The sequence below is a fragment of the Pectobacterium carotovorum genome (genome assembly GCF_900129615.1).
Taxonomy (GTDB): domain Bacteria; phylum Pseudomonadota; class Gammaproteobacteria; order Enterobacterales; family Enterobacteriaceae; genus Pectobacterium; species Pectobacterium carotovorum.
This window is the reverse complement of sequence record NZ_FQWI01000007.1, coordinates 1-230,686: the sequence shown is the minus strand read 5'-3', so window position 1 is coordinate 230,686 and position 230,686 is coordinate 1. Positions and strand designations below refer to the sequence as shown.

Annotated in this window: 199 protein-coding genes, 3 pseudogenes and 1 riboswitch (1 of these 203 cut by a window edge); of the genes and pseudogenes, 112 read left to right on the top strand and 90 right to left on the bottom strand. The window is 53.2% G+C overall.

The window, feature by feature from the left end; translation table 11 throughout:
- A protein-coding gene (locus BUB06_RS15425) for a DUF6933 domain-containing protein (protein ID WP_051982118.1) crosses the window boundary here: on the bottom strand, positions 1-49 show its 5' portion. Its footprint begins 515 nt before the window's first position; the window shows 49 of its 564 coding nt (coding positions 1-49); its start codon is at positions 47-49; its stop codon lies off the left edge, out of view.
- Positions 50-209: 160 nt separating this feature from the next.
- On the opposite strand from BUB06_RS15425, the gene BUB06_RS15420 reads away from it, so the two are divergent.
- Together BUB06_RS15420 and BUB06_RS15415 are read left to right on the top strand one after the other, a co-directional pair.
- Entirely contained in the window at positions 210-476 is a 267-nt protein-coding gene (locus tag BUB06_RS15420; protein WP_039475230.1) for a helix-turn-helix domain-containing protein, read from the top strand.
- On the top strand, positions 476-1,795 hold the full coding sequence (locus tag BUB06_RS15415; RefSeq protein WP_039475233.1) for a type II toxin-antitoxin system HipA family toxin: 1,320 nt from the start codon (positions 476-478) through the stop codon (positions 1,793-1,795). The genes BUB06_RS15420 and BUB06_RS15415 overlap by 1 nt, the downstream gene beginning before the upstream one ends.
- A 32-nt stretch (positions 1,796-1,827) precedes the next feature.
- Here the strand turns inward: BUB06_RS15415 and mnmE are convergent, their stop codons facing one another.
- The 5 genes from mnmE to rpmH form a co-directional block, all read right to left on the bottom strand.
- Entirely contained in the window at positions 1,828-3,192 is a 1,365-nt protein-coding gene (mnmE, locus tag BUB06_RS15410; RefSeq protein WP_039475235.1) for a tRNA uridine-5-carboxymethylaminomethyl(34) synthesis GTPase MnmE, read from the bottom strand.
- A gap of 127 nt (positions 3,193-3,319) precedes the next feature.
- On the bottom strand, positions 3,320-4,954 hold the full coding sequence (yidC, locus tag BUB06_RS15405; protein ID WP_039475238.1) for a membrane protein insertase YidC: 1,635 nt from the start codon (positions 4,952-4,954) through the stop codon (positions 3,320-3,322).
- 2 nt (positions 4,955-4,956) lie between these two features.
- Complete coding sequence (gene yidD, locus BUB06_RS15400) at positions 4,957-5,214, bottom strand: membrane protein insertion efficiency factor YidD (RefSeq protein ID WP_010302384.1); 258 nt, start codon at positions 5,212-5,214, stop codon at positions 4,957-4,959.
- Complete coding sequence (gene rnpA, locus BUB06_RS15395; RefSeq protein WP_010302382.1) at positions 5,178-5,537, bottom strand: ribonuclease P protein component; 360 nt, start codon at positions 5,535-5,537, stop codon at positions 5,178-5,180. Before rnpA ends, yidD begins: the two co-directional genes overlap by 37 nt.
- A gap of 18 nt (positions 5,538-5,555) precedes the next feature.
- The gene (gene rpmH / locus BUB06_RS15390; RefSeq protein WP_005976668.1) at positions 5,556-5,696 is read right to left on the bottom strand and encodes a 50S ribosomal protein L34; all 141 of its coding nucleotides are present in this window, start codon (positions 5,694-5,696) and stop codon (positions 5,556-5,558) included.
- A 673-nt stretch (positions 5,697-6,369) separates the two neighbouring features.
- Between rpmH and dnaA the strand changes: the two genes are divergently transcribed.
- Genes dnaA through gyrB form a run of 4 tightly spaced genes read left to right on the top strand, consistent with a single transcriptional unit; the run spans position 6,370 to position 12,444 of the window.
- The gene (gene dnaA, locus BUB06_RS15385) at positions 6,370-7,767 is read left to right on the top strand and encodes a chromosomal replication initiator protein DnaA (RefSeq protein WP_039475243.1); all 1,398 of its coding nucleotides are present in this window, start codon (positions 6,370-6,372) and stop codon (positions 7,765-7,767) included.
- Positions 7,768-7,771: 4 nt separating this feature from the next.
- On the top strand, positions 7,772-8,872 hold the full coding sequence (dnaN, locus tag BUB06_RS15380) for a DNA polymerase III subunit beta (RefSeq protein ID WP_005976672.1): 1,101 nt from the start codon (positions 7,772-7,774) through the stop codon (positions 8,870-8,872).
- A gap of 50 nt (positions 8,873-8,922) precedes the next feature.
- A complete protein-coding gene (gene recF, locus BUB06_RS15375) occupies positions 8,923-10,008 on the top strand; it encodes a DNA replication/repair protein RecF (protein ID WP_010302373.1) in 1,086 nt (361 codons plus the stop codon).
- Positions 10,009-10,026: 18 nt separating this feature from the next.
- Positions 10,027-12,444 (top strand): DNA topoisomerase (ATP-hydrolyzing) subunit B, encoded by a 2,418-nt coding sequence (gene gyrB / locus BUB06_RS15370; RefSeq protein ID WP_039475246.1) that lies wholly within the window; start codon positions 10,027-10,029, stop codon positions 12,442-12,444.
- Positions 12,445-12,581: 137 nt separating this feature from the next.
- Here the strand turns inward: gyrB and BUB06_RS15365 are convergent, their stop codons facing one another.
- Complete coding sequence (locus BUB06_RS15365; protein ID WP_039475250.1) at positions 12,582-13,772, bottom strand: MFS transporter; 1,191 nt, start codon at positions 13,770-13,772, stop codon at positions 12,582-12,584.
- 162 nt (positions 13,773-13,934) lie between these two features.
- On the opposite strand from BUB06_RS15365, the gene BUB06_RS15360 reads away from it, so the two are divergent.
- Positions 13,935-14,303, top strand: coding sequence for a GFA family protein (locus BUB06_RS15360; RefSeq protein ID WP_039475253.1), 369 nt, complete (start codon positions 13,935-13,937; stop codon positions 14,301-14,303).
- Between the two features lie 50 nt (positions 14,304-14,353).
- Here BUB06_RS15360 and BUB06_RS15355 read toward each other — a convergent pair whose 3' ends face one another.
- Together BUB06_RS15355 and BUB06_RS15350 are read right to left on the bottom strand one after the other, a co-directional pair.
- A complete protein-coding gene (locus tag BUB06_RS15355; protein WP_039475337.1) occupies positions 14,354-16,357 on the bottom strand; it encodes a methyl-accepting chemotaxis protein in 2,004 nt (667 codons plus the stop codon).
- Between the two features lie 249 nt (positions 16,358-16,606).
- Positions 16,607-17,620 (bottom strand): LacI family DNA-binding transcriptional regulator, encoded by a 1,014-nt coding sequence (locus BUB06_RS15350; RefSeq protein WP_039475255.1) that lies wholly within the window; start codon positions 17,618-17,620, stop codon positions 16,607-16,609.
- A 211-nt stretch (positions 17,621-17,831) separates the two neighbouring features.
- Here BUB06_RS15350 and BUB06_RS15345 point away from each other — a divergent pair, with 211 nt between their 5' ends.
- From BUB06_RS15345 to yidA, 5 genes are all read left to right on the top strand, one after another.
- Positions 17,832-18,137 (top strand): PTS sugar transporter subunit IIB, encoded by a 306-nt coding sequence (locus BUB06_RS15345; RefSeq protein WP_039275979.1) that lies wholly within the window; start codon positions 17,832-17,834, stop codon positions 18,135-18,137.
- A 16-nt stretch (positions 18,138-18,153) separates the two neighbouring features.
- Positions 18,154-19,467 (top strand): PTS sugar transporter subunit IIC, encoded by a 1,314-nt coding sequence (locus BUB06_RS15340; RefSeq protein WP_039475260.1) that lies wholly within the window; start codon positions 18,154-18,156, stop codon positions 19,465-19,467.
- The gene (locus BUB06_RS15335) at positions 19,457-19,813 is read left to right on the top strand and encodes a PTS lactose/cellobiose transporter subunit IIA (RefSeq protein WP_039475263.1); all 357 of its coding nucleotides are present in this window, start codon (positions 19,457-19,459) and stop codon (positions 19,811-19,813) included. Before BUB06_RS15340 ends, BUB06_RS15335 begins: the two co-directional genes overlap by 11 nt.
- Before the next feature lie 159 nt (positions 19,814-19,972).
- Entirely contained in the window at positions 19,973-21,415 is a 1,443-nt protein-coding gene (locus BUB06_RS15330) for a 6-phospho-beta-glucosidase (protein WP_039475265.1), read from the top strand.
- 155 nt (positions 21,416-21,570) lie between these two features.
- Positions 21,571-22,386, top strand: coding sequence for a sugar-phosphatase (gene yidA, locus BUB06_RS15325; protein WP_010281188.1), 816 nt, complete (start codon positions 21,571-21,573; stop codon positions 22,384-22,386).
- 145 nt (positions 22,387-22,531) lie between these two features.
- Here yidA and BUB06_RS15320 read toward each other — a convergent pair whose 3' ends face one another.
- Positions 22,532-23,428, bottom strand: a complete 897-nt coding sequence (locus BUB06_RS15320) for a LysR family transcriptional regulator (protein WP_039475267.1) — start codon at positions 23,426-23,428, stop codon at positions 22,532-22,534.
- Between the two features lie 142 nt (positions 23,429-23,570).
- Here BUB06_RS15320 and BUB06_RS15315 point away from each other — a divergent pair, with 142 nt between their 5' ends.
- From BUB06_RS15315 to BUB06_RS15285, 7 genes are all read left to right on the top strand, one after another.
- On the top strand, positions 23,571-25,121 hold the full coding sequence (locus BUB06_RS15315; protein ID WP_010296909.1) for an ABC transporter substrate-binding protein: 1,551 nt from the start codon (positions 23,571-23,573) through the stop codon (positions 25,119-25,121).
- Positions 25,122-25,192: 71 nt separating this feature from the next.
- Positions 25,193-26,077 (top strand): dihydrodipicolinate synthase family protein, encoded by an 885-nt coding sequence (locus tag BUB06_RS15310; protein ID WP_039475269.1) that lies wholly within the window; start codon positions 25,193-25,195, stop codon positions 26,075-26,077.
- A 101-nt stretch (positions 26,078-26,178) separates the two neighbouring features.
- Entirely contained in the window at positions 26,179-27,132 is a 954-nt protein-coding gene (locus tag BUB06_RS15305; RefSeq protein WP_039475272.1) for a nucleoside hydrolase, read from the top strand.
- A gap of 1 nt (position 27,133) precedes the next feature.
- Positions 27,134-28,123: a nucleoside hydrolase gene (locus BUB06_RS15300; protein ID WP_039475275.1), complete on the top strand. Its 990-nt coding sequence runs from the start codon at positions 27,134-27,136 to the stop codon at positions 28,121-28,123.
- Positions 28,123-29,100, top strand: a complete 978-nt coding sequence (locus tag BUB06_RS15295; RefSeq protein WP_010296900.1) for an ABC transporter permease — start codon at positions 28,123-28,125, stop codon at positions 29,098-29,100. The genes BUB06_RS15300 and BUB06_RS15295 overlap by 1 nt, the downstream gene beginning before the upstream one ends.
- Entirely contained in the window at positions 29,097-30,005 is a 909-nt protein-coding gene (locus tag BUB06_RS15290; RefSeq protein ID WP_010296898.1) for an ABC transporter permease, read from the top strand. Before BUB06_RS15295 ends, BUB06_RS15290 begins: the two co-directional genes overlap by 4 nt.
- A gap of 39 nt (positions 30,006-30,044) precedes the next feature.
- Complete coding sequence (locus tag BUB06_RS15285) at positions 30,045-31,844, top strand: ABC transporter ATP-binding protein (RefSeq protein WP_039475277.1); 1,800 nt, start codon at positions 30,045-30,047, stop codon at positions 31,842-31,844.
- An 84-nt stretch (positions 31,845-31,928) separates the two neighbouring features.
- Here BUB06_RS15285 and bhsA (BUB06_RS15280) read toward each other — a convergent pair whose 3' ends face one another.
- The 5 genes from bhsA (BUB06_RS15280) to BUB06_RS15260 all read right to left on the bottom strand — a co-directional run bounded on the left by bhsA (BUB06_RS15280) (position 31,929) and on the right by BUB06_RS15260 (position 36,184).
- Positions 31,929-32,186 carry a multiple stress resistance protein BhsA gene (gene bhsA, locus BUB06_RS15280; protein WP_010296892.1) on the bottom strand — a complete coding sequence of 86 codons (258 nt, stop codon included), beginning with the start codon at positions 32,184-32,186 and terminating at the stop codon, positions 31,929-31,931.
- A 172-nt stretch (positions 32,187-32,358) separates the two neighbouring features.
- A complete protein-coding gene (ssuB, locus tag BUB06_RS15275; protein WP_039475279.1) occupies positions 32,359-33,159 on the bottom strand; it encodes an aliphatic sulfonates ABC transporter ATP-binding protein in 801 nt (266 codons plus the stop codon).
- Positions 33,156-33,950 (bottom strand): aliphatic sulfonate ABC transporter permease SsuC, encoded by a 795-nt coding sequence (gene ssuC, locus BUB06_RS15270; RefSeq protein ID WP_039475282.1) that lies wholly within the window; start codon positions 33,948-33,950, stop codon positions 33,156-33,158. The genes ssuB and ssuC overlap by 4 nt, the downstream gene beginning before the upstream one ends.
- 10 nt (positions 33,951-33,960) lie before the next feature.
- Positions 33,961-35,103, bottom strand: coding sequence for an FMNH2-dependent alkanesulfonate monooxygenase (gene ssuD, locus BUB06_RS15265; RefSeq protein WP_039475284.1), 1,143 nt, complete (start codon positions 35,101-35,103; stop codon positions 33,961-33,963).
- A gap of 58 nt (positions 35,104-35,161) precedes the next feature.
- Positions 35,162-36,184 carry a sulfonate ABC transporter substrate-binding protein gene (locus tag BUB06_RS15260; RefSeq protein WP_039475287.1) on the bottom strand — a complete coding sequence of 341 codons (1,023 nt, stop codon included), beginning with the start codon at positions 36,182-36,184 and terminating at the stop codon, positions 35,162-35,164.
- A 432-nt stretch (positions 36,185-36,616) separates the two neighbouring features.
- Between BUB06_RS15260 and BUB06_RS15255 the strand changes: the two genes are divergently transcribed.
- The 3 genes from BUB06_RS15255 to BUB06_RS15245 are packed head-to-tail and all read left to right on the top strand — an operon-like array spanning position 36,617 to position 39,697.
- Complete coding sequence (locus BUB06_RS15255) at positions 36,617-36,940, top strand: PTS sugar transporter subunit IIB (RefSeq protein ID WP_029367717.1); 324 nt, start codon at positions 36,617-36,619, stop codon at positions 36,938-36,940.
- The gene (locus BUB06_RS15250) at positions 36,937-38,259 is read left to right on the top strand and encodes a PTS sugar transporter subunit IIC (protein ID WP_039363586.1); all 1,323 of its coding nucleotides are present in this window, start codon (positions 36,937-36,939) and stop codon (positions 38,257-38,259) included. The genes BUB06_RS15255 and BUB06_RS15250 overlap by 4 nt, the downstream gene beginning before the upstream one ends.
- Positions 38,260-38,284: 25 nt before the next feature.
- On the top strand, positions 38,285-39,697 hold the full coding sequence (locus tag BUB06_RS15245) for a glycoside hydrolase family 1 protein (protein WP_039475290.1): 1,413 nt from the start codon (positions 38,285-38,287) through the stop codon (positions 39,695-39,697).
- Positions 39,698-39,924: 227 nt separating this feature from the next.
- On the opposite strand, the gene bhsA (BUB06_RS15240) is transcribed toward BUB06_RS15245, so the two are convergent.
- Positions 39,925-40,182: a multiple stress resistance protein BhsA gene (bhsA, locus tag BUB06_RS15240; protein ID WP_010296876.1), complete on the bottom strand. Its 258-nt coding sequence runs from the start codon at positions 40,180-40,182 to the stop codon at positions 39,925-39,927.
- 235 nt (positions 40,183-40,417) lie between these two features.
- On the opposite strand from bhsA (BUB06_RS15240), the gene BUB06_RS15235 reads away from it, so the two are divergent.
- A complete protein-coding gene (locus BUB06_RS15235; protein WP_175552169.1) occupies positions 40,418-41,698 on the top strand; it encodes a YidR family protein in 1,281 nt (426 codons plus the stop codon).
- 35 nt (positions 41,699-41,733) lie between these two features.
- Here the strand turns inward: BUB06_RS15235 and BUB06_RS15230 are convergent, their stop codons facing one another.
- Entirely contained in the window at positions 41,734-42,090 is a 357-nt protein-coding gene (locus BUB06_RS15230; protein WP_039475293.1) for a YceK/YidQ family lipoprotein, read from the bottom strand.
- 387 nt (positions 42,091-42,477) lie between these two features.
- On the opposite strand from BUB06_RS15230, the gene ibpA reads away from it, so the two are divergent.
- The 8 genes from ibpA to BUB06_RS15190 all read left to right on the top strand — a co-directional run bounded on the left by ibpA (position 42,478) and on the right by BUB06_RS15190 (position 51,109).
- Positions 42,478-42,891 (top strand): small heat shock chaperone IbpA, encoded by a 414-nt coding sequence (ibpA, locus tag BUB06_RS15225; RefSeq protein ID WP_005976748.1) that lies wholly within the window; start codon positions 42,478-42,480, stop codon positions 42,889-42,891.
- Positions 42,892-43,057: 166 nt separating this feature from the next.
- Entirely contained in the window at positions 43,058-43,510 is a 453-nt protein-coding gene (gene ibpB, locus BUB06_RS15220) for a small heat shock chaperone IbpB (protein ID WP_010296869.1), read from the top strand.
- A 158-nt stretch (positions 43,511-43,668) separates the two neighbouring features.
- Positions 43,669-45,327 (top strand): putative transporter, encoded by a 1,659-nt coding sequence (locus BUB06_RS15215; protein WP_039475295.1) that lies wholly within the window; start codon positions 43,669-43,671, stop codon positions 45,325-45,327.
- 572 nt (positions 45,328-45,899) lie between these two features.
- On the top strand, positions 45,900-47,312 hold the full coding sequence (locus BUB06_RS15210; protein WP_029367708.1) for an anion permease: 1,413 nt from the start codon (positions 45,900-45,902) through the stop codon (positions 47,310-47,312).
- A 188-nt stretch (positions 47,313-47,500) separates the two neighbouring features.
- On the top strand, positions 47,501-49,129 hold the full coding sequence (locus BUB06_RS15205; protein WP_039475298.1) for a sensor histidine kinase: 1,629 nt from the start codon (positions 47,501-47,503) through the stop codon (positions 49,127-49,129).
- Positions 49,122-49,844 (top strand): two-component system response regulator DcuR, encoded by a 723-nt coding sequence (dcuR, locus tag BUB06_RS15200; RefSeq protein ID WP_010281107.1) that lies wholly within the window; start codon positions 49,122-49,124, stop codon positions 49,842-49,844. Before BUB06_RS15205 ends, dcuR begins: the two co-directional genes overlap by 8 nt.
- Before the next feature lie 109 nt (positions 49,845-49,953).
- Complete coding sequence (locus BUB06_RS15195; RefSeq protein ID WP_039475301.1) at positions 49,954-50,859, top strand: hypothetical protein; 906 nt, start codon at positions 49,954-49,956, stop codon at positions 50,857-50,859.
- Entirely contained in the window at positions 50,843-51,109 is a 267-nt protein-coding gene (locus BUB06_RS15190; protein ID WP_039475304.1) for a hypothetical protein, read from the top strand. Before BUB06_RS15195 ends, BUB06_RS15190 begins: the two co-directional genes overlap by 17 nt.
- 600 nt (positions 51,110-51,709) lie before the next feature.
- Here BUB06_RS15190 and BUB06_RS15180 read toward each other — a convergent pair.
- Positions 51,710-53,053: a 2-hydroxycarboxylate transporter family protein gene (locus tag BUB06_RS15180; RefSeq protein WP_039475310.1), complete on the bottom strand. Its 1,344-nt coding sequence runs from the start codon at positions 53,051-53,053 to the stop codon at positions 51,710-51,712.
- Between the two features lie 519 nt (positions 53,054-53,572).
- Between BUB06_RS15180 and BUB06_RS15175 the strand changes: the two genes are divergently transcribed.
- The 6 genes from BUB06_RS15175 (at position 53,573) to dppF (ending at position 60,295) form a co-directional block, all read left to right on the top strand.
- Positions 53,573-53,758: a hypothetical protein gene (locus BUB06_RS15175; RefSeq protein ID WP_039475313.1), complete on the top strand. Its 186-nt coding sequence runs from the start codon at positions 53,573-53,575 to the stop codon at positions 53,756-53,758.
- A gap of 758 nt (positions 53,759-54,516) precedes the next feature.
- Positions 54,517-56,124 (top strand): dipeptide ABC transporter periplasmic-binding protein DppA, encoded by a 1,608-nt coding sequence (dppA, locus tag BUB06_RS15170; protein ID WP_039475317.1) that lies wholly within the window; start codon positions 54,517-54,519, stop codon positions 56,122-56,124.
- Positions 56,125-56,358: 234 nt separating this feature from the next.
- Positions 56,359-57,378, top strand: a complete 1,020-nt coding sequence (gene dppB / locus BUB06_RS15165) for a dipeptide ABC transporter permease DppB (RefSeq protein ID WP_039475319.1) — start codon at positions 56,359-56,361, stop codon at positions 57,376-57,378.
- A gap of 13 nt (positions 57,379-57,391) precedes the next feature.
- Positions 57,392-58,294 carry a dipeptide ABC transporter permease DppC gene (gene dppC, locus BUB06_RS15160; RefSeq protein ID WP_039363567.1) on the top strand — a complete coding sequence of 301 codons (903 nt, stop codon included), beginning with the start codon at positions 57,392-57,394 and terminating at the stop codon, positions 58,292-58,294.
- A gap of 13 nt (positions 58,295-58,307) precedes the next feature.
- Complete coding sequence (gene dppD / locus BUB06_RS15155) at positions 58,308-59,288, top strand: dipeptide ABC transporter ATP-binding protein (protein ID WP_010281083.1); 981 nt, start codon at positions 58,308-58,310, stop codon at positions 59,286-59,288.
- Positions 59,285-60,295, top strand: a complete 1,011-nt coding sequence (gene dppF / locus BUB06_RS15150) for a dipeptide ABC transporter ATP-binding subunit DppF (protein WP_039475322.1) — start codon at positions 59,285-59,287, stop codon at positions 60,293-60,295. The genes dppD and dppF overlap by 4 nt, the downstream gene beginning before the upstream one ends.
- Before the next feature lie 87 nt (positions 60,296-60,382).
- Here dppF and BUB06_RS15145 read toward each other — a convergent pair whose 3' ends face one another.
- The 5 genes and pseudogenes from BUB06_RS15145 to BUB06_RS22400 all read right to left on the bottom strand — a co-directional run.
- Entirely contained in the window at positions 60,383-60,862 is a 480-nt protein-coding gene (locus tag BUB06_RS15145; protein WP_039475325.1) for a hypothetical protein, read from the bottom strand.
- Positions 60,863-60,983: 121 nt separating this feature from the next.
- Positions 60,984-61,274: pseudogene (locus BUB06_RS15140) on the bottom strand (hypothetical protein); the annotation flags it as partial.
- Positions 61,275-61,712: 438 nt separating this feature from the next.
- Complete coding sequence (locus BUB06_RS15135) at positions 61,713-62,030, bottom strand: hypothetical protein (RefSeq protein WP_039475329.1); 318 nt, start codon at positions 62,028-62,030, stop codon at positions 61,713-61,715.
- A gap of 139 nt (positions 62,031-62,169) precedes the next feature.
- Complete coding sequence (locus BUB06_RS15130; RefSeq protein WP_039475332.1) at positions 62,170-62,559, bottom strand: NTF2 fold immunity protein; 390 nt, start codon at positions 62,557-62,559, stop codon at positions 62,170-62,172.
- Between the two features lie 2 nt (positions 62,560-62,561).
- A pseudogene (locus BUB06_RS22400) lies at positions 62,562-63,335 on the bottom strand (RHS repeat-associated core domain-containing protein); the annotation flags it as partial.
- Positions 63,336-63,475: 140 nt separating this feature from the next.
- Here BUB06_RS22400 and BUB06_RS15120 point away from each other — a divergent pair.
- Positions 63,476-63,655, top strand: a complete 180-nt coding sequence (locus tag BUB06_RS15120; protein ID WP_226294715.1) for a SymE family type I addiction module toxin — start codon at positions 63,476-63,478, stop codon at positions 63,653-63,655.
- Between the two features lie 55 nt (positions 63,656-63,710).
- Here BUB06_RS15120 and BUB06_RS15115 read toward each other — a convergent pair whose 3' ends face one another.
- Positions 63,711-64,241, bottom strand: coding sequence for an SMI1/KNR4 family protein (locus tag BUB06_RS15115; protein ID WP_039476539.1), 531 nt, complete (start codon positions 64,239-64,241; stop codon positions 63,711-63,713).
- A gap of 3 nt (positions 64,242-64,244) precedes the next feature.
- Positions 64,245-66,107, bottom strand: coding sequence for a DNA/RNA non-specific endonuclease (locus BUB06_RS15110; protein WP_413783467.1), 1,863 nt, complete (start codon positions 66,105-66,107; stop codon positions 64,245-64,247).
- 192 nt (positions 66,108-66,299) lie between these two features.
- Here BUB06_RS15110 and BUB06_RS15105 point away from each other — a divergent pair, with 192 nt between their 5' ends.
- Positions 66,300-66,494 carry a SymE family type I addiction module toxin gene (locus tag BUB06_RS15105; protein ID WP_039476493.1) on the top strand — a complete coding sequence of 65 codons (195 nt, stop codon included), beginning with the start codon at positions 66,300-66,302 and terminating at the stop codon, positions 66,492-66,494.
- A gap of 70 nt (positions 66,495-66,564) precedes the next feature.
- On the opposite strand, the gene BUB06_RS15100 is transcribed toward BUB06_RS15105, so the two are convergent.
- The 8 genes from BUB06_RS15100 to BUB06_RS15065 form a co-directional block, all read right to left on the bottom strand.
- Positions 66,565-66,852 (bottom strand): hypothetical protein, encoded by a 288-nt coding sequence (locus BUB06_RS15100; protein WP_039476485.1) that lies wholly within the window; start codon positions 66,850-66,852, stop codon positions 66,565-66,567.
- A gap of 29 nt (positions 66,853-66,881) precedes the next feature.
- Positions 66,882-67,250: a hypothetical protein gene (locus BUB06_RS21980; protein ID WP_138255674.1), complete on the bottom strand. Its 369-nt coding sequence runs from the start codon at positions 67,248-67,250 to the stop codon at positions 66,882-66,884.
- 858 nt (positions 67,251-68,108) lie between these two features.
- The gene (locus BUB06_RS15090) at positions 68,109-68,525 is read right to left on the bottom strand and encodes a hypothetical protein (RefSeq protein ID WP_010309529.1); all 417 of its coding nucleotides are present in this window, start codon (positions 68,523-68,525) and stop codon (positions 68,109-68,111) included.
- A gap of 17 nt (positions 68,526-68,542) precedes the next feature.
- Positions 68,543-72,937 (bottom strand): RHS repeat-associated core domain-containing protein, encoded by a 4,395-nt coding sequence (locus BUB06_RS15085; protein WP_048329425.1) that lies wholly within the window; start codon positions 72,935-72,937, stop codon positions 68,543-68,545.
- An 11-nt stretch (positions 72,938-72,948) separates the two neighbouring features.
- Positions 72,949-73,356 (bottom strand): DUF1795 domain-containing protein, encoded by a 408-nt coding sequence (locus tag BUB06_RS15080; RefSeq protein WP_010287508.1) that lies wholly within the window; start codon positions 73,354-73,356, stop codon positions 72,949-72,951.
- Positions 73,357-73,364: 8 nt separating this feature from the next.
- Complete coding sequence (locus tag BUB06_RS15075) at positions 73,365-75,218, bottom strand: type VI secretion system Vgr family protein (protein WP_039474718.1); 1,854 nt, start codon at positions 75,216-75,218, stop codon at positions 73,365-73,367.
- A 90-nt stretch (positions 75,219-75,308) separates the two neighbouring features.
- A complete protein-coding gene (locus tag BUB06_RS15070; RefSeq protein WP_012822145.1) occupies positions 75,309-75,827 on the bottom strand; it encodes an Hcp family type VI secretion system effector in 519 nt (172 codons plus the stop codon).
- Positions 75,828-76,365: 538 nt separating this feature from the next.
- Entirely contained in the window at positions 76,366-77,616 is a 1,251-nt protein-coding gene (locus BUB06_RS15065) for a valine--pyruvate transaminase (RefSeq protein ID WP_039474721.1), read from the bottom strand.
- Positions 77,617-78,008: 392 nt separating this feature from the next.
- On the opposite strand from BUB06_RS15065, the gene BUB06_RS15060 reads away from it, so the two are divergent.
- The 6 genes from BUB06_RS15060 (at position 78,009) to BUB06_RS15035 (ending at position 86,315) form a co-directional block, all read left to right on the top strand.
- On the top strand, positions 78,009-79,217 hold the full coding sequence (locus BUB06_RS15060; RefSeq protein WP_039474724.1) for an aldose 1-epimerase family protein: 1,209 nt from the start codon (positions 78,009-78,011) through the stop codon (positions 79,215-79,217).
- A 162-nt stretch (positions 79,218-79,379) separates the two neighbouring features.
- The gene (locus BUB06_RS15055; RefSeq protein WP_039474728.1) at positions 79,380-80,291 is read left to right on the top strand and encodes an EamA family transporter; all 912 of its coding nucleotides are present in this window, start codon (positions 79,380-79,382) and stop codon (positions 80,289-80,291) included.
- Between the two features lie 213 nt (positions 80,292-80,504).
- Positions 80,505-82,283: a gamma-glutamyltransferase gene (gene ggt / locus BUB06_RS15050; RefSeq protein WP_039474730.1), complete on the top strand. Its 1,779-nt coding sequence runs from the start codon at positions 80,505-80,507 to the stop codon at positions 82,281-82,283.
- 330 nt (positions 82,284-82,613) lie between these two features.
- Complete coding sequence (locus tag BUB06_RS15045) at positions 82,614-84,326, top strand: thiamine pyrophosphate-binding protein (RefSeq protein ID WP_039474734.1); 1,713 nt, start codon at positions 82,614-82,616, stop codon at positions 84,324-84,326.
- Positions 84,316-85,293 carry a 3-oxoacyl-[acyl-carrier-protein] synthase III C-terminal domain-containing protein gene (locus BUB06_RS15040; RefSeq protein ID WP_039474737.1) on the top strand — a complete coding sequence of 326 codons (978 nt, stop codon included), beginning with the start codon at positions 84,316-84,318 and terminating at the stop codon, positions 85,291-85,293. The genes BUB06_RS15045 and BUB06_RS15040 overlap by 11 nt, the downstream gene beginning before the upstream one ends.
- 41 nt (positions 85,294-85,334) lie before the next feature.
- A complete protein-coding gene (locus tag BUB06_RS15035; protein WP_039474739.1) occupies positions 85,335-86,315 on the top strand; it encodes a 3-oxoacyl-[acyl-carrier-protein] synthase III C-terminal domain-containing protein in 981 nt (326 codons plus the stop codon).
- A 66-nt stretch (positions 86,316-86,381) separates the two neighbouring features.
- Here the strand turns inward: BUB06_RS15035 and bcsC are convergent, their stop codons facing one another.
- The 6 genes from bcsC to bcsR form a co-directional block, all read right to left on the bottom strand.
- Positions 86,382-89,861, bottom strand: coding sequence for a cellulose synthase complex outer membrane protein BcsC (gene bcsC / locus BUB06_RS15030; protein ID WP_039474742.1), 3,480 nt, complete (start codon positions 89,859-89,861; stop codon positions 86,382-86,384).
- Positions 89,843-90,958 (bottom strand): cellulose synthase complex periplasmic endoglucanase BcsZ, encoded by a 1,116-nt coding sequence (bcsZ, locus tag BUB06_RS15025; protein WP_039474745.1) that lies wholly within the window; start codon positions 90,956-90,958, stop codon positions 89,843-89,845. The genes bcsC and bcsZ overlap by 19 nt, the downstream gene beginning before the upstream one ends.
- A 6-nt stretch (positions 90,959-90,964) precedes the next feature.
- Entirely contained in the window at positions 90,965-93,292 is a 2,328-nt protein-coding gene (bcsB, locus tag BUB06_RS15020; RefSeq protein ID WP_039474748.1) for a cellulose biosynthesis cyclic di-GMP-binding regulatory protein BcsB, read from the bottom strand.
- A 74-nt stretch (positions 93,293-93,366) separates the two neighbouring features.
- The gene (gene bcsA, locus BUB06_RS15015) at positions 93,367-96,066 is read right to left on the bottom strand and encodes a UDP-forming cellulose synthase catalytic subunit (protein WP_039474751.1); all 2,700 of its coding nucleotides are present in this window, start codon (positions 96,064-96,066) and stop codon (positions 93,367-93,369) included.
- Positions 96,063-96,800, bottom strand: a complete 738-nt coding sequence (gene bcsQ / locus BUB06_RS15010; protein WP_010301216.1) for a cellulose biosynthesis protein BcsQ — start codon at positions 96,798-96,800, stop codon at positions 96,063-96,065. Before bcsQ ends, bcsA begins: the two co-directional genes overlap by 4 nt.
- Before the next feature lie 2 nt (positions 96,801-96,802).
- On the bottom strand, positions 96,803-97,012 hold the full coding sequence (gene bcsR, locus BUB06_RS15005; protein ID WP_010301212.1) for a cellulose biosynthesis protein BcsR: 210 nt from the start codon (positions 97,010-97,012) through the stop codon (positions 96,803-96,805).
- 340 nt (positions 97,013-97,352) lie between these two features.
- Here bcsR and bcsE point away from each other — a divergent pair, with 340 nt between their 5' ends.
- The 6 genes from bcsE (at position 97,353) to BUB06_RS14975 (ending at position 105,844) form a co-directional block, all read left to right on the top strand.
- Positions 97,353-98,957: a cellulose biosynthesis protein BcsE gene (bcsE, locus tag BUB06_RS15000; protein ID WP_039474754.1), complete on the top strand. Its 1,605-nt coding sequence runs from the start codon at positions 97,353-97,355 to the stop codon at positions 98,955-98,957.
- Positions 98,954-99,172: a cellulose biosynthesis protein BcsF gene (bcsF, locus tag BUB06_RS14995; protein WP_010301205.1), complete on the top strand. Its 219-nt coding sequence runs from the start codon at positions 98,954-98,956 to the stop codon at positions 99,170-99,172. The genes bcsE and bcsF overlap by 4 nt, the downstream gene beginning before the upstream one ends.
- A gap of 1 nt (position 99,173) precedes the next feature.
- On the top strand, positions 99,174-100,835 hold the full coding sequence (gene bcsG / locus BUB06_RS14990; protein WP_039474758.1) for a cellulose biosynthesis protein BcsG: 1,662 nt from the start codon (positions 99,174-99,176) through the stop codon (positions 100,833-100,835).
- A 368-nt stretch (positions 100,836-101,203) separates the two neighbouring features.
- A complete protein-coding gene (locus BUB06_RS14985) occupies positions 101,204-102,355 on the top strand; it encodes a diguanylate cyclase (protein ID WP_039474760.1) in 1,152 nt (383 codons plus the stop codon).
- Positions 102,356-102,674: 319 nt separating this feature from the next.
- Positions 102,675-103,967, top strand: coding sequence for a dicarboxylate/amino acid:cation symporter (locus tag BUB06_RS14980; protein ID WP_039474762.1), 1,293 nt, complete (start codon positions 102,675-102,677; stop codon positions 103,965-103,967).
- Positions 103,968-104,326: 359 nt separating this feature from the next.
- A complete protein-coding gene (locus BUB06_RS14975) occupies positions 104,327-105,844 on the top strand; it encodes a M16 family metallopeptidase (RefSeq protein WP_039474765.1) in 1,518 nt (505 codons plus the stop codon).
- Between the two features lie 81 nt (positions 105,845-105,925).
- Here BUB06_RS14975 and kdgK read toward each other — a convergent pair whose 3' ends face one another.
- Both kdgK and yhjD read right to left on the bottom strand, forming a co-directional pair.
- A complete protein-coding gene (kdgK, locus tag BUB06_RS14970) occupies positions 105,926-106,858 on the bottom strand; it encodes a 2-dehydro-3-deoxygluconokinase (RefSeq protein ID WP_039474767.1) in 933 nt (310 codons plus the stop codon).
- A gap of 167 nt (positions 106,859-107,025) precedes the next feature.
- Positions 107,026-108,042 (bottom strand): inner membrane protein YhjD, encoded by a 1,017-nt coding sequence (gene yhjD / locus BUB06_RS14965; protein WP_039474770.1) that lies wholly within the window; start codon positions 108,040-108,042, stop codon positions 107,026-107,028.
- Between the two features lie 127 nt (positions 108,043-108,169).
- Here yhjD and BUB06_RS14960 point away from each other — a divergent pair, with 127 nt between their 5' ends.
- Positions 108,170-109,366, top strand: coding sequence for an MFS transporter (locus BUB06_RS14960; protein ID WP_039474772.1), 1,197 nt, complete (start codon positions 108,170-108,172; stop codon positions 109,364-109,366).
- Positions 109,367-109,415: 49 nt separating this feature from the next.
- Here BUB06_RS14960 and BUB06_RS14955 read toward each other — a convergent pair whose 3' ends face one another.
- Positions 109,416-109,982 carry a DcrB family lipoprotein gene (locus tag BUB06_RS14955; RefSeq protein ID WP_039474775.1) on the bottom strand — a complete coding sequence of 189 codons (567 nt, stop codon included), beginning with the start codon at positions 109,980-109,982 and terminating at the stop codon, positions 109,416-109,418.
- A gap of 187 nt (positions 109,983-110,169) precedes the next feature.
- Positions 110,170-110,847 carry a 7-cyano-7-deazaguanine/7-aminomethyl-7-deazaguanine transporter gene (locus BUB06_RS14950; RefSeq protein WP_039474778.1) on the bottom strand — a complete coding sequence of 226 codons (678 nt, stop codon included), beginning with the start codon at positions 110,845-110,847 and terminating at the stop codon, positions 110,170-110,172.
- A 233-nt stretch (positions 110,848-111,080) separates the two neighbouring features.
- Between BUB06_RS14950 and tusA the strand changes: the two genes are divergently transcribed.
- Positions 111,081-111,323 (top strand): sulfurtransferase TusA, encoded by a 243-nt coding sequence (tusA, locus tag BUB06_RS14945; RefSeq protein WP_010309387.1) that lies wholly within the window; start codon positions 111,081-111,083, stop codon positions 111,321-111,323.
- Between the two features lie 59 nt (positions 111,324-111,382).
- On the opposite strand, the gene BUB06_RS14940 is transcribed toward tusA, so the two are convergent.
- Both BUB06_RS14940 and BUB06_RS14930 read right to left on the bottom strand, forming a co-directional pair.
- Positions 111,383-113,737, bottom strand: coding sequence for a zinc/cadmium/mercury/lead-transporting ATPase (locus tag BUB06_RS14940; RefSeq protein ID WP_039474781.1), 2,355 nt, complete (start codon positions 113,735-113,737; stop codon positions 111,383-111,385).
- Positions 113,738-114,035: 298 nt separating this feature from the next.
- Positions 114,036-114,665, bottom strand: a complete 630-nt coding sequence (locus tag BUB06_RS14930) for a lysoplasmalogenase (RefSeq protein WP_039474783.1) — start codon at positions 114,663-114,665, stop codon at positions 114,036-114,038.
- 191 nt (positions 114,666-114,856) lie between these two features.
- Here BUB06_RS14930 and BUB06_RS14925 point away from each other — a divergent pair, with 191 nt between their 5' ends.
- Positions 114,857-115,177: a DUF1820 family protein gene (locus BUB06_RS14925; protein ID WP_010306578.1), complete on the top strand. Its 321-nt coding sequence runs from the start codon at positions 114,857-114,859 to the stop codon at positions 115,175-115,177.
- Positions 115,177-115,536 (top strand): DUF2500 domain-containing protein, encoded by a 360-nt coding sequence (locus BUB06_RS14920; protein WP_010306575.1) that lies wholly within the window; start codon positions 115,177-115,179, stop codon positions 115,534-115,536. The genes BUB06_RS14925 and BUB06_RS14920 overlap by 1 nt, the downstream gene beginning before the upstream one ends.
- A gap of 3 nt (positions 115,537-115,539) precedes the next feature.
- Here BUB06_RS14920 and BUB06_RS14915 read toward each other — a convergent pair whose 3' ends face one another.
- Positions 115,540-115,815: a DUF1145 family protein gene (locus tag BUB06_RS14915; RefSeq protein ID WP_161797661.1), complete on the bottom strand. Its 276-nt coding sequence runs from the start codon at positions 115,813-115,815 to the stop codon at positions 115,540-115,542.
- Between the two features lie 29 nt (positions 115,816-115,844).
- Positions 115,845-116,420: a 16S rRNA (guanine(966)-N(2))-methyltransferase gene (gene rsmD / locus BUB06_RS14910; RefSeq protein ID WP_039474788.1), complete on the bottom strand. Its 576-nt coding sequence runs from the start codon at positions 116,418-116,420 to the stop codon at positions 115,845-115,847.
- A gap of 349 nt (positions 116,421-116,769) precedes the next feature.
- Here rsmD and ftsY point away from each other — a divergent pair, with 349 nt between their 5' ends.
- The 4 genes from ftsY to rpoH all read left to right on the top strand — a co-directional run bounded on the left by ftsY (position 116,770) and on the right by rpoH (position 121,138).
- Positions 116,770-118,287 carry a signal recognition particle-docking protein FtsY gene (ftsY, locus tag BUB06_RS14905; protein WP_039474791.1) on the top strand — a complete coding sequence of 506 codons (1,518 nt, stop codon included), beginning with the start codon at positions 116,770-116,772 and terminating at the stop codon, positions 118,285-118,287.
- Positions 118,288-118,292: 5 nt separating this feature from the next.
- Positions 118,293-118,964, top strand: a complete 672-nt coding sequence (ftsE, locus tag BUB06_RS14900; RefSeq protein ID WP_010306560.1) for a cell division ATP-binding protein FtsE — start codon at positions 118,293-118,295, stop codon at positions 118,962-118,964.
- Complete coding sequence (gene ftsX / locus BUB06_RS14895; RefSeq protein ID WP_010306557.1) at positions 118,954-119,922, top strand: permease-like cell division protein FtsX; 969 nt, start codon at positions 118,954-118,956, stop codon at positions 119,920-119,922. The genes ftsE and ftsX overlap by 11 nt, the downstream gene beginning before the upstream one ends.
- 358 nt (positions 119,923-120,280) lie before the next feature.
- Positions 120,281-121,138: an RNA polymerase sigma factor RpoH gene (gene rpoH / locus BUB06_RS14890; protein WP_010306553.1), complete on the top strand. Its 858-nt coding sequence runs from the start codon at positions 120,281-120,283 to the stop codon at positions 121,136-121,138.
- An 83-nt stretch (positions 121,139-121,221) separates the two neighbouring features.
- Here rpoH and panM read toward each other — a convergent pair whose 3' ends face one another.
- Positions 121,222-121,668 carry an aspartate 1-decarboxylase autocleavage activator PanM gene (gene panM, locus BUB06_RS14885; protein ID WP_010306549.1) on the bottom strand — a complete coding sequence of 149 codons (447 nt, stop codon included), beginning with the start codon at positions 121,666-121,668 and terminating at the stop codon, positions 121,222-121,224.
- A 404-nt stretch (positions 121,669-122,072) separates the two neighbouring features.
- Here panM and BUB06_RS14880 point away from each other — a divergent pair, with 404 nt between their 5' ends.
- The 6 genes from BUB06_RS14880 to BUB06_RS14855 all read left to right on the top strand — a co-directional run bounded on the left by BUB06_RS14880 (position 122,073) and on the right by BUB06_RS14855 (position 128,333).
- Entirely contained in the window at positions 122,073-123,185 is a 1,113-nt protein-coding gene (locus tag BUB06_RS14880; protein ID WP_010306545.1) for a branched-chain amino acid ABC transporter substrate-binding protein, read from the top strand.
- 157 nt (positions 123,186-123,342) lie between these two features.
- Positions 123,343-124,269 carry a high-affinity branched-chain amino acid ABC transporter permease LivH gene (livH, locus tag BUB06_RS14875; protein WP_010306541.1) on the top strand — a complete coding sequence of 309 codons (927 nt, stop codon included), beginning with the start codon at positions 123,343-123,345 and terminating at the stop codon, positions 124,267-124,269.
- Positions 124,266-125,540, top strand: coding sequence for a high-affinity branched-chain amino acid ABC transporter permease LivM (locus tag BUB06_RS14870; protein WP_039474795.1), 1,275 nt, complete (start codon positions 124,266-124,268; stop codon positions 125,538-125,540). The genes livH and BUB06_RS14870 overlap by 4 nt, the downstream gene beginning before the upstream one ends.
- The gene (livG, locus tag BUB06_RS14865) at positions 125,537-126,307 is read left to right on the top strand and encodes a high-affinity branched-chain amino acid ABC transporter ATP-binding protein LivG (protein ID WP_010306533.1); all 771 of its coding nucleotides are present in this window, start codon (positions 125,537-125,539) and stop codon (positions 126,305-126,307) included. The genes BUB06_RS14870 and livG overlap by 4 nt, the downstream gene beginning before the upstream one ends.
- Before the next feature lie 5 nt (positions 126,308-126,312).
- Positions 126,313-127,014 carry a high-affinity branched-chain amino acid ABC transporter ATP-binding protein LivF gene (gene livF / locus BUB06_RS14860; protein ID WP_010306529.1) on the top strand — a complete coding sequence of 234 codons (702 nt, stop codon included), beginning with the start codon at positions 126,313-126,315 and terminating at the stop codon, positions 127,012-127,014.
- 128 nt (positions 127,015-127,142) lie between these two features.
- Complete coding sequence (locus BUB06_RS14855) at positions 127,143-128,333, top strand: aminotransferase-like domain-containing protein (RefSeq protein WP_039474800.1); 1,191 nt, start codon at positions 127,143-127,145, stop codon at positions 128,331-128,333.
- 90 nt (positions 128,334-128,423) lie between these two features.
- Here BUB06_RS14855 and BUB06_RS14850 read toward each other — a convergent pair whose 3' ends face one another.
- From BUB06_RS14850 to ltnD, 9 genes are all read right to left on the bottom strand, one after another.
- On the bottom strand, positions 128,424-130,070 hold the full coding sequence (locus BUB06_RS14850) for a methyl-accepting chemotaxis protein (protein WP_039474802.1): 1,647 nt from the start codon (positions 130,068-130,070) through the stop codon (positions 128,424-128,426).
- Between the two features lie 593 nt (positions 130,071-130,663).
- The gene (locus BUB06_RS14845) at positions 130,664-132,334 is read right to left on the bottom strand and encodes a methyl-accepting chemotaxis protein (RefSeq protein ID WP_039474805.1); all 1,671 of its coding nucleotides are present in this window, start codon (positions 132,332-132,334) and stop codon (positions 130,664-130,666) included.
- Between the two features lie 681 nt (positions 132,335-133,015).
- Positions 133,016-134,686 (bottom strand): methyl-accepting chemotaxis protein, encoded by a 1,671-nt coding sequence (locus tag BUB06_RS14840; RefSeq protein ID WP_039474808.1) that lies wholly within the window; start codon positions 134,684-134,686, stop codon positions 133,016-133,018.
- A 278-nt stretch (positions 134,687-134,964) separates the two neighbouring features.
- A complete protein-coding gene (locus BUB06_RS14835) occupies positions 134,965-136,644 on the bottom strand; it encodes a methyl-accepting chemotaxis protein (RefSeq protein ID WP_039474811.1) in 1,680 nt (559 codons plus the stop codon).
- A 312-nt stretch (positions 136,645-136,956) separates the two neighbouring features.
- Positions 136,957-138,315 carry a GntP family transporter gene (locus tag BUB06_RS14830; RefSeq protein ID WP_039474814.1) on the bottom strand — a complete coding sequence of 453 codons (1,359 nt, stop codon included), beginning with the start codon at positions 138,313-138,315 and terminating at the stop codon, positions 136,957-136,959.
- A gap of 194 nt (positions 138,316-138,509) precedes the next feature.
- Positions 138,510-139,292: a 2-oxo-tetronate isomerase gene (otnI, locus tag BUB06_RS14825; protein WP_039474815.1), complete on the bottom strand. Its 783-nt coding sequence runs from the start codon at positions 139,290-139,292 to the stop codon at positions 138,510-138,512.
- A gap of 33 nt (positions 139,293-139,325) precedes the next feature.
- Positions 139,326-139,982 carry a 3-oxo-tetronate 4-phosphate decarboxylase gene (gene otnC / locus BUB06_RS14820; RefSeq protein WP_039474818.1) on the bottom strand — a complete coding sequence of 219 codons (657 nt, stop codon included), beginning with the start codon at positions 139,980-139,982 and terminating at the stop codon, positions 139,326-139,328.
- Complete coding sequence (otnK, locus tag BUB06_RS14815; protein ID WP_039474820.1) at positions 139,979-141,253, bottom strand: 3-oxo-tetronate kinase; 1,275 nt, start codon at positions 141,251-141,253, stop codon at positions 139,979-139,981. Before otnK ends, otnC begins: the two co-directional genes overlap by 4 nt.
- The gene (gene ltnD, locus BUB06_RS14810) at positions 141,250-142,164 is read right to left on the bottom strand and encodes an L-threonate dehydrogenase (protein WP_039474823.1); all 915 of its coding nucleotides are present in this window, start codon (positions 142,162-142,164) and stop codon (positions 141,250-141,252) included. The genes otnK and ltnD overlap by 4 nt, the downstream gene beginning before the upstream one ends.
- Positions 142,165-142,502: 338 nt before the next feature.
- Between ltnD and ygbI the strand changes: the two genes are divergently transcribed.
- Entirely contained in the window at positions 142,503-143,264 is a 762-nt protein-coding gene (gene ygbI / locus BUB06_RS14805; protein ID WP_010303245.1) for a DNA-binding transcriptional repressor YgbI, read from the top strand.
- Between the two features lie 23 nt (positions 143,265-143,287).
- Here ygbI and BUB06_RS14800 read toward each other — a convergent pair whose 3' ends face one another.
- A complete protein-coding gene (locus BUB06_RS14800; protein WP_010303241.1) occupies positions 143,288-143,617 on the bottom strand; it encodes a helix-turn-helix domain-containing protein in 330 nt (109 codons plus the stop codon).
- Entirely contained in the window at positions 143,568-143,993 is a 426-nt protein-coding gene (locus BUB06_RS14795; RefSeq protein WP_048329422.1) for a type II toxin-antitoxin system RelE/ParE family toxin, read from the bottom strand. The genes BUB06_RS14800 and BUB06_RS14795 overlap by 50 nt, the downstream gene beginning before the upstream one ends.
- Before the next feature lie 199 nt (positions 143,994-144,192).
- Between BUB06_RS14795 and BUB06_RS22270 the strand changes: the two are divergent.
- The 3 genes and pseudogenes from BUB06_RS22270 to BUB06_RS14785 all read left to right on the top strand — a co-directional run.
- Positions 144,193-144,363, top strand: a pseudogene (locus tag BUB06_RS22270) (DeoR family transcriptional regulator); the annotation flags it as partial.
- Between the two features lie 116 nt (positions 144,364-144,479).
- Positions 144,480-145,175, top strand: coding sequence for a hypothetical protein (locus BUB06_RS14790; RefSeq protein WP_039474826.1), 696 nt, complete (start codon positions 144,480-144,482; stop codon positions 145,173-145,175).
- 1 nt (position 145,176) lies between these two features.
- On the top strand, positions 145,177-145,593 hold the full coding sequence (locus tag BUB06_RS14785) for a hypothetical protein (protein WP_039474959.1): 417 nt from the start codon (positions 145,177-145,179) through the stop codon (positions 145,591-145,593).
- A 66-nt stretch (positions 145,594-145,659) separates the two neighbouring features.
- Here BUB06_RS14785 and BUB06_RS22205 read toward each other — a convergent pair whose 3' ends face one another.
- Positions 145,660-145,839 (bottom strand): hypothetical protein, encoded by a 180-nt coding sequence (locus BUB06_RS22205; protein ID WP_039474829.1) that lies wholly within the window; start codon positions 145,837-145,839, stop codon positions 145,660-145,662.
- Positions 145,840-146,022: 183 nt separating this feature from the next.
- Between BUB06_RS22205 and ugpB the strand changes: the two genes are divergently transcribed.
- From ugpB to BUB06_RS14750, 6 genes are all read left to right on the top strand, one after another.
- Positions 146,023-147,357, top strand: a complete 1,335-nt coding sequence (gene ugpB, locus BUB06_RS14775) for a sn-glycerol-3-phosphate ABC transporter substrate-binding protein UgpB (RefSeq protein ID WP_010303220.1) — start codon at positions 146,023-146,025, stop codon at positions 147,355-147,357.
- 72 nt (positions 147,358-147,429) lie between these two features.
- Complete coding sequence (ugpA, locus tag BUB06_RS14770) at positions 147,430-148,317, top strand: sn-glycerol-3-phosphate ABC transporter permease UgpA (RefSeq protein ID WP_010303217.1); 888 nt, start codon at positions 147,430-147,432, stop codon at positions 148,315-148,317.
- Entirely contained in the window at positions 148,314-149,159 is an 846-nt protein-coding gene (gene ugpE, locus BUB06_RS14765; protein WP_039474832.1) for a sn-glycerol-3-phosphate ABC transporter permease UgpE, read from the top strand. The genes ugpA and ugpE overlap by 4 nt, the downstream gene beginning before the upstream one ends.
- 25 nt (positions 149,160-149,184) lie before the next feature.
- Complete coding sequence (locus tag BUB06_RS14760) at positions 149,185-150,258, top strand: sn-glycerol-3-phosphate import ATP-binding protein UgpC (protein WP_010303211.1); 1,074 nt, start codon at positions 149,185-149,187, stop codon at positions 150,256-150,258.
- Positions 150,258-151,007 (top strand): glycerophosphodiester phosphodiesterase, encoded by a 750-nt coding sequence (gene ugpQ, locus BUB06_RS14755; protein WP_039474835.1) that lies wholly within the window; start codon positions 150,258-150,260, stop codon positions 151,005-151,007. Before BUB06_RS14760 ends, ugpQ begins: the two co-directional genes overlap by 1 nt.
- Before the next feature lie 115 nt (positions 151,008-151,122).
- Entirely contained in the window at positions 151,123-152,079 is a 957-nt protein-coding gene (locus tag BUB06_RS14750; RefSeq protein ID WP_010303205.1) for an AEC family transporter, read from the top strand.
- A 13-nt stretch (positions 152,080-152,092) separates the two neighbouring features.
- Here the strand turns inward: BUB06_RS14750 and BUB06_RS14745 are convergent, their stop codons facing one another.
- Positions 152,093-152,389: a hypothetical protein gene (locus tag BUB06_RS14745; protein ID WP_039474838.1), complete on the bottom strand. Its 297-nt coding sequence runs from the start codon at positions 152,387-152,389 to the stop codon at positions 152,093-152,095.
- Between the two features lie 196 nt (positions 152,390-152,585).
- On the opposite strand from BUB06_RS14745, the gene BUB06_RS14740 reads away from it, so the two are divergent.
- Positions 152,586-153,050 carry a tRNA (cytidine(34)-2'-O)-methyltransferase gene (locus BUB06_RS14740; RefSeq protein WP_039474842.1) on the top strand — a complete coding sequence of 155 codons (465 nt, stop codon included), beginning with the start codon at positions 152,586-152,588 and terminating at the stop codon, positions 153,048-153,050.
- A 10-nt stretch (positions 153,051-153,060) separates the two neighbouring features.
- Here the strand turns inward: BUB06_RS14740 and BUB06_RS14735 are convergent, their stop codons facing one another.
- From BUB06_RS14735 to cpxR, 4 genes are all read right to left on the bottom strand, one after another.
- Positions 153,061-153,861: a DUF3142 domain-containing protein gene (locus BUB06_RS14735; protein WP_039474844.1), complete on the bottom strand. Its 801-nt coding sequence runs from the start codon at positions 153,859-153,861 to the stop codon at positions 153,061-153,063.
- On the bottom strand, positions 153,831-156,005 hold the full coding sequence (locus tag BUB06_RS14730; protein ID WP_039474849.1) for a PA5441 family protein: 2,175 nt from the start codon (positions 156,003-156,005) through the stop codon (positions 153,831-153,833). The genes BUB06_RS14735 and BUB06_RS14730 overlap by 31 nt, the downstream gene beginning before the upstream one ends.
- 193 nt (positions 156,006-156,198) lie before the next feature.
- Positions 156,199-157,569 carry an envelope stress sensor histidine kinase CpxA gene (gene cpxA / locus BUB06_RS14725; RefSeq protein WP_039363412.1) on the bottom strand — a complete coding sequence of 457 codons (1,371 nt, stop codon included), beginning with the start codon at positions 157,567-157,569 and terminating at the stop codon, positions 156,199-156,201.
- Positions 157,566-158,264: an envelope stress response regulator transcription factor CpxR gene (cpxR, locus tag BUB06_RS14720; protein WP_010308725.1), complete on the bottom strand. Its 699-nt coding sequence runs from the start codon at positions 158,262-158,264 to the stop codon at positions 157,566-157,568. Before cpxR ends, cpxA begins: the two co-directional genes overlap by 4 nt.
- A 153-nt stretch (positions 158,265-158,417) precedes the next feature.
- Between cpxR and cpxP the strand changes: the two genes are divergently transcribed.
- From cpxP to BUB06_RS14660, 12 genes are all read left to right on the top strand, one after another.
- Positions 158,418-158,942 (top strand): cell-envelope stress modulator CpxP, encoded by a 525-nt coding sequence (gene cpxP / locus BUB06_RS14715; protein WP_039474852.1) that lies wholly within the window; start codon positions 158,418-158,420, stop codon positions 158,940-158,942.
- A 336-nt stretch (positions 158,943-159,278) separates the two neighbouring features.
- Positions 159,279-159,539, top strand: a complete 261-nt coding sequence (locus tag BUB06_RS14710; protein WP_039474855.1) for a type II toxin-antitoxin system RelE family toxin — start codon at positions 159,279-159,281, stop codon at positions 159,537-159,539.
- Between the two features lie 70 nt (positions 159,540-159,609).
- The gene (locus BUB06_RS14705) at positions 159,610-159,978 is read left to right on the top strand and encodes a helix-turn-helix domain-containing protein (protein WP_039474857.1); all 369 of its coding nucleotides are present in this window, start codon (positions 159,610-159,612) and stop codon (positions 159,976-159,978) included.
- Between the two features lie 267 nt (positions 159,979-160,245).
- Complete coding sequence (locus BUB06_RS14700) at positions 160,246-163,989, top strand: DUF4132 domain-containing protein (RefSeq protein WP_039474859.1); 3,744 nt, start codon at positions 160,246-160,248, stop codon at positions 163,987-163,989.
- A 69-nt stretch (positions 163,990-164,058) separates the two neighbouring features.
- On the top strand, positions 164,059-165,168 hold the full coding sequence (locus BUB06_RS14695; protein ID WP_039474862.1) for an AAA family ATPase: 1,110 nt from the start codon (positions 164,059-164,061) through the stop codon (positions 165,166-165,168).
- A 59-nt stretch (positions 165,169-165,227) separates the two neighbouring features.
- Entirely contained in the window at positions 165,228-167,789 is a 2,562-nt protein-coding gene (locus tag BUB06_RS14690) for a DUF5682 family protein (RefSeq protein ID WP_039474865.1), read from the top strand.
- The gene (locus BUB06_RS14685; RefSeq protein WP_039474868.1) at positions 167,786-168,937 is read left to right on the top strand and encodes a VWA domain-containing protein; all 1,152 of its coding nucleotides are present in this window, start codon (positions 167,786-167,788) and stop codon (positions 168,935-168,937) included. The genes BUB06_RS14690 and BUB06_RS14685 overlap by 4 nt, the downstream gene beginning before the upstream one ends.
- Positions 168,934-171,006 carry an SWIM zinc finger family protein gene (locus tag BUB06_RS14680; protein ID WP_039474961.1) on the top strand — a complete coding sequence of 691 codons (2,073 nt, stop codon included), beginning with the start codon at positions 168,934-168,936 and terminating at the stop codon, positions 171,004-171,006. The genes BUB06_RS14685 and BUB06_RS14680 overlap by 4 nt, the downstream gene beginning before the upstream one ends.
- Positions 171,007-171,312: 306 nt before the next feature.
- Positions 171,313-172,500, top strand: a complete 1,188-nt coding sequence (locus BUB06_RS14675; RefSeq protein ID WP_039275814.1) for a sugar transporter — start codon at positions 171,313-171,315, stop codon at positions 172,498-172,500.
- Between the two features lie 61 nt (positions 172,501-172,561).
- The gene (fieF, locus tag BUB06_RS14670; RefSeq protein WP_039474964.1) at positions 172,562-173,464 is read left to right on the top strand and encodes a CDF family cation-efflux transporter FieF; all 903 of its coding nucleotides are present in this window, start codon (positions 172,562-172,564) and stop codon (positions 173,462-173,464) included.
- A gap of 206 nt (positions 173,465-173,670) precedes the next feature.
- Positions 173,671-174,633, top strand: a complete 963-nt coding sequence (gene pfkA / locus BUB06_RS14665) for a 6-phosphofructokinase (RefSeq protein WP_010281567.1) — start codon at positions 173,671-173,673, stop codon at positions 174,631-174,633.
- 458 nt (positions 174,634-175,091) lie between these two features.
- Positions 175,092-176,021, top strand: coding sequence for a LysR family transcriptional regulator (locus BUB06_RS14660; RefSeq protein ID WP_039474873.1), 930 nt, complete (start codon positions 175,092-175,094; stop codon positions 176,019-176,021).
- Here the strand turns inward: BUB06_RS14660 and BUB06_RS14655 are convergent.
- From BUB06_RS14655 to BUB06_RS14640, 4 genes are all read right to left on the bottom strand, one after another.
- Positions 176,008-176,700: a DUF6250 domain-containing protein gene (locus BUB06_RS14655; protein ID WP_039474877.1), complete on the bottom strand. Its 693-nt coding sequence runs from the start codon at positions 176,698-176,700 to the stop codon at positions 176,008-176,010. The two genes, BUB06_RS14660 and BUB06_RS14655, sit on opposite strands and share 14 nt — an antisense overlap.
- A gap of 34 nt (positions 176,701-176,734) precedes the next feature.
- Positions 176,735-179,515, bottom strand: coding sequence for an exo-rhamnogalacturonan lyase family protein (locus tag BUB06_RS14650; protein WP_039474879.1), 2,781 nt, complete (start codon positions 179,513-179,515; stop codon positions 176,735-176,737).
- Between the two features lie 4 nt (positions 179,516-179,519).
- Entirely contained in the window at positions 179,520-181,739 is a 2,220-nt protein-coding gene (locus BUB06_RS14645; RefSeq protein ID WP_039474967.1) for a TonB-dependent receptor, read from the bottom strand.
- 173 nt (positions 181,740-181,912) lie between these two features.
- Positions 181,913-182,920 (bottom strand): ABC transporter substrate-binding protein, encoded by a 1,008-nt coding sequence (locus BUB06_RS14640; RefSeq protein WP_029368112.1) that lies wholly within the window; start codon positions 182,918-182,920, stop codon positions 181,913-181,915.
- A gap of 457 nt (positions 182,921-183,377) precedes the next feature.
- Between BUB06_RS14640 and BUB06_RS14635 the strand changes: the two genes are divergently transcribed.
- The 7 genes from BUB06_RS14635 (at position 183,378) to aguA (ending at position 190,099) form a co-directional block, all read left to right on the top strand.
- Positions 183,378-184,241, top strand: a complete 864-nt coding sequence (locus tag BUB06_RS14635) for an energy transducer TonB (protein ID WP_039474881.1) — start codon at positions 183,378-183,380, stop codon at positions 184,239-184,241.
- A 10-nt stretch (positions 184,242-184,251) separates the two neighbouring features.
- Entirely contained in the window at positions 184,252-184,968 is a 717-nt protein-coding gene (locus BUB06_RS14630) for a MotA/TolQ/ExbB proton channel family protein (RefSeq protein WP_039474883.1), read from the top strand.
- Position 184,969: 1 nt separating this feature from the next.
- Positions 184,970-185,371, top strand: coding sequence for an ExbD/TolR family protein (locus tag BUB06_RS14625; RefSeq protein WP_039474885.1), 402 nt, complete (start codon positions 184,970-184,972; stop codon positions 185,369-185,371).
- Positions 185,372-185,392: 21 nt separating this feature from the next.
- Positions 185,393-187,000 carry an ABC transporter permease gene (locus BUB06_RS14620; protein ID WP_039474887.1) on the top strand — a complete coding sequence of 536 codons (1,608 nt, stop codon included), beginning with the start codon at positions 185,393-185,395 and terminating at the stop codon, positions 186,998-187,000.
- Between the two features lie 17 nt (positions 187,001-187,017).
- A complete protein-coding gene (locus BUB06_RS14615; RefSeq protein WP_039474889.1) occupies positions 187,018-187,776 on the top strand; it encodes an ABC transporter ATP-binding protein in 759 nt (252 codons plus the stop codon).
- Between the two features lie 331 nt (positions 187,777-188,107).
- A complete protein-coding gene (gene aguB, locus BUB06_RS14610; protein ID WP_039474891.1) occupies positions 188,108-188,992 on the top strand; it encodes an N-carbamoylputrescine amidase in 885 nt (294 codons plus the stop codon).
- A gap of 3 nt (positions 188,993-188,995) precedes the next feature.
- The gene (gene aguA, locus BUB06_RS14605) at positions 188,996-190,099 is read left to right on the top strand and encodes an agmatine deiminase (protein WP_039474894.1); all 1,104 of its coding nucleotides are present in this window, start codon (positions 188,996-188,998) and stop codon (positions 190,097-190,099) included.
- A gap of 122 nt (positions 190,100-190,221) precedes the next feature.
- Here the strand turns inward: aguA and BUB06_RS14600 are convergent, their stop codons facing one another.
- The 4 genes from BUB06_RS14600 to BUB06_RS14585 all read right to left on the bottom strand — a co-directional run bounded on the left by BUB06_RS14600 (position 190,222) and on the right by BUB06_RS14585 (position 192,522).
- Complete coding sequence (locus BUB06_RS14600; RefSeq protein ID WP_010299332.1) at positions 190,222-190,536, bottom strand: BrnA antitoxin family protein; 315 nt, start codon at positions 190,534-190,536, stop codon at positions 190,222-190,224.
- Positions 190,523-190,813: a BrnT family toxin gene (locus tag BUB06_RS14595; RefSeq protein WP_039474897.1), complete on the bottom strand. Its 291-nt coding sequence runs from the start codon at positions 190,811-190,813 to the stop codon at positions 190,523-190,525. The genes BUB06_RS14600 and BUB06_RS14595 overlap by 14 nt, the downstream gene beginning before the upstream one ends.
- Before the next feature lie 176 nt (positions 190,814-190,989).
- On the bottom strand, positions 190,990-191,757 hold the full coding sequence (gene tpiA / locus BUB06_RS14590) for a triose-phosphate isomerase (protein WP_039474899.1): 768 nt from the start codon (positions 191,755-191,757) through the stop codon (positions 190,990-190,992).
- Between the two features lie 165 nt (positions 191,758-191,922).
- On the bottom strand, positions 191,923-192,522 hold the full coding sequence (locus BUB06_RS14585; protein ID WP_010299325.1) for a YiiQ family protein: 600 nt from the start codon (positions 192,520-192,522) through the stop codon (positions 191,923-191,925).
- Positions 192,523-192,759: 237 nt separating this feature from the next.
- Here BUB06_RS14585 and BUB06_RS14580 point away from each other — a divergent pair, with 237 nt between their 5' ends.
- Entirely contained in the window at positions 192,760-193,182 is a 423-nt protein-coding gene (locus BUB06_RS14580) for a DUF805 domain-containing protein (RefSeq protein WP_010281540.1), read from the top strand.
- A gap of 16 nt (positions 193,183-193,198) precedes the next feature.
- On the opposite strand, the gene fpr is transcribed toward BUB06_RS14580, so the two are convergent.
- From fpr to BUB06_RS14560, 4 genes are all read right to left on the bottom strand, one after another.
- Complete coding sequence (gene fpr, locus BUB06_RS14575; protein ID WP_010281538.1) at positions 193,199-193,945, bottom strand: ferredoxin--NADP(+) reductase; 747 nt, start codon at positions 193,943-193,945, stop codon at positions 193,199-193,201.
- A 117-nt stretch (positions 193,946-194,062) separates the two neighbouring features.
- A complete protein-coding gene (gene glpX / locus BUB06_RS14570; protein WP_039474903.1) occupies positions 194,063-195,073 on the bottom strand; it encodes a class II fructose-bisphosphatase in 1,011 nt (336 codons plus the stop codon).
- 138 nt (positions 195,074-195,211) lie between these two features.
- A complete protein-coding gene (glpK, locus tag BUB06_RS14565) occupies positions 195,212-196,723 on the bottom strand; it encodes a glycerol kinase GlpK (RefSeq protein ID WP_010299314.1) in 1,512 nt (503 codons plus the stop codon).
- Between the two features lie 53 nt (positions 196,724-196,776).
- Positions 196,777-197,616: an MIP/aquaporin family protein gene (locus BUB06_RS14560; protein ID WP_010299311.1), complete on the bottom strand. Its 840-nt coding sequence runs from the start codon at positions 197,614-197,616 to the stop codon at positions 196,777-196,779.
- A gap of 570 nt (positions 197,617-198,186) precedes the next feature.
- Between BUB06_RS14560 and zapB the strand changes: the two genes are divergently transcribed.
- The gene (gene zapB, locus BUB06_RS14555) at positions 198,187-198,426 is read left to right on the top strand and encodes a septal ring assembly protein ZapB (RefSeq protein WP_010281529.1); all 240 of its coding nucleotides are present in this window, start codon (positions 198,187-198,189) and stop codon (positions 198,424-198,426) included.
- A 119-nt stretch (positions 198,427-198,545) separates the two neighbouring features.
- Here zapB and rraA read toward each other — a convergent pair whose 3' ends face one another.
- From rraA to priA, 7 genes are all read right to left on the bottom strand, one after another.
- The gene (gene rraA / locus BUB06_RS14550; protein ID WP_010281528.1) at positions 198,546-199,031 is read right to left on the bottom strand and encodes a ribonuclease E activity regulator RraA; all 486 of its coding nucleotides are present in this window, start codon (positions 199,029-199,031) and stop codon (positions 198,546-198,548) included.
- 134 nt (positions 199,032-199,165) lie between these two features.
- Positions 199,166-200,083, bottom strand: a complete 918-nt coding sequence (locus tag BUB06_RS14545) for a 1,4-dihydroxy-2-naphthoate polyprenyltransferase (RefSeq protein ID WP_039474905.1) — start codon at positions 200,081-200,083, stop codon at positions 199,166-199,168.
- A gap of 145 nt (positions 200,084-200,228) precedes the next feature.
- Positions 200,229-201,560, bottom strand: coding sequence for an HslU--HslV peptidase ATPase subunit (gene hslU / locus BUB06_RS14540; RefSeq protein WP_010299298.1), 1,332 nt, complete (start codon positions 201,558-201,560; stop codon positions 200,229-200,231).
- A 9-nt stretch (positions 201,561-201,569) separates the two neighbouring features.
- Positions 201,570-202,100 (bottom strand): ATP-dependent protease subunit HslV, encoded by a 531-nt coding sequence (gene hslV / locus BUB06_RS14535; RefSeq protein WP_005973334.1) that lies wholly within the window; start codon positions 202,098-202,100, stop codon positions 201,570-201,572.
- Positions 202,101-202,183: 83 nt separating this feature from the next.
- Positions 202,184-203,059: a cell division protein FtsN gene (gene ftsN, locus BUB06_RS14530; protein WP_072013034.1), complete on the bottom strand. Its 876-nt coding sequence runs from the start codon at positions 203,057-203,059 to the stop codon at positions 202,184-202,186.
- Positions 203,060-203,147: 88 nt separating this feature from the next.
- Entirely contained in the window at positions 203,148-204,191 is a 1,044-nt protein-coding gene (cytR, locus tag BUB06_RS14525) for a DNA-binding transcriptional regulator CytR (RefSeq protein WP_010281514.1), read from the bottom strand.
- A 308-nt stretch (positions 204,192-204,499) separates the two neighbouring features.
- Positions 204,500-206,698 carry a primosomal protein N' gene (priA, locus tag BUB06_RS14520; RefSeq protein ID WP_039474910.1) on the bottom strand — a complete coding sequence of 733 codons (2,199 nt, stop codon included), beginning with the start codon at positions 206,696-206,698 and terminating at the stop codon, positions 204,500-204,502.
- A gap of 272 nt (positions 206,699-206,970) precedes the next feature.
- Between priA and rpmE the strand changes: the two genes are divergently transcribed.
- Positions 206,971-207,186 (top strand): 50S ribosomal protein L31, encoded by a 216-nt coding sequence (gene rpmE, locus BUB06_RS14515; protein ID WP_010281510.1) that lies wholly within the window; start codon positions 206,971-206,973, stop codon positions 207,184-207,186.
- A 71-nt stretch (positions 207,187-207,257) separates the two neighbouring features.
- Here rpmE and BUB06_RS14510 read toward each other — a convergent pair whose 3' ends face one another.
- The 4 genes from BUB06_RS14510 to metJ all read right to left on the bottom strand — a co-directional run bounded on the left by BUB06_RS14510 (position 207,258) and on the right by metJ (position 210,572).
- Positions 207,258-208,271 (bottom strand): FecCD family ABC transporter permease, encoded by a 1,014-nt coding sequence (locus BUB06_RS14510; protein ID WP_039474913.1) that lies wholly within the window; start codon positions 208,269-208,271, stop codon positions 207,258-207,260.
- On the bottom strand, positions 208,268-209,230 hold the full coding sequence (locus tag BUB06_RS14505) for an ABC transporter substrate-binding protein (RefSeq protein ID WP_039474916.1): 963 nt from the start codon (positions 209,228-209,230) through the stop codon (positions 208,268-208,270). The genes BUB06_RS14510 and BUB06_RS14505 overlap by 4 nt, the downstream gene beginning before the upstream one ends.
- A gap of 9 nt (positions 209,231-209,239) precedes the next feature.
- Positions 209,240-210,037, bottom strand: a complete 798-nt coding sequence (locus tag BUB06_RS14500; RefSeq protein WP_010299273.1) for an ABC transporter ATP-binding protein — start codon at positions 210,035-210,037, stop codon at positions 209,240-209,242.
- 217 nt (positions 210,038-210,254) lie between these two features.
- Positions 210,255-210,572 carry a met regulon transcriptional regulator MetJ gene (gene metJ, locus BUB06_RS14495; RefSeq protein WP_005973355.1) on the bottom strand — a complete coding sequence of 106 codons (318 nt, stop codon included), beginning with the start codon at positions 210,570-210,572 and terminating at the stop codon, positions 210,255-210,257.
- A 187-nt stretch (positions 210,573-210,759) separates the two neighbouring features.
- Here metJ and metB point away from each other — a divergent pair, with 187 nt between their 5' ends.
- The 10 genes from metB (at position 210,760) to oxyR (ending at position 223,356) form a co-directional block, all read left to right on the top strand.
- Entirely contained in the window at positions 210,760-211,920 is a 1,161-nt protein-coding gene (metB, locus tag BUB06_RS14490; RefSeq protein WP_010299271.1) for a cystathionine gamma-synthase, read from the top strand.
- 2 nt (positions 211,921-211,922) lie between these two features.
- Positions 211,923-214,358: a bifunctional aspartate kinase/homoserine dehydrogenase II gene (locus BUB06_RS14485; RefSeq protein ID WP_010299265.1), complete on the top strand. Its 2,436-nt coding sequence runs from the start codon at positions 211,923-211,925 to the stop codon at positions 214,356-214,358.
- A gap of 205 nt (positions 214,359-214,563) precedes the next feature.
- Positions 214,564-215,730: an ABC transporter ATP-binding protein gene (locus BUB06_RS14480; RefSeq protein WP_039474920.1), complete on the top strand. Its 1,167-nt coding sequence runs from the start codon at positions 214,564-214,566 to the stop codon at positions 215,728-215,730.
- Between the two features lie 22 nt (positions 215,731-215,752).
- Complete coding sequence (locus BUB06_RS14475; protein WP_039474922.1) at positions 215,753-216,886, top strand: extracellular solute-binding protein; 1,134 nt, start codon at positions 215,753-215,755, stop codon at positions 216,884-216,886.
- 71 nt (positions 216,887-216,957) lie between these two features.
- Positions 216,958-217,797, top strand: coding sequence for an ABC transporter permease (locus tag BUB06_RS14470; protein WP_039474925.1), 840 nt, complete (start codon positions 216,958-216,960; stop codon positions 217,795-217,797).
- Positions 217,794-218,600 (top strand): ABC transporter permease, encoded by an 807-nt coding sequence (locus BUB06_RS14465; RefSeq protein ID WP_029368106.1) that lies wholly within the window; start codon positions 217,794-217,796, stop codon positions 218,598-218,600. Before BUB06_RS14470 ends, BUB06_RS14465 begins: the two co-directional genes overlap by 4 nt.
- A complete protein-coding gene (locus BUB06_RS14460) occupies positions 218,597-219,601 on the top strand; it encodes a LacI family DNA-binding transcriptional regulator (RefSeq protein ID WP_039474928.1) in 1,005 nt (334 codons plus the stop codon). The genes BUB06_RS14465 and BUB06_RS14460 overlap by 4 nt, the downstream gene beginning before the upstream one ends.
- A 47-nt stretch (positions 219,602-219,648) precedes the next feature.
- Positions 219,649-220,410, top strand: a complete 762-nt coding sequence (locus BUB06_RS14455; protein WP_039474930.1) for a phosphodiesterase — start codon at positions 219,649-219,651, stop codon at positions 220,408-220,410.
- Positions 220,411-220,920: 510 nt separating this feature from the next.
- Entirely contained in the window at positions 220,921-221,817 is an 897-nt protein-coding gene (metF, locus tag BUB06_RS14450; RefSeq protein WP_010308167.1) for a methylenetetrahydrofolate reductase, read from the top strand.
- Positions 221,818-222,447: 630 nt separating this feature from the next.
- Positions 222,448-223,356: a DNA-binding transcriptional regulator OxyR gene (oxyR, locus tag BUB06_RS14440; RefSeq protein ID WP_039474939.1), complete on the top strand. Its 909-nt coding sequence runs from the start codon at positions 222,448-222,450 to the stop codon at positions 223,354-223,356.
- Here the strand turns inward: oxyR and sthA are convergent.
- On the bottom strand, positions 223,348-224,754 hold the full coding sequence (gene sthA, locus BUB06_RS14435; RefSeq protein WP_039363312.1) for a Si-specific NAD(P)(+) transhydrogenase: 1,407 nt from the start codon (positions 224,752-224,754) through the stop codon (positions 223,348-223,350). The two genes, oxyR and sthA, sit on opposite strands and share 9 nt — an antisense overlap.
- Positions 224,755-224,966: 212 nt before the next feature.
- Between sthA and fabR the strand changes: the two genes are divergently transcribed.
- On the top strand, positions 224,967-225,596 hold the full coding sequence (gene fabR, locus BUB06_RS14430) for an HTH-type transcriptional repressor FabR (protein ID WP_010308157.1): 630 nt from the start codon (positions 224,967-224,969) through the stop codon (positions 225,594-225,596).
- Between the two features lie 35 nt (positions 225,597-225,631).
- Complete coding sequence (locus tag BUB06_RS14425) at positions 225,632-226,018, top strand: YijD family membrane protein (protein WP_039474943.1); 387 nt, start codon at positions 225,632-225,634, stop codon at positions 226,016-226,018.
- Positions 226,019-226,058: 40 nt separating this feature from the next.
- Here BUB06_RS14425 and trmA read toward each other — a convergent pair whose 3' ends face one another.
- Positions 226,059-227,162: a tRNA (uridine(54)-C5)-methyltransferase TrmA gene (trmA, locus tag BUB06_RS14420; protein ID WP_039474946.1), complete on the bottom strand. Its 1,104-nt coding sequence runs from the start codon at positions 227,160-227,162 to the stop codon at positions 226,059-226,061.
- A 133-nt stretch (positions 227,163-227,295) separates the two neighbouring features.
- A riboswitch (cobalamin riboswitch) is annotated at positions 227,296-227,520 on the top strand.
- 66 nt (positions 227,521-227,586) lie between these two features.
- Here trmA and btuB point away from each other — a divergent pair.
- Together btuB and murI are read left to right on the top strand one after the other, a co-directional pair.
- Positions 227,587-229,464, top strand: coding sequence for a TonB-dependent vitamin B12 receptor BtuB (btuB, locus tag BUB06_RS14415; protein WP_039474950.1), 1,878 nt, complete (start codon positions 227,587-227,589; stop codon positions 229,462-229,464).
- Positions 229,409-230,266 (top strand): glutamate racemase, encoded by an 858-nt coding sequence (murI, locus tag BUB06_RS14410; RefSeq protein WP_039474953.1) that lies wholly within the window; start codon positions 229,409-229,411, stop codon positions 230,264-230,266. Before btuB ends, murI begins: the two co-directional genes overlap by 56 nt.
- Positions 230,267-230,686: the final 420 nt, after the last annotated feature.

Below are 230,686 nucleotides of genomic sequence, written 5' to 3'. Positions count from 1 at the left end.
TCAGTGGTAAATGACTGAATAGTTTGTGTGTGGCATGAAGTTGAATCATCTTATCCCCCTTGTTCTTCTGTACCCGCCTTATTGCTTATATTCTATTTACACGCCATAACAGGTAAATGCACGGTTAACGGTTATAGCGTGTAATTCTTGTTTTACCTGCTAAAGCGTGTAATATTTATTCTACCGTCTATAACCGGTAGGATAAGAGGATGAAGGTCACCAACAGCAAGCAGCTTAGCAGCTACCTGAAAGATGTTCGTATCACGCAGAAGCTTTCACAAGGGAAAGTGGCCAGTAAAGTGGGTATTCGCCAGGATACGGTATCCAGCTTCGAGCAACATCCTGATTCCACCAAGCTGGAAACCTTCTTTAAAATCCTGTCGGCATTGAATTTAGAACTTACTGTTACGCCCAGGAATGTGGACACCACCAATAACGAAGCCTCTGTTGCATCATCCTGGAAGGAAGAATGGTAATGGCTGCGCTCGATGTTTACATGAACGGCTATCGGGTGGGGATTCTGACCAAAACGGGCAGTGGGGCACATCATTTTTCCTATGATGCGAACTGGCTCGGATTGCCGGGGAGTCGCCCCATTTCGCTTTCTATGCCGCTACGTCATCAGCCCTATCGAGGTGATGAGGTTTATAATTTCTTCGATAATTTGTTGCCGGATAACCCGGATATCAGAAGACGCATTGTCGCCAGACATCACGCTGACTCCACCCAACCGTTTGATCTGCTGGCTAAAGTGGGGCAAGACAGTGTCGGGGCGTTGCAATTAGTGCCGCAGGGTACACCTGTGCACGATATAAAAAAGATCGAATACAAAACCTTATCCGAGCAGCAGCTTGAAAACATACTGACCGGATATCTGTCCGATGCCCCGCTGGGTATGATTGATACTGAAGACGATTTTCGTATTTCTATCGCAGGTGCACAGGAAAAGACGGCGCTGCTTTATCTGGATGATCACTGGTGCCTGCCTCTCAATGCCACACCAACTACCCACATCATCAAGCTACCGATTGGTAAAATCGAGAGTCACTCTTACTCAATTGATATGTCTGACAGCGTTGAAAATGAGTATCTGTGTTTGCTCATTGCCAAGGCATTTGGGCTGCCAGTGCCGCACTGTTTTATGATCAACGCTGGCAAGATAAAGGCGTTGGCGGTGGAGCGTTTTGATCGTAAATACGCCTCGGATGTCAGTTGGATTATGCGGCTACCACAAGAGGATTTTTGTCAGGTATTAAACGTTCCTTCCGCACTGAAATATGAAAATCATGGTGGACCGGGTATTTCCGCCATTATGTCGTTTCTATTGGGTTCGGTTGATCCAGAAAGAGATCGTTATCGCTTTATGCAGGCTCAGGTACTGTTTTGGCTATTGGCTGCAACGGATGGTCATGCGAAAAACTTTTCCCTGTTTATTGAATCTGAGGGGCGATATCGACTCACACCTTTCTATGACATTCTCTCTATGTATCCGGCGATGGGCGGACGGGGAATTGACCGCAGAGAGGCCAAACTGGCGATGGGATTAACTGGCTCAAGAGGCAAGAAATATGCGATTGAGCAGATCTTTCCCCGACATTTTTTCCAGACGGCTAAGGCCGTTGGGTTTGCCAGAGAATCGATGGAAAACATTCTGGTGGAGTTTTCAAACACCGTTGAGACCGTTATGACGACTGTTGGAAGCCAACTGCCTGTGGATTTTCCTACTCATATCAGTGAGGCAATTCTGGCCGGATTGCAGGCCAGATCGAGACGGCTCATGAGAGGATGGGAGTAATTTCCCCGACGAATAATATCGGGGAGAGCAAATCACTTCCCAATACAAAAACTCGAAAAAATACGCCCCAACAGGTCGTCAGAGGTGAACTCGCCGGTGATTTCACTCAGGGCCAGCTGTGCCAGCCGCAGTTCTTCTGCCAGCAATTCACCTGCGTAGGCGCTCACCAGCTGTTCTTTCCCCTGAATCAGATGCTGTGCAGCCAGTTCGAGTGCTTGCAGGTGACGACGTCGAGCCAGGAAACCACCTTCTGTATTGCTGGTGAATCCCATGCTTTGCTTGAGGTGGTCGCGTAGCGTATCGATGCCTTCACCCGTGCGGGCGGAAAGTCGGATAAGTGAGTGAGTATTCACATCTTCGATGCCGAGCGCTTCGCCAGTCACGTCGGCTTTGTTGCGTACCACGGTAATCGGCAGCGTTTTTGGTAGGCGCGCCATAAATTCTGGCCAGATCTGCTCAGGCTCGGTCGCCTGCGTGGTGGTGCCGTCTACCATGAATAGCACACGATCGGCCTGTTCGATTTCCTGCCAGGCGCGCTCAATACCAATGCGCTCGACTTCGTCGCTGGCATCGCGCAGCCCGGCGGTGTCGATGATATGCAGCGGCATGCCGTCGATATGGATATGTTCACGTAGTACGTCGCGTGTGGTGCCCGCGATGTCAGTCACAATGGCAGCTTCACGACCGGCTAACGCATTGAGTAAGCTGGATTTACCGGCATTAGGGCGACCCGCAATCACGACCTTCATCCCTTCCCGCAGCAGGCTACCCTGATGCGCTTCAGCTCTGACGGCGTCCAGATCGGCCATCACGCCATTGAGCTGTGCTTCAATTTTGCCATCAGAGAGAAAGTCGATCTCTTCATCCGGGAAGTCGATGGCAGCTTCGACGTAGATTCGCAGGTGAGTGAGTGCTTCCACTAACTGATTTATACGGGTGGAAAATACGCCTTGCAGAGAGTTCAGCGCTGAGCGCGCGGCCTGTTCCGAGCTGGCATCAATCAGATCGGCAATGGCTTCCGCCTGTGCAAGATCGAGTTTGTCGTTCAGGAAGGCACGTTCAGAGAATTCACCAGGACGCGCAATCCGCACGTTAGATAGCGTCAGGATACGTTGCAGGAGTAAATCAAGAATAACCGGACCGCCGTGACCCTGAAGCTCCAGCACATCTTCCCCCGTAAAGGAGTTCGGGCCAGGAAACCAGAGGGCGATACCCTGATCGAGCGTGGTGCCGTTGGCATCACGGAACGGCAGATAATCGGCGTGGCGAGGCTTGGGAAGCTTGCCCAGAACGGTATGCGCGACTTCGGCGGCGGCCTGTCCTGAAATGCGTAAAATACCCACGCCTCCGCGTCCCGGTGGCGTGGCTTGGGCGACGATGGTGTCGGTATTACTCATGATGTTCTCTCTGCATTGATGCCTGTCTGGCAGGCTATTTTACGTATCTTGGCTGATAAAGCAGCCGTTAAAAAATAAGGCGGTCAATGACCGCCTTACGCTTTCTATCGGTTAGCCATCAACCGGATTATTTTTTCTCGCGGCTATGCAAGCCACGTTTTTCCAGACCGCGGTAAATCAACTGCTGCTGGAGAATGGTAACCAGGTTGCTGACGATGTAGTACATAACCAGACCTGACGGGAACCATAGGAAGAAGACCGTAAAGATGACCGGCATGTAGGTCATGATCTTCTGCTGCATTGGATCGGTCACGGTGGTTGGTGACATCTTCTGGATGAAGAACATCGTCACGCCCATCAGGATCGGCAGAATGTAGTACGGGTCTTGTGCAGACAGGTCATGAATCCACAGAGCGAACGGCGCGTGACGCAGTTCAACGGAGCCCATCAGCATGTAATACAGCGCCAGGAAGATTGGCATCTGAATCAGCAGTGGGAAGCAGCCGCCCAGCGGGTTCACTTTCTCTGACTTGTACAGCGCCATCATTTCCTGACTCATGCGCTGTTTGTCATCACCAATACGCTCACGCATAGCCTGCAATTTAGGTTGCAGTAAGCGCATTTTCGCCATAGAGGTGTATTGCGCTTTCGTCAGCGGATACATGATACCGCGCACGATAAAGGTAATGGCAATGATGGAGAAGCCCCAGTTGCCGATAAAGCTATGCAGGAATTTCAGCAGCTTAAACAGCGGCTGAGAAATGAACCACAGCCAGCCGTAATCTACGGTCAGATCCAGATGTGGTGCGACAGCAGCCATCTTGTCCTGAATTTCCGGGCCGACCCACAGGGTGGTCTTCAGATCTTGCTGGCTACCTGCGGCAACCACAACCGGAGCGGATTTGAAACCAATAGCGGCCTGACCGTTACCCAGCTTGCTGGTATAGAAGGTGTTAGCACCTGCCGTCGTCGGAATCCACGCGGTTGCGAAGTACTGTTGCAGCATCGCTATCCAGCCACCGTTGGTGGTGATGTTCAGGTTTTCGTCCATGTCGCTGAAGCTGTACTTTTTGTACTTGTCTTCACTGGAAGAGAACGCCGCGCCACGATAAGTGTGCAGTGCAAAGTTGCTGCTGCCAGTATCGCGGTGCTTAGGTAATTCGATAGATTGCTTTAACTGACCGAACAGCGTGAGTTCCAGGGGCTGAGCGCTGGTGTTGTTGACGCTATAGTCAACGTTCAGTGCATAGTCGCCACGTTTCAGAACGAACGTTTTGGTGTAGGTTACGCCGTCAGCCGCAGTGTAGGTCATCGGGATGCGCAGTTCGCTCTGACCATCCGCCAGCTCGAAGCTATCTTGCGTGGTGGTAAACAGCGGACGCGGGCCGTTAGCCGGGTTGTCTGGGCCGTTTTTGCCGGTCAAACCGCTCTGAGCCTGATAGACAAACTCGGAGGTGGTTTCCAGCAGGTGGAAAGGTTTATCTGAACCCAATGTGTCCGGGTAAGCCAGCAGATGCGCTTGCTCGATGTCGCCGCCACGCGTGTTGATTGTCAGCGACAGCACATCGGTTTTCACTGTGATCAGTTTGCCTTGACCGCTGGCTGGTACGCCCTGGTTGGTAGCATCACCGGTCACTGCGTTCGTCGCCTGCTGTATGGCCTGCGTGGTTGCTGGCGGATTTTTATCCGTCTCCCAAGCCTGCCAAAGCATAAAGGTTACGAATAGCAGAGCGATGAGAAGAAGATTGCGTTGCGAATCCATCGTTAATGTTCTCTGTTATTGTCGGTTTTTGGCGGTACGGGATCATCACCACCAGGGTTCAAAGGATGGCATTTTAATACGCGTTTAAGCGTCAACCAACAGCCTTTTATCATGCCGAACCTGCGTATTGCTTCAATACCGTATTGCGAGCACGTTGGCTGGAACCGACAATGCGGTCCCAGCAACGGGCTGATAACGAGTTGATAACCGCGTATCAACCCGATCAGGAGTCGGGAGCCAAACGACAATGCCGACGCCATAGTTTTTCCAATGCTTCCGTCAGAGTACGGTTATCCAGTTCAGACACCCCTTTTTTCACAAGCACGACAAAGTCCATTGAAGGCAATGAATGTTGGTGCAGGCGAAAACTTTCGCGCGTCAGGCGTTTAATCCGATTGCGTTCATGAGCACGTTTTACATGCTTTTTGGCGACGGTAAGACCGATGCGGGGATGCCCCAGCGAGTTCAGGCGGCCGAGAATGGTGATTTGCGGCGTGCCAGCCCGTTGCGGTTGCTGGAAGACGAAGGTGAAATGACTGGGAGTTAACAAACGTAACTCCCTGGGAAATGCTAGCTTAACCACTCGGTGGGTTAGCTTTTATTACTTAGAAACAGACAGACGAGTACGGCCTTTCGCACGACGGCGGGCCAGAACTTGACGACCATTTTTGGTGGCCATACGAGCACGGAAACCATGGCTACGGTTACGCTTCAATACGGACGGTTGGAAAGTGCGTTTCATGGCGATTTCTACCTAAACTTGGAAAATTATAACTTCACAGTAAACGCGTTTGGCTGTTCGGCGTGAAAATGACCGACGCCTCAATCGCATATCACAGCTATATAACGGAAAGAGGCAGGATTGTAATAATTGTACAGTCCTGAGTCAATTAACATCACACTTAACACGCCAGCCATTCCGATTATTTTTGGAATTTCTGCCTGCCAGAGCACAGAAAAGGCGTAGACGCGCGGGCAGGGAATTATACGGACTCTATTATAAAGCGCAAGGATCCTCCAACGATCTGTCCCGCAAGATCATGATCGATGTCACCGTAACGATCGTGCCACCGAGGGTATGCTTGGGGGCGCTTCACCGCAGGCGGATAAAATGTGTGCTAGCCGCCCTTCTGCCGTGTTGCGGGGTGTTGCGATAAGAATAGCCTGTGGATAAAAAGGATCGAAACTGTGCAGAAGGGGAAGATCTCTTCGGCGGATTAGGTTATGATCCGCGGTTCCGTTAGCGATCCTTTTGACGGGATCGTCGGAGTAAACCGCCGCGCTATGTGGTGTGCTTGCTGTCTGAATTGTGAATGAAACAATCGTGGATGACGCAGGCGCCAAAAAATCATGAGTCACATAAATAACGTCTTATTCTTTTCTTTTTGATCGTTCTTGTTCGAGTGGAGTCCGCCGTGTCACTTTCGCTTTGGCAGCAGTGTCTTGCCCGTTTGCAGGATGAGTTACCTGCCACAGAATTCAGTATGTGGATACGCCCGTTGCAGGCGGAGCTGAGTGATAACACTCTGGCGCTCTACGCCCCCAATCGCTTTGTGCTGGATTGGGTTCGTGATAAATACTTAAATAATATCAATGTCCTGCTGAATGATTTCTGCGGGATGGATGCCCCTTTACTGCGTTTTGAAGTAGGGAGCAAACCGTTGGTTCAGGCGGTAAGCCAGCCCGTGCAATCGCACCACAATCCTGTCAGCGTGGCGCGGCAACAGCCTGTGCGTATCGCACCGGTACGGCCAAGCTGGGATAACTCGCCGGTACAGGCAGAACATACCTACCGTTCGAATGTGAATCCCAAGCATACGTTTGATAACTTCGTTGAGGGTAAATCGAACCAGTTAGCCCGTGCAGCGGCGCGTCAGGTGGCTGACAACCCTGGCGGCGCGTATAACCCGCTGTTTCTTTATGGCGGCACCGGCTTGGGTAAAACGCACTTATTGCACGCGGTGGGGAATGGCATCATTGCCCGCAAGCCCAACGCGAAAGTGGTTTACATGCACTCCGAGCGTTTCGTGCAGGATATGGTGAAAGCGTTGCAGAACAATGCGATTGAAGAATTCAAACGCTACTACCGTTCTGTTGATGCGTTGCTGATCGATGATATCCAATTCTTTGCTAATAAAGAGCGTTCGCAGGAAGAGTTCTTTCATACCTTTAATGCGTTGCTGGAAGGCAACCAGCAAATCATCCTGACATCTGACCGCTACCCGAAAGAGATCAACGGCGTGGAAGATCGCCTGAAATCCCGCTTCGGCTGGGGATTAACGGTCGCGATTGAACCGCCAGAGCTGGAAACCCGCGTGGCGATTCTGATGAAGAAAGCGGATGAAAATGACATCCGTCTGCCTGGCGAAGTGGCGTTCTTTATTGCTAAACGCCTGCGTTCTAACGTGCGTGAGCTGGAAGGCGCGCTGAACCGCGTTATCGCGAATGCCAATTTTACCGGCCGCTCGATCACCATTGATTTTGTGCGTGAGGCGCTGCGCGATCTGCTGGCGTTGCAGGAAAAACTGGTTACTATCGACAATATTCAAAAGACCGTGGCGGAATACTATAAAATCAAGGTAGCCGACCTGCTGTCTAAACGTCGTTCCCGCTCGGTGGCGCGTCCGCGCCAGATGGCGATGGCGTTGGCGAAAGAACTGACGAATCACAGCCTGCCGGAAATCGGCGATGCCTTTGGCGGGCGTGACCATACGACGGTGTTGCATGCCTGCCGCAAGATTGAGCAGTTGCGTGAAGAAAGCCACGACATCAAAGAAGATTTTTCCAATTTAATCAGAACTCTATCGTCATAACACTATGAAATTTATTGTTGAACGCGAACGTCTGTTAAAGCCATTACAACAGGTCAGCAGCCCGCTGGGCGGTCGACCGACTTTACCGATTCTGGGCAACCTGCTGATTCAGGTGACGGAAGGCGCGCTGTCGCTGACCGGTACCGATCTGGAAATGGAAATGGTGGCGAAGGTTGCGCTGACGCAACCGCATGAGCCAGGTGCCACGACCGTCCCTGCCCGCAAACTGTTTGATATTTGCCGGGGTCTGCCGGAAGGTGCAGAAATCACGATTATGCTGGATGGCGATCGCATGTTGGTGCGCTCTGGCCGCAGCCGTTTCTCGCTGTCCACGCTGCCCGCAGCGGATTTCCCTAATCTGGACGACTGGCAGAGCGAGGTTGAATTCTCTCTGCCGCAGGCGACGATGAAGCGTTTGATCGAAGCGACACAGTTTTCGATGGCGCATCAGGATGTCCGCTACTACCTCAACGGTATGCTGTTTGAAACCGAAGGTGAAGAGCTACGCACGGTCGCGACCGATGGTCACCGTTTGGCGGTCTGTTCGATGCCGGTTGGTCAATCCTTACCCTCACATTCGGTGATCGTACCGCGTAAAGGTGTGATGGAGTTGGTGCGTCTGCTGGATGGTGGTGATACCCCGCTGCAACTGCAAATCGGTAGCAACAACATTCGCGCGCATGTCGGCGACTTCATTTTCACGTCGAAGCTGGTAGATGGTCGTTTCCCTGATTATCGCCGCGTATTGCCGAAGAACCCGGATAAAACGCTGGAAGCCAGTTGCGATCTGCTCAAGCAGGCCTTCTCCCGTGCGGCGATTTTATCGAATGAAAAATTCCGCGGTGTGCGTCTGCATCTGATTCAGAATCAGCTCAAAATTACGGCTAACAACCCAGAGCAGGAAGAAGCGGAAGAGATTCTGGATGTGCAGTACGACGGCACCGAGATGGAGATCGGCTTTAACGTTAGCTATGTACTGGATGTGCTGAACGCGCTGAAGTGCGAAGGCGTCCGTTTACTGCTGACTGATTCTGTTTCCAGCGTGCAGATCGAAGATAGCGCCAGCCGTGCGGCGGCCTATGTCGTCATGCCAATGCGCCTCTAGCAAATAGGTGGGCTTATCCGGCCCACCTTTACTCACTCGAATAGCGTCGTATGGCCCTTACTCGTCTTCTCATCAAAGATTTCCGTAACATCGAGGCGGCCGATTTGGCGCTGGTTCCCGGCTTTAATTTTTTGGTCGGCGCCAACGGCAGCGGTAAAACCAGCGTGCTGGAAGCGATTTATACGCTGGGGCACGGACGGGCGTTTCGTAGCATTCAGGCGGGGCGCGTGATTCGTCACGATCAGCCGGAATTTGTGCTGCATGGCCGTATTGACGGTACTGAGACGGAGCGATCCGTCGGGTTAAGCAAAAACCGTCAGGGCGACAGCAAGGTACGGATTGACGGCAGTGACGGCCATAAAGTCGCTGAACTGGCGCAACTGTTACCGATACAGCTGATCACCCCGGAAGGGTTCACCCTGCTCAACGGTGGGCCGAAGTATCGCCGTGCCTTTCTCGACTGGGGCTGTTTCCATAATGAGCCCGGCTTTTTCGCAGCCTGGAGCAACATGAAGCGTTTGTTGCGCCAGCGTAATGCAGCGCTGCGTCAGGTGAGTCACTATGGGCAGCTCAGAGCCTGGGATCAGGAACTGGTGCCGCTGGCGGAACGTATCAGCGAATGGCGTGCGCAATACAGCGCGGCAATTGCCAATGATATCGCCGCGACCTGTACGCAATTTTTGCCTGAATTTTCTCTCAGTTTCTCTTTCCAGCGCGGCTGGGATAAAGAAAGTGAGTATGCAGAACTGCTGGAACGGCAGTTCGAACGCGACCGTATGTTAGGTTATACGGCGCTGGGGCCGCATAAAGCCGACTTCCGCATCCGCGCCAGCGGCGTGGCAGTTGAGGATATGCTGTCCCGTGGCCAGCTCAAGCTGCTGATGTGTGCGCTGAGGTTGGCTCAGGGTGAATTTCTCACCCGTCAGAACGGACTGCGCTGTCTGTATCTGATCGATGACTTTGCTTCCGAACTGGATAGTACCCGCCGCCGTTTGCTGGCTGAACGGTTAAAAGCCACTCATGCACAGGTTTTTGTCAGTGCGGTTAGCGCTGAGCAGATAGAGGACATGATTGGTGAAAAGGGCAAGATGTTCCGCGTAGAACAGGGTAAAATAACGGTTCAATCACAGGACTAAAATGAGCGAGAAACGTTGATGTCGAATTCTTATGACTCCTCAAGTATCAAGGTATTGAAAGGGCTGGATGCGGTACGTAAACGCCCAGGTATGTATATCGGCGATACGGACGACGGTACCGGCCTGCATCATATGGTATTCGAGGTTGTGGACAACGCTATCGACGAGGCACTCGCTGGCTATTGTAAAGACATTATCATCACCATCCATGCTGATAACTCGGTATCGGTGCAGGATGATGGCCGTGGTATTCCAACCGGTATTCATGAAGAAGAAGGGATCTCCGCCGCTGAAGTCATCATGACCGTGCTGCACGCGGGCGGTAAGTTCGATGATAACTCGTATAAAGTCTCCGGCGGCCTGCACGGCGTAGGGGTTTCCGTGGTTAACGCCCTGTCGGAAAAACTGAAGCTGGTTATTCACCGTGACGGAAAACTTCACGAGCAGACCTATAAACACGGCGTGGCGCAGGCTCCGCTGGCGGTTACGGGTGAAACCAACAGAACCGGTACGACGGTACGCTTCTGGCCGAGCCATGAGACGTTCACCAACGTGGTGGAATTCGAGTATGAGATTCTGGCTAAGCGTCTGCGCGAGCTGTCGTTCCTGAACTCCGGTGTCTCCATCCGCTTGATCGACGAACGTGAGAAAGATAAAGCCGATCATTACCATTATGACGGCGGCATCAAGGCGTTTGTTGATTACCTGAACCGTAACAAGACGCCAATTCACCCGAACGTGTTTTATTTCTCGACGGTGAAAGATGACATCGGCGTGGAAGTAGCACTGCAGTGGAACGATGGTTTCCAGGAAAACATTTACTGCTTTACCAACAACATTCCACAGCGCGACGGTGGTACGCACCTGGCCGGTTTCCGTGCCGCGATGACCCGTACGCTGAATACCTACATGGATAAAGAAGGCTACAGCAAGAAAGCCAAAGTCAGCGCCACCGGTGACGATGCGCGTGAAGGGCTGATTGCCGTGGTTTCCGTGAAAGTGCCGGATCCAAAATTCTCCTCGCAGACCAAAGACAAACTGGTTTCTTCCGAAGTGAAAACGGCGGTTGAATCGCTGATGAATGAGAAGCTGGTGGATTATCTGATGGAAAATCCATCAGATGCCAAAATTGTGGTCGGTAAAATTATTGATGCCGCACGTGCCCGTGAAGCGGCGCGTAAAGCGCGTGATATGACGCGTCGTAAAGGTGCGCTCGATCTGGCTGGCCTGCCGGGCAAACTGGCGGACTGTCAGGAACGTGACCCCGCGCTGTCTGAACTGTACCTGGTGGAAGGGGACTCAGCGGGCGGCTCTGCCAAGCAGGGACGTAACCGTAAGAACCAGGCAATTCTGCCGCTGAAGGGTAAAATCCTGAACGTTGAGAAAGCCCGTTTTGACAAGATGCTTTCCTCACAGGAAGTCGCGACGCTGATCACCGCACTGGGCTGCGGCATTGGCCGTGATGAATACAACCCGGACAAACTGCGCTACCACAGCATCATTATCATGACCGATGCCGACGTGGATGGCTCGCACATCCGTACCCTGCTGTTGACCTTCTTCTATCGTCAACTGCCTGAAATTGTTGAGCGTGGCCACGTGTATATTGCTCAGCCGCCGCTGTACAAGGTGAAAAAAGGCAAGCAGGAACAGTACATCAAAGATGATGAAGCGATGGACCAGTACCAGATCGCACTGGCGCTGGATGGCGCGACGCTGCACACCAATGCACAGGCTCCTGCGCTGGCGGGTGAACCGCTGGAGAGACTGGTTTCTGAACATTACGCCATACAGAAGATGATTGGCCGTATGGAACGTCGCTTCCCGCGTGTGTTCTTGAACCATCTGATTTATCAACCAACGTTGGCTGAAGCCGATTTGGGCGAGCGTGAAAAAGTACAGGCGTGGGCGGAATCGCTGGTTAGCAGCCTGAACGAAAACGAGGTTCACGGCAGCACATACAGCTTTGTCATTCACCATGATGAAGAACGCGGCGTATTTGAACCGGCGCTGCGCGTGCGCACGCACGGTGTGGATACCGATTATGCGCTGGGTACAGGTTTCATCGCGGGTAGCGAATACCGTAAATTGAATCAGCTGGGTGAAAAACTGCGTGGCTTGATTGAAGAAGATGCATACATCGAACGTGGTGAGCGTCGTCAGCCGGTTGCCAGCTTTGAACAGGCGCTGGAGTGGCTGGTGAAAGAGTCCCGCCGCGGCCTGACCATACAGCGTTATAAAGGTCTGGGTGAAATGAACCCGGATCAGCTGTGGGAAACCACGATGGATCCGGCCAGCCGCCGCATGCTGCGCGTGACGGTGAAAGACGCCATTGCTGCCGATGAGCTGTTTACGACCCTGATGGGTGATGCCGTTGAACCGCGTCGTGCGTTTATCGAAGAGAACGCCCTGAAAGCGATGAATATCGATATCTGATTCGGTCTACGTTGTTATCGTTATCTGAGCCAGCTCCCTGCGGAGCTGGCTTTTTTTATGGCGAGCTTTCTGCTCGCCACCCTTTTGGCCGTAGCGAGCGACGTTGAAAAACGTTCGCTAGGTCTTTTATGCTTTCATTAGGCCAATGCACGTCGTTTGGCGCTGCGCATTTCCTGTAGCAGGGTGATGAAAGACGTAATCAGCATAAAGATGACGGCAGACCAGAAAATGGCGTGAGGATGGCCGTGATCCAGCAGCCAGCCGAACAGCACCGGTCCTGCGGCACCGCCAATGTTGAAGCCGGTGGAGACAATCCCAAATACCCTTCCTTCTGCCCCCGGTGGTGATGCGGCACGCACCAGCATATCCCGTGAAGGCGCGATCATGCCGGAGAGGAAACCGGCAGCAGCCAGCAACGGAACAAGCACGAGAGTCGGTAAGGAATACATGGCAACGATACTGACCAGCACGGCGGTGACGGCCAACGCCGCCGTTGCCACCAGCCCGTGGCGTTTGGTTTTATCCGCCAGTGAGCCGCCAGCCAATACGCCAAAGGCGCTGGCGAATAGGAATGCGGTAAGCGCCACGTTAGCCTGTGAAAGTGACAAATCGTAGCCCGTGACTAATGCGGTAACCGAGAAGTTCTGGATCGAGCCCGTACTTAAATTCAGCAGCAGGAACAGAATCAGCAGCGCCAGGATCGGCAGCGTGAAAACGGGTGCGCGCGATTTGCCCGGCTGGGTGCCTGTTGCTGCCGCAGGTTTCACCCGATTGGGTTCATCGCGATCCGTCAGAAGCAGCGGTACCGTCAGTAAGCCGAGGATGCCAGAGACGATGAATGCGCTACTGATGCCGGAAAAGGCGGCAACGGACAGCAAAATACCGGGCGCAATCGCGGTGCCTAGAAAGCCGGAGAACGTGTGCACCGAGAACGCACGGCCCATGCGCTTCTCATCAATCCCGCGCGACAGCAAGGCGTAATCCGCCGGATGATAAACCGCGTTCGCCACCCCGGCGAGCCCCATCGCAGCGACCAGCCAAACGTAGCTGCCTGAAAAACCGAGAGAGAGAAAACAGAGGCTCCCGAGCGTGATCCCTGCGGTTAACGTGCGGCGCGCGCCGATGCGGTCCACCATAAAACCAATCGGCGTCTGCACGCAGGCGGAGACAATGTTGAATACGCTGAGCGCAAACCCGAGTTCGACAAAGCTGATATCACGCTGGGCTGAAAGCAGCGGAATGAGCGCGGGCAGCACCATCATATGGAAATGACTCACCAGATGCGCTGATGAGATTTGCGCCAGTAGCGGTAGTTTTATGAATTTCATGTTTTTTTGCAGCTTACAGGTCTGTAGATTTTATTATCGTGAGAGCTGGCGCGGGAACAGGGCGTCACTCCCTGGCAAATGGATCATAAGGTTAGCATATTACTTATATCATCTATGGCGAATATTGATACCCGCCTTTTCGGCAGGATAGGAGAGAACGACATGACGACCAAATCGTATTTGGGTGGGTGTTTATGTGGTCAGATTCGGTTCAGGGCAACGGGCGAACCGGGCAATCCGCATGCCTGTTCCTGCACCCATTGCCAGCAGCATTCCGGTGCACCAACGCTACTGTGGGTTGAGTTTCCCCGAGCAGCCGTTGAGTGGATTGGCGAAGGTGGAGAGCCCGCGTGCTATCGTTCGTCTGATTATTCCAGCCGGGCTTTTTGTCCGCACTGCGGCAGCACGCTGGGGGCGATTGATGATGAGCCAACCATTGCGCTGACGATTGGAAATTTTGATGAAAAAAATAGCCCGGAGCTGAAGCCAACGTCACATTCGTTTGAAGATTGCTGTCCACGCTGGGAATAAATCACAGGCCGTTTCCGGCCTGTGCGGGATTGTTGATGGTGAATCTGTGATTACGAGAGCTTAAACACCAGCACCGTTTGCGCGAGCTGTCTGGCCTGTTCTTCCAGCGAGGCGGCAGCCGCCGTGGCTTCTTGCACCAGCGCGGCGTTCTGCTGGGTGACGCCGTCCATCTCGTGAACGGCCTGCGTCACTTGGCTGATCCCGCGTGATTGTTCATCTGACGCTGAGACGATCTCATCCATGATGTCTTTTACCGATGTGACGGCACTCAGCATTTCCTGCATGGTTTCACCGGCGTTCTGAACCAGCGTAACGCCGCTATCGACACGGCTGGCAGACTCCGTAATCAGCGCGGTGATGTCTTTTACGGCACTGGCGCTACGCTGCGCGAGGTTACGCACCTCGTTGGCAACGACCGCGAAACCGCGCCCTTGTTCGCCCGCTCTGGCGGCTTCCACCGCCGCGTTGAGTGCCAGAATATTGGTCTGGAACGCGATGCCGTTGATGATGCTGGTAATGTCGGCAATCTTCTTCGAACTATCGTCGATTTCACTCATAATGTGAACAACCTGACCCACTATCTTGTCGCCTTTCTGAGCGATGTGCGCGGCATTCTGCGCCAGCGTTGTGGCGTTATGGGCGTTATCCGCATTCTGTTTCACCGTCGCTGTAATCTGCTCCATGCTGGCGGCGGTTTCTTCCAGCGCCGCCGCCTGTTGCTCGGTGCGGGAAGCCAGATTGGTGTTGCCTGCTGCAATTTCCGTCGCACCGTGGCTGACAGATTCGCTGGTGCTAATCAGCTGCTCGGCGATGTCTCTCAACTGCGTCTGCATGGCGTTCATGGCGTAAAAAATACTGCTGTCGTCCTTCGGTTGCACAGGAATGGTCTGCGTTAAATCCCCTTGTGCGACGGACAGGGCGATCTGCGCGGCCTGAGCGGGTTCGCCACCGATCGGACGAGCAACCTTGCGGTTAAAGATGATGCCCAACACACCGGAAACCACCACGATACTCAGCATCATAAGCAGCAGGCCCACGTTGCGCTGCTGTGCGGTTTCCGCCATCACCACATTGACGGGGGCGGACAGGCCGAGCATCCAGGGCGTGCCGGTATTGCCGATGGTGACTGGCACATACACGTTAAACGCTGGCGTGTTCAGTACGGCATTGTCACGTTCAATCTGATAAGACTGACCTGTGGTGACATGCTCAAGCAGCGTTGGGTCGTTTTCAATTTTCTTGGTTATCCGGGCTTTGTCAGGATGAGAAATGTAGGCACCGGTGTGGGACAGTAACTGGGCGTAGCCCGTGCCTTGATAGGGTTTTATATTGTTGGTGAGCTGTTGCAGCGTATCCAGCGAAAAGTCCGCGGTGACGGAGCCGTAAAATTTGTTGTTGATGATGATAGGCACGGCAATGGAGGTCAGTAGAACATCGACGCCGTTGTAGGGATAGCTATACGGTTCCAGAATCACTTCTTTCTGGAGCTTTTTCGGTAGCAGATAGTAGTCGCCGCTGCCGGGCGTTTCATAATCCACCAGATTATGCAGAGCAACGTTGCCTGCGGTATCGCGGTCAACGTAGCGGACGAAGCGACCTTGCGGATCCTGATCGGGCTGACCAGCGTACTCGCGATCTTTGCCGTCAAACGCATCGGGTTCCCACGCCAGCGACATCGAAAGGAAGTCGGGATGACTCTTCAGCGCATTCTTCAGCAGCGTCTCAGCGGTTTTTCGGTCGGCGTTACCTGCTTCTTGCAGGCTGACAACGCTCTGCACCAGATTGCGCGCCGCATGTAGCGCGACATCCAGCTTTTGTTGAATCAGGTAGCTGTTGGTATACGCCGTTTGCTCAAGGTACTGCTGTGCAATGGTTTTTTGCTGCTGGCCAGATTGCCAGATCAGCAGGCCGATAGTGAGAATAAAACCGAGTGCGATGGTGGTGACGCCCGCCAGGAGCATCAGCATCCGTGTGCTGAGCTTTCTTTTTGACGTGGTTGGTGAGGCGTGGATGGATGGGGTGCTGTGATTAACCGGTAACAGTGTTGTAGACATATGCGTAATATCCCCTGGGATATAAGCGCCCATAGGCACCTTTTTTCATAAAAGAATCAATCGATTGTCTTCCTTTCTGTTTTTGGGCCATTCCCTTGCGCGACTCGTCATTTTTTGTGATGTAAGTCACAAATAAATTATCGGCGGGAAACAATATCTCTTTAGGTTATTCACGAAAATGTCACAAATCAGCGTGGTGCTTGAATCGAGATAGCAGTGAGGCATGACGCCTCACCGTGTGAGCGAGGGTTAGGCGGCAGGGCCTTTGCTGACGGAATCGCGGATAATCAATTCACCTTTGAAGGCGGGTGCAGGCGCGACGGTTTCCCCCTCCAGCCGGCACAGCAGTTTCTCAAGGGTATAGCTGATCATCTCGGCGACGGGCACATGTACGGTAGTGAGGGGCGGGTAGAACCATGATGCCATCGGTAGATCATCGAACCCCAGCAGCGAGACATCCTGCGGAATGGCGAGGCCGTGTTCGCGCAGCGCTTTGGCCGCGCCAATCGCCATGTCGTCATTGCTGGCGACCAGTGCGCTGAAGGTGGCTGACCGCTGAAGCAGGGTTTTTGCTGCCGTATAACCGCTGTCATGAGTCCAGTCGCCTGACGCAACCAGCCTGTCATTATAGGGAACCCCGTTTTCCTCCAGCGCCTGCCGGTAGCCCGCCAGTCGGCTTGTGCCGGTGGGGGAATTCGCCGAGCCACAGACAAAGGCGATATCACGGTGGCCCTGCTCAATCAGGTAATTGACGGCATCATGGCAGTGCTGCTGGTGATCGGCGCAGATGCCGTTATCACCGTGCTGATGCAGTGTGCGGTTCACAACCATGATCGGCTGATTGTGCTGTTCAATAATCTCTTCCATTTCATCCGTGGAGAGAAAACGCGGATAGATAATGACGGCATCGCAGCGTAAATCGAGCAGGAACTGGATCGCTTCCCGCTCTTCTTCCGCGCTGTGTTTGCCATCCGCCATGATGAGCTGCCGTCCGTATTTTTCCGTCATGGTTGCCGTTTGGAACAGCAATTCGCTGAAATAAGGGCCGCTGTATAGCGTGTTGGTCACAACCAAACCAATAATTTGCGATTTGCTCGTGGCGAGCTGGCGCGCCAGCAGGTTGGGCCGGTAGCCAATCTCTTCAATCGCCCGAAATACCCGATCCCGCGTGGTTTTACTGACATAGTTATTCCCTGTCAGCACGCGTGATACGGTGGCTTTGGATACACCGGCTTTTTTCGCTACATCGAGCATGGTTACCATCGTACTTTCCCGTTCTCCTGTACTGCCTTATGTCGTCATTATAGGGACATTTACTCTCTTTTTATCATCAATACAGAATATGGGGATAAAAATATTCCCCACTTGCGCTATTTATGATCGCCTTCAAAAAACAGTAAAAACAATATGAAACCGGTTGCATATTATTTTGTGTCTTGCTTGAATAATAAAAAAAAGGACGGTGAGGTGCAGTATGAATAAGATTTTACTCTGTTGCGCAGCAGGAATGTCTACCAGCATGCTGGTACAGCGAATGGAAAAGGTCGCCGAGAAAAATGCGATCGCTGTTGAGATAAAAGCCGTGGGTTTTGAAGAGTTTAATGAGCTGATTGATGAATATGATTGCTGCCTTTTGGGGCCGCAAATCAAATACAAATTACCTGAATTCAAGGTGATAGCTGACGAGAAAGAGAAGCCGATTGCGGTTATTAATATGGTTGATTACGGCATGATGAATGGGGAAAAAGTCCTCAATGATGCCCTGGCGATGATCAACTAGTATAGCGGAGGGAATAATGAGTAAATTAAGCGAGTCATTATTCAGCGTTATCGAAAACCGTATTAGCCCCATTGCGGCAAAACTCTCCAGCCAGCGCCATGTTGTAGCAATTAAAGATGGCTTTATTGCCTCCATGCCCTTTTTAATTGTCGGTTCTTTTATGATGTTATTCGCTCATCCACCTTTTAGCCCAAATAGTGAATGGGCTTTTGCGCAGTGGTGGTTGGGGATGGTGGAACGCCACGGCGAACAAATCATGATGCCCTACAACATGACGATGGGCATTATGGCGGTGTATATCACCAGCGCCATCGCTTATAACCTGGCGCAGAGCTATAAAATGAACAGTTTTATGGCTGCCAGTCTGGCACTGATGTCGTTTATGGTGGTGGCGGCTCCGCAAATCGACAAAAGTCTGCCGGTTGGGTCGCTGGGTGGCGAGGGGATTTTCACCGCGATTATCGTGGCGATCTATTCGACGGAGCTGATGCATTTTTTGCAGAAGCGCAATATTGGTATTCGCCTGCCTGAACAGGTGCCGCCGAAAATCCGCCAGTCTTTCGATCTGCTGATCCCGATTCTTGCCATCTTTCTCACGCTTTTCCCGCTTAGCCTGTTTATGCAGAGCCAGTTCGGCATGCTGTTGCCGCAGGCGATCATGGCTGTCTTCGCGCCGATTATCTCGGCATCCGACTCGCTCCCCGCCATACTGATTGCGGTGCTGCTCTGCCACCTGCTGTGGTTTGCCGGGATTCACGGGGCGGTTATGGTCGGCGGCATTTTGCAGGCATTCTGGCTGACCAATTTAGGGATCAATCAGGAAGCGTTTAACGCGGGCGCACCGATCACCAAAATCTTTATTGAACCCTTCTGGCAGTTCTTCATTACGGTGGGCGGCTCGGGAGCGACCATGGGGCTGGTCTTTCTCTACCTGCGTAGCCATTCTGCTCACCTGCGCTCCATCGGCAAGCTGGCCGTGGTGCCGAGCATGTTCAACATCAACGAACCGGTGATTTTTGGTTCACCCGTTGTGATGAATCCGCTGCTGTTTATTCCGTTTATTACCGCGCCGTTGGTGAACGCCACCCTTGCCTATATCGCGTTAAAAACCGATTTGGTGCACCGCGTGATTTCTCTTGCACCCTGGACAACGCCGGGCCCGATTGGCGCAGCCTGGTCTACGGGATGGGACTGGCGTGCGGTGGTGCTGGTAGGGGTACTGATTGTCGTCTCGTCCTTAATCTATTACCCCTTCTTTAAAATGTATGAACGTCAGCTGGTCGCACAAGAAGTGGGTACAGCGGAGGAGGCAGTGAGTGATGCGCGATGAAACCATTCTCGATGAAACGACAGTAATGGAACTGATTATCTATGCGGGAGAGGCGCGATCAAGCTCGATGGAAGCGCTGAGCGCCGCCAGAAAATACGATTGGGACAAGGCTGAAGAACTGCTGAACATGGCTTCCGTTGCGGCACGCAAAGCCCATCAAATTCAGACGGCCTTGATTGGCGCCGATGAGGGCAGCGGAAAGATCCCGGTCAACCTGATTCTGGTTCACGCGCAAGATCACCTGATGAACGCGATGCTATGCCGTGAGCTGGTGGAGGAACTGATTCAACTGCATCGGGAAATCTCCACCCTTAAAAAATCAGTCAACGAAATCATTTGTAAGTGAACAATACGTATACCCTAAATAATTCGAGTTGCGTGAAGGCGGCAACCGAGCGAATCCCCAGGAGCTTACATAAGTAAGTGACTGGGGTGAGTAAGGGCGGCCAACGCACAAGCAGCTCGAAGTATGACGGGTATGAACCTGAAATAAGAAGGAAATAAAATGTCTGTTCAACAATTACCGAAAGACTTTCTGTGGGGCGGCGCGGTAGCGGCGCATCAAGTTGAAGGTGGTTGGGATCAAGGCGGCAAAGGCGTCAGCATTTGCGATGTCCTGTCCGGCGGTGCCCACGGTGTTGACCGTGTGATTACCGATGGCGTACAGCCTGGTGTCAGTTATCCAAACCATCAGGCGGTGGAATTCTATTCCCACTATAAACAAGATATTGCCCTGTTCGCTGAAATGGGCTTCAAATGCTTCCGCACCTCGATTGCCTGGACGCGAATTTTCCCCAATGGCGATGAGCTGGAACCGAATGAAGCTGGTCTGCAATTCTATGACGACCTGTTTGATGAGCTGCTGAAATACAATATTGAACCCGTGATTACGCTGTCTCACTTCGAGATGCCGCATCATCTGGTTAAGCAGTACGGCGGCTGGCTGAACCGTAAAGTGGTGGATTTCTTTGTCCGCTACAGCGAAGTGGTTATGAAGCGTTATCAGTCAAAAGTGAAATACTGGATGACCTTCAATGAGATTAACAACCAGCGTAACTGGCAGTATCCGCTGTTTGGCTACTGCTGTTCCGGCGTGATTTTCACCGATCACGACAAGCCTGAGCAGGCGATGTACCAAACGCTGCACCACCAGTTTGTCGCCAGTGCGAAAGTGGTGAAACTGGGTCATGAAATTAACCCGAATTTCAAAATTGGCTGCATGCTGGCGCTGGTGCCGATCTATCCGTGGTCATGCCATCCAGATGACGTGATGTTTGCTCAGGAAGCGATGCGCGAACGCCACCTGTTCGGTGATGTGCAACTGCGTGGTTACTACCCGTCTTACATCCTGAAAGAGTGGGCGCGCAAAGGTTATCAGATTGATATGCAGCCGGAAGATGAACAGACGCTGCGCGAAGGCTGCACGGACTATCTGGGCTTCAGCTACTACATGAGCAGCGCGGTGCAACTGTCGGCGAAAGGCCAGAAAAAAGAAGATGCGATTACGGGCTTTGACGGCGGCGTGAAAAACCCACATGTGAAGGCGTCGGAATGGGGCTGGCAGATCGACCCGGTTGGCCTGCGTTATACGCTGAACAGCTTCTACGAGCGTTATCAGAAACCGATGTTCATCGTCGAAAACGGCTTTGGCGCGGTAGACAAGGCGGAAGCCGACGGCAGCATTAACGACGATTACCGCATCGAATATCTTAAAGCACATATCGATCAGATGAAGAAAGCTGTCGTGGAAGACGGCGTGGAGCTGATGGGCTATACCCCGTGGGGCTGCATAGACTGCGTATCATTCACCACGGGTCAGTACAACAAACGCTACGGTTTCATCCACGTGGATAAACACGATGATGGCACTGGCACCTTCAAGCGCTCGAAGAAAAAGAGCTTTGACTGGTATAAGAAGGTGATCGCCAGCAACGGCGCCGAGCTATAACTGCGATTGCAGGAAACGTTGGTCACAGGGCCGTGCTTAACCGCACGGCTTTTTACGTTGCATGTCATACGCCTGTCACCCTGCCGTATTTCACTAACGACTTCATCGCTGAATCGCGTTAGCATGAAAACAGATAACTTGATGCTGGAAAAACTATGTCTGTAAAACTGATCGCTATTGATATGGACGGGACGTTACTGACGCCCCAAAATCAAATTTCACCTGCGGTAAAAGCCGCGATTGCCGCTGCCAGAGAGAAAGGCGTACAGGTTGTGCTAGCTACCGGTCGTCCTTACATCGGTGTGGAACGCTACCTGATGGAGCTGGATTTGCAGCAGGAAGGCTGTTACTGCATAACCAACAACGGTGCGCTGGTGCAGCGTACGGTCAACGGTGACTGTGTGGCGCAAACGGCGCTGAGCTTCGACGACTATCTCTATTTCGAAGCGCTGGCCTGTAAACTTGGTGTCCATTTCCACGCGTTGGACTTCAATTTTGTCTACACCGCCAATAAAGACATCAGCCCTTACACCATTCATGAATCTCACCTGACCGGGATGCCGTTGAAGTATCGTGCGGTTGAGGAAATGGATCGCAGCCTGACGTTCCCGAAAGTGATGATGATTGATGAGCCCGAGATATTGGATCGCGCCATCAGCCAACTGCCACCGGAAGCCTTTGAACGCTATACCATCATGAAGAGCGCCGAATACTATCTGGAAATTCTGGATAAGCGCGTCAACAAAGGTGAAGGCGTGAAGATGCTGGCGGAGCACCTCGGCATTCCACGCGAAAGTGTCATGACGCTGGGCGACCAGCAGAACGATCTGGCGATGATTCGCTATGCGGGTATCGGTGTCGCGATGGGCAATGCCATCGATGAAGTGAAAGAAGCCAGCCAGTTTGTCACCAAAACCAACATGGAAGACGGCGTCGCCTACGCGATCGAGAAATTTGTGCTGAATGCCTGATTAGAGAGAGATAAATTGGAATAGCCATCAATGATGGCTATTCTTATTTCAAATAATAACTTTGCTATTTATTTTTTATAAATCTATTTCCCAATCGTCATTATTCAATAAATACATTAATAAAAATAACGGCTTTGGCTGGGAATTATTTTAATTCCAGACTAGTCGCTATTTTTTCTTTCATAACCTGAGTGATGTGATTAACCACCTGGCTGCGGGGAATTTGCGGGGGATAAACCGCGCAATACGCCATTTTTATATCAGGATTGAAAGGCTTAACGATAACCGGCGAAGGGCTGTTCAGGGCGGTAATAAAATCCACCACGCCGATGCCGACGTTTCTTGAAGCCAGCACGCAGCAGTTAGCCATCGAGGTTTCGATGGGGTTATGCAGATAGATCTGCTCTTTTCTGGAGGAGATATCGAGCTGCGCCCGCAGCGGTGTGGTTCTTCCCGGCAGAATAGCGCGCGTCTTGGCCAGGTCGGCAAGCGTAATTTCATCCGCCGTGGCAAGAGGGTGATCCACCGCTAACACCGCGACAGCACTGGCGTCAGCCAGTGGTTCAGCTTCCAGCCCTTTGATGCCCGGCTGGCCAAAAATAAAGCCGACATCATACTGATTTTCAGAAATGGCGCTCGTAATATGGCTGCTGCTTTCGATGTCTAAAAACAGGGAAAGATCGGGATATTTCTTGAGTAAAGTAGGGAGAACCTGATCTGAACACAGAAACGAGAGCGCCTGAACGGCGGCGATGCGCAGCACGCTACCCTTGGCGTGGCGAATTTCATCCGCAATCATCCCGATGTGATCCAACCCCAGATAAAGACGCTCGACTTCGCGATACAGCTTCATCGCCTCTGCGCGTGGAATCAGGCCGCGCCCGTCCCTATCGAACAGCTTAAGATTCAGTGCGTCTTCAAAGTCTTTAATGAGCCGGCTGACCGCAGGCTGGGTGATGAACATCATGTTGGCGGCAGCGGTGATGCCTCCGGTGAGGATGACTTTATGAAAGGCTTCAACCTGGCGGGGATTGATACGCATGCTCGTCACCTTAAAACATAACATTTGGTTATCAATTTAACACAAAATGCAATTTTTCATTATCCAATCTAGCGCATAGACTCACAATCATAAGATTTAATACACTTCATCAGTACTCAATCATGGAATAGAGGATTAGTGAATGAAGAAATCGACTCTGGCGCTATTGTTTACCGTTTTATTTTCATCTTCACCTTTGGTTTATAGCGCGGACCTGAATATCGGTTTGGCTTCCTCCACCACATCAATGGATCCGCAGTTTTATGTGAGTGGGGCGAATAGCGCAATGGCGCGCAATATTTTTGACGGTTTGGTTGTACAGGATGAAAAACAGCAGATTGCACCTGCCCTGGCAACCAGTTGGAAAGTGATTGACGACAAGACGTGGGAGTTTGTATTGCGTCCTGGCGTTAAGTTTCACGACGGCAGTGATTTTACGGCTAAAGATGTGATTGCCAGCATTAAGCGTGTTGCGCTGGCATCGAAAAACAGCCCCAGCTCTTACGCACCTTACGTCAGCGACATTGCTGAAGTAATAGAAGTTAATCCACTAACGGTGCGGATTAAGACAAAAGAGGCTTCGCCACTGCTGCTGAATAATTTAAGTCGGATTTCGATTTTACCGGCCCGACTTGAAAACGTCCCGACGGAAACGTTGAATTCAGGAAAAGATGTGATTGGTACAGGGCCATTCAAATTTGTTTCCTGGGTGCCGGACGACCGGGTAGTCCTTAGTCGTAATGACGATTACTGGGGAGGAAAAGCAGAGTGGGACAACGTTACTGTCCGTGTATTTAAAAACAGTAGTGCACGTGTAGCAGCAGTATTATCCGGTGATGTGGACATGATTGAAAACGTTCCAACAGCCGACAGCAGTAATATTGAAAAAAATCAGCAGTTAAAAACGATTTCAACACCAGGGAATCGTGTTATTTACCTTCACATGGACCAGCAGCGAGAGGAATCACCGTTCGCCAAAGGTCCTGATGGTAAAAACCCATTACTAAAAAAAGAAGTACGCCAGGCGATGTCTTTAGCTATTAATCGTCAGGCAATCGTCGACCGTGTGATGGAGGGGCAGGCTGTTGTCGCCTCTCAGCTTGTACCGAAGGGGTACCCAGGCTATTCCGCTTCCATTCCTGCGCCGGTTTATAATCCGGAGAAAGCCAAACAGGAACTGGCGGCGGCGGGTTACCCCGACGGCTTCACGCTGACCTTCCACGCGTCGAACGATCGTTATCCTAATGATTCTAAAATTGCTCAGGCCATTGGCCAAATGTTCACACGTGCTGGTATCAAAACCGAGGTTGTTACGATGCCCGGCAGTGTGTACTTCTCACGTGCGTCCCGTCTCGAATTCAGTTTGATTATGGGCGGGGCCGCGATTGAAACCGGGGAAGCTTCTGGAGTATTGGGGCCATTGCTAGAAACCTTTGGCCCCAATGCAGGACAGGGGAATCGTGGTCGCTATTCCAATCCTGTCTTTGATAAAACGCTGAACGAAGCACGTGCCACACTGGATGAAACCAAACGTGATGCGCTGCTGGCTGAGGCGATGAACATAGGCATGAACGATCTGGGCGTCATTCCGGTGATGTTCCTGTCCAACACCTGGGCGATGAAAAAGCAGTATACCTACGTGGGCCGTTCCGATGCCTACACGCTGCCGTACTTCGTCCGTTCTGCGAAATAGTCACCTGTCATTTATGATTCAAATAAGGGGTGAGTATTCACCCCTTATCTATCCGTAACAAGGAGAGCGGAGTGAATACATTTAGCGGTGTTTTTCCCTATCTGGTGTCACCCGTCAGGCCCGATGGTCAGGTTGATAAGCCTGTTCTGGCGCAGCTCACTGAACATCTGATTCAATGTGGTGTACATGGCGTCGTGCCGTTAGGCAGCACGGGTGAATTTGCCTATCTCTCTGCGGCTCAGCGTCTGGATGTCGTCAAAACGGTGATCGAGACGACGGCGGGCCGCGTGCCAGTTATCGCTGGTGTTGCGTCGACAACCGTTCAGGATGCCGTTGAGCAAACGAAACGCTACGTCGAACTGGGTGCGGATGGCATTCTTGCGGTACTGGAAGCCTATTTCCCCCTGAAAGACGAGGGCGTCGAACAGTATTTCCGCGCCATTGCCGAAGCTGCACAGGGTAAACCGGTGGTGCTTTATACCAATCCCCAGTTCCAGCGTTCCGATTTGAGTTTGCCCGTCATCGAACGTCTGAGCCATGTGAATAATATCCGCTATATCAAAGACGCCTCGACCAATACCGGGCGCTTGCTTTCCATCATCGAACGTACCCGTGGCCGAATGGATGTCTTCTCCGCGTCCGCCCATATTCCCGCCTGCGTCATGCTGATTGGCGGCGTGGGGTGGATGGCAGGCCCGGCGTGTATCGTTCCCAAACAGAGTATTGCTTTGTATGAAGCCGCCCGCGCGGGTGACTGGAACAGAGCAATGGAGCTTCAGCGTCCGCTGTGGCGCATCAATGAAATCTTTGCCCGTTATTCCATTGCCAGCTGTATTAAAGCGGCGCTGCAATTGCAGGGATTTGCGGTAGGCGATCCGTTGCCGCCTCAGCAACCGTTGGATGAAAAGGCGCGTAAGGAGATCGCTGACGTTTTGGCGTCTGTCGATTCTCTATAACGTCAATTTACTTATTATTTTTCACGCTGTAGAGGTGTGGGTCTTTCTACACCTTGATGTTCGGTAGTACCTATTAAAAAGAGAAAAGGAATCATCGAAGGATGAGCGCTTTACCTATTATTATTGATTGTGATCCGGGGATAGATGACGCAATTGCGTTATTAAGTGCATTTGTGGCACCAGAGTTGGATATTCGCGGTATCTGCACAGTGTGCGGTAACCAGTCGCTGGACAAGACGGTGCGTAATGCGCTGCAAATTGTTGAACTGGGTCAGCGCACGGATATCCCCGTTTTTGCCGGTTGTCATCGGCCGCTGTTGCGCGACCCTATTCATGGCCAGTTTCACGGCGAAAGCGGACTGGGCCAGACGGTGCTGCCTGCGCCGCAAAAACAGGCCGACGCGCAGCATGCGGTGAGTTTTATTATTGCGCAGTGTAAGCAGGCGATCGCTGACGGCACGCCGATCACGCTTTGTACGTTAGGGCCGTTAACCAACGTGGCAACGGCGCTGCGTATGGCGCCTGAGATTGCTGATGGTATCGCGCGCATTGTGATGATGGGCGGCGCGTACCGCGAAGCGGGCAACCGCAGCCTGACGTCTGAATTCAATATGATTGCCGATCCGCAGGCCGCCAAGGTGGTGTTTGATTCGTCGATTGCCATCGTCGCACTACCGCTGGATGTCACGCATCAGGTGATTTTAACGCCGGAATTGGTGGAGCGTTTCATTGCGCTATCCGGGCGCATTTCCGTACCGTTGGGTGAAATGATGGCGTTTTGGGATCGCAATGACATCCGTCGCTATGGCTCACGCGGCGGCCCGCTACACGATCCGCTGGTTATCGCCTGGGTGCTGGCGCCGCACTGCTTCACGACCGAAAAAGCCAGCGTTTACATTGAGCAGGAAAGCGAGCTATGCATGGGGCAGACCGTTGCCGACTGGTACGGGAAAACCGATCGTCAACCGAATGTCGATGTGGTGACGGGAGTAGATGCCAAACAGGTTGTCGAACTGTTTGCTGACCTATTGAGCCGCTACAGAGAGAATGTCTGACATGGTTCGAGAGCGCATTATTATTGATACCGATCCCGGCGTTGACGATGCGATAGCCATCTGGCTGGCATTGGCTTCACCTGAACTGGACGTACTTGGGATTACCGTTGTGGCAGGCAATGTACCGCTTGCCGCCACGCTGCCGAATGCGTGCAACGTGGTGGGTGTGACGGGCAGAACCGATGTGCCGATTTTTGCTGGTGCTTCGCGCCCACTCATCCGCGATCAGGTTTTCGGTAAATACGCCCATATCGGCAAGTTCTCCTCTGAGTGGGTGCCAGAAAGCACGCTGTCGCCGGAAGAGGAACATGCCGTCGATTTTCTGGTGCGGATGACGCGTCAGGCGGCGGCCGACAATAACCCGATCACCATTTGTGCACTTGGCCCGCTGACGAATCTGGCATTGGCGCTATGCTTCCATCCTGATGTCGCTCGCGGCATCAAACAGATTGTGTCCATGAGCTGTGCCTTTACCGCGATGGGGAATCGCGTGCCGTGGGCGGATTTTAACGTGTATGCCGATCCACATGCGGCGGAAATCGTTTTTTCTTCCGGCGTTCCCATTGTCATCATGCCGCTGGATGTGACCTTTCAGGCGCTGATTCAGACGGAACAAGTTGATGATATCGCCCGCAGTGGCGGTGCGCCGGGTAAGGCGATGGCCGCGCTGCTGCGTATGTTTGACCGTAGCGAGGTGGAGCGCTTTGGCCGTGAAGGTGGACCGATTCATGATGCGACCGTCATTGCGTGGCTGTTGAAACCTGAGCTGTTCAAGTCAAAACGTGCTCACCTAGGGGTAGAAGTTTCCGGTAAGACGGCGGGTTACGCGTTCGCCGATTTTTATCACAAACTGAGCGAGCCGGAGAATGCGCTGATCATGCGGGAAATCAACGAACAAGGATTCCTCGAACTGATTGCCGATCGCCTGCGTTGCTATGGCTCTGAAGCAATCAATGATGTTAAAACAATCAATGGATCTGAGGAGCGCTGATGGTCGCCTACCTGCTGAGCCGAATCGGACAAACGCTGCTGACGCTGGCTGTTATGTCGGTGCTGGTGTTTGTGGGTGTCTATCTGGTCGGTAACCCGGTCGATATGCTGTTGAGTGCGACGGCCACGCCAGCGGAACGGCTGGCGGTGATTCAGTCCTTTGGTCTGGATAAGCCCGTCTGGGAACAGTACGGGCTGTTTGTCTGGAACGCCTTGCAGGGCGACATGGGCAACTCGTTTATCTTTAACCAACCCGCGCTGACGCTCATTTTTCAGCGCATGCCAGCCACGCTCGAACTGGCGATGGTGGCGTTCGTGATGGCGCTGGTTGTCGGTATTCCGCTGGGGATTTACGCTGGCCTGAAGCCAGACAGCGCGGTGTCCAAATCCATCATGACCTTTTCCATCCTCGGCTTTAGCCTGCCCACGTTCTGGATTGGGCTGGTGATGATCATGCTGTTCAGCGTGAAGCTCGGCTGGCTGCCGTCCTCTGGCCGGGGCGATACCCACGAGCTCTTCGGTATTCCATTCAGTTTTCTGACCCGCGATGGTCTCGAACACCTGCTTTTACCCGCGTTTAACCTCGCGCTGTTTAAAATCTCGCTGGTTATCCGTCTGATGCGTGCGGGCGTGATGGAGTGTCTGCAACAGGATTATGTGCAGTTTGCCCGGGCAAAAGGGCTGTCGGAAACCCGCATCGTGCTGGTTCATGTGCTGCGCAACACGCTGATTCCACTGATTACCGTGCTGGGGCTGGAACTGGGGTCGCTGATCGCATTCGCCGTGGTCACGGAAACCATTTATGCCTGGCCGGGCATGGGCAAGCTGATTATCGACTCGATTGCCGTGCTCGACCGCCCGGTTATCCTGGCTTATCTGATGATTACCGTCGTGATGTTTAGCGTGATTAACCTGCTGGTCGATTTGCTGTATGTGCTGGTCGATCCGCGTGTGCGGCTGGGAGGAGACAAGGGATGACGGGGAATACGATACACCAGCCCGCTGCGGTGCAAAAAACCACACATCCGGTGATGCGCGTCATCGTGGCGCTGATTAACGATAGGCTGGCGCTATGCGGACTGATCATGCTGGCGATTTTTGTGCTGCTGGCACTGCTTGCTCCGCTTCTTTCGCCGCAGAATCCCTACGATTTGATGCAGCTCGACATCATGGATGGCCGGCTCGCACCGGGTGCGCAGAGCATGGCGGGCATGACGTATTGGCTGGGGACGGACGATCAGGGGCGCGACCTGTTCAGCGCGATTCTGTACGGCACCCGCATCAGCCTGATAGTGGGCTTCTCCAGTGCGGTACTCGCGCTGCTGATTGGTGCCTCGCTGGGGCTGATTAGTGCCTACGTCGGTGGAAAAACGGATGCCACGATTATGCGCATCGTCGATATCCAGCTTAGTTTCCCCCCTATCCTGATTGCGTTGATCCTGCTGGCGGTGCTGGGGCAAGGGGTCGATAAGATCATCATGGCGCTGGTGGTGACCCAGTGGGCTTACTACGCGCGCACGATTCGCGGTTCAGCGCTAGTGGAACGTCGCCGCAGCTACGTGGATGCGGCGCGCAGCATGGCGTTGTCCAACCGCCGTATCCTGTTTCGCCATATTTTACCGAACTGTCTGGCACCCCTGATCGTGGTGGCAACGATGCGCATCGCCTACGCCATCATGCTGGAAGCCACGCTTTCGTTTTTGGGGATCGGGCTGCCAGTGACGGAACCGTCACTGGGGCTGCTGATCTCAAACGGTTTTGAATACCTGATGTCGGGCGACTACTGGATCAGCTTCTTCCCAGGGTTAACGCTGTTGCTGCTGATTGTGGCGATCAATCTGGTCGGGGATGCGCTGCGCGACATCCTCAACCCGCGGAATTAATCTGTGGGAACGCCCATAGGAATAAGGGGTAACGAACGCATGACAGCGCCGATTATGTCCGTTTCGCATCTGACCACCGCCTTTCAGGTGAACGGCGAGTGGATGAACGTGGTGCGGGATTTGTCCTTCACGATTGGCGAGAAAGAGACGGTCGCCGTGGTAGGGGAATCTGGTTCAGGGAAAAGCGTGATGGCGAAATCCATCATGCGCTTACTGCCACCTGGCCAAAGCCGGGTTGAAGGTCAGATTCATTTCGGCGACACCGAACTGCTGTCGCTCCCCAATAAAGCGATGCAGGATGTGCGCGGCAACCGCATTGGCATGATTTTTCAGGAGCCGATGACCAGCCTGAATCCGGTTTTGCCGATTGGCTACCAGATTACGGAAGTGCTGCGTCGCCATCGCGGCATGGGGAAAGCTGAAGCGCGTGCCGAAGCGGTGCGCCTGCTGGAAAAAGTCCGCATTCCGGCGGCGAAATCACGGCTGAACGAATACCCGCAGAGCTTCTCCGGTGGGATGCGCCAGCGCGTGGTGATCGCGATTGCGCTGGCCTGCCACCCGAAACTGCTGATTGCCGACGAACCGACGACGGCGCTGGACGTCACGATTCAGGCGCAAATTCTGACGCTGATAAAAACCCTTCAGGAAGAAGAAGGGATGTCGGTGCTGTTTATCACCCACGACATGGGCGTGGTGGCGGAAGTGTCCGACCGCACGCTGGTGATGTATCAGGGCGAAATGGTGGAAAACGCCGTCACGCGGGAAATCTTCCACCATCCGCAGCAGCCCTATACCCGCATGCTGCTGTCTGCCGTGCCTAAGCTCGGATCGATGTCCGGCAGCGCGTGGCCGCAGCGCTTCCCGCTGGTCGACCTCAAGACGGGCGAGCGCCAGCCAGTGCCGGAGGCGGTGAATACCGTGTCGGGTGAGGAACCGGTGCTGACGGTAAAAAATCTGGTTACTCGATTTGATATCCGATCAGGATTTTTCCGTCGGCTGTCGGGGCGCGTTCACGCGGTGGAGAATGTCTCGTTCGATCTCTGGCCGGGAGAAACACTCGCACTGGTCGGGGAGTCGGGCTGCGGTAAATCCACTACCGGTCGGTCGATTATTCGCCTCAACGACGCCGTCAGCGGCGATATTCAACTGCTGGGAAAAAATATCCTGACGGCGGATAAGCGTGAGCTGACGGATTCGCGGCGGCAGATTCAGATGGTGTTTCAGGATCCGTATGAAAGCCTTAACCCGCGCATGCGGATAGGGGAAGCTATCGCTGAACCGATGCTGCTGCACGGTCTGGCGACCCGACAGGATGTTAATGCAAGAGTGAGCGCGCTGCTGGAACAGGTGGGGTTATCTGGCGATATGGCCTCACGTTTCCCGCATCAGTTCTCCGGCGGGCAGCGGCAGCGCGTCTGTATTGCCCGCGCACTGGCGCTGGAGCCGAAAGTGATTATTGCCGATGAATCGGTGTCGGCGCTGGATGTGTCCGTCAAGGCGCAGGTGATCAACCTGATGCTGGATCTCCAGCAGAAGCTGGGGCTGTCATTCCTGTTTATCTCTCACGATATGGCGGTGGTCGAGCGTATCAGCCACCGCGTTGCGGTGATGTATCTCGGTGAAATCGTGGAAATCGGCCCACGTTCGGCGATCTTCGATAATCCGCAGCATGATTACACCCGACGTCTGATTTCTGCGGTACCCGTGCCGGATCCGGACACCCGTCCGGTGCGTAATATCACCAATGATGAATTGCGCAGCCCGGTACGCGCTCCCGATTTCCACCCTCCCGCACGTCGCTATAAGCAAGTCGGGGAAGGGCATTTCGTGTTGGAATAGGCGGTGTAACGCGGAATGTAAAAACGGACTTTCCTCTTGATTGAGGAAAGTCCGTTTAATTTTTTGATTTTCTTTTTGTGCGCATTATTTGTAAATAATGGCAGTGCCGCGCAGTTGGTTATCACCGGTAGCAGAGGTGATGGTGAAGGCGTTGGCACCCGCTTTTTCTGCTTTCTGAGCCAGCTGCGCTTGCAGTGAATCCAGGCTGTGTGCCGTTGCGGTGACTACACCCACTTTTTCCAGACTATGAGCCTGTTGTGAAGACACCTGATCGGCAGCGAAAGCACCGAAAGACAGAGTAGAAAGTACGACAGCAGCGGCGAAGAATTTTACGTTTTTCATGTGATGTATCCTGTTCAATGTTGTTTGGAGTGAAAGGTCATTTCCTTTCGATGAAGAGGATATTACGCCGATGCGGAGAGAAGGGAAAACGGAGTGTTTTGAGAATATTTGTCAATATTTTTGATGTTAAATCTGGCGATAAGATACACCATCTCGATCGCCAGAATGACGGTTATATCGCTGCCTGCTGAGGTAACGGCGGTGCGGTGGGAGCCAGCACGCGCTCCAGTACGCGGGCTTCCAGTTCCGCCAGCTTTGCCGAGCCGCGACGCCGTGGTCGGGGTAAATCGACCGTGATGTCCAGCCCCACGCGGCCTTCTTCAATCAGAATAACCCGGTCGGCCAGCGCAATGGCTTCGGACACATCGTGCGTCACCAGCAATACGGTGAACCCGTGTTGGAGCCACAGATTTTCGATCAGACTTTGCATCTCGATGCGGGTTAAGGCATCCAGCGCCCCCAGCGGTTCATCCAGCAGCAGCAAACGCGGATGATGAATAAGCGCACGTGCCAGCGCGACGCGCTGCTTCTGACCACCGGACAGCGCCGCCGGCCAGTCATTAGCGCGATCCGCCAGCCCGACGGAGACCAGCGCCTCCTGCGCTTTTTCACGCCAGTTGCCGCGCAGCCCTAGTCCGACATTATCGATCACCTTTTTCCACGGCAGCAGCCGCGCTTCCTGAAACATCAGTCGCGTGTCGTCTTTCGCGCTGCTGAGCGGTGCGGTACCGGTCAGCAGTTCGCCGCTGCTGGCCGCTTCCAGCCCGGCGAGCAGGCGCAGAAGGGTGCTTTTGCCGCAGCCGCTGCGCCCGACGATGGCAACAAACTGCCCGGACGGAATGCGTAGTTGTACGTCATTCAGCACGGTGCGGTGGCCGTAGTGCTTGGTGATGGCATCGAGCGCCAGCGGCGTCCCCTTGGTGAGCGGTGACGGTGAATGAGATTGCGTTGCAGAATCGGTAACAGCGGTCATGATGCGTCCCCCGATGAGGTTTGATAAGCCGGATTCCAGCGCAGCCAAATGCGCTCCAGCCCCTGAGCGCTGATATCGGCCAGTTTGCCGAGCAGGGCGTAAAGGATGATGGCGACTACCACCACGTCCGTTTGCAGGAACTCGCGGGCGTTCATGGCGAGATAGCCGATGCCGGAGTTGGCAGAAATGGTTTCCGCGACGATCAACGTCAGCCACATAAAGCCCAGCGCAAAGCGGATACCGACCATGATGGACGGTAGCGCACCGGGCAGCACCACCTGAGAGAACAGGCTAATACCGGAAAGGCCATAACTACGCGCCATTTCCAGCAGGCCGCGATCGATGTTTTTAATGCCGTGATAGGTGTTGAGATAAACCGGGAACAGCGTACCCAGCGCGACCAGAAAAATTTTGGCCGCCTCATCAATGCCGAACCACAGAATCACCAGCGGAATGAGGGCGAGATGGGGAACGTTGCGGACCATCTGCACCGAACTGTCCAGCAGACGCTCGCCCCAGCGTGACAGCCCGGTGATAAAACCGAGCACCAATCCGATGCTGCCACCGATAGCAAACCCGATCAGGGCGCGCCAGCCGCTGATAGCCAGATGCTGCCACAGCTCGCCGCTAGCGATGAGCGACCAGCCTGCGGTAATCACCGAACTTGGCGCAGGTAGAATCCGGTTAGATAGCCAGCCAAATTCGACGGAGATCTGCCACGCGACCAGCAGCGTCACGGGGAGCAGGAAAGGTGCAAAGCGCTGTGCCAGTGAAGAGAGCGTTCTTGCCATGATCGGTTCCTCAGCTTTGCGAGACTTTGCGCGGCACATAGCGGTTAGCAATCAGCTCTCCCGCAGTGTTCACCGTATGCAGCTGTGTGGGCTGCTGCGCCAGATCGAGGTGTGGGAACAGCAGTTCGCCCACGCGATACGCTTCTTCCAGATGCGGATAGCCGGACAGAATAAAGGTATCAATCCCGAGATCGGCGTATTCCTGAATGCGTTCGGCCACCGTTGGGCCATCGCCAACCAGCGCCGTACCCGCGCCGCCGCGTACCAGACCGATGCCTGCCCACAGGTTTGGGCTGATCTCCAGCTTGTCCTTTTTGCCGCCGTGCAGGGCGGCCATGCGCTGTTGCCCGACAGAATCGAAGCGCGCCAGTGCCGCCTGTGCATCGGCGATGGTTTTTTCGTCCAGATGGGAAATCAGCCGATCGGCAGCCTGCCAGGCTTCCTCGGTGGTTTCCCGCACGATGACGTGCAGGCGAATACCGAAGCGAACCTCACGCCCCTGCGCCGCCGCTTTGGCGCGGACTTCCGCCAGCTTTTCTTTAACCTGCTCAGGCGGTTCGCCCCACGTCAGGTAGAGATCGACCTGTTCTGCCGCCAGATTCTGTGCGGCCTCGGAAGAGCCGCCAAAATAGAGCGGTGGACGCGGCTGCTGCACGGGCGGGTAAAGCAGCTTGGCGTCTTTGACCTGAATGTGTTTGCCGGCGAAATTGACGGTTTCGCCTTCCAGCAATCTGCGCCAGATGTGGGTGAATTCCGCTGACGCTTCGTAGCGTTCTTCATGGCTGAGGAACAGCCCTTCAGCAGCCAGTTCTTCCGGATCACCGCCAGTCACCAGATTGAACAGCGCTCGGCCGTTAGACAGCCTGTCCAGCGTGGCGGCCTGACGCGCGGCGATGGTGGGGGAAATCACGCCGGGGCGCAGGGCGACGAGAAACTTCAGCCGCTGCGTTACCGGAATGAGCGATGCCGCAACGAGCCAGGAATCTTCGCATGAGCGCCCCGTCGGCAGCAGCACGCCGCCAAATCCTTGTCGCTCAGCGGCCTGTGCCACCTGTTGCAAATAGCTGTAGTCAACATGACGTGCGCCCTCGGTGCTACCAAGATAGCGACCGTCTCCGTGGGTGGGCAGAAACCAGAATACGTTAAGACTCATGGTGTGAACTCCTTGAACAGTCTTGTTTGGGGTAAGCAAAATGTGTGCGATAGGCGAATTAGTTCGCCTGAGGACGCCAGACGCGCTCTGCGATATTGACCTTCACTGGCACCAGCCGATTTTCATAAAACAGGTCGGCGGTGGATTGCTGTGCCTTGATCGTGGCGGCATCCAGCGGTTCGACGGTGGTCGGTGGGCGATGATCGAGCGCCGTTTCAATCACTTTTTCCGGCAGCCCTACCGCGTTTGCCAGCAGCGTGACGCTTTGTGCCCGGTCACTGATCGTTAAGGCATCCGCCTTGGTCAACACGTCCAACACCTGACGAATAAAGGTGCCGTGCGCCTCGGCGTAAGGACGGCCAGCCAGATAGAAGGAGCCGGTTTTCTCCAGCCCGCTGCTGTCGATCAGCACGCGTACGCCGCCTTCCAGCAGCGCGGCAGAATAGTAGGGATCCCAGATTGCCCATGCATCGACGTTGCCTTGCTGGAAGGCCGCACGGGCGTCAGCAGGGGTCAGGTAGGTCGGTTTGATATCGGTGAATTTCAGCCCCTCGCGTTGCAGCGCCCGCAGCAGCGTGTTGTGCGCGCTGGAGCCTTTCTGGAAGGCGACTTTGCGACCTTTCAGGTCGGAAACGGTTTTCACCGGGCTGTCTTCCCGCACCAGAATCACTTCTGCCTGAGGTTTAGGCGGTTCCACACCGACATACAGCAGGTCAGCGCCGGCGGCCTGCGCAAAAATAGGGGGAATGTCACCGGTGCCGCCTAGATCGATGCTGCCAACATTGAGCGCTTCCAGCATTTGCGGCCCAGCGGGGAATTCAACCCAGCTGATTTTGGTGTTGGGGAACTGCTTTTCCAACAGCTGGTGCGATTTTGCCAGCACCAGACTGACCGAACCTTTCTGATAACCGACGCGTAGCTGCGTCGGTACGCTGTCCTGCGCATGAGCACTGGACATGAGCAGCACGGCACCGGCGGCCAGAATGGCGGGGAGCTGGCGCAGCCGCGCCGTCACGTTGTTCCATAATGACGCGCTTTCTCCACGTCCTTCCGTGACCGATTGTTTCATCATCAATGACATGCTTATGGCCTCTCCCTTATAACGAAAAATTAAAATACAGCGAGAAAATGCAACATCAGGTGATAAACATAGCAGGGGGAAGGTGGGCTTTTTAAATCTCAATTTGTCGTTTTTATAGCCAAAAGTAGAAAATGCCTGAAATCAGTACACTTAGCGTAATAAGCGCTGCAATAGTGGGTTTTACCCGTCATTCACGTCTGAAATACGTTTTACATGACCTGCCTCACATTGTTTCCCGCAATGTCTATCATTTCGTGAACCCATTCTCATATATTGTTTTTTTTCATGGAAAACGGTTTCCGTTGTGTTTCCATAGGCGTGTTTCCAATGCATGTATGTCCAATGACCGTGTTTATTCACGATGCTTTTATTGATGACGTTTTTTATTCATAACGCTTTTTATTCATAACGTAATGCGACGGGGTATTGAAAATGAAAAGGATCATGCTTTGTTGTTCCGCTGGGATGTCCACCAGCCTTTTAATGCGAAAGATGAAGGAGGCGGCCAGCGCACGTGGTCTGGACGTTGAGATTGCCGCCTACGCCGCCCATGAGTTTGACGAGCAGGTCGGGAAGTATGACGTTGTGCTGCTGGGGCCACAGGTGAAATATATGCTGGCGTCATTCAAGGAGAAAGCCGAGGGAAAAGGCGTGCCCGTGGCAGCGATAGACATGATGGATTACGGTATGCAGCGCGGTGACAACGTGCTGGATTTTGCCTTTTCACTGATCGAAAAATCAGGACAACCGCTATGAGTGGCCTCTATCAGTCGATGGTGAATATCATCGAGCAAAAAATTACCCCGTTGGCAGGTGTGGTAGGGCAACAGCGCCACATCATCGCGATTCGTGATGGTTTTATCGCCGCGCTGCCTTTCATGATCATCGGCTCGTTTATGCTGGTGTTTATCTTCCCGCCGTTTGCACCGGATACCACGCTGGGATTTGCCCGCGCGTGGCTCGATTTCTCCGTTGCCTACCGTGAACAGCTGATGCTGCCGTACTACCTCAGTATGGGGGTCATGACCTTCTTTATCTCGGTGGGGATCGGGGCCAGCCTTGGCAAGCATTACAAGCTGGATCCGATCATGACCGGCCTGCTGGCGCTGATGGCATTCTTGCTGGTGGCCGCGCCTTATCACGAGAAGCAAATTTCCACCCAGTACTTCTCCGGGGAAGGGATTTTTACTGCGATTCTGACCGCGATTTATGCGGGTGAGGTGTATGCCTGGCTGAAGAAACGCAATATCACGATTCGCCTGCCGAAAGAGGTGCCGACTGGCGTGGCGCGTTCGTTTGAAATCCTCATTCCGGTGCTGGTCATCGTCGCGACGCTGCATCCGTTTAACCTGTTCATCCAGTCTGCGACCGGCATGATTATCCCGGAAGCCATCATGCACCTGCTGGCGCCGCTGATTTCGGCGTCGGATTCGCTGCCCGCGATTCTGATTTCGGTATTCATCTGCCAGATTTTGTGGTTTGCCGGGATTCACGGCGCACTGATCGTCACCGGGATTATGAACCCGTTCTGGATGACCAATCTGGCGCTGAATCAGGCTGCGCTTTCGGCCGGTGCGCCGCTGCCGCATATTTATTTGCAGGGATTCTGGGATCACTACCTGCTGATCGGCGGGGTCGGTTCCACGCTACCGCTGGCCTTTTTGCTGCTGCGTAGCCGCGCGGTTCATCTGCGTACGATTGGTCGTATGGGCGTGGTGCCGAGCTTTTTCAACATCAACGAGCCGATTCTGTTTGGTGCGCCGATCATCATGAACCCGCTGCTGTTCCTGCCGTTTATTTTTGTACCGATGGTCAATGCTGTCATTGCCTATACGGCGACGAAGCTCGGTTGGATCGCGCAGGTAGTTTCCCTGACGCCGTGGACGACGCCTGCGCCGATTGGTGCATCATGGGCGGCGAACTGGGCGTTCAGCCCGGTGATCATGTGTCTGCTCTGCATGGTGATGTCGGCCGCGATGTATTACCCGTTCCTGAAAGTCTATGAGCGCACGTTGCTCAAACAGGAGCAGGAGAAACAACAGCAGGCCGCAGGCGAAGCCAGCGCCAGCGTATAAACACGAGTGAAGCAGAGAGGAACGTATGCACGATCATCTTCAGAACGATTTTCGCTTTCCCACGAATTTTTGGTGGGGTAGCGCCAGTTCGGCACCACAAACGGAAGGCGAAAGCCTCAACTATGGTAAAAGCGCCACCGTGTGGGACGAATGGTTTGCCACGCAGCCCGGCCGTTTTCATCAGCAGGTTGGGCCGGCAGATACTTCCACGTTTTATCAGCACTGGCGTGAAGATATCGCGCTGCTGAAGACGCTGAATCACAACACGTTCCGAACGTCGATCTCCTGGGCGCGGCTGATTCCTGATGGCGTCGGTGAACCGAATCCGCAGGCGGTTGCGTTTTATAATCAGATCATTGATGAAATGCTGGCGCAGGGCATCACGCCGTTTATCAATCTGTTCCATTTTGATATGCCGATGGTGATGCAGCGGCTGGGCGGCTGGGAAAATCGGGCGGTGGTCGTGGCCTATGCGGGCTATGCGGCGACCTGCTTCCGCCTGTTTGGCGACAGGGTAAAACACTGGTTTACGTTCAATGAGCCGGTGGTGCCGGTGGAAGGCGGGTATCTGTATGATTTCCACTACCCGAACGTGGTGGACTTCAAGCGTGCTGCAACGGTGGCGTACCACACGATGCTGGCACATGCGCTGGCGGTGAGGGCGTATCGCGAGCAGTCTCAGGGTGGGGAAATCGGCATCATCCTCAACCTAACGCCTTCCTACCCGCGCTCCCAACATCCGGCCGATGTGAAAGCCGCCAACATCGCCGATCTGATGTTTAACCGCAGCTTCCTCGATCCCGCGCTGAGGGGCGAATACCCGCAGGAACTGGTCGATCTATTGCACCGATATGGCCAACTGCCGAGCTGCCAACCTGACGATCGCGCGCTGCTGGCCGATGGGATTGTCGATCTGCTGGGGATTAACTACTACCAGCCGCGCCGAATCCAATGCCGCGACAGTCTGGTCAATCCTGATAGTCCGTTTATGCCCGAGTGGTTCTTTTCCAGCTATGACATGCCGGGACGAAAAATGAATCCCTATCGCGGTTGGGAAATTTACGAACCGGGCATTTATGACATCTTGACCAACCTGCGGGTGAACTACGGCAATCCGCGCTGCTTTATTTCGGAAAACGGCATGGGCGTCGAGAACGAACAGCGTTTCGACGCCAACGGTCAGATTCAGGATGATTACCGCATCGATTTTGTCCGCGAACACCTGAAGTATGTACACAAAGGCATCGCGGAAGGCAGCAACTGTCTCGGCTACCATATGTGGACGTTTATCGATAACTGGTCGTGGTCGAATGCTTACAAGAATCGCTATGGTTTTGTTCAGTTGGATTTGGCAACGCAAAAGCGCACGGTGAAGAAAAGTGGAAAATGGTTCGCGGCGACAGCGGCCGAGAATGGCTTTCAAGGTTCAACGTCGTAAGGCTTTATCCACGTCGGTGTGGCACTCTGCCACACCGTATTAACCGCTCGCCCGTCTTTCCCATCGTTCTTTTTACGTATAAAACCCACGCTTCTCTACCTGAGCCATAGGCGTAAAAAAACCGGCTTGCCCTGATGAGGAGGCAAGCCGGAAAGAGGGTAATACGCGATGTCTTGCAGGTGTTTCTATAATGGCATAGCGGGATAAAAATTCAGGGTAAACAACGATTAGTTGTAGATTACCGCAGAGCCACGCAGCTGATCGTTACCGGTCGCAGACGTGATGGTATAAGCTTTAGCGCCCGCTTTTTCTGCTTTCGCTGCGAGCTGAGCTTGCAGTGAGCTCAGGTCCTGAGCAGTTGCGGTAACGACGCCCGCTTTTTCCAGGTTCTGAGCCTGTGAAGCAGATACGTATTCAGCAGCAGAAGCACCGAAAGTCATGGTAGCGAGAACAACAGCAGCGGCGATGGTTTTTACGTTTTTCATGATGTCTTATCCTTTTCTGTTTGATAGGTGAAAGGGGGCTGCCCTTTCGATATGAAGAATGTTACGCCGATGCTAATGAATTAAAAAACGGATGTTATTGAGAGAGTCTTTCTATTTTTTTGAATGAAAATATCGGTTGTTGTTTGTTTTTTTTAAATAAAAAACAATAAGTTATACATAAAACTGAAATTTATTTACAAACTATTGACTGATATTGAATAAGTGGGGTGATGTCTTGTCTGCTGAAGTTCAACTAACGTTTAATGCTGTTGGTCATCAACTTACCAACATTAATTGCTGGTCATGTGATGGAGAGTGGCTAGTTTATGACGTCCGACCTTATGGATCTTCATTCACAGGGCTGACCATTGAGCGAGTACACCTGAAAAGCCGCAAAACCGAGGTAATTTATCGGGCAACGGCGGGTGCGCATGTGGGCGTGGTGACCTGTAGCCCGCAGGAACCGCTGCGCTATGTTTTTATCCACGGGCCGGAAAATCCGGATAGCGAGTGGCAGTATGATTTTCACCATCGCCGTGGAACGATAGTGGCGGATCGTCAGCGTGATGAAGCCGTCACGCTTGATGCCTTCTCCATTACGCCGCCTTATCAGGCTGGTGCGCTGCGCGGTGGTACGCATGTCCATGTCTACAGCCCGGATGCCAGCCGCCTGAGCTTTACCTATAACGATCATGTGCTGCATGAGCGCGATCCTGCCTTGAACTTGCGCAACGTGGGCGTGGCCGTGCCGTTACAGGACGTTATGGTTGAGAAAAATCATCCGCGTGAATATGACGGCAGCCACTATTGTGTGCTGGTCAGTAGAACGACGCCGCAACCGCAGCCCGACAGCGATGAGATCAATCGCGCCTATGAAGAAGGCTGGGTAGGAACGGCGGGCTATATCCGACAGGATGGTTCTCGGCAGCGCTGGGCGCTGGCGTTTATTGGCGATACGCGGACGGCGGACGGGACAACGGTGCCTGAGATTTTTATCGTCGACTTGCCGGAGGCGCTTGAAGAGTATGCCAAAGCGGGCGATGCGCCACTGGCGGGGACGGCAACGTCAATGCCTGCGCCGCCAGCAGGCGTGCAGCAGCGGCGTTTAACGTTTACGCACTCGCGTCGTTATCCTGGTCTGGTGAATCAGCCGCGCCACTGGCTACGTACCTCGCCCGACGGCAGTGAGATTGCTTTCCTGATGCGGGATGAGGCAGGTGTGGTGCAGCTGTGGATGATTTCTCCGAACTGCGGTGAACCGAGACAAGTAACGCGCACGGAACACGGCGTACAGTCGGCCTTTAACTGGCACCCGAGCGGGCGTTCTCTGGCGTTTGTGTGTGACAACAGCATCATGCTGTGTGATGCAAAAAGCGGGGAGCTTACTCGACTGACAGCGCGGACGGACAGCGCACCGAGTGCGGATGCTGTGGTCTTTTCCCCTGATGGGAAACAGATTGCGTATATGCGGGAGATTGACGGTTTTAATCAGCTTTTCGTCGTGGCAACGGCGTAACCGGTACGCGCGCGTTCATGGCGAGTGCGGTGCTATCAAAGCTGATTATGCGGTGAGGTGGCGAGCTGTGAACTGGCGGTCTGGTTTTGCTCTTCACTGTGTGAAATGCGCTCACGCGTCGACAGTTTGTTCTTATCGCTGCCTGTGCGGTAGTAATCGTAGGGCAGCAGCAGCGTGTCGGCAACCGCCGAGAACGGCAGGTCGATAACGACCAGCGGCATCATCGCCCAACTGGTATCGTCGTCACGCAGCATATCCACACTGGCGCGCGTGCCGGAATAGTATCCCTGATCGCTTCCGGTATGCGTCATCACGCTGGAGCAACCGCTGGTTGCCACCGCACTGCTACCAGTAATGATGAAAGAGAACAACGCACTTTTCAGTAAGGTCATATTCCTGTCCATTAAGAACCGCTGCCAGAGCGGGTCAAAGCCTAATACTGGTCACTTAAGTCCGTTTTTAGGGGAAACACAGGGGGAGGTTCCCGCAGGGACGCCTCACTCCTGTGGTCGCCCCGTGTATCTCAGTGCTTAAACGATCAGTATGAGGTCAAAGCCTGTCTATCTTGAGTGTATGTGATAACGCCCACGGTGTGAGTGAATATTGCATGAAACCCAGCGATTTTTCCTTTTTGCCTCTTGAAAGTCTGAGGGGGGTCACCATATTGATAATAAGCCGGAAGAAAACGATACGCCGTCAGGGTATCTGTCCCGGCTGTGAACCTGTCCTTATAAGGAAGGTAAAAATAAATCCTCGCTGCATGTTTAGGAGGCTGTTTTATGCGTAACCCCGATTTTTCCCCACTGTACCGTTCTGCTATTGGTTTCGATCGCCTGTTCAATCTATTAGAAACCGGCCAGACCCAGAGTAACGGCGGCTATCCTCCCTACAACGTCGAACTGGTTGACGAGAACCAATACCGCATTGCGATTGCCGTAGCTGGCTTCGCCGAGCAGGAACTGGACATCACCGCGCACGACAACTTATTGATTGTAAAAGGTGCCCACGCCGGTGAGCAGGTTGCCCGCAACTACCTGTATCAGGGGATTGCCGAGCGCAACTTCGAGCGTAAATTCCAACTGGCCGAACATATTCAGGTAAAAGGCGCCAATCTGGAAAACGGGCTGCTGTATATCGATCTCGAACGTATCGTGCCGGAAGCGATGAAGCCGCGTCGGATTGAAATCAAGTAAACCAACATCACGTTATTTGCACGAATCGCGCTTTACCTGAAACGGTAGCGCTGTGAATGAACGCTTCGTCTGCCGAATGGGGACGACGCCAGCTATGGCATCGTGGCTGGCATAAGGTACGCCCACAGGGGCATCACTTATCTCGCTTCTTAGAAGGAGTCATATTATGCGTAACTACGACTTATCACCTTTACTGCGTCAGTGGATCGGTTTTGACAAATTAGCCAGCTCAATGCAGGGCAGCCAGGAACCGATTGATTTTCCTCCGTATAATATCGAGAAGAAAGACGACAACCACTACCGCATCACGCTCGCGCTGGCGGGGTTCCGGCAGGCCGATCTGGATATTGAAGTGGAAGGCCCGCGCCTGACGGTGAAAGGTAGTCCGGCACCGTCCGAAAAAGCCGTGGAATATCTGCATCAGGGGCTGGTGTTTAAACCTTTCACGCTGAGCTTTACGCTGGCCGAACACCTGCATGTGTCCGATGCCCATTTTGAAAATGGCCTGCTGCATATCGATCTGGTGCGTGACGTGCCGGAAGCCTTGCAGCCTCAGCGTATCGCCATCGGCGGTGGTCGTCCGGCCTTGAACCAGCAGACTGCTGACGACGCGTCATAACGCGACATCCGCATTGTTTGTTTGATGATTTCCCGCGCTCGTATCATTACGGGCGCGGTTTTGTGTTGCCCGCCACGTTTCCCACCCCGGCATTCTGCCAGAATCAAAAATAGCAGCAGTGGTACTTCCCAATAAAAACGTCCGCAAAGGATATGGGCATGAGTGATATCGCACTTACTGTGAGTATGCTGGCGCTGGTGGCGGTTCTGGGGTTATGGATCGGCAACTGGCGGATTTACGGCGTTGGTTTAGGGATTGGCGGGGTCCTGTTCGGTGGGATCATCGTCGGGCATGTTGCCCATCAGTACCAGATTCAACTGAATGATGACATGTTGCACGTCATCCAGGAGTTCGGGCTGATCCTGTTTGTCTATACCATTGGTATTCAGGTCGGACCGGGTTTCTTTTCCTCTCTGCGGGTATCTGGCCTGCGCCTCAATGCGTTTGCTCTGCTGACGGTGTTCCTCGGCTGCGTGGTGACCGTTCTGCTGCACAAACTGCTCAATATTCCTTTGCCCATTATCCTCGGTATTTTCTCCGGTGCGGTGACCAACACGCCTTCGCTCGGCGCGGGTCAACAGATTCTGACCGATCTTGGGTCGAGTTCGGCATTGGTGAACCAGATGGGAACAGGCTACGCGATGGCGTACCCGCTGGGGATCTGCGGCATTTTACTGGTGATGTGGCTGATGCGCGTTCTGTTTCGCGTGGCGGTGGAGAACGAGGCAAAGCAGTTTGAAGTCAGCAACGGTTTGAATCATGAGCAACTGCACACGATGAATGTGTCGGTGACGAATACCAATCTGCAAGGGCTGGCGATTCAGGATGTGCCGATTCTGAACCGCGACACCATCGTCTGCTCCCGCCTGAAACGCGGTGATGAACTGATGGTGCCGTCGCCGCAGACGCTAATCCAACTGGGCGATTACCTGCATCTGGTTGGTGCGAAAAACGATCTGGAGCAGGCGCGTCTGGTCATTGGTAATGAAGTTGAGACATCGCTCTCGACGCGCGGAACGGATTTGCACGTTGAACGCGTAGTGGTGACGAATGAGAAGGTGCTGGGACGCAAGATTCGCGAACTGAATCTGAAGCAAAACTATGATGTGGTGATCTCGCGCCTGAATCGTGCGGGCGTCGAGCTGGTCGCCAGCAATCAGGCCAGTCTGCAATTTGGCGACATTCTGAATCTGGTCGGACGAAAAGCGGCGATTGATGCCGTCGCGGATATTGTGGGAAACGCGCAGCAAAAACTCCAGCAGGTACAAATGTTGCCCGTCTTTATCGGCATTGGGTTAGGTGTCCTCCTGGGGTCAGTACCGCTGATGATTCCCGGCTTTCCTGTCGCGCTGCGGCTCGGGCTGGCGGGGGGGCCGCTGGTGGTGGCGCTGGTGCTGGGGCGCATTGGCGGGATCGGTAAACTTCACTGGTTTATGCCGCCTAGCGCGAATCTGGCGCTGCGTGAGCTCGGCATTGTACTGTTCTTATCGGTCGTAGGGCTGAAATCCGGCGGCGACTTCGTCGAGACGTTATTGAACGGCGATGGGGTGTGGTGGATTGGCTATGGCGCGCTGATTACCATTGTGCCGCTGCTGCTTGTCGGCATACTGGCGCGGACGCTGGGTAAGATGAACTACCTGACGCTGTGCGGCATGCTGGCCGGTTCAATGACCGATCCACCTGCGCTGGCGTTTGCCAATGGGCTACACCCGACCAGCGGTGCGGCGGCGCTGTCTTATGCGACGGTTTATCCGTTGGCGATGTTTTTGCGAATTATGTCGCCGCAGTTACTGGCCGTACTGTTCTTGACCCTCTAAATGTTATCAGCTGGATAAAAAATACTATTTTCTCGCCGAATAATGGCGATTTATTTCTTTATTTTTGAATAGAGGAATACCTGAGTGAAAAAATAAGGAATGGATAACTGACTGTCTGGAAAAGAATTATATTACCGCTATTAGATATAAGTTTTTTTTATCATTGATTTGTCGTTAACTTCGTTAATTTTATGTTCTTTAAATGTCAATTATTATTGAATTTTAAGGGTTTTTTATCGGGAAATTAAAACCGTGATGGTTTCTTAAATAAATTAATGAACCCCTTTAGTAACTAAAGTTACGCTATTTTGTAGGCGCATTATAATACTATCTCTTCATTAATCACATGATTTGATAAGACGAGAGAAGCACCCTGAACCCTTGTTTTCTCGTCTTTTTTTTCCGCAGATGATTCCTGTTGCGTTGTTTTCAGCAGGGTGACGAAGGAAGAATAACGAAATACCCACTCCTCCGCACGGGACATCCGTCGTGAATATCTCCTGAATAATTTGAGTGTGACTCGAAGTATGACGGGGAATACAGAATCCGTTTTAATGAAGAGTGGTGTTCTTATGTCTGCGAATAACAGCAGGTTGATAAAGCTTCTAGTTATCCTTTGTATCGCCGGTGGCTTATGGTTATTGCCGGTTCCTGACGGGGTTAAACCCGATGCCTGGCATCTGATGGCGATTTTCATTGCCACGGTTGTTGGTCTGATTCTCTCTCCTTACCCGCTTGGCGCGATGGCGATGTTCAGCCTGACCTCGGTCGCCATATTAGGCTTATTACCCATTAAAGATGTGCTGGCGGGTTTTAGCGATCCCACCATTTGGATGATCGCCTGCGCCTTCTTTATTTCTCGCGGCTTTATCAAAACCGGTTTTGGCCGACGCATTGGTCTGCTGTTCATCAGCAAGCTGGGGAATAGTTCACTCGGTCTGGCGTATGGTCTGGTGTTTACCGACCTGATGTTCGCTCCGGCGATGCCTTCCACGTCTGCACGCTGCGGCGGGATCATCACTCCGCTGTTCCGGTCCATTGCCGAAGCCTATGACTCCACGCCGGAAAAAGGCACGCAGCGTCGCATTGGTGCGTTTCTGGTGCAGTCCATTTTCCAGTGTAACGCCGTAACTTCCGCGATGTTCATGACCTCCATGGCGGGTAACCCGATGGTGGCGAAGCTGGCTTCTCAGTTTGGTATTCAGATCAGTTGGACGGACTGGGCGTTGGCGACACTGCTGCCGGGCTTCCTGTCTTTGGCGCTGATTCCTTACCTGATCTACCGTTTCTATCCGCCTGAACTGAAGAAAACCTCAGAAATGCGAGCGATCGCCGTCGAAAGACTGCGTGAAATGGGCAAAATGACCCGTGACGAGTGGGTGGTGCTGGGCGTGTTCCTGGGTCTGGTGACGTTCTGGGTTCTGGGTTCAACGCTGAATATCGATGCAACTTTGACCGCGCTGGCGGGCCTGAGCGTGCTGTTGCTCAGCCGTGCGCTGACCTGGGACGATGTGGTCAGTGAGAAAGAAGCCTGGCACACCGTGGTGTGGTTTGCCGTACTGATGACGCTGGCTGGCCAGCTCAACAAGATGGGTCTGATTGCCTGGTTGGGCGGATTGGCCGGTAATGCGGTGAGTGGGATGCACTGGTTGCCAATGCTGGGTCTGTTGCTACTGGTGTACTACTACAGCCACTACCTGATGGCGAGTGCGATTGCCCACATCAGCGCCATGTATGCGATTTTTGTCTCTATCGCGCTGGCCGCTGGTGCGCCGCCGATGCTGACCGTACTGGTATTCGGTATCTTCAGTAACCTGTTTATGTCCACGACCCACTACTCCAGTGGTCCGGCACCGATTTTATTCGGCACAGGCTACGTGCCGCTGGGAACCTGGTGGAAGATCGGTTTCCTGGTCAGTCTGGTCATCATCCCTATCTGGCTGGGTGTTGGCGGAGTGTGGTGGAAACTGCTCGGTTTCTGGTAAACGCAGTACTGCTGGCTTTCCTGATGCGAAACATTCCTGACACAAAAAATGTACCGCAACATTAAGCCTGATTTCCTTTCTTCAAGCCTACGCCCTGTCCTTGTGACGGGGCGTATGCATCACGGCACGCGAAACGCGACGAAACAGTATAAGATAACGGTGTGATGATGGTGGTTTCGGAGAGTGACATGGGCAAGAAAAAGGCACCGCTAAAGCTGGGAACATCGGTGTTTCTGATGGTGTCAGTTGTGCTTGGCGCGGTGTTGCTGGTGGTCTATTCCTTGCTGTTTTTTCGCATTAATCAGCTTTCAGAAGATCATCTGCGAGAAAAAGCGTTTGCCATTGCTCGCACATTTGCTTCTTCTCCCGTGGTTATTGATGAACTTAAAGGGATTGGTCGGCCTGAGGAAGTGCAGGTTGCTGCGGAGGCAATCCGCCAGCGTAATCAACTGCTCTTCGTCACCGTCACGGACATGGATACAGTGCGCCATAGCCACCCTGAACCGGAAAGAATTGGTGAACATTTTGCCGGTCGAGATATCTATCCGGCGCTGTTGGGCATGGAAAATACCTCCATCAACCGAGGTACGCTCGATCCCGCGCTACGGGTCTTTACGCCAGTTTTCGACAGTAACCATAAGCAGGTTGGCGTTGTTGCGCTGGGGATTGCCTTAACCAGCGTGCAGAAGGTGATCAGCGATAACCGCTGGATGATTCCCTGGACGCTATTGGCTGGGGCGCTGGTCGGCTGGCTGGGCACGTTGATTCTGGTGAAAGTGCTCAAGCGCATTATGCTGGGATTCGAACCGTTTGAGATCTCGAACCTGTTTGAACAGCGTAACGCGATGCTCAAACACATCAAAGAAGGCGTTATCGCGGTCGATCAGCATGGCCGGATTACGGTCATCAATGATGAGGCGCGACGGCTTTTCCGGCAGAATAATCCACAGGGCAGTGAAACATCGGCTCCGAAGACAGCCGAACGCGTCAGTGACCAGTGGCTTGAACATCTGCATCTGAAACAGGTGCTGGAGAGCGGTACGCCGCGACGCGATGAAGAGATTAACTTTAACGGCCATTTGCTGCTGACCAACACCGTTCCGGTTTTTGTGAAGGGCGACATTATCGGCGCGATTGCGACATTCCGTGATAAAACGGAGATCAGCCAGCTGCTGCAACGGTTGAGCGGGATGTCCTACTATGCGGATGCGCTGCGGGCGCAGTCGCACGAGTTTATGAATAAGCTGCACGTTATCCTGGGGATGCTGCACTTAAAATATTACTCGCAGCTGGAAGATTATATCCTGAAGACCGCCAATAATTATCAGGCGGAAATTGGTTCGATTATTCGTAAAGTGAAATCGCCAGTGATTGCCGGCTTCCTGTTGGGTAAAATCAACCGCGCGCGCGATCTCGGCATTACGCTCTCTATCAGCGAAGAGAGTCTGCTGCCGGATACCGATGATGTCGATGCCACGAATGAATTGATTACCGTATTGGGTAATCTGATTGAGAATGCGATGGACGCGATTGATCGGCAGGAAAACTGCGAAATCAGCGTGAGCTTCCATCATCAGAATGGCCGCCTTCACTGTACTGTGGGGGATGACGGCCCCGGCATTTCGCCGGAGAGTCAGGCGCGCATTTATGAACAGGGATTCTCTACCAAAGGCAGCGGGCGCGGTATCGGCCTGTACCTGACCAAGCAGAGTCTGGAGAAGATTGGCGGCACTATCGAGTTTGAATCAGAACCTGAGGTGTACACCCAGTTTTTCGTTACTATTCCTTATCAAGCAAGGCTGTTTGACCATGATTAATGTACTGATTGTTGATGACGATGCCATGGTTGCAGAGCTTAACAAATCTTATCTGAACCAGGTTTCTGGATTTAGCTGCTATGCGACCGTCCCCACATTGCAGCAGGCGCGAAACCTGCTGATGCAACCTGACTCGGAAATCGATTTGGTACTGCTGGATATTTATATGCAGCAGGATAATGGACTGGACCTGCTGCCGACTATCCGTGAATTCAGTGAGAAAACGGACGTCATCATCATCTCGTCTGCCAGTGATGTGTATACCATCAAAAAGGCGCTGCACTACGGCGTGGTGGACTATCTGATTAAGCCTTTCCAGTTCTCGCGTTTCGAGCAGGCGCTGACCGCCTATCGCGAAGAGGCGAACTTGTTCAAGCACCGCGATTTTGTTGGGCAATCGGATATCGATAACCTGATTCGCCGTACCAGCAGCAGCACGGTCAGCGAACGTAAGAAATTGCCAAAAGGGCTGACCAGCCTGACGTTGCGTACCGTCTGTGAGTGGATTGAAGGCAATCAGGGCATCGAGTTCTCTACCGAAATGCTGGCGAATGCGATTGGTATTTCTCGCGTCTCCTGCCGTAAATATCTGATCTACCTGTCTGACACTGGCATCCTGACCACCAATATCCTGTACGGCTCTACCGGTCGCCCGGTTTATCTGTATCGTCTGTTGCCAGAAAAGCAGGACTCGCTGCGCCAATACTGTGAATAAAAAGCGGTGAGTAATTAGCAGTAGATAGGTAAACATAAACGAGGCGGGAGCGATCCCGCCTTGTGCTATACACCATTCAGTGATGATGAAACCAAATGGAGTTGGTTTAGTGGAACACGATAAATTTATGCAGTACGGCCGCGGATTAGGGCTGTGGCGTAACCCACGAGAAAACATTAAGCCCGAACCAACAAATTACTTCAGAGATGACCCGACTTACCTCACGCCTTCAAAAGGGGAATGGGTTAATCATGTCCAAGAGTGCAAAAAAGAAAATAACCCGTTAGAGAACGGTGTGTTTATCTGGACAGAAATTAAGGGTACAGGTCACGCCTTTGTCTCTGTGCATGAGGGTAATAATGCTTCTGTGTTCACTTATGGTCGATTCGGTAGACAGTCTGGTGCTGGCGGGGTTGTTGGTGATGGCATATTAAACTTTTTGCGGTTTGAAGAGGCGAGAACATATTACCGAGAAGAGCTGTACAAGATGGAGGCGAAGGCATTCGTCATTACAGATGCGGACCCTACGATTGCAAGAATGTATTTTGAAAAGTTGTGGCGCTCAGGAGGAAAGGCAAAAGAAATTCCATCTATGAGGGATAGTACTAAAAGAAATGGCCACACAATTGATCAATATGATGTTACAGGCGTGAACTGTACAACCCATGCAACAAAAGGCGTGAAGATAGCGGGATCACAAGTATTTGAGGGAGGATATACCACTCACACTCAGATACGGATTGATTACGAAGAAGATTTTGCCGTGCCGGTATCGCTACAGCGGTATTTAGAACGTAAAAATGCTGAGCCATCCATGCTTGTTGTTGATGTGACGGGGGAGTTTAAAAAGCAGTACCCCAATATTGATGGGTTTACCCCTCTTGATGAATCAACAATAAGAATGAAAGCTTTTCGAGCCGTCGCTGAGATAGCTTCTGGTGTTGGCAAAGTATCGCCTTATTCTGGTGGTACTGTTGGTGGATTATTAGAAGGGATGCATGATGTTAACAAGTGAATGTAAGACGGTTATGCGCTGGGGAGGTATAGCCTTAGTATCTTTTGCATATTATCTGTGGCTCTTTCTTGCTATTTTTCCGTTAGATGACAAGAGCCCCATGCTACAAGATAAGGTGGTTACTATCGAATATCATGAGGCTGTTATAGAAAATATTTACAAGGCCACAGATAACGTTATTGCGGTTGCTTTAATAGGTTTTCCTGTGTGTATGATCCTGATTCTGATCATTTTCAAAAAGGTTAGATAGTTGCGGTAAGCCAAGCCGTTACCAATGGCGGTTGGCAGTGGAGTTTTTGTGGGTTGGATTCAAGTCGGCAGTGATCGGAATAGGTGCAGAGGTCGGACTGAACAGGGTCGTGCATGCAATAAGGTTTCACCTTATTCTGGTGGTACTGTCGGGGGATTATTAGACGGGATGCATGATGTTAACAAGTAAGTGCAAGTCATTTATTCGATGGGTCAGTATTGCCCTTGTCTCTCTATTTTATTATCTACTGGTAGGGGGAGTTGGTGCGATTTCCTTTGATAAGGATATTATGTATTTTTCAGAAAAAACTATATCTGTTGAATATCACAGAGCTAGCCTGGAAATTATGCAGGAACATACTAATTCGGTGTATTTAGCTGCGTTCATAGCTTTTCCCATCTGTGTGGCTCTGATTCTGATCATTTTCAAAAAGGTTAGGTAGTTGCGGTAAGCCAAACCGTTAACAATGGCTGTTGCCGGAAAAGCAGGACTCGCTGCGCCAGTACTGTGAATAAAGAGTGGCAAATAAATAGCGCTGAATAAATAAAAACGCCACGGCAATCACCGTGGCATTTTCGTTAGTGGGGAACCGTGGTTGGGTTAGGCAACCCAACCCAGCAGCAGCGTTGCGGCGATGACGGTAGACGCGCCGCCGATACGGGTAGCGATCTGTGCGAACGGCATCAGAGACATACGGTTAGAAGCGGACAGAATAGCCACATCACCCGTACCACCCAGCCCGCTGTGGCATGTGGTCACGATGGAAGCTTCAATCGGGTACATGTTCAGGTAAGGCGCAATCAGGAAGCTCACCAGCGCCATAGACAGCACCACAGAACCACAGACGATGACATAACCCACAGAGAATACTGCGACGACGCTTTCCAGCGGGATATACAGCATGCCCAGCCCAATCATCAACGGCCACACCAGAGAGCTGGATACGAACTTGTAAACGCTGTGCGCGCCAGTTTCCATAATCGCAGGAATCACGCGTCCATATTTGCAGAACACGGCGATCAGAATCATCAGAACCGGACCAGGGATGTGTACCAGTTTCTCAAACAGGCCACCGACGATGAAGAAGGCGCAAATCATCAACAGCCCGCCACCCATCAGGTGAAAATCGACCGGTTTTGGTGCTTCGTTTACGGCAAACATCGCGTTGTCTTCATCGCTGCGAACCAGACGGCCTTCGCCGTTCAGATCCTTGCGGCGCATACCCAGACGGGATAACACGCCGGCGCACAGAATCGCGAAGATGTTACCGACGACGGCTGCGGGCGCTAACTGGGCCACATACACATCCGGGGTTTGTCCCAGAATCGCAGAATAGGCTAAGGATAACGGCAGGATGCCTTCACCAATACCGCCGCCGATAATTGGCACGATGATGAAGAAGAAAGTGTGATAAACGCTGTAGCCGCACAGTTTACCAACCAGCAAACCGGTTGCCAGCGCGGTTGCGGTGCCGATAACCAGCGGGACGAACATGCGCACCATCCCCTGAATCAGGATTTTGCGGTTCATACCCAGAATACTGCCGACCACCAGACAGGCGATGACGAAATACAGGAAGTTCGCCTCTTTCATCAGCAGGTGGACGGTTTTCATGGTGTTGTCGTTGAACAGCTCAAAATACACCATCACGGAAGGCACCATCAGGCACAGAATCGCGGGGCCGCCGATATCTTTGAACACGGGAATGTTGCTGCCAATGTGTGCCAGTAAAAAACCCATCGTCATGATGACGGCGAAACCGCCAATCATATTTTTAGGCAGATATCCTTCGTAGGCAGCGATAGCGACAATGGCGGCAATTGCCATAAAAAGCGCAACGGGAACGGAGCCAATTTTCTTTTTAAAAAAGCCCCCGATAAACGATTCTTGTGTTTCCAGAGCGAGATCGTTCTCACATAAAATATCAGTTTCAATTTTTTTCATTATATTCACCCTGCTAGGACAGTTGGTACAGAAAGAAATTACATACCTGCCGTTTTATATCGTTGCGATATTGGTAGTACATCGTTATCGACGCATTTTATTGGCTTTTTTCTCGCCGATATCTGTGTGACTATCGAGCGTCGATAATGTCAATGACGGCAAGATGTTTATTATCAGAAAGCAGAAAAATTCGTTTTTTTTGTTTTTTATCAGTTAGTAACAAAAAGATAAGGAATGGTTGATGTTATTTAACAATGAATCATGTTGGAGAGTAATCTAGCATGAGGGAATGTTAAAAATAATACGTTAATTACGTATTTGTGAACTTATCAGCAACTCTATTTTAAATAACTTATATTGTTTTTTTGTAATTAAAATAATTTACTGAGGGAGTCTGGAGGATTAAAACAGAAAGAGAGGTAATGCACTGAGTGAAAAATACCACTTTATGAGAATAAGTAAATAGCGTGTTTTCATTTTAGTGAAAATATTTATTTAACTAAAATAGCCAGGTAATTATTGAGCGATATCATTGTTTCGCTGGCCGTCGCCCTGACGACGCTGCCGCAGGACAAAATGCGTTCTCGACCCCATGTCAGCCGCCTTTTTATCTATGCTTTATCTAGCGGAGGTATCCAGCAACAAGCCTCTGGTCACGCCTATCCTACAGATAGAACGATGAAAAGCGATTTTTCGGCCCGTTAAAGGAGGGGGAAACCACGTTTTTTATGTCGCGCAGAGTTTTTTTATGTAGCGTAGATAGTCATTTGTCTACTTATGGTGCCGTGGCAAATATCAGAATTTCTTATTATCTGTCAGAGTTTTCACCTGCTGTTAACGTTTTTAACAAAAAATAGTGCTCAAATCTTGGACATGTAAGACCAGATGACTATAGTTTTTTTAATGGTGATAATTTCTTTATGTCCGCAAGCTATCGGTTTTTATCGCTGTTTTTTCCGAAAAAGGCAAAATATCCACCTTTTGTAAGGTGATGAACTTGTATTTTCTCTTTTAAGAAAATGTAAGGAAATTTTGTAAATCCTTACTGCTTATATTGACGTCACCGCCATCTGTTGAGAAATTGAGGGCGTCATAGGGATATAAGGAGGAAAGCAGCGGCTTGTCTGAATGATTCTACGTCTTCATCCAGCATCCGTGAGCGGGTTGTGGCGCATCAAGGTATACGTTGTAGTTATTATGACTATATCCAACAGCGTGGCGGCCATCGGTTTAGTAACCACCTTTCTTCTCCCTCATTATTTTAATTTTGCCTTCGGGCGACAGGGTACAGACCACAGTTCGTAAAAATACAGGTCTGGCCAACCATACCCAATTGATTTCGAGATGCAGGACGGAATATCAGCGCTGTTAACCACTGCGTTTTTAACGACAGTATTAACGCGTATGCAGCTTGGAGTATGGCGGGTATAGCACACAACATCATCCACAATGGAGCACAAGTAATGGAAAAATCCCTGGTTAAATCAAGGGTGTTGAAGTTCGGCCTTGGCTTGCTCGCCATGTCCGTCGCTGCAGGCGTTCAGGCAAAAACGCTGGTTTACTGCTCAGAAGGCTCCCCGGAAGGTTTTAACCCACAGCTGTTCACCTCCGGCACAACGTTTGATGCCAGCTCTATTCCTATCTATAACCGTCTGGTTGAATTTAAAGACGGCACCACGGACACCGGTCCGGGTCTGGCTGAAAAATGGGATATTAGCGAAGACGGCAAAACCTATACTTTCCATCTGCGCAAAGGCGTGAAATGGCAAGACAGCAAGGATTTCAAACCTTCTCGTGAATTCAATGCCGATGACGTGATTTTCTCCTTCATGCGTCAGCAGGATGCCAACCATCCGTACCACAAAGTATCTGGCGGCAGCTATGAATACTATCAAGGTATGGGTATGCCGGAACTGGTCAGCAAAATCGAAAAAGTCGACGACTACACCGTCCGCTTTGTGCTGAACCGCCCTGAAGCGCCGTTCCTGGCAAACCTGGCGATGGACTTCGCTTCCATCATGTCGGCGGAATACGCGGATAAGATGCTGAAAGCGGGTACGCCAGAGAAGATTGACCTGAACCCAATCGGTACAGGCCCGTTCCAACTGCAGCAGTACCAGAAAGATTCCCGTATTCTGTACAAAGCCTTTGAAGGCTTCTGGGGCACCAAGCCGGGCATTGACCGTCTGGTCTTCTCCATCACGCCAGATGCTTCCGTACGTTACGCCAAGCTGCAAAAAGACGAATGCCAGATCATGCCGTATCCAAACCCGGCCGATCTTGCCCGCATGAAAGAAGACAAAAACATCACGTTGATGGAACAGCCTGGCCTGAACGTCGGCTACCTGTCTTACAACGTTGAGAAAAAACCGCTGGATAACGTCAAGATTCGCCAGGCGCTGAACTATGCGGTGAACAAGTCTGCCATCATCGATGCGGTCTATCAGGGTGCTGGCCAGGCCGCAACCAACCTGATCCCGCCGACCATGTGGGGCTACAACAAAGACGTTAAAGACTACAGCTACGATCCTGAGAAAGCGAAAGCCCTGCTGAAAGAAGCGGGTATGGCTGACGGTTTCGCTATCGACCTGTGGGCAATGCCAGTACAGCGTCCGTACAATCCGAACGCCCGTCGTATGGCGGAAATGATTCAGTCCGACTGGGCGAAAGTTGGCGTGAAAGCCAAGATCGTCACCTACGAGTGGGGCGAGTATCTGAAGCGTGCGAAAGACGGCGAACACCAGACCGTGCTGATGGGCTGGACTGGTGACAATGGGGATCCAGATAACTTCTTCGCGACCCTGTTCAGCTGTGACGCGGCCAAAAATGGCTCCAACTACTCCAAGTGGTGCTATAAGCCGTTTGAAGATTTGATCCAACCGGCGCGTGCCATTTCCGATCACGAAAAACGTATTGAGCTGTACAAACAGGCACAGGTTGTGATGCACGATCAGGCTCCGGCGCTGATTGTCGCGCACTCCACCGTGTACGAGCCAGTGCGTAAAAACGTGAAAGGTTATGTGGTTCAGCCGCGTGGCGTGCATAGCTTCAACAACGTGACGTTGGATTAAGTCAGCCACTAGATTTTCACGGACATTAAAAACCCCGACCTTGCGGTTTCTCGTTAGAGGAGTCGTGGAGGCGGGGTTTCTTGCCCGTTAAATTTTATGGTGGGCTTCCTGCCCACACACTCTGTGGGCCGTCGTACACGACGTTTAAAATCGTTTCTGACGATTTTTTATGCTGTGAGCAATGATAAGCCTGATGGCCAATGAGCCAACGGGCATGAATAGAGAGTTCGGGATATGTTGCAGTTCATACTCCGGCGTTTGGGGTTAGTTATCCCAACGTTTATTGGTATCACCCTATTAACCTTCGCATTCGTGCACATGATTCCGGGCGACCCGGTGATGATCATGGCGGGGGAACGAGGTATCTCCGCCGAGCGCCATGCGCAATTGCTGGCTGAAATGGGGCTGGATAAGCCGCTTTGGCAGCAATACCTCCACTATATTGGCGGTGTGATGCAGGGCGATCTGGGTATCTCCCTCAAGAGTCGTATCCCCGTGTGGGAAGAATTCGTGCCTCGCTTCAAAGCGACGCTGGAACTGGGTATCTGCGCGATGATGTTTGCTATCGCAGTGGGGATTCCCGTTGGCGTGTTGGCTGCGGTCAAACGTGGTTCCATTTTCGATCATACCTCTGTTGGCCTAGCGCTGACGGGCTACTCCATGCCTATCTTCTGGTGGGGCATGATGCTGATTATGCTGGTCTCCGTTCAGCTCAACCTGACGCCCGTTTCGGGGCGTATCAGCGACACGATTTTCCTCGATGACAGCATGCCGCTGACCGGCTTTATGCTGATCGACACTCTATTCTGGGGCGAGGAAGGCGACTTTATCGACGCGGTTGAACACATGATCCTGCCTGCCATCGTGTTGGGCACCATTCCACTGGCGGTGATTGTGCGTATGACGCGTTCTGCCATGCTGGAAGTGCTGGGTGAGGATTACATTCGTACCGCTCGCGCTAAAGGACTGAGCCGTCTGCGTGTGATTGTCGTGCACGCGTTGCGTAATGCGATGCTGCCGGTGGTAACAGTCATTGGTTTGCAGGTCGGCACCATGCTGGCCGGGGCGATCCTGACGGAAACCATTTTCTCCTGGCCGGGGCTGGGACGGTGGTTGATCGATGCATTACAGCGTCGTGACTATCCGGTGGTTCAGGGCGGCGTACTGCTGGTGGCAACCATGATCATTCTGGTGAACCTGCTGGTCGATGTGCTCTACGGTGTGGTTAACCCACGCATCCGTCACAAGAAATAAGGGGAAGGCTAAGATGACACACGTCACTGAACCTGTTGTAAATAGCGCACCTAAGCCGATGACCCCGCTACAGGAATTCTGGCACTATTTTAAACGTAACAAAGGGGCGGTCGTTGGCATGGTGTATGTCGTGCTGATGCTGATTATCGCCATTGGTGCCAACGTATTGGCACCGCATGCGCCCGCCGAGCAGTTCCGCGATGCGCTGCTTCGTCCACCTGTCTGGCAAGAAGGTGGAAGCTGGCAGTTTATTCTGGGGACGGACGACGTCGGACGTGATGTCCTGTCCCGTCTGATGTACGGCGCTCGTCTCTCGCTGCTGGTTGGCTGTCTGGTCGTCGCGTTGTCGCTGGTGCTGGGAGTGATCTTCGGCCTGCTGGCCGGATATTTCGGCGGTGTGGTCGATGCGCTCATCATGCGTATCGTCGATATCATGCTGGCACTGCCAAGCCTGCTGCTGGCGCTGGTGCTGGTGGCCGTCTTCGGGCCTTCGATTGTGAATGCCTCGCTGGCGCTGACCTTCGTGGCATTGCCGCACTATGTCCGTTTGACCCGTGCGGCGGTGTTGGTGGAAGTCAACCGCGATTACGTCACGGCTTCACGCGTGGCGGGAGCGAGTTCGGCACGCCAGATGTTCGTCAACATTCTTCCTAACTGTCTGGCACCGCTGATTGTGCAGGCTTCTCTCGGCTTTTCTAACGCCATTCTTGATATGGCTGCTTTGGGTTTCCTCGGTATGGGCGCACAGCCGCCAACGCCAGAGTGGGGCACCATGCTGTCGGACGTTTTGCAGTTTGCGCAAAGCGCCTGGTGGGTGGTGACGTTCCCCGGTCTGGCAATCTTACTGACGGTATTGGCGTTTAACCTGATGGGGGACGGCTTGCGTGACGCTCTCGACCCCAAACTCAAGCAGTAGTAGAGGTAGAGAGATGGCGTTGCTCAATGTAGATAAACTGTCTGTTCACTTTGGTGATGAGGATCTGCCGTTTCGTGCGGTCGATCGTATCAGCTATCAGGTTGAACAAGGTCAGGTCGTCGGTATCGTCGGGGAATCCGGCTCCGGTAAGTCCGTCAGTTCGCTGGCGATTATGGGGCTGATTGATTACCCCGGCAAAGTGATGGCCGACAAGCTGGAATTTAACCAGCGTGATTTAACAAAAATTTCTGAGAAAGAACGGCGTAATCTGGTGGGTTCTGAAGTCGCGATGATTTTCCAGGACCCGATGACCAGCCTGAACCCGTGCTACACCGTGGGCTACCAGATCATGGAAGCCATCAAGGTACATCAGGGCGGTAACCGTAAAACCCGTCGTCAGCGTGCGATTGACCTGCTGACGCTGGTTGGGATTCCCGATCCAGGTTCGCGTCTTGATGTGTATCCGCACCAGCTTTCCGGCGGGATGAGCCAGCGCGTGATGATCGCGATGGCGATTGCCTGCCGGCCGAAGCTGCTGATTGCCGATGAGCCAACGACGGCGCTCGACGTGACCATTCAGGCGCAGATCATCGAACTGCTGCTCGAATTGCAGCAGCGCGAGAACATGGCGCTGATCCTGATTACGCACGATTTGGCGCTGGTGGCCGAAGCGGCACACCACATCATCGTGATGTATGCCGGGCAGGTGGTGGAATCAGGCAAAGCGGCGGATATTTTCAGTGCGCCGCGTCATCCGTATACCCAGGCGCTGCTGCGTGCGCTGCCGGAGTTTGCGGCGGATAAATCCCGATTGGCATCGTTGCCGGGTGTGGTACCGGGTAAATATGACCGCCCGAACGGCTGTCTGTTAAACCCGCGCTGCCCCTATGCGCAGGACCGCTGCCGTCAGGAAGAACCTGCACTGCGCGATATTCCTGGTCGTCAGGTGAAATGTCATACACCGCTCGATGATGCGGGGAGACCAACCCTATGAGTGAACTGAACGCAACATCGCAGCCGTATTTGCTGCATGCGATTGATTTGAAGAAACACTATCCAGTGAAAAAGGGCTTTTTCGCGCCAGAGCGGATGGTGAAAGCGCTGGACGGCGTATCCTTTACGCTGGAACGCGGTAAAACGCTGGCGGTGGTCGGAGAGTCCGGCTGTGGAAAATCCACGCTAGGCCGTCTGCTGACGATGATTGAAACCCCGTCTGATGGCGAGCTGTACTATCAGGGGCAGGATCTGCTGAAGCACGATCCTGAGGCACAGAAACTGCGTCGGCAGAAGATCCAGATCGTTTTCCAGAATCCTTATGGATCGCTCAATCCACGTAAGAAAGTCGGTCAGATCCTGGAAGAGCCGCTCCAGATCAACACTGAGTTGTCAAAAGCTGAGCGTCGTGAAAAAGCGTTGGCGATGATGGCGAAAGTGGGGCTGAAAACGGAACATTATGATCGCTATCCGCATATGTTCTCCGGCGGCCAGCGTCAGCGTATCGCTATCGCCCGTGGGTTGATGCTGGACCCAGACGTGGTGATTGCTGATGAACCGGTTTCGGCGCTGGACGTGTCGGTTCGCGCACAGGTGCTGAACCTGATGATGGACTTGCAGCAAGATCTGGGGCTGTCTTACGTCTTCATCTCGCACGATCTGTCCGTTGTCGAACATATCGCTGATGAAGTGATGGTGATGTATCTGGGCCGCTGTGTGGAGAAGGGCAGTAAAGATGCCATTTTCAACAACCCGCGTCACCCGTATACGCAAGCGTTACTTTCCGCGACGCCGCGCCTGAACCCAGATTTACGCCGCGAGCGCATCAAGCTGACGGGGGAGTTGCCTAGCCCACTGAATCCGCCGCCGGGCTGTGCGTTCAATGCCCGTTGTCAGCGCTGCTTCAGCACCTGCACCCAGTTTCAGCCGCAGCTTAAAACCTACGGTGAGCAGCAGGTCGCCTGCTTCGCTGTCGATCAGGACGAACAGGGTACAGCTGTAGCCTAGTTTGCCTTCAACTCACCTACGCTGCTTTTCAAGGGCGTGGGTGAGTGGGAAGTGGGTTTTACCTGACTGAACATGATTTTATATCATTTATCGCTGTAAAATATCCTCATTGCAAATTGTGATATCGTTAGAGAACAAATCAACAACAACATGAAAATTCGCAGTTGACTTAAAATAAATGTTATCTTGTATCTTTATTATTTCTATGAATGGGTTAGATGTTGTTGAACAAAAGACCATTTTTATATTGTTGTTTATATCTGTTTTAATAATGAACCCTTCATTTCCCATTTCTCCTTCCCCACACAGAAATATATTTTCTTTATCTACTGATAATTTATTGTTTATCTGAATTTCAGACCATATTTCATCGTGAGTATTAGCAATTTCTTTGAAGGTCGAAATCTCGCCATATGAGATAAAATATTCTTTATTAAAAGAGTGTGATAATGCGTTGTTTTCAATAAAATCGATATCTATGTATTGTACTTTTCCAGATTCAAAAATAACTAAATCTAGTCCTGGTAGTTTATTTTCAAGCCATTTTTTTCTTAATTCATTTATCATGACTTACATTTTCCTTTTGGCACTTTTTTTACTATTTGGGGTTTGTTTGGAACGCCCTCATCAGGTAATTTTACTCTAGGTACATCAGAATTTTTAGGCTTATCGGGAGACTTACAAGTCAGCGTTCGCCCGTTGGGGTGCCTACGACTCTGAGCTGGTTACGGTTGTCCCAGCGGTAGTGCCAGACCTGCGGTCGGTAGCCCGGCTGAACCACCTGTTTACGGATGAGCCGCCCGGCTTTGTCGTACTGGTAATGTGTGTCGTCGTGCTGAGTCAGCCTGCCCGCCTGCCATTCGGTGAGTCGTGCGGTATCCTGCGGCAGGCTGTTACGGGTATAGCGATAGGCTTCGTCGGTTTCGACCGCACGCCCTGCACCACCGCTCAGGACGGACAGCACGCGCCCGGTGATGTCCCGCCCCAGAGATAGCTAACTAAGTGAGGATTTTTCAGGCGTGAGATTAGAATGCGTACAGGCTACCGCCAGCAAGAACATCACTGCCTGCGGGTATCCTATCATTAAAATATTATTTTAAAATTAGCTTGTTATATTACGGTTTCGGCTATTGGTACCGATTTTAAAGCATGAAGAACAACGATTGAAACAAGAGATGGCTTCTCCGTGTGTTTGGGAAGATGCAATTCGTCCACCAGAATTTTCGGAGAGGCGCTGTACGTGAATAACGGCAAGACAAACCCGCCATCAGCCGTGAAGGTCGTTTATGACCTAGATGCCGATAACCATTACCGTTGAGCGTGAAGGACTCTGGTGATTGAGACCGAGAGTAATTTGTAGCAGCTAACCAGCAAAAAATAAAGCCGGAAGGATCGTTGGGATCTTTTCCGGCTATTCTTATTTCTCAATCAAAAGAAGTTCTTTCCACTTCTTAAGATAGTTTTCAAACTCCTCAATACTCAATATATTTATACTTTCTTCTGTATACTCATTGAAGATCTCAACACCAACTGGCTTAATCGTCAATGTATGAGAGTTCCCTGTTCCCTCCCATAAGGGAAGGCTTCCATTTCTCACTGAATCACAAGCCTGGATATATTCATCAACACCATATAAACTTCTCTGAATATCATCCTTCAAAAAATCAGCTAGCACATGATAGTCATTACTAATATCTAAAGAAGGATATCCATCCTCGGTTATAAAGAATTTCATTTAAGTCCCTACATTATTGGGAATGCAGTATTGATATTCCCATTGCCATCTAAATATCCACCTATTTTGACACCGCTCGGAATAAACAGCAGGTAAAAAAATAGCCGGAAGGATCTTTGGGGTCGCTTCCGGTTTTTTATTAAAGATAGGCTTGTTTCCATTTATCATCATCAAGCCATTCTTTTTTATCTATACGCCATTCATTATTTTTAAATTGCAATGTATAGCGATATCTATTTTCAAATCCAGTATGCTTTTGCACAACAATAGATGCTTTGTTTTTTACAATATTCTCATCTATGATTTCATCATTTTCAGGATCATAGTCGGGTGGAAAGCTAACCTTCATTGATACTTGACGCCCCTGTTTTCTTTCTTTAACAGTGCACCATTTATTAAAAATATCATTTAATTCAATCAAATAAGGCTCTTTATTCACACCATGATTGGCCATGAAAGCATCACGATAACTATTCTCCCAGTTATTCATATCTTTCATAAAGGCAATCAATGTTTCTTTTGCATTCATATTTAATTCCCAAATACAGAGTAAAGAACAGTTTTCCCATTTTGGGATACTTTGTAAATAATTTCAGTTGGTCTTGTACCTCCATTGTTATATACAAATGACCAGTCAATATCTACAGTCCCATTTTTGTTAATATACTTTCTGACTTCGTTCTCGAATGTTCGATATTCGCCACGGTTAATACCAGGTAATTGCGGGAACACGTTTCCTTTACCGCCTTGACCACCAAGAACATTACCTAATATGTGCCCTGCATCATCGGTTTGATTACCTAATGAACGGGCATAGTCTCTGGAGCTTTGATTCGTTGCAGTACCCGTTTTAAGTTCGGCTTTCGATACACTGGCTTTGGCTGACAATATTTCCCCGTTAGCGCCATGAGTTAACGTCGGGCACTTTGCCAACCCAAACGGATCAACCCAACAGACAGGGTTTGGTACATACCCGTAGTTATTCTCACCCCCCGCTATCCCTATCGGGTCAGGCGAGACATAACATCCACCGGCTGGGTCGTAGTACCGAAAACGGTTATAACATAGCCCGCTTTCGGTGTCACGGTACTGTCCGGCAAAGGCAAGGCCCGGGTCGGCAGGGTCTTCCGTGGAGCCTTGTCGCTGACCCCAGAGGGTGCTTTTGGGTGCCTGCCAGCGCAGGGTACCGTCGGGCCGGTACAGGGCCTGCGGTTCACCGTTCTGGCTGCTGGTGACAAAATCGGTTTCCCAGCGTCCGTCAGTATTCTGCCGCTGCTGAACCAACAACTCCCAGCCGTTGTGTACCTACTCACCAGTCGTCCGACTCTGTCGTACCGATAGTGAGTATTACTGCGGGTTGTAATTTGGCAGACAGGCTACAGCCTGCTATGACATAGCCAGTTTGTAGTTTCTTATAGTATCAGCGGGTTGAATTCATTACATTAGTGGTTGTGATACTAAGCAATGCCTTGGGATACGCCCCGCATAACGGCAAGCCCAACCCGCCGTCAGCGATTAACCTTAAAGGCCGCTGGCTGGAAGAGTCGGGTTTTATGACCGGGATGCCGATCACCGTGACGGTGGAGCGGGGAAGGATAGTGATTGAGACTGAGATTAATCTGTAGGCGGCGGATAATAAAAAGCCGGAAGGATCTTTACGATCGCTTCCGGCTTTATTCTCTAGAATTTCTCAAAAATGATATTATCAGGAGGGAAGTTATTAGGAAATGAGTCTGCTTTTATTTTTCTCGATAAAACACCAGATAATAACGAAGTTATATTTTCATCAAAATATTCTATATCTGGTGATCTAGATGCAACTATTGCAGTCCCCCATGCATCGCTATTATTTAGATCGGAAACGACCCAAAATATATAATCACCATTATCTGTTACACCTATTGGTAAAAGCCCATTCTTTTCTGGGTAAAGATTATACTTGAAATAGTCTGGATCTTCATTATTAAGATAATTAAAGTCATCAATGATTAATTTCTTTTGCTCAAAAAAATTAAGATCATTATTTTGAGTAAATGGATTGAATATTGCAATGAAATTAGCAATTCTCCCCGTACCATAGTTACTGATAAAGCCAACGTAATCATTAGGAAACGTAGTACCTTCATCTATAGAAGGCCAAGTATCAACGCTCCCAGACTCATAGGGAAAATCAGGTGGAACTAAAATGCTATTTAATTTAGGTATGGCCATGATTTACATTCCAGGAGGATTAAGAAGAGTGACACTTTCAAAGAAACCGCCACTGCCTTGAGCATTCATTGTTATACCTGCCGGTATCCTAGAAGGACCTTTATATATAGGTGTGACCGACACATCAACTATTTCCCCTCGTTCTAACGCTTTCCTTATACGTCCTTCGATACTGCTCATATCCGGAGTATTCACTGGCCGATGTTGAATAGTAACCAAGTTACGCACATCATCGCCGGAACCGCCCAACTGCCGACCTAACAAATGTCCACGAGCGCGATTAGAGCCAGCTCCTGTAATAAATCCAGGAGGTTGGATTGAGGGATTAGCATGTGTACCTGTATTTATGTAACTAGAATCTAGTCGAGCTCTAACACCTGTTGGGCGTCTTAGGTGATCCAACTCACCGTATCGTATGTTACAACCAGCCAACCCAAACGGATCAACCCAGCACATCGGGTTATGAACATACCCGTAATTGTTTTCCCCACCCAACACCCCTATCGGGTCAGGCGAGACATAACATCCACCTGCTGGGTCGTAGTACCGAAAACGGTTATAACATAGCCCGCTTTCGGTGTCACGGTACTGTCCGGCAAAGGCAAGGCCCGGGTCGGCAGGGTCTTCCGTGGAGCCTTGTCGCTGACCCCAGAGGGTGCTTTTGGGTGCCTGCCAGCGCAGGGTACCGTCGGGTCGGTACAGAGCCTGCGGTTCACCGTTCTGGCTGCTGGTGACAAAGTCGGTTTCCCAGCGTCCGTCGGTATTCTGGCGCTGCTGAACCAGCAGCTCCCAGCCGTTGTGTACCCAGTGTCTTCTCGACACGAGCACCCCGTTGCGGTAGTGACGCACGTCGGCTATCTGGTCGCCGTCCCACAGATAGCGGATGTCTTCACTGGTCTGCTCACAGCGTTTGCCAGTGCGTCGCCCGAACGGGTCGTAGCGGTAGAACCAGCGTTCGCCCGTCGGGGTGTCGACAACCCGGAGCTGGTTACGGCTGTCCCAGCGGTAGTGCCACACCTGCGGGCGGTAGCCCGGCTGAACCACCTGTTTACGGATGAGCCGTCCGGCTTTGTCGTACTGGTAGTGGGTATCATCGTGCTGAGTCAGCCTGCCCGCCTGCCACTCGGTGAGTCGGGCGGTCTCCTGCGGCAGGCCGTTGCGGGTGTAGCGGTAAGCTTCGTCGGTTTCGACCGCACGCCCTGCGCCACCGCTGAGGACGGACAGCACCCGTCCGGTAGCGTCCAGACGATAGCCTCGGGTTTCACGGTTATGGCGAACGCCAGCCAGGTTACCTGCGCCGTCATACAGATATTCCCTTGTCTGTGTGGCATGCAAACGACCATCCTGCTGCTGACCGCTCATTTCGCGCGTCAGCCAGCCCATCACGTCATATTCGCGGTGCTGGACAAACGCCCCGCCTGAACGGGAGGCTTCCCGCCCGGCGGCGTCATGGACAAGGGTTAGCTCCGCGCCGTCCGGCAACTGTACCTGTTGCAGTTCACCCGCCGCGCTATAGCTGAATGTGCTGGTCAATGCGTCATTGCGCTCATCTTCTTTGGCCAGCGTCCGCGTTACGGTGCGTGCGGTATCGTCAAACTGGCGGGTGAGCAGGGTGCCGTTCAGCCATTCCCGCACCACACGGTCACGGAGGTCATACTCCAGTTGGACATGACTGGTAGCGGAGGTGACTTCGACTAGCCTGCCTGCGGCGTCATAGCGATAATGCAGGGTATCGTCCGGCGCGGTTTCTTTGATGAGCAACCCGCGTCCGTCATACAGGAAGTGGCGGGTTTCGCCTTCGCCATTACGGATGGCGATGCAGTGGCCGTCTTCGTCATAGGTGTAGTGGGTGTCGGTGCCCGCCATATCCCGCTCGCGGATGACCCGCGCATCGGCATCCAGCCACCATTGCCAGCGGTTGCCGTCCGGGGCGACAACGGCGACCAGTTGCTGGCTCTCTTTGTCGTACTCGTAACGCCAGGTGCGATATTGTGCATCCGTCCGCGAGGTGAGCAGGTCAAAGGGACCGTAGCTCTAGCGCGGATTAAGTCAGGTGTCATGGTAAATAAAGAAATAAAAACAGCGCGTTACTACACAATGGGATACGCCCCGCATAATGGCAAGCCCAACCCGCCGTCAGCAATTAACCTTAAAGGTCGCTGGCTGGAGGAGTCAGGCTTTATGGCCGGGATGCCGATAGCGGTGATGGTTGAGCGCGGAAGGATAGTGATTGAGACGGAGATTAATGTCTGACGCTGCACGCGATAAATAGCAGATAAAATAAAGCCGGAAGGATCGTTGGGATCGCTTCCGGATCATTTTATTAATCACCACTAACGGAATTATAACTAGGCTTTTCTTTTTTTATATTTACATATAAATCTTTATCATCCAATTTCCACCAATATTCATTATATGATGAAGGATTTTTATATTCATAAATTGAAACAATACCAAGCAACCCACATGGGGTTTCGGACATAAAATCCCAGCCATTCCTCTCAGCGCAGAACATATCCAAATTTTCGTCATACCATACAGAAAAACCTTTTTTATCAAGGATATTTAAAGCTGTGTTATATACATTACTATATTCAGATAAAGCAGGCATATATACTCCATGTTTGCATTAATAAAATATCAACCAATTATTTTTATTGCATCAAATGGTATTTCACCTTTAAATAGAACCTCCAATGCTTGTTTAGCATTACGTCTATCAACTAAGTTTCCACCTCGTTCTACTGCTTGCAATACGTTATTGTGGTCAATAAATTTAGCTCCGCCTTGGATCGCTTTTTTCACATCAATTTCTATCAAACCATTACCACTGCTGAATCGTTTAGTAGCTTCTTTTGTCATTGCAGCTGATATATGTCCGGTATCGCGACCTGCTACATGTTCTAAAATAGAACCACCCACACCTTTAGGTTGTAATGTGAGTCTTTGCTCTAATCTTGCAAGATCATCAGCTGTAATTTGCCTGTAAACTTTATTACAACCGGCCAATCCCAGCGGATCGATCCAACTAATAGGATTAGGCGCGTAAGCATAGTTACTCTCACCCCCCCAACACCCCTATCGGGTCAGGCGAGACGTAGCATCGTAGTACTGAAAACGGTTATACCATAACCGGCCGCCTGTCTGCGCACCAACCGCCCGGCTTGGGTATTGCTGCGGGTTGTGTTTTGGCAGGCAGGCTGCCGCCTGCTATAACATAGCCAGTTTGTAGTTTCTTATAATATCAGCGGGTTGAATTCATTACATTAGTGGTTGTGGTATCAAAATATGCTTTGGGATACGCCTCGTATAATGACAGCTCAACCCGTTGTTAAAGGCCGCTTGCTGAAAGAGTCGGGGCTTATGACCGGGATGGCGATAATGGTGACGATTGAACGTATGAGCCCGAAATTAATATTTAGCTGATGGTGAAAATAAAATATCCGGAAGGGTCGTTGAGATCGTTTCCGATATTAATTTAATCGCCATGTTGAAAAAGAGTATTAACTTAATTAAGGTTTATTTTTAAATTCTATTCTGATGAGAGTGGATAAATATATTCCTTTAGTGATATTTAATTCATCCTTTAACTTTAATGCTTTTCATTTTATTCTTTTAATAATATTTCCCCTATAACTTTTTCTCATGCTAACCAAGATAATAATCTTCAACTATTTTATCGATGAATGAATTGATAGCGTAGCTTCCTGCATATTTCAGTGACTAGGAATCATTGCAATAAAATTTATTGTACATGATGAGTTTCTTCAATACACTAATCTCATCTTGTGTGGAAATTATATTTTTTCATTTTATTACACAGAGAATTTGGAAGATCCAAAGAGGATCTTCCGGCTATGAATGCTCTTACATATCGCTCAGTATTTCGTCAAGCCAACTACTATTTGGCCGCTCACAAGTTACATGACCACCGAAGCGAAGTGTATCATTAGATTTTACTTTACCTTCATATTCAAAATCAGGCAAAGCAAAAAGATAGCTTATCTTATCAACATTTTTCTTCTCCAAAAGGAGAGATACTTTAGATGTTATAAAATCAAATCCCTCTTCAAGATTTACATTTTTTTTTCTAGATAAGTTACCTAGTTCTCCTTGTTCTTTTCCATACCATATAATAATTGCATGGTCGTAGTCTATGAATCTGTTTTTTAAATGAAAATCTCTTTCAAATTTACAGTCGTTATCATTGATAGCAAAGTTATCCATGATAGCTTCATAATTCGTCGAAACAGAATACCAAATAGCGTATTTTTCCTTACTCATTATCTCAAAACCTATAATTAAAATGGAAGATCAAATGGACCAAATGGAAGCCGTTTACTAGACCATTTTCTCACAGCATTTAGATAACTATTTATATCCGTGGCTTTACCAGCAATTTTAATAAGCTCACTGTGGGCTAATGACGACTGGGTCGTAACACCACCGCTATGTGGCAGAGTATGCGTCCCCATAACACCAAGGTCGTCCAAGAACTTAACCTGGCCAGTCGGTGTTCTCCACTTCATATAGTCGTTAAACGAAACACCCATTTGTTTAAATTTGTCAGCTTGAGAGACAGGTAACCATTCATGAAACCCCCCGCCTTTTGAACCACCGGCTTTACGAAGTCGATCCATGATATTTTCTTTAAACTTTGGATTACTCCATGCGTTCATGAATTGCTTCTGTGTCGAGTTATTCCAGAATTTCTCAAATCCTGCTTTTCCTCTTCCCCATCCTTTTAGGTACTTACTGCATCCAGCTAACCCTAATGGATCTATTAATTCATTGGGATTCTGCACATACCCATAGTTACTCTCACCCCCCGCTATCCCTATCGGGTCAGGCGAGACATAACATCCACCAGTCGGGTCGTAGTACCGAAAACGGTTATAACATAGCCCGCTTTCGGTGTCACGGTACTGTCCGGCAAAGGCAAGGCCCGGGTCGGCAGGGTCTTCCGTGGAGCCTGGTCGCTGGCCCCAGAGGGTGCTTTTGGGTGCCTGCCAGCGCAGTGTGCCGTCGGGTCGGTACAGGGCCTGCGGTTCACCGTTCTGGCTGCTGGTGACAAAATCGGTTTCCCAGCGTCCGTCAGTATTCTGCCGCTGCTGAACCAGCAGCTCCCAGCCGTTGTGTACCCAGTGCCGGCGGGCAACGCGTTCACCGCTGCGGTAATGGCGCACTTCGGCTATCTGGTCGCCGTCCCACAGGTAACGGATATCATCCTGCGTCTGCTCACAGCGTTTGCCGGTACGTCGTCCGAATGGGTCATAACGGTAGAACCAGCGTTCGCCCGTCGGGGTGTCAACGACTCTGAGCTGGTTACGGCTGTCCCAGCGGTAGTGCCAGACCTGAGGACGGTAGCCCGGCTGAACGACCTGTTTACGGATGAGCCGCCCGGCTTTGTCGTACTGGTAGTGGGTATCGTCGTGCTGAGTCAGCCTGCCCGCCTGCCATTCGGTGAGTCGTGCGGTATCCTGCGGCAGGCCGTTGCGGGTATAGCGATAGGCTTCGTCGGTTTCGACCGCACGCCCTGCACCACCGCTCAGGACGGACAGCACGCGCCCGGTAGCGTCCAGACGATAGCCTCGGGTTTCACGGTTATGGCGAACGCCAGCCAGGTTACCTGCGCCGTCATACAGGTATTCCCTTGTCTGTGTGGCATGCAGGCGCCCATCCTGCTGCTGACCGCTCATTTCGCGCGTCAGCCAGCCCATCACGTCATATTCGCGGTGCTGGACAAACGCCCCGCCTGAACGGGAGGCTTCCCGCCCGGCGGCATCATGGACAAGGGTGAGCTCCGCGCCGTCCGGCAACTGTACCTGTTGCAGTTCACCCGCTGCGCTATAGCTGAACGTGCTGGTCAATGCGTCATCGCGCTCATCTTCTCTGGCCAGCGTCCGCGTTACAGTGCGTGCGGTATCGTCAAACTGGCGGGTGAGCAGGGTGCCGTTCAGCCACTCCCGTACCACCCGGTCACGGAGGTCATACTCCAGTTGGACATGACTGGTCGCGGAGGTGACTTCGACTAGCCTGCCTGCGGCGTCATAGCGATAATGCAGAGTATCGTCTGGTGCGGTTTCTTTGATGAGCAACCCGCGTCCGTCATACAGGAAGTGGCGGGTTTCGCCTTCGCCATTACGGATGGCGATGCAGTGGCCGTCTTCGTCATAGGTGTAGTGGGTGTCGGTGCCCGCCATATCCCGCTCGCGGATGACCCGCGCATCGGCATCCAGCCACCATTGCCAGCGGTTGCCGTCCGGGGCGACAACGGCGACCAGTTGCTGGCTCTCTTTGTCGTACTCGTAACGCCAGGTGCGATCTTGTGCATCCGTCCGCGAGGTGAGCAGGTCAAAGGGGCCGTAGCTCTGACGCCACAGTGCCCCGTTGCCGTCCACATAGCTCAGCAGGTTGTTATGCTTGTCGTACTGGCGTTTTTCTTCTTTTTCGTCGGGGCGTATCAGTTGCTCCGGCAGCTTCCAGCTCGCACGACGATATCCCAGCCGGTATTGCGCGCCGTCCGGCCGTTGCCACTGCACGACTCTGTCCTGCTGGTCATAGCGCAGTTGCTGGGTGCGCCCCAGCGCATCACTGGCACTCAACAGTCGCTGGCGATGATCGTAACGCAGCCGCGCCTGAACCTCGTCTGCCTGATCGCTCACCTGCGTCAGCAGGCCGTGGCGGTTCCAGGTAAATCGTACTTCGCGAGTATCTGGCCCCGTGAGCTTCTCCGGGTTGCCCGCCTCATCGAACGCCCATTGCCAGATGCGCCCCAGCGGGTCGGTGATACCGCATAACCGCTGAGCGTCGTCGTAGTCATAGGCCCAGGCATGACCGCTGCCGTCGGTGAAAGCGCTCACCAGACCGCTGTCGTCCAGATAGGTGAACTCAACCACCCGGCCTGCTGGGGAAATCTCACGCAGCAGGTTGCCGTGGTCGTCGTAGTCGTAGCGGGTGACGTGCCCTAACGGGGATTTTTCCCAGCTCATCAGGTGCAGGTGATTGAAGCCAAATTCGCTGCGCTGACCTAATCCGTCGGTCATGACGACGCGATCGTCGAGATACTCAAAATGCGCCGTCAGATAGCCGTCGGCACAGGTGGTGTAGACGCAGCGACCCTGATGATCATAGTCGTAGCGCGCCCAAGTCTGGTCGTTGTCATGCCAGCGCGTGAGTCGGTTTTCTTTGTCGTAGTCGTAGAACAGATGATAGGCATGGGCAGCATCAGCCTCGACCAGTCGGCCCTGTTCATCCTGTCGGTATTCAGCCAGCAGGGTTTTCTGCCCGGTATCAATACGCTGTATCTGGTGCAGATACTCGCCTCGCCACACCAGCAGCAGCTCGATACCATCACTGTGGCGCACCTTGCGCAGATAGCCTTTTGGATCGCGGATCAGGGTAATGCGATTGTCGTGCGGGTCATGTATCGAAGACAGGAGTAGCTGATTGCCCTGAGGCACATCGAATTCACGCCAGGTGAGGCTGTCACGATCCCATAGGCTAAAGCCCTTTGCCCGTCGATACAGAGTAAAAGCGGGATAGAGCGGACAAAATACCGACTGCACATCCTGATGGAAGGTGAAATCGATATCGTATCCCTGCGCCAGTGTGATGACGACGTGGGTATTCAGGCCGTCGCGGCTGACCTGTGCCGTTTCGCTCCAGGTGTCATACCAGCCGCGTCCCAGCAGCCCAGTATGGGTGGCAGCGGAACGGTAAGTGCGCTCAAAAAGCAGAGGAAGTGTTTGCCCCAGCTCAATATCCTGACGCATCTCGATCACATCCCCGCTGGGAATGTAGACCGGATCTTTCAGGAAACCGCGGGTCGCTTCCTTAAAGCGTGCCAAACCTTTGTTATTTTTAAAGCCTTTGCTGGCACAGCGAACCGCTCTCCGTAGCCCCACCGCTGTTCTTAACGCACCCATGCGCATGCCTTTGAGCACTGCGGTTGGCCCACGTGTAAACAGCTTGCCGAGTCCTTTGAACATGCCCCGGCTGGGCGGAACCAGAAACTCCACCGCGATCAGTAGCGCTTTTTCCCACCAGCTGAATTCGTCACTCATCTCCAGACAGGTTTGCTGACCGGAGCCAAAAAAGACGGTTGATGCTCCTTCCTTGATGGTGGCGCCACAGACGGTTTTATCGTCGATACGTGCGGCCGGTGATCCATTGACGTAGACAGTCTCGCTTCCTTGCGCAATCAACTGGGGCGAGTTGTGTTTGGTACAGGCAACGGTGTCAACTTCGGCACGGGAAATGGGTTGTTTCTCCGCAAACACCGTACCTGAACCAGAAGAAACGGGCCCAAACGGCGGCGCGCCGCTGTCTACCATAGCGGACACCTTGCTGGAGACGCTGCTGATCAGCCCCCCGAGCAAGCTGACTGCGCCAAATCCCACCGCCAGTTTGACTGCCCCGACAACCAGTGCTGCCCCCATGCCACCCGTCCCGACAACGGCGACGGCAATGGCTCCCGCCACGGCAGCGGCGGCGGCAAATGCCACGGCTGCCACAACCGCCCCTGCGATTGCTCCAGCCAGCGCGCCGAGAAAGCTTTTGTGTTTGATGGTTTTGCCCGGTGATGTCGGTGCTTTTCCCTGGCCCGGTTGAGGACGACCAGCAGGCGGCGTCGGGCCTTTGCCTGCGTGCATGGCACCGACGCGGGCAACACGGTTTAGAATGTCACTCAGCATGATGACTCCTTTCAGGTGGCAGCTTTAAATGTCTCGACCACCGCCAGCATTGCTGTCTTCTGCTCCGCACTGAGCTCGCCTGCTACGGTTACGGTAAACGTCATCAATAACTCACCGCGCACCTGCATCACGACAACCTGATGCATCGGCCCTTCCGGTGACCGCCAGGTATATTCCAGACCGTGTGCAGGCTGCCCATCCAGCGTTAATGTCCAAACGCCGCGCTCTTCATACCCTTTCAGGTGTGCTGCAAACTGGGCCAACGTCTGCTGATAAACCGTCTCTGCCGTCAGACCGAAGTCAATTGGGGTACGGTTAACAACCAGATTGATGGCATCCCCCGGCAGGACAAAAACATGGAGTGATTCATCGCGCCAATCGGCGGGGATAGCCAGCGTCCCTTCATTCATCTGATACATAGTCATCCTTAATTCAAATCGATACGGGTGCCGTTCAGCGTCAGGTTATTCCCGACGATCTCAATATCCCCGCTGTGCTTGATTGAGATATAGCCCGCACCCGTACCAATCTGAATGCTGCCATCTTCGGCGTGGATAAAGATATCGTTCGTCACCCTCAGCGTTTCGTTGTCTTCTACGACGGTGCTCCGGTTTTTCTTCACCACCACCGTTTGCTCCCCTTGGATCTCAGTAATCTGATCGGCAATGACGGAAACCGTCTGGTTCTGCTGCACGACGACCGTCTGATCGCGGCCAATGTTTTCGTTGTGATCCACATTCACCGATGTACTGCGGTTATTCAGCACTACGGTGTTCATGTCTTTCTGAGCATGAATAAACACTTCTTCCTGACCAGCCTGATCTTCAAAGCGCAGTTCGTTGAACCCTGCGCCTTTGTGGGTTGATGTGCGGATTGAGGTGCGCGTCTTGTTGGCGGGCAGCGGATAGGGCGATGGATTGGTGGCGTGGAAGGTTCTGCCCGTCACGATCGGCTGGTCTGGATCGCCTTCGAGGAAACTCACAATGACTTCATGGCCGATGCGCGGAATAGCGATCAGGCCGTACTGACCACCGGCCCAGCCTTGGCTGACGCGAACCCAGCAGGAGCTCTGGTCATCGCTCGCACCGTAGCGATCCCACGGGAATTGCAGTTTTACCCGGCCATACTGGTCGCAGTAAATCTCTTCACCCGCCGGGCCGACGACGGTGGCGATTTGCGGGCCGTCTACCATCGGCTTGTACGGCAGATCAGCACGCCAGGTGGTACTGGCTTTCACGACTTCGAAGCTGTTGCTGTAGGTGGTCGGTTCGCCGCCGCTTTCTTCTTCCAGCGCCTGCGGCTGCTGTCCGCTGTGTGTGATGGCAACCAGTTGCCAGCCGATATTGAGTGCCAGATTGGGGTGTTCGGTTAAGGTAAAACTGCTGCCCGGCATCAGTTCAGCGGCATTGGACTCGCCTGAACCGGTCATCGCACCCGCTCGCAGTGCGTCTAGCCGATAGCCGGTAAAGGCCTTGCCGCTCGGATCTTGTTTAAAACGACCGGGGTAGTCGAAGTGCTGGTAACTTTCGCGCTGGTGCTCCAGCTCACCACTCATCTTGTTGTGCAGCAATCCGTAGGCAGGGGTTTTGAAGCTGTAATCCTTCAGCGCGACCTCGGCAGTGCGTACCGCCTCGGCATAGCGGAAACGGCGTACGTACGCCCCTTCGCTCAGCCCCTGTGTAGCAAGGTTGAAAAACAGCTCAGGGCCTTTGGCCAATGCGCCGGCATCGTCGGCAAAGACCAGGCGATGTTTGCCTTCCTCAAACTCATGGAAGAAGTACAGGCCTTCCTCGGCGGCCAGTCGGGTGATAAAGGCTAAATCGCTTTCCCGATACTGCACGCAGTATTCCCGCACCGCGTGCTCATTACGCAGCGCAAAGGCGTAGTCGGTGATGCCCGCTTCTTCCAGCAGTGCGCCAATAATGGCTTCCGGTTTCTGTGCCTGAAAGATTCGGGCATTGGTACGCAGCCCCAAACGCCACAGCGCCGGACGGACTTCTGCCTGATAGCGCGTGCGGCGAAAGCCGGTGTCACCCTGTGCGAACGCGCTGACAATACCGCTCACGCGTCTTTGGAGTTCGCCTTCGTACCACACCAGAAGTTCGCAGGGCTGGTCGAGAACAGCACCAAAATCGATCCCCGGTAAGGGGCTGGCCAGATTCAGCGACAGGGCAAACGGCTGGTTAAGTGCCTCGCTGAGCTGAAAATCCACTACGGAAAAAGTCGATGCAGGCAATGCGCCGACCTTAACGGTGAACTGTAATCCTGTACTGTTTGCCATCCGTCATCCTGATGCTGTCATCCACACTCAGGCATGGCGTGGGCCATGGCTCAATGCAGAAAACCCGGGCATGCCCGGGTTAAGTAGCTATTACGCTTCGACCGGCGCACGCCAGTCATCGGAACCAGAAGTTCCTGCAACGGTGTGTTCCCAATCGATTTTGCGGTAGGCCAGCGACACTTCGATCAGCTGGGTGTAGTCCAGCTTCGCTGGATCCTGGCAGTGTGGCATCTGGCAGTTAACGTCAACGATGGTGGCATCGGTCAGCACGGTAGAGAAGAAGTGCTCTTGCTTACCTTCAACCGACGTGCGGTACCATTTCAGGGTCACGGTCGGCAGCATTTCGCCAGACGCCAGGGCGTTGTACATCAGCGGTACGGCTTTGTTCAGCGCGACGGTGAATTTGAACGGCTTGTGTACACGCTGACCGGACGGCTGACCAGACTGCGGGTCGGTCGGTACGGTGACGATGTGTTTGAATTCCTGTACCAGCATTTCGTCTTCGTGGCCTTCCACATAGATGTTGCCGACAGAATCAGAAGTGAAAGCACCCGCGGTAATGTTGCCCTGAGTTTTACCTTCGATGCTGATATAGCATGGAGTTGGCATAGTCTTGCTCCTTGTTGTTGAACGAAATGAATTGTTAAACGGGGTTAGTACTTCGCCGTTCACATAGCAATTCATATGCCATTTTTTATCTGTTTGTTTTATAAGTGAATTTGCCTAATTCAAATTTTTACTAAGCAAAATTTAAGCAAGAAGTTGCGCAGACTTCGCGAATCGTTTGCAGACATTGCGCAAAAAGTGATTTACACCAGAAAGTGAGCAAGAAATTGCGCAGAATGCGTAGTTATGCTGAAAGTTTTGGTTAGGGTTGTGAGATGGTCGTCTTTTTTGAAGGAGTTAACTATTGGTTGGGAGTAAATCAATGTTATTACCGATTAAAAATACAAAAAATAATTCTGATTTTTAATCGTTAGCTGCCTGATTTTATGAACGATAATAATAGGATGGCAAAACTGGGAGAGTGAATAATAAAGAGGGAAATGCCTGGTCTTGGAATGCTGAAAGTAGGCGGTAAAAATAGTGGGGCGGTGCGTTGCCCCAACTGTATTTCGTTTAATGACGCGCCTATTTTTGTGGCGAATTAGCCTTCCTGCATCGCTTTTTCTACTTCTTCCGCCAGAATCGCAATACCGCGTTCGATTTTTTCCGGCTCTGGCACATAGTTCATGCGCATGCACTGGTGAGCGTGCGGCCAGTCCTGATCTAAGCCAGGGAAGAAATAGTGACCCGGCACCATGAGGACGCCGCGTTTTTTCAGGCGCTGGTACAGAATTTCCGTCGTGATAGGCAGATCCTTGAACCACAGCCACAGGAAGATCGCACCTTCCGGCTTATGAATCAGACACTGCTCTGGCGACAGGTAGCGGCGAATGATCGCGATGGTTTCCGTTACACGCTGCTGGTAGAACGGGCGGACGACGTCGTTAGATAAGCGCAGCAGATCGCCACGCTGAATCATCTCATGTGCCAGTGCCGGGCCGATTGCACCCGGAGACAGGCTAATGATGCCGTTCATGTTGCCGATGGCGGAAATCACCTTTTCATCCGCAATGACGATACCGCAGCGTGAGCCGGGCAAACCCAGCTTGGACAGGCTCATGCACAGGATGATGTTCGGGTTCCACAGCGGCGTGGCATCGCTGAAGATGATGCCGGGGAAAGGCACGCCGTAGGCGTTATCAATCAGCAGGGGAATGTTGTGCTGCTGCGCCAGAATATCCAGACGCATTAGCTCATCGTCGGTCAGCACGTTACCGGTTGGATTGGTCGGGCGGGAGACGCAGACCAGCCCGATATCATCGGTAATCGACAGGTTATCGAAATCGACGTGATATTTAAATTGCCCTTCGGGTAACAGCTCGATCTGAGGACGAACAGAGACGAACATGTTGTCGTCCAGCCCGGAATCTGAATAGCCGATATATTCCGGTGCCAGCGGGAACAGCACCTTTTTCAGGCTGCCATCGCTGTGGCGACCAGCATACAGGTTAAATAAGTAGAAAAATGCACTCTGGCTGCCATTTGTTAGCGCAATATTCTGTGGTCCAATCTGCCAGCCTAATTCATTACTCAGCAGCTCGGCCAGTGCATTAAGCAGCGTATCCTTACCTTGCGGGCCGTCGTAGTTGCAGAGCGCTTCCGTTAACTTCCCTTGTTCCAGCATATCCTGACACAGCTGTTTGAAGTAGCTATCCATCTCTGGAATATGTGCCGGATTGCCGCCGCCCAGCATGATGGCGCCTGGCGTACGCAGCCCTTCGTTCAGATCGTCCATTAATTGGGTGATGCCAGCGTGACGCGTGAATTTCTTGCCGAAAAGAGAAAAGTTCATAGTTTATTTATCAGTGGTCGTACACAGGTTACCGGCAACCATAGCGCTTGCGCCAATAGGGTGCAATGTGGTCAAAAAACAGACTTGTAATTTTTTATCCCGAATAGCGTTTAATATTCGGAATAATTTGCTGATGTGAGCATGCGAGAGGAAATGATTTCAGACAGCATGCTTTATTTTGCTGAAACGATGTCAGCTTTTCCCGATCGATATCTCAATAATTCTGCAATTATAGACGCCATTCATCGTTAATTAGTGATGGTAATTGGATAAATAACGCGACAATGCCGAATTTTTCCATCTGGTGATAGCTATCACATTCTGACCATCCGCTGATTTGTAGTCTTTAGCTCGCATTAGCTAAAACAATTCAGCAGAGAGGGATGGTTAACATGAAAAAATTACTGGCTATAGGCATTACACTGGCGCTGACATCATGGCAACTATTGGCACAGACATTTGTGCTGACAGATGCTGAAGGCAGTGTGGAAAAGGGAAACTGGCAAATTGGCAGTGATGCCCTGAAGATCAAAAATCAGCATTTCAGCATTGAGCAAAAAGTCCTGCACGGCGGACGTCAGGAAGGCAGTAAAGTGATCACAATTACCAGTCAGGACGGCCTGAAAATTGCCCTCAGCCCGACGCGAGGGATGAACTTGCTGCATGTAACAGGTAAAAACATCCGTTTAGGGTGGGATTCGCCGGTTGATGAGGTCGTCAACCCGAATACCATCAATCTGGAAAGCCGTAATGGATTGGGCTGGCTGGAAGGTTTCAATGAGATGATGGTGCGCTGCGGCTTCGAATGGACGGGGCATCCGGTTGTCAGCGATGGCATGATCTATACCCTGCATGGCCGCGCGGGCAACACGCCAGCGTCAAAAGTGGTGGTGGAAGTCAGCGATAAAGCACCGCATACCATTACGGTGCGCGGCCTGCTGAAGGAAAACAGCTTTAAGAAGTCGAATCTGGAAACCTGGACCGAGCTGCGTTACGTCCCCGGCAGCGAGTCGTTTACCGTGCACGATGTGCTGACCAACAAAGCCGACTACCCGCGTGACTATCAAATTATCTACCACAGCAATTTCGGTACGCCGATTCTGGAAGAAGGCGCGCGTTTCATCGCACCGGTAAAAGACATTTCTCCGTTTAATGACCATGCCAAAGCGGGTCTGGCAACCTGGCAAACCTACAAAGGGCCGACAAAAGACTTTGATGAAATGGTGTTTAACATTACGCCGTATACGGATGCACAGGGCAAAACGCTGGCGGCGCTGGTGAATAAAGCGGGAGATAAGGGCGTGTCGATTGCCTTTGATACCCATCAACTGCCGCTGCTGACGCTGTGGAAAAACACGGATACAGAAAAACAGGGCTACGTCACGGGGATCGAGCCTGGCACCAACTACGCCTATCCGGTTACGATTGAACGTGAACAAGGGCGGGTCAAAAAACTACAGCCCGGCCAGAGCACGACGTTTGAGCTGACGTATAGCCTGTTGAGTAGCGCAGATGCGGTACAGAAAACGGAGCAGAAAGTGAAAGCCATTCAGGGTGATAATAAAACCACGCTGACGGAAAAACCGATCGCCATCGAATAAACGCTATCTTGCCGACCACGAATTCGGGTGGTCGGCTATCCTGCATCATGGTTACGCTTAGTCATTGTCATGTAACGTCATAATTATCTTTTCTTATCCGTATTTTCATTTTACGCGTACCTTGAAGAAGGTATTTGTTACGTATTTGATCAGGGGATGAGAATGTCGTTGAAAGATGCGCTGCTCGCGCTGTGTGTTGTTGTGCTATGGGGCGTGAACTTCGTGGTGATCAAGGTTGGGCTGAACGACATGCCGCCTTTCTTACTGGCAGGGCTACGTTTTTCGCTGGTGGCGCTCCCGGCTATTTTCTTTATTCCTTTCCCACGTATTCCTCTGAAATGGCTGCTCGCCTATGGCATGACGATCAGCTTTGGTCAGTTTGGCTTTTTGTTCCTCGCCATCAAGCTGGGCATGCCCGCCGGGATTGCCTCGCTGGTACTACAGGCTCAGGCTTTTTTTACGCTGCTGGTTGGTGCGGTCTTGCTCTCCGAAAAGCTGCGCTGGAATCACGTTGTCGGCATTCTGGTGGCGGCGCTAGGGATGGTCGTGCTGGCAGAAGGTCGCACGGCGCTGCAAATGTCCTCTGGAATGACTACCACCACGCTGCTACTGACGCTGGCGGCGGCGCTGTCATGGGCGGTGGGCAACATTATCAATAAAGTGGTCATGAGCAAAAACAGCGATGTGCGCATCATGTCGCTGGTGGTGTGGGGGGCGCTGGTGCCTGTCGCGCCGTTTTTCATTAGTTCCTGGTTGTTTGAAGGTAGGGACGCGATTGTCCATAGTTTAACTGCCATCCAACTGCCGACGATATTATCTCTGGTTTATCTGGCATTTGCGGCAACCATTATTGGCTATGGGATTTGGGGAAGCCTGCTGGCGCGCTATGAAACCTGGCGTGTGGCACCTTTGTCGCTGCTGGTGCCGGTGGTTGGGTTGGTCAGTGCCGCCGTTTTTCTGGGTGAATCGCTCTCGTTACTACAGATCGTGGGCGCGGTGCTGATTATGGTCGGCCTGCTGGTGAATGTGTTTGGTGCGCGGTTACGTTCATGGCTACCCGTGCGGCAGTCGTAAACCCTATGTCTCGCTATGGGGCGTATTTATCGTGCAGCGTCGCAAAGATAAGCGGTTATTTTCGCAATTTTTCATGCCTTTCCTACGCTTCTTACTGCTGCTGGTGAATCCGTTAAGCCGTGTCTGTTTATTGGTGTGGATTTTGCAAGTTAGCCAGGCAAGAGGGTAAGAAATAAAAGCAGTGAGTGAAATCAACGGGATAAAGGGGTCGGAATGAGAATAAAAAACAAAACATCGGGAAAATGGCTGCTGTCACTGAGCGTGACGGCGCTGCTGGTGAGTGGAACCGTGCAGGCCGCATCGGCCCCTGCGGTGGAAGCGAAAAACGGCATGGTGGTCAGCTCGCAATATCTGGCTTCGCAGATCGGCGTCGATATCCTGAAAATGGGCGGCAATGCGATTGATGCCGCCGTGGCCGTGGGTTACGCGCAGGCGGTGGTAAACCCCTGCTGTGGCAATATTGGCGGCGGTGGATTTATGACGCTGCACCTGGCCGATGGGAAAGACACCTTTATCAACTTCCGTGAAACGGCACCTGCGGCAGCCAGCGCCAACATGTATCTGAACGCTGATGGGAGCGTGAAAAAAGACGCGAGCCTGTACGGCTATCTGGCCGCTGGCGTACCGGGAACGGTGCTGGGGTTGGATACTGCGCTGCAAAAATACGGCAAATTGACGCGCGAACAGGTGATGGCACCCGCAATTAAACTGGCGCGTGAAGGTTTTGAACTGACGCGAGCAGACACCGATATTCTGGACACCACCGTCAAGCGCTTCAAAGCCGATCCTGAGGCGGCGCGCATTTTCCTGCGTCCTGACGGTAGTGCGTTGCAGCCCGGCGATAAGTTGGTTCAAACCGATCTGGCGAATACGCTGGCGGCGATCGCCGCTAAAGGGCCGGATGCTTTCTACAAGGGCACAATCCCGCAGGCGGTGGAAAAGGCGGCAAAGCAGGGTGGTGGGATTCTGACGGCAGCTGATTTTGCCGATTACCGTATTACCGAAACGGCACCGGTAACCTGTAACTATCGCGGTTATCAATTTGTCTCTTCGCCACCGCCCAGCTCCGGTGGCGTCACGATGTGTGAAATTCTCAATATTGTCGAAGGTTACGACATTAAATCGACGGGCTTTAACTCGGCAGCCACCGTGCATGTGCTGACGGAAGCGATGCGCCATGCGTACATGGACCGCAACACGTACCTCGGCGATCCGGCGTTTGTGAGTAATCCCGTCGAGCGCCTGTTGAGTAAGGATTATGCCGCCGAAATCCGCAAAAAAATCGAACCGGAGAACGCGACGCCGTCCAAAAACGTACAGCCGGGGATTGGCCCGCACGAGCGACCAGAAACGACGCACTACTCCATCGTGGATAATCAGGGCAATGCGGTGTCCACCACGTATACCGTTAACGGGCGTTTTGGTTCGGTGGTGATCGCGCCGGGTACGGGCTTCTTCCTCAATAACGAAATGGATGACTTTACCGTGAAGGTTGGCGAGAAAAATCTGTACGGGTTGGTGCAAGGGGAACGTAATTCGATCGCCCCCGGTAAGCGCCCACTTTCGTCCATGAGCCCGTCACTGGTGACGAAAGATGGCAAAGTCTTCATGGTGCTCGGTTCGCCCGGCGGTTCGCGCATTATCACCATCACGCTGCAAACGGCGTTGAATATCATCGATCACGGCATGGCACCGCAGGAAGCGGTGGACGCACCGCGCATCCATCATCAGTGGCTGCCGGACGAGGTGTATTACGAACAGCGTGGGCTGTCTGCGGATACGCTGAACCTGCTGAAGCAGCGCGGCTACAAGATGGTGGAACAGACGCCTTGGGGCGCAGCAGAGCTGATTCTGGTTGGTTTACCGGGCGCGGCGGGCGTGACGCCTGCGGATTCAGGCAATGACTCGGCGGTATCTGGCAAAGTGCGTGAAGGTTACCTGTACGGCGCAAATGATATCCGCCGCCCAGCTGGAGCCGCGATAGGGTATTGATTTTAAGGAACATCAGGGGCTTATTTCGGTAGGCTCCTGAGTTTTTTCCATTTATGGCCGTACTGTTGAATAAAATTTTGCCTGCGTGAATTTCAGGTACTACACTTTATGAGCGGTTATAAATAATACATCATTCAAATTCTGCTAATCGTTTGTCCTGTCTATGCCTTCGATATTTATTAACCCCTCGGGATAATGTAGAAGGTAATCAACATATAATATGATTCACGCAGCTTAAATAATTAGGTTGCTACTATTTTGATATTTTCTAATAGAGTGAATCTATATTATTAATGCCCTTGTTATTTTATGGGTGAATACGAGGCCTCAATGAAGATAACAATCGCATGTGATTTCGTTGATTTTTTAGAAGAAATTGGTGTCGATACCGCGTTTGGTGTATCTGGCGGATATATTGTACCAATGTGGCAGGCATTATCTAAATCAAAAATAATTAATGTCATTCATTGCCGACACGAATCAGGTGGGGCATTTTCTGCATCAGAATATAGTTTGTGCTATGAAAAACCCACCGTTGCCTTTGCGACAGCAGGACCAGGAATAACAAATTCTTTGACAGGCTTGAAAGCGGCTAAGCTCGATGGTGCAAAAGTTATATTCATTTCAGCTATTACAAAACCTATAGATGACGGATGTTGGGGGCTTCAAGCAACAACAGGGAACAATGTCAGCATGCTTGTACAAGATGATGGGCAGGGATACTTAGATAAAGTATTTGTTATTACCGATGAAAAAAGTTATTTACAGGCGAAGAGTGAAATTGTGCATCTAATTTCTTCTCACAGAGGGTATGTAATCGGTGTTTTTATAATGATGTCTGCCCAGAATAAAATGATAATTAAAAATACTTCATTTTTTCTTCAGTTAAAAACCAGCATTATAGACACCTTCCCTGTTCCCGATTTAACACCTGTTATAGATAGCTTAATTTCTAAAAGAACGCTTTTTTGGATCGGTTTTGGAGCCAGGCATGCAGCTAACAATCTGAGAGAAATTATCAATATTAGTGGTTCTGGTGTTATATCTACTCCCAGAGGTAAAGGCATAATTTCAGAGCACAGTGAATGTTTTATAGGGATCACTGGGCTGGGTTCTGATACGAAAAAAATATCTGATGCTATAGGTAATATCTCTAATGGCGTAATCGTTATTATAGGAACCCGTTTAGGAGAGTTTAGTTCATCTTATATCCAGAGAAATTTTAAAAATGTTGATATTTTTTATGTTGGTCTTGAAACGGAAAAAGTAAAAAATAATTTACCTGAGCACACTGTTTTTATCAAAACAGAAATTAATAAATTTTCTGAAAAACTTCTTGGCGAAATTAAAAAATATGAACTTTGTAATAAAAATATTCATTCACTTGGTGTGGTAAATCGATGTAACGAATCTACCAGTTCTTATGTTAATAGTAACGAAAGTAATCATATTGATGCTTCGATCGATCCATTAGACGTTATGAATACCATTCAGAAAATCGCCATAGAGGAAAACAATTGCTATGTCGCGGCTGAGGCGGGAAATTCATTTTGCTGGGCAAATCGCTACCTGAAATTTTCACAGAAAGGACGTTACCGAGTGAGCACAGCCTTTGGCGCAATGGGGCATTATGCGAGTGGTTTAGTTGGTATAGCGGCGGGACGAAAAGAATGCGCCATTGGGATTATTGGTGACGGGTCAATGCTCATGTCTAATGAGGTTAGTACCTCTGTTCGATATGGCCTTCCTGCGATTTGGCTGGTAATGAATGACAGTAGCTACAATATGTGCCGTCAGGGACTGGAGATGTTGGGAAATGATCCACTTGATTGTGAGATACCCCTGACTGATTTTTCGCTTTTGGGTCAATCTCTTGGTGCCGATGGTTATCGGGTATTGAATCTCGAACAATTAGAACAGGCACTCGCTAATGCCATCAGGGCCAGAAGGCCAGCGGTCATTGATATCCGGGTTAATAAATTTGTATTTCCTCCGCACAAGGACAGATTCGAAACACTCAGGAAACTCAAAAATGAACCGTGATATATCGCTGATCTCTTGCGCGGGTTCTCTACCTGAAAACCAGTTATCAGTATCCTGTGAGAACTCTTCGTTAAATGTATTTTCCGCAGGTAACCCGCCACCTCTTGGGCAAAGGAAACTATGGCAGTTGAATAAAAAGGAAAACATCACAAGACTGATTAAAACTAGTCTGGTAACTGCTCTCCAGCAGGTAAACATGAGTGTAAAAGATCTCGACAGTATTATTGTTAATCTTGTTTGGCCTGGAAATATTCTATATGAAGAAGTGATTCTTCTGGCAAGGGAATTAAATATTTCTTGTCCGATTATTCCTGTCAGTTTAGGAACAGCAGGTGGAATGACTGCATTGGAGCTTGGCCGGAATCAGTTTGCCAACAAAAACTGTAACTATGTTGCAGTCATTGCCGCCTGCAATTATGCACATTGGTTTAGTCAAGATGATCCTGTGCGTAATCTGCTCAGTGATGGAGCCGTCTGCGCGATTCTCAGCCGCGATCCGGGTATGCCCCTTTTCCACAGTCACACTATTCAGACTTATAACTATGAACCGTTGCAACTCGACACACATAGTGAGTATGTAAAATATACGTTGGAAGCAGGGGCGTTTATATTTAATCACCTGCCTGACACCATCTATAACTGCTGCTATCAACTATGTCGTGATGCTGGTAAAGAAATATCAGATATCCGCTACTTTCATATCTACGATCCAACACATTGGGTTCGTGAGGTGAGTGCAAACGCACTGAAGGTGAACCGTGGAAAAATCTTTACCATCTTCGATAAGTACGGCAGTTTGGGGCCAGCCCAAAACCTATTTGCCTTAATGGAATTGAGTGAACAAGCATACGTTAATGAAAATGATTTAGTTGTGCTCTTCGGATTTGGACCTGCTGCGACAGCAACATCTATTTTGCTTAGCTGGAGCAATATTCCATTCTCTATTCAGAAAGATCAAGTTGATTAATAAAGCAACATAACCATTCAGTTCATTCATTGAGGTGGATAATGCAACGTGTAAAAATATCAGGCTTAAGTTTATATCACCCAGTAAACCATGTCGATAACCGCTGGTTTATTGAATACTATGATAAAAAAGGGGTTGAGATTGGCGGGCTATTATCAGCACTTGGCCACGAAAAACGTTATCTGATAGAAAACAATACTGAAAACACGCTGACCATGTCTATTGAAGCCTCACGTGAGGTATTAAAAAATAGGAGCTGGAAGCCAGAGGATTTGAATCTCATTGTTTTTTGTTCGCAAACACCCGAGTACCTCATTCCCGCAACTGCATTAAAAATTCATCATGCATTAAAAAGTGGGGAAAAAACCCTTTCATACGATATGAATGCAAACTGTGCAGGGTTGCTAATTGCCGTGGAACAGGTATCACGTGTGATGCTTTCCCGACCTGACTGCACGCGAGCTTTGGTTGTTGGAGCCGATTACCTTGGGGCGCATAGTTATGACTCACCCGTTTACCATGCATGTTTTTCTGATACCGCAGTAGCAATATTGCTAGAGAAACATGATGGCAGCAGCGGAATGATTGACTCTGAATTTCGCGTACAAACATCCGTGATCGATAACTCGCTTTTTCCTGCCAGTGGCTTGTCAGCTATTCATGGTCGCGCTCGATCTTCTGGTATCGAATTTACGCCTTTTGATGATTCGGTGTGTATTGATGCAGCGGCAGATTCATTAATTAAAATTTTAGAAAGAAATAAATTAACTACCGATGACATTAAATATTTTTTTCTCTCACAGTTTTCTATCGGAAATATTAAAAAACTATGTAGCGCTCTGGATATTAGCCAGGATTATGCTCCATTTATCGGTAATCAATACGGTTACACAGCAACAAATAGTCCTTTTGTTGCGCTACATGAGTCGCTCAAATTAAACAGGATACAGCGCGGTGACAATCTTATTTTTTGGACAGTCGGTGCCGGTTGGCAGAGCGCGGCTGTCTTGATGAAATATTAGGCCGTGTTCTGAAATATTGTGAAGTATTCGAGGCAAAGGCGAGGTTCTGCACCTCGCCTGATGCTGTCACTTAAAGTCCGCGTAAGGCGTTAGCGGCTGCGGTGGGCTGTCGAGATCGCCTTGCCAGCCGGAGGCGGAGTAGCGTAGGTAGATGAGGCCGTGACTTGGGGTGTAGTCCTTCGCTTGCTGAATGTCGATACCGACACCCAGCGTCCAGTGTGAGCTGAGGCGGCGTTCGACGATGGCGCGCGCCGTATAGCCGAAGCCGGAACTGCTGCTGCCTTCTTCGATGGCGTCTCTGTCGGTGATCGCAGCGTTGCCAAGCAGGCCGACCAGTGGATAGCGCCGCTGATCTTTCGTGGAGGAACGTGACCACGACAGCGATCCGCCGAGTTCCCACGACCAGTTTTCCGTCCGCTGCCGATAGTTCACCGGCACGCCCAGCGAGAAGTACTGCTGCGGGCTGTAGTAGCCGCCCTGACCGAGCGAGTAACCGCTGAGATCCTTCTGGTAACGCCACCACATGCTGTTCAGGCCGACCGTGACGCGTCGGTTATCCTCGTTAATCAGCTTGTAGTAATAACCTGCCATCGCGCGGGCGCGGTCATTATCGGCCACGTTTTTGCCCGTAATCTGGTGGACGCTGAAATCACTCCAGACGCCGTGCGCTTCGCCCCGATCGTAGCTCAGCCCGAGGCTGACGCCCGTCGCACGCACGCCGCCCCAGGTAATGCCAGTGCCTGGGTCTTTGGTGCCGCCGAAGGCGAGTAATGAGCTGGAGATGGGGCGGCGCGATGCCGTCGCGGTCCAACCGATTTGCCGCCAGTCACCGCTGTAGCTTGCGCCGCCGACAACGTCGACCACGTCGAAGCCGAGCGGCGTGGTGCCGATGTCTGCTGACCAGCGATCGTTCTTCCAGCCTGCGGCGACGCTGGTGCCGGTGGCTTTCTGCGATTTGCCGTCGAAGCAGTCCTGCGTGGCGCAGGTGCCGAAGGTTTCCCGGTAGGCACCGTTGCTGTCCGCTGAGAAGGAGCCGGCGTTCATCTGTACGGTATCGGTGCGGAAGAAGGCGCGGCCGTCGTACAGCGGCATCTCTATCTGCAACATGGTGTCGTGGGCGCTCAGGTCGGAAACGCCGCCGGTACCGCTCGAACTCCCGTAATCGTGGTCAAGGGTGACGGTAATATCTTGCTTGCGGTACAGGTCCGCGGCATCGGCACGGATGCTGCGTTGCAGCCAGTCGTCCCCTACCTGATTGCGTGTCAGCCGGGTATAGTCATCGTCGCTTTGCGGCAGAGCGGGCGTGATGCCGCTGGCGACCATTGCCTGTTTATAGTCCTGCTGTGCCTGTTCAGGCTGAGATTGCTGTTGTTCAACGCGTGCCGCATCGCGATAGACCAGAGCCTTGGTCTGACCGACAGGTTCTTTCTGCGCGTCGATTTTTAGCTGGCGGAAAAGCGCCGTCGATTTTTGCGGATCCCCGACGGCTTGCCAGGCATTGGCGACGCGGCGCTGCGCATTGAACGTATCAGCAGCCTGCATTGGAAGCTGGTTCAGGCGCTGGCGTGCGTCATCTTGCTGGCCCTGCGCGATAAACGCATCGATTTCACCCAGTTGCGCATCGGGGTTCTGCGGCTCTCGCGTGCGGATGCGCTGATAATCTGCCAGCGCCGTAGCGTATTCACCCCGAGCCAGCGCCCAGTCTGCCAGCAGGAGATCGATGCGAGTGTCAGCCGGTTGCTGGCGGAGGAAAGCGATAGCGGCGGATTCGTCATCCGCGTCGCGTATTGCTTCCGCTTTAGCCAGCGTGGTTTGCATCGTCAAACGCTGAGATAAGTCGCGCATATCGTCGCTCCACTGCGCTGCGGGAAGCGTGTTCATGTGAGCGAGTGCTTGCTCATCGCGATTGGTCGATGACAGGTAAAGTGAGTAAACGTAATTCTTTTCCGCGCTGGTCGGGGGTATGGACGTCGCACGCTGTACCACGCTGTCCGCCTGCTGCGTTTTTCCTAACTGGCGCAGCGTCTGTGCATAGCGATAGGCCAGCCACACATCGTTCGGATCCTGCTGGTTCGCCTGACGATACTTCTCCTCCGCCTGCGCCCACTGCTGCTGTTCTAAAAGCCGATCCGCCTGCTGTTTCAGGATATCGAGCCGCAGTGCGGCAAGCGGCTCCCGCATCGCATTCTGCTGGCTGGGTGACAGGCCGTTGAGGTAAGCGAGTGCTTTTTCCGGCGACTGCCGCTGATAAATGCCGACCAGGCCGCGCAAGGCGTTGTCGTTGCCGGGTTCAAGGTGCAAGGCCTGCTGATAGAGCGGCTGGGCGGCGGCATCATTCTTACTGGCAACGGCGACATCCCCCAGACCAATTAGCGCATAGGCGTTGGTGTTATCCATCTGGCGTGCCTGCTGATATTTCTGCCGCGCCAGCGGTAGGTTGTTGGCTTTCAGCGCGTTGTCGCCTTCCGCAATCGTGTTCCAATATTGCGTGCTTTGGATGAGCCCTTCCCATTTACCGCTGTTGAGGCGATCAGTATCCGCCTGCAATGCTTTCTGGAACTGTACCAGCGCTTTTGCCCGATCGCCTGCACGCAGGTAAACCAGACCCACTGCGCCGATCAGTTCAGGATCGTTTGGCGTGGCGGTCAGTGCTTTATTCAGTTCATTGAGCGTGGCACTGTTGCCGCCACCGCTTTCAACCTGTGCCAGACCGCGAAGGCGCGCCTGATAGGTGGGATCGGCCATCATTCCCTGCTGGCGGTTGAGCTCTTTACGCGCGGTTTCTGCCTGTTCGCCGTCTTTGAATACGGTCAGGAAACGGTTGAGTTCCGCCACGCTCTGCGACGTGACGGGCATCCGGCCAATAATTTCCAGCCATAGCGATGCGGCCTGACTGCGTCCGACGGGATCGTTAGACAGCTGTTGCAGTAAAGGGTAGGCCTGCTCGTTGCGGTCCTGACTGAAGAGCAGGCGTGACAGCGCCATGCGCAGCGGGACGTTGTCAGGGTAAACCTGATCCAGTGCTTCCAGTTGCTTAATCGCGACGGGTTCCTGATTCGGTAAACGAGAAACCAGACGCCAATACTCCACGGCGAGATCGAGCGTGGGCGGCTCGCCGTGAAAGAGCGTGTCGTACTGCGCTTTGGCTTCCGCGTAACGCCCGGCGGTAGACAGCAAACGCGCCTGCTGTAATTGTTGACGTGCGGCTTCCTGTGTCAGCGCCAGCGTCATTTCAGCCTGACGATAAAGCGTGGAGTCGGGTGCCACAGCCTTCAGTTTTTCTAACTGCTGGCGTGCCTGCGCCTGATCGCCTTGACGCAGCACCAGCCGTAATCTGGCAGCGATAACCTCGGGGTTATCCGGGTCGATAAGTTCCAGCCGATAGAGCGACTGGCGGACGAGATCGTCTTTGTTGCTGGCTTCTCCCAGACGCACCTGTTCCATCAGAAATTGCTCTGGTGACGCGGTTTCTGCGCTGTATGCCTGCGGCGCAGCAACCAGCAATAACGGGAGGAAGCGCAGCCAGTTTACGGTGTTGTTGTGCATTGGCTGCCCCGAGACGGTAAGAGTTGGCCTTGTGAAGTGAAGCGATAGCGCTTCTGATCCCATCCCTGACCAAAGAGTGTCAGAGAAGCAGAGAAATACGCATCGTCACCCGGTGGATTGGCGGCGAGCCGCTGTCGCTGGGCGGCCAGCGCATCTGTCTGACGGGATAGCATCGGAAGCAGTGAGGCGGAAAAGCCTACCGATCCCTGTCCGGTGACGGCACCTGTCGCGGTGTCCGCTTTTTCGGGCGGTAGCCCTTGCTGGATTGTCTGTTGAATCATCGGCTGAAACTGTTTGAGCAAATCGGTTTTCCCTCTACTGCTGTCGGCCATCATCCCCGCCCACAGGTAGACGCGGATGGCGTCATAGCTGCCGACATTGGGTTTGGTGGTATCGGGCTGCCAGCCTTTGTCTTTTTGCCAGATGACCCAATCAGGCGAGAACCCTTTCGGTGCGGTTTCCAACAGCAGGCGCTGTGTGGTGCGCTGCATCGCTTTCCATTTCTCACCCAGCGGAGCAAATCGAGCCAGCAGCTGTGGCGGAAGGTAGCTCGGGTTCAAGCGCCAGCTCTCTTTCTCTGCGAAGCCCACTTTGCCGGGCAATAGCATCACGCCCAGTCCCGGAATCGTCACCACCTCTTCTTTGGCGATGCGTGCGAGCAGCGCGGTGCCCAGTTTCTCATAGCGCGCTTCTTTCCACAGTCGGCCAGCTTCAAGCAGGTTATAGGCAATCCACAGATCGGCATCGGAAGCCGAGTTCGGATCCAGCACCGTCCACTGCTTATCCGTGTTCTCTCCCCACAGCCAGGCGGGCAGATGAGCACTCAAATCGCCTGCGGACAGGTTGTCTTCCGTCCATTTCAGAAGACGATCAAACATCACGCGATCGTTGGCGACCAGCGCAAAGAATAGGGCGTAGCTTTGCCCTTCGGACGTGGTGATTTTGTTGGGTGTTGAGGTATCAATCACCCGTCCTTCCGCGCTGATGTAATACTGCTTGTACTGCTCCCAGGCTGGCCAGTCGCAGACAGCGGCGGTGGCCAGGGAAGTCCATAGCCACAGCAGCGTGGGGATCAGGTAGCGCAGCACGCGTGGCATGGTGCGTTAGTCCCTCTCATCCGGCGACAGGCGACGGCGACTGAAGAATTTCAGGCCACGCCACAACAGCCAGGCAACAATAATGACGGTAAGGGTCGATATGATCGCCAGCCAGATGGGATGCTGCGCCAAGGCGTGCCAGATACGTTCCCACCACGGCAGGTGACCGACGTAGTAAACCTCACCGACGCGCAGATTATTGATACCCGATTCGCGGATGACGGAAACGGAGCCGAACAGCGAGGCTCTTTTTTCGCTGTCGATCAGCGCGTTGTTGAGCAGCGTATAACCCTGTGGACTGTCGGCCAGCAGGGCGACCACGCTGCGCTGGTCGTGATACGGAGACTGGAAGCCGATAATGGCTGACATCGCGCCGTTACCGCTGACGGTGGTTTTGCTGTCTGGCGTCGCGTCAGATGCGGGTGAGCTCATATCTGGGATCGCGGTCTGGCGTGTTGGCTGCTTGATCCAACTTTGCGTTTGCTCGACTAGCAGGTTGATTTTGCTGTTGTCGTGCAGCTCTGGCGGGATAGCGCCGATCATCAGAATATCGCGGTCCTGCTTATCTATTTGCGTCCAGTCATCGCTGAGCTGCACCGCTAACGCCGGGTAGCCCGTTTGCGACCCAATGTTACCGATGGCGTTCAGCATGGCGCTGACCTGAGCCGGTTGTGGCTGTTTGTTCACCAGCACCAGCGTTTGTGACAGGTCAGCCAGTCGGCTGAACGGGTAGCCCGCATTGGCAAAGGCACGCAGATCCGGCATCGCCATAAAGTGACGATAGCCAGAGAAGTTAATCGTCGAATTGCTGTCGATGACGGCGTGATTGACGACTGGCGTATAGGTTTCGCAGCGGTCGGCTGTGCCGCTGGAGAGCAGCGTGGTGTAGTTGAAATCAAAGCGCAGCTGGTTGGTGGTGCCCAGTTTCAGCGCCGGAATGGACAGGCTCTTGTCGGAATCCCATAGCCCCTGCGTGAGCGGCAGGCGCATCAACAAGGAATTCTGGTCCTGCTCCGGTGCCAGCGAGAAGGCCTGTACGAACTGGTTGTTCAGGTTGATGCTCAGGCGTGAACCATCCTGAACCTGTGGTGCGGTGTAGCGATATTTCAGGCGCATATCGATGCCCTGACTGCGGATCAGGAACAGGTCGGGCGGCAGGTTCATGGTCAGCGAAATCGGCCGGGGCACGATACCGTCGGTTTGCAGCTGTTCGTTATATTGCTGGAGTTCGGCGAAGGTCATGGGGCGATCGGTGCGCACCCAGTTTGGCGCATCATATGGCTGGCGTGGGGCGAGCTGTTCGACCTTATCGATGGTGACGCTTTGCCCACGGAACAGCGGGTTCCCCTGTGCGATGCCCTGCACGGCGGTAAACAGTTCATTGTCATCACGCCCCTGAACCAGCAACAGCTTAATGTGAGGATCGTTAGGGTGGCTGATGATCGATACCGTTGGTCCGTTCACAGCGGGAGTATCACGCAGGAAATCCGGCCGTTTCTCGTTGGTCGCGAACACAATACCGTGACTATTTGGCAGTTGGTTGAAGAGGGCAGGGAAAGACTGCCCGCGCCATTGTGCTTTGCTGCCAAACCACGATGCGAGCACCGCGGCGGCACGCTGTTGCACCAGATCCGGCTGGTCGGCAAAGACGATGGGCAGCGTTAGTGGGCGGGTATCGCGGCTGTCAAAAAACGGCGCAGGGAACGGCGACAGATCGTCCTTCAGCGTCAGCTTCTGGAATTGCAGGTTGAGCGCGCTGGCTTTGCTGACATCCAACCACAGGCTGGTGCTGGCTGGGTTTTCGCAGATGTTCTGATAATGGCCGACGAACACCAATTGCAGGCGGTTAAAGTCCGTGATGTAGCGCGGATCGATAGGCATGCGGACGCGGTTGGATTTCCCCATCTGCTCTTTGCTAATCGTGGTGACGCCCATGAGCTCATTGTTCAGGTAAACCTTGATATGCGACTCGGTGGGGATCAGCGCCGGTGATGGGGTAAATTCGAGGTCGAGCGACGCCTGTGTGACTACTTCGTCGCTGCGAACGCCGAACTCAATCTGCCCGTTGGGATCAACACCGCGCAGCGCAAAGGTGCCTGGCGCAGGCGCGATTTGCGCAAAAGGCATCACCACGTTGCGCACGGCGGCGTTGGTCGCTGGTTGCGCCAGAGGAATCGCTGGCATCGTCGTCGCTGGCGCTGCGGTGGCAGCGTTGGCGGGCGGCAGGGGCGCGTCCCCCGTGGCCGGTGTTTGTGCGTGCGGCGCGGTGACAGCCTGAGATAATGAGCTGACGCCTAAAGCCAATGCGGTGAACCAGATTATTTTTTTCGTCATCGTGTCATCATCAATGTTAAGGGCCTTTCTCATTGTCGGGAGAAAGACCGTTGATCACGGCCTGTGAATGGCAATCAAGCCACTGTCTTTTCTGTAAACAGGTTCTCTTGTGCAAATCGCGTTTCATGGGCAGACGGCGTCTTGCCCTGATGTACGGCTTTTTCCGGTAGCGCAGCGCCCGGCGGGGCTGTTACGGGGCGTTTCCCCACATAGCGCGGGATGAATGACACCACCCACACCACGGTGTTGAGGAAGGCCAGGATAATGTTGCGTATGACTGGCGGCGCGTAATCGGCCAGACGCAGGTAGCCGCGAAAGCCGAGAGCCAGCACATCAACCAGACTTTCGACCGGTTTATCCTGCGGGAAGCTGTCTTGCCAGAGCGCCCAGGTGTCGGCGCGGGCAAACGTACATTGAATGAAATCAATATGCTGGCGGATGGTCAGGTTGGTCATGCGCAGGCCAATTTTGTTGTCGAACGCGCGGGTGACGCTGAACGGGAAGGCGTACTCCTGCTGACCGCGTTTTAGCAACAGCGAGACGTTGTCCCCGACCTGAAGAATGCCTGATTCGCGGGCTTCAACACCGACACCGCCATCGGAATAGTCACGCAGCACGCAGGGGAAAAGATGTCCATCGGCACGGAGGATGGCGGCGGACATCGACATCTCCACCCGGTGTGCCTGACGCACCTGCTTGGCTTCTACGGCAACCGCGACGGCTCCGCCTAAAATAGTCATGTTGTACATGACCCAGAGCAGACTGATGAGCACCGTCATGATCTCTTCCGGCGGCCCGTAAATCAGTCGCCAGCCGGCATACACCACTCCGGCGATGTTCAGCAGCACCAGCACCAGATAAGGCCGCGTAATCACCCAGTCGACATGCTGTTCTTCCACCAGCCCACCTTTCGCCGTCACGTTGAATTTCCCTTTATGCGGGTTAAACAAGGCCACGGTGGTGGGGCGGGCGATGTACCACGCCAGCACAGTTTCATAAATCTCACTCCAGAAAGAGTGGCGGTAGCGACCCTGAATGCGTGAGTTGGTCAGGCTGGCGTGCACCATATGCGGCAACACGTAGAGCGCGATGGCCAGCGCTGGGGCGAAAATGATGTAGGCGTGCAGCAGCAGAAAGGCCAGCGGTGCGGTCAGGAAGATCAGACGGGGAATACCAGACAGAAAGTGCATCATGGCATTGGCATAACACAGCCGCTGCCCGAGCTTCAGCCCTTTGCCGAACAGCGGGTTATCCAGTCGGAAGATTTGCACCATCCCGCGCGCCCAGCGAATACGTTGCCCGATGTGGGCCGAAAGGCTTTCGGTCGCCAGTCCAGCGGCCTGCGGAATGCGGATATACGCCGAGCTGTAGCCACGGCGATGCAGGCGCAGCGACGTGTGGGCATCTTCCGTTACCGTTTCGACCGCGATGCCGCCAATCTCATCCAGCGGTTTACGCCGCAGGATGGCGCAGGAACCGCAGAAGAACGTGGCATCCCACATGTCGTTGCCGTCCTGAACCAGACCGTAGAACAGCGTGCCTTCATTAGGCGTGCGGCGGAAGCGGCCCAGATTGCGTTCGAACGGGTCGGGCGAGAAGAAGTGGTGTGGTGTTTGTAGCATCGCCAGCTTTTTGTCTTTGAAGAACCAGCCCATGGTTAATTGCAGGAAAGAGCGGGTAGGGATGTGGTCGCAGTCGAAAATGGCGACAAACTCGCCTTCCGCCTGTTTCAGGGCGTTGTTGATGTTCCCGGCTTTGGCATGTTCGTGCGTGACGCGGGCGATGTAATGGACGCCGACTTCTTCTGCGAAGGCTTTAAATTCGGCGCGCCCGCCGTCATCCAGAATATAAATATTGAGCTTATCTTTAGGCCAGTCGATGCCCAGCGCGGCATACACCGTCGGTTTCACGACGCTCAACGGTTCATTGTAGGTCGGGATCATGAGATCGACGGTCGGCCACGTTTTGCTGTCTTCCGGCAGCGAAACCGGGTGACGGTTAAGCGGCCAGATTGTCTGGAAATAACCCAGAACCAACACGACCCAGGCATAGGTTTCCGCCGCCAGCAGCAGCAGGCCGCAGATCAGGCTCAGTGGATCGTCCCAGTTCAGCGTTTCGGTATAGCGCCACCACAGATAACGGCAGGAGACGGTGAAAGAAAGGGCGATCATCATGAGCGTCGGCATGCGTCCCGGCATGTTGCGAACGAGCATGGCGATACCCCACAGCAGCGCCATAAAAATAAACTGAGACAGCAAATCAAACGGCTGCGTGATGCACAGTAGCGCCAGCGCTGCGCACAGCAGGCTCAGTATCACTGTCACCAGCCTTTGTATGCGGCTCGTCTTGGCGGAGCCTGACTCATGGTCTTCGCGATCGTCAGTATTCGCGTGGCTAAAGCGGGCGAACAGCGCTTGCTGCGCGTTCATGTAGCGTTGCCGCCAGCGCGGCAGCGCGGAGAAGTAATTACGGCGTGATGTCGGCAACTGGCCGTTTTTGATGGTCAGCAGCCAAATCCCCTGCGTCAGATAGCGAAGAATATCGGCCGGACGCGGGCGTTGAGGCGAAATGTGTGGGAACCAGTAGGTTCGCTGCGCGCGAATCTGTTGCCAGCCCTCAGACTCCAGCCGCAGGAAGATCCAGCCGAGTATCGCAAACAGCGTGGCGAGAAATGCCGCAAAGGCGGAGGCACCCTGCTGGCGATAGCCGCGGTAGCGCTGCTGTATCGCCTGTCTGGCGGGCGGAACGAGAAAGAGGCGCAGAATCCCGCTCATACGCCGCTTTCCTTAACGTGAATCAGGCACCAGTTTGCCAGCGTCATGATCTCTTCCGCTGCCACGCTATCCGGGCGGCATTCGCCCAGCGGCTGTTTCAGCATCAGCGATTCTGCCAAGGCTTCGTCACGGTGTACCACCAGCGGCAACAGGTGTGACAGCGTATGCAGCCAGAGCTGGTGTAAATCCTGCTGGAGCGTGCTGAGAGTAGAAAATTGATTAACCAGAAAATGGCACTGACGTGGCAACGCCTGCTGATGTAAGCGTGAATGGCAGTTGGCATCGGCCACCACCACCTGAAAAACGGTATTCGCGGTGGCTAACGCCTGTCGCGTGAGCGGGCTGTTGTCCGCCGGTACATCGATCAGTATCCAACGATGACGACCCGCCGCATTGAGCTGAGCCAGATTGTTTTGCCAGAGTGCGGGGTGCTGGTGGTAATGTTGTTGAAGCGTTGCGACTTCCTGCGTGTTCAGGCGACCAAACGGCAGAAAATCCAGACCGGGGAGATACTGCATGGCACCCGTTTGCCACGGCGCGCCGTCGGCTTCCGCTCGCGCCCAGCCGCGGCGTTGTTCAAACGGCATATTAAAGTTAATGCGCAGCAAATTGTCCGGCGAAAAATCAATCACCAGCGCGGATTCGCCCAGCCGTTGGAATGCCCATCCCAGTGCAGCGGCGATCGAGGTGGTGCCTACGCCTCCGCGAATTCCCTGCAATGCAATAACGGGCATCGTCAGTCGCTCCCGGCCGGTTCTTTTAATTCATCCAGTAGCGGCCAGCGAGCCATCATTTGGCTCAGACGCGCCTGACGGGTGATATCGATATAGTTTATTTCAGGTAAAGAGAAAGCCTGACTAAGAACCCGTAGGTCGTCATCGGTTCTTGCATCCTCGGTTAAATCGACGCGTGCGCTGGCATCTATACGATTCGGTTCGTTATTCATTCCATGCCTCTGAAATAGGCTATCCGTTATCATTGAGATCGATAAAGGGAAACATCTGAATGGCAGATGTAGTGGTTCTTTTACTGCATCCACAACAGACAGTCTGGTAGATGAAGGTGTACGCCTCTGCTGTCTTTTATATGTAGTCAGGTGTGCCAATTAACTATAGCAATGAATTCGCGATTGCAATGTGAATAGCCAAAAATAGTAATGAGGTGATTTATCAAGGGATAGGAATAATTCATAGCGGACAGTTGTGATCCCGCAAGGGGCTGCTAGAGTTTATTTTGACTGTATATTTAAGGTGGAATGCCGCCATTAACGGAAAAGAAATCAGTCTATGAAGCAGAACTTTTCATTAGGTATTCGTGACCTTTGGGATGAGCTGGCTACGCTCCAGCAGGCTGGCTTTTATTGGGTGAATATTGACCGACAGGTTGATGCCGCATTATTTTGCCAACAAGTCATACACAGCCAAAATAACGACGTGAGAGTGGCGTTAATAGGCTGTGGGGAAAGATCTGATCCTCTTCTGACGGCATTGTTTACGACAGAACGTAATACTACCGAAACAAAACAATTATCTTGCTATGCACTGCCGGAAAATAAAGCCGCGTTGCTGAATTTAACCGATGATTTAATGCGTGCATTGCGCCCCAAAAACCGTCTATTGGTGCTTTATGCTCCGGCCAGCCTGTGGCGGGATATTTCGCCGGAAAGGCTCCAGCGTTGGGTGGATGATACGGCGGCATGGCTGCATCAACGCCAGTGTACGCTGGTGGTTATTAGCCACAGCAGCGGCGTCACCCGCTTGAGGAATATGCTGATTTCTCAACATCGCGGGCTCTACGGTTTGTCTAGCCTGCAATGGCAACAGGATCGCGCGCAGTATCTGGTGTCATGGTGGGCAACGGAAAGAGGCGTACGGGCGAATAAGGTGCAGATGCTGCAATCCGACAGTGACGGGTGGCACATGCTGAAGGAAGAGGAGCTAACCCTCACGCCGTCTCTGGATGATGATGGGCTGTTCTTGATGGAAAAGAGCGTGATGGAAGGCGCGCCTGCGCTGTCAGAAAACTGGCAGCTACTCGACGACAACGCCATTTTGGTACAAACCGGCATGCTGACGAACTCGGCTACCCTCGTTTTTGCGCTCAATCAAACCAGTCAGGTGGATACGCTCGTTAAACAGGTTCATAGCCTGCGGCGGCAGCGTGGTGAATTGCTGAAGATTGTGGTGCGGGAAATGAAGCCTTGTCTGCGTGCCAGCGACGAGCGCCTGCTATTGGCATGTGGCGCGAATATTATTGTCTCGCATTCAGAACCGCTATCCCGTTTCCTGACGCGGATTGAAAGCGTGCAGGGGCAGCGCTTTACTAAACACGTTCCTGTCGATGTCGAAGTCTTGCTGACTACCATGCGGCCGCTACAGATTAAGGGCTACCAGCCTCCTGAGACATTTCGGCAGTCTGTGCAGATGTTGATTGATAGCACGCTGATGCCGGAAGGCAGTAAGGGCGTGCTGATCGCATTGCGCCCCGTGCCGGGCGTACGGGCGGCGCAGGCGTTGACGCTGTGCACGCTGCGACGCTTTGGTGATGTCGTCACGATCGCGCAGGGTCGCCTGTTTTTGTTCCTGTCCAACTGCCGTCTGAATGAGCTGGATATCGCGCTGAAATCTATTTTCCGTCTGCCGGTGGATGAAGCGTTCAGCAATCGGATTGTCTGGTCACAAGACTTACAGATTCTGGCAGAAGTTAAATCGCTGGTGCAGGACGATACGCTGGAGCAGGAGCGGCAGATTAACGATTATGTCCACTTGCAGCAGGCCGAATCGGCACCGCGTAGCCAGACGCCGCGGCGTGAGCCTGTTGCTATTAATTTACTGGAATCCGATCTATTGGGTTCCAATTTACGGGCCCGCGCACCGGGAGAACTGTCATGAACCTGATTGATATCGTTCAACTGGTGTTGTTGAGCGCGGTCATCTTTTTTACGCTTGGCTACCTGGCGCACCGTGTGATTCCCCACTGGCTTCAGTATTGGAAAAACAGGCTGTTGTCACCGCGCTACCTGAAGCCTGCGAGTGTCTGGATGCGTAGTTCTTCTTCAACAAAGACGGTCTCAACCCAGCCGACTTCAGCAGAGACTAAAAAATAAAATGGACGACAAATCACGTAAGCAGCAACCGCATACGCAACAACAGCAGAATATCTGGCGCTACTGGCGTGGGCTCGGTGCCTGGAATGTGTATTTCTTGCTGAAATTTGCCCTGTTATGGTTTGGCTACCTGAATTTTCATCCGCTGCTTAATCTGGTGTTTCTGGCGTTTTTGCTGTTCCCGATTCCCAACGTTACGCTGCACCGCTGGCGTCATATTATCGCCATCCCGCTCGGTATCGGGCTGTTTTACCACGATACCTGGCTGCCGGGCATCAACAGTATTCTCAGTCAGGGGTCACAGGTTGCGGGCTTTAGCGCTGCCTATTTGCTGGAGCTGTTCAATCGCTTTATTAACTGGCAAATGGTTGGGGCGGCGGCGGTCATTATCGTGGCCTATCTGTTCTTCGCGCAGTGGATTCGTATTACGGTGTTTACCGTAGCGGCGCTGGCGTGGTTAAACATCGTCAATCTGGCGGGCCCGGCGGTATCGCTGATGCCAGCGATATCAACGGCATCAACATCGTCAGCGGCGTCGTCCCCAACGGGCGGAGACGCTGCGTTACCCGAGGCCACCTTACCGCCAACGAACGCGAACCTGACGGCTTATCTGGACCAGTTTTATACACGAGAAAAAGCACGAACCACGGCATTCCCGGCTACATTGCCGCAGGATGCGCAGCCTTTTGACCTGCTGATTATCAATATCTGTTCGCTGTCATGGTCGGATCTGGAAGTGGCGCAGTTGGAAAACCATCCGCTGTGGAAGAAGTTCGATATCCTGTTCCGTGAGTTTAACTCTGCCACTGCGTATAGCGGGCCTGCATCCATTCGCCTGCTGCGCGCAAGCTGCGGCCAGCAGTCCCACACCGATTTGTATCAGCCAGTGAACCAGCAGTGTTACCTGTTCAGTAATCTGGTGAAGCTGGGCTTTGAAGAGCAACTGATGCTCGACCATTCCGGCGTCTTTGGGAATTACCTGCGTGAGGTGCGTGAAGAGGGCGATATTCAGATCCCGATGCTGTCGCAGGAGGGCATCAGTCACCAGATTACGTCGTTCGACGGCGAGCCAATTTATAACGATCTGGAGCTGTTAAATCGCTGGTTGGGCGAACGGGGTAAAGCGGCGACGACGCGTAACGCGACCTTCTTTAACCTGATTCCACTCCATGACGGTAACCGCTTTGTGGGTACGAACCAGTCGGCAGACTATGCACCACGCGCGAAAACGCTGTTTGACCAACTGGATACGTTTTTTGACGAGTTGCAAAAATCCGGCCGCAAAGTCATGGTGATTGTGGTGCCGGAGCACGGCGCGGCGCTGGCTGGGGATAAAATGCAAATGTCCGGGCTGCGCGATATTCCTAGCCCGAGCATCACGCATATTCCGGTCGGTGTGAAACTGTTTGGCCTACAGGCACCGCATCAGGGTGACGCGCTGGAGATTACGTCGCCGAGCAGCTATCTGGCGATTTCAGAACTGGTTGCTCGGATGGTGGACGGCAAGGTGTTCACCGCGCCTTCTGTCGACTGGCAAACGCTGACGAACGCACTGCCGCAAACGGAAGCGATCTCGGAAAATGAGAACGCGATCGTGATGCAATATCAGGGAAAACCTTACATTCGCCTGAACGGCGGAGACTGGGTGCCTTACCCGCAATAACGTCATCCCATCACGTTATCGGGCAGGCGAGAATCCTGCCTGATTCCCTTGTCTGTTCCCCGAATGACCGCGCTAGCTTATGCAGGGGATATCCCCTATTCTGAGGCCGCGTTACCGCTGTTGCCAAACGTAGCCTAGGATTAAGATGAAATCCCCCGAACATCAGCAGAAAACAGCGTTAAGGCGGCGATAAGCTGCCTTATACTATTTGCCGCGTGTAAATCGCGTTGCTGTGTGTAACGCGTGCGCATTTTTCGCGTTGTATATTGCTCACCTGTTTGTGGTTTGGTGGGCCAGGTATTCAGGTCTGCATAAAAGGTTGACGGAGAAAGCGCTTGCGGCTCAGACGTTCATTAACGATTAAACAGATGACAGCCGTGTCCGCCGTGGCACTGGTGACGATCAGTCTGTTTATCGTCATACAGCTCTTTCACTTCGTTCATCAGCGCCGTGAAGATTATGCCAAGCAGTTGGAGAGCATCGCGTATTCCGTGCGCCAACCGCTGACGGATGCGGTGTTACAAGGGGAAGTGCAGCGGGCGGGCAATATTCTGGACAGTTTATTACCGGTTGCTTTTCTGAGCCGGGCAGATGTGCTGCTGCCGGATGATTTCCAGACGCTGCACGCGAATTTCCCGAAAGAGCGTCCGGTGCCAGACTGGATCGCACGGGTCTTTAAGCTGCCGATCCGTATCTCTATTCCGCTTTATTCACCGCCACAGACGCAGTATTCGGCTCCGCTGGCGCATCTGGTCTTGCAGGCGGATTCCTACCGGATGTATCAATTTATCGTCAGCACCTTTTCAACCATGCTGGCGACGTATCTGCTGCTGGCGCTGATTATGTCGATCGCCATTACCTGGTGCATTAACCGCCTGCTGATACACCCGCTGCGTGGGATTATTGTCGAGTTACAGAATCTACCGCCGGACGACATGCTCCACCGTCAACTTACGCTGCCGCCCTGGCATCAGGATGATGAGCTGGGCGCGCTGGTACGCAGCTATAACCGCAATCAACAACTGCTGGCGCAGTCGCTTTCTGCCGGAACGGAAGGGGCGGGGCTGCCGGACAAAGCGCACTTCATGCGACGCCTTGAACAGCGTCTGGCCGATGCCACACCGTTCAGTCTGCTGGTTTTCGGGCTTGATTCGTCCGCCAGCAAGCAGGGCAAGGTAGACATGCTGGCGAAGCAGCTCAGCGCGGCGATTGAAGAACAGAACGAGGCAGAGCTCATCTATCTGGCGCGTCTCGACTGCGATGAGTTCGCTATCATCGGGAAACCGCTGCAATCCGCCGGACAGGCGCAAGATTGGGCGCAAAACGTGATGCTGGCGATTAATTCACCCTTTTTGCCTGCGGGCTCCCAGCCGGCGCGGGCTGTCAGTGTGGGTATCCTCACCATTACCGATCCTCGACCCGAGGAGGCGGCGCTGCTTTTATCACAGGCACGTTTTGCTATGCAGCTGGCACGGCGTGATAAAAAATGCGGGATTCACCATCTCACGGTGTCTTCCTGAATATTCATAGGTAACGCAAATGTTACTTTTTATATATAGGTTTCCTGAAAGGCGCATTCCCCGTATGGCGGGGGTTTGAGGGCTTTTCAACGCCACTCTTCTGCCGAAAAAATGTGCATCTGTTACAAGTAAATTGCACTGATGTTTCTTTATAATTCCTGCTGACGTGATTCAGCTCTTGTTTTTAACCTGTCGTTCACAAACTAAACTTATAAAACATTCTCAGCTTGTTATTGCAATGTTACTTTTCGGCGCAATCACAGGCGGCATTTTCGTACCCTATTCCCCTCCTGTGTTTTCCCCACCATAGGACGTATGTATGAAAACATCAATTTTTAAAAGTCTTTATTTTCAAGTTCTTGCCGCCATTACAATAGGGATACTGTTGGGGCATTTCTACCCCCAACTTGGCGAGCAAATGAAGCCGCTGGGCGATGGGTTTGTTAAATTAATTAAAATGATTATTGCGCCGGTTATCTTCTGTACGGTAGTAACTGGTATCGCAGGCATGGAAAGTATGAAGTCGGTCGGTCGTACTGGTGCGGTCGCCCTGCTGTATTTTGAAATCGTGAGTACGATTGCGCTGATTATCGGCCTGGTCGTGGTCAACGTGGTGCAACCTGGTGTGGGCATGAACATCGATCCAAGTACGCTTGATGCGTCTGCGGTGGCGGTTTATACCCAACAGGCTTCGCAACAGGGTCTGATTCCGTTCCTGATGGACGTGATTCCAGCGAGTGTGGTCGGTGCGTTTGCCAGCGGTAATATCTTGCAGGTTCTGCTGTTTGCTGTGATGTTCGGCTTTGCGTTGCACCGCTTAGGGCCAAAAGGCAAAGTGATTTTTGATGTGATCGACAGCTTCTCCAAGGTCATTTTCGGCGTCATTAACATGATCATGAAACTGGCTCCGCTGGGTGCATTCGGTGCAATGGCCTTCACCATCGGTAAATATGGTGTCGGTACGCTGGTGCAGCTGGGACAGCTGATCGCCTGCTTCTACATCACCTGTGTGCTGTTCGTGTTCCTGGTGCTGGGCAGTATTGCCAGAGCGACGGGCTTCAGTATCTTCAAATTCATCCGCTACATCCGTGAAGAATTGCTGATCGTACTGGGCACATCCTCTTCTGAATCCGTGCTGCCACGTATGCTGGAGAAGATGGAGAAGGTCGGTTGTAAAAAATCGGTCGTGGGTCTGGTTATTCCTACCGGCTACTCGTTCAACCTGGATGGCACCTCCATCTATCTGACAATGGCCGCGGTATTTATCGCTCAAGCGACCAACAGCCACATGGATATCTGGCATCAGATTACCCTGCTGGTGGTGCTGTTGCTGTCCTCTAAAGGCGCAGCGGGCGTGACGGGAAGTGGATTCATCGTGCTGGCGGCAACGCTGTCTGCCGTAGGCCACCTGCCAGTTGCTGGTCTGGCGTTGATTCTGGGTATTGACCGCTTCATGTCAGAAGCCCGTGCGTTGACCAACCTGATTGGTAACGGTGTGGCAACCATCGTGGTCGCGAAATATTGCCGCGAGCTGGATGAGAAGAAACTGGATGCTGAGCTGTCTGGCACCAACAAGAATGATAACGCAGCTACACCAACTGCGCAGTCATAATTCCAACGTGTAGTCATCGTTCCGGTATCGTTTTCTAAATCAGTTCCCCACGGCGCTAACGCCCGTGGGGAATTTTTTTGTCTGCCAACACGTCGAACCAAACTGTTTCCCTTCCTTTTCTTACCCGCCATTAAACGTAAAAATATTGTTAAATATGACTATTTTTACCTTTTTTGCAGATTATTTCGTCTTCTGGAGTGACATAGACAAAAGCGCGCGGTCTAAGGGAATGGTACACTTCGCGTCTTCAATTTTTTCCGTAATATATCCACGAGAGTGTGCGGTGGCAGACGCAAGGCCACCATAATGATCAACAATAACCACATTATTATGTTGGATAGCTATTAGTAGGGGTTCACATGCAGGGCACCAAAAAGGCGCTTTTCGTTGGTGGTTTGTTGCTGGCCGTGGTCAGCAGCGGCGTGCAGGCTGAAGCACTACAGCCCGATCCTGCCTGGCAGCAGGGTAAGCTTGATAATGGTTTTACCTGGCAGTTATTAACCACGCCACAGCGCCCCGGCGATCGGGTTGAGCTGCGTCTGGTTGTTAATGCCGGGTCGCTGCTGGAAAACGCGCAGCAGGTAGGTTTTGCCCATTTTCTTCCCCGTCTGGCCTTAGCGCCCGGCGATAAGCTGTCTGCCGCCCAGCGGCCTTCTATGTGGATGCAGGATGCTAACAGCTCACGCGTCCTGCCTCCGGTCATTGTCTCGTATGACTTCACATCGTATAACCTGAGCTTACCGAATAATCGCCCTGAACTGCTGAAGGAAGCGCTGACGTGGCTTTCGGAAAGCGCAGGGCAGATGACGTTCGACGAAAAAAGCCTACAGGCTGCGTTGAAGGTGCCCGATCAGGTGGCAACCTTTCCGGTTAACCCACAAGATCCGAGCTGGCGCTATCGCCTGAAAGGTTCACCCCTGCTGGCGCACGATCCTGCTCAGGATGTCAAACCGCCGTTGAATGGCGAGCAGCTCCAGCAGTTTTATAAAACCTGGTACACGCCAGATGCGATGACGCTCTACATCGTTGGTCATGTGGATAACCGCAGCGTAATCGAGCAGGTCGGGAAAGTCTTCTCCCCGCTGGAAGGGAAACGTGAAGCGCCAGCGCCGTTGCCGACATTAAGCCCGCTACCGCCGCAGGCGATCAGCCTGATGAATAACAACGTCCAGCAGGATACGCTGTCGCTGATGTGGGATGCCCCGTGGCACCCGATTCGTGAATCGCAGGCGTTGGTTCGCTACTGGCTGGGCGATATGACGCGGGAAGCGATGTTCTGGCACCTACAACAGGCGCTGGAGAAGAGCTCACTGAAGAGCAACAACCTCCGCTTCGACTGCAATGTGTTTTATACCCGTTCTCAGTGTGCAATCCATATGGATGTACCGAATAGCGAGGCTGTTGAGCCGGGCGTGACGTTTATGGCGCGTGAGCTAGCGACGCTGCGTGAAAAAGGGCTGACACAGCAAGAGTTTGATGCACTGATTGCACGCAAGACGGACGAGCTGAACAAGCTGTTTGCGACCTATGCGCGTACCAGCACGGACATCCTGATGGATCAGCGCCTGCGCTCCCAGCAGAATGGCGTTGTGGATATCGCTCCCGAGCAGTATCAGAAGCTGCGTCAGACTTATCTGTCTGCGTTGACGCTCGATATGCTGAATCAGGAACTGCACCAGCAGCTGGCACAGGATACGACGCTGATGCTGATCCAACAGCCCGGTGAACCGGAAGCGAATATGAAGGCGTTGCAGGAAACCTACGACCAGATTATGACGCCAACTGCCGAGCCTGTTGCCAGCACCGCGGCGGCTGCGCCGGAAGGGGCCATTCCTGAAGGCACGAAACCGCAGGAAACGGCGCCCGCTGCACAGTAAGTTATTAATCAGTAAGTCTTTAATCAGAAAATAGTAAAGGCCGCGATTGCGGCCTTTACTTATTATCACGCTACGTACGGTTTACGCAGGCATTGCCTCAAGCGGGATAATTGCCCCACGGTATTGGATGACCGTGCTGGCCGTCAGGTGGCCGCGCTGTGCGGCTTCCTGCGTGCTGCCGCCGTTCAGACGCACTGCCAGATAACCTGCGCTGAAAGAGTCGCCCGCAGCGGTGGTATCGACCACTTTCTCTTTTGGCAATTTGATCGCGGGAACATCAACCAGCTCTTGCCCGCGTTCTGACACGATGCAGGAATCGGCACCGCGTTTGATGACCACTTCGTTAACACCCAAACCGTGCGTCCGATCCAGCACCGCTTCCAGCGGCTTCGTGCCCCACAGCATGTCTTCATCATCCAGTGTCAGGAAAGCGATATCGGTACAGGACAGGATGTCGGTGTAGGCCTGCTGCGTTTCTTCCTTGCTCTGCCACAGACGTGGACGGTAGTTGTTATCAAAAATTACTTTACCGCCGTTGGCGCGGCAGGCGCGCAGCAGGGCGAGGAGACGCTGGCGGCTTTCGGCGTTCAGAATCGCCAGGCTGATGCCGCTCAGGTAGAGATAGTCAAATTGTGCCAGTGATTGACCGATTTTTTCTGCTTCCGGGCTGTCCAGCCAGTAGCGGGCAGCGGCATCATTACGCCAATAGTAGAACGTACGCTCGCCGCTATCGTCGGTTTCAATGAAGTATAAACCGGGCAGCTTGTTGTCCAGTCGCTGAATCAGGTCGGTTTTCACCCCTTCTTTCTGCCAGGCAGCCACCATCTCGGTACTGAAGCTATCGGTGCCGAGGGCGGTCACGTAATGCACGCCCAGCTTATCGGCGTTTACCTGACGGGCAATGTAAACGGCAGTGTTCAGCGTATCGCCGCCAAATCCACGGTTAAGATCCGTGCCCTTCTGCGACAGTTCGATCATGCATTCGCCGATTACGGCAATGTTAGTAGTTGTCATCACTTTTGGCCTGTTTGAAAAGGTACCCTGCACCTGATGTTATTGGGGATAAAAAATGCGGAAATTAACGTCAGTCTCAACATTACGCGAGACTGAGTCAATAGCCTTGAAACGATGTTTTATTTTTTCATGACGCAGATCGGAAAACCAGTGCTTTCACGCTGCTTTTAGCGATCGGAGGACGGTTCTTTCTCCTGCTCATTCTGATCTGACGAGGTGTCGCCTTTGTAATTCGCCGTTGCGATCCAGGCGGCGCAGAAGAGCGTCAAACGAGCGAAGAAATAGAAGAACGCCATCAGGCCAATGACCGAGCCGAACGCGGCACCGGAAGGTGAGCTAGCCAGTTTAGGCAGCGCGACGGTCATCGCGAACTTGATGATTTCAAAGCCCACGGCGGCGATCAGCGTGCCGCGAAAGAGCGCTTTGCGTTTGGGTTTATGGCGCGGTAAAACGAAAAATATCCACAGAAATAACAGATAGTTGGCGAAAATGGAGATTGACAGGGCAATCAGCGTCAACGCGGGGCGCAGCCACTCGATGCCATCCAGCCCCAGCGCGGTCACAATCATGTTCTGCGCGGTGCCAGCAACGGAGGTCAGGAAAAGCGTAATAATGAGCGCAATAACCAGACCGGTCAGCGACAGGAAATCCCGCGTGTACTGAAAGTAAATCTTCTCTTCATCTTTCGGGTTCCGTTCCCACACGTCGCGCGACTGGGCGCGAATCGCCTCACGCAGGTTTCCCATCCAACTGATGCCGGAATAGAGCGCGATCAGCAAACCGGTAATCCCGACGGTGGTACGCTGCTGAACGGCGGTGTTGACGGTACTTTTCAGCGTGTTAGCCAGATTGGGATCGCTGATACTGTTAACGATGCGGTTAATCAGCTCCGTCAGCAGATCGGGATTAGAAGCCAGCACGAAACCCACGGCGGCAAAAGACACCATGAGGATAGGGATCAGCGACAGAAAGGAAAAATAGGTAATGGCCGCGCCAAACTGGTTGCCCATGCGATCGTTGAAACGTTCGCCCGCGCGGATCAGGTGCGCCACACTGGGGACCGCCTGAATACGTGCGACCAGACGCTTGCTCTTGCCCAGAAACGAGAGGGGTTTCTGTGATGATTTATCCCCTTCTGGGGTTGACGATGTTGACTGGCGATCCGGGTCTACCGGTACAGGCATTGCGTTTCTCCTGTGTTCGGGATTAGTTTAGTAGCATAAGGTTGATTATAACCAACAATATAAGAATGTTACTTTTCGATATTTTTGAACGTACGTCATACACGGACGTTAAGCGAGTGAATTTTCCATGCCAACACCTTCCCCATCCGAACCGTCGCTGAGCGGTCTGCGCCTTAATCTGCGTATTATTTCGATTGTGGCGTTCAACTTCGCCAGCTATCTGAATATCGGCCTGCCGTTGGCGGTGCTGCCGGGATATGTGCACGATCATCTTGGCTATAGCGCATTCTGGGCCGGGCTGGTGATCAGCCTGCAATACTTCTCCACGCTAGTGAGCCGCCCGCATGCGGGCCGCAGCGCCGACGAAAAAGGGCCGAAGAAAATCGTCGTCTGGGGGCTGGCTGGCGTCATGCTGAGCGGAGTGTTTTATCTGCTGGCCGCCTTTAGCGACGCCTCGCCCGTGATTACGCTGCTGCTACTGTGCCTCGGGCGTATTGTGTTAGGTGCCGGACAGAGCTTTGCCGGTACTGGCGCAACGCTCTGGGGCGTCGGCGTGGTCGGTTCCCGACACATCGGACGCGTGATTTCATGGAACGGCATTGCGACTTACGGCGCGATGGCAATTGGCGCACCGCTCGGCGTCTGGCTCAACCATATCGGTGGGCTAAAACTGCTTTCCGTATGCATTATCCTGATCGCAGCCGTGGCGATTGTTCTCGCGCTGCCGCGCCCTGCGGTGCAGGTCGCACCGGGGAAAAAGATTCCCTTCCGCGAAGTGCTGGGGAAAGTCTGGGTTTACGGCATTATTCTGGCGATCGCCTCTGCGGGTTTTGGTGTGATCGCCACCTTCATCACGCTGTTTTATGCCGATCGGAATTGGGAAGGTGCGGCGCTGACGCTGACCATTTTCAGCTGTGCCTTTGTCGGCGCACGGCTGGTATTTCCTAATAGTATTCAGCGATTTGGCGGATTGCGCGTGGCGATGGCGTGCTTTGTGGTTGAGATCGTGGGCTTGCTGCTGGTCTGGGGAGCGACGCAGCCGCTAATGGCGGAAGTCGGTGCGTTCCTCGCGGGGGCGGGTTTCTCTCTGGTGTTCCCGGCATTAGGCGTTGTCGCCGTCAAGGCGGTATCACCGCAGAATCAGGGCAGCGCGCTGGCAACCTATACGATATTTCTCGACTTGTCGCTGGGCATCATCGGGCCGGTGGCGGGCGTGCTGATGGCCTATACCGGTATCGCCTCTATTTATCTGGCGGCGGCGCTGTTAGGGCTATGCGGTCTGGCACTGACGTGGCGACTGACTCAGCGGATCGCTAACGTATAAGAGAACAACAGTAGCCACCTCGGTGGCTACTGTCAGACGATAACGCCGATTATTTCAGCTTCAGGGTGTGGATGATGCCTTCTGCTTCGCTCTGTGCCTGTTGCTGATTGCTGGCTGGCAGCGTGATCTGCAAGGTCAGCAGTTGGTTTTCCACTTTGCCCAGCACGACAGAGGAATAAGCCTGCTGTCCGCTGCTGGTGATAATGCTGTCGAGCTGTTGCAGCTTCTTGCCGTCAACGTCGATGGTTTTGTTGGTGACGACCTGAAGATTGGCATCACGCGTGCGTTGCTGGTCTTCCAGACGCTGCGCCAGCACGGTCAACTCTTCTGTGGTGTTGTCGCCCAGAATCACGATGACTGCTTTCTGTCCATTGTCATTGGCGTAAACGTGCATGTTGTTCGCTTGCGTACCGACTTTACCGCTTTGATCACGCATATCGGCTGGCAGGGTAAATGCCACCTTGCCATTCATTAATTCAATATTCTGACCTGCGCTGGCTTCTGCGGCAGGTTTATCTTGCGCGCCCGATTTTGCAGCGTCATCCGTTTTGCCATCACAGGCAGCAAGCAGGCCGACAAGCAAGCCGACACCGAGGTATTTGATTACATTCGACATGGGATCCCTTTCTCTCGTTTTTGAAACCGATAATCGTTTTAAACAGGTAATAACAGTATGGCACCCTATTCAGGTAGCAAAAACAAGCATTTTGTTGTTGCAAACCGTTGTTAGTACCTGCGTTATTTTTACAAAACGATGAGTGACTTAAGGGGAAAAGGCGGCGTAGATCGCCGCCCGATTGGCATTAATGGTGGCTGCTGACGGAACGGTAGTCGGCTGAGTCTTTCTGTTCGCTTAGACGTTTAAGCACCATGTTCAGCATGACGCCGTACATCGGCAGGAAGAACGCCAGGCTGATCAGCAGTTTGAAGGCATAGTCCACCATCGCGATTTCAACCCAGTTTGCCGCCATGAAGGCATCGGTGCTGCGGTAAAACGCAATGAAGAAAAAGGCCAGCGTATCGCTAAAATTACCAAACACGGTCGACACGGCCGGCGCGACCCACCACGCGCATTTCTGGCGCAGGCGGTTGAAGACGTGAACATCCAGAATCTGGCCGAGAACATAGGCCATGAAGCTGGCGCAGGCGATACGCGCCACGACAATATTCACCTGGCTTAACGCCTCGAATGATTGCCACGACCCCTGATAAAACAGGCACGACACCAGATAGGAAATCACCAGCGCAGGCACCATCACGGTCAGAATGATACGACGCGCCAGCGGCGCACCGAAAACCCGAACCGTCAGGTCAGTTGCCAGAAAAATAAACGGGAAGGTAAACGCGCCCCAGGTGGTATGAAAACCGAAAATCAATACCGGGAGCTGGACCAGATAATTACTCGACGTAATGATCAGGACATGGAACAACGATAGCCAGATCAGCGCCGTAAGCCGCTGCTGGGGAGTAAAACGATACATAATGTGACCTTTTTGGTTATTGGGGTTAGGGAACCCAAGAAATAGCGTGCAGATTTATGCTGCAACGCGGCGGCATAATACGCAATTGCTTCGCTAATGCAATTATTTCGCTACGACCATGTGTTTTGCCAGGAAAGTATGGTTGTTTTCTGCGCAAACGTTGTCGTCGCTTGCGTCGGGAAATCCTCAGCGTAAACTAAGGCGGTTTTTTGATTCCAGCACTGAGAACGTTGATGACCGATCCCTTTACCAACCCGGATAAAACCCTTGATGCACAGGGGCTGCGCTGCCCTGAGCCTGTAATGATGGTGCGTAAGACGGTACGCCAGATGGAAACCGGGCAAACGCTGCTGATTATTGCCGACGATCCGGCCACCACCCGCGATATTCCCGGTTTTTGCGTGTACATGGAGCATGAGCTTCTGGCACAGGAGACCGAGCAGGTTCCCTATCGGTATCTGCTGCGCAAAGGTTAATACTCGTCATACTTCAAGCCGCAGGTGCGCGGTGTTGCACCGCGCACCGTAGACCGCTATTAGTCCTGTTTTCTCAATAGCCGCAGCGCGTTGGCGGTGACCAGCGCGGTTGCGCCGGAATCCGCCAGCACGGCCAGCCACAGTCCGGTAATGCCCAGAATACTGGTGACCAGAAATACCGCTTTCAGCCCCAGTGCGATGGTAATGTTCTGGCGGATATTGCGCTGCGTCGCCCGCGACAGGCTAATCATGGCGGCCAGCCCGGTTAGGCGGCTGTGCGTTAAGGCGGCATCGGCCGTCTCCAGCGCCACATCGGTACCGCTTCCCATCGCAATCCCGATCGTTGCCGCTTTCATTGCCGGTGCGTCGTTGATGCCATCACCAACCATCGCTACGGGATGCTGCTTGCTCAATTCGCTGACTGCCGCGACCTTGTCAGCAGGGAGCAGGCTGGCGCGGTAATCGATCCCTAATGTCGCTGCAATGGCTGCCGCCGCGCGGGGATTATCGCCCGTGAGCATGACGCCACGAATCCCTAACTGCTGCAAGGCATCCAGCGCCTCACGCGCATCGTGGCGTAGCGTATCGCTCAGTGCCAGCACGCCGAGCAGGTTGTCGTCTTCTTGCACCACCACGACGGTTTTCCCTTCGTTCTCCAGCGCATCAACCCGTTGCAACCAGTCGGCATCAAGCAGATCGGGCGCGACACGAGTCGGGGCGCTGACCTGAATCCGCTTGCCGCCTATCGTGCCTTCCACGCCGACTCCCGCCAGCGCTTTGCGGTTTTCCGCCATTGGCAGGAACGTGCTGCTGGATCGCGCATGCTGGACGATCGCTTTGGCAAGCGGGTGGTGCGAACCGGACTCCACCGCGGCGGTGCGGGTTAACAGCGCCGTTGCGCTAACGCCCACGGCGGGCAATACGTCCGTCACCTGCGGTTTGCCTTCCGTCAGCGTACCCGTTTTATCGAACGCGATAGTCTTGATACTGCCCAGCGATTCCAGCGCCGCGCCGCCTTTAATCAGCGCCCCACGGCGTGTTGCGGCAGCGAGCCCGGACGTAATTGCCGCAGGCGTAGAGATCACCAGCGCGCACGGACAGCCGATTAACAGCAGCGTCAGGCCGCGATAAATCCACTCTTGCCACGGCTGCGCCAGCAGTAGCGGCGGCACCAGAATCACCAGCAGTGAAAGCAGCATGATGGCTGGCGTGTAGTAACGGCTGAACTTATCGAGGAAGCGTTCTATCGGCGCACGGCGCTCTTCCGCTTCTTCTATCAGTTGCAGAATGCGGTCAATCGCGCTGTTGCCCGGTTGTGAGACCACGCGTAGCTGCACGACTCGATCGACACACAGGCTGCCGGCGGCGATTTTTTCCCCCGGCGTACGCTCAACGGGAACCGATTCACCGGTCAGGGCGCTTTCATCAAAGCTGGCATCGCTGTTCAAGAGCTCCGCATCGGCCGGGAGCCGCCCACCGGGGGCGACTTCAATCACGTCACCGGGAACCAGACTGGTGACAGGAACGAGGCGTCGCTGCCCATTGCTGACGACCGTGGCATCTTCGGGAAGCAGTGCCATCAGCGCCGTTACGCCCCGTCGTGCGCGGTTTGCCGCGTAAGACTCCAGGTACTCGCCCAGCATAAACAGCAGCAGGATGACGGTGGCTTCGGTGGTGGCGCCAATCAAGAGCGCCCCGATGGAAGCCACGCTCATCAGCGTTTCAATCGCGAAGGGTGTACCCGTGCGAATGAGTTGTACCGTTTTTTTCAGGATCGGAATTAGCCCGACAATCGTGGTCGCGATAAACGCGATCTGCCCGCCGCGCTCGCTTAGCAGGGAAAGTCCCCAGCTTGCAGCAGCCAGCAGAGTGAAAAGTATTAAGAAACCATATTCATGCACGAAACGACGTACGGTCGAGGTGTTGGGTGGAGCGAGAGGGAGTGCGGTGTCCTGCAAGGTGAAGCCCGCTTGCTGAACGGCATGTTGAACCTGAGGACGAATATCGGTGTTGGCATCAACAACCAGTTTTTCGGTAGCGAACAGCACTTTGGCTTGTTCAATTCCGGTGAGATTTTTTACTGCATTTTCAATTTTACGTGCGCAGCTGGGACAATCCATCCCGCTGATTTTCCAGCTGAAACGCTGGTGGGATCGGGGCCTGTCGCTGTCTCCGCCGTCGGGGTCGTCTGAATCCGCGCTACCGCCGCTGTCTGATGACGACTGATCTGTGCCACACGCGCTCTGCACTACGGCGTCAGACGTGTGTTTGGTTGAACAGCAACTGTGGTCGGCGTGGTTTGAATGCTGCGTGTGCTCGTTGCAGCAGCTTTTGGCGCGGCGTGGCGCGTGGTGAACGCTGTTATTGCAGCAGGCTGATTTCTCAGCGCTGTGGTTATGCTGATGAGAGTGCATATCTTCCTCCGTTGTTGAACCTATCCCATTAGGGCTATTTCATTTGCCATTTTGAACCTGGGCAGTGCTCGCACAAACGCGATAGCGTTTGAACACACTTCAGGGTGGCCCGTAGGGTGAGCGAAGCGAATAAATCCTCACGTACGACGTGTACGCTCCGGTTTCTGCGCGCTGTCCGTGTCCAAACTGGCTGCACCAATAACGCCTACTGGAATAGGTTATTAGTGATTACGATTCTCATCAGGAACTTTACACCGCCGCTTAATGCTTAGCCAGATTTTCGTGAGCGCCGCGAACGTCAGAAATAGAGAGAGCGAACGATCAGGAAATGGCCGCCAAAATAGCCCGCCGCGACAATCGCCTGATGGGCGCGGAACGGAAAACGGTAATGGTGAATCAGCCAGGCCGCATGGGCGATAAACAGCAGTACGGTGCCCGTCAGCAGGGAGAAATTCGCGTTTGTCCCCAGCGCAAAATAGCGCTCTCCAGCAATCCAGACCATCAGCGTCGTCATGATGATAAAGGCGCAAGCGGGCCAGCGCTGTGCTTCTAGTCGTCCCCAGACAATGGCGATCAGGATTGCGGCCAGAATGACGAGCGTTAATGCCAGCGGCCAGAAGAACGTGAGCGAAATCTGTCCGGTAAAAAAGCTAATGGTGTACAGCAGATGGGAGAGGAAATAAGCGCCAAATGCGTAGAGCAGGCGCTGAGTCGGCAGCAACAGCAGGGTGTCTGCGACCAGCGTGGCCAGCAGCCCCAGCACAATCAGATAGCCCGGCACGCCAAGCAGCGGCGTCTGCCAGGCCAGAGCTAGCAGCAGTAGCATCGTGACGGGTTTGAATAACCAACGCTGCCACGTTGGACCACGGTAGCTGGCGTCCACATACAACCAACCAGAAAAAAGCACAGCAATAAATGACCAAAGCATAGCGTGTCCTTTTTGTGTTTTTGTTTGTGTCAGAATAAAAATAAACCGTTCTTTATTCAGTGTAGGGGATTGTGGGGAAGTTAAACAACACGGGGGGAGACGGATGCGACTTCTGTGAGCTTCATGTTATGTTATCGCCTGTTTTTATTGTAGATGGGCGCCGTGAAGTCTTGAAGGGAGTATTGTGTTGAATGAGTAATGAATCCGCGCTTTATCGTATTCAATTTATAAATAACGGTAAGAATTACCAGCTTTACGTGCGTGAGTTGGTGCAGAGCAGCCTGTTCGGTTTTATTGAAATTGCCGACTTCGTGTTTGATAGCCAGTCTACGGTGTTGGTTGACCCGTCAACCGAGAAACTGAAAACGGAATTCTCCGGCGTTAGCCGCAGTTTCATCCCTCTACAGGCGATCATTCGCATTGATGCCGTGACGGAAAAAGGCAGCGCTCGCATTTCTGATTTAGGCGATAACGTTGCTGCGTTCCCTTATCTTCCCGGCAAGAAACCCTGATGAATGACTTTCCCTGGCTGTTGGCGTTGGCCGTTGGTGCGATTCTGGTGCTGGCGGCGCGGCAATATCGACGCCAACGCCAGCGGGAAGCGCAGAATGACGCGGCTCCGCTGCGGATTGTGGCTGCTGAGGTGAAACACAAACGCGAATTTCCCCGCAGTCGTCGGCGTGCGCGTGAGCATCAGGGAATGGTTGTAGAGGATATGCTTTATGAGGTCACGTTCAGGCCGATTACCGGCGGCGCAACTATCACGCTGCGCCTTGAGCACGCGGATTATCACCCGCTTGATACCGGCATGCAGGGTTCGTTGCAGCTAAAGGGCACGCGCTTTATTCGCTTTGTGCCCCAGCAGAAGTAGCGATTACGGCTTCGGTGGCTTAGGTTGCTTTTTCTGCCACGCCAGCAGTTCAAACACGCCAAAAAGGAAAATGCGTGCCTGAAGCGCGCGGCTCAGCGCGGGACTGTCTTTCGGCTGGCTGGATTTTAACAGCAGCAGCTGAAAACCATGCATCAGGATCATAAACACCATCGCCACAGTCATGAAGATATTCAACGGCTTGGGGAACGGCTGAATCAGGTTAAGCAACAAAAATCCCCACACGCCCAGCATCAATATCCTGCCAAGGTTAATCAAAATCATCTCTTACCCTTACGTTGCTGCGAAGATCACTGACGGATGTATAAACGGTAGGCGACCTGGCCCGCAATTTTTTCACGGTGCAGTTGCCAATTTTCCGGGATAGTCAGCTGCGCATTTTCCGCCTCTGTTTCCACGTAAATCCACGCGTCTGGTGCCAGCCAGCCCTGTTGTTCCAGCAGAGCAAGCGTGTTGTTCAGCAGTTCTTTGCGAAACGGTGGATCGAGAAACACAACGTCAAACGGTGTGCCCGGCTTCGCCAGCCAGCTCAGGGCATCAGTCTTGACCACCTCGGCGTTTTCCGCCCGAAGCAGCGCCAGATTTTGCGTTAATTGCTGGGCGACTGCACGCTCCATCTCCAGTAATGTGGCGTGCGCAGCATAACGAGAAAGGGCTTCCAGCCCGAGCGCACCGCTGCCGGCAAAACAGTCTAGGCAGCGTGCCTGTTGAATGACGGGAGCCAGCCAGTTAAACAGTGTTTCCCGCACGCGATCGGTGGTGGGACGTAAACCGGGGCTATCAGGAACCGGAAGTTTTCTGCCGCGCCATTGACCACCGATGATTCGGATTTGTCCGGCGGCTGACGATGCATTTTTTTTAGCCATAGCTCACAGGGTTATTGTTGTGCCGCATCATCATGGTGTGGATGCGGGCAGGAAATTTCTGGCGCTATTCTAGCGGCGGTTACGTGTAGAGGGAATGTTAAGATGGACGTTAAGGCGCTTAACCCAAAATTTTGTGCTGTCTGCGGCCTTTCGATCACGTACGGTGTTTGACACACTTCGTTACGGACATTGCCTTTCGTTACGAAGATTGTCGGCAGCGCGGAGAATTGTCTGCCATTGCCCCCGTTGGCCGCGTGTTGCTGTCGGCAGGAAAGTGTTAAACTTGTTGTTTAAATATGATTTTCATTGATTGATTCGCTGCGGTGAGCAGCGTGGAGCGCGATCGCACATGTCAAAAGAAAAGAAGCGCGGTTTTTTTTCCTGGCTGGGATTAGGGAAACAGGAAGAAAAACAACAAGAGCAACCGCAAGAGCAGCCGGTTGTCGAAGAACAGCCGTCAGCGGCAGAGTCGGATATTGCAGCATCAACTAAGCAGGCCGTTGAACAAACTAAGCAGACCGCTGAACACGCGCCGGAGCCAGTGCTGCCGGAAGCGCCTGTTGTTCTGGAAAAGTCTGTCGTTGAAGAAAAGGTCCAGGTTGAAGCGGAAGCATTGGCCCAACTGGTCGCCGAGCGTGAGGTTACCGCAGCGGCAGAAGAACCGACCGTCGCTGTCCCGGAAGCCAATGCTTCTGAATCCATTGTTTCTGAACCAACAGCATCTGCCCCCATTATTTCTGAAACAGACGATCGTGACGCGATCGATCATGACGTCCTCGATCGGGATATCGCCGATCCGATTGTGCAGACCGAGATCGCCGAACGCGCGACGGTAGTTGATGCAGAACCGGACGTTGCGCAGCAGGAAGAGCAAGAATACGAAGAACCAGAGCAGGCACAGCCAGATGATGTTCCGGCTGTGGCGCAAGAGCAGGAACGCCCGACGAAAGAAGGTTTCTTCGCTCGCCTGAAACGCAGTCTGGTAAAAACGCGCCAGAACCTCGGTTCAGGATTTATCGGATTGTTTCGCGGTAAGAAAATCGACGACGATCTGTTTGACGAACTGGAAGAACAACTGCTGGTTGCGGATGTCGGGGTTGAGACGACCCGTAAGATCATCGGTAGCCTGACGGAGCACGCCAGCCGCCGCCAACTGAAAGATGCTGATACGCTTTTTGTGAAGCTGAAAGAAGAAATGGCGGAGATTCTTGCTAAGGTGGACGCCCCGCTGAATATCGAAGGCAAAACGCCGTATGTCATTCTGATGGTTGGCGTTAATGGCGTGGGTAAAACCACCACCATCGGGAAAATGGCACGCCAGTTCCAGGCGCAGGGCAAATCTGTGATGCTGGCGGCGGGGGATACTTTCCGTGCAGCGGCGGTCGAGCAACTTCAGGTCTGGGGACAGCGCAACAACGTAGCGGTGGTCGCACAGCATACGGGTGCGGATTCGGCATCGGTGATTTTCGATGCGATTCAGGCAGCGAAAGCGCGCGGCGTTGATGTCCTGATTGCGGATACCGCGGGTCGCTTGCAGAACAAAGCGCACCTGATGGAAGAGCTGAAAAAGATTGTGCGCGTGATGAAAAAGCTGGACGAAGACGCGCCGCATGAAGTGATGCTGACGCTGGATGCGAGCACCGGACAGAACGCGGTGAGTCAGGCCAAGCTGTTTAATGAAGCGGTTGGGCTGACGGGGATTACCTTAACTAAGCTGGATGGTACCGCGAAAGGCGGGGTGATTTTCGCCATTGCCGACCAGTTCGCTATTCCTATCCGCTATATTGGGGTAGGTGAAGGTATTGAAGATTTACGGCCATTCAAGGCCGACGATTTTATTGAGGCACTTTTTGCCCGAGAGGATTAAAACGGATGATTCGTTTTGAACAGGTCAGTAAAGCTTACCTCGGTGGGCGTCAGGCATTACAAGGGGTGGATTTCCATCTGCGCCCAGCGGAAATGGCGTTCCTGACCGGCCATTCCGGCGCAGGGAAAAGTACCCTGCTGAAACTGATTTGTGGCATTGAACGTCCCAGCGCGGGTCAGATTTTGTTTGGCGGTCACAATATCAGCCGCCTGAAAAAACGCGAAGTCCCATTCCTGCGACGCCAGATCGGCATGATCTTTCAGGATCACCATCTGCTGATGGAACGCACGGTCTATGACAACGTCGCGATGCCGCTCATCATCGCGGGAGCCAGCAGTGAGGATATCCGTCGTCGGGTATCCGCCGCGCTGGACAAGGTTGGCCTGCTGGATAAAGCGAAGAACTATCCTATCCAGCTGTCCGGCGGTGAACAGCAGCGTGTTGGCATTGCGCGCGCAGTGGTGAACAAACCCGCGGTGTTGCTGGCGGATGAACCGACCGGTAACCTGGACGAAGCGCTGTCAGAAGGTATTTTGCGCCTGTTTGAAGAATTCAATCGTGTTGGCGTCACTGTCCTGATGGCGACGCATGATACTGGGCTTATCGCCCGCCGTAATTACCGTGTGCTGACGCTGTCGGATGGCCGCATGGTGGGGGGAAACCATAATGGCGAATAACGTCCGTAATGCGAAAAAGCCTGTCGCAAAAGCGAAAGCGCTGCGCGGTGGCTGGCAGGAACAGTGGCGCTATGCCTGGACCAATACGCTGGCTGATATGCTGCGCCAGCCGCTGGCTACTTTTCTGACCGTGATGGTCATCGCGATCTCGCTGGCGTTGCCCAGCATCTGCTATCTGGTCTGGAAAAACGTCAGTCAGGCGGCCACGCAGTGGTATCCCTCGCCGCAGCTGACGGTGTATCTGGATAAATCACTGGATGACAACGCGGCGCAGGCGGTTATCACGCAGCTTCAATCTGAAGACGGCGTCGATAAAGTCAATTATCTGTCGCGCAATGAAGCGATGGGCGAGTTCCGCAACTGGTCCGGTTTTGGCGGCGCGCTGGATATGTTGGAAGAGAATCCGCTGCCGGCCGTAGCGATTATCACGCCGAAAATGAGTTTTCAGGATTCCACCACGCTGACGACGCTGCGCGACCGTGTGGCGGCGACGCAGGGCGTGGATGAAGTACGGATGGACGACAGCTGGTTTGCGCGGCTGGTAGCGTTGACTAATCTGGTTGGGCAAATTTCCGCGACGATTGGCGTCCTGATGGTGGTTGCCGTCTTTTTGGTGATCGGCAACAGCGTGCGCCTGAGTATTTTCAGCCGCCGTGAAACCATCAATGTGATGAAACTGATCGGTGCGACGGACGGCTTTATTCTGCGTCCGTTCCTGAATGGTGGGGCGGCGATGGGCGTGGGCGGCGCGGTGCTGTCACTGATTTTATCGCAGGCGCTGGTCTGGAAGCTGGATGCGGTGGTGGCGCAGGTGGCTTCCGTCTTCGGTACGACCTTTGCCGTCAAAGGATTGAGCTGGGATGAATCCCTACTGCTGCTGTTAATCGCCGGCATGATTGGCTGGTTGGCCGCCTGGCTGGCAACCGTGCAACATTTACGCCGTTTTACACCACAGTAAGCGTTTTCTGGTATAATTATCCCCTGTAATTCAGACCGTATTGCAGGGGAAATCTCCTCAGCGACATCTCTTCTTTTTTGCTCTTCCCGCTGTGTTTTCCCCTTGGTTTAGCGTGTGTGAGTGGCTCGTTTTTCCCCTGCTTGATCTCTGGCATGAGGTGAATAAAATGAGAGGAACTTGCGAGCGAAATCACAGTCTGAATAGACAGATTTTAGGATTTGATTAATCTGGTTTTAGGGTTTTTCATAAAATAAGCGTTAAGGTGCCGTGTTTTGCCATCTTCGCGCAAAACGATGCGGTGAAGCAGTGCTAAGATAGCCGACTGCAATATGACGAGTAGAGCAACTGAGAGGGTTGAATGACCAAAGATATGCAAACTTTCACCTTAGTTCCCCAGGGCAGTCTGGAAGGGTATATTCGTGCCGCCAATGCCTATCCGATGCTGACGGCGGAGGAAGAGCGGGCGCTGGCTGAACGGCTGCATTATCAGGGCGATCTGGATGCGGCTAAGCACCTGATTCTGTCACACCTGCGTTTTGTTATTCACGTTGCCCGTAACTATTCCGGCTACGGCCTGCCGCAGGCGGACCTGATTCAGGAAGGGAACATCGGCCTGATGAAGGCGGTACGTCGCTTTAACCCTGAAGTTGGCGTGCGTCTGGTTTCTTTCGCCGTGCATTGGATCAAAGCCGAAATTCATGAATACGTGCTGCGTAACTGGCGTATCGTGAAAGTCGCGACCACCAAAGCACAGCGTAAGCTGTTCTTTAACCTGCGTAAGTCGAAAACGCGCCTCGGCTGGTTTAATCAGGATGAAGTCGAACTGGTGGCGCGTGAACTTGGCGTGACCAGCAAAGACGTGCGTGAGATGGAATCCCGCATGGCGGCGCAGGACATGACGTTCGATCCGACGCCGGAAGAAGATTCGCATGACGGCAAGGCGATGTCGCCGATGCTTTACCTACAGGATAAATCGTCTGATTTTGCCGATGGCATTGAAGAAGATAACTGGGAAACGCATGCGGCCGATAAGCTCACCTACGCGCTGGAAGGGCTGGATGAACGCAGTCAGCATATTATTCGCGCCCGCTGGCTGGATGATGACAACAAATCTACCTTGCAGGAGCTGGCCGATAAGTACGGCGTTTCTGCAGAGCGTGTGCGTCAGTTAGAAAAGAATGCGATGAAAAAACTGCGAGCGGCGATAGAAGCCTAATCGCTCTCATCGTCTCTTTCTGTAGCGACCGGGTAATGCCCGGTCGTTTTGTTTTTGTCTGGTGTCAGGTTTTAGAGCGTGGCTTAGGGTTTCTCTGGGTTGAGTTGGTCAAGAATCAACGGCGTTTCTTTTCTGCGAATATAGCGCCAGCCGCCGGACACCGGTGAGAAGCCGCAGGACACCATAAACCGCGCCAGCACTTCCTCTTTGATCGCCGCATGATCGGCCGTGGCCAGCCACCACTCTTTAACCTCAGGAAGCTGATGACGCGCTTCATCAATCAAGAGTTTCCCGACGCCCCGCCGCCGCGTGACTTCCCGCACCATCAGATCGCTCAGTTCCGCATATTCTCCTTCAATCTCGACCAGCATGCCGCCTAATAGCCGATCGTTAAAACGGGCGGCAAATAATCGCCGATCGGGTGTGAGCTCTTCCTCAAGTAAATCAATGTTCTGATGTGGCCAGATTTTTGCCAGATCAATTTTATCCTGAGGGCTGAATCGGGTGAGGCATTCAACGGTTAGTTTCATTTTTATCGGCACTCCATCATATGAGTGAAGAATAATGTAGTTGTTTTGTAGTGGATCAGTTGTGTAATTTGAGCGTTATGGTTAATAGGGCAAATGTTTTTCTCATTCTTTGTTTTTCGAGTAATCCATCAACAATTAATGCACAAAGCAGAATATCTGACTATATATAAATTGAATGCTGGTTTTTGCATCTGGCATTTTGTGCTGTTTGCTCCGCTTGTTTCTGACAATGTGAGTTGATTTGCAGCATAATATTCCTGTTTAATAATATGAAAAATAAAGCCTTATTAGAAATCATTACTAATAATAACCTAAGCCTTTCTTACTTATAAGAAAATAGCTGGTTATGGCAGAAGGCGGTCAGGTTTTCGGCAATATCCATAATGACAGATGGGGTAAAAAGAATGAAATTCAGTAAAGGTAAAGTATTGCTGATGGGTTGTATGGCTGCGGCGTTGAGTCACGCGGTCAGCGCTGCCGATATTAAGGTTGCCGTTGTGGGTGCCATGTCTGGCCCCGTTGCACAGTATGGCGATATGGAGTTCATTGGTGCACGTCAGGCCATTGAAGACATTAACGCAAAAGGCGGCGTAAACGGTAACAAGCTGGTTGGCGTTGAATATGATGACGCGTGCGACCCTAAGCAGGCGGTTGCCGTCGCGAACAAAGTCATCAATGACGGTATCCGTTATGTGATTGGCCATCTGTGTTCCTCCTCAACGCAGCCTGCGTCTGATATCTATGAAGAAGAAGGCGTGATCATGATTACGCCTGCGGCAACCAACGCCGACTTAACCACGCGCGGCTACAAAATGGTGCTGCGCACGACGGGGCTGGATTCCGATCAGGGGCCAACCTCAGCAAAATACATTGTCGAAACCATCAAACCGCAGCGTATCGCCGTGGTTCATGACAAACAGCAATATGGTGAAGGCCTGGCCCGCTCTGTTCAGGATAGCCTGAAAAAAGCCGGTGCGAATGTTGTGCTGTTTGAAGGTGTGACGGCGGGTGATAAAGATTTCTCCACGCTGGTTGCGCGTCTGAAGAAAGAGAATGTCGATTTCGTTTATTTCGGCGGCTACTACCCAGAAATGGGGCAGATTCTGCGTCAGGCGCGTCAGGCTGGCATGACCACCAAATTCATGGGCCCGGAAGGCGTGGGTAACTCGTCGCTGTCCAACATCGCAGGCGATGCGTCTGAAGGTATGCTGGTGACGCTGCCGAAGCGTTACGATCAGGTTCCTGCTAACCAGCCGATTGTCGATGCGCTGAAAGCTAAGAAACTGGATCCAACCGGCCCGTTCGTCTGGACGACCTACGCTGCGCTTCAATCTCTGACCACGGCGATGACGCGTACGGGTAGCGATGCGCCGGAAAAACTGGTTGCGGATCTGAAAGCGAACCCTGTGGATACGGTAATGGGACCATTAAGCTGGGATGCAAAAGGCGACCTGAAAGGGTTTGAATTTGGCGTATTTGAGTGGCACAAAGACGGTACGTCCAGCGCAGTGAAATAATCATCATGCCGGGAGGCGGGTAACGGATGAAGACGCCGTTGTCTGCCTCTTCGGCCTGAAGAATATTCTTCGCTCGCTGAGTATGTACCAATAATAATCCCTCAATACCGAAGCCCCCGTTGCCGCAAGGCGCGGGGGCAGCATTTAAGGTTAAGGTATGTCCGAGCAGTTCCTCTACTTTTTTCAGCAGATGTTCAACGGCCTGACGTTGGGCAGCACCTATGCGCTGATCGCCATTGGCTACACCATGGTTTACGGCATTATCGGCATGATTAACTTCGCACACGGCGAAGTGTATATGATCGGTAGCTATGTCTCCTTTATTGTGATTGCGGCCCTGATGATGATGGGCATTGATGCTGGCTGGCTCCTGATTGGTGTCGCCTTCATTGCCGCCGTGGTCATTTCCAGCGCCTACGGCTGGAGTATCGAACGGGTGGCCTACCGACCTGTTCGAACGTCAAAGCGCCTGATTGCGCTGATTTCTGCCATCGGGATGTCAATTTTCCTGCAAAACTACGTCAGCCTGAATCAGGGCTCGCGTGATGTTGCGCTGCCGAGTCTGGTGACCGGCCAGTGGGTGCTGGGCGAAAGCAATGGCTTTGCCGCGACGATTAGCACCATGCAGTTGACCATCTGGATTGTTACGTTCCTCGCCATGCTGGCACTGACGCTATTTATTCGCTATTCCCGTATGGGTCGCGCCTGCCGCGCCTGTGCGGAAGACCTGAAAATGGCTAGCCTGTTAGGTATCAGCACCGATCGCGTGATCTCCCTGACTTTCGTCATTGGTGCGCTCATGGCCGCCGTTGCGGGCGTGCTGCTGGGGCAATTCTACGGCGTCATCAACCCCTATATCGGCTTTATGGCCGGGATGAAAGCCTTTACGGCGGCGGTACTGGGTGGAATCGGCAGCATCCCTGGTGCAATGATCGGTGGGCTGATTTTGGGTGTAGCCGAAGCGCTGACGTCCGCTTACCTGAGCACGGAATACAAAGATGCGGTGTCGTTTGCGCTGCTGATTGTGGTGCTGTTGGTGATGCCAACCGGTATTCTGGGTCGCCCGGAGGTTGAGAAAGTATGAAACAGCTCAACCTGTTTAATGCGTTGGTTTCCGCGTTCATGCTGCTGGTGCTGGCCTCGTTCTTAATGGGCATGCAGTTGGCGCTGGATGGCACCAAGTTGGTGGTGCGCGGTGCCGATGAAGTCCGCTGGTATTGGATTGGCGCGGGCTGCATCGTGGTGTTCTTCTTCCAGTTGATTCGCCCGTTCTTCCAGCAAAGCATCAAGAAATTCTCTGCACCGTCGTTGGTGCTGCCGAGCTTTGATGGCAGTACGCCACGGCAGAAGGTATTAGCGGCGGCATTGATTATCGCCGCTATCGCCTGGCCGTTTCTGGTATCGCGCGGTACGGTGGATATCGCCACGCTCACGCTGATTTACGTGATGCTGGGTCTGGGCTTGAACGTCGTGGTTGGCCTGTCCGGCCTGCTGGTCTTGGGCTATGGCGGATTTTACGCCATTGGCGCCTATACCTATGCGCTGCTGAACCACTATTACGGATTGGGCTTCTGGGAAAGTCTGCCGCTGGCGGGCATGGTGGCGGCGCTGTCCGGCTTCCTGCTTGGTTTCCCGGTGCTACGTTTGCGCGGCGACTATCTGGCGATTGTGACGCTCGGATTCGGCGAGATTGTCCGTATCCTGCTGCTGAATAACACTGAAATTACCGGTGGCCCGAACGGCATCAGCCAGATCCCTAAACCGACCTTCTTTGGTCTGGAATTTGGCCGCAGTGCGCGCGACGGCGGTTGGGATACGTTCCACAACTTCTTCGGTCTGCAATATGACCCCAGCGATCGCGTCATCTTCCTGTATCTGGTCGCGCTGCTGCTGGTGGTGTTGACTCTGTTTGTGATTAACCGCCTGCTGCGGATGCCGTTAGGACGTGCGTGGGAAGCGCTGCGCGATGATGAAATCGCCTGTCGCTCTCTGGGGCTGAGCCCAACGCGCACCAAGCTGACCGCTTTCACTATCAGCGCCGCGTTTGCCGGTTTTGCCGGTACGCTGTTTGCCGCGCGTCAGGGCTTCGTTAGTCCGGAATCGTTCACCTTCGCTGAATCTGCCTTTGTGCTGGCCATCGTCGTGCTGGGCGGAATGGGCTCGCAGTTTGCGGTCATTCTTGCTGCAATCTTGCTGGTCGTGTCCCGCGAGCTGATGCGCGATCTGAATGAATACAGCATGCTGCTTCTGGGTGCGTTGATGGTTCTGATGATGATTTGGCGTCCGCAAGGCCTGCTGCCGATGAAGCGTCCTGAGATGAAGTTGAAAGTCGCGAAGAAGGAAGAGCAAGCATGAGCACGCAGCCACTATTATCAGTCAGAGGTCTGATGATGCGTTTTGGCGGCCTGCTGGCGGTCAACAACGTTGAAATGGATATTCATGCGGGCGAAATCGTCTCGCTGATCGGCCCGAACGGCGCGGGGAAAACCACGGTCTTTAACTGCCTGACCGGTTTTTATCGCCCGAGCGGTGGCACCATCATGCTGCGCGATCGTCATTTGGAAGGGCTGCCTGGTCAAGCCATTGCCCGAATGGGCGTGGTGCGCACATTCCAGCACGTTCGCCTGTTCCGTGAAATGACGGTGGTGGAGAACCTGCTGGTGGCACAGCATCAGCACCTGAAAAGCGGTGTGTTTGCCGGGCTGTTGAAAACGCCGGGCTTTCGTCGTGCGGAAGCCGATGCGCAGGAGCGCGCCGCGGTGTGGCTGGAGCGTATCGGTCTGCTGGATTTAGCGAACCGTCAGGCGGGGAATCTGGCTTACGGCCAGCAGCGCCGTCTGGAAATCGCCCGCTGCATGGTGACGCGGCCTGAACTGCTGATGCTGGATGAGCCTGCGGCTGGCCTGAACCCGAAAGAAACTGACGAGTTAAATCAGCTGATTGCGGAATTGCGCGATAGCCATCAGGTGTCCGTGTTGTTGATTGAACATGATATGAAACTGGTGATGGGAATTTCCGACCGGATTTATGTCGTCAATCAGGGAACGCCGCTGGCACAAGGCACCCCAGCTGAAATTCGTAACAACCCGGATGTCATCCGTGCATATCTGGGTGAAGGATAACGTTTATGCTGTCATTACATCAGGTTTCGGCCCACTACGGAAAAATTCAGGCACTGCATCAGGTGAGCCTGCATATTAATCAGGGCGAGATTGTTACGCTGATCGGCGCGAACGGTGCCGGTAAAACCACGCTGTTGGGTACGCTGTGCGGCGATCCACGCGCGACGGAAGGCACCATCACGTTTGACGGTAAGGACATCACGAACTGGCAGACCGCGCAGATTATGCGCGAAGCTATCGCGATTGTGCCGGAAGGGCGTCGCGTCTTTTCCCGCATGACGGTAGAAGAAAATCTGGCGATGGGTGGGTTCTTTGCCGAGCGCGATCAGTATCAGGAGCGCATTGCGCGCGTCTACGATCTGTTCCCGCGTCTGTATGAACGACGCGCCCAGCGTTCCGGCACGATGTCCGGCGGTGAACAGCAGATGCTGGCGATTGGCCGTGCGCTGATGAGCCAGCCGCGTTTACTGCTGCTGGACGAGCCATCGCTGGGTCTGGCACCGATCATCATCCTGCAAATTTTCGACACGATCCAGCAACTGCGTGAAGAGGGCATGACCATCTTCCTGGTAGAGCAAAACGCCAATCAGGCGCTGAAACTGGCAGACCGGGGTTATGTACTTGAAAACGGTCATGTCGTGTTGGAAGATACCGGTGCGGCATTGTTAGCTAATGAAGCGGTACGTTCGGCCTATCTGGGCGGATAATTTTAGAGCAGATCTACCCTAAATCATTCGAGCTGCGGAACGCCAACGCGCAGGCAGCTTGAAGGATGACAGGGGGAATCGTTATCGGGCCGGTTTACCGGCCTGTTTCGTAGAAGGGTTAAGAAGAGATGGCCATTGAAGGGTTGTTAGCGCACCGCATCGCTCAGTTAAAAAGTTCTGCCATCCGTGAACTGCTGAAACACAGCAAGATGGAAAATATTATCTCGCTGGCTGGTGGGATTCCGTCAGATGCACTATTTGATTTCGAAGGGCTAAGTCAGGCCACGCAGTTAGCGATTACCGAACAGCCGAAAACGGCATTTCAGTATGGTTTAACCGAAGGCAGTGGCGTGTTGCGCGATCGCATTGCCGAACTGTGTGCCGTACGCGGCGTAAAAACGCGCGGTGACGATATTGTCGTGACAGCCGGTTCGCAGCAGGCGCTTGACCTGATCATGCGCTCGATGGTCGATCCAGGTGACGTGTTTGTCGTTGAACGCCCGACTTATCTGGCGGCGCTGCAAACGCTGGAACTGGCGCAGGCGCAGGTGATGTCTGTGTCATCTGATGCCGACGGCATGGTCGTTGATGAGCTGGAAGAGCTGCTGAAGAAACAGCGCATCAAAGGCGTTTATATCGTTCCGAACTTCGGTAACCCGAGCGGCGTGACGCTGAGCTATGAACGTCGCCTGAAATTGATTCAACTGGCAGAGCGATACGGTTTTGTCATTATCGAAGACGATCCCTATGGCGAGCTACGCTTCACCGAGGAGCGCAACCCGACGCTGTTCCAACTGGCGCAGGAGCAACTGGGGAGCACGGAATACGTGCTGTATACCTCTACGTTCTCGAAGGTGCTGGCACCGGGGCTGCGTCTCGGCTGGGCGATTCTGCCGGATTGGCTGTTGCACAAAGTGGCGATTATCAAACAGGCCGCTGACCTGCATGCCAGCGCGCTATCGCAGACTGTCGCAGAATGCTATCTGGGGCTGGGCCGTCTGGATACGCAGATCGAGAAAATTCGTCACGCCTATAAGCACAAAGGCGAACTGCTGGCGCAACTGGTCGAGAAGGAACTGGGTGATGTGATCACCTTCAACCAGCCGAAGGGCGGGATGTTCCTGTGGGCGAAGTTCCGTCAGGACGATTTCAACACGACGGAATGGCTGAAGAAGACGCTGGAGCAGGGCGTTGTCTTCGTGCCGGGCGAGTTCTTCTTCCCGGACAATATCGATTACTCAACGCTGCGCCTGTCCTTTGCGACGGCAACGGATGAGCAAATGCATGAAGCGGTGGCACGCCTGCGTCGGGCGCTGTAATCGCCGATAACGGGTAACCTGTGAATGTAAAAAAACCGCTGAGATTTCAGCGGTTTTTCTTTTTTAGCGTCGCGTTAATCGCTCGTGTGTTTAAAAGGTTTCCCAGTTTGTGTGACTCGAATTACCGGCCAGCGCCAGTTTGGGTCTGGACAGTTTCGCCACCGGTGGTGCGGCACGCTGTGGCTGGATACCTTCGATTTTGAATACGCTCATCAACTCAACCAGATGTCTGGCCTGTTGACTCAGGCTATCCGCGGCGGAAGCGGACTCTTCAACCAGCGCGGCGTTCTGCTGGGTGACCTGATCGAGCTGATTGACCGCATCGTTGACCTGAGAAACGCCCTGTTCCTGCTCGTGGGTGGTCAGGCCGATCTCGTTGATGAGATTGGCGACACGCTGCGACTGTTCCACGACTTCTTCGATGGTTACGCCGGCTTCGTTAACTAACCGCTCGCCCGCTTCCACTTTTCCTACGCTGATGCCAATCAGATCCTTGATCTCGCGTGCAGCCGAGGCGGAGCGTTGAGCCAGAGAACGTACTTCTCCGGCCACCACCGCGAACCCGCGTCCCTGTTCTCCGGCACGGGCGGCTTCGACAGCAGCGTTGAGCGCCAGAATGTTGGTCTGGAAAGCAATACCGTCAATCACACCGATAATATCGCCGATTTTACGCGAGCTGGCGGTGATCTCTTCCATTGTCCGCACGACGTTGTTAACGACATCTCCGCCTTTGCGGGCCGCTGCGCTGGCCGAGTTGGCAAGCTGTGCCGCGCTACGCACGGTGTCGGCGTTCTGTCTCACCGTGGTATTCATTTCTTCCATGGAAGCGGCGGTTTCTTGTAGATTCGCGGCCTGTTCTTCCGTGCGTTGGCTCAGATCGGTATTGCCGATGGCAATCTGGCTGGCACCCGTGGCGATAGACTCGCTGCTTTGATGCACTTGCCCGACGATGTTGCTCAGGCTTTGGCGCATCTCTTCCATCGCCGCCAGAATGCTGGTGGTGTCTCCGGTACGCCGTTCAATCGCGATGGCAAGATTCCCTTGTGCGACCTGACGCGTAATCTCCAGCGTATAAGCGGGCTCTCCGCCAAGCTGACGCTTAATTTTCCGGGTGATCCACCAGGCAACAATACCTCCCAGCACCGAGGCACACAGCGTGAGAACCAGCATTAAGGTACCGGCATTGAACGCTTCTTTCTCGGATTGGTTGGCGATCTCTATCGTGAGGTATTTCTGTCGCTCAGCCATTTTATCCAGTGCGGTGAATACGTTTGCCTGTGCGGCGCGTACCTCCGTCAGCAGAAAGTTGCGAAACGCGTCGTGCTGGCTGGTCATCGCCAGATCAATCGCTTTCCTCATGTTGCTGATATAGGCGGGGAGAGCCTGTTCCAGTGTGGCAACCAGCGCTTTAGTCTCGCTGCTCACCGCGTTGTTACGTATTTGTGCCAGCAACTCGTTATTACGTGCGATAGATTTCTCAATGCGCTCCTTTTCCGTCTTCATCTGCTGTTGATCGTTTAGAAGTGCAATATTTCTGATGGCGCGAGCGGTGTCGTTAACGTTGTCTCTAAATTCCTGCATGAGCAGAAGATTGGTAATACGGACTTGTGACAGGATCTGAATGTTTCCCCCGAGCTTTTCTAACTGCGTGCGACCCAGTATGGCGACTAAAAACCCAATGACGATAATTAGCGTAAAACCCGTTCCTAACATTTTTCCCAAGCTTATATTCTTCATGATGTACCTTTTTTAATTATTGAAATTTGACACAGCAGGTGTCGTTATTTTAGGGGTGATGGTACAGATGCGATTCACCCCGTGAGTTTTATGGCTTTCATCATTCCATTTATCCCATAGTGCACTTTCTCATGCGGGTGTGTTGGTGACGTTGATACTCCAGCTGCTGCGTTGGCGGAGGAATAGGTCGTCACTTTCATGCACGTAGGGAATGCCTGTTGGGAATATTTACAGGCTAAAGGAATGACAAATAAAGTGTAGACAAGAATGTGACAAATTGATGGCAGAATAAACGTAACAAAACCCCCTGATTTATTAGTCCGTCAGGAGGTTAATATTCTTTTCTTATCGCAATCAGAATAGATAATAAATATTAATCAATGATGGCCTACCTAATAAGAGTAAGATCTTTTTCTTATTGATATTTATTTTGTAAATATTCATTTTTAATTGTGATATTTATTAATTGGCGCGGATTTTTTAACCGTATTATTTATTCCTGTTATCCCTGAGCAATAAAAAAGCCGCTGAAGCGTCAGCGGCTTTATTTTGTGCGCTAAGTGGCCGAGGAATCTATCGCTCGGCTACGTTTGTTAAAACGTTTCCCAGTTATCGCGGCTTGTGCTGCCTGATTTGCCAGCCAGAGCCAGTCTCGGTGCCGTCGGCTGCTTCGCCTGTGACGTCAGGCGTGGTGCTGGCGTTTGAACACCGCTGATTTTGAACACACCCATTAATTCCAGCAGCGTTCTGGCTTGCTCACTCAGGCTGTCGGCGGCGGAGGCTGATTCTTCAACCAGCGCGGCGTTCTGTTGGGTCACCTGATCGAGCTGATTCACCGCATCATTGACCTGAGAAACGCCCTGTTCCTGTTCGTGCGTGGTCAGGCCGATCTCATTGAGTAGGTTGGCAACCTGCTGGGATTTTTCGACAATGTCTTTGATGGTGATGCCCGCGTCGTTAACCAGCTTCTCACCCATTTCCACGTTAGACACGCTTACGCTAATCAGATCTTTGATTTCACGCGCGGCGGAAGCAGAACGTTGTGCCAGAGAGCGCACTTCACCCGCGACCACGGCGAAGCCACGGCCCTGTTCACCGGCTCTGGCCGCTTCAACGGCAGCATTGAGCGCCAGGATGTTGGTCTGGAAAGCAATGCTGTCGATGACGCCGATAATATCGCCGATCTTACGTGAGCTGGCGGTGATATCTTCCATGGTACGCACAACGTTATTGACCGCATCGCCACCTTTTTGCGCCGTGGTGCTGGCGGAATGGGCCAGTTCTGTGGCGGTGCGCACGGTCGCAGCGTTCTGCTTCACCGTGGTATTCATTTGTTCCATTGAGGCGGCGGTTTCCTGAAGATTCGCAGCCTGCTCTTCCGTGCGTTGGCTTAGATCGGTGTTGCCCATCGCAATCTGCGTCGCGCCCGTAGCGATAGATTCGCTGCTCTGATGCACCTGACCGACGAGGTTGCTCAGGTTTTGACGCATATCTTCCATCGCGGCCAGCACGCTGGTGGTATCACCGTCGCGCAGTTCAATCGCAACGGCCAGATTCCCCTGTGCAACCTGACGCGTGACTTCCAATGTGTAGGCTGGTTCTCCCCCGAGCTGACGTTTAATGGCTCGGGTAATCCACCATGAGATCATTGCTCCCAGCACGACAGAAAGCAGGGCGATAATGACCATCAACGTACCTGCGCTAGTGGCGTTCTTTAAAGACTGCTCGGCGATTTCAACCGTGAGCTTCTCTTGCCAGTTAACCATGTCATTCAGGGCTTGGAAGACGGCATCCTGCTTGACACGCACGTCTGTTAATAACAGATGTTGAGCTTCGCTGTTCTTGTTCGCCGTTGCCAATGCGATGGCGTCTTTATAGCTACTGCTATAGGCCGGGCGTACGCGCTCCAGTACCGCGACCAGTTCCTGAGCACGTTGCTCGATGGCGGCGTCGTGTATTTTTGCGAGTAATGCGTTATTACGGGAAATCATCTCCTCGATACGCGCTTTCTCTCCTTGCATTTGCTGGCTGTCTTCCAGCATCGTCAGGTTTCTGATGGCGATCGCGTTGGTGTTTATGTTGTCTTTAAATTCCTGCATCATCAGGAGGTTGGTGATGCGAACCTGCGATAACAGCTGGATGTTTTCTCCGAGTTTGTCTAACTGGATACGGCCAAATACCGCCACCAGAAATCCGATAGCGATGACCAGAGTAAAGCCAGTCCCTAGCATTTTACCCAGGCTACTATTTTTTATGAGATTCATTGTGTCCCTTATTATATGTTGAGAACGAATATGGTTGGTGCCGGCGTGCTTTTAATGTGAAATAGGCGTTGCGAAAATGTATTTATTTTGCAAGTGCCATCACGTTGATACCCTAAAGATTCGAGTCGCAGAAAGATGAATAGACATGCGGCTTGAAGAATGACAGGTCTATCCTTTTCCGTAATTGTTGCCCGTTTCCCTTGGCTAATAAACCGATCCTAAGTTTACTTTTTCCTGTCACGCTCTCCGGTAAGTGATCGTCGTGTCTGGTGCGATGGAACATTGGCAAATAAGGGTAAATGGTGGCGCAGGAGTATAAAAGGTGGCGGTAAAAGCCGCAATATCTCTATGGATTAGAGAAAAAATAAACTGGAGTCGTGCTGTAATGCTAAATTGACAATCATGTTAATAAACGCTGTGGTTATGATTTTTTGTTTATTTATTCAACGCTAAAAGAGGCTTATTTTTCATTCATTCTTTTTTTTCGAACGACATGATGTTTTTACCTCCATATATTTGATGTTTTTATCATCGAAAATTGCCACTCCTCGTTTTTATTGATTTTATTCCATCACGCTTAATATAAAGCCAACGTCTGATTTTTCTTTTTATTCATTGCTCTTATCTATTGAAAAAAAACCGCTGAGCGATCAGCGGTTTTGGGTTTCTTTTGATTAGCCGTTAAAAGGTTTCCCAGTTTTGCTTATCGCTTCCCGCGCTGCTTTTCGGTCTGGCGAGAGAGAGAGTGGCGCTGGTAGGTCTTTTCAACGGTGTCGCCATGCGCTGTGACGAGCCGCCCTCAACGGTGAAGGTTTTCATCAGCTCGACCAGATGGGCCGCTTGATCGCTCAGGCTATCGGCAGCGGAAGCGGATTGCTCAACAAGCGCGGCGTTCTGCTGCGTCACCTTATCAAGCTGATTAACAGCATCATGGATCTGCGAGACGCCGGATTCTTGCTCCTGCGTGGTGACGCCAATTTCATTAATCAGGTCGGCAACGTGGCGCGCCTGACGCACCAGTTCTTCGATTGTCGTCCCCGCATCACTGACCAGTCTGGAACCTACCTCGACTTTCTCGACGCTGTGGCCGATCAGCTCTTTAATCTCTTTGGCTGCCGTTGCAGAACGCTGTGCCAGCGAGCGAACCTCGCCTGCCACTACGGCAAAGCCACGGCCTTGCTCACCTGCGCGTGCGGCTTCCACTGCGGCGTTAAGCGCCAGAATGTTGGTCTGGAAAGCGATGCCATCGATGACGCTAATGATGTCGCCAATTTTGTGCGAGCTGTCGGTAATTTCTTTCATGGTGATAACGATGTTGCCGACGGCTTCGCCGCCTTTAGCGGCGGTATCGCTGGCAGCTTGCGCCAGTTGAGCGGCATTGCGCACCGTATCGGCATTCTGACGCACGGTCTGGCTCATTTCTTCCGTTGAGGCGGCGGTTTGTTGCAGATTCGCCGCCTGCTCTTCCGTGCGCTGGCTGAGATCAGTGCTGCCTGCGGCAATCTGGCTAGCACCGGTTGCGATAGATTCGCTGCTCTCACGCACTTGCTCAACAATGCTGCTTAAGCTTTTGCGCATGTTATTCATTGCGAACAGCAAGCTGGTATTGTCGCCTGACGCCAGATCGACCGGCATCGCGAGATTACCTTGTGCGATTTCCTGTGTGACCTGCGTGGCATAGGCGGGTTCGCCTCCCAGTTGCTTCTTGATGTGGCGGGTAATCAGCCAGGCGATGCCTGCACCGAACAAGGAGGCGATGACGGCCAGAACCAGCAGTGAATTGCCATCATAGTAGGACTCTTCAATCGCGTTGGTGGCCGTTTGCGTGGTGTAGTCTTTCTGCAACTGAATCATGGTGTTCAGGTTGTTAAAAAGCCGGGTTTGTATGGGTTCAAGCTGGGTTTTAACCAATTCGATAGATTCAGCCTGCCGATTGCTGAGTGACAGTGCGACGGCCTGGCGGCCCACGGTGGCAAATTCAGTACGATTTTGCTGAAGTTCACCCAGAATATTGCGGACTTCGGTTGCCCGTAAATTTTCTTCCAACTGCGTGACGAGCTTGGTGTTTTTGGCGCTCGTGGTTTCAATCAGTTTTTGATTGTCTTCCAGAACCTTTTGTTCGGTTGCGATAAGCATACGCAACGTGGCTTTGATCGTGACGTTAAGATTATCTTTCAATTCTTGTAGCACGATGAGGTTGGCAAGGTGGTGTTTGGCCAGCCTGTCGGTGGTATTACCGAGGCCAACCAGATGCATTCTGCCGAAAATGGCCACTAATAGGCCGATAACAATAACAATGGCAAAACCCGAACCGACCTGAGTACCCAGTTTCATTTTTCTTTTATTCTGCATGTTATCCTCATGACTTATTGACACTGTTTATTGTTATTAAGCGGATTTTCTTCTGCACGACAAGAGCAATGTACGACTGCGGTTTCTAAATCCTTCTGATGAATAACTAAGCAGTCCACTCTAGGATATCGGCATGACCGGCGAAAACATTGATTTTAATTGTCGACATTGCCGCATGCGGATGAGGAAAAAACAGGAAACGCAGGGAAGGGATGATGCTGGTGGTGAAGGGATGTGAACGTCGAGTGGGGGATGTGCGATCCATCCCCCGCGTAGAATTAGAACTGTTCCCAGTTTTGGCTATCGCTTCCCGTGCTGCTTTTAGGATTCGCGAGAGAGAGCTTGGCGCTGTCAGGCCGTTTCAACGGCGGTGTAATGCGCTGTGACGATCCGCCTTCAATGATGAAGACTTTCATCAGTTCGACCAGACGGGCAGCCTGATCGCTCAGGCTATCGGCGGCGGATGCGGATTGCTCAACGAGTGCGGCGTTCTGCTGTGTGACCTGATCAAGCTGGTTAACGGCATCATGAATCTGCGAGACGCCGGACTCTTGTTCCTGCGTGGTGACGCCAATTTCGTTAAGCAGATCGGCAACATTGTGTGCCTGGCGCACCAGTGCTTCAATCGTCGCACCGGCGCTGTTCACCATGACGGAACCGGCTTCCACTTTCTCGACGCTGTGGCCGATCAGCTCTTTGATTTCTTTCGCCGCGGAAGCAGAGCGTTGCGCCAGAGAACGCACTTCCCCTGCCACTACCGCAAAACCACGGCCTTGTTCGCCAGCCCGCGCGGCTTCCACTGCGGCGTTAAGCGCCAGAATGTTGGTCTGGAAGGCAATGCCGTCAATGACGCTAATGATGTCGCCAATTTTGTGCGAGCTGTCGGTGATTTCTTTCATCGTTATCACGATATTGCCGACGGCTTCGCCCCCTTTGGCGGCGGTATCGCTGGCGGCCTGCGCCAACTGCGTGGCATTACGCACCGTCTCGGTGTTTTGGCGCACGGTCTGGCTCATTTCTTCCATTGAGGCGGCGGTTTGTTGCAGGTTGGCCGCCTGTTCTTCCGTGCGCTGGCTGAGGTCGGTGCTGCCAGCGGCAATCTGGCTGGCACCGGTTGCGATCGATTCGCTGCTCTCACGCACTTGCTCAACAATCTCACTCAGGCTTTTGCGCATACCGTTCATGGCTGCCAGCACGCTGTGGTTGTCGCCGGGGCGCAGATTGACGCTGACGGCCAGATTTCCCTGTGCAACCTCTTGCGCGATGTGTGCCGCGTAAGCGACTTCGCCACCCAGCAGATTTTTTATCGTGCGGGTGATCAGGATGGAGATAAAAATCCCGATGAAGACCGCGAACGCAGCGAACAGCAGCAGCGTATTTCCATCATCCCTGGCTTTATTCATGGCGTTGGTCGTTGTTTCCATCGTTTGCTTTTTCTGCAACGCAGTCAGCCCGTCCAGAGCCGCGAAAACCGAAGCCTGTGCAGGTGGCATTTCATTGACCATGACTAACGCGGCCTGCACTTTTTCTTCGGGCACCCCAGAGAGGCTTAATTCAATGGCTGTATTCACCGCTTTTAGGTAAGCCGGGCGTGCCTGCGCGAGCTGCTCCAGCAAGGCACGCGCCTCAGGTTCGGCAAGCTGTTTATAGACTTTCGCCAGGGCTTCGTTATTGCGGATAATTTGCTGATCGAACAGGCGTTTTTCTTCCTGGATACGGGCGCTGTCTTGTGAGAGCCCGATATTACGGACAACACGGGCGACAACCTCAAAACCACTCTTGGTGTCCTGAATCAGAAGCAGGTTGGCCAGATTTTTTTCAGAGAGTGATTCAATATCTTTACCCAGATTGGCGAGATGGACGCGTCCCAGAATGGCAACCATCAGACCGATAATGATGACAGAGGCGAAACCTGCGCCCAGCATGGCACCAAGTTTCATTTTTGATAGAAAATTCATAATGTTCCTTTATTATTTTTTCATTGATAGATGCAGGCTTTGCCTTATAGATTGGGCATCCTTTATGACAGGTCAGGAATTGGGTGCACGTCTGATTACATAATGTGTGCGGTATGCCAATTTGCGAGAGTGGGCAGGAAAACGCGTTGTTGCTTACCCAAGCGATATTATAAAGGCAGAATAAAAACGGGTAGATGTGGAGTATAGGAGTAAAAAGGGCGCATTTTTCAGCATAAAAGGGGTATGTAAATGCAGCATTTAGTTGATACCAATGGGGAAGCCGCCGCCTCCCCATTGTGAAATTTCACGCGATTACAGCACCAGCCACAGCGCCCAGGTGAAGAGGAATCCAGCCAGCCCGAGGATAGTCGTCAGCACCGTCCAGGTGCGCAGGCCATCGGCGACGGACAGCCCCAGATATTTGGTGACGATCCAGAAACCGGAGTCATTGACGTGTGACAGACCCAGCCCGCCAAAGCAGGCAGAGAGCGTCACCAGCACCAGTTGCATCTGGTTCAGGCCGCTAACGGCTTCGCTCAGCAGGCCGCAGGTGGTGAGGATGGCAACGGTGGCCGAACCTTGCGAGGCACGCAGCGCCAGCGACAGAATAAAGGCGGCAGGCACCAGCGGCAGGTGAATGCTGGTCAGCGTATCCGCCAGCGCTTTACCGATGCCCGATTCCACCAACACTTTACCGAACACGCCACCGGCGCCGGTCACCATAATGACCATCGCGGCGGCAGGCATGGCATCGCCCATCACGCCGCTGGCTTTTTCCAACGACCAACCGCGACGCAGGGCAATCAGCCAGAACGCTAATCCCAGTGCAATTAGCAGCGCTACGGCGGGAGAACCGACCAGCGACATCACGTTACGCACCGGGTGTCCGGCGGGCAGAATGGTCGCAGACACGGTGCCGAGCATGATGATGGCGATAGGAATCGCGATCAGCGCGGCAATCAGCCCAGCTGAAGGGGCTGACGCGGGAGCCGTATTCGGCGTGGTATCTTCTGGTTTTGCCAACTGCAACTGCTCTAGCACTTCGACGGAAAGCGCGTACTTGCGGCGGTTCATGGCTTTGGCCGCCCAGTAGCTGATGATGCCGACAGGAATCGACACCAGCAGGCCAATGATGGTCAGCCAGCCGATATCCGCATTCAGCAGGCCAGCGGCGGCAACCGGGCCGGGGTGGGGCGGCAGCGCCACGTGTACCGTCAGCATCACGCCTGCGACGGGTAAGCCGAATTTAATCGGGGAGACTTTAGCGACTTTCGCAAAGCCGTAAATAATTGGGGCAAGGATAATAAAGCCGACATCGAAAAAGACCGGAATACCCAGAATAAAGGCGGCGATAGTTAATGCTGCCACCATTAATCCCGGCCCCATTAATTGGGCAAAGCGGTGCGCTAAGGATTCCGCGCCGCCGGACACTTCGATCATTCTGCCCAGCATGGCACCGAGGCCGATAATAATCGCCACCGAACCGAGAATACCGCCCATGCCGGAGGTAATCACCTTCATCACTTCGCCAGTCGGAATACCGGTTGCCAGGGCAACGAGTAAACTGACAACCAGCAGGGCGACAAAGGGCTGAATTTTAAATTTAATGACCATCAGCAGCAGGAGTAATACCCCGGCGATAGCGATGCAGAGTAAGAGCGAGGTGGCCATGTTCTTATCCTCATTGATCCCGTCTTTTCAATTCAGAGGCTGAAAAGGTAGTGGGTTATTGTTTTATTTGAAGAAAAGGGTGACCTGATTCCCGCATCGGAATAATGCGGGAACCTGACCTTTTCTCGATATTTTATAAATATGTCTCTGGTGTTTATTCTTTTATGGGAACAGCAATATTTTTCCGCGATAATTTATTTCTTCAGATAGGGTTTAGCCCATCCCAACCCGTCTTTCGTTTTACCGCGTGGGTTATATTCACAGCCAACCCAGCCGGAATAATTTACGCGATCCAATTCGGCAAAGATGAACGGATAATTAATTTCCCCTTCATCGGGTTCATGTCGCGCAGGAACCGAAGCAATTTGAATATGTCCGATGCGGCCAGCCAAATCGTGAATAATTTGCGTCAGGTTGCCATCGACAATTTGTGCGTGGAAGAAATCGAGCTGGATATAAACGTTCGGCCTGTCGATCAAATTAGCTAATTCCAGCGCCTGATACTGACTGGCGAACAGGTAATTCGGCTTCACCTTCGCGCTCAGCGCCTCAATCATGATGTTGATGCCGTGTGGTGCAAATTTATCGGCGGCGTAGCGCAGGTTATCGATAAAGGTTTGCTGATAGGCAGCACGGTCTGCACCGGGCGGCACGACGCCCCCCATCACCAGCACCGAAGGGCAATTCAGAGCCAGCGCATATTCCAGGGCGTTATCGATATCCCGGCGGGCATCTTCAATACGGTCGGGCAGGGCAGAGACGCCCCATTCGCCCGCCGCAATATTGCCGGGCGCGGTATTGAACAACACCTGCTTCAGGCCATTTTCCCGCAGCTTTTCCGCCAGCAACGGTGCCGGATATTCATAAGGGAACAGGTACTCGACCGAGGTGAAACCCGCATCGGCAGCGGCTTTAAAACGATCGAGAAACGGCACGTCAGTAAACAGCATAGAAAGATTGGCAGCAAACTTAGGCATGGTTAACTCCATAGCTCAGTAAAAAGTCACTCATCAAGAGAGCTCGGTAATTTCGTCAGCGGTGAGGTAGCGAATTTTTCGATCACCGAGAATAAAAATCAGCTTGGCGGTTTCTTCCAACTCTTCCATGTTGTCCGCCGCTGCACGCAGATCCTTACCGGTGACGACGGGACCGTGATTAGCCAACAAGAACGCTTTATAGCGCGAGGCCAGTTTCGCCAGATCTTCACCGAGCCGCGCATCGCCGGGGCGGTAATAAGGGACGACGGGCACTTTACCGACTCGCATCACCACATAGGGCGTGAACGGCTTGATGGCATCCTGCGTGTCCAACCCTTCCAGACAGGAGAGCGCCGTCAAATAGGTGCTGTGCAGGTGAACGATCGCTTTGCATTCGGGATCGTTACGGTAAATCGACAGGTGAAAACTGACTTCTTTCGACGGTTTATCCCCGGAGAGCCACTCGCCACTCATGCTGACTTTGGACAGCCGCTCGGCATCCAGTTCGCCGAGGCAGGAGCCAGTCGGTGTTGCCAGCAGCGTGCCGTCATCCAGTAGCAGTGAGAGATTGCCTGCCGAACCGGTGGCGTAGCCGCGCTGAAAAAAGGACGCACCTAGTTTGACCATTTCCGCGCGTGCGCGTTGCTCGCGGTTTAGCGCAGCCTCGGTGCTGTGGTGTTTTTTACTCATGCGGCAAACTCCTTTTGGGCGCGGGCAAAAAAGTCTTCATCACCGAAATTGCCGGATTTCAACGCCAGCGAGAGTGGATGATTGGTGGAGCGCACCCACGGCACGCCGGGAGAAATAGACGGCCCGATATGGAATGCGTGGATGCCCAGCGTCTGTACCACGATGCTGGAGGTTTCACCGCCCGCGATGATGAAGCGCTGGAAATCGTCTTGCTGAAGCTGGCGGGCAACGGCGGCAAACAATTTCTCTACTGCCTGACTGCTGGCTTCCGCGCCCCAGCGCTGCTGAATTTGCGCCAGTTCATCGGGTGATGAGGTGGCGTACAGCAGCGGCGCGAGTGGGTCGTCACGGTGTGCCTTCACCCAGTCGGCCAGTTCCTGAACGTAGGCTTGCTGAGCGTCATTGCTCTCTAAGCAGCGCGCGACGTCAATCGCGCGACCCGCCGCCTGTTTCAGATAGTGGGCGACCTGCTTGTTGGTCATCACCGAACAGGAACCGGACAGCACAACGCCTGCGCCGGACTGCGGCTTGCCGGCGTCGGTTGCGGAACCGATTTGTGTCACGGGTTCTGCCAACTGGCGCGCCAGCCCAATCGCCAGGCCGGAGCCACCGGTGACCAGCTTCACATCGCGCAGCGCCTCGCCCTGCGTTAACAGGTGCTGTTCGTTCAGCGTATCCAGCACCACGTAGCGAACGCCTTGTTCTTTCAACTGCGCCAGACGCTGTTTGACGGCCTCTGCCCCCTGATCCATCACGGCATACGGCACCAAACCGCAGCGCCCGGCAGCTTGCTGCTCCATGACGCGCATCAGGTTGCTGTCCGTCATCGGTGTGACGGGATGATGGCGCATTCCCGATTCGGACAGCAGTTGATCCATCACGAACAGGTGACCCTGATAGACGGTTCTGCCGTTCACCGGCAGCGCCGGAGAGATGATGGTTTGCGTTTCGCCAAGCTGCTCCAACAGTGCATCGGTCACCGGACCGATGTTGCCTTTCGCGGTGCTGTCGAAGGTGGAACAATATTTAAAGTAGAACTGCTGGCAGCCCTGCTGTTGCAGCCACGCCAGCGCCTTAAGGGAATCTGCTACCGCCTGTTCTGCCGGGCAGGATCGCGATTTCAGACTAATCACGACTGCCTGCGTCTCAACGTTAAAGTCGGACGGCGGTACGCCGTTGAGCTGCACGGTCGGCAGCCCGTTGTTCACCAGAAAGCTGGCGATATCCGTGGCACCGGTAAAATCGTCGGCAATCACACCCAGCTTGATCATGGCGCCTCCTTCTTTTCCGGCAGCGTAATGCCGTTAAAAATTTTGATGACTGCGCTGTCGTCTTCTTTACCGAATCCGGCGTTGCTGGCAGCGGTAAACATGTTGAACGCGGTAGAGGCTAACGGCAGCGGGAAATGGAGCGATTTAGCGGTGTCGGTGACCAGCCCCAGATCTTTGACGAAGATATCAACGGCGGATTTTGGCGTGTAGTCGCCGTCCACCACATGGCGCATGCGGTTCTCAAACATCCAGGAATTGCCGGCGGCATTGGTCACCACGTCGTACATGATATCCAGCGGGATATCGGCGCGAGCGGCCAACGCCATTGCTTCTGCACCAGCGGCGATGTGTACGCCGGCCAACAGCTGGTGGATGATTTTAACGGTCGCACCTAGCCCGATCTCTTCACCGATGTGGTAGACCTTGCCTGCGACGGCGTCGAGCACCGGTTTCAGTTTCTCAAAAGCCAGATCGGAGCCGGATGCCATTACCGTCATGTCGCCAGCAGCGGCTTTCACCGCACCGCCAGATACCGGTGCATCCAGCATGATGAGCTGATGCTCAGCCAGACGCTGCTCGATATTTTTGGCATCCTGCGCGGAGATCGTGGAAGACACCATGACTACGGTGCCGGGCTTGAGTTTCGCTGCGACCTGCGGCTCACCGAACAGAATCCCGTTCACCTGTGCGGCATTCACCACCAGCAGCACGACGGCATCCAGCTTGTCAGCGAAGGCATCAATACGCGTGTCGGCCTGCGCCGCACCCGCCTGACGTAAGCGTTCCAGCGCCTGCGGATTGATATCGACACCGTATGTCGTCAGGCCGGCGTTGATGCAGGACGCCGCAGCGCCAAAGCCCATGGAACCCAGACCGATAACGGCGACAGCATAATCAGAAGTCTTTTTCATCGTGGTTGCCTTGTTAAAATTAGTGATTTTTTGTTCTCTGGTGTTAAATATAAGGACTATCAGAACAAATTGTGGTGATTTTTATCACATAAATTAACATTGATGTCGTGATGATTCAGTGTAGTTGAACCCCGCCGGGAAGATGATTTTCATTATTATCTTTATATATCAGTCGATTATTTATTTTTTGGCATTGAGTGATGAGAAAGGTTGTTATGTCTGGCGTGGTTTATGACGTGAATTTATGATAATTATCGTCATCAAACGGGGTGTTTCTCACAATATTTATCAGCCTCCATATTTACCAGGTCAGCACAATCAAACAGGGAACGGACAGCGTGATTCCAGTAGAACGTCATCAACAGATTCTGGCGCTCATCGCCGAGCGCGGCGCGGTAAGTATTAACGAACTGACCGAGCGGTTGGGCGTGTCGCATATGACGGTACGGCGCGATGTGCAAAAGTTGGAGCAGGACGGCCTGCTGCTGAGCGTTTCCGGTGGCGTGCGTTCGCCTGAACGGCTGGCGATTGAGCCATCGCATCAGGATAAATCTGTGATGTTCAGCCAGCAGAAAGAGGCGATTGGCAAGCTGGCGGCGCAGCATATCCCGTTCAATAGCTGCATTTATCTGGATGCGGGCACCACGACGCTATCGCTGGCGCGTGAACTGGCCGAGCGTGACGATCTGCTGATTGTCACTAACGACTTTGCGATCGCGGCCTTTCTGATTGAGTCCAGCCAGTGTCGCATGATCCACACCGGCGGCACGCTGTGTCGGGAAAACCGATCCTGCATCGGCGAAGCGGTGGCGCAGGCGCTGCGCAACCTGTTTATCGACATCGCCTTTATCTCCGCTTCCTCATGGAGCCTGCGCGGGCTGTCCACGCCGAATGAAGACAAAGTCGTGGTGAAACGTGCGGCGGTGGAAGCCAGCAGAAAACGCGTACTGCTGTGCGACACCTCAAAATACGGCCGCATCGCCACCCACCTCGCCACGCCGCTCAACGTATTCGACAGCATCATCACCGACGACGGCCTACCGGCCGCCGCCAAAGACGCGCTAGGTAAAATGGGGGTTGAGGTGCTGGTGGCGGGGTGAGGGGGTTGTTTATGTCTGTTTGTCTAACTGGCAAAAATATCCAGACCTTTCTCGTTGATTATATTGAGAAGACGTAGCGCAGCCCCTGAGGGTTTCTTCTCATTCCGTTCCCATTTTGAGACGCTCTCAACGGACATATTGAGAGCGTAAGCTAAAGAAGATTGCGACATTTTATAACGGGAACGCATGTTCTGAATTTCTGCACCGCTCATTGCGTGAGCTTGCTCGATGCGTTCACGGAATTCCCGTGCTGCAACCCGATTATTGATGCGTTCCATTGTGGTATCAGTGATACCCCCGTGTTCATGCAGGCTTTTTGCCATTTCCTGCAGCTCTTTCATCTTTGCAGCCATCGCATTCCACCTCTCGTAGTTCTTTCACTTTTACCAATTGAGCTATTTGTTGAACGGTGAGTTGAAGTAGGTCACCAGCAATGTCTTTATAAACAGCTAGCTCGTCATCCTGAATTTCTTTAACACCTTTCCTTACCTGATTTTTTTTCCATCCATCGGCAAAAAATAGATTAGAGCCCAGTTTGAAAAAGATGATAGTTCTGGCTCCTGCACTCTTTCCGGCATTCAATGCGATTCGTTTCTTAATCACACCACCGCCAAGGTCACCCTCAAAGCGACCATTCATTACCTCATGAGCAATCTCACAAAGGTAACTGTCTGAAAGTAGTTCGCTTTTTAGTTTTTTATCGAAGAGCTTTGTCGTGTATACCGCCACGGTTCATCCTTAAACATGACTAGTAATAATAACTATAGTCTAAATTACGGGTTTTCTACAATGTTCGCAGTCGTAGTGGCACGAAATAGTATGTTTAATCGGTGCTTTTACCTCTCCCTCTCTTTGTCATTTTCCCGTTATTTTTCTGTCATACGCGCATGCCATGTTTGTTTTCGCCCAAAAAACGCCGTGATGTTCAGCCAGCAGAAAACGCGTACTGCTGTGCGGCACCTCAAAATACGGCCGCATCGCTACCCACCTCGCCACGCCGCTCAACGTATTCGACAGCATCATCACCGACGACGGCCTGCCTGCCGCTGCCAAAGAAGCGCTAGGTAAAATGTGGGCTGAGGTGCTGGTGGCGGGGTGAGGGGGATAGCCAAATTGGGACGGCCTAACTATCGCCTTGAGTCCAATGTGGAAATAAACGTATTATCGTGACGTCATTAATTAAATAAACTCATGAAAAACAAAGGAATGTAAATAATGAGCGTGCGTAGTGAAATTATTGATGGCCGACAAGCCTCTGGTGTGACATATGGCTTGATTTATACCGAGGTGCTAGGTTGGATTGATTTAGGCCATGCGAAAGGGGACGACATTAAGGATATTATTCAACAAATGTATGTCGGAGAGAATACTGAAGACGGAATGCCATACTACGATGTGACCTATAAACAAGGCATGATTGGGCTCAGAAGAAGTGTCACTATCAACCGGTTTATTAAATGGCGGATAAAAAAAGGAAGGTCTCTTCAAGAAAGACATCGCATTGCTCTTGCTATGATGCTCACCGTAGCGAAACGGTTTGAATCTATGCAGGCCTCTTTTCCATTCAATTTAGTTACAGATAGTGGATTTAGTGGGGAAGATCTTGTTTCAGATTTATTGGGTTTTTACCGAGTAGTTTCTACTCCTAACCCTTTTTATTTATTACGGCCAGTGAGTAAAGAAGAAGCATTAAAACGCTGGGATTTCTATGGCCCTATCGGAAATTTTAAAAATATAGGATTCCGACCTATTTTATTTCCGGACCCTGAGCTCATGCCCTATGCTCAACCTCGGTTAGGGTTTCTCCCCTCTTTTATGCAAACAACACAACCTTATAACGACTTTGCGTCAGGAAATGTAGGTATTGCATCCTACGATGGCACTGAACTCACAACAAATTTCTTTAAATAACATGAAAAAAAAGATAATTATACCACTCGTCATATCGATCCTAATTGCCTTGCCGCTTATCTATTATTGGCCTGCAATGGTTATCCTGACGGAAGGGAGTTCTCGCTATACAGAACAGGATACCCAGCGATATGAAATGCTTACGGACGACATCATTAAAAATAGCCCGCGCATTTCTTCTCTCTATGATTTTGGCTATGCAACGGTTGATGGCCCTGCGTTGGAAGTCAGCAATATTACGTTTCAAAACACCGATGATGCGACAAACATACGTGACTATCTAGCGTCGCTTGGTTTTACGCTGAGCTACAAAGACACGACGGGTGAGTATTGGAAGTCTACGGATTCAGATAAAACGATACATATAGGAATCATCAACGATCCTAAAACCGTTATCGTTGATGTTATTCGAAAATAGCCCTGAGCGTGGTAGTCAGAGTGTTTAATATAACCTTATGGTTTCACACCGTTACTCTAGCCTTCATTACGATGGTGGCTGGTTATGAGACCGCTTTTGATTCGCGGCAATTTCATGCAGCGTCAATGGGCTTTCGCCGCTTTCATCTCCTGCCAAGATAGCGTGATATAAAGAGTTGCGGTCAGCATTATCTTGAGGATCGGTTTTTAGGCTGTTACTCCACTGATTACTTCTGTTGTCGTCCATGTTTAGTGAAAACCTGTGAAATTTATTTCCTGTAGCATAAGTGAATTCTTTACTTATGCCTCCTCTCTCTGTCACTTTCCCGTCATCTTCCAGTTATTTTTCTGTCATGCGCTCATGTCATGTTTACCTTCGCATAAAAAACGCCGTAATGATGGCGCATTTAATTGATTGCAGGAGACAGGCATGTTCAACAACACAATTCGTAAAACACATGCTATTCGCACCGCCGCGGCGTGTGTGGCATTAGCGCTGATGAGCGCCAGTGCGCAGGCCGCGACAGAAATTCCTTTCTGGCACTCTATGGAAGGCGAATTAGGGAAAGAAGTGAATTCTCTGGCTGACCGTTTTAACAAAGCGCACAGCGATGTAAAAATTGTGCCGGTCTACAAAGGCAACTACGAACAGAATCTGGCTGCCGGGATTGCGGCCTACCGTGCGGGGAATGCGCCCGCCATTTTGCAGGTCTATGAAGTCGGTACGGCGACCATGATGGCAAGTAAAGCCATCAAGCCAGTCTATGAAGTCTTCAAAGAGTCAGGCATTAATTTCGATGAGTCGGTGTTTGTACCGACCGTCTCCGGTTATTACACCGATGCGAAGAGCGGTCACCTGCTGTCGCAGCCGTTTAACAGCTCCACGCCGGTGCTGTACTACAACAAAGATGCCTTCAAGAAAGCCGGTTTAGATCCAGAGCAGCCGCCGAAAACCTGGCAGCAGATGGCTGAGTACACCGCTAAACTGCGTGCTGCTGGGATGAAGTGCGGCTACGCCAGCGGCTGGCAGGGTTGGATTCAGATTGAAAACTTCAGCGCCTGGCATGGTCTGCCAGTTGCGAGCAAGAACAACGGCTTTGACGGCACCGATGCCGTGCTGGAATTCAACAAGCCTACGCAGGTCAAACACATCCAGCTGTTGCAGGACATGAACAAGAAGGGTGACTTCACCTATTTCGGGCGCAAGGATGAGCCGACCGAGAAGTTCTACAACGGCGATTGCGCTATCACCACGGCCTCTTCCGGTTCGCTGGCGAATATTCGCGAACACGCCAAGTTCAACTACGGTGTTGGCATGATGCCGTATGACGCTGATGCGAAAGGCGCGCCGCAGAACGCCATTATCGGCGGAGCCAGCCTGTGGGTGATGGGCGGTAAAGATGCCGCGACCTACAAAGGCGTTGCTGAGTTTATGAAGTTCCTGGCCGAGCCGGAAAATGCGGCCGAATGGCACCAGAAAACCGGTTACCTGCCGATCACCACGGCGGCGTACGAACTGACGCAGAAGCAGGGCTTCTATGAGAAAAACCCTGGTGCGGATATTGCCACGCGTCAGATGTTGAACAAGCCACCGTTGCCGTTCACCAAAGGTCTGCGTTTGGGCAACATGCCGCAAATTCGTACCGTTGTGGATGAAGAATTAGAAAGCGTATGGACAGGTAAGAAGACGCCACAGCAGGCGTTGGATAGCGCGGTAGAACGCGGTAACGCGCTGCTGCGTCGCTTCGAGCAGTCGACGAAGTAATACATTTTTGTCGAGTAATATCGGGCCGAAGGGAATCGGCCTGCTTCTTTTCTGTTTGCAATGAGTTACCGCATGACATCATCCCGCCCCGTTTTTCGTAGCAGCTGGTTGCCCTATGTGCTGGTGTTGCCCCAACTGCTGATTACCGTGATTTTCTTTATCTGGCCTGCCGGTCAGGCGCTGTGGTATTCGGTGCAGAATCTGGATCCGTTTGGGCTATCCAGCGAATTTGTCGGCATGGAAAACTTCAGACAGCTGTTCAATAACCCTTACTACCTCGATTCGTTTTACACCACGCTGATATTCAGCTTTCTGGTGGCAGGGTTTGGCATGCTGATTTCACTCTTTCTGGCCGCGCTGGTGGACTACGTGATCCGTGCCAGCCGCCTGTATCAGACGTTGATCATCCTGCCGTATGCCGTGGCACCTGCTGTCGCTGCCGTACTTTGGATGTTTCTGTTTAACCCCGGACTGGGGCTGATTACCCATTTTCTCGGGCTGCTGGGCTATACGTGGAACCACGCGCAGCACAGCGGTCAGGCGATGTTTTTAGTCGTACTGGCGTCGGTCTGGAAGCAGATTAGCTATAACTTCCTGTTCTTCCTCGCCGCGCTGCAATCGATCCCCCGTTCGCTGGTGGAAGCGGGCGCGATTGATGGTGCTGGCCCCGTGCGGCGCTTCTTCAATCTGGTGCTGCCGATGATCTCGCCGGTGAGTTTCTTCCTGCTGGTCGTCAATCTGGTGTATGCCTTTTTCGATACCTTCCCGATTATCGATGCCGCGACGGCCGGTGGACCGGTGCAATCGACGACCACGCTGATCTACAAAATTTATCGTGAGGGCTTCGCAGGGCTGGATCTGTCCAGTTCAGCGGCGCAGTCGGTGGTGCTGATGATACTGGTTATCGGGTTGACCGTGATTCAGTTCCGTTTTGTTGAGCGGAAGGTGAATTACCAATGATTGAGAATCGTCGCGGGTTAGATATTTTCAGCCACGTCATGCTGATCGTCGGCATTCTCGCCGTCTTGTTTCCGCTGTACGTGGGGTTTGTCGCTGCCACGCTGGATAATCAGGAAGTCTTTCAGGCTCCGATGACGCTCATCCCCGGTTCTCACCTGTGGGAAAACCTGCGTTATATCTGGCTGCACGGTGCGGGCAATAACACCACGCCGTTTGGACTGATGCTGCTTAACAGCTTCGTGATGGCGCTGGCGATTACGATAGGCAAAATCACCGTATCGATTCTGTCCGCCTACGCCATCGTCTATTTCCGTTTTCCGCTGCGCAACCTGTTCTTCTGGATGATTTTCCTGACGCTGATGTTGCCGGTGGAAGTGCGTATTTTCCCGACGGTGGAAGTGATCGCGCGGCTGGACATGATGGACAGCTACACCGGTTTAACGTTGCCGCTGATGGCCTCGGCGACAGCAACCTTCCTGTTTCGTCAGTTCTTTATGACGCTGCCGGATGAGCTGATGGAAGCGGCGCGTATCGACGGTGCCAGCCCGATGCGTTTCTTCTTCGACATGGTGTTACCGCTGTCGAAGACCAATCTGGCGGCGCTGTTCGTGATCACGTTCATCTACGGCTGGAACCAATATCTGTGGCCGCTGCTGATTGTCAGCGATGCCAGTTTGGGCACCGCAGTCGCCGGGATTAAAAGCATGATTGCCTCCGGCGATGGGGCCACCCAGTGGAATCAGGTAATGGCGGCCATGCTGCTGACCATGTTGCCCCCGCTGCTGGTCGTGCTACTGATGCAGCGCTGGTTCGTTCGCGGTCTGGTCGACAGCGAAAAATAAATCAAGACGAATTTCGGAAACGCTTATGGCATGTTTAAAACTTCAGGCCGTCACCAAGTCTTACGATGGCAAAACACAGATTATCCAACCCATCGATCTGGACGTCGCGGACGGCGAGTTCGTCGTGATGGTCGGCCCGTCAGGCTGTGGTAAATCGACGCTGCTGCGCATGGTGGCAGGCCTCGAACGCACCACCAGCGGCGATATCTATATTGATAACCAGCGGGTCACCAATCTGGAACCGAAAGATCGCGGTATTGCGATGGTGTTCCAGAACTATGCGCTTTATCCCCATATGAACGTATTCGACAATATGGCTTACGGCCTGAAAATCCGCGGCTTCGGCAAGGCGCAGATCCGCGAGCGCGTGGAAGATGCGGCGCGAATTCTGGAACTGATGCCGCTGCTGCAACGCAAGCCGCGTGAGCTATCGGGCGGTCAGCGTCAGCGCGTGGCGATGGGGCGGGCGATTGTGCGCGAACCAGCAGTGTTCCTGTTCGACGAACCGTTGTCGAATCTGGATGCCAAACTGCGCGTACAGATGCGGCTCGAATTACAGCAGTTGCACCAGCGCCTGAAAACCACCAGCCTGTACGTCACGCACGATCAGGTTGAAGCCATGACGCTGGCGCAGCGCGTCATCGTGATGAACAAAGGGATCGCCGAACAAATCGGCGCGCCGGCTGATATTTATCGCCGCCCGGCATCGCTGTTTGTGGCCAGCTTTATTGGCTCACCGGCCATGAACCTGTGGTCGGGTCGCATTAGCGATGACGGCTGCCGTTTTGAAATCGATGGTGACATCGCGCTGGCGCTGCCTGAACCGAAGCCGCAATGGCGCGGTAAAGCATTGACGCTGGGGGTTCGACCAGAGCATATTCAGCTGGCGACGCGTGAAACTGGCGGGATTCCGTTGCAGATTTCAACACTCGAACTGTTGGGGGCGGATAATTTAGCGCACGGCAAGTGGGGCGGGCAGAATGTGATCGCGCGGCTCTCTTATGAGCACTGCCCCGCGATTGGCTCGACGCTTTGGCTACACTTACCGACGTCATCATGGCACCTGTTTGATTCGCAAAGCGGATTACGGATGGAATAATGGAAACACTCTGGCCTTACCCGAGCATTGTCGCCCATCGCGGCGGTGGTTCACTGGCACCGGAAAACACGCTGGCGGCGATTGATGTTGGTGCTAGCCTCGGTCACAAGATGATCGAATTTGACGCCAAGCTGTCGCAGGACGGCCAGATTTTCCTCCTACACGACGACACGCTTGAGCGCACCAGCAACGGCTGGGGTATTGCCGGGGAACTGCCGTGGGACAAGCTGGTCGGGCTGGATGTCGGCGGCTGGTACGGCCATAAATTTGTTGGTGAACGCCTGCCGCTGCTATCGGAAGTGGCAAAACGCTGCGTGCAGTACGGCATGGCGGCCAATATCGAGATTAAACCCACCACCGGATATGAAGCAGAAACCGGGCGGGTGATTGCGCTGGCGGCGCGTCAGCTGTGGGCCGATCATCCGGTTGCACCGCTGCTGTCATCGTTCTCTATCGAAGCCCTGGAAGCGGCGCAGCAGGCGGTGCCGGAATTACCGCGCGGGCTGCTGCTGGATGAGTGGGAAGAAGACTGGCTGGCATTAACACAGCGCCTGGAGTGTGTGTCCATCCATCTGAATCACAAGCTGCTGACGGCAGAACGCGTCGCGGCGCTGAAAGCTGCCGGTTTGCGCATTCTGGTTTATACCGTCAACCAACCCGATCGCGCGCAAACTTTGCTGGATTGGGGCGTTGACTGTATCTGTACTGACCGGATAGATTTAATCGGGGCTAACTTCGTGACCGGCTAAGGTCTGCCTCTATACCCGTCATACTTCAAGCTGCGGCGATGTTGATATTGCTGTAAGAAAATATAATGCGGGGACCTTCTTTCTGACTTGGTGCCGGTAATAAGGAAGTGGCTTCATGCCCGCATTTATTGTTTCGCTTTGGCACCAGATTTTTCTGTCGTTACCCCTCTTTGTTCTTATCGCGCTCGGCTATAGCCTGATTCGTTACGGTAAATGGCCGACCACCGTGACCGACGGCATGACGCGCTTTGTCTTCTCCGTCGCCATGCCCGCCATGCTGTTTCGCCTGATGTCGGATTTTTCCAAACGTCCGGTGGTGGATGCCCGGCTGCTGATCGCCTTTTTCGGCGGCTGCCTGCTGGTGTTTGTCCTAGGCCGCATCGTGGCGCGCAAAGTCTTTCATCTTGATGGCGTCTCCGGCTCTCTGTTTGCGCTGAGCGGCATCTTCTCCAACAACGTGATGCTGGGGCTGCCGATTGCTACGCTGATGCTGGGTGAAGAGGCGATCCCGTCCGTTGCGCTGGTGGTGGTGTTTAACGGGCTTATTTTGTGGACGCTGGTGACGGTGTCGGTGGAATGGGCGCGTAACGGGGCGCTGTCGCTACAGGGCTTTACCAAAACTGCACTGGGCGTGCTGAAGAACCCGCTGATTATTGGCATTCTGTCCGGGACCTTATTCAGCCTGACGGGCCTGCCGCTGCCGTCGTATGTCGATCAGCCGCTTGCCATGCTGGGACAGATTGCCGCACCGCTGTCGCTGGTAGCGCTGGGAATGGGGCTGGCGGAATACCGCGTGCGTGACGGCTGGCAGATCAGCACGGCGATTTGTACGATCAAACTGCTGGTACAACCGCTGGTGATCTGGGGGATTGCTATCGCGCTCGGCCTGCCGGAAATGGAAACGCGTGCGGTCGTGTTGCTGGGGTCGATGGCGGTGGGCGTCAACGTCTATCTGATGTCGCGTCAATTCGATGTGCTGGGCGGCCCGGTGGCATCAAGTTTGCTGTTATCAACGGCGATGGCGGCGCTAACCACGCCGTTGATTTTAACGCTGATGGGTGTGCGGCTATAAGGCCGCCATCGCATCAGGGATTCTGCTTAATTGGCGGTGGCGGTGTGGTTCTCTGTGACCGCTGTAAATCCTGCTGTAGCTGCTGCTGGCGTTGTTGCTGCAACTGCTGGTTGCGCTGCTGGAGCTGATTATTTAGCTGCTGTTGCTGTAATTTCTGGTTCTGCTGCATATTTTGCTGCAACTGTTTCTGGCTGCTTATGCCGTTCTCAAACTGCTGCTGAGGCGTGGGCGCTTGCGGCGTATTGGCACTCGCCAGAAGCGGCAGGCCGAGCAGGGCAGCACAGGCCAATAATGTCTTAGGGTGTTTCATTAAACCTCCACACAGGCCTTCTGCCCGCATTGTGTTTTCATCAGAACATTATTCTGATGTATTCACTTAAGTGTAATCGCTGCGGATGAAAACGTCGTGCAGAGTAATCCGCAATCCTGCGTGCACAGGTTTTGGGCTGCCCCGTGGGAATGCGTTATACTGCGGCGGAATTTTTCTTCGTGGTTGACGCTATCTCATGTTCCATATCGCGCTCTATGAGCCTCAAATTGCACCGAACACTGGCAATATTATCCGACTGGCGGCCAACAACGGCTGTACGCTTCATTTGATTGAACCGCTGGGTTTTGATTTTGAAGAGAAAAAGCTGCGCCGTGCGGGACTGGATTATCACGATCTGGCGAACGTCAGCCGTCATAAAAACTATCAGGATTTTCTGGCTGCGGTTCCTGGCAAACGCATCTTCGCCTGTACGACCAAAGGCAGCCGTCCCTACGATCAGCCGACCTACCAGCCAGATGATGTACTGCTGTTTGGATCGGAAACGTCCGGCCTGCCAGACGAGATTCGCAACGGCTTTGAGTCGGATTTCCGTATCCGCATTCCCATGCAGTCTAATAACCGCAGCCTGAATCTGTCGAATGCCGTGGCGATTATCAGCTATGAAGCCTGGCGGCAAAATAGTTTCGGCGGTTGCCTGTAGCTATTGCTTGCTACAGCCTGCCGTTGACGGATTTTTTCAGGGGCGGATTCACCAGAAACACCACTTCCCCGCGATAATACGGTGAAGTGGCAAGGCGCTGCTGCCACTGCGGTTCCCACTTGCCGTGTTGTACCAGCCCGACCCGGAAAGGCAGAGTCAGCTTCATCAGCGCGGGCAGGTACTCGGCGTAATTGGTAATGGTGCTGCGCCCCTGATAGGTCTGCACCACCACTTCATCCAGCTTGCCCTGTAAGCGGTTCAACGCCGACACATCCCCAGTTTTCGACCAATCGAGCAGCCCTGTAATACTGAGCTGACAATCTTCGGGTAAACGCTCGCGTAATTGCGTCAGAAATGCGACATAGCCTGCCAATTGATAGCTTTTCGCGTCAAAATCGATCTGAATCCCAGCAACTTGATTCCCCTGACGCTGCCACTTTTCCCGTAATTTTAGTATCCGGTTCAGGTGGCGATCGGAAAGCTCCAGAGTGGTCATGCGGAAAGCCAGCCAGACGCGGTTAACGCGCAATTGGCTGGGCGGAATCCCCTGACGCAGGAACACGACTTTACCCTGACGGCGCGCCACTTCACCCTGATGCAGGTACAGCGTTTGTGCCTGATGCAGAATTGGCTGGGGTCGCACTGCCGCCCATAGCCAGAAGTCCTGATAGCGCGTCGCGTCGACGAGGGCGTGCGCCGCGTTGATGGTTGAAGGTGCAACGTTAACGGAAGCGGCCTGCGTACAGAACGAGAACAGGCCGGCCAACACGATTAACGGCGTTACCAGTAATAATCGAGCTTGTCTGCCCACACGCTGCCTTTGTACTTGGTTTTCAGTTGGGTAAACCAGGCTTTGCGGGTTGCCTTGCTGATGTCCTGTGGGCCGCAGTCGTTATAGCCACTCGGTGCATAGCAGTAGACCGCACGATATAAGGCATAGGTTTTGTCTTCCGGCGGCGCTTTCGGGTCGGCAATCACCCGCATATAACCATCCAGACGATTATATTCAGTGCCGACGAACTGCGTTGGCGCGTTGGTGAGTCCGCTCAACATGCTGCCTTCACCCCAGTCGAAGCCCACGCTGTTATTGGTGCGCAGGAAAAATTCACCGAGGCAGTTAATCGAACGAGCGTCATTAGGACGTTGATTCAGCGTCGTGACCACGTCATTCAGCGCTGGACACTGATAGTCTTCTTCGGTGTCGCTGCCGTCCCAGTCAAATGCCGTCAAATCTTCCTGATTCCAGCTTTGATTTTCGCTGCTGACCAGCGGCGCAATGTCTTTCCTCAACTGAACATCTTTGAGATAGCTGGCGTAATCGCCGTGGGTCAGCGACTTGGTTAACAGCGTATGCAGCGCGATAGCCCGTTCTTCATGGGTTTGCTGCGGGCCCGTTTGTTGACGCAACAGCTCGGCGTTGGCACTAACTTTCAGCACGGCGGAACGGAAACGCAGGTTTTTCACCGGGCTGTCGGCGGCAAAGATCCGCTCTGGATGACCCGCCTTGACCAGTGTTTCCGCCAGCGCCAGTTGCAGGAACTGATTTTGCGTGTATCCCGTATTGCGCGTTAGCAACTGACGCCAGTGCGCTTCCGCCTCATCCCAGCGCTCCAGACGCACCAGCGCCCGACCGCGTAAGACTTGCAGGCTGAAACGTACGGTATCGGTCAGATCTTTCGCCTGTGTCGCGGGAACGCTGTTAACCACGGCGGCGTAATCTTTTTGACCATAAAACAGCTGTGCGGCCTGAAGATAGCTGAACGCATCCTGCATGTTGCCTTGCTCAAACAGCGGCTTCTGTGCGGCCAGTTCGTCAACGGATAAGGCGGGCAGCGCCAGCCAGCCTTCATCGGAACGCAAGCGCTTGAGATCTTGCACCATCGTCAACGGCGCGCTTTCTGGTGCACTGGTGAACTGCCGATTTTCCAGCAGCTTGTTGTCGATCTCGTCGCTCAATTCAAGGAGGGTTTCGACGTCAGCGGTGTTGTTCAACTCGTGTTGGTACGTTTTCGCTAAGGCATTCACATCGTCCAGAATCCAGTAAGCGCGGCGGTAAAGCCCGTTAGCGGACTCGATGTATTGCCCGTCTGGATACTGTTTCAGATAGTCGCCAATATGCTGAACGGCCAGCTGTGCAGCCGCTTTATCGGCTTTACTGGCATCAAACATGTTGTATTCATCGAGCGCGTTTTCCATCGCTTTATTGATCGCCACGCGAATCAACATATAGCGCGAGGTTTCCGCGACCCACGGCTGTGGTGAAGACGTTAACGCCTGAAAGCCGCTTTCCGCCTCATCAAAGTGCCCCTGATAGAACGCCAGCGCCGCGAACAGATAGTGCATGAGAGCGCCAGCATGTCCTTCGTCCGGTAGGCTTATAAGACCCTCGTTCAGCGCGTCTTTGGTATACAGCGGGTTGAGGAGATTTACCCGCTGATGTGCCAGCACCGTGCGTTGTTCCTCGGTGAGCTGTGTGTCAGCCAGCAGGACGTCGAAAAACGCTTCCAGCGTGGAAAGCTCGTTGGAAATATGGCGTCCTTCGTTATCGTCAGGCGAAAACGTGGAGATCGTGCCCTGAACGGACAAAGGAAGATTCAGCCGCTTCGCTTTATTCAACGTTGAAAGGTAAGGCGCATCTGCCGTGACATCCTCTCCTGAGTCAGGAGTCGGAACCCCTTCCGTGGCGGCAATTCCCATGACCCGGTAGGCGGTGAAAGGGTCGATACGTGAACGCGTTTGATCGGGTAAAGGATGGGGTAACGGAAGCGACATGTTGTGGAGACGGCTTTGCAGCAACATCAGGTTAGCGCGCGTGTCGTTGCCCGGCTGCAAATAGGGCAGGGCGGACACGCCACATTCCGAGTCGGAAAAGCCGCACACTCCATCGCTGGAACTGAATGCCTGACTGCTCATTAACGCTGTCAGTACGCCAGCCAGCAGCGTTACTCCTTTCATGGTTTGTATCCTTCATTCAACACGGGTCTTGCCTGTTTTCGGCATGAGTGGCGATCACTCTACGCAATCGCCTAAAAAACTCAATCCAGTATAACCGTGAGAAGATAAACAGAAAGTGACAGGTGCCCATGTCGGGCACCTGAGAGCGTGTTATAGAAGGAAACGTCGGTGGCGGGAAAAACTCTTGCTTGATTTACCGCTGATGCAACGGCAGCCAGATAATCAGGCGTAATCCGCCCAGTGGACTGTCTTCCGCTTTTACCCAGCCTTTGTGCTGTGTAATGGCAGTTTCCACGATGGCGAGCCCTAAACCGCTGCCGCCGGATTCGCGGTCACGCGCTTCATCCGTACGGTAGAAGGGGCGGAAAATCTGTTCGCGATCTTCCGGGCTCACGCCGGGGCCATCGTCATCCACTTTGATGGTGATGCCCTGATTATCCACCGAGAAGGCCACTTCGATGTGGTTGTGAGAATAACGCAGCGCGTTGCGCACGATATTTTCCAGCGCACTGTCGAGCGAGGCAGGGTTGCCAAAGAGCGTCCACGGCCCCGGAGGATAGGGCACTTCCAGCGTTTTCCCCATCTGCTCGGCTTCAAAGGCGGCATCATCCAGCACATTACCCCACAGTTCATCGGCACGCAGGAACTCACGGGTCAGTTCGTTCTTGTGCTGATTTCGTGAGAGTACCAGCAGATCGTTAATCATACTGTCGAGCCGCTGGGTTTCCGTCGCGATGCGGTTCAGCTCATTGCCTTCACCCTGACGCCGACGCAGCAGCGCTGTTGCCAGTTGCAAGCGTGTCAGCGGCGTGCGCAGCTCATGCGAGATGTCCGACAGCAGACGTTGCTGTGCGGTGACCATCCGCTCCAATGCGCTGACCATCTGGTTAAAGCTGACGCCCGTCGCCTGAAACTCTTGCGGGCCAGACTCCAGCTCAGGGTGCTGACGTAAATTGCCTTTGGCAACTTCGTCGGCAGCGTGTTTGAGCTTACGTGCGGGTTTCGCCAGACTCCAGGCAAGCCAGAGCAGCAGCGGTGAACTGATCAGCATGGTGAAGATTAGCAGCAACAAAGGGCGGTCAAACAGCAGACTAATAAAATCGGACTGTGGGCTGCTGGCAGGGCGAATCAGATAAAGCTGGTAGTTGTCATCACCATCGCGGATCGCAAAGGGGCCAAGAAGCTCAATGCGGCCGTAATTTTTCTTTTGCGGATGATCGGCGTTATCCGATAGCCCGATAAAATTACGCACAATCGGGGTTTCATGCTTTTCTACGCCGAAGATCCTGCCTTCACTGGTGACCAGAAAAAGGCGCTGCCCCGGTGGAGCCCACTTCTCCAACACCCAGAACAGCCGTAGCCACCAGCGCAGATCGTTAGCTGGCGTGTTGGCGAGGTCTGCCTCAATGTGCTGTTCCAGCATGATGCCCTGCCGCTGCTCGTTTTCCAGCAAGGCGGTAAGCTGGCGCGAGTCCAGCTTGGGCACCATCAGAACCAGCATGAGTACCAGCGCCAGCGTTAACCAAAAAATGGCAAAAATACGAGCGGTCAAACTATTGATCATGCAGCCGATACCATCAAATAGCCTCGTCCACGCAGCGTTTTAAACCAAGGCAGACCGTCCTTGCGTTCTGGCAATTTACGGCGCAGGTTCGAGATATGCATATCGATCGCGCGGTCAAACGGTGTCAGCCGTTTCCCCAGCACTTCCTGACTTAAATGTTCGCGTGAAACCACCTGTCCCAGCCGCTGTGCCAGCAGATAGAGCAGCGTGAATTCGGTGCCCGTCAGATCCAGCACGATATCGTCGAAGCTGGCTTCCTGCCGTCCGGGATTCAGACGCAGGCCATCGACTTCCAGCGTCGGGGCGCTGTTATCACCCGCCTGTTGTTGATCGGTCCAGTTGGAACGGCGGAGAATCGCGCGGATTCGCGCCACCAGTTCTCGGTCGTTAAAGGGCTTCGGCAGATAATCATCGGCCCCCAGTTCCAGACCAAGAACGCGGTCTAATTCACTGCCGCGGGCGGTCAGCATAATGACTGGTGTTTGATGCTGCTGTCGTAGTTCTTTTAATGTATCGATACCGTTTTTCTTCGGCATCATCACATCCAGTAATAACAGGTCAATGGTGTTATCTAATATCTGTAACGCCTGCTCGCCGTCGTAGGCGACAACGACGTTAAAACCTTCCATTTCGAGCAATTCTTTCAGTAAAGCGGTCAGCTCTCTATCGTCATCAACCAGCAGAATTTTATTCATGTTTTCTCTACCTCCAAGGGCAAAATACGACATAGATTAGCGCTATTCCATGACTTTACGTAGTTTTACATCCTCTGACGCATGTTTGCAGCAAGATGCGTAGACTCCTGTTCATTGATTCACAAAATGACGTACCGCTCTGGAGAGTTATTGATGCAACAGTTCGCAACCTTATCTCTTGCTTCACTGCTTATGTTAGGCACTTTTACCGCCTTTGCAGCAGAAAGTGGAGACGTCCCGGCGAGCGGCTGGCATATCGATGATTCCGCCACAAAAGGCGCACCCGGCCAGCAAGGTATGTTCGATGGCGTGAGGCTGACTGAGCAACAGCGTCAGCAAATGCGTGATTTGATGCACCAGAGTCGTCAGGACAAACCGGCGTTTAATGCCGAAGATGTTAAAGCCATGCATAAGCTGGTGACGGCAGAAACGTTTGATGAAGCGGCGGTGCGAGCGCAGATAACCCGAATGATGAGTGTGCAGCTTGAGCGTCAGATTCAGATGACCCGAGTGCGCAACCAAATGTATAACCTGCTGACGCCAGCGCAGAAAGAGATACTAGAGCTGAAGCATAAGCAACGCATGAAAGAGATGCAGCAGCAGATATCCATGTTTAACCAGATGGCCGCGCCAGCACCAGGCACGACAAGCTATGCCGAGACAAAGAATCCCGAGTAGTAGCGCTAGTGTAGTAAGTAGTCTGTAGGAAATGTAGTGCAGTCCGAGTAGTAATGTGTAGTAGGTACACACCCTGTTTTTCCTTGCCATAGACACCATCCCTGTCTTTTTGCCCTCCATGATGGAGGGCTTTTTTTTGGGATTTTTCAGGCATATGGCGTATTTTGACTTTATATAGATGATTTTCCGCTCCAGCGAAATGGCTCGCTGTGATGAGGATAGATATGAACGCTTAATGATAAGATTTTAATTAGATATTTGTTGCATTGATTAGTTAATTGTCTTATTTTTCGTTCATTCTGAGCGGATATGCACTTTAAAAAATCAAGGAAACTGATGGTAAAGGTCATCTGGACAAGGAAGGCGTTGAAGCAACGTTTAACGATAGACCGCAGATATCAGGACACCATAAGTGAGAAAGTTGCTGAACTACGTAGTTTTCCTGCCGTAAACCTGGACATTATGGCGTTGAAGGGTGAAGCGAGAAAATTCAGGTTACGAGTGGGAGACTACAGAGTAATTTTCGAGATTGTTCAAGGTGAGCCCGTTATCTGTGAGGTTCAAGCGGTCAAACGCAGAACCTCAACGACTTACTAACTATCAGGCTGGGTAATCCGCCAGTTTCCTGATGACATACACCGCGACTCACTGACACCCGGATGAAATTATGTCAAAACCACAATTTATCAATGACGTGAACGGCAAGCCTCAGTTTGTTGTTCTACCTATCAGCGAGTATGAAAAGCTGCTGTCTGATAGCGATTCAGGCTATGAGGATATTCCTTATGTTGCCGATGAGTATGACAACGAAACTGTGCCTAATGATGTGGTAGAAATCATGTTCCGTGATGATGTTAGCTTGCTTGCGGCATGGCGTATCCATCGCGGATTATCACAATATGATGTAGCTGAAAATCTAGGGACAACGCAATCAGCGGTTTCGCAATGGGAAGCGAAAGACTCACGACCTCAGAAAAAAACCCGAGAGAAATTGTCTGAGATTTATCACTGCCGCCCAGAGCAAATGATCCTTTGATTGTATTGCTGCGACTCGCTTCGGCGGGTTTTTTTATCTGAAAATAGCCACGTAATTTCTGATGTTTTCATTAATATTGCGATATTTTCAACCAATTCTATTTTCACCTAAAATTTTGGATAAGATTCAAATAAATTGGATTTATTCACTATATAAATCACAATAAGCGAAATTAAAATTTGTAAAAAAAGATGAATTTTGAAATTGAGAATAATCACAAATCATGTTAAAAAATTACTGTTTATCTATACATAACCAGGTGCTGACATGATAAAAAAATTATTCGATCTGTTGCCGATTTTTGGTGATAAGAAAGTAACGCCGACGGAAAATCTGTTGCAAGAGTCTCTCTTACCGCTTGCAGAACTTGATAAAACGTTGCCGAAGAAAATATTTCATTATGTCATGACGGGCACCGAATCTGAGGTTCTTTATGCCTTAAATCAGTTAGATTCTGATAAAACAATCGTCCTTCTGGACAAGCCGGGTTCGGTTGACTGGTACTATGTTCAAAATAACAGTTTTAATTCCAGTGAATATAGTAAAATAATCAGGCAGGCAAGGAATGCGCGTTATAAACTCTATTCCATGGTAGGCCAAGGATTAACAAACGAACAAACGGTACGCTTTGCGAAAGTATTAGCTGCGGCATGTCAGAATAAAAATATAAAAATAATAACTGACGAAATACCAAATTGGATGATTTATTTGCTCTGTGATGCGCTGGCCACTACGTTGAAAAGCACATCTAATCAAAAGCTGAAATTAAAGCACCGTGCTGACTGGAGTGTTCAACTTCTCGCTGACCTGGTTGCTAGTGAACAGCATGATGAGAAAGGCGAGAATATTTTATTTGCTATTTTTGATCGGAAGGAAATAGGTGAATACTATAGCTCGGAGTTAGCGCTTTTCTTTGAACTCCCTGATTTGCAGACATACATCGAAAGTCATGCACAGTTTGTCCGCACGACGCTAGTGGACAAACTTTCTGCACTCGGCCTGATTCAGTTCCTGAAATACTTGTCCGATCGTGAAGTGTTGCGTGTTTTTTTCTCAGATGTCATTGTTAAATTAGCAATGGATCAGAAAAAAACGGTGCGCAGCGAAGCTGAACCGCTGCTGAATACGCTTCCCGCTAATGATGTCAAAAAACACCTGAGTGATATCCTATTTAACGGCACGCCAAAACAGCGCTCTCAGGCTGCCGATCTCTTTGCCCGTCAAGGCGAAAATAAAGATATTTTAGAACAGGCGTTACAGTTAGAGAAAAGTAAGGCAGTAATAAAAAGTATCGAAAGTGCTATTACACGTTTTGACGTTGTTGATACGGCACAGGATATAACACTCCCTGAATTACCCGAACTCACGCTGCTGGCTGATACGCCGTTGCCTGAAAGCGCAAAAGATATTCTTGTCGAAAACCTGATCGAGATGGTGGAAACGGCAAGAGTAAATGCGGAAAAAGAAATAGAACAAAATAAATCGAATGCGTACAAATACAAATGGGCGCAAGATCATTATGCTAAATTAAAAAAATTGAATGCTGAGCATTGCCGTACTTTGGTTGATAAGCTTAATCATGGTAATCATAAATTATCTAGTGAAGATACTAGCATTATTAAATATAAAAAACGTATTAGCAATCTTCCTGAATTTACGTTTTACCATGCTATGAGAATTATTTTTGGCAACATGTATGCACACTTCAATCTAAGCACTGCTCGAATAGAACATGAAGCACCCGCTCATATTGTCGCTGGATTGGAATTACGACAAATTGAAGGTGTTTTGCAGGCGCTGGCATGCCCAGAACCTGCACGGATCGCTGCATCGCTATGTTTAGAGTCCTATAACCATGGGTTGAGGCTATTCCCTAAACCTGAACAGCTCTGGCCTTTTTTCTCTCAACATCCAGACTATATTGCCGAAGCGTTGGGGCTATTGCCGAATAAGAGTGACAACCAATATCGCAAATTTGAATTGGGTCAGGCCTTTGAGCTGCTTGATAAATTCCCTGCTATCCCCGCGCAGTTTATTCCACGCATTATGGAACTGGCGTTAGGCGAGAATAAAACGTTCCGCGTGAGTGCGCAGAAGTTGCTTGAAAAACTGCCGAATGTGCATGTGAATGCGCAGGAAAGCCTACATTCTGCGAAACAAGAAATCCGTATTACTACGATTGAATGGCTTGCGCGGATAAAACATAAAGACAGCATCGCGCCGCTTTATGCACTGTTAAAAAAAGAGAAGAGAGAAACCGTCCGAGCCGCATTGCTGGCGGCGTTAGAGCAGTTTGGTGAGGATATTTCGCCGTATTTGTCCGAAAAGGTATTGCGTGACGAAGCGTTGAAGGGATTGAAAGCAAGCCCGCCTGCGAGCATGAGCTGGTTTGACTATAACGCGATACCGTCATTGAAATGGGAAAACGGCAAGGCCGTCGATGCCGACATTATCAAATGGTGGATCATTCTGGCGGTGAAATTAAAAATGCCCGCAGGTAACACGTTATTGCAACGCTATGTCGGGTTATTAGCCAAAGAGAGCCAGCATAAGCTGGGCCATTTTGTTTTACATTCCTTCATCACGCAGGATGTAAAAAACCCATCGCTGGAAGACGCGATGCTGGAAGCGCATAAGGATGCGCCCGCACGTTTAAAAACGTATCAGTATTATCTTGAGCGTTACCCTGAGTATTACCAAAAATATGAGCATTACACGCTGGAACAGGCGGCTGAGGAAATAAAGAATGAAGTCTTGCGGCGCTATTTAGGTTCTGCCATCGCGGATAAAGGTATGTTGGCCTTGATTGGTCGTATCGAGGGCCATGTTGCCGTCTCCGCATTACGCAATTACACGCGTGACCATTATCAGCGTCGTTCACAGATTGAAGCGATGATCAGCGCGATGGCGATTAGCGACGACCCGCTCATTATCCAATTGTTACTCTCACTTTCACGCCGCTACCGTACCGCGGCGATTCAGGAAAAGGCGCGTGAGTTAGTCAAAGAGATTGCCGACCGCAATGGCTGGAGCGCGGATGAACTGGCCGACCGCACGATCCCTACGGCGGGGTTGGATGAAACGGGTACGCTGGTGCTGGAATACGGGGAGCGGATCTTTACCGCACGCATGGACAGCAAACAGAAGTTGGTGCTCCTGAACCCGGAAGGGAAAGAGATTAAAGCCCTGCCTGCGGCGCGTAAAACGGATAACGAAGAGCAGATAAAAGAAGCGAAAAAGCTGTTCTCATCGAGCAAAAAAGAGCTGAAACAGGTGATCGACCTACAAACCGCACGTTTGTATGAATCGATGTGTGCTCAGCGCCAATGGTCGAGTGAGGACTGGCAGACTTACATCATGGGTCACCCTGTGATGCGTCCGTTAATCGAGCGCCTGGTGTGGCAAGAAGTGAAGGGTGAGCAGGTGCTCAATACCTTCCGGCCGACGGATGACGGTTGCTTACTTAATCTTGAAGACGATGAAGTGGAATTATCGGACGGCACGATGATTCAGCTTGCGCATGCGGCCATTGTCGATAACGAGACGCGTGAAGCCTGGCTCGCGCACTTTAAGGATTATAAAGTGACGTTCTTGTTCTCGCAGATGGTGAACATGCTGCCCGAACTCGATCGTAAACGGGTTGAAATTGAGGATAAAAAAGGGTGGTTGACCGATACGTTCACGTTGCGCGGCGTCTTAACCAAGATGGGATACCAGCGTGCGCCAGCGGAAGATGGCGGGTCGTTTACCCATTATTATAAGCATTTCAGTAGCTTGAATGTGTACGTCAATATTGGGTTTAGCGGTAGCTACGTGCCAGAAGAAAATATTCCAGCGGTCTTGTTTGATTTGAGCTTTGAGAAAAATCAGCAAAATTATTGGGATCGTAACAATCTGGCATTACAGGATGTCCCGCCCATTTTACTGGCAGAAAGCTATGCCGATTACCTGAAAGCCGCAGAAGCCTGTTCAGGATACGATGCCGACTGGGAAAGCAAAACGCCTTGGTAATCCGCTTATGGAGCCAGTACACCTTGTGCTGGCTTCGTTCATTATTTTGTGGCGAACAGAGACACGAACATGGAAAAACACTCACCGACAGCCAACGATGTGCTGCGTCAACATGCTGAAATTCGCTTTGCTGATGAATTAGCACGCCTGACCAAAGCGGACGAAAATAACCCAAAGCCGCAGGGCTGGCTGCGTTCACCCCGTGCGGTGCGCCAGTTTATTCTGGGTGACGAGGCCTTAGATATTTCCGCGAAATTTTTTGGCGATAATGCGCTGGTCGATCGGGCGATTGTGACGCTGCTGGGGAAACAGGGATTGATGTTGGTTGGCGAGCCCGGAACCGCAAAATCCATGCTGTCTGAGCTGTTTGCTGCGGCGATCTCGGGAGATTCCGGCTTGACCATTCAAGGCACGGCGGGAACGACGGAAGACCACATCAAGTATTCATGGAACTATGCGCTGCTGCTTGCCGAAGGCCCCACCGAGCGCGCGCTTATCGGTTCACCGCTCTATCAGGGGATGATGCAGGGCAGGATTGTCCGTTTTGAGGAAATCACCCGCTGCCCGCCGGAAATACAAGATGTCCTGGTCTCTTTGATGTCTGAAAAACAGCTGATGATTCCTGAAATGGGTGAGCAAGGGCGGATCAGTGCCAAGCCCGGTTTTAACCTGATTGGCACGGCGAACTTGCGCGATCGCGGCGTACATGAAATGTCAGCGGCATTAAAACGGCGCTTTAACTTTGAAACCGTGAGGCCGATTCAAGACCCTGAATTCGAAATTGAGCTTATTCAAACGCAGCTTACGCGTGAATTGGGCGATCTGGCCGCGCTTGTCACCGTGCCGCCGAGCGTCATTGAACTGCTGGTGACCACATTTCAGGAACTGCGCTCGGGCAATACGCGCGACGGCGGCAGCATCAAAACGCCAGATGCGGTGATGTCGAGTGCGGAAGCGGTCAACATTGCCTATGCCTCCGCGCTTGAGGCGCATTATTTGGGCGATAGCACGCTGAATGCGGGCGCCATCGCCCGCCAGATTATCGGTGTGGTACTAAAAGATAATCCTGACGATGCAAAACGTATGCGCTACTACGTTGATAACGTGGCGCGAGAAAGGGCCAAAAGCAGCGATGACTGGAAAGCGTTTTATGATGCCTCACGACAGTTTTGGAAGTAAGGCCGTGGCCAATTGTTGTTGATGATTTCACGGACACTTTTTCATGAGGAAACGCGCTGGTGAGTCTTTCGAACATCGTATTGCCCGCTCGGATGGAACAGGCGCTGGCAACATGGGATTTTTTGCAGTCGCAGCAGATCTATTTTGCGCCGGTTCGCCACCATAGCCCAGCGTGTGCCTATGGTCTGCTGTCATTGATTGATGATATCCAGCCCGATCACATTCTGATTGAGGCACCGGTCAGTTTTAATCACCTGTTGCCCGATTTGCTTCACCCTGACGCGAAACCCCCTATCGCGGTGATGGGACAGGCTGACTTTCAAGCCCGCGAGTCGCAAGAGGGCGAAACGCCGCAAGCGACCACGCGCAGCGCTTTTTTCCCTTTTTGTGACTACTCGCCTGAATGGGTTGCGCTGCATGCGGGGCATCGTCACAACGCGACGCTGCGTTTTATTGATTTGCCGTGGGTTGAACAAATCGCGATTGAGGAACGTCAGAATGACGTCAGCCAGAGCCTGCAAGCGGAGCGTTATCTCGCTCACAGCCAGTTCATTTCGGCACTCGCAAAAAAATGCTATTGCCGCGATCACGATGATTTGTGGGAGCATTTATTTGAATTACGTTCGATTGAGGCGCTGACCGATTGGCAATCGCTTTTCCGCGATACGTTGATCTGGTGTGCGTTAGCGCGACTGGACTATGAGCCTCAGGTTTTGGAAGCGGAGGGATCTGCACAGCGTGAGGCGCATATGCTCGCCGCTATCATGCAGGTTCGTGCTGAACATCCAACGGGGAAAATTCTGGTCGTCACCGGCGGTTTTCATTCGCTGGCGCTGCTCGAAGGGCTGTCTCACGACGCTAAATCGTTCAATGCCTTCACGGATGCGGCGAAGAAGCTGTACCAAAAACAGATGAAGCAGGCGGAAAACGACAGTGCGTGGTTAATCCGCTACAGCTTTGACCGATTAGATGCACTCAATGGGTATGCCTCCGGCATGCCTGCGCCCGCGTACTATCAGCGAAGCTGGCAAATGCTCATGGCGCAGCGGGGCGATCGGCTGGCGGAAACGGGGCGAGCGCTCACGACGCAGGAACACCGCAATAACATGGGGATGCGTTTTTTGTCTGAGGTTGCCAGCCTGCTCCGTGCTAAATCTTTTGACGATCCCCCCAGCTATATCACGGTAAAAAATGCGGTAGAGCAGAGTGTTCGCTTAGCGGCATTGCGCGGGCATGAAGGCCCTGGTCGTTATGACCTGCTGGATGGGCTACAAAGTAGTTTTATCAAAGGCAGTATTGATGATGCGCAAAGCGATCTGTGGCTTGAGATCAAAAAGGCGTTCTCCGGCCATGCGTTAGGGCAGATCCCGGCAGGCAGCGCGACGCCTCCGCTGGTTGCTGAAACCTATCGATTAGCGAAATATCATCGCTTTAAACTTGATGACACACTCGTCAAACTGAGCCGTTTGGATATCTATCGCAACCCGCAGCATCGTGCCCGCAGCCGCTTTCTTCATCTGTTGAGCTTCCTTGAAGTGGGTTTTGCAACGCGCAGTAATGGCCCTGATTTTTTGGGTGGTCACAATCTCGACCTGCTATTTGAAGAGTGGCACTATGCGTGGACACCGTCGATCGAAGGGCGATTGATTACGCTCTCGGAGAAGGGAAGCCAGCTCGAAGCGATTGCCATCGATAAATTACTCTATTTGGAAAAGCAGCTAGAGGAACAGGGGCAGAATCGGTCAAGCAAGAATGCAGTGCGTGTGCTGATTCAGGCGGCGCTGTTGGGATTACCGTCGCGTGTAGCCGGGCTATTCCGTTTATTGCATGACGATATACATAACGATTTTCGGTTAAGTTCGCTCGTTGAATGCGGGCATAGCCTGATTCATCTCTGGCGCGGGCGTGACTTTCTTGGCTTACGCAATCAGCCTGAGTTAACTCAGCTGCTGTTTAAGCTGGTTCCACAGACGTTGTTTTGCTTACCGACCATCACCGCGGGCGATGAGTCACAGCAGGAAGAACATTTTACCGCATTGCTTGCCTTGCGTGAGCTGATTGAGTTTATGCCTACGCTCGATCCCTCCAGTACCGCCAGTCGCGATTTTTACCACCAATTGCAGCAGATCACCCCAGCGTTAAAGGACGTGCCTTTGTTAAAAGGGGCGGTTGATGCGCTGCGCTATCTCGGTGATGAAATTGATGAGCAAACGCTTGATGACCATCTATCGAACGTCTTTAGTCAGGGTAGCGACCCTGAGCAGGCGGTTCGCTATTTTGTGGGGTTAATGCGCGCCGCCCCTGAGCTGATTATCAAAACGCCGCGTTTGGTCGATAAGTTAAACGCGCTGATGTCGCAGTGGGATGATGACCGTTTTCTGCATGTGTTGCCCGATCTGCGCTTTGCCTTCAGCCAACTCACACCGAAGCAGAATGCGACGTTAGCGAACTATATCGCTGAACAATGTGGTTTCTCTGAGCCGGAAATGCATCTTTGGCAAACGGATTTCACGGAGCAGGAAATGCTCCAGACGATGCAGTTAAACCAAAAGCTGAAACAGCAGCTGGCGGAAAACGATTTACTGTCATGGTATGAAAAAGAGAAGGGTGCAGCCCGATGAGTGCGCAAGATCCGCAGTCTGATGATAAAGAAAAAAACGGCAAACGCTGGCGATTGATTCTGGGCCACTATGCCGACGAGGCATTAGGTAAAGCGGCCTTTGACGCACATGACCTGAAAGTCGAGCGTACTCTGGATTATCTCTATCGCCGTGAATATCAGCGTCGTGGGCTTAAGCAGGAAGGAGGACGGCACGGCTCTTTGGATCAGTCTCAGCTAACGGCGGTTAACTGGCTCAATCAGGCGCGTAAATTGTTCCCTAGCAGCACGTTTGAACGAATGCAATCGCAAGCGATTGAACGCTATGAAATCTCGCATTTATTCAACGACCCGCAGGCTCTGCAAGCGATGGAGCCCACGCCCGCGCTCGCTAAGGCGTTATTGAGTTTACGTGGACGGATGAATGAAGAAACGCGTGAAGCGGTGCGCGACATTATTCGCAAGGTGGTCGATGAGATATTACGCACGCTGAGGCCGACGTTTACGAATGCGCTCACCGGTCGCCGGAATCGATTCCGACGTTCACCGATTCCCAGCAGTCAAAATTTCGACTGGCGCGCCACGATTGCAGCCAATCTTAAGCATTTTGATCGTGAGAAGAATCGGCTGGTCATTGAAACACCGCATTTTAATTCACGCATGCAGCGTCATATGCCGTGGGATGTCATTTTGTGCGTCGACCAAAGTGCTTCGATGTCCAGTTCGGTGATGTACGCGGCAGTCTGCGCCAGCATTCTGGCGACATTGCCTGCGGTACGGGTTTCACTGATTGTATTTGATACACAGGTGGTTGATTTATCGCATCTTGCCCACGATCCGGTTGACGTGCTGATGACGGTGCAACTGGGGGGCGGGACGAATATTGCGAAGGCCATGCAGTACTGCGAACAGCAAGTACAAAACCCGAAACGTACCATCGTGACGTTAATCAGCGATTTTGAAGAAGGTGGCGCGCTGAATCGCCTGCTTAGCTGTGTGCAGCGCATGCATAGTCAGCAGATCACGCTGTTAGGGCTTGCGGCGCTTGATGATGCCGCACAACCGGTATACGACACCGCAATCGGGCAAAAATTGGCCGACCGCGGCATGCATGTTGCGGCGCTGACGCCGGAGCACTTTGCGCAATGGCTGGCGGAGGTGATGCGATGAGCTGGCAATCCCTCTACCTGAATTATGATGACGATGCGCTGAGTGTTTTTGCGAATGTCGGTTTGCTGCGCCGGGCAAAAAAAGATCTGGCTGGCGACAAAGTGATGTTGGTAACGGACGCTGAGCAAGAAGGGCATTTTGTCAGCGATGGTCAGCAGGTGGTGCTGAATGCGCAGGGAATACAAACCGCGCGGTGCGATTGTCCAGCCTCGGGCTGCTGTAAGCACATTTTGGCGGCGGTGCTGTGGGTACAAGCCCATGCTGAAGGCGGTGCGGAGCAGGCCTCGCCCCTCTCTGAGGAAACCACCGCACCACCAATAGACGTGCTTGTCGAGATCTTACAGCTTGATCCTGAGACGTTAATGAAGCAGGTCGGCAAAGGGCAAACGCGGCATGCCGCGCGATTTGTTCAGATGTGGGCGGAAGAATCGGTGAGGACGGAATCGCTATCCAACCAGCTTAAAATTCACCTGCCGATGCTGGAAAGCCCCGTTATCTATCTGGCTGGAGCGGGATTTGCTGGCATGTTGTCGGATTTCTTGCGGGAGAAGCAGCCAGCCTTGCATCTTGCTGCCATTGCCTGCCTCTTTGAAGCCAATCAGCGCGTCTGGCCGTGGCCAGCGGATTGTCTGACTCAGGAAACGCAGGTGCGGGCGCTACATGCCGATGAGCGCGCGCTGATTGCTACGCTTAATGCATTTATTCAGGACATCATGAATCAGGGGCTGTCGCACATCAGTAAAAGCAGTGCGCGACAGCTTCACTTGCTGAATATGTCCGCGCGTGCGGAAGGATTGCCCCGGCTGGCGGGTTATCTGCGTAATGTGAGTGGACAGGTCAGTCTATTAGCGGACAGGCATTACAGTCTGGAAGAGCGTGATGTGCTGCTGTTCATTGCCCGTCTGTCAGCGTATCTATACCAGCTTGAGCAGGCGACGCCTGAGCGCTTGCTGCACCTGCGCGGGCAGGTACGGCGGCAATATCAACAACAGCCTGAAGCCTTATCGCTTGTACCATTGGGTGCACAGTGGTGGATCACCGAAGGCGGTGCGCGCGGTGCCACCTTTTCATTTTGGGATAGTGAAAACCAGCAATTAGTGCACTGTACGCAAGCGCGGGCCGATTACCATGATATGACATTTAGCCAGCAGGGTGTATGGCAGGGGCAGGCGATGTGGAAACAGCTGGGCGAACACATCGTGCGCGCTCCCTTTACGCTGCATCACCCGCGTTTTTCTGACGACGGGAAATTGGCCGCAGGCGGCGACAGTTACGCGAATCTTGAGGGCTCGCAGTGGCCTGCCGCCGCCTATGCGCAGTGTAAATCGACGTGCGGCATTGCCGACTGGTCGCAGCTGTTTCACTATTTTGAGCAAGAGAATCAGGATTACCCACAGCCTCTGCTGCTGCATGTAAACCGCTATGAACCCGTCGTCTGGAATGAGGTGGAACAGCGTGTGGTCTGGCCGGTCTTTGATGATGCGGATAATGCGCTGTATCTGAGCCTAAACTGGGAAAAAACGCAGCATCAGCGCATAGACAGGCTCAAACAGGCCACTCAGCAAAAGTGGGCGATTGTAGCGGTGCTGGTTCAGCCCCGTCGCCGTGGGAATGACATTGATCTCCATCCCTATTCTCTTCTGGTGAGTGATGGCAGCGCGGTGACCGCGTTTTGTTTAGATTTTCAGACCATCAAGACCAAGAAAACCGTGCCCAGTTTTATTAGCCATATTCAAACGCTATTTGCGGAGAGAAAGCAGCGTAAAACGGTGCAGCGTCCCTTGCCCACGCTGGCACAGCGTGTTTGTCACCCAATTCTTGATGTGCTGGACGCGCAGGCCTGCACCGGACGTCGGCATTTAACCTCAACGCAAAGAGAGCAGTTACAACACAGCATGAAAACGGCCAATGAGCTGGGCTTAACGCTCGTTGAAAACGCGTTGTCGCACTATTTAGCGCAACCCCAGCCGGAGGTGGAGAGCCTGCTGCGGATCGTCTTTCTTTGCGACAGGCTTCAGCGTTTTCAAAACGGGTTGCCGATCGTGCTGCGCCAATCGTCATCTGCGTAGCGCCCTTTCCTGACAGAGAACAGGATAGAGACGTAGTAAGGAGTAAGGAGTAAGAAGGGCACGAAAAAGACAGCGTAAGGGAGTAGTAAAGCGTAGAATATGAGCACCAAAAATGATGCTCATGAATGTTCCCTTACCTGTCTTCAGGCTTTTGGCTGACATCCTCATAAAAGCACGCTGAAACACCTTTGGCCGCTCGCCGATTACACGGTGATGTCATACTTTCCCTGTACCATTGCTTCATCGCGTTAGCCTCTGCCACGACAGGGGGCGCATTCTTTTATTTTAACTTTTGATATCAATACCATGACCCGTTCTTCCCGTTCGACCGCCTGGTTACGCGTCGTCAGCCTTTCTCTGGCGGCCTTCATTTTTAACACCGCTGAATTTGCCCCTGTCGCGCTGTTGTCAGATATCGCTGCCAGCTTTTCCATGAGCGCCGCGCAGGTTGGGCTGATCATCACGATTTACGCCTGGGTGGTTGGGCTGATGTCGCTGCCCTGCATGCTGATGTCCAGCGATATGGAGCGACGCAGCCTGCTGATTAAAATCTTTATCCTGTTCGCCGTCAGCAATGTGTTGTCCGGTCTGGCCTGGAACTATTGGGTGCTGGTTATCGCCCGTATCGGCGTGGCGCTGGCTCACGCGGTGTTCTGGTCGATTACGGCATCGCTGGTGGTGCGTCTGGCACCGGCGGACAAAAAAGCGCAGGCATTAAGCTTGCTGGCGACCGGCACGGCGCTGGCGCTGGTGCTAGGGTTACCGCTGGGTCGCGTGGTCGGGCAGTATCTGGGCTGGCGTGTGACGTTTGTCCTTATTGGTCTGATCGCCGCGGGGATTATGCTGGGCCTGATGCGGCTGCTGCCTGTGCTGCCGAGCAGTAATTCCGGTTCGTTGAAGAGTTTGCCTCTCCTGCTTAAACGTCCGGCGCTGCTGTGCGTGTACGGCCTGACTGTGATGATCGTGACGGCGCATTTTACCGCCTACAGTTATATTGAGCCGTTTATCCAGAAAGTGGCGTTGTTGAGTGAAAACTTCACCACCATCTTGCTGCTGGTTTTTGGCGGTGCAGGCATCATTGGCAGCATGCTGTTCAGCCGCTACAGCAGCAAATATCCGGCGGGCTTCTTGATTGTCTCGTTCGCGTTTCTGGCGGTGTGTTTACTGCTCTTGCTGCCTTTGTCATTCAGCGGTTGGAGCCTGTCGACGCTGTGTGTCGTCTGGGGTATCGCCATTATGGCGCTGAGCCTGGGCATGCAGGTCAAAGTGTTGACGCTGGCGTCGGATGCCACCGATGTGGCAATGGCGCTCTACTCGGGGATTTATAACATTGGGATCGGCGGCGGTGCGCTGTTGGGCAATCAGGTGATTGTCCATTTGGGCCTGCCCGACATCGGCTTCATTGGCGCGGCAATGGCGATACTGGCAACCGTGTGCTGTATTTTTACGTTTGTCCGCTATTCCCGTGTGTTAAAAACGTCATTAACGAACTGAATACAAGCGACGACCTGAACTAGTTATTGTATGTAAGGGCATCGTCTTACGTGAGGGCATGATGAATCCACACTATGCGCGTCTGGTGACGCTGGCCGCTGTGAGCGCGACGGCCGTGGCGCTGGTGCTGTTCATAATGAAAGTGTTTGCCTGGTGGCACACCGGCTCGGTGAGCCTGCTGGCGTCGCTGGTTGATTCGCTGGTGGATATCGCCGCGTCGCTGGTGAACCTGCTGGTGGTGCGCTATTCGCTGCAACCGGCGGATACTGAACATGCGTTCGGCCACGGTAAGGCGGAATCGCTGGCCGCGCTGGCGCAGAGCATGTTTATCTCCGGCTCGGCGCTGTTCCTGATCCTGACGGGGCTGCAACACTCGCTGGAGCCGCAGACGCTGCACGCGCCGGAAGTGGGCATGTGGGTGACGCTCATTGCGCTGGTGACCACGCTGCTGCTGGTATCGTTCCAGCGCTGGGTCGTGAAGCGTACGCACAGTCAGGCGGTGCGTGCGGACATGCTGCATTATCAGTCCGATCTGTTGATGAACGGCGCGATTCTGGTAGCGCTGGCGCTCAGTTGGAAAGGCATTACGCGCGCCGACTCCCTGTTTGCATTGGGTATTGGCGGCTATATTTTATATAGCGCGTTACGCATGGGGTATGACGCCGTGCAGTCGCTGTTGGATCGCGCCCTGCCGGAGGACGAGCATCGCGCTATTGCTGAGGTGATTGTGAACTGGCCGGGCATTCGCGGCGCACATGCGTTGCGTACCCGACGTTCCGGCCCAACGCGCTTTATTCAACTGCATCTGGAAATGGATGACGCGCTGCCGCTGGTTCAGGCACATCAAATCGCAGACGATCTGGAGCAGGCATTACGTGAACAGTTTCCGGGTGCCGATATTATTATCCATCAGGATCCGGTTTCTGCCGTGCCAGAAAATCAGCGTGGCAGATTGACGGCGTAGTCGGCTATGTTTCAGCATTTTATGTTAAAAACGTGATACGCCATGAAAATTTATGCACAATTTAGCCTGACCTGAATCAATTCAGCTTCGGGTGTTTGTTATAATATGCTAATAAAAGAATAAGGCGTTGCTGCCTGTTTCACGGCGGCGGTGAATTTACGATAGAAGAATCCTGCAAAATTACATCTACAAGTCCAGAGGTTGTCATGATTAGAAGAATCGGAGTGTTGACGAGCGGTGGCGATGCACCAGGTATGAATGCCGCAATTCGTGGTGTGGTTCGCGCTGCGCTATCGGAAGGGCTGGAAATTTTCGGTATTTATGATGGCTATCAGGGCTTGTACGAAGATCGCATGGAGCAGTTGGATCGCTACAGCGTATCGGATGTGATTAACCGTGGCGGCACGTTTCTGGGCTCCGCGCGTTTCCCGCAGTTCCGTGATGAAGCGGTGCGTCAGGTCTGCGTAGAAAACATGAAGAAACGCGGTCTGGATGCGCTGGTCGTCATCGGCGGTGACGGTTCCTATATGGGTGCCAAGCGCCTGACCGAAATGGGTTTCCCTTGTATCGGCTTGCCCGGCACGATCGATAACGACGTCGCGGGTACGGACTACACCATCGGTTACTTTACCGCGCTGGAAACCGTGCTGGAAGCGATTGACCGCCTGCGCGACACCTCCTCTTCACACCAGCGTATTTCCATTGTTGAAGTGATGGGACGCCACTGCGGCGACCTGACGCTGGCGGCAGCGATTGCCGGCGGCTGTGAGTTCATCGTTCTGCCGGAAGTGCCATTCAGCCCGGAAGATCTGGTCTGTGAAATCAAAGCGGGCATTGAGAAAGGTAAGAAACACGCGATTGTGGCGATCACCGAACTGGTGTGCGATGTCGATGAACTCGCGAAATATATTGAGAAAGAAACGGGACGCGAAACCCGTGCGACCGTACTCGGCCACATTCAGCGCGGCGGCTCACCGGTTGCCTACGACCGTATTCTGGCCTCGCGCATGGGCGCCTACTCTATTGAGCTGCTACAGCAGGGCTACGGCGGCCGCTGTGTCGGTATCCAGAATGAAAAAATGGTGCACCACGACATCGTTGATGCGATTGAGAACATGAAGCGTCCTTTCAAAGGCGACTGGCTGGATACAGCGAAGAAACTGTTCTAAGAAATCTGATCCTCCGTCTCTTAGTCCATTTTATGCGGACGCTGAGACGGTTTCGTGCGCGGTAATGTTGTTATTTTCATGCTACCTCGTAGCACGCGCCCGACACGGGGCGGCTTAAGCGCCGCTCGCCCCGTGACCCCTTGGCTTTTGGCGCGAATTATGCCGCTACGCGGTGCCTTCGTCGGTATCTGGCTTAACGGACCGCTTGCGACACGTTCCCGACGTGGCGCAAGCTTGAGCCGCGTCCCTGCGGCTCATCCTAAGCCCGCTATCTCCTCAGCATAATTTTTTACGCCGGATAACGGCAAAACCCGCGATGCCTCTGGATTGGCGTATAAGAGACCGTGCTGCATATATAACCAGTAAGAATATAAAAAGCGGTTTTATTATTTTTTCTGTACGATCAGACCTGCTAGCCTGCAAATTCCTTCCGTCCTGATGACACGCCGAGTGCCGCTATGAATATCGATCTTCGCCAACTGCGCCACTTTATTGCCCTGATTGAGCATCGCAATTTTACGTCGGCGGCACAGGCGATGAAGCTTTCCCAATCGGCCTTCAGCCGTAGCATCCAGTCGCTGGAGCAGACCATCGGCACCCGTCTGATTGATCGCATGAACCAACTGGAGCCGACGCCGAAAGGGTTGGTGGTGCTGGAACATGCGCGTCGCCTGATTAATCAGACGCACGACCTGTTTAACGATATCCAGCAGTTCAATGAGAAAGAGGCGGGTGAAGTGAATTTTGGCTGCGGCCCAGCCCCCGCGGCCTGGCTTATGCCGCAGGTGATCGGGGCTTTCTCCCGACTTTATCCAAAGGTGCGGATGGTCTTTCGCGTTGATAATTGGCAGGCGCTAGGCCATCGGCTGATGGCTGAAGAGCTGGATTTCATCGTGGCGGATATGCGCAACTTTGAATTCGATACCCGCTATCGGGTTCAGCCGCTGAGCCAGCACCGCTGGGGATTTTGCTGCCGTAGCGGGCATCCGTTGGCGGCGCAGGAAGAGATTACCGTCGAACAATTCTTTTCCTACCCGCTGGCGGCAACGATACGTCCACCCAACCTCCACCGTGCGCTGGTACAGCTGAGCGGTAAACTGGATATTCGCACCAACATTGAGTGTGAAAATGGCTACAGTCTGCTGGATGTGGTACGCCATTCGGATGCCATCGGGACAACTAACCATTTCAACGAGCCCGATCGGCACGGCATTCACATGTTGAAGATTGCCGGTCTGGACGACAATACCGACGAGTTTTATACCCATTACGGCATTATTTATCTGGCGGACGCCCGCCTATCGCTGTTGGCGCGCAAGCTGATTGAAACTTTTGTGCAGGTCGACAGCGACCTGCACGGTACACCAGTAGCGCTTACAGCGGAGTGATGCTGAACTCGCTGATTTCCTGACGCGAAAATACCGTCCGAAAGCCGAAATAGCCCGGAGCGGGCGTGCTCGGATAGCTGGCATGGAAATAGAGCACATCGTCGACCCAAAAACGGGTTTCCCGCCGATCCACTTCAATCACAATTCTATAGCGATGATTCGGACGCAGCAGATGCGCAGCATCGGTGTACTCACCGAGCAGCAGGCGTTCGCCGTGACCGTCGTAATAACGAAAGCGCGTAGTGCTGTTCCAGTTGCCGCCCATACCGACATAGTACAGATTCAGGCTGTCATATTCGTTGAGCTTGCCGTACCGGGTAAAAAGGTTCGAATGATGCAGGTCACGCGCGGCCCAGAACTGGTTGAGGTCGGACACGCGGTCATAGGGACGATCGGCAACCAGAATCTCGCGCGTGAAGGCGATGCGATAGGTGCCTGAGAGCGGCGCATCCAGCCAGATCGTTAGCCCGGCGGCGCTTTCCAGCGTCAGGCGATCAGGCGTGGTCTGGATCGCCGTGCGGTCAGGGTCTTCCTGCTCCACCTGCCAGCGTAGCGGCTGGCCCGTTGAATCCGTGGACCAGATAAACGTTGAACGGTGTGGCGAATCGATAATCTCATGCGTGCTGTCTGCCTGCGGCGACAGAAGGAGCGTGTTTTCAGTACAGCTTGGGTCAGTCATGGTGATGTCCTGTAGCGTGCCGCCGGGGGCGGCATTAAGAAGAGGGAATGTCATCCAGCAAGGCCAGCAGGGCGATGGCCGTTAATCCCCACTGGGCGACGGCATTGGTCGCCAGATTGGCGGCTGCGGTGCTGCCGGAATGTTTATCGATGGTGGAATCAATCAGCGCCTCGTTGATTGGGTAAAGCACGGTGGGGGGCGTTAAGCGCCGCTGTTCGAGAGTCGGATGGGCGATACCGCCGCTGCCCGCGGTAAATTCTGCCCAGGCGCGCTGCGCCAGCGTGCGATCGTTTAACCGTCGTGCGGCAAAGGCGGTCAGTCGGGCATGTCCCTGAGCCAGATTGAGTTTTTTCACCGTCTTACCCACGGCTGCGCTTAACGCGGCGGGGTCGTTATACAGCCGACAGTAGTCGAGCCATGCGCGGGTAAAGGCAGGGTCGGGCAGCGCTTCAACCAGCTCACTACAGATTTCTGTCAGACCAAAAACCGCACTCAAATGTGAAATTTCCACCTGATCCGGTGGAGCCAGCTCGATACGGCCCGTATCGGGGTCGATAGCCGATCCGCCGGTGAAAAAGCCGTGCGGCTGGGCGGCAATGGTTTGCATACTGGTCAGCAGGCGTTCACGCATTGCCGGATCGCCGTGTCGTTCCCAGGCGGTTAGCCAGGCGGCGGCTACCGCGCCCCAGTCTGTCCCAAAACTCAGGCTGACGTGATGCGGATCGGCGGGCGATGTCTGCCCAATCTTGCGGCCGGGCAGCACGGTGCCGAGCGTACGCAGTGCCTCGATCTGTTCGTCCATCAATTCACCGATACGTTCATCAGCGGTGAGATAGTAGAGAAAGCGGCGGTTGGCGACGGTAGAAATACGCAATTGCTTGGCGCTGTCGCCCCAGTGGCGGACATTGTGCCGCGACCCCAGCGGACTAAATGGCCCCAAATGGTGTACGTCAACTTCGCCCGTGTGGCGCGTCATGGCTTCTGCCATACGAAACGCCTCGGCGCGTCCGCTGTGCAGGAAGTAATACCAGAGCCACAGGTCGGTGCTGAGTTCCGAGTTGTCCCACGCATAGCCGCCCACATCGTAGCGCCAGACGTGGCGGTCGCTGTCATAGGTATGCATCACGTCGCCGAAATCCCAGAAGCCGTACCATTTCCGCTGTTCGACTTCCTGCTGGTAGATATCGAAATACGTATCCAGCTGTTTCTCCAGCCTGATGCGGCCGGGCGTGGTGGCAGAGGAAGAAGCCGGAGCCCAGAGTGGGCCAAACGCCTGCGCGCGGTGCAGATCCTGTGCGTCCGCGACCAGCAGCGGCGGTTGCTGCATGCGCCGCGCCCGATTCACCAGATTTTCCGCGTCAGGCGTCGCGGGCAGCACATCGATAAACAGTTCGCTGGTGCGTGCCACGCCGACCGCCGAACCGAAACCCGGTTCGTAATCTTCATAGGTGATCGCCAGCCCTTCACGCTGTTTTTCATGGGTATCCTGACCCAGCCCGTCATGATAAAAGCGCATATCCATTGGTTCTGCCCACGGCGACCATAGCCAGAGCGTGACGGTCGCCACGTCGGTGTGGGCATTGTCGATTTCCAGACTGGCGGGATAGCTCTGCCAGAAATTTCGCAGGCCGAATGCCACGCCGCCGGCTGGCGTGCCCAGATAGCCGACGCCTGCCGCCCGGTCACCCGTGGCGGAAAGGAGCCAGCCCTGTCCGGCCGCAGTGCGTTTGTGTATCTGGAAGCCGTCGGGATGGTGCTGCGTCAGGCGGTAGCTGCCAAACGCGGGAATGTAATCCAGCCGTTTCCCGACCTCCGGTGAAAAATCTGCGATTGGTGGCGTGGCTTGCCCGGCCAACTGTGCCGCGATAACCGCTGCGCCGGGATCGCGACGTAGCCCACTCAGGCCGCGTACCGCTTCACGAAAGAGCCCCCCCTGATCCGAAACGAAGCGTACGTGGCGATCGTGCAGTTCCCCCTGTAGCGGAACGTCAAACGCTAGCCCAAGTCCTTTCAGGCTGAGAAGATCGTCGTCGTTGTCATAGATCAGGGAGTGTATGACGCGCAGCGAGTCGGTGTTCGCATAGCTATACAGCCGGATAATAAAGGGGATGTGCGCCACCCCTTGTTGTTGCGCGTGGTGCTTACCGCGTAGCGCAATCACCGTCCGCTGTGGCCCGCTTTGTTCCACCGTGACGGTGTCGAGCACGCCCTGATAGGTATCCTGCGTCAGCGTACTATCCGCCTCCACACCTCGCTGCATGCGCAACACCAGCCTGCCGTTGGTTAATGCCAGCCGATTATCCCGCCAAATTTCTTCGATCAGGCGAGAGCCTGAGCGTGGAATCACGCAGCGAATGCGGCCGGTATCCACCGTCCAGCCGTGGTCATGCTCGCTGACCATCCCGGAACCTGATGGTTCCTCAGCTTTGGCTGTCGGCCGCAGCGTTAGCCCGTCTTCCGGCGGAATGTCGCCGCCCAGCGCATGCGCCGACCATTTAATCGAGCCGTCCGGCCAGCGAGCCAGCGGCCAGCTTTGCAGGTCATAAGCTCGCTGTTGCGCATCATGCAACTGAAAACCACTGTCGCTGCGTACCGCCCCCTGTGGCCAGGGGACGCCCCAGGTTACGCCAGTGAAGGCGAGAGGCCGCTGCCCATCTAGCCAACGCAGGCCGACCTGCGGCGCCGATTCGCCAGCGTAGGCAGAGGCTGGGGCCAGCGGTGCGGCGGCGTGCGCAGATGTCCAGAACGGTGCCGACAGCGCCAGCAGCGTGCTGTCGCGCAGGAAGCGTCGGCGTGAGTAAGTCATCTTGTCCATGACGTTAGCCTTTGAAATCGTAGCCGACTGATATTCCGACCATACGCGGTTCGCCAATCACGCCCGTTGTGGCGCTGGAGCCTCTGACCGAGCGGTAGTAGTTTTTATCCAGCGCGTTTTTCACCCACAGCGACACGTTCCAGCGGTTGTCACCTTGCTTGCCGCTCAGCCCGCTAGACAGGTTGAGGACGCCGTACGAGGGAATACGGTTTGATTCGGAATCGTCGAGCGTGCCGTAGGTCCAGCTCCGCCATGACCATTGACCGGAAACTGAGGCTTGCAGGTTATTTGGCGTATCCCATTGATAACGCACGCGCGTGTTGTAGCTCAGCGTGGGGGATTTAAAGACGCGCTTTCCAGACATATCGCACGAGACGGCGGAGATTTCTGCCGGGCAGCGGGCGTTAGGGAAATTCAGGTAGCGGGCATCCAGAACGGTACCGGCCAGACTGATGCTCAGGCCGTCAACGGGGCGCAGCGTTAACTGCGTTTCGCCGCCGCGCGAGCGGAATTTCCCAGCGTTAATCAGATAGCTGGTATCCGTTTCTTCGTCATAGGCGTTGTTCTGGAAATCTTCGACGACGCTCCAGAACAGAGCGGTATTCCATTCCACTTTGCGCTGTAGCCAGTGGGTTTTGACCCCTAGCTCTGCCGAACGGGTTTTTTCTGGATCGACGTACAGCGAATCAATCCCCAGCTGTCTTGCGGCACCAGATGAGACGTTCAGGCCGCCGGATTTTTCCCCGTAGCCCAGCGTGACGTAAGGCGTAACATTCGGTGCCGCGAACCAGTTCAGGCTGACGGAGCCAGAGGGCAGGTGGTTGGTTTGCGAGAGTGGGCCAGAGTCAAAGGTGGCGCGATTTTTACGCTGGAACGTTCCCTCTTTTTTCTCATAGGTCTGACGCAGACCGACAATGACATCCAGTTTATCGGCGGCATGCCAGGTCCCGCGACCATAGACGGAATAGACGGTGTCATCCAGCGTGCCAAAGCGCTGCACGTTAATGCCCTGATAGCCATTTCCGACCCACGTCCGCACGCGGTTGTCGTTGTAGTAGCGGCTGTTTGCCTCGGTATCGAGGTTTTCTCCCCAGTAATCGACGCCCAGTGAATAATCGAAGACATTGCCTTTGGGCGAATCGAGCCAAAAACTTTGCGACCAGACGCGATCGCGTACGTCAGCGCCGCTGTCGCGATAGAGCGGGATATTCCAGTTATCCGCCGTGCTGGGCAGCACGCGGAAATAGCGCAGTGACGACAGGGAGTTGAGGCTATAGCCGCTCTTCAGCTTCCAGTTGGCCTCTACCGAGCCACCGCCTTGCGCAACGCGAATCACATTTTCGTCGTCCATCGCGACCTGACGACCGCCGACGACCTTGAGGCCAGTTTGTTGTGCGCGGGTACGAAAGTCGTCAGTTGCACTCACTAATACAGAGACCGGACGCTGGGTGGAATCGCTGTAGTCACCAGTGATTCTGAGGCTAAAGCTGTCATTGGGCTGATAAAGCAGTTGGCCGCGCACGCCGTTATTGGTACTGCCTCCCAGCTTATGGCCGTTTTCGATATTCGTGACGTTTCCGCCGCGCTCCGTGCGTGACAGGTTGATGCGTCCCGCCCAGTGGTCGCTGAGTGGCCCGGACGCCATCAGTTTGGATTGCAGATAGCCACGCTGCCCGAACGATTGCTCCAGTGAATATTCAGGCGTGAAGGTCGGCTTGCGGGTGCGAATATCAATCGCGCCGCCAGTGGTATTAAAGCCATAGGCCGCGCCCTGCGGGCCTTTCAACACGCGGGTGCTGTCGATATCCAGCAAATCATTAGAGATGACGCCGGGGCGGGACAAGTAAACGCCATCGACAAACAGGCCCACGCTGCCCGGCATACCGATGTTGGTGCCACTCTCGCCGCCGTCGCCAATCCCGCGAATGGTCACCGTGGTGTCCATCACATCGACGGTGTCGACATCCAGTCCTGTCACCAGCTGCGACAGTTCTTCGAAGCGGTAGATCCGCTCTTCTTCGAGCGTTTTGCCATCGATCACCGAGGCCAGCGTGGTCGGCGGCTGAACGGGCACACGCTGAGCGTTAACTTTCACGCGTTTCAACTGGACCGGGGCGGCGGTTGCCGCCTCGGTGCCGGGTGTTATCTGTTGTGATGGGTTATCCGTTGTGACTTGTGGGTCGGCTGCCCGCGCTATCGCGGGAAGCGTTAAGACGCAGCTCATTAAAATGCCTGACGTTATGTTGCGCTGGTGTTTTTTTAAATACTGTTGATGTTTTTTGAAATACTGCTGGTGTCTTTTTAAATACATGGCTTCTTCCGAATGTCGTCAATAGGCTGCCGATTGCCGTGAAATTCACGGCAATACGTGGGCTATAATCTTTTGGGGGAAATAAATTACTGGGTGGCTTTCAGATAAGAATCATCCAGCCATTTATCGACATCAAAAGGCTGCCGAATAAGGCGTGATTCATAGGCCAGTTTTACCGCACGTTTTAATTTTTCCACGTAGGCGGTATCTAATTCGGGTGAAAGACGCTCAGATAATGGCGGTAATGTATCCCACTCGACGCGTAATATATTTTCCGGGTAGCCTGACTGGGTGGCTAAGAGTCGAATAAATTCATCTTTATTTTTAGCATCGCTGGCCCAGTTTGCCGCCTCGCGCTGGACTTTAACTAAGCGCCGCAGAATATCCTCGTTGCCTTTGGCAAATTTCTCATCCACCAGCAGGAAGCCGCTGAGCTGGCCGGCGCCGCCCAGGTCACGGCTCGACAGCGGAACATCCGCCAGCCCTTTATCCCGCAGCGAAAGCGTATTGCTGCCGCCCCAGGTGGCGTCAATCTGCCCGGCGGCTAAAGCCGCACTCGCCGCCGCGAAATCGAGATTGATCAGCTTAACGTCAGAAGGTTTCAGACCCTGTGAATCGAGCGCGCTAACGAAGGACAGCTCGCCTGCTGTTCCGCGAAAGATCCCAATGCGTTTGCCTTTCAGATCGGGGATTTTCTCAATACCGGAGCCTTTCGCCACCGCCAGATAGTGATTGATGCCGCGTGATGCCACGGCGATCACTCGGGTATCCAGACCGCGAGAACGGCCGATAATGCTGGCTAAATCACCCAGATAGGCCACGTCAACCTGATGGTTACCAAATGCTTCGTTAATGACGGGGCCGGCACCTTTAATGAATGTCCAGCGCACGCTAATCCCATCTTTGCCGAACTCGCGCTCCAGCAGCTTTTGGCTGTGGATGACGTCGAGCAGGCCGCCGCCGCTGGGTTTTGTGCCTGCGCCAATGTCTGGTGCGGCAATACGAATTTCAGTGATAGCCGATGCGATGCCTGACCAGGCCATACCCATTGCCAATAAGCCGGTCACTAACCATTTTCGTCCTGATGTTGTCATGTTTCGTCCGCCAGTGATGAGGTGTTTGAATGTGAGTGTGTGAATATCAATGTTGTTATTGCGCCGATTTAGCACGGCGTCATATCGTTGCAGAACCACATTTAAAGGCTTGGCAATAAACTGACTAATACAAAAAAAGCATTATTATTTTTAGTAAATAGCTAAATCAGCATTCATCGCTTATTTCATCGTTATGCAGCGAACGAAAAAAAACTATTCCAACTATGCATTAGCCTAGCGGGACTTATTGCCTTTAGTTTGTCGTTAAACAATGGACGCGATTATCTTTCCGATGAAATAGATAATTAAATGAATATCGATATACAGATACATACGTTGACTTTATTAAGCTCTCGGGAAGAATCGATTATTCCACCGCGATTTCAGGTCATCTATCCATGACGCCTGCAATGTGAATTATGCCGGGTATAAATAAACACGGTCAGGAGCACTTACCATGACGGAATTACTCTATGCGGGAGCGGCGTCAGGATCCCGGTCTTATTCACCGGAGCCGACTCCGCACGCCAGCCGGGTGAGCGGCGTCGTGCAACCGCGCTTGCCGACGTTGAATACGACGGTTTCGTCTCGACCGGAACGCTGGCTGGCGGTGATAGCGACGTTGCTATTGCACGCGGTGGTGCTGGCGTTATTCAACAGCGTATCGACACCGCCCGTTACGGTGCCTGCCCGGCCACAGCCTGTCAGCATCGAGCTGGTTGCTGCGGCTGCCGAACCAGTTCTGCAAGCCCAGCCAGCCGAACCTGAACCTATTGAGCCTGACGTCGTCACGCCACCACCGGAACTTACTCCGCCTCCCGTGGACAAGCCGGTGGATGACAACGCGCTGTTGCCGCCAGTGCCTGAGAAAAAAGAGCCTGAGAAAAAGCCTGAGCCCGCGCCGAAAAAGGTTGCGGTGAAAAAGAACCCGCCCGCGCCGGTGCCGAAACCTCAGGCGGAAGCTGCATCGGCAACGGCCCCGATAACACCTGCTCCGGTGGCGCAAAAGGCCGTCGCACAGCCCGTTGATGCACCGTTGACGCCGCCGCTCGCGAATGCTGACTACCTGCATAATCCCGCACCGTCTTATCCCGACGTGGCGATTAGCCGTGGTTATGAAGGCACCGTGCTGTTGAACGTACAGGTGCGTGCCGACGGCAAGGTGCAAACCATTCGGATCCATCAATCAAGCGGTTATCCCTCGCTGGACGATGCCGCCAGAGACACGGTGCGGCGCTGGTCTTTCGTTCCGGCGCGCCGTGGCAGTCAGCCGGTTAGCGGCTGGGTGGTGGTTCCCGTCGATTTTTCGCTAAATTCATGAGGTATTGGTTATGACGCTCGGACACATTGAACTCTTTTCTGCGGAAGGCGCGGTGATCCTGTTGCTGCTGCTGTTTTCTCTCGTCACCTGGGGGCTGGGGCTACTGAAATTCGTCCAATACGGGCGGGCGCAGCGACGCGATCGACGTTTTCGCGCCGCCTTCTGGCAGCAGGATGACGTCAGTCAGACGCCAGAAACCAGTGCAAAACAGCCCGGCTCACTCGCCAATTTGGCGCTGGCTGCCGTCAAAGCACCGGAACGGATTAGCGGGCAGCTTGCGCTGAATATTCATCTGCCCGATCGGGTTGAGCGCGCGCTGCAACAGCAGATTCAGCGTGAACGCCGTTCGCTGGAAAGCGGGCTGGCGGTTCTGGCCAGTATCGGCAGTACGTCGCCGTTTATCGGCCTGTTTGGCACCGTCTGGGGGATTATGGCGGCGTTGCAGGAGATTGGGCTTTCGGGTTCCGCCAGTCTCGACACCGTTGCGGGGCCGATTGGCAACGCGTTGATTGCCACCGGCATCGGGATTGCCGTCGCGGTTCCTGCGGTGCTGATCTACAACTACTTTTTGCGTCGCCTCAAGCTGGCCGTCGCAGACATGGATGACTTTGCCCATGACGTCTACAGCGTGATGCAGGCGAACGATTTTCATGTCGGCACGTTTCATACCAGCGCGGAGCCATCGGCCACCGCTTTCTCCGTGAAGAACCTGAGAGAGGTGGTCTGATATGGCGTTTACCTCGCGTAATGATGAAGACGTCATGAGTGAAATGAATATCACGCCGCTTGTGGATGTCATGCTGGTGCTGCTGGTGGTGTTTATTGTTACCGCGCCGATGTTGACCAATGCCATTCCGATTCAGCTCCCGAAAACGTCGGCGGTAGCACCGGCCGATCGCGCCGATCCGGTGGTGATCAGCATTGATGGTGAGCAGCGTGTGTTCATCAATAAAGAGAATCTGGCGCGGGAACAGCTGGTGCCGCGCTTGCAACAGGCTAAAGCGAGTAACGCGGATCTGGTGGTGCAGGTGCAGGCGGATAAAGAAGCGAATTACGGCGAAGTTGCCGCGCTGTTGGCCGATGTCGAGCAGGCGGGGATTACGCGTCTATCCCTGCTAACGCAAAAATAACGTAGCCGGATACCGACGATCATGATGCCTAAATACCTGTTGCGGATACGCTCCGCCCCTGACGCTTCGCTGGCCGCCACGCTGTCGGCGGGATATTCCGCATTGGTCATGTCATTGATCGTGTCGCTTGTCGTGCCGCTGCTGGTGCTTGCTGGCTGGTGGTTGGCCAGTCGCCACGAATGGATGTCTGAACAGATTCTGCCTTCGCCGCTGGCAGTCATCGATAGCGCGCGGGCTTTTATCCCCGAAGAGCTGATTCACCAGTTGCCTATCAGCCTGATACGGCTGGTGATTGGCTTTAGCGGTGGGATCGCGCTGGGTCTGGTGCTCGGCAGCCTGTTCGGTCTGAACCGGCGGCTGAATGCGCTGTTTATGCCGCTCTTTACCGTCATCGCGCAGATTCCGACGCTGGCCTGGATTCCGCTTTTGATGCTGTCGCTGGGTATCGGTGAAGCACTGAAACTGGTGGTGCTGGTGAAATCGGTAACGGTGCCAGTGACGCTTTATACCTGCGCGGGTATCCAACAGACCCCGCAAAAGCTGCATGAAATGGCGCGTAGCCTGCGTTTACCCCCCGCCGCTTTCCTGCGTTACCTGATTCTTCCTGCGATGCTGCCTTATGTGATGACGGGCATTCGGCTGGCGTTTTCTACCGGATGGGTCGCCTTGATCGCGGTCGAGCTGTTGGCATCCAGCGAAGGGCTGGGCTATCTGCTGGTGCAAAGCCGCCAGCTGTTCATGCTCGATCTGGTGTTCGTCTGCATTCTGATTATCGGAGTACTGGGGTTTGCCGGGGAACGCGTGCTGCTGAAGCTGGAGCGCCGCTGGATTCACTGGCCTGCGCCGGTGCTGGGGCGCGATAGCCTGAGTACTGCGCTGCCGAGCCTGTCGCTGACGCCGTGGTTAGCGCCAGTGGTACTGGTTGCGCTGTGGCAGGTTAGCAGCGTGCGCGAGTGGGTGAACGTGGCTTTTCTTCCCGCACCAAGCAGCGTGATTGACGCGCTGTGGACGGGGCTGGCTCAGGGCGGGCTGTTGGCCGATCTCCAGGCCAGCCTGCTGCGTGCGCTACAGGGCTTTGTGCTGGGAAGTGCGATCGGCGTGTTGGTCGGCGCGTTACTCGGCGGTTGGCGCATCGCCGACAGGCTGTTTAATCCGGCGCTGTCCGCGCTGCGCTGCGTGGCGCTATTTGCCTGGCTGCCGCTGATCACGGCTTGGTTTGGTTTAGGGGAGAGCGCCAAAATCGTGTTTATCGCCGTAGCGGCGTTCTTTCCTGTGATGCTGGCAACCCGTCAGGGGATTGCCCAACTTCCCCCTGCGCTATTGGAAGTGGCGCAGGTTCTGCGTCTGACGCCCGTGCAGACGCTTCGCACGCTGATACTGCCCAGCGTATTGCCACCATTGTTTTCCGGTCTACGGCTGGCGCTGATGCATGCGTGGACGGGCGCGATTGGCGCAGAATATTTCATGCCGTCGGGTGAGGGGCTGGGCGGCATGATGATTCGTGCCCAACAGTTGCTTGAGTCCGATCGCATCATGGCGGGCGTGGTGCTGATTGCCGCGGTGGCCGCGCTGTTTTCCCGATTGATTACCTTGTCTGAACGGCGGCTGACCCGCTGGCGCTTTGCGTGACCGTTAACGGAGAATCTATGTCCCTGCATTTTCAGCACATTACCAAACATTTTACCGTCAACGGCGCACCGCTGACGGTGTTACAGGACATCGATCTGTCGCTGCATGCGGGCGAACTGGTTGCGGTCATTGGTGCCAGCGGCTGTGGTAAATCGACGCTGCTGCGTTTGGCGGCCGGGATTGATACCACGGAACGTGGGCGCATTCTGATTGGCGAACGCCCTGTGCGCGGTATTCCTGATGATGTCAGTCTGGTGTTTCAGGAGCCGCGCCTGTTTCCGTGGCTTACCGTGACGGACAATATTCGCCTCGGTATGCTCAACCTCGATCTTTCTCCTGCGGAAGTGACGCGCCGTATTGCACACTATCTCCAGATGATGGGGTTGGAAGGCTTTGCCGACGCGTGGCCGCACCAGCTGTCGGGCGGAATGGCGCAGCGTGTGGCGATCGCTCGCGGGCTGGTGTCGACGCCGCGCATTCTCTTGCTGGATGAACCCTTTGGGGCGCTGGATGCGCTGACCAAACAGCAGTTGCAGGAGCGTCTGGCAGAGATTCGCCAGCAAACGGATTTGACGATTCTGCTGGTGACGCATGATGTGGAAGAGGCCGTTTTTCTGGCGGACAGAGTCGTGGTGATGTCGCCCCGACCCGGCCGGATTAGCGCGATTCTACCCGTGACGCTGACCTATCCTCGTGACCGCACCAGCCCAACGCTCTTGGCGCAGCGGCAAGCGGTCAGTCAGGCCTTACATCAGGCGGATGCTGTTGCGGCCTGATGCTGCTGACTACCGCTTTCTCTCACTCTTAATCATCAATAGAAACCGCCGTGAAAAGGCGGTTTTTCTTTTCTGCCCGTCACGCGAGATCATGCATTTTCAGAATAGTGAAGTGCTGCCATTAACTGGCATAATGCGCATGTCATTTTCGGTCAATACCTTAACGGGGGATTCCCGTCGGGCATGAGTCGGCGTGTTGGCCTACACTCGTTAGGGTCGCGCCTGTTGGTGCCGATGCATGATAGCGCTCATTGCCGAGAAAAGTGCTTACTTGCCAATATCTGCCCGACGTGAAAGGGCGGGTATACATAGAGATTATTGAGGTTTTCGCATGAAAAAAGTTACCGTTGCCGCAACACAAATGGCGTGTTCCTGGGATCTGCCCAAGAATATCGAAAACGCCGAAAAACTGGTGCGACAAGCGCATGCAAAAGGCGCACAGGTTATCCTGATTCAGGAACTGTTTGCCGCACCGTATTTCTGTATCGATCAAAGCCCGGAGCACTATGCGCTGGCGCAGGAGCTGGAAACCAGCCCGCTGATTAAGCATTTTTCCGCACTGGCGGCGGAGCTGAATGTGGTGTTGCCGTTGAGCTTCTTTGAGCGTGCCAATAACGCCTATTACAACTCGCTGGTGATGATTGACGCGGACGGTTCTGTGCTGGATGTTTATCGCAAAACGCACATTCCGAATGGCCCGGCGTATCAGGAGAAGCAATTCTTCATTCCGGGCGATACCGGTTTTAAAGTCTGGCAGACGCGCTACGCAAAAATCGGCGTGGGCATTTGCTGGGATCAGTGGTTCCCGGAAACCGCACGCAGCCTGGCGTTGCAGGGTGCCGAGCTGATTTTCTACCCTACCGCGATTGGTTCTGAACCCGCTTACCCAGACATCGACAGCCAGCCGCACTGGACCCGCGTTCAGCAAGGTCACGCCGCCGCGAATCTGGTGCCGGTAATCGCATCCAACCGTATTGGTACAGAAGCCAGCAAATACATCGACGGTCTGGAAATGACGTTCTACGGCTCGTCCTTCATTGCCGACCAAACGGGTGCGCTGTTGGCACAGGCCAATAAGACGGATGAAGCGATTCTGGTGCATGAATTTGATTTAGAAGCCATTGCGGCACAGCGTGCGTCATGGGGCCTGTTCCGCGACCGTCGCCCAGAAATGTACGGCACGATTGCCACCTCTGACGGCAAGACCCGGAGATAAGTGATGTCACAGTTAGCGACTCCCCCTCTCACCACGCCGCGGCAGGATGGCTTTGCGATGCCCGCCGAATGGGCGCCGCATGATGCCGTGTGGATGATTTGGCCGTATCGTACCGACAACTGGCGCGAGCAGGGTGTTCCGGCGCAGAAAACGTTCGCGCGCGTGGCGGAAGCCATCGCCCAGAACACGCCGGTGATCATGGGCGTGCCTGCACGCTACATGGCAGATGCGCAAAAAGTGATGCCAGTGAACGTCACACTAGTGGAAATGGAAAGCGACGACGCCTGGATGCGTGACACCGGTCCAACCATCGTGCTGAATCAGGCCGGTGAGCGTCGGGGTATCGACTGGCAGTTCAACGCCTGGGGCGGCGAACTGGGCGGTCTGTATGAAGACTGGCGTCAGGATGAGAAAGTGGCGGCACAGGTGCTGGACTACCATCAGGCCGCACGCTATGCCGCGCCGCTGATTCTGGAAGGTGGGTCGATCCATGTCGATGGTGAAGGCACCCTGCTGACCACGGCGGAATGCTTGCTCAATCCGAACCGTAACCCGCATTTGAGCAAGGCGGAAATCGAACAGCTGATGCGTGATTACCTCGATATTTCGACGGTTATCTGGCTGGAAGAAGGCGTGTACAACGACGAAACCGATGGGCATATCGATAACATGTGCTGTTTCGTGCGCCCCGGCGAAGTGGCGCTGCACTGGACGGATGATGAAAACGATCCGCAGTATGTGCGCTCTATGGCCGCTTATCGTGTGTTATCTACGGCCAAAGATGCTCAGGGTCGACAGTTGAAAATCTGGAAATTACCTGCCCCCGGCCCGCTGTATGCAACCAAAGAGGAAGCACAGGGCGTGGACAGCGGCGATGCCGTCGAACGCCTTGCCGGTTCCCGTCTGGCGGGTTCTTATGTGAATTTCCTGATCAGCAACCAGCAGATCGTTTTCCCGCTGCTGGATGAGAAGACGGATGACGTTGCACGCGATCTGCTACAACAGATGTTCCCTGGCTACCTGATTAGCGGCGTGCCTGCGCGGGAAATCCTGCTGGGTGGGGGAAATATTCACTGCATTACGCAGCAAATCCCTGCGACGAAGTAACGTTTCCTATTCTCTGACGGTGGGCGATCACGCTAGCCGTGATTATTCCCCCTGTTAGCATGCTGCTCACAGGGGGATCATCTCATCAGGATTAGCTTAAAAGGCTGGCTTTAGAAGTTGCATCAAATTTTGATGTCGTTTGGGGAATGGTTTTTAAGCCAATCCGCCATCGCTGCATCCATGCGGGTTTGCCAACCGCGACCAGTCGCTTTGAAGGCTGCGATAACTTCTGGAGAGTATCGAATACTGACTTGTACTTTTGGTGCAGGTTTAACGGGGCGTCCCTGTTTGCGCATTGCTTTCAATTTACTGAAAGGCATAAGCTGCACGTTCTCACCTTCAAGCGAGCGTGTATCAGGGTCTTGTGCAATAGCTTCCTGAATTTTACGGTCTTCCTCATCCGTAGGGAGGATAGTACCCTGCTTAAGTTTTGGCATATTTTTCCACCTCCGCTTTAGTGGCTTTCCGCAAACTGATGATGCGGTAAATTTCGTCGTCGTCTCCATCGCTGTAAGTAAATACTACGACATAAATTCGGTTGTTGAGATAAGCAAGGCCGTAAGTGATACCGATGTAACGGTCTTCGCTGTAGTTACCAAGAGAGTCAGATGCGGCAACCATTCGGTCCCAATCAAGATATTTAGCATCGGCCAAGTAAACGCCGTGTTTTTGCTTATTGCTCTCATTCTTAATCGGGTCGAATATGATTTTCATTTATTTATTGTAGCTACAATAAATATGAAGTCAAACGTGTGGGAACAGGCAGATAAGCTGACTGTGAATCTAGTAGTACTGACAGTTGAATGAGATCAAAAAAAGCCGGTTGGCGCGACAGCGTGAACCGGCTTTTTGATTAGACGGACCTTCGTCCGTCCGTTTTCGCTAAACGCTTAGCCGCGTTTAGCGTCGGCTGCGGCTTTCACGATGACAGCAAAGGCGTCAGCTTTCAGTGATGCACCTCCAACCAGCGCGCCATCGATGTCCGGCTGGGTGAACAGCTCTGCCGCATTCGCCGCATTCACTGAACCGCCATACTGGATGATCACTTGTTCAGCAACGGCAGCATCTTGCTTGGCAATGTGGTCACGGATGAATTTGTGAACAGCCTGAGCCTGTGCTGGGGTTGCAGATTTGCCGGTACCGATAGCCCATACAGGTTCGTAGGCGATAACGGTGTTCTCAAACGCTTTTGCGCCCAGCGTAGTCAGCACGGCGTCCAGTTGACGCGCACAGACGGCTTCCGTCTGGCCCGCTTCGTTTTCTGCTTCGGTTTCGCCAATGCACAGCACCGGAATCAGGCCCGCGTCTTTCAGCACGCCAAATTTCTTCGCAATGAATTCATCGCTTTCTTTGTGGTAGGTACGGCGCTCAGAGTGGCCGATGATGATGTATTTCGCGCCGATGTCTTTCAGCATCTCGGCAGACGTTTCGCCAGTGAAAGCACCGGAAAGGTTCACGTCAACGTTCTGTGCGCCCAGAGCAATGCGGCTGCCGGCCAGTTGGTGATTGGCCTGATCGAGGTAGATAGCAGGTGGTGCAATCGCTACGCCACAGCCGTCAACGGTGCTGAGCTCTTTACGCAGACCCGCGATCAGTTCGTTGACCATGTGAGTGCTGCCGTTCAGCTTCCAGTTACCCATAACTAATGGATGTCGCATCTTTTTTCCTCCAGCCGGAATCGCGAATGAATCAATATGTTAATAAATCAGGGTGTTAATGAACCGATGCATAAATTTTACTGCCGTCAGGCAATATGACCTGCCCACAGTATAGAGACGAAATGTGACCGTGGCTCTGTTTTTCGTCATTAATTACCGGGTTGATCACGGTTCAGATAGCGTTAGCTTAATCGGTTCAACAGCAAAAGTTAGCCCTTTTTCACCATCATCTGCAACAACATAACGCAAGGCACCTTCCGTTTGCTGATAAAAGCGCTGTCCTTTGCCTTTTTCCAGCAGTCCGGTGACTTTTTTCACACTCTGTTCTTCCGTCAGTGATGGTGCGAACGTGCGTGCCAGCGCTGCCATATAGTCGATGGCCTGCTTACGACGCACTGCGGTTTCTTGTTCGCTCTGCGGCTGAGGCAACCAGGTAATTTGCAGCGTTTTGATTTTCCCGGTGCCTTTCTCCAGCGCGGTTGAGGCATAGAGGTGGTCGTTGATCCGGCTGGCTGCGCGGGTCAACATGCTGGTGATATTACCGGTGTCGACAACCCGAAATTCACCGATCGGCAGCGTAGGGTTGCTCAGGTTGTAGCGAGAACGGAACTGCGTGATGGTTTGATCGAAGGTGGGGGCACCAGCCAGCAGATATGGCGCATTGGCTGAGGTTTTGGGCGGGAACGTCGGATCGGCTTCCGCGTGAGTCTGGTACAGCACCAACGATGATAAAACCAAAAGTGAGGCGATGCGTTTTCGTGTCATAGGGATTCGGGTCAGCCACTTCAGAAGATGTCCAGGCCGATAACGGCAGAATACATTCGATTAAAGCGGCATTTGTACGTCGTTGTCAAAAATAGTACGTCGTTGTGAGAAATCGCACGTGGCTGACAAAAATCGCGTAAAGATTGCAGGCAAATACTCGGGTTGAGGTAAAATCAGCCACAATAAAATACAGATTAATTCGGCCAGACAGGCTGACAATTCAGGGCGTTATCGTTAATGACATTACAGCAATGGTGCTTCTCGTTTAAAGGCCGAGTCGGTCGTCGTGATTTCTGGCTTTGGATGGCGATTTGGGTCGCATTGATGGCGGTGCTGTTTACGCTCTCCGGCCAAAGCTGGCTGGATACGCAATCGACGGCGTTTGGTTTGGTGGTACTGCTGTGGCCGACGGCGGCGATTATGGTGAAACGGCTGCATGACCGTAATAAGAGCGGCTGGTGGGCGTTGTTGTTAGTGGTGGCGTGGATGTTGGCCTCGGGGAATTGGACGATGTTTTCGTCCATCTGGCAGTGGGGCATTGGCCGCTTCTTGCCGATCCTGATTGTCGTGATGACGCTGCTCGACTGCGGCGTTTTTCTGGGGACAAAAGGGGAAAATCGCTTTGGCGCAGCGGCGGAGCCGTTTCGTTTCCGCCGCTAGTTGGTATAGAACGCGGTTACCAATAGTTTTCAGCAGTCATATGACCGGGTCTGCGGCGCAGGTGCTTGGTCATTTGACGTTCTTCTTTCAGCAACAGTTGAGTGTCGCGTACCATCTGCGGGTTACCGCACAGCATGACGTGGCTGGTTGCTGCATCCATCGGCAAGCCCACGGCGGCTTCCAGCGTACCGCTGCTGATAAGCTGGGGAATGCGGCCCGTCAGCGAGCCCGTTTCCTCTTCCCGGCTGACGACCGTTTGAATACGCAGCTGACCGTGGTAGCGCTGCTGTAACTGCTGCATCAGCGGCAGATAGCTCAGATCGCGTGAGAAGCGGGCGGCGTGAACCAGCACGATATTCTTAAAGCGCTCCAGACCTTTACCTTCCTGAAGAATCGACAGATAAGGGCCAATGCCCGTCCCTGTTGCCAGCATCCACAGCGTTTCACAATCAGGCACTTCTTCCAGCACGAAAAAGCCGGCAGCCTCTTTGACGATTAGGACGTCTGAACCGGGCTGCAACGCATGCAGATGAGGGCTGAGCTTACCTTCTGGCACCGTCACCAGATAGAACTCAAGCGTGGGATCGCTAGGCGCATTCACGTAGGAATAAGCGCGCTGCACTTTCTCGCCATCAATCTCCAGCGCCAGTTTGCCATACTGCCCGGCAGTGAATGCATCGGTGGGCGCGTGAACCCGAATGCTAAACAGACTTTCTGTCCAGTTTTCCACCTGAACCACCTTGCCTGTCACCCATTCAGCCATATTTTTCTGCTCCTGTTGCTTGCATTAGACGCCGCTATTTTTGCATGTAAGTCGTGCATCTACGATACGCCATTTATTAACAACTGTGAAACAATCAGTCAGTCGGGCAGTGGCCTGCTACAGCAGGAACTCGTGCAGTGTACGATCCTTACGATCCAGATAGTGCGTCGATTTAATCCGGCGGATCGTGCGGGATTTGCCGCGGATCAGCAGCGTTTCTGTGGTAGCCATGTTGCCTTTACGCGCGATCCCGTCCAGCAAATCGCCTTTGGTGATGCCGGTCGCGGAGAAAATCACGTTATCGTTGCGCGCCATGTCATCAAGCTTGAGGACACCACCCGCTTCGATGCCCATTTGGCGGCAGCGTGCCAGCTCATCTTCACCGATGCGGCGGTTTTCAACGCTATCGCCTTTGACCTGATGACGTGCCAGCAAACGCCCCTGCATGTCGCCATCAAGCGCGCGAATAACGGCTGCTGAAATCACGCCTTCTGGTGCGCCGCCGATGCCGTACAGCACATCAACTTCACTGTCTGGCATGCAGGTGAGGATGGATGCGGCTACGTCGCCGTCTGGAATCGCGAACACCTTCACGCCCAACTGCTGCATATCCGCGATACAGGCATCGTGGCGCGGTTTAGCGAGTATAGTCACCGTTAACTGGCTCAGCGGTTTACCCAGCTTCAGTGCGACATTACGCAGGTTGTCCGCCAGCGGCAGGTTGAGGTCAATCGCGCCTTTTGCCTCGGGGCCGACAATCAACTTTTCCATGTACATGTCTGGCGCGTGCAAAAACGTGCCTTTTTCGCCAACGGCCAGCACGGCCAGCGCATTCGCCTGACCCATTGCCGTCATCCGCGTGCCTTCAATCGGATCGACAGCGATGTCTACGGCATCGCCCTGACCTGTACCAACCTGCTCGCCGATGAACAACATAGGCGCTTCGTCGATTTCCCCTTCGCCGATGACAATCTGACCGTTGATATTGACCTGATTCAGCATGATGCGCATTGCCTGTACGGCAGCATTGTCGGCGGCATTCTTGTCGCCACGCCCTAACCACTTATAGCCTGCCAGTGCGGCTGCTTCGGTGACGCGCGAGAACTCAATGGCTAATTCACGTTTCATAAATACCTGTCTGTTGTCGATCGGGAAAAGAAGATATGTGGGCGGGGATTTTATCACAACGAGGGAGAGTGGCGGTTGGGCGATAGGGAAAAAACGGGCGCGACAGGCGCGCCCGATGTGGGTAGATGAGTTGGCGGATTACGCGTCGTGATCTTCCCAATTACGGGCACGAGCCACGGCTTTCTGCCAGCCGCTGTAGCGAACGTTGCGCTCCACCGTTTCGATGCTGGGGCGGAATTCGCGCTCGATTGTGGCTTTGCTCTTCACTTCATCCAGATCGTTCCAGAAGCCAGTAGCAAGGCCAGCCAGGAACGCAGCACCCAGCGCCGTGGATTCACGCACTTCCGGACGTTCCACGCGCGTGCCGAGAATATCGGACTGGAACTGCATCAGGAAGTTGTTGGCAACTGCGCCACCGTCGACACGCAGCGCTTTCAGGCGCGTATCAGCGTCTGCCTGCATGGCGTCCAGCACGTCGCGGGTCTGGAAAGCGATGGATTCCAGCGTCGCACGAATAATGTGGTTTGCGTTCACGCCACGGGTCAGACCGAAGATCGCGCCACGGGCATACGGGTCCCAGTAAGGGGCACCCAAACCGGTGAAGGCAGGGACGACGTAAACGCCGTTAGAATCCTTCACTTTCGTCGCGAAGTACTCGGAGTCCATTGAGTCGCCGATCAGCTTCAGCTCGTCACGCAGCCATTGGATGGATGCGCCACCGACGAACACCGAACCTTCCAGCGCGTAGTTAACTTCGCCGCGTGGGCCACAGGCGATGGTGGTCAGCAAGCCGTGTTTGGACAGCACCGCTTCTTTACCGGTGTTCATCAGCAGGAAGCAGCCCGTACCGTAGGTGTTTTTCGCCTGTCCTGGGTTGACGCAAAGCTGGCCGTACAGCGCCGCCTGCTGGTCACCCGCGATACCGGCGATAGGAATACGCGTACCGCCTTTACCACCAATGTTGGTCTGGCCGTAGACTTCTGAAGACGCGCGCACTTCCGGCAGCATCTCGCGTGGAATATCCAGCGCTTCCAGCATGCGGGTATCCCATTCCAGCGTATGAATGTTAAACAGCATGGTACGGGAGGCATTGGTATAATCCGTTACGTGAACACGCCCTTGCGTCATTTTCCAAATCAGCCAGGTATCGATAGTACCAAACAGCAGTTCGCCGCGTTTGGCGCGCTCGCGAGAGCCTTCAACGTGATCCAGAATCCATTTCACCTTGGTGCCGGAGAAGTAGGGATCGACCACCAGACCGGTGGTGTTGCGAACGTACTCTTCCAGACCGTCTTTCTTCAGCTTTTCGCAAATTTCAGCGGTACGACGACATTGCCAGACGATGGCGTTATAAATCGGCTTGCCGCTCTCTTTTTCCCATACGACGGTGGTTTCACGCTGGTTGGTGATACCAATGCCCGCGACTTCATCCGCGCTGATGTCGGCTTTAGCCAACACTTCGTTCAGCGTTGAGCTTTGTGATGCCCAAATCTCCATCGGGTCATGCTCTACCCAGCCTGCTTTTGGATAGATCTGGGTGAATTCACGCTGTGAAACGCTAACGATGTTGGCATCGTGATCCAGTACGATGGCGCGGGAGCTGGTTGTGCCCTGGTCGAGCGCGACAATGTATTTTTTTTCCGGGTTCATAAATCCAATCCTGTAATGATTAACCGTGAAATAGGATGGTCGTGGCGTTAAGTTTAACGGCTTTCACGACGCGTGGTAGTTTCTGCCTCGGGTTCGCACACATCACATGGCAGATTGCGGCCAATCAGTGCGCGATAGCCGAAGGCACCCAGACAGGCACCGATAATCGGGCCGAAGATGGGAACCAGGAAGTAAGGAATGTCGCGTGCGCCGGTGAAGGCCACGTTGCCCCAGCCCGCCAGGAAAGCGAACAGCTTAGGACCAAAGTCACGCGCTGGGTTAAGGGCGAAGCCGGTTAGCGGCCCCATGGATGCACCGATAACGGCAATCAAAATACCGATCAGCAGGGGAGCGAGTGGCCCGCGTGGGATGCCGTTACCATCATCGGTCAGCGCCAGAATCAGGCACATCAGGATGGCGGTGATGACGGTTTCAACCAGCAGCGCCTGCATAACGGAAATGTGTGGGTTCGGATAGGTTGAGAAAATGCCCGCTAAACTCAGGCTTTCCGTGCTGCCGCGCACCATATTGTTGGTTTGTTCAAAATCCACGAACAGATTGTGATACAGACCGTAGACCAGTGCGGCTGCACAAAATGCCCCAGCAATCTGCGCCAGAATGTAAGGTACCACCTTGCGCCCATCGAAACAGGCAAACAGCCACAGGGCGATAGTAACGGCCGGGTTGAGGTGAGCGCCGGAAATGGCGGCGGTCAGGTAGATTGCCATCGCAACCCCTAGCCCCCAAATGATGCTGATCTCCCACTGTCCGAAGCTGGCTCCCGCCAGTTTCAAGGCGGCGACACAGCCGACACCGAAGAAAATCAGCAGGCCAGTGCCGAGGAATTCGGCGATACACTGGCCTTTTAGCGTTGAACGTTCTGCTTGGCTCATATTTTTTTCCTGCTGGGTAACATACAGAGTGGTAGGTCTAAGGATACCGTTGGGGGCATCCTCTGTTTTAAATGTATTTATGATGTGAATTTATCGTTAATGCTCGAAAACGAGAAATATCGAAATTGAAATGTGTGTTGTGCGTCAAGAAAATGAGCGTATTCGCTTATAAAATGACTCGCGGTGGTTTTTCGCCCACGGTTGATAGTAACGTTCAGGTTAAATTTATTAACACAATAGGGGTAATGGGGAAGCGAACAGGAGTAGTTTTCAGTTTGCGCCGCTCATTTTTCCGTTTCGGCTGTCCGTTTTTCAGTTTGTGCTGCCCATTTTTCAGTTTGTACTGATAGTGTTACGTAAGAAAAGCTGCCACACTCGCGTAGTGGGGGATGTGCGCTAGACAGGTGGCGGTTGGCTACATACAATTTCGCTATGGTCTGTCTTGCCAGCCGTCCCGCGGTCAGGATTATGTTTACGGGCGGATGGCGACACCGTTGGGTGTTGGTTACAGAGTTCGAAAGCCAGCGTTAACCGATCTTTGCCTTGTTGCGATTAAAAGGGGTTTGAAGAATGTCATTTGAAGTGTTTGAAAAGCTGGAAGCGAAAGTTCAGCAGGCGATTGATACCATCACGCTGTTGCAAATGGAAATTGAAGAGCTGAAAGAGCAGAACAACGCGCTGTCGCAGGATGTTCAGGCGGCAGCGGGTTCACGTGAAGCGCTGGTGCGCGAGAACGAGCAGTTGAAAGAAGAGCAAGTGGTATGGCAAGAGCGCCTGCGCGCGCTGTTAGGCAAAATGGAAGAAGTCTAATCGGACTTGCTGGCTCAGGCGAAGGAACGGCTTATCGATTGAGCCAAATAAAAAAGGGCGTGTATCGCCCTTTTTTGTGGTGAGGTTGCCGCAATAAAAATGCGACCAACTCAACGATATTATTCAATATCCAGCGGGTCTTCCGCCAAAATAATACCGGTATTATCGGCATACAGATGGTCACCGGAGAAGAAGGTGACGCCACCGAAGTTGACGCGAATATCGCTTTCGCCGATGCCTTCGCTACCCGCGCCGACCGGAATGGCCGCCATCGCCTGAATACCGATATCCAGCTCAGCCAAATCGTCAACCTGACGCACCGCGCCATAAACGACAATGCCTTCCCACTCGTTTTGCGTCGCCAACCGGGCGATTTCCGCGTTGATCAACGCGCGGCGCACGGAACCCCCGCCATCGACCAGAAGCACGCGCCCGAGGCCGTTCTCTTCAAGGAGATCGAACAGCAGGCCGTTATCTTCAAAACATTTCACCGTGGTGATTTTGCCACCAAATGAAGTACGCCCGCCAAAATTAGAGAACAGAGGCTCAACAACATTCACCTCTTCGTGGTAGATATCGCACAGTTCGGAAGTATCGTATTTCATAGGATTAACGTCTGTTTGCCGCCGGAATCATGAGTATATCCCTTTCTGGCGGCTGTTGGCAAAATCATCAAATGTTAACTTGATGCGTATCAGTAAATACGCGCTGCTTTTCGTCTGTGCTCACTTTACCCGCACTAACTCAATATCACGCCGACAGCGAACAGAATGTTAGTCAGCAGCGCGCCTTTCACTGTTTTTTCCAGCATCGGGCGCATACTGAATGCGCTGGTTTCACGCAGCACATAGCGTGCCTGCTGAATCAGCAACGGGAGCGTCAGAATAAAGAGCCAGCCCGCCAGACTGTGCAGATAAAATGTGGCAAACAGACCGAGGCAAACCGGAGCCAGCAACAGCAGCATCGTGTGGTAGAAGCGCGCTTTTTCCGCACCCAGACGCACTGCCAGCGTGTTCTTTCCACTGATACGATCGTTATCGATATCGCGCAGGTTGTTGATGTTGAGCACCGCCGTTGCCAATAGACCGCAGGCTGTCGCAGGTAGCATCACGACGCTGTCGAAATGTCCGGTTTGCAGGTAATACGACCCCGCGACGCTGAGCCAGCCGAAAAAGATCAGCACCGAGATATCGCCGAGCCCGATGTAGCCATAGGGTTTATTACCGACGGTATAGGTGATAGCGGCGAAAATTGCCAGCAACCCTAGGATCAGGAAACCGAAGATATCCGCTGGCTTTTCACACGCCAGAATCACCAGACTCACGCCGGAAATGATGGTGAGCGCCACGGTCACGATTAGCGCATTGCGCAGCTGCGTCAGCGTAATCGCCCCGGTTTGGATGCCACGCAATGGCCCGATACGTTCCTCGGTGTCGCTGCCTTTTATCGCATCCCCATAGTCGTTCGCCAGATTGGAAAGGATTTGCAGCAGTCCGGCGGTCAACAACGCCAGTAATGCTACGCCCGGTTTAAAGCTGCTATGCCAGCTCGCAATCGCCGAGCCAGTGACGATGGACGCAAAAGCTAATGGCAACGTCTTTGGACGCAGGCTATCCAGCCAGGCTTTGGTTTTGCTGCTATGGGTCGATAAGGTCATGGTGTGCTTCAATTTTTATTGACGATTCAATTGCGTGAATCATCCGTTTATAAACAAGAAAAGTCAGTGATGGCGGCGTCAGAAACAAAAGTGGGAGGCCAACGCCTCCCACTTTATCGTTAATCGTGCGATCCGCGAAAACGGATTATAAGATAAATCGACTCAGATCTTCATCTGCTACTAATTCATCCAGATGATTACGTACGTAATCTGCGTCAATGGTAACGCTTTGACCGTTCATTTCGCTGGCGTCGTAAGAGACGTCTTCGATCAGACGCTCCATCACGGTATGCAGACGGCGCGCGCCGATATTCTCGGTGCTTTCGTTGACCTGCCAGGCGGCTTCGGCAATACGGCGGATACCATCGGCGGTGAACGAAATGTCCACGCCTTCCGTCGCCATCAGCGCTTTGTACTGTTCGGTCAGCGAGGCGCTCGGTTCCGTCAGGATGCGCTCGAAATCTTCCGTTGTCAGCGCCTGCAACTCTACGCGAATCGGCAGACGTCCCTGCAATTCTGGAATCAGATCGGACGGGCTGGCAACCTGGAACGCACCGGAAGCGATAAACAGGATGTGGTCGGTTTTGACCATACCGTGCTTGGTCGATACGGTACAGCCTTCCACCAGTGGCAGCAGATCGCGCTGAACGCCTTCACGAGAAACATCCGGGCCGGAGCTTTCGCCGCGCTTACAGATTTTGTCGATCTCATCGATGAACACGATACCGTGCTGCTCAACGGCTTCAATTGCCTGCTGTTTCAGCTCTTCCGGGTTCACCAGCTTGGCAGCTTCTTCTTCTATTAGCAGCTTGAAGGCGTCTTTGATTTTGATCTTGCGGGCTTTTTGCTTCTGGCCTGCCAGATTCTGGAACATAGACTGGAGCTGGTTGGTCATCTCTTCCATGCCCGGCGGTGCCATGATCTCTACGCCAACGGGAGCGGCAGCCAGATCGATCTCGATCTCTTTGTCGTCCAACTGGCCTTCACGCAGTTTCTTGCGGAATGCCTGACGTGCGGCGGAAGGCTCCGGTGTGCTTTCTGCCTGTCCCCAGTTGTTCTTCGCCGGTGGAATCAGCACGTCCAGAATGCGGTCTTCTGCCATCTCTTCCGCACGGAAGCGGTTTTTTTCGATGGACTGGAGACGCACCATTTTGATCGCAGAATCCGTCAGATCGCGGATGATGGAGTCAACTTCTTTACCGACATAGCCGACTTCGGTGAATTTGGTGGCTTCAACTTTGATGAACGGCGCATTGGCGAGCTTCGCCAGACGACGAGCGATTTCGGTTTTACCGACGCCGGTCGGGCCGATCATGAGAATGTTTTTAGGCGTCACTTCATGACGAAGTGCTTCGTCCAACTGCATACGGCGCCAGCGGTTACGCAGCGCGATGGAAACGGCACGTTTCGCTTTATGCTGGCCGATGATATAGCTGTCGAGTTCGCTGACTATCTCGCGCGGGGTCATTTCAGACATAGTTGATCCTTACGCCTTGGAGGCTAATTCTTCTATCGTGTGGAACTGGTTGGTGTAGATACAGATGTCGCCAGCAATCCCCAGAGATTTTTCGACGATATCACGCGCACCCAGCTCGGTGTTTTCCAGTAACGCACGCGCGGCAGCCTGTGCATAAGGACCGCCGGAACCAATCGCGATCAGATCGTTTTCAGGCTGCACGACATCGCCATTACCAGTAATGATCAGCGAGGCATTTTCGTCCGCGACGGCTAACAGGGCTTCCAGCTTGCGTAGCATACGGTCGGTACGCCAGTCTTTCGCCAGCTCGACGGCAGCTTTCACCAGATGACCCTGGTGCAATTCCAGCTTGCGCTCAAAAAGCTCAAAAAGGGTGAAGGCATCCGCCGTGCCGCCTGCGAAACCGGCGATGACGCGGTCATGGTAGAGGCGACGTACCTTACGCACGTTGCCTTTCATCACGGTGTTGCCCAGAGTGGCTTGTCCATCACCGCCAATGACCACCTGGCCGTTGCGGCGTACGCTTACAATTGTTGTCACGAGTCAGTCCCCGTTTGAAGAAAAAGATCCCCGCATGAGTCGGGGCACATTGCTGTTATAGATGGGGGAAAGCGTGGGGTTTTTCAACCCCCGCTGGCAAGAGGAATACAGTTTGATGCGCCCGCGCCCTTAAGACGTTGGATCATGCTATCTGCGGCAGCACGGTTGTTATAAGGCCCAAGCATAATACGGTTCCAGCCGCCGTTAGAGGTGATGCGGCTTTCGATACCGGCAAACGCCAGCTGTGCTCTTACCGACTCGGCAGGATCCATCGTTTTGAAGGAACCACACTGAATTGCCCAGCGCTGGGTTTTCTCGGCTTTTGGTGCTTCAGGCTGTTTGACCGGCTGTTGCTTCGGCGCTTCCTGTTTTGGTGCTTCTTGTCTTGGAATGTCTTGTCTTGGTACAGCAGGCGTCGTTTGCGTGATCGCAGGTGTCCGCGTGGTGGGCTGCGTCGTTACGACAGGCGGCTGCTGCATCGATTGGGTCGGTGGCTTAATCGTCACCTGAGAGCGTGGAACCTGCGTCTGGTCGTTATACGGCACTTCGGAAAGCTGTGTTGGCTGGCGACGCATATCAGACTGCATCTGTTCCAGCAGTTGGCGCTGTTCATCCGTCAACTGTACTGGCGACTGAATTTCGCCACCTGCGGAAGGCTCCGTTGGCGTCGTGACGCCCAACTGACGGTTTTCCAGTTCTTTGATGTAGCGCCAGCGTTCTTCCGGCTTGGGTGGCAGCCCGTTACCTTTACCCACATTCTGATGCGGCAGGACGGGTGAATCGTCGGGTTTATTATGGGCGATAAAGTACAGACCGCCCGCGAAGGTGACCAAAACGGCAACAGCGAGTGCGATCATCGTCTTGGACGCACCTGAAGCCTTGCCTTTTTTCCGGCTATTTGTCGTTTTCCGACGCGTTCCTGATGAACGTCCCCGGCTCACGTAGTCTCTTTGTGCCACTGTTGTTTCGCTGTGAATTGATAGATAAATAATATAATTAGGGGATCATGTTACTGAACCCTCAAATATTTGACCAGCACCTGAAGTCTTAAAGCCTGTTACGGGCGTAATTCGGCGCGGCGACGCTGTCGCGTATGACCAGCTCACTGGACAACAGACGCGAACCGCTTTGTACCGTGTTACCTTGCAACTGCTCTAAGAGTAGCAGCATTGCCTCGCGTCCGATCTGATAACGGGGCTGGGCGACAGAGGTCAGAGGAGGCCAGCTGTATTGTGCCTGTTCGATATCATCGAAACCGATAATGGAGAGATCTCGTGGGATGTCCAGCCCCATCTTTCTGGCCTGCGCCAGCACGCCCAGTGCCATGAGGTCGCTGTGACAGAAGACCGCACTGGGCGGCTGCGGATGCTGCATCAGCGCAATCAGGCCGTTAATCCCGGTTTCGTAGGTGAAATCGCCCCGAAAGATATACTGGTTATCGATCAGAATCCCGTTGCGGCGCAGGGCTTGAATGTACCCCTGCAAACGATATTGGCTCAGGTGCATATGCTCCGGGCCGGCAATGCAGGCGATGCGCTGATGACCTGCCTGATACAGATAATGTACGGCTTCAAAGGCGGCGGTCAGGTTATCGATATGCACGGTGGGCAGCGCCAGATCCGGCGAGAACTCATTCGCCATCACCATCGGCGGCAGATTACGCTGCTCTTCCTGGCCTGCGTCAAACGGCAGATTGGAACCGAGTAACAACATGCCGTCGATCTGCTTGGTAATAATCAGGTCGACGAAGGTTTTTTCTTTTTGATGTTGGTGAGCGCAATCGCCAATCAACACCAGATAGCCGTGTTCGGCTGCCGTTTCCTCGATCCCGCGAAATATTTCGGAGAAATAGGGATCGCAGATATCCGGGACGATCGTCAGGATCGTGCGCGATTCGTTACGCTTGAGATTCCTGTTGAGCGCGTGGGGCGAATAGCCAACGGCGATGACAGCCTGCTCGACCTTCCTACGGGTGGTCGCAGAGACTTTCTCTGGGTTCATTAACGTTCGGGATACGGTCGCGGTGGAAACGCCCGCCTCATCCGCCACGTCTTTCATCGTCGCCGTGGTGACGCCTTTCTTCTGCTTCAACGCTTTTCTCCTTGCGTCAGCGTTAACTGGCGCTGACTGTCAGCAGAACACCCCTGTCTACTGACTTTCTATGATTACGTGTAACGCTTTTCAGGGACGGTATGCCGATGGAACGGCGCTATACCTCAGTACACGACCTGACCTCAGTAAACGGTCTGGCCTCAGCATACGGCCTGCGCAGACAGTGATAACAGATTGAACGCAGGTTTTGTTGCTTAATTTGCACAGAAAGTGTGATGAATATCGTGTTCTCGACGCCGATCGCAAAAAATGCGTGGCAAGAAACCGAAATGATCTAACAGGAAGCGCTAACCGTCCGTGGGGTCGACATCCAACATCCATTTCACTTTACGCGCCTGCGGCAGCGTACCGATCAGCGTCAGCGACGTTCTGACCAGTTTCTGCAAGAGCGCTCTGGAGGGGTGCTGTAGTAAAAGCTGCCAGCGGAAGCGCCCCGCGCGTTTGGGTTGTAAAGCAGGTACCGGGCCCAGTAGCCAGAGTGATTCATCTCGCAATGGGCTCGCCTCCAGCAAATTACGCAATTGCTGGAGGAATAAGGCGGCCTGCTGATTATCGTGATCGTCAGCGCGGAAGAGGATATGGCTGGTAAACGGCGGCAGAAAGACGCTTTTTCGTTCGGTAAGCGCCTGACTGGCAAAGGCATCGTAGCCCTGTTGCAGCAGCGTTTGTAATAGCGGATGTTCCGGGTGGTGAGTTTGCAGCGCCACTTCGCCTGCCTTGCCCGCACGCCCTGCGCGACCTGCCACCTGAGTATAGAGCTGGGCAAAACGTTCGGCTGCACGGAAGTCGGCAGAGAACAGCGAACCGTCAACGTCCAGTAAGGCAACCAGCGTTACGTCAGGGAAATGATGCCCTTTCGCCAACATTTGTGTGCCGATGAGAAGACGTGCGCCGCCCTGCCTGACCTGCGAGAGCTGCTGCTCAAGCGCCCCTTTACGGCTGGTGGTATCACGGTCGATGCGGGTGATCGGGACATCTGGAAAGATCGGCGCAAGGCTTTGTTCCAACTGCTCGGTTCCCAGACCGACGGGCACCATATTGGTCGAGCCGCAGCCGGGGCACTGTTGTGGAACCGGACGCTGACTGTCGCAGTGGTGGCAGCGCAACATCTTCTGATGCTGGTGGTAGGTATAGTAGTGATCGCAGCGCTGACACTCTGCAATCCAGCCACACTCGTGGCACATCACCACGGGGGCGAACCCGCGCCGATTGAGGAACAAGATAACCTGATTATCGTTCGTCAGATGGTGGCGGATACGGGTAATCAACGGCTGGGATAACCCGGCCGTCAGCGGCAACCCTTTCAGATCGATGACGTGCTGTTTGGCTAGCGCGGCATTGCCCGCTCTTTTGGTCAGATTCAAGCGTCGATATTTGCCAATCTGGACGTTATACAGCGTTTCCAGCGCGGGTGTTGCCGTCCCCATGACGATGGGAATGTCTTCTTCTCTGGCGCGGAAGACCGCCAAATCACGGGCGTGATAGCGCCAGCCTTCCTGCTGTTTGTAGGAACTGTCGTGTTCTTCATCGATCACAATCAGCCCCAAACGGGCAAAGGGAGTAAATAACGCTGACCGCGTTCCGATGACGATAGCCGCTTCACCGCTGCGTGCGCGTAGCCAGACGGCAAGGCGCTCGCTGTCGTTGAGTGCCGAGTGCAACACATCCACCGGAGCGTTAAATCGTTCGCGAAAGCGGGCGATCGTTTGCGGCGTCAGGCCAATTTCCGGCACTAATACCAGCGCTTGCTTGCCTTGCGCCAGTACGTTTTCCAGCACGCTGAGATAGACTTCGGTTTTGCCCGAACCGGTGATGCCTGCGAGCAGCCAGGCGGCAAAGTGGTTATCTTCGCTGCGGATCGCGCCGACAGCAGTGGCCTGTTCAGTATTCAGGCGCAGGCGGTCGGTTGCCATGCTAAAGCTTTGACGCCAGTCGTGAAGCGTTTGCTCTGCGGCCTGTAATTCGCACAGCCCTTTGCTACGCAGCGCCTGCAATGCAGTCTCCGTCAGCCCGATTTCGCTTACCTGATGGCGATAAAGCGGCGACTGAAGTAAGGCCGCCAGCGCCTGCTGCTGTTTTGCGGCACGTTTGAGCGTGCTGAGCGGTGTCGCTCGGCCTTGTTCGGTGGCAAACCACTGCCAGAGCGGCGCGCGGTGTGCGGGTTTCCCCTGACGCAGTAGTATCGGCAGCGCGTGGAACAGCACTTCGCCAATCGGGTAGTGATAGTACTCGACTGCCCACAGCAAAATACGCCACAGGCTGGGCGGGAACAGCGGCTGTTCGTCCAGCACGTCATGCACGGGTTTTAATTGCTCAAGCGGAAGTTCGCTGGTGTCGCTCAGCGCGGTAATAATGCCGATCGCTTTACGGTGACCAAAGGAGACGCTGACGCGTGCGCCGACCTGAGGAGCGATGCCTCCTGCGGGTAGCAAATAATCGAATGTACGTGCCAATGGCACGGGCAAAGCGACCTGAGCGACAGACATAACCTCTCCGTGATAGTCGACGTGATTTGCGTGGCGATCAATGACATAACCGAGCGGTTTGTATCATGTGCGACGCAGGCAGAAAATAAGGCAAGGCGCTAGTGTACATGCTGCGAGGGATAATGTGTGGATGCGATTGCATCGGGGTAGCGGATTCTGTATGATCCGCCGCCATTATGCCATTTGCATAATGAAACTTACTTATACAACTTTCGTGTGGTGTCTGGCGGAACAGGGCTGGATAGCGACACGGCCTTAACTGAGGTTTCCCCATGAAAAAAGGTATTCACCCGAATTATTCTGCAGTTACTGTAACTTGCTCTTGCGGTAACGTGATTAAAACCCATTCTACTGTGGGCCGTGACCTGAACCTGGACGTTTGTGGCGAATGCCACCCGTTCTACACTGGCAAACAACGTGATGTTGCAACCGGTGGCCGTGTTGACCGCTTCAACAAGCGTTTCTCCGTTCCAGGCGCTAAAAAATAAGTTTTACTGGCCAATTGGCACAGTAACTTTCTGCAAAGGCACCGAATGGTGCCTTTGTTGTTTCTGGCGTATCAGTGTCCCTGCTGGCGTTTTACCAGCATCCCCAGAACGAAGATGCCGCCCAATCCCGCTGTAATAATCCCGATGGGTAATTCCTGGGGGGCCAGCAACTGTCGGCTGAGCCAGTCGCCGCCGCACAACAGTATCGCGCCCAGTATGGCGGTCAGTGGCAGCAACTTCTTGTGCAGTACGCCGCTCAACGGGCGAGCCAGATGGGGAATCATCAGGCCGATAAAACCGATCACGCCGGTCAGCGCGACTAACAGTGACGTGGCGAACGCGCAGCAGATAAAAATTTCCACCCGTACACGGGACAGATTAACGCCCATTGAGGCCGCTGTTTGTCCGCCCGCCAGCAGAGCATCGAGCGCACGCCAGCGCAGGGCGGTGAGGCCGAATAGCAGCAGGATGCTGAACACCGCGAACGGTAATGTATCCCAGCGGGCAAGACCCAGCCCGCCCAGTGACCAGAAAAGAATCGAGCTGGCTGCCCGCTGATCGCCGGAAAACACCAGATAGTTCGTCAGAGCGCCGAACAGAAATGAGATTGCCAATCCGCAGATGATCAGTCGCTCTGCACCCCGCGCCTGTTGCAGCAGGAACAACACCGTCACGGCGACGGCCGATAAAATGCCGCCACAGAAGGCCGCCATCGGCAGCGCCCAGTCACCGAGTTGCTCGCCAAAGCGGGTGATGACGGCGACCGCACCTGCCGAGGCACCCGCAGACAGGCCGAATAGAAAAGGGTCGGCCAGATCGTTGCGGGTTGCCGTTTGCAAAAAGGCACCGACCATCGCTAAACCCGCACCGCACAACGCTGCCAGCAGGCTACGGGGAATGCGCAGCTCCAGAATGATGCGTGACGTCATCGGCGAAACGTCTGCCGACGATAGCCCCAATACGCTGGCGACCTGCGTAAGGGGAATCGTCGTGCTGCCTGTCGCAATATTTAACAGCATCAGCCCAACCAATATCAGCAGCACGATAACGACGGTAGCGGCATAACGTGAAGACGTTGGGTTCACTTAAAGGCATCCGGGTAGAGTGCGCGTGCCAGTTTATCAATAGCGGCGATATTCGCGGGTCCCGGCGTAAGTTCTGCATATTGCAGTTTCAGATAGCGATGCTGCTGTACGGCTGGGGTAAATTTCATTAGCGGATGTGATTCCAGAAAGCGCCTTAACGCATCCGCCCCGTTGCCCGTCTGGTAATCCAGTAAAATAATAAAGTCGGGCTCGCGGGCCGCCACGCTTTCCCACGAGGTGGAAGCCCAGCTCGTTTCCATATCGTCCATTACGTTCTTACCGCCAGCCGCTTCAATGATGGCGGTTGGCATGGCGAATTTCCCGCTGGTAAAGGGCTTATCGTCGCCAGAGTCATACAGAAAAACCTTCTGCTTTGGCTGATTGCCAATATGGGTTTGCAGTTCGGCAATATGCTGTTTCCAGCCATCAATCTGTTCCTGAGCCTGTTCCTGCTTACCGAAAATTTTCCCCAGTTTCAGCATGTCGCCATAGAGCAGATCCATGCTGGCACGTGGACGCTGTTGCTGTTGATCGGTGAACACGCAGCTTTCGCTGAGTACCAGCGTCTGAATGCCGTATTTTTTCAGCGATTGCGGGGTGACTTCACCGCCCACTTTCATGCCGTAGTTCCACCCAGCAAAGAAGAAATCCGGGTGTACGGCCAGCAGGTTTTCTAACGTCGGGTATTTCGCTGCCAGTTCAGGGATCGTGCCCTGCTGCTTGATAAAGTCTGGGGGCGCCTTATACCAGCCGGTGATCCCAGTCAGCCCGACGATATTCTTTTGCAGCCCAAGCGCAAATGCCATTTCCGTCATGTTCAGGTCATGAATAACGGCTCGCTGCGGCGGTTGGGTGAAGGTTAGCGGTTGCCCACAGCTGTCGACCGTGACCGGAAAACCAGAGGCGTGCGCCCAGCACGACGTCAATGCCAGCAGTCCAGACAGAAGCGCTATTTTCATCATGGTTCCTTAGTGCAGTTCAGGGGCTTCAAAGATGCGAATGGGCGAGCCGTTTAGCGGATGTGGCACCGTAAAGCTTTCCATCCCAAATACGGATTTCACACAATCGGCGCTCAGCGCGTGTGCGGGCGTTCCCCAGCGGAGTAGCGTTCCCTGCTGCAAAACGGCGACGCGGTCGGCAAAAGGGGTTATCAGTGGCAGATCGTGCAGCACCGCCAGCGTTGAAATACCGCGTTTCCGCACGAGAGACAGCAACTGCGCACGCGCTAACGGATCGAGATGGTTAGTCGGTTCATCCAGCAGCAGGAGTTGCGGCGTTTGTGCGAAAGCACGCGCCAGTGCCGCACGTTGACGTTCCCCGCCGGAGAGCGTGCCCAGCAGGCGGTGGCGCAGCGGTAATAAGCCAGTATCGTCCAGCGCTTCTTCGATGAGCTGGCGATCCTGCGCAGGTGTGCTGAATCCGTGGTGTGGAATTCGTCCTAAGGCGACGTATTCCGCGACCCGCAAGCGCAGATCCGGTGCATCGTTCTGCGCCAGAATTGCGATGCGTTTTGCTCGCTCATGGCGGCTGAGTGTGTTCAACGGCTGGCCGTTCAACTGGATGTACCCCGTTGTCGCGCCGAGTTCGCTGGTTAACACGCGTAACAGCGTGGACTTGCCGCTGCCGTTGGGCCCAACCAGCGCCAAACGCTCTCCAGCCTGCATGGACAGCGAAATATCACTGAGCCTCGGCGTGCGATTGGCATCGGCAACGGAAACATGGTGAAGCTGTAGCAGCACGGGTTTAGTGGAGAGAAGCTCTGTCATGATGCGGGCATATCACCGTCATACGTTAAAAATGATATGTTATAACATAACAAATTAAATGCAATCCCGATTCACAACGTGAGCGGAAAGAAAGGAAGAAGCGCGAGCGGCGGAGGTTAAGGTTAATGAGGAGTGATGTGTTGAGCGGAATGCACTACATAGCAAAACCCCGCCAGAGGAGGCGGGGTTAGCAAGAAAATCGATAGTGCAAACGCGATCAGTATTCCCACGTATCTGGGTCGATACCCATTTCACGCATGATGATTTTCGCGGCTTCAGGAATTTCATCGCTGCGTTCTTTACGCAGGTCTTCGTCATTCGGTAACGGTTGTCCCGTGAACGCGTGCAGAAATGCCTCGCACAGCAGCTCGCTGTTGGTGGCATGGCGCAGGTTGTTCACCTGACGACGCGTGCGTTCGTCAGTCAGTATCTTTAATACTTTCAGTGGGATAGATACTGTTATCTTCTTGACTTGCTCGCTTTTTTTACCGTGTTCAGCGTAAGGGCTGACATACTCGCCGTTCCACTCAGCCATGGGATACCTTAAAAATTAATCTAATGAAGACAGCATCTGTCATGAAATGCCACAATTCTAGCGGTTATTATGCTTATGCTCAATCTATACGCAAAGAAGTTTAGATGTCTAGATGTGTTGACGTCTATTAAAACTGCGTTTACTCTTAAGTTCCTATCTTTTCAGCCTCCAGCCAGGAAATGAGCCGATGACGCGTAAACAGGCAACGATCGCAGTCCGCAGTGGGTTAAATGATGATGAGCAGTATGGCTGCGTCGTCCCACCCATTCACCTTTCCAGCACGTATAACTTTACCGGATTCAACCAGCCACGCGTACACGACTATTCGCGTCGCGGTAACCCCACGCGTGATGTCGTGCAGCGTGCGCTTGCCGAACTGGAAGGTGGTGCAGGTGCGGTAATGACGAGCAGCGGAATGTCGGCGATTATGCTGGTTTGCACGGTATTCCTGCGTCCCGGCGATCTGCTGGTGGCACCGCATGATTGCTACGGTGGCAGTTATCGTCTGTTTGACAGTCTGAGCAAGCGCGGCGCGTTTCGCGTCAAATTTGTCGATCAAAGTGATACCGATGCGCTCAATGCTGCGCTGGCAGAAAAGCCGAAGCTGGTGCTGGTGGAAAGCCCGAGCAATCCGCTGCTGCGCGTCGTGGATATTGCCGCAATTTGTCAGGCCGCGCGGGAAGCAGGCGCGGTTAGCGTGGTGGATAACACCTTCCTGAGCCCGGCGTTGCAGAAGCCGCTGGAGCTGGGCGCCGATCTGGTGGTGCATTCGTGTACCAAGTACCTGAATGGTCACTCTGACGTAGTGGCAGGTGCAGTGATCGCCAAAGATGCCGATACCATTACTGAACTGGCCTGGTGGGCGAACAATATCGGCGTCACAGGCGCGGCGTTTGACAGCTATCTGTTGCTACGTGGCCTGCGTACCTTATCGCCACGTATGGCAGCCGCGCAGCGTAATGCGCAACAAGTGGTTGAGTTCTTACAGACGCAGCCGTTGGTGAAGGCGCTGTACCATCCTTCACTGCCGAATAATCCCGGCCATGATATTGCCCGCCGTCAACAATCCGGCTTTGGCGCTATGCTAAGTTTTGAGCTGGATGGAGATGAAGACACACTGCGCCGTTTTCTGGCGTCGCTGGAGCTGTTCACCCTGGCTGAATCGCTGGGTGGCGTTGAAAGCCTCATCTCTCATGCGGCAACGATGACGCATGCTGGCATGGCACCAGAAGCGCGTGCCGCAGCGGGTATCTCTGAAACATTACTGCGTATTTCCACCGGCATTGAAGACGGCGATGATCTGGTTGCCGATCTGGATCGTGCGTTTCAAGCCGCTGCCAAGAGGTAAGAATGAGTGCATTAGGAGTAGCGCCATCGGTAACGGGCCGACAGCTGCATAAGTTTGGCGGTAGCAGTCTGGCCGATGTCAAGTGTTACCTGCGCGTAGCCGGTATTATGGCGGAGTATAGCCACCCCGGTGATTTGATGGTGGTGTCTGCCGCAGGCAGTACTACAAACCAGCTGATTAGCTGGTTGAAACTGAGCCAGAGCGATCGCCTGTCGGCACATCAGGTTCAGCAGGCATTACGCCGCTACCATAGTGAACTGATTGCCGGGCTTCTGCCTGCGCAAGAGGCAGAGGCGCTGACCGCCCAGTTTATTCGCGATCTGGAGCGTTTGGCTGCGCTGCTGGATGGCAAGATTACGGATGCTGTCTACGCCGAAGTGGTCGGGCACGGTGAAATCTGGTCGGCTCGCCTGATGTCTGCCGTGTTGAATCATCTGGATATGAATGCAGCGTGGCTGGATGCGCGTGATTTTCTCTGTGCGGAGCGTGCCGCGCAGCCACAGGTGGATGAAGGCCGTTCCTGGCCGCTGTTGCAGCAATATCTGACGCAACACGCAGGGCAGCGTTTAGTGGTAACGGGTTTTATCAGCCGCAATGACGCGGGTGAAACGGTGCTGCTGGGGCGCAACGGGAGTGACTATTCCGCCACACAAATTGGTGCGTTGGCGGGCGTTGAGCGCGTGACCATCTGGAGCGACGTCGCTGGGGTGTATAGCGCTGATCCGCGCAAAGTGAAAGATGCCTGCCTGCTGCCGCTGCTGCGTTTGGATGAAGCCAGTGAACTGGCACGTCTGGCAGCACCGGTATTACATACGCGTACCTTACAGCCTGTTTCCGGTAGCGATATCGATTTGCAACTGCGTTGCAGCTATCAGCCTGAGCAGGGGTCGACGCGTATTGAACGCGTGCTGGCCTCGGGTACGGGTGCCAAAATTGTCACCAGCCACGACGATGTCTGCCTGATTGAAGTTCAGGTTCCTTCCGAACACGATTTCGCGCTGCTGCAAAAAGAAGTCGAACAGCTTCTGAACCGTGCGCAACTGAAACCGCTGGCGATCGGTGTTCATCAGGATCGTAACCTGCTGCAACTGTGCTACACCTCCGAAGTGGTGGATAGCGCATTACAACTGCTGGCACAGGCTGCGTTGCCCGTTGAGCTCAACCAGCGTGACGGGCTGGCGATGGTGGCGATGGTCGGTGCAGGCGTGGGTAAAAATCCGCTGCACAGCCACCGTTTCTATCAGCAGTTGAAAGATCAGCCGATTGAATTTGTCCGCCAGGCCGATGATGGCATCAGTCTGGTTGCGGTGCTGCGCGTTGGTCCGACGGAGCATTTGATTCGTGGGTTGCACCATTCGCTGTTCCGGGCAGAAAAACGTATTGGGTTAGTGCTGTTTGGCAAAGGGAATATTGGTTCACGCTGGCTGGAGCTGTTTGCGCGTGAGCAGAGCAATCTGTCTGCACGTACCGGCTTTGAATTTGTACTGGCCGGTGTGGTGGACAGTACGCGCAGCCTGTTGAACTATGACGGACTGGATGCCAGCCGTGCGTTGGCTTTCTTCGAAAGTGAAGCGCAAGAACGGGATGGCGAAGATCTGTTCCTGTGGATGCGTTCACATCCCTTCGATGATTTGGTGGTGCTGGACGTCACCGCCAGTGAATCGGTCGCCGATCTGTATCTGGATTTCGCCAGCTATGGTTTCCACGTCATCAGCGCCAATAAACTGGCGGGTGCATCAGGCGGCAATAACTATCGCCAGATCCGTGACGCGTTCGCGAAAACGGATCGTCACTGGTTGTATAACGCGACCGTCGGCGCAGGGTTGCCAGTCAACTTTGCGGTACGCGATCTGCGGGAAAGTGGCGACAGTATTCTGGCGATTAGCGGGATTTTCTCCGGTACGCTTTCCTGGCTGTTCTTGCAGTTTGACGGCACCGTGCCGTTCACCGAACTGGTCGATCAGGCTTGCCAACAGGGGCTGACTGAGCCGGATCCGCGTGTTGACCTTTCCGGTCAGGACGTCATGCGTAAGCTGGTGATTCTGGCGCGTGAGGCTGGCTATGATATCGAACCGAGTCAGGTTCGGGTTGAGTCGCTGGTGCCGCCGGGCTGTGAACAGGGATCTGTCGATTACTTCTTCGAGAACGGCGATTCGCTGAACGAACAGATGCTGCAACGTCTGGAAGCCGCACAGGAAATGGGCTTGGTTCTGCGTCACGTCGCACGCTTTGACAGCAACGGTAAAGCGCGCGTGGGCGTTGAAGCGGTTCGCCCCGATCATCCGCTGGCCTCGCTGCTGCCGGGTGATAATGTGTTTGCAATTGAAAGCCGCTGGTATCGGGATAACCCGCTGGTTATCCGTGGGCCGGGCGCGGGGCGCGATGTCACGGCGGGTGCGCTTCAATCTGACCTAAACCGTTTGGCGCAGCTGTTGTAGAACCTGTTGTAAGCGCAACACACCGTTGGCCATCTCCGCGTATGGGGAGATGGCCAATACTCAAGAGACTCCCTTCTCGCTAAAACGTTTTCGCTGCTATTTTCCCCGTAATTCTTGTCATTGAAATGTCACGGTGGCAACACGTCACTGACACGATGTCACCGCACAATCAGCGCATTGTTTGCTTATCGTGGAATGCACAGCTGTGCAAAAAACAACTTCCTCTGCGGCAGCCCCGCACATTGTCATCGACCATCTACATGTTGGATACGGCACGACCGCCGTATTGAACGATATCCATCTGGAGATTGCGCAGGGAGAATTCGTTGCGTTGCTCGGTTCGTCAGGGTGCGGTAAGACGACGTTACTGCGTACGGTTGCTGGCTTCTCGTCACCACGAGCGGGGGCGATTCGCGTTAACGGGCAGGATATGACGCAAGCGCCGCCAGAGAAGCGTGGAATGGCGCTGGTGTTTCAGAGCTATGCGCTGTGGCCGCACATGACGGTGGCACAGCATATTGCTTACGGACTGCGCTTGCGCCGCGTCCCACGTGCGGAAATTGCCAGCCGTGTAGCGGAGCTGGAAACGATGCTGGGTTTAACGGGCCTGAGCGCTCGTAAACCTGCGGAACTGTCTGGTGGACAGCGGCAGCGCGTCGCCTTGGGCCGTGCGCTGGCGGTACGGCCCGATATTCTGCTGCTGGACGAACCGCTCTCCAATCTGGATACCCGTATTCGCCTACAGTTGCGTGATGAGATTCGTGCGCTGCAACAGCGGCTGGGGCTGACTGCGATCCACGTGACGCACGATCGGGAAGAAGCGATGGTGATGGCGGATCGCATCGTGATTTTGAATCAGGGTCGCATCATGCAGGCGGGTCGCCCGCAAGAGGTGTACCACCACCCGGCCAGCCCGTTTGTCGCGGCGTTTATGGGGGCGGAAAATCGGCTGGTGCTGGAAGCGCGTTATGACGGCGATACGCTGATGATTCCCGGTGATGCCGAGAGCCATTCGCTGGTCCCTGAGAATACGTCGCTACCGCCCGGCCCGATAGAAGCGCGCTTTCGTGCGGAAGCCGCTCGTCTTTACGATCCGGCAGATGTCCCGCTCATCCAGCCCGGCATGTTGATGCGCTACGGCACAGTACAAGCACAGAGCTACCCCGGCGGATACTGGCAGCATACGATTTCCAGCGGTACCTGGCGGATACAGGTTCATGCGTCGCAACCCTATGCCATCGGGCAACGGGTTGCCGTGCAGATCCCTGCCGAGGCGCTGTTTCTTTTCCCGCTGGCAGAAGAGGCTATGCCTTTGACGGCGGTACCGGATACCACTTCACGTTATTCCTCGCTTCCCGGCCTGACGGCCTGATCCTGAATTGGAGACAAATGATATGAAACGCATTTTTGCTGCAACGCTGATGATGAGTACGCCGCTGGCGGCGGTACAGGCACAGGAATTAACGGTGTTGACGGCGGGCGACCAGAACATGGTCGATTATGTGAATGAATACTTAGGGCCGCTGTTTGAGAAGCAGCATCCCGGCGTAAAAGTACGCGCCGTCGGTACTGGGCCTGGTGATGCGGGGTCGCAGAAGATTCTTGAGCGTTTCAATGCGCAACAGGCCGCCGGTGCCAAAGTCTGGGACACCGATGTGGCGGTTGTGCATGAGAAGTTTGTCGGTCCGATGGTGCAAAAGGGTGATCTGCTGAAATATCGCGATGATATCACCAGCGGCAAGCTGGTCAGCATGGCTGCTGCGGATAAAGCCATGGGCACAGACGTAAAAGGCTATGTCATGCCGATGTTCAGTAGCCAGACGGCGCTGGCCTATAACCCCAGCATGGTAGCGAATCCGCCTAAAAGCTATGACGAAATCCAACAGTGGGCCGCCGCGAATCCGAAGATGTTCGGCTACAACGGCATTAAAGGCGGCGCATCGGGTGTGAGCTTCGTCATGGGCTGGATTTACGCTTACGGCGGCGATGCCCAGAAGCTGATGAACGGACCGTTTGATGAGGCGGAAGCGAAGAAATGGCAACCCGCGTTTGAACGCCTGAAAACCTTTAACAAGAACGTGACGCTGACGCCGGGCAACGCTGGCACGCTCGACATGCTGAGCCGCGGTGAAATCGCGATGGGGCCGGTGTGGGTCGACATGTTCTATTCCTGGAAAGCGAGTGGACAACTGCCGGACAATTTCAAGTTGCTGCTTCCTGCGCCCGGTATGCCGGGGCAGCCGATGCACTATGTCATCCCCGCGCAGGCACCGAACCGCGAATTGGCTAAACAGTTTGTCGAACTGGCAACCAGTGCCAAAGTGCAGGCCGAAGGGATTGTTGAACGCTTTAACTGGTATCCGGGGATCGATGCCAAGTACGTTCAGGCTGAGCTGAAGCCCGCCGTATGGCAACGCCTGTTCACGGATGTGACGCCTGATGAGCTGGCGAGCAAAGGGAAGACATTCCCTATCGCGCCTTATCACACCGCGATTTTAAACGCCTATGAGCAGGCGATGGCAAAATAGTGCCGCTGGCTTAGATACCCCTTAGCATCACATGCGCTCTGGCGGGATGAAGCCAGAGCGCGGAGACATTCATGTTGCAAGTATCCCAATTCTCTTCCCGACTGGCGGGTATCGCGCTTGTGTTACCCGCGCTGGCGGTGGTGGCTGTCTGTTTTATCACGCCGCTGGGGCTGTCGGTTGGGGGCGCTTTTGTCAGTCAGAATGGCGTGGGCATTGATAATTTTGTCACGGCATTGACGCTGTATCTGCCCGATATCCTGTTTACCTTACTGATTGTGAGCCTCGCGACGCTGCTGATCGGCCTACTGTCCGTCATGATCGGCGGCTACCTGACGCTGGGGGAAAGCCCGCGGATGGTGGCGCTGCTGCGCTGGGTCTATCGCTGGCCGCTGTTTATCCCGTTTATCGTGACCGGGCAAATTCTACGCACGTTTCTGGCTAAGAACGGCTGGCTGAATGGCGCGCTGGATACGCTCGGCATTGTCGATATGGCCAGCGCCAGCAATTGGCTGGACTGGCGCGGCATCGTGTTCGCTTTCGTCTGGAAGCAGACGCCGTTTGTGGCATTGCTGGTAGCCGGCGCGATGGCGTCGCTGGATCGCACGATGATAGAGTCTGCCCGTAATTTAGGCGCATCTCGCCTGCGTATCCTGTGTGAAATTGTGGTGCCTCAGGTTGGGCAAACGCTGCTCACCGGGCTCATTCTCTCTTTCGTCACCATGATGTCGGTGCTGTCCGTACCGATGATGATCAATGCCCAGTCGCCGACGATGCTCACCGCCAACATTGCCTTCCGCATTAATGCCTACGGCGATTACGGCGCCGCGAATGCGTTGGGGGTGATTTCCCTGCTGATGACTGGCCTGTTTGCCGTGATTTATCTCCGCTTGAACATGAGGGAGAAGGCATGAAGAACGTACTGTGGTGGATCCCGAGGATGCTGATTCTGGGGACGCTGATCTTCTTGATCTTTGGGCCATTGGCTAACCTCCTGCTGTGGTCGGTAGCGGAGAAATGGTTCTATCCTCATCTGCTGCCCAATGAGTGGGGCTTCGCCTTCTGGAAGCGGGTGTTTTCGCCGCGCGGTGTGGCCTGGGAAGCGTTGGGGAATAGCGTGCTGGTGGCGGTGTTCACCGTGCTGGCCTCGTTGTCTCTGGCGATTCCGGCGGGATATGCACTGGCGCGCCTGCCGCTGCCTGCTCGTGGATTGATACTGCTGGTATTCCTGATCCCGCAGGCGTTCCCGAATTTGACGGTGTACGTCAACATCGCCCGCCTGTTTTATCAGTGGGGACTGAACGGCACGTTGTTGGGCGTTGTGCTGGTTCACACGGTTCACGGGCTGGTGTTTGCGGTCTGGATTGCTTCGGCTGCGTTCTCGGCGGTGGGGCGTGAAATGGAACAGGCGGCAAGGTCGATTGGCGCCGGTCCGTGGCGTGCCTTTGTCGATATCACCCTGCCGCTGGCTATGCCGGGGCTGATGGCATCAGCGATCTTCGTCTTCCTCGAATCGCTGGATGAGTTTACCGGCAGCTACTTTGTGGGAGCACCGGATGTGCAGATGATGCCGCTGCTGCTCTATACCGCCGGGGCGGGTGGTAACTATCAGATTGCTTCTATTACTGCGCTGGTGCTGCTGATTCCTTCCGTGCTGTTCATGCTGGTGGTGGAGCGTTTCTTGAAGGCTGACGTAATGGCAAGGATAGGGAAATGACGGCAGGTAAACAGGGTTACGTCAGCGCACAGGATGTCGCGCGTCGGGCTGGTGTATCGCGCTCGGCGGTGTCCCGCAGTTTTACCCCCGGCGCCAGCGTGTCGGCTGCCACCTATGCCAAAGTGATGACGGCAGCGCAAGAGCTGGGGTATCAGGTTAACGATCTGGCACGCGGCCTGCTGGCGAACAGTAGCCGTCTGGTTGGGCTGGTGGTGACGCACCCCGAGGTCGGGTTTCGCGCTAATTTGGTCGCAGAGCTGTCGCAGGCGTTAATCCAACGCGGTTCGATTCCGGTGCTCATCAATACCGGGCATGTGCGGGAAGCGATGGCCGCTGCGCGCTCCATCCTGTTTGGTCACCGTGCGGAAGCGACGATTGTGCTTTCCGGCTCGCCGCCAAAAGAATTTGTCGAACTGGCACAGCTAAATGGCCAGCCGCTGATTGTTATTGGGCGGCACGAACCGGCGTGTGACAGCGTACACATCGATAATGACACCGCCGCGCGTATGGCAGCGCGGCTGTTTGCCTCATCGGGCAGAACGCGTCTGGCTTTGGCCGGAGCGGCGTCGGCAACGCCCAATATCATCGAACGCGAACAGGTGTTTTGTGAGGAGGCGCGCGCGTTAGGGCTGCCCGTGGCCGTAGTGCGCGGCACTGATACAGATTATGACGATGGGCTGGCGGTGGGGCAGAAGCTGTTTTCGCTCCCGGAAAGCGTCAGACCAGATGCGGTGTTCTGTGTTAACGATTTAGTCGCGTTCGGCGTGCTCGATCGCGCAAAGCAGTGTGGGCTTGCCGTTCCGCAGGATCTTATGGTCATCGGGTTTGATGATATTCCGGCCGCGGGGTGGGATGCCTATGCGTTGACGACATTTCGTCAGGATCCCGCAACGATGGCGGCACAGGCGTTGGCGTTGCTCGAGCGACGCCAGTCTCAGGTACAAGAACCCGCGTGTCGAGCGAAAGTGGCTGCCCCGCTCATCCGCCGCCAGTCGGCATAACGGTACTGGCAGGCGATAGCGTGCCGATAGTGAAACCGAGGATAAATATGAAACTGATTCAACTTTCCGACCTCCATTTGACCGCACAAGGCGGCAACTTGCATGGCCGTGACCCGGAACAGCAACTGAGAGCGGCGATTGCCGATATCAACGCACACCATCGCGATGCCGATCTGGTGGTCATCTCCGGCGATCTTTCCGATGACGGCAGTGCGGCATCCTATGCGTTTCTGGCCTCGGCGCTGGCTGAACTACAGCTCCCCTGGCGTGTGACGATGGGGAATCACGACGACCGGCAGACGTTTTTAGCCCAGTTCCCGACGCTGGCGGATGAAAATGGGTTTGTGCAGAACGTGACAGCAGTCGGGGAGGATTGCGTCATTCTGCTGGACTCGTTGCAGGCTGGTGAGGTGAGCGGAACGCTGTGTTCAGCGCGGCTGGTGTGGCTGGAGCAACAGCTTCAGGCCGCGGAAGGAAAGAACGTGTTCCTGTTCCTGCATCACCCTCCGATGTCGATCGGGCTTCCGGCGCTGGATAGCGTTCGATTGGCACCCGAGGCAGCAGACGCGCTGTCTCAAGTGTGTCACCGTTTCGATAATGTGCGGCATATTTCTGCGGGACATGTGCATCGTCCTGCTAGCGGCGGTTGGCGAGGAATATCGTTCAGCACGGTACGTGGTACCAACCATCAGTCTGCGCTGCGTTTCGCTCCCGGATTTGAAACCAGTCTGGAAGCCCCGCAGTACGCCATTTTTCTGACGACAGAAGAAGGGCATACCGTACATTTTCACGATTTCCCTGGTGGCTGAGGGGAGTCATCTCCCTTAGTTATATTTATGCCGGATGGGCAATGGTTTCGTGCGCGATACTACTAGCATTTTCATGCTACTCCGTAGCACGCGCCCGACACGGGGCGGCTCCACGCCGCACGCCCCGTGACCCCTGGCTTTCCGGCGTGAATTATGCCGCTAATGCGGTGCCTTCGTCGGTATCGGACTTTACGGACCGCTTGCGACACGTTCCCGACGTGGCGCAAGCTTTCGCCGCGTCCCTGCGGCTCATCCTAAGCCCGCTATCTCCTCAGCATAATTTTTTACGCCGGATAACGGCAAAACCCACGACATCTCTGGGTTTGCGTATAAAAGTCACCATGCATGAGCCATCGTGAACTTTTTTCATTTACCGTGAGCAATCATCACGGCTTGTCGTGCTGAAAAACGTTGACTCTTTAAGCGGATTACGTCATTTTCTATATAGCCGTCTAAACGTATAGACGTGTAGCGAATGATAATAACAGTCACGGTCACGGGGTAGCAGGTATGAGCTTTTTTCACGCAAACCAGCGGGAAGCGCTGAATCAAAGTCTGGCGGAATTACAGGGACGCATTAATGTGTCATTCGAGTTTTTCCCGCCGCGTACCAGCGAGATGGAAGACACCCTGTGGAGTTCTATCGATCGACTGAGCAGCCTGAAGCCCAAGTTTGTTTCCGTGACCTACGGGGCGAATTCTGGCGAGCGTGACCGTACTCACAGCATTATCAAAACGATTAAAGAGCGTACTGGTCTGGAAGCGGCACCTCACCTGACCTGCATTGATGCTTCACGCGAACAGCTGCGTGACATCGCGCAAGATTACTGGGAGAGCGGTATCCGTCATATTGTCGCGCTGCGCGGCGACTTGCCTCCAGAAGGCGGCAAACCGGACATGTACGCGGCGGATCTGGTGTCCCTGCTGAAAGAGGTCGGTGATTTCGATATTTCCGTTGCCGCCTATCCTGAAGTACACCCTGAAGCGAAAAGCGCGCAGGCTGACCTGATTAACCTGAAACACAAGATTGATGCTGGCGCGAATCGCGCTATCACACAGTTCTTTTTCGACGTAGAAAGCTATTTGCGATTCCGTGACCGCTGCGTGGCGACGGGCATCGATGTAGAAATTGTGCCGGGCATTCTGCCGGTGTCGAACTTCAAGCAGTTGCAAAAATTTGCCACGATGACCAACGTTCGTGTGCCGAACTGGATGACGACCATGTTTGACGGCCTGGATAACGATCCAGAAACCCGCAAAATGGTGGGTGCGTCTATCGCCATGGATATGGTGAAAATTCTCAGCCGCGAAGGCGTAAAAGATTTCCATTTCTACACGCTGAACCGCGCGGAGCTGAGCTACGCCATTTGCCATACGCTGGGTGTCCGCCCTGATGTGGCACGCTGAGGCAGCACGCAATATTTCAGGAAGAAAGAGGCCGCAACGCGGTGACGAAGAGTAACGGTATTGGAATGCCTTTCAACGTCACTTACGGCGGCTCTGAAAAGGAGGAGTCTCAGGGATGAGATTCCTATTCATGCGGTTCGACCGATTGCTGCTGACCGATTCAATGATTATCCCCAGCGCCTGTTTTATCTCTTATCCCGTTTTTATCGCTAGTAGTTCCTATAAATAATCGTTTCTATCATTCATAACAGTACGATGACCGCTCGCGGTGTTATGAGCCACCTCCCTGACTATTCGAATCCTCTATTTCTCTCCTGCGATTCCCATACCGTTAATGGCTTTGCCTGCTGGTCAGATTTCCCGGTGTCGATCGCGGGAGTATCGTTGGCCGACACACACAAAATGCTGTCGCTGCCAAATCGCTTGAAGAGGTTAGTCTGCTTGTTATAGCGTGGCTGAAGGTCAGGTATACCCTGGCGGTACCGAAATCGTAAAAATATTGTTTTATTCCTGTAGAAATAAATAGATACGCTTTGGTGGGATATATTATTCATTTTGGATGTTGATAGGGATTATCGTTCATTGATATCCTATCTATCGCTGTTAGCTATCATGATAAGGAGAATAATAATGAATATTCGGGACTTAGAGTATCTTGTCGCGCTGGCAGAACATCGTCACTTTCGGCGTGCGGCAGATTCCTGCCATGTGAGTCAGCCAACACTCAGTGGACAGATTCGTAAACTGGAAGATGAACTCGGCGTGATGCTGCTGGAACGAACCAGCCGCAAAGTCTTGTTTACGCAGGCTGGGCTGTTGCTGGTCGAACAGGCACGAACGGTATTACGCGAGGTCAAGGTATTAAAAGAGATGGCGAGCCAGCAGGGCGAAACCATGTCTGGGCCACTGCATATCGGCCTGATCCCCACAGTGGGGCCTTATCTGCTGCCGCAAATTATTCCGATGCTGCATCGCACGTTTCCCAAACTCGAAATGTACCTGCATGAAGCGCAAACCCATCAACTGCTGGCCCAACTGGACAGCGGCAAACTGGACTGCGCCATTCTGGCGATGGTGAAAGAGTCCGAAGCTTTTATCGAAGTTCCTCTGTTTGACGAGCCGATGAAGCTGGCGATTTATCAGGATCACCCTTGGGCGAACCGCGAACGCGTGGCAATGTCCGATCTGGCGGGCGAAAAACTGTTGATGCTGGAAGACGGTCACTGCCTGCGCGATCAGGCGATGGGCTTCTGTTTTCAGGCGGGGGCGGATGAAGATACGCATTTCCGGGCGACCAGTCTGGAGACCCTGCGCAACATGGTCGCAGCCGGAAGCGGGATTACGCTGCTGCCGTCATTGTCGGTTCCGCGTGAACGCGAACGCGATGGCGTCTGCTATTTGCCGTGCTATAAACCGGAGCCCAAGCGCACTATCGCGCTGGTGTATCGCCCCGGTTCGCCGCTGCGCGGACGCTATGAGCAACTTGCTGATACCATCCGCGAGCACATGCAGGGCTATATGGAAACCCTGTCAAAATAAGCGGTTAAGCCCGTTTAGCGCCGCTACGCGGTACGCTTCTGCCATGGTTGGATAGTTGAAGGTGGTATTAACGAAATATTCGATAGTATTACCTTCACCTTTCTGTTCCATGATGGCCTGCCCGATGTGGATAATCTCAGCGGCGCGTTCGCCAAAGCAGTGAATACCCAGAATCTGTTTCGTTTCGCGGTGAAACAGAATCTTCAAACTCCCCACATTCATCCCCACAATCTGCGCCCGTGCCAGATGTTTGAACTGTGCCCGCCCAACTTCATAAGGCACTTTCATTGCGGTGAGCTCTTGCTCGGTTTTCCCCACGGAGCTGATTTCCGGAATGGTATAAATGCCGGTTGGGATATCTTCGATCAGATGCGCGCTGGCATCGCCTTTGATAATCGCCTGTGCGGCAAGCCTACCCTGATCGTACGCCGCCGATGCCAGGCTAGGATAGCCAATGACATCGCCGATGGCATAAATATGCGCCAGCGCCGTCTGGTACATGCTGTTGACCTTGAGCTGCCCGCGGCTGTCGGTGCTCAGGCCGATATTCTCCAGCCCCAGCGTTTCCGTATTCCCCGTGCGCCCGTTGGCATAGAGCAGGCAATCCGCCTTCATCTTTTTGCCTGATTTCAGGTTGACGATGACGCCGTCAGACAGCCCTTCAATACTCTCGAATTCTTCGTTGTGGCGGATAACCACACCGTTGTTCCAGAAATGGTAGGACAGCGCATCCGACATTTCCTGATCCAGAAAGGCCAGCAGCCTGTCGCGGGTGTTGACTAAATCGACCTTAACGCTCAAACCGCGAAAAATAGAGGCATACTCGCAGCCGATAACGCCTGCACCATAGATGATGACGTGCTGGGGTTCGTGGTCGAGTTGCAGTATAGAGTCGCTATCGTAAATGCGCGGGTGGTCGAAATCGACGTCTGCCGGATGATACGGACGTGAACCGGTCGCAATGATGATATTCGCGGCGGTCAGCGTTTCATGGGTATTGTCTGGATAGTGAACGGCAATTGTGTGTGCATCGATGAAGCTGGCTTCACCAGAAAACAACTCGCACTGATTACGCTCATAAAATCCTTGTCGCATACGGGTTTGCTGACCAATGACGCTGTCGGCGTGGCGCAGGATATCGGAAAATGAGGAGCGAATAATGCGGGAGTTGTCACTGTAGAGGGGGTTTTGATTGAACTCGATAATACGGCTGACGGCGTGACGGAGGGCTTTGGAAGGAATCGTACCCCAGTGGGTACAGCCGCCGCCGACATTGTAGTGACGTTCAATCACCGCAATTTTGGCCCCGTGCTTGGCCAATCCCATTGCGGCACCTTCACCGCCGGGCCCGGAACCAATCACAATGGCATCGTAATCGAATTGATGTTGTAGAGTCATGGTAGGTTAAACCTGTTTTTATACAAAATAATAACGTGGCCTTAACATCGTGCGATTGTAACATCGACTGAGACAGAACCCAATCATCCCTGCCTTTACTATGGAAACAGATTCTCACATTCTTAATATGGCAAACTTTGTCTCATTCTGCGGACAATAAAGTTTGCTATAGTGCCCCTCTGGAAAGGGGAGTAGATCATTTGGGCAGCATAATGGGTGTCAGAGCACAACAAAAAGAACGGACTCGTCGTTCCCTTATTGAAGCTGCATTTAGCCAGCTAAGCGCTGAACGCAGCTTTGCCAGCCTGAGTTTGCGTGAAGTTGCTCGCGAAGCGGGCATTGCGCCGACGTCTTTCTATCGTCACTTCCGTGACGTGGATGAACTGGGGCTGACAATGGTTGACGAAAGCGGGTTGATGCTGCGTCAGTTAATGCGACAGGCTCGGCAACGTATTGCTAAAACCGGTAGCGTAATCAGGACGTCGGTTTCCACTTTCATGGAATTTATCGGCAATAATCCTAATGCGTTCCGGCTGTTGCTGCGTGAACGTTCAGGTACATCGGCGGCATTCCGTGCGGCGGTCGCGCGGGAGATTCAGCATTTTATCGCTGAACTGGCGGATTATCTTGAGGTGGAAAACCACATTCCCCGCAGTTTTGCGGAAGCGCAGTCGGAAGCGATGGTGACCATTGTTTTCAGCGCGGGGGCGGAAGCTTTGGATGTTTCCCTAGAACAGCGTAAACAGCTAGAAGAGCGGCTAGTACTGCAACTGCGGATGATCGCTAAAGGTGCTTATTACTGGTACAGAAAAGAACACGATAGTAGTTTTACCGTGCCATAAATCCGCTATACCAACAACATGAAAAGGGAGAAACCATGACAGACAAACCTCATCAAGAAAAAGGTACGCTGGTGCTGGCGTTGATTGCGGGCTTATCCGTTAATGGCGCATTTGCCGCCTTATTTAGCAGCATTGTTCCGTTCTCAATTTTTCCCCTGATTGCGTTGGTATTGTCTATTTACTGCCTGCATCAACGTTATTTGCACCACAGTATGCCGGAAGGTATTCCGATGCTGGCGGCGGCCAGTTTTCTGCTGGGATTACTGATTTACAGCGCCATCGTGCGCGTTGAATATCCCGCTATTGGATCGAACTTTATTCCTTCAATCCTGTGCGTGGTATTGGTTTTCTGGATTGGCCTGAAGCTGCGCCGTAGAAAAGAGACGGATACCGTATCCGCAGATGAGAGCGAGACGCTGTAGCAGGTGGATACTGGCGGGGTAACCCGCCAGATTGTGTGCGTTACTGACGTTTTTCCAACAGTACGCCACACTCCATATGATGGGTGTAAGGGAATTGGTCGAACAGTGCCAGACGGCGAATGTCGTGGGTTTCCGATAGAGTTTGCAGGTTGTTGCTTAGCGTTTCCGGGTTACAGGAAATATAAAGAATGCGCGGATACGCCTGTACCAGTTTCACCGTTTCGTCATCCAGCCCGCTACGTGGTGGGTCAACAAAAATGGTCTCACACTGGTAGCTCGTCAGATCGATACCCTGTAAACGGTTAAACTGACGTACGCCCTGCATGGCCTGCGTAAACTCTTCTGCCGCCATGCGGATAATCTGCACGTTCTCTATCTGATTCGCCGCGATATTATATTGTGCTGCCGCGACGGATGGCTTGGCGATTTCGGTTGCCAGTACGCGTTCGAAATTTCTTGCCAGCGCGAGTGAAAAATTGCCGTTACCACAATACAGTTCCAGCAAATCCCCTGTTGATCCCGTTGTCGCATCCAACGCCCACTCCAGCATCTGAATATTGATAGCGGCATTCGGCTGCGTGAAGCTGTTTTCTACCTGTCGGTAAATCATATCCCGACCGGCAACCGGCAGGCATTCATCGACATAATCGCGATCGAGGCAGATTTTGGTTTTTGTCGCACGACCGATCAGCTGTAGACGGAATCCCTGCGCCGTCAGGCTATCGCGCAGCACGCGGGCATGCTCCTGCCATTCCTCATCCAGTGCGCGGTGATACAGCAGAGAAACGATCACTTCGCTGCTCAGGGTGGACAGATAGTCTATCTGGAACAGTTTACGGCGCAGTACGGAGTCAGGCTGAATGGCGGCAAGCAGTTCCGGCATCAGGCGGTTGATCAGTTCGCTGGCTGCCGGAAAGCGATCGACCCGAATGCGCTGCTTGGTTTGCTGGTCAAACATGATGTGATAAAGCTCGTCACCCTCGTGCCAGATACGGAATTCGGCACGCATCCGATAGTGGCTGACGGGAGAACGGAAGACGACAGGCTCCGGTGCATTGAAAGGTGCCATCATTCCACGCAGACGCTCGGTTTTCTCTGCAAGCTGGTCGTCGTATTGTTCGATGGGCAGGATTTCTGGCGTCATGGTTTTCTCGTCTGAACAGCGTCTAAAAGGGTGTTATTGGTCGGGAATTGTAGGGAATCCGGCCAGGAAGTCCAGTTTTGTTACGTTATTATCCTGTAGTGATATAGAAGTCTAGACTTCCGTAATGTGCGATTGTAGGATGAGCGTCCGGCCTTGTATCACAAGTCAAAAGGGAATCCAGTGTAAATCTGGAGCTGACGCGCAGCGGTAAGGAAAGCCCCGGCGATAGCATTATTATGCAGACACTGTCTTTTATAGATGGGAAGTCATCGCTTTCGTTGTATCCCTTACCGCCATTGACGGTTTGTGGTAACAACGGCATCCAAGCCCGAAGACCTGCCGGAATACGTCGCAATTGGTTCTGCATATCGCGTGCTATTAACAGAGCCTGCGGCATCCTTATTATTTCTCGGATGCTTTAACAATGATTAAAAAAATTTCGCTGCTGACGGCGCTTTCCGTCACGGCGTTTTCTGGCTGGGCACAGGAAAACAGTTCATCTCTAAATTCGTCATCGGAAAAAAATACCGATGACATAGTGGTAACCGCAAACCGTTTCGCACAGCCAGTTTCTTCGGTGCTGGCGGCAAACAGTATTGTAACTCGAGCTGATATCGATCGCTGGCAGGCAAAGTCGCTCAATGATGTGATGCGTCGTTTGCCGGGTGTAGATATTGCTGAGAATGGTGGTCGCGGGCAGCTTGGATCAGTATTTATCCGTGGTGGAAGTGCTAGCCATGTATTGGTGCTGATTGATGGTGTTCGTATGGCATCTTCTGGCGTAACAGGTAGTGTTGATTTTAGCCAGATACCAATGTCGTTGGTGCAGCGTATTGAATATATTCGCGGCCCTCGCTCAGCAGTCTACGGTTCTGATGCTATCGGCGGGGTTATTAACATTATCACTGAACGCGCCCAGGATGGTGGGGTGTTAAATGCTGGTTACGGCTCACATGCCTACCAAAACTATGATGGCTCAGTACGTGGACATGTGAGTGACAATACAGTGGTAAGCGTTGCTGGAAGTTATGAAGCGACCCACGGATATAATGTTTATCCTTCCTCGTCTTTGCCGATTGACAGAGACAATGATGGTTATCGCAGCAAATCTTTTTGGGGAGCGTTGGAGCAGCGTTTTTCTGAAAGTACTTCCGGTTTTTTCCGTGCTTATGGATATGACAACAATACGGATTATGACGCCGTTTTTAGCGGTAGCAGTGATAAGCGCTATTTGAATACTCGAAATTATGATGCGGGGTTGAAGTTCAACGAAGGTATATATTCAAGTCAATTAACGGCCAGTTACCAAACCTATGATGATCTGAATTTTAACGATGCGACCGGGAAATATAACGGAACAATTACGCAGATTGAGCAGCGTAATCTGCAATGGGGTAACGTCTTCAGTGTTGGGAATGGTAGCTTAAGTCTGGGGGCGGATTGGCGCAATGAGCGCGCTGACGCGGGAGGAATGTCTGCGTATACGAACGCTCAAAGCCGCGATAATACAGGGGTATACCTGACCACTCAGCAACAGTTTGGTTCTGTTACATTAGAGGGCGCTGTACGTGGTGATGATAATCAACAATATGGTCGACATGGTACGTGGCAAACCGGTGCTGCATGGGAATTTGTTGAAGGTTATCGAATTATAGGTTCTTACGGTACTGCATTTAAAGCACCAACATTTGACAAGATATATGACACAGCATACTCGCAGGGGAATCCCAATTTATCGCCTGAAGAAAGTAAGCAGTGGGAAATTGGCCTAGAAGGCCTCAGTGGCCCTGTAAACTGGCGTCTTTCTGGTTACCGGAATGAAGTTGATAATTTAATCAACTATCGTGCGATTACTCCGATGCTGGGTACATACGATAATATTGGCAAAGCGGTAATGACCGGAGCTGAGTTTACTGCTGCCTATGATACATGGTGGTTGTCGCATCAGGTGACTCTGGAATATTTGGATGCCAAAGATAAAACGGCAGATAAATCTTTAGCTCGTCGTGCCCATAAAAAAGCGAAGTATGAACTTTCTACGACATTGGAAAATAATGTGAATGTGTCGTTGACATGGCTTTACCAAGGCGCGCGTTCCGATACTAATTTTGATGTTTTCCCCTCTCAACCTGTTAAGCTCGGCGGGTATAGTACTTGGGATCTCGCAGCCTCATATCCGATCACCTCTCATCTAACAGTTCGTGGTAGAATCGCCAACCTGTTTGATAAAGATTATGAGACGGCATATGGCTACCGCACGGCAGGGCGAGAATACTATCTCACAGGAAGCTATACCTTCTAACCTGCCATCCCGTCCTACGATTCTGGTCTTCGATTCCGGCGTAGGCGGGCTGTCTGTTTATGATGAGATCCGGCAACTCCTGCCGGATCTTCACTATATATACGCATTCGATAATGAAGCGTTTCCCTATGGTGAGAAATCACAGCAGTTTATTATCGAGCGCGTGGTTGAGATTGTTAGCGCAGTCCAACAACGTCATCAGCTCGCATTGGTTGTGATTGCTTGCAATACGGCGAGTACGATTTCCCTTCCTGCGCTACGTGAGCGCTTTACTTTCCCTGTCGTGGGCGTCGTCCCAGCGGTTAAACCGGCGGCTAAGCTGACACGCAACGGTGTTGTTGGCCTATTGGCGACGCGCGCAACGGTTCAACGTCCCTATACGCATGAACTGATTGCCCGTTTTGCGACGGATTGCCAGATTCTGTCATTGGGATCGTCAGAACTGGTCGAGTTAGCAGAAGCGAAATTGCAGGGGGAGACGATCTCAATTTCCGAACTGCAAAAAATTCTGCGCCCTTGGCTACGTTTACCGGAACCGCCAGACACGGTCGTGCTCGGGTGTACGCATTTTCCATTATTAGCAGAAGAGCTGAAAATGGCCTTGCCAGATGGTACACGTCTTGTAGATTCTGGTGCTGCTATAGCCAAAAGAACAGCATGGCTGATTGCTAATCTGGATAATCCTCCACTTTCGACAGATAAGAATCTGGTTTACTGCCTGGCGATTACGCCTAAAGTCGCTACGCTGTGGCCAATATTGCAGCGTTATGGCTTCGATTCGCTGGAAAAACTGCCACTTTGATAGCCTTGTGGGCAAATAGTAGACAAACGATAATTTTTTTGCATTTAGCACTTGTCAGTGGCCGAGAAGTCCCTATAATGCGCCTCCACTGACACGGCAACAGCGACACGCGATTGTGGTGACAGAGAAAAAGATTCAACGAAGGCGGTCAGTAATGACTTGACTTCACAGCGGAAAAGCATAGTATATGCAGCCCGCGCCACCGATGAAGTGGCATTGCTCTTTAACAATTTAATCAGACAATCTGTGTGGGCACTCACAAGACCGTATCTTAACGATATAAAAAGTCTTGAAGAGTGAACAACAGTAAAATTCATTACGAATGAACAGTTACTAATTCTTTGAGCATCGCTGACGAGTTCAGCAAATCAAACAAATCTTAAATTGAAGAGTTTGATCATGGCTCAGATTGAACGCTGG

Coding starts and splice junctions, on each gene's coding strand:
- BUB06_RS15420 (WP_039475230.1), top strand. CDS start 210: ATGAAGGTCACCAACAGCAAGCAGCTTAGCAGCTACCTGAAAGATGTT.
- BUB06_RS15415 (WP_039475233.1), top strand. CDS start 476: ATGGCTGCGCTCGATGTTTACATGAACGGCTATCGGGTGGGGATTCTG.
- mnmE (WP_039475235.1), bottom strand. CDS start 3,192: ATGAGTAATACCGACACCATCGTCGCCCAAGCCACGCCACCGGGACGC.
- yidC (WP_039475238.1), bottom strand. CDS start 4,954: ATGGATTCGCAACGCAATCTTCTTCTCATCGCTCTGCTATTCGTAACC.
- yidD (WP_010302384.1), bottom strand. CDS start 5,214: ATGGCGTCGGCATTGTCGTTTGGCTCCCGACTCCTGATCGGGTTGATA.
- rpmH (WP_005976668.1), bottom strand. CDS start 5,696: ATGAAACGCACTTTCCAACCGTCCGTATTGAAGCGTAACCGTAGCCAT.
- dnaN (WP_005976672.1), top strand. CDS start 7,772: ATGAAATTTATTGTTGAACGCGAACGTCTGTTAAAGCCATTACAACAG.
- recF (WP_010302373.1), top strand. CDS start 8,923: ATGGCCCTTACTCGTCTTCTCATCAAAGATTTCCGTAACATCGAGGCG.
- gyrB (WP_039475246.1), top strand. CDS start 10,027: ATGTCGAATTCTTATGACTCCTCAAGTATCAAGGTATTGAAAGGGCTG.
- BUB06_RS15365 (WP_039475250.1), bottom strand. CDS start 13,772: ATGAAATTCATAAAACTACCGCTACTGGCGCAAATCTCATCAGCGCAT.
- BUB06_RS15360 (WP_039475253.1), top strand. CDS start 13,935: ATGACGACCAAATCGTATTTGGGTGGGTGTTTATGTGGTCAGATTCGG.
- BUB06_RS15355 (WP_039475337.1), bottom strand. CDS start 16,357: ATGTCTACAACACTGTTACCGGTTAATCACAGCACCCCATCCATCCAC.
- BUB06_RS15350 (WP_039475255.1), bottom strand. CDS start 17,620: ATGGTAACCATGCTCGATGTAGCGAAAAAAGCCGGTGTATCCAAAGCC.
- BUB06_RS15345 (WP_039275979.1), top strand. CDS start 17,832: ATGAATAAGATTTTACTCTGTTGCGCAGCAGGAATGTCTACCAGCATG.
- BUB06_RS15340 (WP_039475260.1), top strand. CDS start 18,154: ATGAGTAAATTAAGCGAGTCATTATTCAGCGTTATCGAAAACCGTATT.
- BUB06_RS15335 (WP_039475263.1), top strand. CDS start 19,457: ATGCGCGATGAAACCATTCTCGATGAAACGACAGTAATGGAACTGATT.
- BUB06_RS15330 (WP_039475265.1), top strand. CDS start 19,973: ATGTCTGTTCAACAATTACCGAAAGACTTTCTGTGGGGCGGCGCGGTA.
- yidA (WP_010281188.1), top strand. CDS start 21,571: ATGTCTGTAAAACTGATCGCTATTGATATGGACGGGACGTTACTGACG.
- BUB06_RS15320 (WP_039475267.1), bottom strand. CDS start 23,428: ATGCGTATCAATCCCCGCCAGGTTGAAGCCTTTCATAAAGTCATCCTC.
- BUB06_RS15315 (WP_010296909.1), top strand. CDS start 23,571: ATGAAGAAATCGACTCTGGCGCTATTGTTTACCGTTTTATTTTCATCT.
- BUB06_RS15305 (WP_039475272.1), top strand. CDS start 26,179: ATGAGCGCTTTACCTATTATTATTGATTGTGATCCGGGGATAGATGAC.
- BUB06_RS15300 (WP_039475275.1), top strand. CDS start 27,134: ATGGTTCGAGAGCGCATTATTATTGATACCGATCCCGGCGTTGACGAT.
- BUB06_RS15295 (WP_010296900.1), top strand. CDS start 28,123: ATGGTCGCCTACCTGCTGAGCCGAATCGGACAAACGCTGCTGACGCTG.
- BUB06_RS15290 (WP_010296898.1), top strand. CDS start 29,097: ATGACGGGGAATACGATACACCAGCCCGCTGCGGTGCAAAAAACCACA.
- BUB06_RS15285 (WP_039475277.1), top strand. CDS start 30,045: ATGACAGCGCCGATTATGTCCGTTTCGCATCTGACCACCGCCTTTCAG.
- bhsA (WP_010296892.1), bottom strand. CDS start 32,186: ATGAAAAACGTAAAATTCTTCGCCGCTGCTGTCGTACTTTCTACTCTG.
- ssuB (WP_039475279.1), bottom strand. CDS start 33,159: ATGACCGCTGTTACCGATTCTGCAACGCAATCTCATTCACCGTCACCG.
- ssuC (WP_039475282.1), bottom strand. CDS start 33,950: ATGGCAAGAACGCTCTCTTCACTGGCACAGCGCTTTGCACCTTTCCTG.
- ssuD (WP_039475284.1), bottom strand. CDS start 35,103: ATGAGTCTTAACGTATTCTGGTTTCTGCCCACCCACGGAGACGGTCGC.
- BUB06_RS15260 (WP_039475287.1), bottom strand. CDS start 36,184: ATGTCATTGATGATGAAACAATCGGTCACGGAAGGACGTGGAGAAAGC.
- BUB06_RS15255 (WP_029367717.1), top strand. CDS start 36,617: ATGAAAAGGATCATGCTTTGTTGTTCCGCTGGGATGTCCACCAGCCTT.
- BUB06_RS15250 (WP_039363586.1), top strand. CDS start 36,937: ATGAGTGGCCTCTATCAGTCGATGGTGAATATCATCGAGCAAAAAATT.
- BUB06_RS15245 (WP_039475290.1), top strand. CDS start 38,285: ATGCACGATCATCTTCAGAACGATTTTCGCTTTCCCACGAATTTTTGG.
- bhsA (WP_010296876.1), bottom strand. CDS start 40,182: ATGAAAAACGTAAAAACCATCGCCGCTGCTGTTGTTCTCGCTACCATG.
- BUB06_RS15230 (WP_039475293.1), bottom strand. CDS start 42,090: ATGACCTTACTGAAAAGTGCGTTGTTCTCTTTCATCATTACTGGTAGC.
- ibpA (WP_005976748.1), top strand. CDS start 42,478: ATGCGTAACCCCGATTTTTCCCCACTGTACCGTTCTGCTATTGGTTTC.
- ibpB (WP_010296869.1), top strand. CDS start 43,058: ATGCGTAACTACGACTTATCACCTTTACTGCGTCAGTGGATCGGTTTT.
- BUB06_RS15215 (WP_039475295.1), top strand. CDS start 43,669: ATGAGTGATATCGCACTTACTGTGAGTATGCTGGCGCTGGTGGCGGTT.
- BUB06_RS15210 (WP_029367708.1), top strand. CDS start 45,900: ATGTCTGCGAATAACAGCAGGTTGATAAAGCTTCTAGTTATCCTTTGT.
- BUB06_RS15205 (WP_039475298.1), top strand. CDS start 47,501: ATGGGCAAGAAAAAGGCACCGCTAAAGCTGGGAACATCGGTGTTTCTG.
- dcuR (WP_010281107.1), top strand. CDS start 49,122: ATGATTAATGTACTGATTGTTGATGACGATGCCATGGTTGCAGAGCTT.
- BUB06_RS15190 (WP_039475304.1), top strand. CDS start 50,843: ATGATGTTAACAAGTGAATGTAAGACGGTTATGCGCTGGGGAGGTATA.
- BUB06_RS15180 (WP_039475310.1), bottom strand. CDS start 53,053: ATGAAAAAAATTGAAACTGATATTTTATGTGAGAACGATCTCGCTCTG.
- dppA (WP_039475317.1), top strand. CDS start 54,517: ATGGAAAAATCCCTGGTTAAATCAAGGGTGTTGAAGTTCGGCCTTGGC.
- dppB (WP_039475319.1), top strand. CDS start 56,359: ATGTTGCAGTTCATACTCCGGCGTTTGGGGTTAGTTATCCCAACGTTT.
- dppC (WP_039363567.1), top strand. CDS start 57,392: ATGACACACGTCACTGAACCTGTTGTAAATAGCGCACCTAAGCCGATG.
- dppD (WP_010281083.1), top strand. CDS start 58,308: ATGGCGTTGCTCAATGTAGATAAACTGTCTGTTCACTTTGGTGATGAG.
- dppF (WP_039475322.1), top strand. CDS start 59,285: ATGAGTGAACTGAACGCAACATCGCAGCCGTATTTGCTGCATGCGATT.
- BUB06_RS15145 (WP_039475325.1), bottom strand. CDS start 60,862: ATGATAAATGAATTAAGAAAAAAATGGCTTGAAAATAAACTACCAGGA.
- BUB06_RS15135 (WP_039475329.1), bottom strand. CDS start 62,030: ATGAAATTCTTTATAACCGAGGATGGATATCCTTCTTTAGATATTAGT.
- BUB06_RS15130 (WP_039475332.1), bottom strand. CDS start 62,559: ATGAATGCAAAAGAAACATTGATTGCCTTTATGAAAGATATGAATAAC.
- BUB06_RS15115 (WP_039476539.1), bottom strand. CDS start 64,241: ATGGCCATACCTAAATTAAATAGCATTTTAGTTCCACCTGATTTTCCC.
- BUB06_RS15110 (WP_413783467.1), bottom strand. CDS start 66,107: ATGGCGGGCACCGACACCCACTACACCTATGACGAAGACGGCCACTGC.
- BUB06_RS15105 (WP_039476493.1), top strand. CDS start 66,300: ATGGTAAATAAAGAAATAAAAACAGCGCGTTACTACACAATGGGATAC.
- BUB06_RS15100 (WP_039476485.1), bottom strand. CDS start 66,852: ATGCCTGCTTTATCTGAATATAGTAATGTATATAACACAGCTTTAAAT.
- BUB06_RS15090 (WP_010309529.1), bottom strand. CDS start 68,525: ATGAGTAAGGAAAAATACGCTATTTGGTATTCTGTTTCGACGAATTAT.
- BUB06_RS15085 (WP_048329425.1), bottom strand. CDS start 72,937: ATGCTGAGTGACATTCTAAACCGTGTTGCCCGCGTCGGTGCCATGCAC.
- BUB06_RS15080 (WP_010287508.1), bottom strand. CDS start 73,356: ATGTATCAGATGAATGAAGGGACGCTGGCTATCCCCGCCGATTGGCGC.
- BUB06_RS15075 (WP_039474718.1), bottom strand. CDS start 75,218: ATGGCAAACAGTACAGGATTACAGTTCACCGTTAAGGTCGGCGCATTG.
- BUB06_RS15070 (WP_012822145.1), bottom strand. CDS start 75,827: ATGCCAACTCCATGCTATATCAGCATCGAAGGTAAAACTCAGGGCAAC.
- BUB06_RS15065 (WP_039474721.1), bottom strand. CDS start 77,616: ATGAACTTTTCTCTTTTCGGCAAGAAATTCACGCGTCACGCTGGCATC.
- BUB06_RS15060 (WP_039474724.1), top strand. CDS start 78,009: ATGAAAAAATTACTGGCTATAGGCATTACACTGGCGCTGACATCATGG.
- BUB06_RS15055 (WP_039474728.1), top strand. CDS start 79,380: ATGTCGTTGAAAGATGCGCTGCTCGCGCTGTGTGTTGTTGTGCTATGG.
- ggt (WP_039474730.1), top strand. CDS start 80,505: ATGAGAATAAAAAACAAAACATCGGGAAAATGGCTGCTGTCACTGAGC.
- BUB06_RS15045 (WP_039474734.1), top strand. CDS start 82,614: ATGAAGATAACAATCGCATGTGATTTCGTTGATTTTTTAGAAGAAATT.
- BUB06_RS15040 (WP_039474737.1), top strand. CDS start 84,316: ATGAACCGTGATATATCGCTGATCTCTTGCGCGGGTTCTCTACCTGAA.
- BUB06_RS15035 (WP_039474739.1), top strand. CDS start 85,335: ATGCAACGTGTAAAAATATCAGGCTTAAGTTTATATCACCCAGTAAAC.
- bcsC (WP_039474742.1), bottom strand. CDS start 89,861: ATGCACAACAACACCGTAAACTGGCTGCGCTTCCTCCCGTTATTGCTG.
- bcsZ (WP_039474745.1), bottom strand. CDS start 90,958: ATGCCACGCGTGCTGCGCTACCTGATCCCCACGCTGCTGTGGCTATGG.
- bcsB (WP_039474748.1), bottom strand. CDS start 93,292: ATGACGAAAAAAATAATCTGGTTCACCGCATTGGCTTTAGGCGTCAGC.
- bcsA (WP_039474751.1), bottom strand. CDS start 96,066: ATGAGCGGGATTCTGCGCCTCTTTCTCGTTCCGCCCGCCAGACAGGCG.
- bcsQ (WP_010301216.1), bottom strand. CDS start 96,800: ATGCCCGTTATTGCATTGCAGGGAATTCGCGGAGGCGTAGGCACCACC.
- bcsR (WP_010301212.1), bottom strand. CDS start 97,012: ATGAATAACGAACCGAATCGTATAGATGCCAGCGCACGCGTCGATTTA.
- bcsE (WP_039474754.1), top strand. CDS start 97,353: ATGAAGCAGAACTTTTCATTAGGTATTCGTGACCTTTGGGATGAGCTG.
- bcsF (WP_010301205.1), top strand. CDS start 98,954: ATGAACCTGATTGATATCGTTCAACTGGTGTTGTTGAGCGCGGTCATC.
- bcsG (WP_039474758.1), top strand. CDS start 99,174: ATGGACGACAAATCACGTAAGCAGCAACCGCATACGCAACAACAGCAG.
- BUB06_RS14985 (WP_039474760.1), top strand. CDS start 101,204: ATGACAGCCGTGTCCGCCGTGGCACTGGTGACGATCAGTCTGTTTATC.
- BUB06_RS14980 (WP_039474762.1), top strand. CDS start 102,675: ATGAAAACATCAATTTTTAAAAGTCTTTATTTTCAAGTTCTTGCCGCC.
- BUB06_RS14975 (WP_039474765.1), top strand. CDS start 104,327: ATGCAGGGCACCAAAAAGGCGCTTTTCGTTGGTGGTTTGTTGCTGGCC.
- kdgK (WP_039474767.1), bottom strand. CDS start 106,858: ATGACAACTACTAACATTGCCGTAATCGGCGAATGCATGATCGAACTG.
- yhjD (WP_039474770.1), bottom strand. CDS start 108,042: ATGCCTGTACCGGTAGACCCGGATCGCCAGTCAACATCGTCAACCCCA.
- BUB06_RS14960 (WP_039474772.1), top strand. CDS start 108,170: ATGCCAACACCTTCCCCATCCGAACCGTCGCTGAGCGGTCTGCGCCTT.
- BUB06_RS14955 (WP_039474775.1), bottom strand. CDS start 109,982: ATGTCGAATGTAATCAAATACCTCGGTGTCGGCTTGCTTGTCGGCCTG.
- BUB06_RS14950 (WP_039474778.1), bottom strand. CDS start 110,847: ATGTATCGTTTTACTCCCCAGCAGCGGCTTACGGCGCTGATCTGGCTA.
- tusA (WP_010309387.1), top strand. CDS start 111,081: ATGACCGATCCCTTTACCAACCCGGATAAAACCCTTGATGCACAGGGG.
- BUB06_RS14940 (WP_039474781.1), bottom strand. CDS start 113,737: ATGCACTCTCATCAGCATAACCACAGCGCTGAGAAATCAGCCTGCTGC.
- BUB06_RS14930 (WP_039474783.1), bottom strand. CDS start 114,665: ATGCTTTGGTCATTTATTGCTGTGCTTTTTTCTGGTTGGTTGTATGTG.
- BUB06_RS14925 (WP_010306578.1), top strand. CDS start 114,857: ATGAGTAATGAATCCGCGCTTTATCGTATTCAATTTATAAATAACGGT.
- BUB06_RS14920 (WP_010306575.1), top strand. CDS start 115,177: ATGAATGACTTTCCCTGGCTGTTGGCGTTGGCCGTTGGTGCGATTCTG.
- rsmD (WP_039474788.1), bottom strand. CDS start 116,420: ATGGCTAAAAAAAATGCATCGTCAGCCGCCGGACAAATCCGAATCATC.
- ftsY (WP_039474791.1), top strand. CDS start 116,770: ATGTCAAAAGAAAAGAAGCGCGGTTTTTTTTCCTGGCTGGGATTAGGG.
- ftsE (WP_010306560.1), top strand. CDS start 118,293: ATGATTCGTTTTGAACAGGTCAGTAAAGCTTACCTCGGTGGGCGTCAG.
- ftsX (WP_010306557.1), top strand. CDS start 118,954: ATGGCGAATAACGTCCGTAATGCGAAAAAGCCTGTCGCAAAAGCGAAA.
- rpoH (WP_010306553.1), top strand. CDS start 120,281: ATGACCAAAGATATGCAAACTTTCACCTTAGTTCCCCAGGGCAGTCTG.
- panM (WP_010306549.1), bottom strand. CDS start 121,668: ATGAAACTAACCGTTGAATGCCTCACCCGATTCAGCCCTCAGGATAAA.
- BUB06_RS14880 (WP_010306545.1), top strand. CDS start 122,073: ATGAAATTCAGTAAAGGTAAAGTATTGCTGATGGGTTGTATGGCTGCG.
- livH (WP_010306541.1), top strand. CDS start 123,343: ATGTCCGAGCAGTTCCTCTACTTTTTTCAGCAGATGTTCAACGGCCTG.
- BUB06_RS14870 (WP_039474795.1), top strand. CDS start 124,266: ATGAAACAGCTCAACCTGTTTAATGCGTTGGTTTCCGCGTTCATGCTG.
- livG (WP_010306533.1), top strand. CDS start 125,537: ATGAGCACGCAGCCACTATTATCAGTCAGAGGTCTGATGATGCGTTTT.
- livF (WP_010306529.1), top strand. CDS start 126,313: ATGCTGTCATTACATCAGGTTTCGGCCCACTACGGAAAAATTCAGGCA.
- BUB06_RS14855 (WP_039474800.1), top strand. CDS start 127,143: ATGGCCATTGAAGGGTTGTTAGCGCACCGCATCGCTCAGTTAAAAAGT.
- BUB06_RS14850 (WP_039474802.1), bottom strand. CDS start 130,070: ATGAAGAATATAAGCTTGGGAAAAATGTTAGGAACGGGTTTTACGCTA.
- BUB06_RS14845 (WP_039474805.1), bottom strand. CDS start 132,334: ATGAATCTCATAAAAAATAGTAGCCTGGGTAAAATGCTAGGGACTGGC.
- BUB06_RS14840 (WP_039474808.1), bottom strand. CDS start 134,686: ATGCAGAATAAAAGAAAAATGAAACTGGGTACTCAGGTCGGTTCGGGT.
- BUB06_RS14835 (WP_039474811.1), bottom strand. CDS start 136,644: ATGAATTTTCTATCAAAAATGAAACTTGGTGCCATGCTGGGCGCAGGT.
- BUB06_RS14830 (WP_039474814.1), bottom strand. CDS start 138,315: ATGGCCACCTCGCTCTTACTCTGCATCGCTATCGCCGGGGTATTACTC.
- otnI (WP_039474815.1), bottom strand. CDS start 139,292: ATGCCTAAGTTTGCTGCCAATCTTTCTATGCTGTTTACTGACGTGCCG.
- otnC (WP_039474818.1), bottom strand. CDS start 139,982: ATGAGTAAAAAACACCACAGCACCGAGGCTGCGCTAAACCGCGAGCAA.
- otnK (WP_039474820.1), bottom strand. CDS start 141,253: ATGATCAAGCTGGGTGTGATTGCCGACGATTTTACCGGTGCCACGGAT.
- ltnD (WP_039474823.1), bottom strand. CDS start 142,164: ATGAAAAAGACTTCTGATTATGCTGTCGCCGTTATCGGTCTGGGTTCC.
- BUB06_RS14800 (WP_010303241.1), bottom strand. CDS start 143,617: ATGGCTGCAAAGATGAAAGAGCTGCAGGAAATGGCAAAAAGCCTGCAT.
- BUB06_RS14790 (WP_039474826.1), top strand. CDS start 144,480: ATGAGCGTGCGTAGTGAAATTATTGATGGCCGACAAGCCTCTGGTGTG.
- BUB06_RS14785 (WP_039474959.1), top strand. CDS start 145,177: ATGAAAAAAAAGATAATTATACCACTCGTCATATCGATCCTAATTGCC.
- BUB06_RS22205 (WP_039474829.1), bottom strand. CDS start 145,839: ATGGACGACAACAGAAGTAATCAGTGGAGTAACAGCCTAAAAACCGAT.
- ugpB (WP_010303220.1), top strand. CDS start 146,023: ATGTTCAACAACACAATTCGTAAAACACATGCTATTCGCACCGCCGCG.
- ugpA (WP_010303217.1), top strand. CDS start 147,430: ATGACATCATCCCGCCCCGTTTTTCGTAGCAGCTGGTTGCCCTATGTG.
- ugpE (WP_039474832.1), top strand. CDS start 148,314: ATGATTGAGAATCGTCGCGGGTTAGATATTTTCAGCCACGTCATGCTG.
- BUB06_RS14760 (WP_010303211.1), top strand. CDS start 149,185: ATGGCATGTTTAAAACTTCAGGCCGTCACCAAGTCTTACGATGGCAAA.
- ugpQ (WP_039474835.1), top strand. CDS start 150,258: ATGGAAACACTCTGGCCTTACCCGAGCATTGTCGCCCATCGCGGCGGT.
- BUB06_RS14750 (WP_010303205.1), top strand. CDS start 151,123: ATGCCCGCATTTATTGTTTCGCTTTGGCACCAGATTTTTCTGTCGTTA.
- BUB06_RS14745 (WP_039474838.1), bottom strand. CDS start 152,389: ATGAAACACCCTAAGACATTATTGGCCTGTGCTGCCCTGCTCGGCCTG.
- BUB06_RS14740 (WP_039474842.1), top strand. CDS start 152,586: ATGTTCCATATCGCGCTCTATGAGCCTCAAATTGCACCGAACACTGGC.
- BUB06_RS14730 (WP_039474849.1), bottom strand. CDS start 156,005: ATGAAAGGAGTAACGCTGCTGGCTGGCGTACTGACAGCGTTAATGAGC.
- cpxA (WP_039363412.1), bottom strand. CDS start 157,569: ATGATCAATAGTTTGACCGCTCGTATTTTTGCCATTTTTTGGTTAACG.
- cpxR (WP_010308725.1), bottom strand. CDS start 158,264: ATGAATAAAATTCTGCTGGTTGATGACGATAGAGAGCTGACCGCTTTA.
- cpxP (WP_039474852.1), top strand. CDS start 158,418: ATGCAACAGTTCGCAACCTTATCTCTTGCTTCACTGCTTATGTTAGGC.
- BUB06_RS14710 (WP_039474855.1), top strand. CDS start 159,279: ATGGTAAAGGTCATCTGGACAAGGAAGGCGTTGAAGCAACGTTTAACG.
- BUB06_RS14705 (WP_039474857.1), top strand. CDS start 159,610: ATGTCAAAACCACAATTTATCAATGACGTGAACGGCAAGCCTCAGTTT.
- BUB06_RS14700 (WP_039474859.1), top strand. CDS start 160,246: ATGATAAAAAAATTATTCGATCTGTTGCCGATTTTTGGTGATAAGAAA.
- BUB06_RS14695 (WP_039474862.1), top strand. CDS start 164,059: ATGGAAAAACACTCACCGACAGCCAACGATGTGCTGCGTCAACATGCT.
- BUB06_RS14685 (WP_039474868.1), top strand. CDS start 167,786: ATGAGTGCGCAAGATCCGCAGTCTGATGATAAAGAAAAAAACGGCAAA.
- BUB06_RS14680 (WP_039474961.1), top strand. CDS start 168,934: ATGAGCTGGCAATCCCTCTACCTGAATTATGATGACGATGCGCTGAGT.
- BUB06_RS14675 (WP_039275814.1), top strand. CDS start 171,313: ATGACCCGTTCTTCCCGTTCGACCGCCTGGTTACGCGTCGTCAGCCTT.
- fieF (WP_039474964.1), top strand. CDS start 172,562: ATGAATCCACACTATGCGCGTCTGGTGACGCTGGCCGCTGTGAGCGCG.
- pfkA (WP_010281567.1), top strand. CDS start 173,671: ATGATTAGAAGAATCGGAGTGTTGACGAGCGGTGGCGATGCACCAGGT.
- BUB06_RS14660 (WP_039474873.1), top strand. CDS start 175,092: ATGAATATCGATCTTCGCCAACTGCGCCACTTTATTGCCCTGATTGAG.
- BUB06_RS14655 (WP_039474877.1), bottom strand. CDS start 176,700: ATGACTGACCCAAGCTGTACTGAAAACACGCTCCTTCTGTCGCCGCAG.
- BUB06_RS14650 (WP_039474879.1), bottom strand. CDS start 179,515: ATGGACAAGATGACTTACTCACGCCGACGCTTCCTGCGCGACAGCACG.
- BUB06_RS14645 (WP_039474967.1), bottom strand. CDS start 181,739: ATGAGCTGCGTCTTAACGCTTCCCGCGATAGCGCGGGCAGCCGACCCA.
- BUB06_RS14640 (WP_029368112.1), bottom strand. CDS start 182,920: ATGACAACATCAGGACGAAAATGGTTAGTGACCGGCTTATTGGCAATG.
- BUB06_RS14635 (WP_039474881.1), top strand. CDS start 183,378: ATGACGGAATTACTCTATGCGGGAGCGGCGTCAGGATCCCGGTCTTAT.
- BUB06_RS14630 (WP_039474883.1), top strand. CDS start 184,252: ATGACGCTCGGACACATTGAACTCTTTTCTGCGGAAGGCGCGGTGATC.
- BUB06_RS14625 (WP_039474885.1), top strand. CDS start 184,970: ATGGCGTTTACCTCGCGTAATGATGAAGACGTCATGAGTGAAATGAAT.
- BUB06_RS14620 (WP_039474887.1), top strand. CDS start 185,393: ATGATGCCTAAATACCTGTTGCGGATACGCTCCGCCCCTGACGCTTCG.
- BUB06_RS14615 (WP_039474889.1), top strand. CDS start 187,018: ATGTCCCTGCATTTTCAGCACATTACCAAACATTTTACCGTCAACGGC.
- aguB (WP_039474891.1), top strand. CDS start 188,108: ATGAAAAAAGTTACCGTTGCCGCAACACAAATGGCGTGTTCCTGGGAT.
- aguA (WP_039474894.1), top strand. CDS start 188,996: ATGTCACAGTTAGCGACTCCCCCTCTCACCACGCCGCGGCAGGATGGC.
- BUB06_RS14600 (WP_010299332.1), bottom strand. CDS start 190,536: ATGCCAAAACTTAAGCAGGGTACTATCCTCCCTACGGATGAGGAAGAC.
- BUB06_RS14595 (WP_039474897.1), bottom strand. CDS start 190,813: ATGAAAATCATATTCGACCCGATTAAGAATGAGAGCAATAAGCAAAAA.
- tpiA (WP_039474899.1), bottom strand. CDS start 191,757: ATGCGACATCCATTAGTTATGGGTAACTGGAAGCTGAACGGCAGCACT.
- BUB06_RS14585 (WP_010299325.1), bottom strand. CDS start 192,522: ATGACACGAAAACGCATCGCCTCACTTTTGGTTTTATCATCGTTGGTG.
- BUB06_RS14580 (WP_010281540.1), top strand. CDS start 192,760: ATGACATTACAGCAATGGTGCTTCTCGTTTAAAGGCCGAGTCGGTCGT.
- fpr (WP_010281538.1), bottom strand. CDS start 193,945: ATGGCTGAATGGGTGACAGGCAAGGTGGTTCAGGTGGAAAACTGGACA.
- glpX (WP_039474903.1), bottom strand. CDS start 195,073: ATGAAACGTGAATTAGCCATTGAGTTCTCGCGCGTCACCGAAGCAGCC.
- glpK (WP_010299314.1), bottom strand. CDS start 196,723: ATGAACCCGGAAAAAAAATACATTGTCGCGCTCGACCAGGGCACAACC.
- BUB06_RS14560 (WP_010299311.1), bottom strand. CDS start 197,616: ATGAGCCAAGCAGAACGTTCAACGCTAAAAGGCCAGTGTATCGCCGAA.
- zapB (WP_010281529.1), top strand. CDS start 198,187: ATGTCATTTGAAGTGTTTGAAAAGCTGGAAGCGAAAGTTCAGCAGGCG.
- rraA (WP_010281528.1), bottom strand. CDS start 199,031: ATGAAATACGATACTTCCGAACTGTGCGATATCTACCACGAAGAGGTG.
- BUB06_RS14545 (WP_039474905.1), bottom strand. CDS start 200,083: ATGACCTTATCGACCCATAGCAGCAAAACCAAAGCCTGGCTGGATAGC.
- hslU (WP_010299298.1), bottom strand. CDS start 201,560: ATGTCTGAAATGACCCCGCGCGAGATAGTCAGCGAACTCGACAGCTAT.
- priA (WP_039474910.1), bottom strand. CDS start 206,698: ATGTCTGTCGCTCAGGTCGCTTTGCCCGTGCCATTGGCACGTACATTC.
- rpmE (WP_010281510.1), top strand. CDS start 206,971: ATGAAAAAAGGTATTCACCCGAATTATTCTGCAGTTACTGTAACTTGC.
- BUB06_RS14505 (WP_039474916.1), bottom strand. CDS start 209,230: ATGAAAATAGCGCTTCTGTCTGGACTGCTGGCATTGACGTCGTGCTGG.
- BUB06_RS14500 (WP_010299273.1), bottom strand. CDS start 210,037: ATGACAGAGCTTCTCTCCACTAAACCCGTGCTGCTACAGCTTCACCAT.
- metJ (WP_005973355.1), bottom strand. CDS start 210,572: ATGGCTGAGTGGAACGGCGAGTATGTCAGCCCTTACGCTGAACACGGT.
- metB (WP_010299271.1), top strand. CDS start 210,760: ATGACGCGTAAACAGGCAACGATCGCAGTCCGCAGTGGGTTAAATGAT.
- BUB06_RS14485 (WP_010299265.1), top strand. CDS start 211,923: ATGAGTGCATTAGGAGTAGCGCCATCGGTAACGGGCCGACAGCTGCAT.
- BUB06_RS14475 (WP_039474922.1), top strand. CDS start 215,753: ATGAAACGCATTTTTGCTGCAACGCTGATGATGAGTACGCCGCTGGCG.
- BUB06_RS14470 (WP_039474925.1), top strand. CDS start 216,958: ATGTTGCAAGTATCCCAATTCTCTTCCCGACTGGCGGGTATCGCGCTT.
- BUB06_RS14465 (WP_029368106.1), top strand. CDS start 217,794: ATGAAGAACGTACTGTGGTGGATCCCGAGGATGCTGATTCTGGGGACG.
- BUB06_RS14460 (WP_039474928.1), top strand. CDS start 218,597: ATGACGGCAGGTAAACAGGGTTACGTCAGCGCACAGGATGTCGCGCGT.
- BUB06_RS14455 (WP_039474930.1), top strand. CDS start 219,649: ATGAAACTGATTCAACTTTCCGACCTCCATTTGACCGCACAAGGCGGC.
- metF (WP_010308167.1), top strand. CDS start 220,921: ATGAGCTTTTTTCACGCAAACCAGCGGGAAGCGCTGAATCAAAGTCTG.
- oxyR (WP_039474939.1), top strand. CDS start 222,448: ATGAATATTCGGGACTTAGAGTATCTTGTCGCGCTGGCAGAACATCGT.
- sthA (WP_039363312.1), bottom strand. CDS start 224,754: ATGACTCTACAACATCAATTCGATTACGATGCCATTGTGATTGGTTCC.
- fabR (WP_010308157.1), top strand. CDS start 224,967: ATGGGTGTCAGAGCACAACAAAAAGAACGGACTCGTCGTTCCCTTATT.
- BUB06_RS14425 (WP_039474943.1), top strand. CDS start 225,632: ATGACAGACAAACCTCATCAAGAAAAAGGTACGCTGGTGCTGGCGTTG.
- trmA (WP_039474946.1), bottom strand. CDS start 227,162: ATGACGCCAGAAATCCTGCCCATCGAACAATACGACGACCAGCTTGCA.
- btuB (WP_039474950.1), top strand. CDS start 227,587: ATGATTAAAAAAATTTCGCTGCTGACGGCGCTTTCCGTCACGGCGTTT.
- murI (WP_039474953.1), top strand. CDS start 229,409: ATGGCTACCGCACGGCAGGGCGAGAATACTATCTCACAGGAAGCTATA.